The 230,686-nt window shown below is 58.9% G+C and carries 194 protein-coding genes, 4 tRNA genes, 4 pseudogenes and 1 riboswitch (2 of these 203 only partly in view); of the genes and pseudogenes, 120 read left to right on the forward strand and 82 right to left on the reverse strand.

Annotated features, from left to right (window positions below; genetic code table 11):
• From BPSY_RS11010 to BPSY_RS05680, 5 genes are all read left to right on the forward strand, one after another.
• Window positions 1-3,288: the 3' portion of a GH32 C-terminal domain-containing protein gene (locus BPSY_RS11010; protein WP_162178440.1), read on the forward strand. It extends 525 nt beyond the left edge of the window; 3,288 of the gene's 3,813 nt are visible here — the last part of the coding sequence; the start codon falls outside the window, past its left edge; it ends in the stop codon at window positions 3,286-3,288.
• A 109-nt stretch (window positions 3,289-3,397) separates the two neighbouring features.
• Window positions 3,398-4,108: a hypothetical protein gene (locus BPSY_RS05665; RefSeq protein WP_034886682.1), complete on the forward strand. Its 711-nt coding sequence runs from the start codon at window positions 3,398-3,400 to the stop codon at window positions 4,106-4,108.
• A 188-nt stretch (window positions 4,109-4,296) separates the two neighbouring features.
• Window positions 4,297-4,803 carry a hypothetical protein gene (locus BPSY_RS05670; RefSeq protein ID WP_152596772.1) on the forward strand — a complete coding sequence of 169 codons (507 nt, stop codon included), beginning with the start codon at window positions 4,297-4,299 and terminating at the stop codon, window positions 4,801-4,803.
• 175 nt (window positions 4,804-4,978) lie between these two features.
• A complete protein-coding gene (locus tag BPSY_RS05675; RefSeq protein ID WP_033494873.1) occupies window positions 4,979-5,686 on the forward strand; it encodes a hypothetical protein in 708 nt (235 codons plus the stop codon).
• A gap of 44 nt (window positions 5,687-5,730) precedes the next feature.
• Entirely contained in the window at window positions 5,731-6,318 is a 588-nt protein-coding gene (locus BPSY_RS05680; RefSeq protein WP_033494875.1) for a signal peptidase I, read from the forward strand.
• Between the two features lie 107 nt (window positions 6,319-6,425).
• Here the strand turns inward: BPSY_RS05680 and BPSY_RS11015 are convergent, their stop codons facing one another.
• Window positions 6,426-7,124: a DUF4190 domain-containing protein gene (locus BPSY_RS11015; RefSeq protein ID WP_051921746.1), complete on the reverse strand. Its 699-nt coding sequence runs from the start codon at window positions 7,122-7,124 to the stop codon at window positions 6,426-6,428.
• Between the two features lie 139 nt (window positions 7,125-7,263).
• Window positions 7,264-8,274 carry a UDP-glucose 4-epimerase GalE gene (gene galE, locus BPSY_RS05690; protein WP_033494877.1) on the reverse strand — a complete coding sequence of 337 codons (1,011 nt, stop codon included), beginning with the start codon at window positions 8,272-8,274 and terminating at the stop codon, window positions 7,264-7,266.
• A 383-nt stretch (window positions 8,275-8,657) separates the two neighbouring features.
• Here galE and trmB point away from each other — a divergent pair, with 383 nt between their 5' ends.
• Together trmB and BPSY_RS05700 are read left to right on the forward strand one after the other, a co-directional pair.
• Window positions 8,658-9,533, forward strand: a complete 876-nt coding sequence (gene trmB / locus BPSY_RS05695; RefSeq protein ID WP_415926601.1) for a tRNA (guanosine(46)-N7)-methyltransferase TrmB — start codon at window positions 8,658-8,660, stop codon at window positions 9,531-9,533.
• Between the two features lie 202 nt (window positions 9,534-9,735).
• Window positions 9,736-9,810: transfer RNA gene (locus tag BPSY_RS05700), tRNA-Glu, on the forward strand.
• Between the two features lie 521 nt (window positions 9,811-10,331).
• Here BPSY_RS05700 and BPSY_RS05705 read toward each other — a convergent pair.
• Both BPSY_RS05705 and BPSY_RS05710 read right to left on the reverse strand, forming a co-directional pair.
• Window positions 10,332-11,867, reverse strand: coding sequence for a leucine-rich repeat domain-containing protein (locus tag BPSY_RS05705; protein ID WP_081884271.1), 1,536 nt, complete (start codon window positions 11,865-11,867; stop codon window positions 10,332-10,334).
• Window positions 11,868-12,363: 496 nt separating this feature from the next.
• Window positions 12,364-12,849, reverse strand: coding sequence for a hypothetical protein (locus BPSY_RS05710; protein ID WP_033494881.1), 486 nt, complete (start codon window positions 12,847-12,849; stop codon window positions 12,364-12,366).
• 574 nt (window positions 12,850-13,423) lie between these two features.
• Here BPSY_RS05710 and BPSY_RS05715 point away from each other — a divergent pair.
• From BPSY_RS05715 to BPSY_RS11940, 3 genes and pseudogenes are all read left to right on the forward strand, one after another.
• Window positions 13,424-13,624, forward strand: a complete 201-nt coding sequence (locus BPSY_RS05715; protein WP_033494883.1) for a hypothetical protein — start codon at window positions 13,424-13,426, stop codon at window positions 13,622-13,624.
• A gap of 208 nt (window positions 13,625-13,832) precedes the next feature.
• Entirely contained in the window at window positions 13,833-13,970 is a 138-nt protein-coding gene (locus BPSY_RS11695) for a hypothetical protein (protein WP_238556814.1), read from the forward strand.
• Window positions 13,934-14,011, forward strand: a pseudogene (locus tag BPSY_RS11940) (hypothetical protein); the annotation flags it as partial. The gene BPSY_RS11695 and the pseudogene BPSY_RS11940, both read left to right, overlap by 37 nt.
• A gap of 653 nt (window positions 14,012-14,664) precedes the next feature.
• On the opposite strand, the gene BPSY_RS11020 reads toward BPSY_RS11940, so the two are convergent.
• A complete protein-coding gene (locus BPSY_RS11020; RefSeq protein WP_051921747.1) occupies window positions 14,665-15,090 on the reverse strand; it encodes a hypothetical protein in 426 nt (141 codons plus the stop codon).
• A 651-nt stretch (window positions 15,091-15,741) separates the two neighbouring features.
• Here BPSY_RS11020 and BPSY_RS05725 point away from each other — a divergent pair.
• The 4 genes from BPSY_RS05725 to BPSY_RS11620 all read left to right on the forward strand — a co-directional run bounded on the left by BPSY_RS05725 (window position 15,742) and on the right by BPSY_RS11620 (window position 19,095).
• Window positions 15,742-16,620, forward strand: a complete 879-nt coding sequence (locus tag BPSY_RS05725) for a ThiF family adenylyltransferase (protein WP_157809781.1) — start codon at window positions 15,742-15,744, stop codon at window positions 16,618-16,620.
• Window positions 16,621-16,789: 169 nt separating this feature from the next.
• The gene (locus BPSY_RS05730; RefSeq protein WP_033494887.1) at window positions 16,790-17,137 is read left to right on the forward strand and encodes an ABC transporter ATP-binding protein; all 348 of its coding nucleotides are present in this window, start codon (window positions 16,790-16,792) and stop codon (window positions 17,135-17,137) included.
• A complete protein-coding gene (locus BPSY_RS05735) occupies window positions 17,137-18,462 on the forward strand; it encodes an ATP-binding cassette domain-containing protein (RefSeq protein ID WP_033494889.1) in 1,326 nt (441 codons plus the stop codon). Before BPSY_RS05730 ends, BPSY_RS05735 begins: the two co-directional genes overlap by 1 nt.
• Before the next feature lie 474 nt (window positions 18,463-18,936).
• Window positions 18,937-19,095 (forward strand): hypothetical protein, encoded by a 159-nt coding sequence (locus tag BPSY_RS11620; RefSeq protein ID WP_156099246.1) that lies wholly within the window; start codon window positions 18,937-18,939, stop codon window positions 19,093-19,095.
• A 344-nt stretch (window positions 19,096-19,439) separates the two neighbouring features.
• Here the strand turns inward: BPSY_RS11620 and BPSY_RS05740 are convergent, their stop codons facing one another.
• Together BPSY_RS05740 and BPSY_RS05745 are read right to left on the reverse strand one after the other, a co-directional pair.
• The gene (locus BPSY_RS05740) at window positions 19,440-20,462 is read right to left on the reverse strand and encodes a Fic family protein (RefSeq protein WP_081884273.1); all 1,023 of its coding nucleotides are present in this window, start codon (window positions 20,460-20,462) and stop codon (window positions 19,440-19,442) included.
• 196 nt (window positions 20,463-20,658) lie between these two features.
• Window positions 20,659-21,345 (reverse strand): tyrosine-type recombinase/integrase, encoded by a 687-nt coding sequence (locus BPSY_RS05745; protein ID WP_152596774.1) that lies wholly within the window; start codon window positions 21,343-21,345, stop codon window positions 20,659-20,661.
• Between the two features lie 1,067 nt (window positions 21,346-22,412).
• On the opposite strand from BPSY_RS05745, the gene BPSY_RS05750 reads away from it, so the two are divergent.
• Window positions 22,413-24,707, forward strand: a complete 2,295-nt coding sequence (locus tag BPSY_RS05750; RefSeq protein WP_156099247.1) for a DUF6923 family protein — start codon at window positions 22,413-22,415, stop codon at window positions 24,705-24,707.
• A 141-nt stretch (window positions 24,708-24,848) separates the two neighbouring features.
• Complete coding sequence (locus tag BPSY_RS05755) at window positions 24,849-25,502, forward strand: class F sortase (protein ID WP_051921748.1); 654 nt, start codon at window positions 24,849-24,851, stop codon at window positions 25,500-25,502.
• Between the two features lie 362 nt (window positions 25,503-25,864).
• On the opposite strand, the gene BPSY_RS05760 is transcribed toward BPSY_RS05755, so the two are convergent.
• The 9 genes from BPSY_RS05760 to BPSY_RS05800 form a co-directional block, all read right to left on the reverse strand.
• A complete protein-coding gene (locus tag BPSY_RS05760) occupies window positions 25,865-26,377 on the reverse strand; it encodes an HdeD family acid-resistance protein (RefSeq protein ID WP_033495153.1) in 513 nt (170 codons plus the stop codon).
• A gap of 165 nt (window positions 26,378-26,542) precedes the next feature.
• Window positions 26,543-27,511 (reverse strand): ABC transporter substrate-binding protein, encoded by a 969-nt coding sequence (locus BPSY_RS05765; protein ID WP_051921809.1) that lies wholly within the window; start codon window positions 27,509-27,511, stop codon window positions 26,543-26,545.
• Between the two features lie 134 nt (window positions 27,512-27,645).
• Window positions 27,646-28,800, reverse strand: coding sequence for a phosphotransferase enzyme family protein (locus BPSY_RS05770; protein ID WP_033495106.1), 1,155 nt, complete (start codon window positions 28,798-28,800; stop codon window positions 27,646-27,648).
• A 341-nt stretch (window positions 28,801-29,141) separates the two neighbouring features.
• Complete coding sequence (locus tag BPSY_RS05775) at window positions 29,142-29,606, reverse strand: ASCH domain-containing protein (protein WP_202961779.1); 465 nt, start codon at window positions 29,604-29,606, stop codon at window positions 29,142-29,144.
• A 96-nt stretch (window positions 29,607-29,702) separates the two neighbouring features.
• A complete protein-coding gene (locus BPSY_RS05780; protein WP_033495108.1) occupies window positions 29,703-29,885 on the reverse strand; it encodes a hypothetical protein in 183 nt (60 codons plus the stop codon).
• A gap of 152 nt (window positions 29,886-30,037) precedes the next feature.
• Window positions 30,038-31,282 (reverse strand): glycerate kinase, encoded by a 1,245-nt coding sequence (locus tag BPSY_RS05785; protein ID WP_033495110.1) that lies wholly within the window; start codon window positions 31,280-31,282, stop codon window positions 30,038-30,040.
• Between the two features lie 49 nt (window positions 31,283-31,331).
• Window positions 31,332-31,514: a hypothetical protein gene (locus tag BPSY_RS05790; RefSeq protein WP_033495112.1), complete on the reverse strand. Its 183-nt coding sequence runs from the start codon at window positions 31,512-31,514 to the stop codon at window positions 31,332-31,334.
• Window positions 31,515-31,662: 148 nt separating this feature from the next.
• Window positions 31,663-31,932, reverse strand: a complete 270-nt coding sequence (locus BPSY_RS05795) for a hypothetical protein (protein WP_152596776.1) — start codon at window positions 31,930-31,932, stop codon at window positions 31,663-31,665.
• A gap of 99 nt (window positions 31,933-32,031) precedes the next feature.
• Window positions 32,032-32,916 carry a glycosyltransferase family 2 protein gene (locus tag BPSY_RS05800; protein WP_033495116.1) on the reverse strand — a complete coding sequence of 295 codons (885 nt, stop codon included), beginning with the start codon at window positions 32,914-32,916 and terminating at the stop codon, window positions 32,032-32,034.
• A gap of 122 nt (window positions 32,917-33,038) precedes the next feature.
• On the opposite strand from BPSY_RS05800, the gene BPSY_RS05805 reads away from it, so the two are divergent.
• The 10 genes from BPSY_RS05805 (at window position 33,039) to BPSY_RS05850 (ending at window position 45,451) form a co-directional block, all read left to right on the forward strand.
• The gene (locus tag BPSY_RS05805) at window positions 33,039-34,535 is read left to right on the forward strand and encodes an AI-2E family transporter (RefSeq protein ID WP_033495156.1); all 1,497 of its coding nucleotides are present in this window, start codon (window positions 33,039-33,041) and stop codon (window positions 34,533-34,535) included.
• Window positions 34,535-35,761, forward strand: a complete 1,227-nt coding sequence (locus BPSY_RS05810) for a glycosyltransferase family 2 protein (RefSeq protein WP_033495118.1) — start codon at window positions 34,535-34,537, stop codon at window positions 35,759-35,761. Before BPSY_RS05805 ends, BPSY_RS05810 begins: the two co-directional genes overlap by 1 nt.
• 201 nt (window positions 35,762-35,962) lie before the next feature.
• Window positions 35,963-36,826, forward strand: coding sequence for an ABC transporter ATP-binding protein (locus BPSY_RS05815; RefSeq protein ID WP_238556822.1), 864 nt, complete (start codon window positions 35,963-35,965; stop codon window positions 36,824-36,826).
• Window positions 36,823-38,454: a hypothetical protein gene (locus BPSY_RS05820; RefSeq protein WP_033495120.1), complete on the forward strand. Its 1,632-nt coding sequence runs from the start codon at window positions 36,823-36,825 to the stop codon at window positions 38,452-38,454. The genes BPSY_RS05815 and BPSY_RS05820 overlap by 4 nt, the downstream gene beginning before the upstream one ends.
• Window positions 38,455-38,527: 73 nt before the next feature.
• Window positions 38,528-39,985 (forward strand): D-alanyl-D-alanine carboxypeptidase, encoded by a 1,458-nt coding sequence (locus BPSY_RS05825; protein WP_033495163.1) that lies wholly within the window; start codon window positions 38,528-38,530, stop codon window positions 39,983-39,985.
• Between the two features lie 8 nt (window positions 39,986-39,993).
• Window positions 39,994-41,091: a tRNA lysidine(34) synthetase TilS gene (gene tilS, locus BPSY_RS05830; RefSeq protein ID WP_033495122.1), complete on the forward strand. Its 1,098-nt coding sequence runs from the start codon at window positions 39,994-39,996 to the stop codon at window positions 41,089-41,091.
• Window positions 41,078-41,641: a hypoxanthine phosphoribosyltransferase gene (gene hpt, locus BPSY_RS05835; RefSeq protein ID WP_081884279.1), complete on the forward strand. Its 564-nt coding sequence runs from the start codon at window positions 41,078-41,080 to the stop codon at window positions 41,639-41,641. Before tilS ends, hpt begins: the two co-directional genes overlap by 14 nt.
• Window positions 41,638-43,722 carry an ATP-dependent zinc metalloprotease FtsH gene (gene ftsH, locus BPSY_RS05840; protein WP_033495126.1) on the forward strand — a complete coding sequence of 695 codons (2,085 nt, stop codon included), beginning with the start codon at window positions 41,638-41,640 and terminating at the stop codon, window positions 43,720-43,722. The genes hpt and ftsH overlap by 4 nt, the downstream gene beginning before the upstream one ends.
• Window positions 43,723-43,742: 20 nt before the next feature.
• A complete protein-coding gene (locus tag BPSY_RS11025; RefSeq protein ID WP_081884280.1) occupies window positions 43,743-44,864 on the forward strand; it encodes a dihydroneopterin aldolase in 1,122 nt (373 codons plus the stop codon).
• Complete coding sequence (locus tag BPSY_RS05850) at window positions 44,861-45,451, forward strand: DUF3180 domain-containing protein (protein WP_081884281.1); 591 nt, start codon at window positions 44,861-44,863, stop codon at window positions 45,449-45,451. Before BPSY_RS11025 ends, BPSY_RS05850 begins: the two co-directional genes overlap by 4 nt.
• A gap of 31 nt (window positions 45,452-45,482) precedes the next feature.
• Here BPSY_RS05850 and BPSY_RS05855 read toward each other — a convergent pair whose 3' ends face one another.
• From BPSY_RS05855 to BPSY_RS11700, 9 genes are all read right to left on the reverse strand, one after another.
• Window positions 45,483-46,400: an acyl-CoA thioesterase gene (locus BPSY_RS05855; RefSeq protein ID WP_033495128.1), complete on the reverse strand. Its 918-nt coding sequence runs from the start codon at window positions 46,398-46,400 to the stop codon at window positions 45,483-45,485.
• Window positions 46,401-46,572: 172 nt separating this feature from the next.
• Complete coding sequence (gene ettA / locus BPSY_RS05860; RefSeq protein ID WP_033495130.1) at window positions 46,573-48,249, reverse strand: energy-dependent translational throttle protein EttA; 1,677 nt, start codon at window positions 48,247-48,249, stop codon at window positions 46,573-46,575.
• A gap of 168 nt (window positions 48,250-48,417) precedes the next feature.
• Complete coding sequence (prmC, locus tag BPSY_RS05865; RefSeq protein ID WP_033495169.1) at window positions 48,418-49,344, reverse strand: peptide chain release factor N(5)-glutamine methyltransferase; 927 nt, start codon at window positions 49,342-49,344, stop codon at window positions 48,418-48,420.
• 62 nt (window positions 49,345-49,406) lie between these two features.
• Window positions 49,407-50,498 carry a peptide chain release factor 1 gene (prfA, locus tag BPSY_RS05870; RefSeq protein WP_033495132.1) on the reverse strand — a complete coding sequence of 364 codons (1,092 nt, stop codon included), beginning with the start codon at window positions 50,496-50,498 and terminating at the stop codon, window positions 49,407-49,409.
• Between the two features lie 102 nt (window positions 50,499-50,600).
• Window positions 50,601-50,813 carry a 50S ribosomal protein L31 gene (rpmE, locus tag BPSY_RS05875; protein ID WP_033495134.1) on the reverse strand — a complete coding sequence of 71 codons (213 nt, stop codon included), beginning with the start codon at window positions 50,811-50,813 and terminating at the stop codon, window positions 50,601-50,603.
• Between the two features lie 148 nt (window positions 50,814-50,961).
• A complete protein-coding gene (locus BPSY_RS05880) occupies window positions 50,962-51,723 on the reverse strand; it encodes an SDR family NAD(P)-dependent oxidoreductase (protein WP_033495136.1) in 762 nt (253 codons plus the stop codon).
• Window positions 51,724-52,024: 301 nt separating this feature from the next.
• A complete protein-coding gene (locus tag BPSY_RS05885; protein ID WP_033495138.1) occupies window positions 52,025-53,326 on the reverse strand; it encodes an acyl-CoA thioesterase/BAAT N-terminal domain-containing protein in 1,302 nt (433 codons plus the stop codon).
• The gene (locus tag BPSY_RS11030; protein WP_051921751.1) at window positions 53,323-53,820 is read right to left on the reverse strand and encodes a winged helix-turn-helix transcriptional regulator; all 498 of its coding nucleotides are present in this window, start codon (window positions 53,818-53,820) and stop codon (window positions 53,323-53,325) included. Before BPSY_RS11030 ends, BPSY_RS05885 begins: the two co-directional genes overlap by 4 nt.
• A gap of 337 nt (window positions 53,821-54,157) precedes the next feature.
• On the reverse strand, window positions 54,158-54,454 hold the full coding sequence (locus BPSY_RS11700; protein ID WP_162178441.1) for a hypothetical protein: 297 nt from the start codon (window positions 54,452-54,454) through the stop codon (window positions 54,158-54,160).
• Between the two features lie 414 nt (window positions 54,455-54,868).
• Here BPSY_RS11700 and BPSY_RS05910 point away from each other — a divergent pair, with 414 nt between their 5' ends.
• Window positions 54,869-55,441 carry a hypothetical protein gene (locus BPSY_RS05910; protein WP_152596779.1) on the forward strand — a complete coding sequence of 191 codons (573 nt, stop codon included), beginning with the start codon at window positions 54,869-54,871 and terminating at the stop codon, window positions 55,439-55,441.
• Between the two features lie 107 nt (window positions 55,442-55,548).
• Here the strand turns inward: BPSY_RS05910 and BPSY_RS05915 are convergent.
• Window positions 55,549-55,622 (reverse strand) — tRNA-Ile (locus BPSY_RS05915).
• 293 nt (window positions 55,623-55,915) lie between these two features.
• A complete protein-coding gene (locus BPSY_RS05920) occupies window positions 55,916-56,551 on the reverse strand; it encodes an ECF transporter S component (RefSeq protein WP_033495173.1) in 636 nt (211 codons plus the stop codon).
• A 268-nt stretch (window positions 56,552-56,819) separates the two neighbouring features.
• Between BPSY_RS05920 and BPSY_RS05925 the strand changes: the two genes are divergently transcribed.
• From BPSY_RS05925 to BPSY_RS11035, 7 genes and pseudogenes are all read left to right on the forward strand, one after another.
• Entirely contained in the window at window positions 56,820-57,542 is a 723-nt protein-coding gene (locus tag BPSY_RS05925; protein ID WP_238556815.1) for an L-threonylcarbamoyladenylate synthase, read from the forward strand.
• A pseudogene (locus BPSY_RS05930) lies at window positions 57,539-58,649 on the forward strand (MraY family glycosyltransferase); the annotation flags it as partial. The gene BPSY_RS05925 and the pseudogene BPSY_RS05930, both read left to right, overlap by 4 nt.
• A 539-nt stretch (window positions 58,650-59,188) precedes the next feature.
• Window positions 59,189-60,736, forward strand: a complete 1,548-nt coding sequence (gene guaB, locus BPSY_RS05935; RefSeq protein ID WP_033495145.1) for an IMP dehydrogenase — start codon at window positions 59,189-59,191, stop codon at window positions 60,734-60,736.
• A gap of 274 nt (window positions 60,737-61,010) precedes the next feature.
• Complete coding sequence (gene orn, locus BPSY_RS05940; protein WP_033495147.1) at window positions 61,011-61,712, forward strand: oligoribonuclease; 702 nt, start codon at window positions 61,011-61,013, stop codon at window positions 61,710-61,712.
• A gap of 149 nt (window positions 61,713-61,861) precedes the next feature.
• The gene (locus tag BPSY_RS05945; protein WP_033495189.1) at window positions 61,862-63,268 is read left to right on the forward strand and encodes a PIF1 family DEAD/DEAH box helicase; all 1,407 of its coding nucleotides are present in this window, start codon (window positions 61,862-61,864) and stop codon (window positions 63,266-63,268) included.
• Window positions 63,269-63,334: 66 nt separating this feature from the next.
• On the forward strand, window positions 63,335-65,152 hold the full coding sequence (locus BPSY_RS05950; RefSeq protein ID WP_193346431.1) for a proline--tRNA ligase: 1,818 nt from the start codon (window positions 63,335-63,337) through the stop codon (window positions 65,150-65,152).
• 321 nt (window positions 65,153-65,473) lie between these two features.
• A complete protein-coding gene (locus BPSY_RS11035; protein WP_051921752.1) occupies window positions 65,474-66,178 on the forward strand; it encodes a single-stranded DNA-binding protein in 705 nt (234 codons plus the stop codon).
• Window positions 66,179-66,319: 141 nt separating this feature from the next.
• Here the strand turns inward: BPSY_RS11035 and BPSY_RS05960 are convergent, their stop codons facing one another.
• Entirely contained in the window at window positions 66,320-68,401 is a 2,082-nt protein-coding gene (locus BPSY_RS05960; protein ID WP_033498170.1) for a M13 family metallopeptidase, read from the reverse strand.
• Between the two features lie 105 nt (window positions 68,402-68,506).
• Here BPSY_RS05960 and map point away from each other — a divergent pair, with 105 nt between their 5' ends.
• Together map and BPSY_RS05970 are read left to right on the forward strand one after the other, a co-directional pair.
• Window positions 68,507-69,286, forward strand: coding sequence for a type I methionyl aminopeptidase (gene map, locus BPSY_RS05965; protein ID WP_033498172.1), 780 nt, complete (start codon window positions 68,507-68,509; stop codon window positions 69,284-69,286).
• Window positions 69,287-69,472: 186 nt separating this feature from the next.
• Entirely contained in the window at window positions 69,473-70,762 is a 1,290-nt protein-coding gene (locus tag BPSY_RS05970) for a citrate synthase (protein WP_033498193.1), read from the forward strand.
• 129 nt (window positions 70,763-70,891) lie between these two features.
• On the opposite strand, the gene dapD is transcribed toward BPSY_RS05970, so the two are convergent.
• Window positions 70,892-71,866, reverse strand: coding sequence for a 2,3,4,5-tetrahydropyridine-2,6-dicarboxylate N-succinyltransferase (gene dapD, locus BPSY_RS05975; protein ID WP_033498174.1), 975 nt, complete (start codon window positions 71,864-71,866; stop codon window positions 70,892-70,894).
• An 84-nt stretch (window positions 71,867-71,950) separates the two neighbouring features.
• Here dapD and BPSY_RS12010 point away from each other — a divergent pair, with 84 nt between their 5' ends.
• From BPSY_RS12010 to BPSY_RS06025, 11 genes are all read left to right on the forward strand, one after another.
• Window positions 71,951-72,082, forward strand: coding sequence for a hypothetical protein (locus BPSY_RS12010; protein WP_274518462.1), 132 nt, complete (start codon window positions 71,951-71,953; stop codon window positions 72,080-72,082).
• Window positions 72,083-72,261: 179 nt separating this feature from the next.
• On the forward strand, window positions 72,262-73,389 hold the full coding sequence (gene prfB / locus BPSY_RS05980) for a peptide chain release factor 2 (protein WP_033498195.1): 1,128 nt from the start codon (window positions 72,262-72,264) through the stop codon (window positions 73,387-73,389).
• 8 nt (window positions 73,390-73,397) lie between these two features.
• Window positions 73,398-74,765 carry a cell division ATP-binding protein FtsE gene (gene ftsE, locus BPSY_RS05985; RefSeq protein WP_033498176.1) on the forward strand — a complete coding sequence of 456 codons (1,368 nt, stop codon included), beginning with the start codon at window positions 73,398-73,400 and terminating at the stop codon, window positions 74,763-74,765.
• Window positions 74,762-75,685, forward strand: coding sequence for a permease-like cell division protein FtsX (ftsX, locus tag BPSY_RS05990; protein WP_033498178.1), 924 nt, complete (start codon window positions 74,762-74,764; stop codon window positions 75,683-75,685). Before ftsE ends, ftsX begins: the two co-directional genes overlap by 4 nt.
• A gap of 68 nt (window positions 75,686-75,753) precedes the next feature.
• Window positions 75,754-77,202, forward strand: coding sequence for a CHAP domain-containing protein (locus BPSY_RS05995; protein WP_033498180.1), 1,449 nt, complete (start codon window positions 75,754-75,756; stop codon window positions 77,200-77,202).
• A gap of 182 nt (window positions 77,203-77,384) precedes the next feature.
• Window positions 77,385-77,867, forward strand: coding sequence for an SsrA-binding protein SmpB (gene smpB / locus BPSY_RS06000; RefSeq protein ID WP_033498182.1), 483 nt, complete (start codon window positions 77,385-77,387; stop codon window positions 77,865-77,867).
• A gap of 310 nt (window positions 77,868-78,177) precedes the next feature.
• Window positions 78,178-79,119 carry an ABC transporter substrate-binding protein gene (locus tag BPSY_RS06005; RefSeq protein ID WP_033498183.1) on the forward strand — a complete coding sequence of 314 codons (942 nt, stop codon included), beginning with the start codon at window positions 78,178-78,180 and terminating at the stop codon, window positions 79,117-79,119.
• Window positions 79,120-79,340: 221 nt separating this feature from the next.
• The gene (locus tag BPSY_RS06010) at window positions 79,341-80,318 is read left to right on the forward strand and encodes an amino acid ABC transporter permease (protein WP_033498184.1); all 978 of its coding nucleotides are present in this window, start codon (window positions 79,341-79,343) and stop codon (window positions 80,316-80,318) included.
• Window positions 80,315-81,109: an amino acid ABC transporter ATP-binding protein gene (locus tag BPSY_RS06015; RefSeq protein WP_100841083.1), complete on the forward strand. Its 795-nt coding sequence runs from the start codon at window positions 80,315-80,317 to the stop codon at window positions 81,107-81,109. Before BPSY_RS06010 ends, BPSY_RS06015 begins: the two co-directional genes overlap by 4 nt.
• 103 nt (window positions 81,110-81,212) lie before the next feature.
• Complete coding sequence (gene glmS, locus BPSY_RS06020; RefSeq protein ID WP_033498186.1) at window positions 81,213-83,102, forward strand: glutamine--fructose-6-phosphate transaminase (isomerizing); 1,890 nt, start codon at window positions 81,213-81,215, stop codon at window positions 83,100-83,102.
• 90 nt (window positions 83,103-83,192) lie between these two features.
• On the forward strand, window positions 83,193-84,026 hold the full coding sequence (locus tag BPSY_RS06025) for a pseudouridine synthase (protein WP_051921754.1): 834 nt from the start codon (window positions 83,193-83,195) through the stop codon (window positions 84,024-84,026).
• Window positions 84,027-84,037: 11 nt separating this feature from the next.
• Here BPSY_RS06025 and BPSY_RS06030 read toward each other — a convergent pair whose 3' ends face one another.
• Window positions 84,038-85,027 (reverse strand): LacI family DNA-binding transcriptional regulator, encoded by a 990-nt coding sequence (locus BPSY_RS06030; protein WP_033498187.1) that lies wholly within the window; start codon window positions 85,025-85,027, stop codon window positions 84,038-84,040.
• Between the two features lie 211 nt (window positions 85,028-85,238).
• Here BPSY_RS06030 and BPSY_RS06035 point away from each other — a divergent pair, with 211 nt between their 5' ends.
• From BPSY_RS06035 to BPSY_RS06045, 3 genes are all read left to right on the forward strand, one after another.
• Entirely contained in the window at window positions 85,239-86,165 is a 927-nt protein-coding gene (locus tag BPSY_RS06035; protein WP_033498188.1) for a carbohydrate ABC transporter permease, read from the forward strand.
• 56 nt (window positions 86,166-86,221) lie between these two features.
• Window positions 86,222-87,172, forward strand: coding sequence for a carbohydrate ABC transporter permease (locus tag BPSY_RS06040; protein ID WP_033498199.1), 951 nt, complete (start codon window positions 86,222-86,224; stop codon window positions 87,170-87,172).
• Window positions 87,173-87,410: 238 nt separating this feature from the next.
• On the forward strand, window positions 87,411-89,507 hold the full coding sequence (locus BPSY_RS06045; protein WP_033498189.1) for a beta-galactosidase: 2,097 nt from the start codon (window positions 87,411-87,413) through the stop codon (window positions 89,505-89,507).
• A gap of 149 nt (window positions 89,508-89,656) precedes the next feature.
• On the opposite strand, the gene BPSY_RS06050 is transcribed toward BPSY_RS06045, so the two are convergent.
• The gene (locus tag BPSY_RS06050) at window positions 89,657-91,297 is read right to left on the reverse strand and encodes an alpha-N-arabinofuranosidase (RefSeq protein WP_081884284.1); all 1,641 of its coding nucleotides are present in this window, start codon (window positions 91,295-91,297) and stop codon (window positions 89,657-89,659) included.
• 194 nt (window positions 91,298-91,491) lie between these two features.
• Here BPSY_RS06050 and BPSY_RS06055 point away from each other — a divergent pair, with 194 nt between their 5' ends.
• Window positions 91,492-92,838, forward strand: coding sequence for an ABC transporter substrate-binding protein (locus BPSY_RS06055; RefSeq protein WP_033498191.1), 1,347 nt, complete (start codon window positions 91,492-91,494; stop codon window positions 92,836-92,838).
• Between the two features lie 280 nt (window positions 92,839-93,118).
• Here the strand turns inward: BPSY_RS06055 and BPSY_RS06060 are convergent, their stop codons facing one another.
• The gene (locus BPSY_RS06060; protein ID WP_033498248.1) at window positions 93,119-93,889 is read right to left on the reverse strand and encodes a type III pantothenate kinase; all 771 of its coding nucleotides are present in this window, start codon (window positions 93,887-93,889) and stop codon (window positions 93,119-93,121) included.
• A gap of 257 nt (window positions 93,890-94,146) precedes the next feature.
• Between BPSY_RS06060 and BPSY_RS06065 the strand changes: the two genes are divergently transcribed.
• The 5 genes from BPSY_RS06065 to BPSY_RS06085 all read left to right on the forward strand — a co-directional run bounded on the left by BPSY_RS06065 (window position 94,147) and on the right by BPSY_RS06085 (window position 99,594).
• A complete protein-coding gene (locus BPSY_RS06065) occupies window positions 94,147-95,886 on the forward strand; it encodes an ABC transporter substrate-binding protein (protein WP_081884285.1) in 1,740 nt (579 codons plus the stop codon).
• Between the two features lie 109 nt (window positions 95,887-95,995).
• The gene (locus BPSY_RS06070) at window positions 95,996-96,967 is read left to right on the forward strand and encodes an ABC transporter permease (protein ID WP_033498238.1); all 972 of its coding nucleotides are present in this window, start codon (window positions 95,996-95,998) and stop codon (window positions 96,965-96,967) included.
• The gene (locus tag BPSY_RS06075) at window positions 96,964-97,875 is read left to right on the forward strand and encodes an ABC transporter permease (RefSeq protein WP_051921755.1); all 912 of its coding nucleotides are present in this window, start codon (window positions 96,964-96,966) and stop codon (window positions 97,873-97,875) included. Before BPSY_RS06070 ends, BPSY_RS06075 begins: the two co-directional genes overlap by 4 nt.
• A complete protein-coding gene (locus tag BPSY_RS06080) occupies window positions 97,859-98,698 on the forward strand; it encodes an ABC transporter ATP-binding protein (RefSeq protein WP_081884286.1) in 840 nt (279 codons plus the stop codon). Before BPSY_RS06075 ends, BPSY_RS06080 begins: the two co-directional genes overlap by 17 nt.
• On the forward strand, window positions 98,695-99,594 hold the full coding sequence (locus BPSY_RS06085; protein WP_051921756.1) for an ABC transporter ATP-binding protein: 900 nt from the start codon (window positions 98,695-98,697) through the stop codon (window positions 99,592-99,594). Before BPSY_RS06080 ends, BPSY_RS06085 begins: the two co-directional genes overlap by 4 nt.
• Window positions 99,595-99,642: 48 nt before the next feature.
• Here BPSY_RS06085 and gdhA read toward each other — a convergent pair whose 3' ends face one another.
• Window positions 99,643-100,989: an NADP-specific glutamate dehydrogenase gene (gene gdhA, locus BPSY_RS06090; RefSeq protein WP_033498240.1), complete on the reverse strand. Its 1,347-nt coding sequence runs from the start codon at window positions 100,987-100,989 to the stop codon at window positions 99,643-99,645.
• Between the two features lie 505 nt (window positions 100,990-101,494).
• On the opposite strand from gdhA, the gene BPSY_RS06095 reads away from it, so the two are divergent.
• The 13 genes and pseudogenes from BPSY_RS06095 (at window position 101,495) to BPSY_RS06155 (ending at window position 125,665) form a co-directional block, all read left to right on the forward strand.
• Complete coding sequence (locus BPSY_RS06095; protein ID WP_033498242.1) at window positions 101,495-102,508, forward strand: cystathionine beta-synthase; 1,014 nt, start codon at window positions 101,495-101,497, stop codon at window positions 102,506-102,508.
• A 146-nt stretch (window positions 102,509-102,654) separates the two neighbouring features.
• Window positions 102,655-103,836, forward strand: a complete 1,182-nt coding sequence (locus BPSY_RS06100; RefSeq protein WP_051921757.1) for a cystathionine gamma-synthase — start codon at window positions 102,655-102,657, stop codon at window positions 103,834-103,836.
• Between the two features lie 93 nt (window positions 103,837-103,929).
• Entirely contained in the window at window positions 103,930-105,942 is a 2,013-nt protein-coding gene (locus BPSY_RS06105; protein ID WP_033498245.1) for a RecQ family ATP-dependent DNA helicase, read from the forward strand.
• Window positions 105,943-106,032: 90 nt separating this feature from the next.
• A riboswitch (TPP riboswitch) is annotated at window positions 106,033-106,139 on the forward strand.
• Between the two features lie 266 nt (window positions 106,140-106,405).
• A pseudogene (gene thiC / locus BPSY_RS06110) lies at window positions 106,406-108,211 on the forward strand (phosphomethylpyrimidine synthase ThiC); the annotation flags it as partial.
• A 309-nt stretch (window positions 108,212-108,520) separates the two neighbouring features.
• Complete coding sequence (locus BPSY_RS06115; protein WP_034886700.1) at window positions 108,521-111,451, forward strand: isopeptide-forming domain-containing fimbrial protein; 2,931 nt, start codon at window positions 108,521-108,523, stop codon at window positions 111,449-111,451.
• 306 nt (window positions 111,452-111,757) lie between these two features.
• Window positions 111,758-112,246 (forward strand): S-ribosylhomocysteine lyase, encoded by a 489-nt coding sequence (locus BPSY_RS06120; RefSeq protein WP_415455763.1) that lies wholly within the window; start codon window positions 111,758-111,760, stop codon window positions 112,244-112,246.
• A gap of 325 nt (window positions 112,247-112,571) precedes the next feature.
• On the forward strand, window positions 112,572-113,237 hold the full coding sequence (locus BPSY_RS06125) for an N-acetyltransferase (RefSeq protein WP_415453568.1): 666 nt from the start codon (window positions 112,572-112,574) through the stop codon (window positions 113,235-113,237).
• A gap of 100 nt (window positions 113,238-113,337) precedes the next feature.
• A complete protein-coding gene (gene alr, locus BPSY_RS06130) occupies window positions 113,338-114,696 on the forward strand; it encodes an alanine racemase (protein WP_033498284.1) in 1,359 nt (452 codons plus the stop codon).
• A gap of 117 nt (window positions 114,697-114,813) precedes the next feature.
• Complete coding sequence (locus BPSY_RS06135) at window positions 114,814-115,278, forward strand: Ohr family peroxiredoxin (protein WP_033498283.1); 465 nt, start codon at window positions 114,814-114,816, stop codon at window positions 115,276-115,278.
• A gap of 238 nt (window positions 115,279-115,516) precedes the next feature.
• A complete protein-coding gene (locus tag BPSY_RS06140) occupies window positions 115,517-119,788 on the forward strand; it encodes a S8 family serine peptidase (protein ID WP_081884287.1) in 4,272 nt (1,423 codons plus the stop codon).
• Window positions 119,789-120,093: 305 nt separating this feature from the next.
• Window positions 120,094-121,392, forward strand: coding sequence for a deoxyguanosinetriphosphate triphosphohydrolase (locus tag BPSY_RS06145; protein WP_033498282.1), 1,299 nt, complete (start codon window positions 120,094-120,096; stop codon window positions 121,390-121,392).
• A 36-nt stretch (window positions 121,393-121,428) separates the two neighbouring features.
• Window positions 121,429-123,489, forward strand: a complete 2,061-nt coding sequence (dnaG, locus tag BPSY_RS06150) for a DNA primase (RefSeq protein WP_033498281.1) — start codon at window positions 121,429-121,431, stop codon at window positions 123,487-123,489.
• Between the two features lie 184 nt (window positions 123,490-123,673).
• Window positions 123,674-125,665 (forward strand): heavy metal translocating P-type ATPase, encoded by a 1,992-nt coding sequence (locus tag BPSY_RS06155; protein WP_238556816.1) that lies wholly within the window; start codon window positions 123,674-123,676, stop codon window positions 125,663-125,665.
• A 35-nt stretch (window positions 125,666-125,700) separates the two neighbouring features.
• On the opposite strand, the gene BPSY_RS06160 is transcribed toward BPSY_RS06155, so the two are convergent.
• The 13 genes from BPSY_RS06160 to BPSY_RS11770 form a co-directional block, all read right to left on the reverse strand.
• Complete coding sequence (locus BPSY_RS06160; RefSeq protein WP_202961780.1) at window positions 125,701-126,087, reverse strand: NADPH-dependent FMN reductase; 387 nt, start codon at window positions 126,085-126,087, stop codon at window positions 125,701-125,703.
• 258 nt (window positions 126,088-126,345) lie between these two features.
• A complete protein-coding gene (locus BPSY_RS06165) occupies window positions 126,346-126,918 on the reverse strand; it encodes a hypothetical protein (protein WP_152596842.1) in 573 nt (190 codons plus the stop codon).
• Between the two features lie 147 nt (window positions 126,919-127,065).
• The gene (locus BPSY_RS06170) at window positions 127,066-127,467 is read right to left on the reverse strand and encodes a DUF2256 domain-containing protein (RefSeq protein WP_033498402.1); all 402 of its coding nucleotides are present in this window, start codon (window positions 127,465-127,467) and stop codon (window positions 127,066-127,068) included.
• Between the two features lie 409 nt (window positions 127,468-127,876).
• Window positions 127,877-128,716 (reverse strand): phage major capsid protein, encoded by an 840-nt coding sequence (locus tag BPSY_RS11040; RefSeq protein WP_051921760.1) that lies wholly within the window; start codon window positions 128,714-128,716, stop codon window positions 127,877-127,879.
• A gap of 171 nt (window positions 128,717-128,887) precedes the next feature.
• Window positions 128,888-129,388, reverse strand: a complete 501-nt coding sequence (locus BPSY_RS11045; RefSeq protein ID WP_033498401.1) for a hypothetical protein — start codon at window positions 129,386-129,388, stop codon at window positions 128,888-128,890.
• Complete coding sequence (locus BPSY_RS06185; protein WP_033498399.1) at window positions 129,381-129,710, reverse strand: hypothetical protein; 330 nt, start codon at window positions 129,708-129,710, stop codon at window positions 129,381-129,383. Before BPSY_RS06185 ends, BPSY_RS11045 begins: the two co-directional genes overlap by 8 nt.
• Window positions 129,694-129,936, reverse strand: coding sequence for a hypothetical protein (locus tag BPSY_RS06190; protein ID WP_033498397.1), 243 nt, complete (start codon window positions 129,934-129,936; stop codon window positions 129,694-129,696). The genes BPSY_RS06185 and BPSY_RS06190 overlap by 17 nt, the downstream gene beginning before the upstream one ends.
• On the reverse strand, window positions 129,933-130,055 hold the full coding sequence (locus tag BPSY_RS12015) for a hypothetical protein (protein ID WP_274518463.1): 123 nt from the start codon (window positions 130,053-130,055) through the stop codon (window positions 129,933-129,935). Before BPSY_RS12015 ends, BPSY_RS06190 begins: the two co-directional genes overlap by 4 nt.
• Window positions 130,048-130,746 carry a hypothetical protein gene (locus tag BPSY_RS06195; protein ID WP_033498395.1) on the reverse strand — a complete coding sequence of 233 codons (699 nt, stop codon included), beginning with the start codon at window positions 130,744-130,746 and terminating at the stop codon, window positions 130,048-130,050. Before BPSY_RS06195 ends, BPSY_RS12015 begins: the two co-directional genes overlap by 8 nt.
• Before the next feature lie 82 nt (window positions 130,747-130,828).
• Window positions 130,829-131,080, reverse strand: coding sequence for a hypothetical protein (locus tag BPSY_RS06200; RefSeq protein WP_033498393.1), 252 nt, complete (start codon window positions 131,078-131,080; stop codon window positions 130,829-130,831).
• A complete protein-coding gene (locus BPSY_RS06205; RefSeq protein ID WP_034886703.1) occupies window positions 131,061-132,575 on the reverse strand; it encodes a DUF3631 domain-containing protein in 1,515 nt (504 codons plus the stop codon). Before BPSY_RS06205 ends, BPSY_RS06200 begins: the two co-directional genes overlap by 20 nt.
• The gene (locus BPSY_RS11630; RefSeq protein ID WP_152596843.1) at window positions 132,572-132,838 is read right to left on the reverse strand and encodes a hypothetical protein; all 267 of its coding nucleotides are present in this window, start codon (window positions 132,836-132,838) and stop codon (window positions 132,572-132,574) included. Before BPSY_RS11630 ends, BPSY_RS06205 begins: the two co-directional genes overlap by 4 nt.
• A gap of 1 nt (window position 132,839) precedes the next feature.
• Window positions 132,840-133,130: a helix-turn-helix domain-containing protein gene (locus tag BPSY_RS11770; RefSeq protein ID WP_202961781.1), complete on the reverse strand. Its 291-nt coding sequence runs from the start codon at window positions 133,128-133,130 to the stop codon at window positions 132,840-132,842.
• Between the two features lie 71 nt (window positions 133,131-133,201).
• Here BPSY_RS11770 and BPSY_RS06215 point away from each other — a divergent pair, with 71 nt between their 5' ends.
• A complete protein-coding gene (locus BPSY_RS06215; RefSeq protein WP_081884288.1) occupies window positions 133,202-133,840 on the forward strand; it encodes a helix-turn-helix domain-containing protein in 639 nt (212 codons plus the stop codon).
• On the forward strand, window positions 133,840-135,120 hold the full coding sequence (locus BPSY_RS11050; protein WP_081884289.1) for a tyrosine-type recombinase/integrase: 1,281 nt from the start codon (window positions 133,840-133,842) through the stop codon (window positions 135,118-135,120). Before BPSY_RS06215 ends, BPSY_RS11050 begins: the two co-directional genes overlap by 1 nt.
• 89 nt (window positions 135,121-135,209) lie before the next feature.
• Here BPSY_RS11050 and BPSY_RS06225 read toward each other — a convergent pair.
• Window positions 135,210-135,283, reverse strand: a tRNA-Arg gene (locus BPSY_RS06225).
• Window positions 135,284-135,471: 188 nt separating this feature from the next.
• A complete protein-coding gene (locus BPSY_RS06230) occupies window positions 135,472-137,382 on the reverse strand; it encodes a 1-deoxy-D-xylulose-5-phosphate synthase (RefSeq protein WP_033496824.1) in 1,911 nt (636 codons plus the stop codon).
• Window positions 137,383-137,627: 245 nt separating this feature from the next.
• Here BPSY_RS06230 and purE point away from each other — a divergent pair, with 245 nt between their 5' ends.
• The 3 genes from purE to BPSY_RS06245 are packed head-to-tail and all read left to right on the forward strand — an operon-like array spanning window position 137,628 to window position 139,750.
• Window positions 137,628-138,131, forward strand: coding sequence for a 5-(carboxyamino)imidazole ribonucleotide mutase (purE, locus tag BPSY_RS06235; RefSeq protein WP_033496720.1), 504 nt, complete (start codon window positions 137,628-137,630; stop codon window positions 138,129-138,131).
• A complete protein-coding gene (gene purK / locus BPSY_RS06240; RefSeq protein ID WP_033496719.1) occupies window positions 138,115-139,302 on the forward strand; it encodes a 5-(carboxyamino)imidazole ribonucleotide synthase in 1,188 nt (395 codons plus the stop codon). The genes purE and purK overlap by 17 nt, the downstream gene beginning before the upstream one ends.
• A gap of 55 nt (window positions 139,303-139,357) precedes the next feature.
• Window positions 139,358-139,750: a Fur family transcriptional regulator gene (locus tag BPSY_RS06245; protein WP_033496717.1), complete on the forward strand. Its 393-nt coding sequence runs from the start codon at window positions 139,358-139,360 to the stop codon at window positions 139,748-139,750.
• Between the two features lie 82 nt (window positions 139,751-139,832).
• Here BPSY_RS06245 and BPSY_RS06250 read toward each other — a convergent pair whose 3' ends face one another.
• The 8 genes from BPSY_RS06250 to rpmB all read right to left on the reverse strand — a co-directional run bounded on the left by BPSY_RS06250 (window position 139,833) and on the right by rpmB (window position 145,763).
• Window positions 139,833-142,412 carry a bifunctional lysylphosphatidylglycerol flippase/synthetase MprF gene (locus BPSY_RS06250; protein ID WP_033496822.1) on the reverse strand — a complete coding sequence of 860 codons (2,580 nt, stop codon included), beginning with the start codon at window positions 142,410-142,412 and terminating at the stop codon, window positions 139,833-139,835.
• 93 nt (window positions 142,413-142,505) lie between these two features.
• Window positions 142,506-143,867 (reverse strand): alpha/beta hydrolase-fold protein, encoded by a 1,362-nt coding sequence (locus BPSY_RS06255; RefSeq protein ID WP_033496715.1) that lies wholly within the window; start codon window positions 143,865-143,867, stop codon window positions 142,506-142,508.
• 290 nt (window positions 143,868-144,157) lie between these two features.
• Window positions 144,158-144,325, reverse strand: a complete 168-nt coding sequence (gene rpmF / locus BPSY_RS06260) for a 50S ribosomal protein L32 (protein ID WP_033496714.1) — start codon at window positions 144,323-144,325, stop codon at window positions 144,158-144,160.
• Window positions 144,325-144,447, reverse strand: coding sequence for a 50S ribosomal protein L36 (gene rpmJ / locus BPSY_RS06265; protein WP_033496712.1), 123 nt, complete (start codon window positions 144,445-144,447; stop codon window positions 144,325-144,327). Before rpmJ ends, rpmF begins: the two co-directional genes overlap by 1 nt.
• On the reverse strand, window positions 144,444-144,728 hold the full coding sequence (locus tag BPSY_RS06270; RefSeq protein WP_033496711.1) for a type B 50S ribosomal protein L31: 285 nt from the start codon (window positions 144,726-144,728) through the stop codon (window positions 144,444-144,446). Before BPSY_RS06270 ends, rpmJ begins: the two co-directional genes overlap by 4 nt.
• 235 nt (window positions 144,729-144,963) lie before the next feature.
• On the reverse strand, window positions 144,964-145,332 hold the full coding sequence (gene rpsN / locus BPSY_RS06275; RefSeq protein WP_434735143.1) for a 30S ribosomal protein S14: 369 nt from the start codon (window positions 145,330-145,332) through the stop codon (window positions 144,964-144,966).
• Entirely contained in the window at window positions 145,286-145,456 is a 171-nt protein-coding gene (gene rpmG, locus BPSY_RS06280; protein ID WP_033496707.1) for a 50S ribosomal protein L33, read from the reverse strand. Before rpmG ends, rpsN begins: the two co-directional genes overlap by 47 nt.
• A 67-nt stretch (window positions 145,457-145,523) precedes the next feature.
• A complete protein-coding gene (rpmB, locus tag BPSY_RS06285) occupies window positions 145,524-145,763 on the reverse strand; it encodes a 50S ribosomal protein L28 (RefSeq protein ID WP_033496821.1) in 240 nt (79 codons plus the stop codon).
• A gap of 50 nt (window positions 145,764-145,813) precedes the next feature.
• Between rpmB and BPSY_RS06290 the strand changes: the two genes are divergently transcribed.
• From BPSY_RS06290 to BPSY_RS06300, 3 genes are all read left to right on the forward strand, one after another.
• On the forward strand, window positions 145,814-147,268 hold the full coding sequence (locus BPSY_RS06290) for a hypothetical protein (RefSeq protein WP_033496706.1): 1,455 nt from the start codon (window positions 145,814-145,816) through the stop codon (window positions 147,266-147,268).
• Window positions 147,269-147,454: 186 nt separating this feature from the next.
• A complete protein-coding gene (locus BPSY_RS06295; protein ID WP_081884290.1) occupies window positions 147,455-148,390 on the forward strand; it encodes a metal ABC transporter solute-binding protein, Zn/Mn family in 936 nt (311 codons plus the stop codon).
• Between the two features lie 146 nt (window positions 148,391-148,536).
• Window positions 148,537-150,813 (forward strand): sulfatase-like hydrolase/transferase, encoded by a 2,277-nt coding sequence (locus BPSY_RS06300; protein WP_081884291.1) that lies wholly within the window; start codon window positions 148,537-148,539, stop codon window positions 150,811-150,813.
• A 115-nt stretch (window positions 150,814-150,928) separates the two neighbouring features.
• On the opposite strand, the gene BPSY_RS06305 is transcribed toward BPSY_RS06300, so the two are convergent.
• Together BPSY_RS06305 and BPSY_RS06310 are read right to left on the reverse strand one after the other, a co-directional pair.
• The gene (locus tag BPSY_RS06305; protein ID WP_051921763.1) at window positions 150,929-151,690 is read right to left on the reverse strand and encodes a TIGR03943 family putative permease subunit; all 762 of its coding nucleotides are present in this window, start codon (window positions 151,688-151,690) and stop codon (window positions 150,929-150,931) included.
• On the reverse strand, window positions 151,687-152,793 hold the full coding sequence (locus BPSY_RS06310; RefSeq protein WP_160247981.1) for a permease: 1,107 nt from the start codon (window positions 152,791-152,793) through the stop codon (window positions 151,687-151,689). Before BPSY_RS06310 ends, BPSY_RS06305 begins: the two co-directional genes overlap by 4 nt.
• A 267-nt stretch (window positions 152,794-153,060) precedes the next feature.
• Between BPSY_RS06310 and BPSY_RS06315 the strand changes: the two genes are divergently transcribed.
• The 5 genes from BPSY_RS06315 (at window position 153,061) to BPSY_RS06335 (ending at window position 159,015) form a co-directional block, all read left to right on the forward strand.
• Window positions 153,061-154,632, forward strand: coding sequence for a glycoside hydrolase family protein (locus BPSY_RS06315; RefSeq protein ID WP_081884292.1), 1,572 nt, complete (start codon window positions 153,061-153,063; stop codon window positions 154,630-154,632).
• A 139-nt stretch (window positions 154,633-154,771) separates the two neighbouring features.
• A complete protein-coding gene (locus tag BPSY_RS06320) occupies window positions 154,772-156,118 on the forward strand; it encodes an ABC transporter substrate-binding protein (RefSeq protein ID WP_033496703.1) in 1,347 nt (448 codons plus the stop codon).
• Window positions 156,119-156,197: 79 nt separating this feature from the next.
• On the forward strand, window positions 156,198-157,043 hold the full coding sequence (locus BPSY_RS06325; protein ID WP_202961782.1) for a carbohydrate ABC transporter permease: 846 nt from the start codon (window positions 156,198-156,200) through the stop codon (window positions 157,041-157,043).
• Window positions 157,040-157,939, forward strand: a complete 900-nt coding sequence (locus BPSY_RS06330) for a carbohydrate ABC transporter permease (RefSeq protein WP_033496699.1) — start codon at window positions 157,040-157,042, stop codon at window positions 157,937-157,939. The genes BPSY_RS06325 and BPSY_RS06330 overlap by 4 nt, the downstream gene beginning before the upstream one ends.
• Window positions 157,936-159,015 carry a LacI family DNA-binding transcriptional regulator gene (locus tag BPSY_RS06335; RefSeq protein WP_238556817.1) on the forward strand — a complete coding sequence of 360 codons (1,080 nt, stop codon included), beginning with the start codon at window positions 157,936-157,938 and terminating at the stop codon, window positions 159,013-159,015. The genes BPSY_RS06330 and BPSY_RS06335 overlap by 4 nt, the downstream gene beginning before the upstream one ends.
• Here BPSY_RS06335 and BPSY_RS11055 read toward each other — a convergent pair.
• Together BPSY_RS11055 and BPSY_RS11060 are read right to left on the reverse strand one after the other, a co-directional pair.
• Complete coding sequence (locus BPSY_RS11055; protein ID WP_051921765.1) at window positions 158,999-160,738, reverse strand: amino acid ABC transporter ATP-binding/permease protein; 1,740 nt, start codon at window positions 160,736-160,738, stop codon at window positions 158,999-159,001. The genes BPSY_RS06335 and BPSY_RS11055 overlap by 17 nt on opposite strands.
• The gene (locus BPSY_RS11060; RefSeq protein ID WP_051921766.1) at window positions 160,735-162,585 is read right to left on the reverse strand and encodes an ATP-binding cassette domain-containing protein; all 1,851 of its coding nucleotides are present in this window, start codon (window positions 162,583-162,585) and stop codon (window positions 160,735-160,737) included. Before BPSY_RS11060 ends, BPSY_RS11055 begins: the two co-directional genes overlap by 4 nt.
• Before the next feature lie 609 nt (window positions 162,586-163,194).
• Between BPSY_RS11060 and BPSY_RS11065 the strand changes: the two genes are divergently transcribed.
• The 6 genes from BPSY_RS11065 (at window position 163,195) to BPSY_RS11075 (ending at window position 173,021) form a co-directional block, all read left to right on the forward strand.
• The gene (locus tag BPSY_RS11065) at window positions 163,195-165,510 is read left to right on the forward strand and encodes a fibronectin type III domain-containing protein (RefSeq protein ID WP_152596818.1); all 2,316 of its coding nucleotides are present in this window, start codon (window positions 163,195-163,197) and stop codon (window positions 165,508-165,510) included.
• A gap of 139 nt (window positions 165,511-165,649) precedes the next feature.
• The gene (locus BPSY_RS06355) at window positions 165,650-166,885 is read left to right on the forward strand and encodes a heme/hemin ABC transporter substrate-binding protein (protein WP_051921768.1); all 1,236 of its coding nucleotides are present in this window, start codon (window positions 165,650-165,652) and stop codon (window positions 166,883-166,885) included.
• Between the two features lie 4 nt (window positions 166,886-166,889).
• Window positions 166,890-168,011 (forward strand): FecCD family ABC transporter permease, encoded by a 1,122-nt coding sequence (locus tag BPSY_RS06360; RefSeq protein WP_193346434.1) that lies wholly within the window; start codon window positions 166,890-166,892, stop codon window positions 168,009-168,011.
• A gap of 50 nt (window positions 168,012-168,061) precedes the next feature.
• Window positions 168,062-168,853, forward strand: coding sequence for a heme ABC transporter ATP-binding protein (locus BPSY_RS06365; protein ID WP_202961783.1), 792 nt, complete (start codon window positions 168,062-168,064; stop codon window positions 168,851-168,853).
• 38 nt (window positions 168,854-168,891) lie between these two features.
• Window positions 168,892-170,268, forward strand: a complete 1,377-nt coding sequence (locus BPSY_RS11070; RefSeq protein WP_152596817.1) for a hypothetical protein — start codon at window positions 168,892-168,894, stop codon at window positions 170,266-170,268.
• Entirely contained in the window at window positions 170,268-173,021 is a 2,754-nt protein-coding gene (locus BPSY_RS11075; protein WP_051921770.1) for a fibronectin type III domain-containing protein, read from the forward strand. Before BPSY_RS11070 ends, BPSY_RS11075 begins: the two co-directional genes overlap by 1 nt.
• Window positions 173,022-173,045: 24 nt before the next feature.
• On the opposite strand, the gene BPSY_RS06380 is transcribed toward BPSY_RS11075, so the two are convergent.
• A complete protein-coding gene (locus tag BPSY_RS06380) occupies window positions 173,046-173,588 on the reverse strand; it encodes a MarR family winged helix-turn-helix transcriptional regulator (RefSeq protein ID WP_202961784.1) in 543 nt (180 codons plus the stop codon).
• 170 nt (window positions 173,589-173,758) lie between these two features.
• Here BPSY_RS06380 and BPSY_RS06385 point away from each other — a divergent pair, with 170 nt between their 5' ends.
• Entirely contained in the window at window positions 173,759-175,207 is a 1,449-nt protein-coding gene (locus tag BPSY_RS06385) for an MFS transporter (protein ID WP_051921771.1), read from the forward strand.
• A gap of 84 nt (window positions 175,208-175,291) precedes the next feature.
• Here BPSY_RS06385 and purD read toward each other — a convergent pair whose 3' ends face one another.
• The 6 genes from purD to purT form a co-directional block, all read right to left on the reverse strand.
• The gene (purD, locus tag BPSY_RS06390; RefSeq protein ID WP_033496695.1) at window positions 175,292-176,563 is read right to left on the reverse strand and encodes a phosphoribosylamine--glycine ligase; all 1,272 of its coding nucleotides are present in this window, start codon (window positions 176,561-176,563) and stop codon (window positions 175,292-175,294) included.
• Between the two features lie 35 nt (window positions 176,564-176,598).
• Window positions 176,599-177,639, reverse strand: coding sequence for a phosphoribosylformylglycinamidine cyclo-ligase (purM, locus tag BPSY_RS06395; protein ID WP_033496693.1), 1,041 nt, complete (start codon window positions 177,637-177,639; stop codon window positions 176,599-176,601).
• A gap of 37 nt (window positions 177,640-177,676) precedes the next feature.
• Window positions 177,677-179,191: an amidophosphoribosyltransferase gene (purF, locus tag BPSY_RS06400; RefSeq protein ID WP_033496802.1), complete on the reverse strand. Its 1,515-nt coding sequence runs from the start codon at window positions 179,189-179,191 to the stop codon at window positions 177,677-177,679.
• 91 nt (window positions 179,192-179,282) lie between these two features.
• Entirely contained in the window at window positions 179,283-183,005 is a 3,723-nt protein-coding gene (locus BPSY_RS06405; RefSeq protein ID WP_033496692.1) for a phosphoribosylformylglycinamidine synthase, read from the reverse strand.
• Window positions 183,006-183,085: 80 nt separating this feature from the next.
• A complete protein-coding gene (gene purC, locus BPSY_RS06410) occupies window positions 183,086-183,859 on the reverse strand; it encodes a phosphoribosylaminoimidazolesuccinocarboxamide synthase (protein WP_051921772.1) in 774 nt (257 codons plus the stop codon).
• A 195-nt stretch (window positions 183,860-184,054) separates the two neighbouring features.
• Window positions 184,055-185,347, reverse strand: coding sequence for a formate-dependent phosphoribosylglycinamide formyltransferase (gene purT, locus BPSY_RS06415; RefSeq protein ID WP_033496690.1), 1,293 nt, complete (start codon window positions 185,345-185,347; stop codon window positions 184,055-184,057).
• A gap of 294 nt (window positions 185,348-185,641) precedes the next feature.
• Between purT and BPSY_RS06420 the strand changes: the two genes are divergently transcribed.
• Entirely contained in the window at window positions 185,642-186,820 is a 1,179-nt protein-coding gene (locus BPSY_RS06420) for a pyridoxal phosphate-dependent aminotransferase (RefSeq protein ID WP_033496799.1), read from the forward strand.
• A 37-nt stretch (window positions 186,821-186,857) separates the two neighbouring features.
• Here the strand turns inward: BPSY_RS06420 and BPSY_RS06425 are convergent, their stop codons facing one another.
• Window positions 186,858-187,883: a threonine aldolase family protein gene (locus BPSY_RS06425; RefSeq protein ID WP_033496687.1), complete on the reverse strand. Its 1,026-nt coding sequence runs from the start codon at window positions 187,881-187,883 to the stop codon at window positions 186,858-186,860.
• A gap of 52 nt (window positions 187,884-187,935) precedes the next feature.
• Window positions 187,936-189,303 (reverse strand): alpha-amylase family protein, encoded by a 1,368-nt coding sequence (locus BPSY_RS06430; RefSeq protein WP_081884293.1) that lies wholly within the window; start codon window positions 189,301-189,303, stop codon window positions 187,936-187,938.
• A gap of 352 nt (window positions 189,304-189,655) precedes the next feature.
• On the opposite strand from BPSY_RS06430, the gene BPSY_RS06435 reads away from it, so the two are divergent.
• A tRNA-His gene (locus tag BPSY_RS06435) sits at window positions 189,656-189,731 on the forward strand.
• A 161-nt stretch (window positions 189,732-189,892) separates the two neighbouring features.
• Here the strand turns inward: BPSY_RS06435 and BPSY_RS06440 are convergent.
• Both BPSY_RS06440 and BPSY_RS06445 read right to left on the reverse strand, forming a co-directional pair.
• Window positions 189,893-190,171 carry a DUF5067 domain-containing protein gene (locus BPSY_RS06440; protein ID WP_051921773.1) on the reverse strand — a complete coding sequence of 93 codons (279 nt, stop codon included), beginning with the start codon at window positions 190,169-190,171 and terminating at the stop codon, window positions 189,893-189,895.
• Entirely contained in the window at window positions 190,168-190,554 is a 387-nt protein-coding gene (locus tag BPSY_RS06445) for a winged helix-turn-helix transcriptional regulator (protein ID WP_033496795.1), read from the reverse strand. Before BPSY_RS06445 ends, BPSY_RS06440 begins: the two co-directional genes overlap by 4 nt.
• 80 nt (window positions 190,555-190,634) lie before the next feature.
• Between BPSY_RS06445 and BPSY_RS06450 the strand changes: the two genes are divergently transcribed.
• Window positions 190,635-191,270 (forward strand): NAD(P)-dependent oxidoreductase, encoded by a 636-nt coding sequence (locus tag BPSY_RS06450; protein ID WP_033496685.1) that lies wholly within the window; start codon window positions 190,635-190,637, stop codon window positions 191,268-191,270.
• Between the two features lie 202 nt (window positions 191,271-191,472).
• Here the strand turns inward: BPSY_RS06450 and BPSY_RS06455 are convergent, their stop codons facing one another.
• From BPSY_RS06455 to BPSY_RS11080, 3 genes are all read right to left on the reverse strand, one after another.
• Window positions 191,473-191,919, reverse strand: coding sequence for a MepB family protein (locus tag BPSY_RS06455; protein ID WP_033496683.1), 447 nt, complete (start codon window positions 191,917-191,919; stop codon window positions 191,473-191,475).
• 237 nt (window positions 191,920-192,156) lie between these two features.
• On the reverse strand, window positions 192,157-192,408 hold the full coding sequence (locus BPSY_RS06460; protein ID WP_033496682.1) for a hypothetical protein: 252 nt from the start codon (window positions 192,406-192,408) through the stop codon (window positions 192,157-192,159).
• 343 nt (window positions 192,409-192,751) lie between these two features.
• Window positions 192,752-193,465, reverse strand: a complete 714-nt coding sequence (locus tag BPSY_RS11080; RefSeq protein ID WP_051921774.1) for a hypothetical protein — start codon at window positions 193,463-193,465, stop codon at window positions 192,752-192,754.
• A 256-nt stretch (window positions 193,466-193,721) separates the two neighbouring features.
• Between BPSY_RS11080 and BPSY_RS06470 the strand changes: the two genes are divergently transcribed.
• Together BPSY_RS06470 and BPSY_RS11085 are read left to right on the forward strand one after the other, a co-directional pair.
• A complete protein-coding gene (locus BPSY_RS06470; RefSeq protein ID WP_033496792.1) occupies window positions 193,722-194,444 on the forward strand; it encodes a potassium channel family protein in 723 nt (240 codons plus the stop codon).
• Between the two features lie 312 nt (window positions 194,445-194,756).
• The gene (locus BPSY_RS11085; RefSeq protein ID WP_052118892.1) at window positions 194,757-196,013 is read left to right on the forward strand and encodes a serine hydrolase; all 1,257 of its coding nucleotides are present in this window, start codon (window positions 194,757-194,759) and stop codon (window positions 196,011-196,013) included.
• Window positions 196,014-196,153: 140 nt separating this feature from the next.
• On the opposite strand, the gene BPSY_RS06485 is transcribed toward BPSY_RS11085, so the two are convergent.
• Entirely contained in the window at window positions 196,154-196,900 is a 747-nt protein-coding gene (locus tag BPSY_RS06485; protein WP_033496681.1) for an SDR family NAD(P)-dependent oxidoreductase, read from the reverse strand.
• Between the two features lie 159 nt (window positions 196,901-197,059).
• Between BPSY_RS06485 and BPSY_RS06490 the strand changes: the two genes are divergently transcribed.
• Window positions 197,060-197,524 (forward strand): GNAT family N-acetyltransferase, encoded by a 465-nt coding sequence (locus BPSY_RS06490; RefSeq protein ID WP_033496680.1) that lies wholly within the window; start codon window positions 197,060-197,062, stop codon window positions 197,522-197,524.
• A gap of 101 nt (window positions 197,525-197,625) precedes the next feature.
• On the opposite strand, the gene BPSY_RS06495 is transcribed toward BPSY_RS06490, so the two are convergent.
• Window positions 197,626-198,588, reverse strand: a complete 963-nt coding sequence (locus BPSY_RS06495) for a hypothetical protein (RefSeq protein WP_033496678.1) — start codon at window positions 198,586-198,588, stop codon at window positions 197,626-197,628.
• 137 nt (window positions 198,589-198,725) lie between these two features.
• Here BPSY_RS06495 and BPSY_RS06500 point away from each other — a divergent pair, with 137 nt between their 5' ends.
• From BPSY_RS06500 to BPSY_RS06535, 8 genes are all read left to right on the forward strand, one after another.
• Window positions 198,726-199,670, forward strand: coding sequence for a TMEM175 family protein (locus BPSY_RS06500; RefSeq protein WP_051921776.1), 945 nt, complete (start codon window positions 198,726-198,728; stop codon window positions 199,668-199,670).
• A gap of 108 nt (window positions 199,671-199,778) precedes the next feature.
• Window positions 199,779-200,804: a glycosyltransferase family 2 protein gene (locus BPSY_RS06505; RefSeq protein ID WP_051921777.1), complete on the forward strand. Its 1,026-nt coding sequence runs from the start codon at window positions 199,779-199,781 to the stop codon at window positions 200,802-200,804.
• 180 nt (window positions 200,805-200,984) lie between these two features.
• Window positions 200,985-201,995 (forward strand): ketopantoate reductase family protein, encoded by a 1,011-nt coding sequence (locus tag BPSY_RS06510; RefSeq protein ID WP_033496677.1) that lies wholly within the window; start codon window positions 200,985-200,987, stop codon window positions 201,993-201,995.
• Between the two features lie 64 nt (window positions 201,996-202,059).
• Window positions 202,060-203,139: a lactate/malate family dehydrogenase gene (locus BPSY_RS06515; RefSeq protein WP_081884296.1), complete on the forward strand. Its 1,080-nt coding sequence runs from the start codon at window positions 202,060-202,062 to the stop codon at window positions 203,137-203,139.
• 142 nt (window positions 203,140-203,281) lie between these two features.
• Window positions 203,282-204,097, forward strand: a complete 816-nt coding sequence (locus BPSY_RS06520; protein ID WP_033496675.1) for a MetQ/NlpA family ABC transporter substrate-binding protein — start codon at window positions 203,282-203,284, stop codon at window positions 204,095-204,097.
• 133 nt (window positions 204,098-204,230) lie between these two features.
• A complete protein-coding gene (locus tag BPSY_RS06525) occupies window positions 204,231-205,292 on the forward strand; it encodes a methionine ABC transporter ATP-binding protein (protein WP_202961785.1) in 1,062 nt (353 codons plus the stop codon).
• Window positions 205,289-205,969, forward strand: a complete 681-nt coding sequence (locus BPSY_RS06530) for a methionine ABC transporter permease (protein ID WP_033496673.1) — start codon at window positions 205,289-205,291, stop codon at window positions 205,967-205,969. Before BPSY_RS06525 ends, BPSY_RS06530 begins: the two co-directional genes overlap by 4 nt.
• A 331-nt stretch (window positions 205,970-206,300) precedes the next feature.
• Complete coding sequence (locus tag BPSY_RS06535) at window positions 206,301-206,504, forward strand: hypothetical protein (protein ID WP_033496672.1); 204 nt, start codon at window positions 206,301-206,303, stop codon at window positions 206,502-206,504.
• 115 nt (window positions 206,505-206,619) lie between these two features.
• Here the strand turns inward: BPSY_RS06535 and BPSY_RS06540 are convergent, their stop codons facing one another.
• Together BPSY_RS06540 and BPSY_RS06545 are read right to left on the reverse strand one after the other, a co-directional pair.
• The gene (locus BPSY_RS06540) at window positions 206,620-207,189 is read right to left on the reverse strand and encodes a DNA-deoxyinosine glycosylase (RefSeq protein WP_033496670.1); all 570 of its coding nucleotides are present in this window, start codon (window positions 207,187-207,189) and stop codon (window positions 206,620-206,622) included.
• 375 nt (window positions 207,190-207,564) lie between these two features.
• Window positions 207,565-208,968 (reverse strand): annotated as a pseudogene (locus BPSY_RS06545) (ATP-binding protein); the annotation flags it as partial.
• 95 nt (window positions 208,969-209,063) lie between these two features.
• Here BPSY_RS06545 and BPSY_RS06550 point away from each other — a divergent pair.
• Both BPSY_RS06550 and BPSY_RS06555 read left to right on the forward strand, forming a co-directional pair.
• Window positions 209,064-210,020 carry a YihY/virulence factor BrkB family protein gene (locus tag BPSY_RS06550; protein ID WP_081884297.1) on the forward strand — a complete coding sequence of 319 codons (957 nt, stop codon included), beginning with the start codon at window positions 209,064-209,066 and terminating at the stop codon, window positions 210,018-210,020.
• An 85-nt stretch (window positions 210,021-210,105) separates the two neighbouring features.
• Window positions 210,106-210,504: a DUF488 domain-containing protein gene (locus BPSY_RS06555; RefSeq protein ID WP_051921816.1), complete on the forward strand. Its 399-nt coding sequence runs from the start codon at window positions 210,106-210,108 to the stop codon at window positions 210,502-210,504.
• Window positions 210,505-210,577: 73 nt separating this feature from the next.
• On the opposite strand, the gene BPSY_RS06560 is transcribed toward BPSY_RS06555, so the two are convergent.
• Window positions 210,578-211,294, reverse strand: coding sequence for an ArsR/SmtB family transcription factor (locus BPSY_RS06560; RefSeq protein ID WP_033496669.1), 717 nt, complete (start codon window positions 211,292-211,294; stop codon window positions 210,578-210,580).
• Between the two features lie 65 nt (window positions 211,295-211,359).
• Here BPSY_RS06560 and BPSY_RS06565 point away from each other — a divergent pair, with 65 nt between their 5' ends.
• Window positions 211,360-212,034 carry a flavin reductase family protein gene (locus tag BPSY_RS06565; protein WP_081884299.1) on the forward strand — a complete coding sequence of 225 codons (675 nt, stop codon included), beginning with the start codon at window positions 211,360-211,362 and terminating at the stop codon, window positions 212,032-212,034.
• On the opposite strand, the gene BPSY_RS06570 is transcribed toward BPSY_RS06565, so the two are convergent.
• Complete coding sequence (locus BPSY_RS06570) at window positions 212,031-212,369, reverse strand: winged helix-turn-helix transcriptional regulator (protein WP_033496668.1); 339 nt, start codon at window positions 212,367-212,369, stop codon at window positions 212,031-212,033. The genes BPSY_RS06565 and BPSY_RS06570 overlap by 4 nt on opposite strands.
• Window positions 212,370-212,483: 114 nt before the next feature.
• Here BPSY_RS06570 and BPSY_RS06575 point away from each other — a divergent pair, with 114 nt between their 5' ends.
• The 13 genes from BPSY_RS06575 to gmk all read left to right on the forward strand — a co-directional run bounded on the left by BPSY_RS06575 (window position 212,484) and on the right by gmk (window position 227,420).
• Window positions 212,484-213,461: an NAD-dependent epimerase/dehydratase family protein gene (locus BPSY_RS06575; protein ID WP_081884300.1), complete on the forward strand. Its 978-nt coding sequence runs from the start codon at window positions 212,484-212,486 to the stop codon at window positions 213,459-213,461.
• 65 nt (window positions 213,462-213,526) lie between these two features.
• Window positions 213,527-214,495, forward strand: a complete 969-nt coding sequence (locus BPSY_RS06580; protein WP_202961786.1) for an SDR family NAD(P)-dependent oxidoreductase — start codon at window positions 213,527-213,529, stop codon at window positions 214,493-214,495.
• A 15-nt stretch (window positions 214,496-214,510) separates the two neighbouring features.
• Window positions 214,511-215,002, forward strand: a complete 492-nt coding sequence (locus BPSY_RS06585; protein ID WP_081884301.1) for a MerR family transcriptional regulator — start codon at window positions 214,511-214,513, stop codon at window positions 215,000-215,002.
• A 234-nt stretch (window positions 215,003-215,236) separates the two neighbouring features.
• A complete protein-coding gene (gene rpsL, locus BPSY_RS06590) occupies window positions 215,237-215,608 on the forward strand; it encodes a 30S ribosomal protein S12 (RefSeq protein WP_033496666.1) in 372 nt (123 codons plus the stop codon).
• 3 nt (window positions 215,609-215,611) lie between these two features.
• Window positions 215,612-216,082: a 30S ribosomal protein S7 gene (gene rpsG / locus BPSY_RS06595; RefSeq protein ID WP_033496665.1), complete on the forward strand. Its 471-nt coding sequence runs from the start codon at window positions 215,612-215,614 to the stop codon at window positions 216,080-216,082.
• 29 nt (window positions 216,083-216,111) lie between these two features.
• Window positions 216,112-218,238, forward strand: a complete 2,127-nt coding sequence (gene fusA, locus BPSY_RS06600) for an elongation factor G (RefSeq protein ID WP_033496664.1) — start codon at window positions 216,112-216,114, stop codon at window positions 218,236-218,238.
• Between the two features lie 196 nt (window positions 218,239-218,434).
• Window positions 218,435-219,634 carry an elongation factor Tu gene (gene tuf / locus BPSY_RS06605; protein ID WP_033496663.1) on the forward strand — a complete coding sequence of 400 codons (1,200 nt, stop codon included), beginning with the start codon at window positions 218,435-218,437 and terminating at the stop codon, window positions 219,632-219,634.
• A 222-nt stretch (window positions 219,635-219,856) separates the two neighbouring features.
• On the forward strand, window positions 219,857-220,420 hold the full coding sequence (gene efp, locus BPSY_RS06610; protein ID WP_033496771.1) for an elongation factor P: 564 nt from the start codon (window positions 219,857-219,859) through the stop codon (window positions 220,418-220,420).
• A gap of 14 nt (window positions 220,421-220,434) precedes the next feature.
• A complete protein-coding gene (gene nusB, locus BPSY_RS11090; RefSeq protein ID WP_051921779.1) occupies window positions 220,435-221,109 on the forward strand; it encodes a transcription antitermination factor NusB in 675 nt (224 codons plus the stop codon).
• A 53-nt stretch (window positions 221,110-221,162) separates the two neighbouring features.
• Window positions 221,163-222,392 carry a glutamine-hydrolyzing carbamoyl-phosphate synthase small subunit gene (carA, locus tag BPSY_RS06620; RefSeq protein WP_033496662.1) on the forward strand — a complete coding sequence of 410 codons (1,230 nt, stop codon included), beginning with the start codon at window positions 221,163-221,165 and terminating at the stop codon, window positions 222,390-222,392.
• Window positions 222,385-225,777 (forward strand): carbamoyl-phosphate synthase large subunit, encoded by a 3,393-nt coding sequence (gene carB, locus BPSY_RS06625; protein WP_033496661.1) that lies wholly within the window; start codon window positions 222,385-222,387, stop codon window positions 225,775-225,777. Before carA ends, carB begins: the two co-directional genes overlap by 8 nt.
• On the forward strand, window positions 225,777-226,706 hold the full coding sequence (pyrF, locus tag BPSY_RS06630; protein WP_033496660.1) for an orotidine-5'-phosphate decarboxylase: 930 nt from the start codon (window positions 225,777-225,779) through the stop codon (window positions 226,704-226,706). The genes carB and pyrF overlap by 1 nt, the downstream gene beginning before the upstream one ends.
• A gap of 99 nt (window positions 226,707-226,805) precedes the next feature.
• Entirely contained in the window at window positions 226,806-227,420 is a 615-nt protein-coding gene (gene gmk, locus BPSY_RS06635) for a guanylate kinase (RefSeq protein ID WP_033496659.1), read from the forward strand.
• 103 nt (window positions 227,421-227,523) lie between these two features.
• On the opposite strand, the gene BPSY_RS06640 is transcribed toward gmk, so the two are convergent.
• On the reverse strand, window positions 227,524-228,039 hold the full coding sequence (locus tag BPSY_RS06640; protein WP_033496658.1) for a hypothetical protein: 516 nt from the start codon (window positions 228,037-228,039) through the stop codon (window positions 227,524-227,526).
• Between the two features lie 304 nt (window positions 228,040-228,343).
• Window positions 228,344-230,203: a dihydroxy-acid dehydratase gene (gene ilvD, locus BPSY_RS06645; RefSeq protein ID WP_033496657.1), complete on the reverse strand. Its 1,860-nt coding sequence runs from the start codon at window positions 230,201-230,203 to the stop codon at window positions 228,344-228,346.
• 256 nt (window positions 230,204-230,459) lie between these two features.
• On the opposite strand from ilvD, the gene rpoZ reads away from it, so the two are divergent.
• Window positions 230,460-230,686, forward strand: partial view of a DNA-directed RNA polymerase subunit omega gene (rpoZ, locus tag BPSY_RS06650; protein ID WP_033496656.1) — the 5' portion only. It continues 58 nt past the right edge of the window; the window shows 227 of its 285 coding nt (coding positions 1-227); its start codon is at window positions 230,460-230,462; the stop codon falls past the right edge of the window.

The following is a 230,686-nucleotide window of genomic DNA, read 5'->3' on the forward strand; positions in this document are numbered from 1 at the left end:
TATCAGCTTTCAGGCGATCTCACCGCAAACGGCAGTGTCTGGGATGGTGGCACGTTGGGTCTGCTGACTTGGGATTCCGGTGCCGTCTTCAGCAATATCGAATATCGAGAGCTGTCCGGTTCCGGCACACACGCGCCTGAAGGCTTCGACAATACCGGACTGGGCCCTTTCAACTACAGCAGCGGATACTGGGAATATACCAATGACGGTATCCGTGGTATCTCCAATCTCGAAGGCACAGGCCTTCATGATTCCTTCCTCTACTCGGATGCGAATACCTTCAGTGATGGCGTGTACAGCTCGACGGTGACCTTTAACCAGCCTCGCGGTGCGGCAACAATGGTGTTCCGGGCCGCAGGGGGAGTGACCCCGTCCTGTACGACCGGTAATTGCTCGTATGCCGCCAACGTCAATTACGACAGCGGCAAGGCCAGGCTGTTCAAGTTCGAGAATGGCAACGCCATTGACCTGCAGACCGACCTGGATGTTGGCAGGAAGGCGAGCTACACCATCGAAGTGCATGCCATCGGCAAACATGTCGTGGTGTATATCGACGGTGCATTGGCGTTCAATACGGCTGACTACCTGCTTCGTGGTGTGGGGCATGCGGAGGATGCCGGAGTGGGGATGACGATTTTCGGGCAGAATGATGCGTATCTTGACGGCAGGATAGGATTACTGACCTTCAATGGTGATGTCAGTTACTCCGATCTGACGTATCAAGCCATCACCGAGCAGAATTCGCCGCGGTTGAGCGCTTTGAATGTGAGCGCCAGGGGGTCCGGTACTGCCGAAGCACCTACTCCTTTTGACCCCGATCAATATGTGTATATTCAATACGTCAGCGCCGATACCGGCAATATCGATATAGCTGCACCCGTGAAGAATGCGGGCACCGGCGTGACGGTCAGGAATGCGGAAGGCCAGACCGTCGGGCTCACTGATCTCCCCGTCGCCGTTGGGAGGAATGTCTTCACCATCGAGACCGAAGGCGACGGTGCCAAGCTCGTGTATCGATTGATGGTGCATCGCTATGATCCGGCGGTATCGTATTACGACGAGACATACCGCAGTCAATACCATTACTCCGTCAAAGAAGGATGGGCGAACGATCCCAATGGAATGGTGTACTTCAATGGCGAGTATCACCTCTTCTACCAGTTCTATAACGATACTGTCTGGGGCCCGATGCACTGGGCCCATGCTGTCAGCTCGGATCTGATCCATTGGGAGGACAAGCCCATTACCTTCTACCCGGATGAGTATGGAGCGATGTTCTCCGGCAGCGCGGTCGTGGATGCAGGCAATGCTTCCGGGCTCTGCGGTGAAGGTTACGCCCAGGATTGTCTGGTGGCCATCATCACCGCTGACGGCAACGGGCAGCGTGTCATGGTGGCGTCCAGTAAAGACGGTGACAACTGGAACAAGCATGAAGGTATCGTCAAGGATTGGTCTGAAGACGGTCTGAACAACCAGGATTTCCGTGATCCCAAGGTCTTCCGTTATCAGGGCACTTGGTTCATGGTGATTGCCGGTGGTCCCTTGCGTATCTATTCTTCGCAGAATCTTGTCGATTGGCAGCCCGAAACGCTGTACGGCGACTTGCACACCGAATGCCCGGATCTGTTCATGCTGCCATTCGATGACGGCGAGACCACAGTGTACAAGTGGGTGCTCAGCCGTGGTGGCCGCACCTACAAAATCGGTGATTTCAAGCAGGTCGCAGGCAAGTGGGCTTTCGTCCCGGATTACGCCTATGCCGGCAACGATGCAGATGGGGTGATGAATCTGGCCCGTGACGCTTATGCGGCACAGACCTATTACCAAGGTGAATTCCTTGCCGGCGAAGCCAATCCAGAGGTCATCGCCATCCAATGGATGAACACGTGGGAGGATTACTGCAATAAGGTCGCTCCGGCTTTGATGAACGCAGGTCAGCATTTCAATGGCAGTTTCGATCTGCAGCTCAAGATGGGTCTGACCAAGGATTCCAGCGGTAAGTATCTGCTCACCAGCACGCCAATCGATGCCTATCGGACTCTTCGTATGGGAACCCATGCCAAGTCCGGCAGTTATACGCTTTCCCCTGGTGGGGCGAACCCAATGGCAGGTTTTACCGGTAATCAGTACGAAATGACCGTGAAGCTGAGCCCGCAGGCAGGGGCCACTGAAGCCGGTGTTGTCGTGTTGATGAAGGATGACTTCAGCAAAGGCACGTCGATCACATACAACTGGTCGACAAAAACGCTGGCAGTGAATCGCGAGAACGCGCATGCCGTGTATGTTTCCGACAGTTTCAAGGATTATGCGCAACAGGTATCCGTGAAAGCCGCGGAGGACGGAAGCGTCACGTTGCATATCTTCGTGGATCGATCATCGGTGGAGGTCTTCGCCGACGATTACACGATGGCCGCTTCCGTCCAGGTATTGCCGGAAGAGTCATGGCAAGGTCTGAACCTGTGGGCGGCAAACGGCGATATCGGGGCTGATGTGGAAATCTATCCTTTACAGGGTATCTGGGCGAGCAATCAACTTCCAGAGGCGACCGTGTCCTCCATTGCGGTCACCGCTCAGCCGACGAAAACCATCTATCGGAGCAGCGATACCGAGATTGATACGGCAGGACTTGAAGTCACTGCGCAGTTGTCGAACGGTACCCGTCGTGTGTTGGAAGTCTCGGAGTATGGTTTCGACTTCGATTTCAGCACGCCTGGAACACGTCATGTGACTGTGGTCCTGAACGCCGAGGAAAGCATCACGACGACATTCCAGATCACCGTCGAAGCGTCGGAGCCGGAAGCAAGCGATTCGCCCGTGAAATCCATAGTGATAACCACGCTTCCGACGAAGCGTAGCTATGCCATAGGAACGCTCGCTTTCGATCCAACCGGGCTGACGGTAACCGCGACCTTGGAAGACGACACCACACGTCTCTTGCAAGCCTCGGAGTATCAGATAATCGGATTCAACGCCGCCACGGCTGGTGCAAAACCTTTGACGATATCGGTCATGGGATCGAAGAAGGCCGTGACGGCTGTTTTCAGCGTGATCGTTGCCGCGGTCGGACTGCCTGACGCTCCGGTGGATAAAACGCAGCTGAACACGATGATTGCCCTGGCGAAGCTGGCGAAACAGGCAAAGTTCACTGCAGCGACCTGGGATCCGATGAATGCCATGCTTGCAGTCGCGAACAGCGTCAAGGCGAATGGCCTGGCGACGCAGGATGCGGTTGATCTCGCCTACTGCGATCTGATGGATGCCTATAACGCCCTGGTTATCCGCCTGTAGGATTCCGCACCCCGGTCGACCGAGACGCCGTCCATTACACGGTGGATGTGCCCGGAAAGGATTATGGCTCTTCTGTGATATCCCATGCTGGTGCCGTGAGGAGGTGAGGATGATGATATTCAGTGTAGACAGCGCAAGGTCGCGGAGTCGTGGCCGCAAGCCTTCCGTCGATAAGACGAGAAGGCCGCGCGGTGACCGGCGGAACAAGGCGTTGACGACTGTGCCCTGGGCGCTGCTGGTCCTGTTGTGGCTATTCGCGGGCGTCGTTGCCATCTCGACTGCAAACAGCAACTATCGGGTGTTCGGGGATGTGGTCATCAACGCCCTGGGTTCCGGTTCCTTCGACATCATGGTGAGCGGTTCCTCTGATCCCGAATGGTCTCCTGACGTGAGTGGCACGGTGAGCTGGGAGCAAGGTAAGGATGCGCCATACGTCATCGATGTTCCTGAATCGCCGGAGCTGCTGATTCCCGGCACCGTGGTGTGGACTTCGGTAGCGGTGAAGAACGTTTCCTTTGCCTCATCGGCCGGAATCCAAGTGACACTGATGGATGCCCACCGTTCCGATCCAAGGCTGAATCTCTTCGAGCAATCGCAATTCACACTTGAATGCGATGGCGCGGTCCTGTTTTCGGATGTGCCTGGTGACGAAGCGTGGCGAATGGCGAAAAAAGGCATCGGAAGGATTCTTGCGCCTGATGATGCGGCGCTCTGTCACGTGGGCGTATCTCTTCGTCGAGAAATCCTTGACAAGGGATACGCCATACCGAGGAACGCTCGCGTCATCCCGCAACTGCTCTTCGAGGGGGTGCAACGATGACTGCCGGTCGGATTCAAGCGGATGCCTCTCGAACGATTGCATCCTCTTATGTGGTGATGATACGAAAACGCGCACTGGCGCTCGCGATTCTTGCCTGTGTTCTCGTGGGGGCTTTCGGTGTGACGGCTCGTACGTATGCATATCCGCCATCGAGCGCTCAGGCAGATCGGGTCGATGCATCCATAAATATGGGGATGCCTTTACCGGGCGAATCGATCGAATGGCTGATGTCCAGCGGCGCGGTGGGGTATCAGCAGGCCGGAATCGACTTCGAAATCCTTGATATTTCGGGTGTGGACAGCGATTTGAATCAGAGGGTGAGCATCGACCTTCTCCAAGGTGACGGCAGTGTGATCGCTACGGGCATGTCATTGCGGCAACTTGCCGACTGGTCCTTCACATGCCTCAGGCCGTCAGCCGCTGGTTGCAGCTTGAAGGCGGTGCTCCACTTGGATGCCGGTGCCGGGGATGAGATGAGGAATCGACGGCTTCATATCCGATGGATGTTCACGGTTCAAGAGGCTGCTGATGGTGAAGCGATCGAAGAGGGTCCCGTCTGGTCTCTTGCTTCGACCGGCGCTCCGTATCTCGTGTTCGTCTGGACTGCATCCTTGCTGACTGTAACAGGAGTAGCCCTCGCATCATTGCGGCGGCGAGCGTCTCGAAAGGAGGTCCGGCACAAGAACATCCCTTAGTGCAGAGCAAGCCATATGGGGTGGCAGGGCGCCACCATCCGGAGCCGAGAGCGACGAGCGGGTGGATGCCCATGCGAATCGATGATTTTCAAATGACCGATTTACCGACGACTTATTCACCATGATCCATGTATACAGAAAAGAGACAATGATGTCATTCCTAGAACGACCAGGCATGAAGCGCGGACTGCTGGCGGCGGGCGCGGTGCTGGGTATATTCACACTCATCACAGCCGCAACGCTGACGGATTTCGCAAACGTGAATCTGGGTGCCAATGGCTTCGCGCCTGCAGGCGATTACAATATTCAGGTCAGCACGTCGAAAGAGACGACACTCGGCTCGGTGGCATGGGTTGAGGGAGACACCGTGGCCGGTGTGAATATCTCGAATGATGCGGCCACGGCCTTGGCCATCCAATCCATGGAACCCGGAGACAGCGTATCCTTCGTGATCCCTGTGCGTAATGCCAGTGAGGATTGGAAGTCCACATTGAGCGTGAACTTCCATGAAGTGCAGTCAACAAGTGAGGCGGCTGAAAGCGACCCGGCAATTCTTGCGGCAAAGGATGCTTTCATCAAAGCCTTAGAGCTCTCGTACTGCATGACCGATACTCCTGCGACTGCATGCACCACTGATGTGGAATTCTCCACTGCCGTCTCGCTGACCGGTGAGAACACCAGCAGCACCCCGGTCGAACTGATCGGGAGCGCCACGCCGCTGACTGAATACGACGGATTGAACGATGCGTTGTACGCCGGTGGAACAGGTAACGCAAGCTTCGTGGTTGCCAAGGTCAAGCTGTCCACAGCTGCGAATTTGGCGAATTTCGTTGGCGGTGACGCGGATATCCAGGTGCAGTTCACCGGTGAATCGGTAGCCTGATCCTGAGGAGTTCCAGCAAATCGAACAGCGGGGGTGAGCGGAGTATGGACAGTACGGGCGGACAGAAGAAGGATGGTCTTGCGTATGCTCGTATGAGTGCCGTAGACGGCACCACCCATGCCCGCCGGATCACGCGCATATACTTCCGCTTGAGATCGGTGTTACTCACTGTGATGGCATGCATCGGTGTGCTGTCCCTGCTGTTGTTCATCGGGGCAACAGCCTTTGGCCTACGTCCGATGGTCGTCATCTCCGCATCGATGGAGCCGACCGTCGGTGTAGGCTCATTGATCCTGTCGGTCGAGACGCCTGCCGACTCCCTACTGGTGGGAGATGTCATAACGGTTCGGGCGGGGGATACCAAACATATGGTGACCCATCGAATCGTTGAATCCGGGGAGTGCAGGCAAGGACGATGCTCTTTCATATTGAAGGGTGATGCGAATATCGCGCGTGATCCGCATCAGGTCAGCATCGAGTCGGCCCCTCGTATGTGGCTGGTGCTTCCCCGCGTCGGCTACGTCATCGTGTGGATGCGAACATGGCCTGGATTGATTACCGTGGCGCTGACCCTGGTGTCTCTGCTCTTGCTGGTGGTGATCGTTCCGAGAACGGGGACACGGCAGGGTTAGCCTCCGCGTGCATGACCGTTTCCCTCTCGATATGCCGCGTCTCATCAACGAGCCCTGCAGCATGGATGAATTTGCTGCAGGGCTCGTTGGATGGAGGAGGTGGGGGGCTAGCGGGCTGTTGGCGACATCTCTGTGGTCTGCGCCGTGTTGGCGTTGTCGAGGTAGGTCCGCAAAGAGCTGTCGATGGTGTCGGAGCCCTCGTCGCTGTAACATCCGTAGCTGCTGCAGCTCGGGTCGCTGTAGTAGCTGTACTCCGAACTCGCGGCAAGCCCGATACCCCAGATCACGAATGCGATGAACATTGCGGCGAGAATGGTGAATACGGCACCCACCACGGTTCCGGCGATGGCGAGCCCATTGCCGTGTTCATGTGTTTTGCGGATTTGCACGAGTGCGATTATTGAGACGACCAGACCTGCGGGCGCGAAGAAAAAGCTGAGTACGAAACCGATGATCGCGGTGATGTTCCACGGGGTCTGTGGCTCTGCTACGACGTAATTCGGGTACGGGGCGTAACCGGGCCGTGGAGTGTACGGCTGCTGTGTGTTGGGTCCAGAGGCGCCCTGGTTGCCCAGACGTGGGTCATACTGAGCCTGTTGTGGTTGTTGCTGCGCGTATGGGTTGTTCCCGTTCGGATACTGCGGGTTCGGCTGTTGCGGGGAAAATGGGGCCTGGCCATAGCTCTGCTGCTGCGCGTATGAAGCTTGCTGCTCATAGGGCTGCTGTGCTGATCCCGATGAGTGCTGTTCCTGCGCATCGTGATCGTGCTGAGCATCGTTCTGCGGATTGCCATAGTTATCGGTCATATCTAAAAGTGTAACCGCTCGATCATTGATGTTCTCTGAGTGAAGGGCGGATAAACGCATCGGCGGTGCGGCTGCCCCAAGGATTTCGGGTGTAGCCGCACCGCCGATGCGCTCAGCCCGCACGGGCCTTGTGTGGGGATCAGTCGGTCTGTTTCCAGTTCTCGACGTCGATGTGATGCTCAGGATTGGCCTGCCATGCCTCCCATCCGGAGCGAACGATGTCTTCGACACCGTATTTCGCATGCCACCCCATCGCCTCGTTGATGCGCTTGGGCGAACCGATCAGATGCGGCGGGTCGCCTGCACGGCGTTCCCTGATCTCCTCGGTGAAGGGCAGTCCGGTCACCTTTTTGACTTCGTCGACGATCTGGCGAACCGAGGTGCCTTCTCCTGTGCCGACGTTGAATGCGTCGTACTCGCGCTCGTCATTGCCGAGGTACTTGATGGCCGCGATGTGTGCGTCTGCGAGGTCCGAGACGTGGATGTAGTCACGCACGCAGGTTCCATCGGGAGTGGGGTAGTCATCACCGAATATCGCCGGAGCCTTGCCTTGCTTCAGGCGGTCGAAAAGCATCGGGATGAGGTTCAGGATGGCGGGATCCTCAAGTTCCACCGGGCCGCAGCCTGCCACGTTGAAGTACCGCAGGGCGCAGAAACGGATGCCGAAGGCCTGCTCGCAGGCGCGTGCCATCCACTCGCCGAAGAGCTTGGTCTGGCCGTAGGGATTGATGGGAACCATCGGTACGACGTCTTCGGGCACCACGTCGACAGGGGGGACGCCGTAGGTTGCAGCGGAACTGGAGAAGACCAGTTTCTTGACGCCCGCATCCGCCATGCCCTGCAGCACGTTAAGCATGCCATTGACGTTCTGCTGGTAGTACCACAGCGGTTTCGCGACCGATTCGCCGACCTGTTTGCGCGCCGCGAAGTGGATCACCGCATCGACCTGATGCTCCTCAAGTATCTGGGCGATGATCTTGTCCGAACCGGGGGCGGAAATATCCGCACCGTACAGGCGTGAACCCTCGATGCGGGTGGGCTTGCCGTAGCTGAGATCGTCGATGACGATGACTTCCTCGCCTGCTTCGTGAAGTGCATGTACGACATGCGCGCCGATGTATCCGCATCCTCCTGTTACGAGAACTGTCATATCTGGCCTTCCTTCATGTGAGCGAAGGCGAACGAGAAAAGAACAAGCTCTGTTCGCTTCTGCTCGAATATGTTATCTTTTTAACAGTTTAAGTATATCACATGAACAAGATTGAACATTTGAATTACCGATATACTCTTGTACCGACAGCGGCATACGACGGTGGGCATGCCGCACGGATATTGAATACAAGAATACTGAAGCACGATGAGTCAGCCAAAGCAGGAGCATATATGACCTCAACAGTCCAACGGCCTTCCGATGACCGGCTGCCCGAAGAGCGCGGCTTTGAAGAGCATGGCCCTGAAGCCGGGGATTCCACTGCCGCTGCGGGCGCCGCGTTGCTGGCCGGGGGCGCCATCGCGGGAATGGATATCGCCGGAATGAGTATCGCCGGGCAGGTATCTGCCGACCAGACGGGTGAAGGTCCTTCTTCCGGCGCTGGGGAGGATGACGGTCCCCGGTCAGCGAGGCACCGACCGGTGCTTTCCTTCGTGCGGCGCTCGGGACGTCTGGATAAGCGCCTGCAGAAGGCATGGGACGCATATGCGGATAGCTACCTGCTGCCGCTCAACGACGGGGAGAACTCCTTGTCAGTAAGCGACGATCTGCTTTTCAACGACGCCACCATCGAAAGGTACTGGGGGAATACCCGTCCGCTCGTGGTCGAGGTGGGGACAGGACAGGGCGAGAACATCGTGGCGGCGGCCCTTGCCCACCCGGAACTCAATTTCCTCGCTCTGGAGGTTTATGATCCGGGCATCGCACATACGATGCTGCTTGCAGGCAAGCAGGGGCTCGACAATATACGCATCGGACAGCTGAACGCGCCGGAGCTTTTCGCCTGTGCGGCTGAGGGGAGCATAGCGGAGGTCTGGACCTTCTTCCCTGATCCCTGGCCGAAGATGAAGCATCATAAGCGCCGTATCATTCAGGAGTCCTTCGCGCGTTCGATAAGCAAGGCGCTTGTCGAGGACGGGGTGTGGAGGATAGCCACCGACATCGAGGATTATGCCTTGCATGTGCATGAGGTGCTTGATCCCTTGGACTGTCTGGAGAATGTGGGGGATCTGTCCGTTTCCCTGCCCGTGGAGCATGTCGGCAAGGGCACGGCCGATCAGGCGGCGGGTCTGCCGCATCGGGACTTCCGTGAGTCGGAACGCTTCGAAGGGCGTGTGCTGACCAACTTCGAGCAGAAGGGGATAGCGGCTGGCAGGGTGATCCATGATTTCACCTATCGCAAGGTGCGAGCATCGTAAGGCTGGTCTTCTAAGCATCTGGCTGTTGCGCGCATGCGCGCCGATCGCTTCGTGGAGCCGCGTGCAGGGGAGTTGGAATGCAGTATTTCCAAGCATTTCAATGCCCTTGTGCCCGGCTCGATGAGATAATCCGGGCGGCCTGCGCCATGCGAGACTCACCGGTTTGCCCAAGTTGCGGATATCGCGTATTATGAACTCGCTTGCCCCCGTCGTCTAACGGTTAGGACATCAGACTTTCACTCTGACAACGAGAGTTCGACTCTCTCCGGGGGTACCACCTGAGATCCATCTGGCTTCACGAAATACCGTGGTCGCGTATCGGCGACCGCGGTATTTTTCGTTCCAGCGCCCATTCTCGACAACAGCAGCTCGATCTGCTTCATCAACGGGTCAGCCATCAACGCTGCCAGGCTCGTGCCGAGCACGGCCGCCGTTATCGCCAAATCCTGTCAGTACCTTGCATCCGGACGTCCACGGTGATGCTGTAATGCTTCAGGTTATCGAAGGCGGCACTGGCATGAGGCAGGAAGCTTGTGTCGATTATGATGTGATGGTTTCAGGAACAGAGCATCGCATACCGAAAGTTGATGGCATCACTCAATCGGACAACTGCCAAAACAGGTGGAAAACGGGTGGAAACAGCGGCCGGCGGTGTGATTGGCTACATGGACTGAATCCTGTCCGCCTTGTGAACTGCCTGCCGCGGTAGTGAAATCGTGCGTTTATTGCTGGGTATGGGGGATCCCCGATCGTTTTTGGATGCGGTCGGGGATCCTGGTGTGTTTGTTGGGTGTGGTGTCAGTCGGTCATGCGCTTGCGTTTGTATGCCATGAGCGCCGTGCCTGCGGCGGCGAGTATGGCGAACATGCCGAGTACGCCGGATACGCCGGCTCCCGTGGTCGCCAGGTTCTTGCCCGCGGGTTTCTTCGTGCCGGTTTCACCGCTACCCGCAGGCCTCCCGTCACCGGAGAAAGCATACGGGTCCTTGCCAACCTCGTCGGTACGCTGCCATTGCGCGTACAACGTGACATCCTCGGTGACCGGCCAGGAGAAATCGTACGGGCCTCTGCCGGCCTCGTCGGCACGCCATCCCAGGAACGTGTACCCCGATCTCACGGGATCGGCGGGCCTGTCGGCCTTCTCGCCGTCCTTCACGCTCACCGGTGCCACGGCGGAGCCGCCACGCGAATCGAACGTCACCGTATGGGATGTGGTGGGAACCGGCGCATCCGCATCGAAGGGCTGTGTGAAGGTCACGTCGAACGGGGCGTCCTTGAGCAATCCCGTGGTGATCTTCGTGGAGGCGACCACACTGATCTCGCCCTTGCCTGACAGGCCCTGCCATGAGACCTTGCCTGCGGCCGCGTCGTACACGCCCGACACGGGATCCACCGTGGTGGGCGCCACGAACGAACCATCGACACTCTTCGCCGTGGACACCGACACCGAGGAACCACCCACCCCAGGCAACACCACACGCTGACCCGAAGCAGACAAAGACAGAAGCTTTGGTAAAGCGGCCAGCGAGCTGAGGTCATGGACCTGGTTATTGTTCATGGAAAGCGTCTGCAGCGTTTGTATCCTACTCACCGGCGATATATCCCTGACTGTATTGTTGTCGAGGATCAAGTTGTTCAGCGCTGGCACATCAGTCAGGGATGCAACATCGCTTATCTGATTATTGGCGGCAACTAAGAACTCCAGATGGTTCAACCCGTTGAGAGGGCTCAGATCCTTCACCTGATTATTCATAACATTAAGAGCCCTGAGATCCGTAATACCTGATAACGGCGAGAGATCGGAGATCTGACTATACCCAGCGTCAAGTTCGTCGAGTTTGGACAGACCCTTCAGAGGTGTCAGATCCTTAACTTCGGTTTCGCTTAGGCTTAAGACCGTGAGATTCGTGAGTCCAGACAGTGGCGTGATGTCACTAATCGGATTCGACCCCACCTCCAATTGCTCGAGCTGAGTCAACCCCTTAAGAGGGGTCAGATCGCTCACCTCATTGATGTTGAGATTCACGTCTTTTACATTGGTGAGCACCTGTATGCCGGTAAGATCTTTAATGCCCGCATCGTTCAAGTCATACAATGACGTGATACTGTCAGCTTTGTCTTGGGTGAAGGTGTCTCCCACACTTGCACGCACCTTCGTCGCGATCTTCGCGGCGAGGTTCTGGTCGGGGAAGCACTGGCTGATGGTGCTCGCTCCGATGGTGCACTCGTCCGCAGCTGATGCCGCCGGCACCACCAGCCCCGATACCACCAGCGACAACCCGGTGACAAGACCGACGGCCATGCCACGCGCCCCACGCGTTCTTACTCTCTTCATAATGTTCCCCCCCCTCTAAAAGGACATATCAACCCTATCGGAAATCCGGGGAACAACCCAACCCACCAGATGTGGACACCTGCCACACGGAGCGATCTCTATACCACGGCGGCGATGATCGGCACCGGTGTCGCGGTTTCCTCATTCCGGTTGTTGCCGACGGTCCGTGCGATTCGCGCACGCTGCCAGGGGCGTGGGTGTTGCCAAGGGCGGTGCGGGCCGCTGGCCTGCACGAGGTGGAGGTACCCCAGAGGTGCTGGGTACGAGGAGCGAAAGGTGAGTGTGACCTTGCTATGAGGATGCCGTCAGCGTCCCGATCCGCAACAAGCAACGTGAAGGAAGCAACCATTTGTCGTCGCTCCAGGCGGTTGTGTGTGACGCGATCATCAAGGCATGAATACTGTTGATTATTCGACGATTTTGTTATTGACTTTCGGCCGTTTCGCGATCTTCGTCTGCATGGGTATCCGGGGGGCGTTCCGTATAACTGTGTCTTCTAGATTCGTGCAGATTGATTGCCCGCGGCGTTGTTGACGGCCACAAACAGCGATGGGATGTTGGATAGGGCGCCGATGATACCCGCCGCGATGCTTAGCCACCCCAATCCGGTCCCGAATCCGTTCCAACCTTGGGGTGGTCCGACGCGTCCTGCTGCATATGCCAGCAGGATGAATGACAACGCGATGAGGATCTGCCGGAGCGTCAGGAGATGATCCGCGTCGAAAGTCCGGATGGATCGGGTTCTGATGTATGTGTATGCGCCGGTGATTCTCAACAGAGCGGAACTGGCCAGCAGTATCACGATGCATGTCACGATGCTGAACCACGACCATCCGTAGGCGAGCCAGAATCCGACCACCAGCATCAGGATGGCCTGGATGGTGGTGACGAGGATACCTCTGATCGCCAAGCGCCGAGGATTCATCCCGTCGGAGGGAGATGGTGTCTGCTCTTCACTGCTCTCTTGCTGTGCAACGACCATACAGTCAACCCTACTCCGCGTTTCGGGGAAGGTATAAAGGCTGCGTCTTCGAGTGCACCGATGCATGCGAGGGAGGTAGAGGAATATCATGAGATTATTCAGCAGCATCAAAAGAATGATGATTGCATTGACCGCTGTGATTCTCGATTCCGTTGTAAGTATCAACATAGCAAAGGCATCCGAGGGATCGCAGGATACGAGTGGAACCAGTTCCGTCGTCTTGCCGAGCAGTAATTCAGTATTCGCTCGGTTATGCCATGAATGCCACGAACCAGTCCATCACCCGGTGTTGAAGCTGAGGTCCGGTTACACGTTGGACCCTACGTCCAATGGGCTGATTCCGGTCAAAGATACGGCCTGAAACCAGTGCGTTCAGGCTCACGGGATCAGCGCAGAAATCGCGGGAACGTTGGTGGATTGCTCGATCACGGTGTCCGTGGGTTGCAGTGAAGATGCCATCACCGGTGGTGCGATCGGCCACGTGGGCGGCATCGTGTCCGCCTTGTGGGCCTGCCGTTTGCAGTATTACACTCAATGAGTTGTCTCGAAAATAATCAACGAGAGGTGTTGCGAGATGCGGAAGAGTTGGGTTCTGGCTTATAGTGGCGTTCTGTCAGCTCTGGCGGTGGTTATCATCATGGCTTCCATCTCCATACTCACTGCCGGCTATGACTACAAGATCCAGATGATTGTTCTCCTGTCGGCCATACTCAGCCTGCTGTTCTCATTGGCTACTTTTGCTTATCTGCGCCATACGACAACAGTCAACAAGTAACATTGTGCCCCTGTGGTCAGAGCGCGACAGCGCGAGTCTGACCGGCGGACGACAAGTCCGTCCCAGCTTTCAGCCTATCCGCGAGATCACCAACGTACCGTGAACCGGGGAGAGAAAACACAGACAGCAAAGCTGCTCACCCGGTGTGTGGCAAGGTGAAATCCCCTCAATGGTCGGGTAATGGACGATATGGGTAAAGGAGGATGCGATGGATGAGCGAACACGTCGGAGCTTGGTTGTTCGTGATGGTATGCATTCCGCCGAGCTGAAGGCGGGCGCGTCACTGAAGCTTATCGTCATGATGCGCAGGATTATATTGATGGCCTCATCGATGAGGATGGGCTGATTCACCGTACTCGCGTTCGGTATGGGCTGGAAACAGCATGAATGATGTACAGGTATTGACCTGTATCTGATCCCCGGCACCAGTGTGCTACGCAGCCGAGTCAACGCCCATAGTGAGTAGACGTTAGCTGATGCGGAGCATGATTGGGCCACGTTCCGAGTCCTGTAATTGCAAAAGACACTATTTACCGCCACAGGGCAGTCACATAGTTGCAGTGGGATGATAGGTCTGATGGTTCCCGTTCCCGGGACTTCTCCAAAAGAAATCCCGACGATTGACGTAATCAGAGCCCTTATTCGCGGTCGAGCCAAACACCTGATTGACCTTTACCGTATTATTGCCGGCGTTGATGGTGTGACTCAATCCTGCGGTGACCTTGACATCACTGTTCTTCGAAGCCGATCCACTCTCGTTAGACGCAGTGCGAACATATGGTGCCGCGTGAGATGTGGACTTGTTAAGTCCGAATGCTTCCGCGATCTGATCACCTAGATCTACTTCTATGGATCCGGTATAGTCCCTGCTCGTAGCGTCAGCCAACGAGTAGTAGCTCCGATAGGCGGATGCCGCCGGGGTGGTTTCTTTCGCGCTTCCAACCGTGGAGTCGCTTGCCTGTGCCGCTTGTGCAGTTGAAGCAGTGCCGGCCGCCACTGCCGTAGTGGGAATCTAGGAAAGGAACAGAGCTATTACCTTTTCAGCGATTACTCTTTTTCGTGCTGGATTCATTCGAGCGTGCGTATGCGACGCCGAGAACGACTCCTCCAACGATCCCCAGGGAGATGTCTACGCGCTGCGGGAACATATCCAGTCGATTCCCCAGGAGTGATGAATACAGGCTCGCGAGTATATAAACGAGCAGCGCTCCGAAACAGACAACCTTAAGCCAGAAGGCGGTTCTTTTAGACATACGGATATCCACGATGAGGGGAATCGCATAGGCGAGGAGAAACATATAAAACACCAGGAACAGAATGTTTAAATACAGGTAGTCCCCGAACCAGAAATGTTCTCTGAATAGATCATCCGTGTAATGATGTTCCCACCACTGAGCAAGCGCCAGGGCAATAACTGAGAAAATGGGGAAGAACCCAAGCATATGAATTTTCTTAAAATGGGCCACACCAACCCCCTCCGTGCGATGCGCTGTTCGGATAGCACCAGCAGACTCTAACTTCGTGACAATTCACAAATTCATGGGAATGCGCATTTCTCGGCAGTACCCTATCCCATTGTCGGAAACATTACCCTCTGCGCTCCCGTCCGGGACCCAACTGGCTGAAGAGGGTACAATTCCTGAAAACCAATGACAGGAACAAGCACTGCAGGGAACCGTCACCTCCTCTATGTCGACATGCTGAATACCGAATCATTGACATCCTTTTGTAAAGAGGAACATTCCCCACTTTTTATCACGATGAAGCCTCTTACCGTTTTACGCGATTCCGTAGCTCAGTAACCCGGCTCGTTTATTATGGTCAAAGGTGTGCAGAAAGCCGCGTCTTTCACAGTCAATTGAAGCGGTGTGAGCGGAAGATATATCAAAGGGTTCAGTAATCGTCGCGCCCTGAAGATCAAGCTTCATGTTTTCCTAGTGATCGAAGCTGCGGCGAACGCGAAGAGTAATACAGACAGCTGCAAGAGTACCGAGACGCCTGGCAAGAAGAGCGCGCCGAGTGGGGCATGACCGGTAATGGCGGTGGTTCAAGTGGTGGAAATAGTGGAACAATCTCTTACGGTCCAAGCCCTTTCCCGTCGTGGAAGTGTGTCGCATTTGCAGACATATGAATCAGCCGACGCGCTTTGTGTATACGAAACAGAGCAAGGCCGTTTCTACGTGATGAAAGGCCAGCAGGGCGAAACATGCTCCTTCGCCTTCACCGAGGAGATGCTGGTCATATTGGACCGGTTACGCACACCGGCCAGCCTGGACGATCTGCACAAGGCGGCACCCGATCTGTCCATGAAAACACTTCGCGCAACCGTTCAGGACCTGGTCGGCATCGGCATCGTCCATGAGACCAACGAACACGTAAGGACCGTCGACTGCGCCATCCTCGGTGTGGGCTCGATCGGCAGCCACATATTCACCCAGCTCTCGCAGCTGCCCATAAACTCACTGACGATTATCGACGATGACATAGTCGAGGCCGATAACACGAACAGACAGTGTTTCACACGGGCCGAGATAGGCGTCCCAAAGGTGCAGGCCTTGGCGGCTAGGCGCACTGCGGTAGGCACCATTCGCGCTCTGCAATGCAGGGTGGGTTCCGCGGACGAGATGGCAAGGATCGCCGTCGAAGGCAACTGCAACCTACTTATACAGGCGGCTGATTATCCCTCCGCCGGAGAAACCGCCCATTACATATGGCAGGCCGCTGATTCCGTCAATGTCCCGTACATCACGATCCCCGGGTATATCGGCGGCTTGGTTGGATTCTCCGAATTCTACTATCCACGGAAAACGTATAACCACGGGTTCAACAGGCACCCGATCACCCACGAGCCGTTGTTTCAACACACTCTGGGAAAAATACCTTACAGAATGTGCAGCATCCTGGGTAGCCTGGTCGCGCAGCAGGTCGATGACTATCGGCACCACTTGGTACCGATTGGATACGGTGAGCGTGGTCATTTTGACAGTGGCCGATGAGAATGGGACACTGAGCGCGAAGTGCCGAGAGCCGATGCCGAACCCTAGCCCGAGCCGAGCAAGGGGAACGTCAGAAAACAATTAACCACAACGCCGGATACCCCGGCAATGGGGAAGACGATTGACAGTGATCAGGATACCGCGTGCCAAAGCGGTCTTATTTCTAGTATTGAGTGCATTGCTGGCGGCCGCCGTGGTCGGAGATTCCTTCGTTATCCAGGCAATTATCAGCAGCGTCGAAGCCTCTGATTGGCGGCGCTTCGGAATCATCTCAACGTTCGCTGTCCTGTACGCCATTATGCATGGACTGTTGTACCTATGGCAGAACATCTACGCAGAGCGTCTGTCGAACGCTGTCACGGCACAGATGCGCGACACCTTGTTCGGACGTATCGAACGGATGCCTTTGCAGGACGCGGCCGATACTTCGGCGGATCTGTATTTCTCGACATTGACCACACAGTTGGACAGCATTAAACGAGATCTGGTCGACGTGGTGCTCTGGGAACATACCTGATGATGCAGCTGCTGTTCTCGGTCATCGCGGTCCTCGCCATCAACCCTATGCTCGGCGGTGTCGCTCTGCTCCTGTGTATCCCGATGTCATTGGTGCCGGTGATCTCCAAACGCTTCGTGATTAGAGCGCGAAACACCGTGACCGAAAACGTTGATGAACTCAACACAGTGACCGGAGACCTGCTGCATGGCATCGTCGACTGGAGGCTTACGGGAAAGGAACGGGATGTTCATCACCGTTTCGCCTTGCTCAACAAGAAGTGGCTGAAAGCAGCGGACCACGACGCGACGGTCCAGAAAAAAGCCGATTCCGCGAACAACTTCATGACGAACATACTGATCTTCGGCGTATGGATCGTCGGAGGGCTGCTCATCATGCGTGGAAACATGAGCGTCGCTCAGGTCGTTGCCTTCTTCAGCCTCGTAGGCAACATATCAGTTCCCCTCTTCTACACATCGGGATTGTTTGCACAGTTCAACGGAGGCCGCGCAGTGCTGGCAAAGGTGAACGGCACCATAGAAGATACGCCTCAACAAGACCGAGAACTTGAATCGGATGCAGCCGAGCCAGTCAAGGACATTCAAGGAATCGATACCATCATCTACCGTGACGTGAGCTTCCATACCGAGAAGAATGCTGGACGCCGGCCAGTGAACCTGCAGATGGATACCAGTAAACGGTATCTGATCGTCGGTCCTAGCGGTGCAGGAAAATCCTCACTGGTACGCCCGCTCTTCAGCCTGGATACCGATTACACAGGAAGTATCCTGGTGAATGGGACGGATATAAAGGACCCGGCGCTTGGCGCCCTAGGACAGAGCATCGGCCTGTTGTCGCAGTCAAGCCACATATTCCACGCTTCAATCAGAGAAAACGTCCGACTGATGGATGAGGGAGTCGACGACCGGACGATACTCGAGGCATGCCAAGCGGCCTCCATAGATGAGTGGGTCGGCAAACGCGGATTGGATTACGTGATCGATGATGATCTCCGTACACTTTCCGGAGGCGAGAGGCAACGCATACTGCTGGCGCGGCTCCTGGTGAGGGGACGAAGGTTCTGCGTATTCGACGAGCTCACCACTGGTTTGGACCATCGCACAGCTCAGCAAGTGGAGCAAACCATATTTGACACCATTCCGGGCTTCATATATATAACACACAGACTCAACGAAACCGTCCTCACCAACAGCGACACGATCGTGGTCATAGAAGACATGCAGATCAAAGCCCAAGGTAACTATGATCAGGTGCGGCACGCACTCCTTGATTCCGGCCTGCTCGAACCTGCGAACCCTGCCAAAGCAGTCGGTAATCCCGTCTAAGGCAGCCGCCCTCATGGACACGGGTCATGACTCGCTTTCCGCAACGTGGGCATTCGACCGTGATGGAAAAGCACAGGGAGATCAGGACCGAATCCCAAAAGATAACGGCATCGTCAACAACCACACACGGAAATGACGTCCGACACTGCCATCGGAAGCGGCGACGATCGGCTGCGCAATCATGGATACCCCGACAAGGCAGCGCTGAGAAAGGATATTGCGAATTAAACGTGAATCCAAAACACAAGGTCCACCAGTCCTCGACCCACTCACGATCCATGCCCCGGTACGACGAGCGGTGCCATGTGCGGCTCTGCGTGTGAGAAGTCAGCCCGCAACCCCACCGGTCTACCACACGCCCGACAGAATGCCGCTGAAGAATGTGAGGCTCCGGTGGCGTGTGACACCCAGAGTCGGGGTTGGTGACGCCGAATCCTCATCATCCCCGTACTCCAACACGTATGAGTCCGACTGATGGTCGGCATCGACACCCGCGCCACGATGGACATGGACACCACCATCACGGAACGGCAGATGGACACCGACACGATTGTTGACATGTTCACTGTGATACCACGAACACTGGCGGAAGACGATGTCGCCTTCTCCCTGAACGGCATCGGGGAGATTTAGGACGAGGCTGACTATCCCGGATATCGAGTGAAACTCGATGCCCACCTCCGACAAAGCCGGCAGACTCTGCACGTCCGTGTCACCACCGCGAAGGAACCAGCACGATCTTCGCTAAAGCGAGGGAAGCCATCGGACGACTATCCACCGCTCTGATCATCATGCAGCGTGGAAGCGCTAACGGAATCACAGCAGCCACGCCAACGATCTCGATTGGACCAACTCAATAACAGCACTAACCGCACTCAACAGCAGAATATGGGTCTGACAGGTACAGACGCCGACATTGCCGCGAGTCCGCTTGTGGTCCATTGGACCACAAGCGCAATGAACGCAGAGCGGAAAACCTATATGCCCATCGAAGGGCCCGGTGCGTCGGGGGGTTCAATGCCCTGAATCGGCACACTCCAGGCACCAGGTCCGTGAATACCTGAACCATCAGTGACGGCCCTGGGCGCAGGACCGTCACCGCGCATGTGATCGGATGGTGGGACATCTTCTGAGGGGCGGATCAGGTGGGATGTGATCTCCCGGTCATCCCAGAAGCGTTTCAGGTGAACGTTCACGGTCGGGTGGGCCGCGATACGCTCAGCGACGGCAGTAGCATCCCATTGATCCGCGTACGAATACCGAATCCTGCCAGGTGCGAGCTCCTCCACCAGTGCCCGATACGCGTCACGCTCAGAAAGCAGCAGATCGACCAGGAAAACAGGCTCCTCGGGGAAACGACGCAAGCCACGCGTATAGAGGTTATGATGCTCGTCGCGCAACAACACAGGGATACTGTCAAGACGAAGCAGCTCCTTGAACATCACCAGCCGCCCGACACGGCCATTGCCGTCAGAGAACGGATGAGTGGTCTCGAACATCCAATGGGCCCTGGCGATCTCGAAGGGATCGTCACGGAGATCCGCGTACAACCCCAACACCTCACGCATCGCCGTCGGCACATCATTCGGCAGGACCGTATGAATGCCCTCCAACTGGCTGATCACGTTCGGCAGCAGCTTGTATCCGCCCACATTCCTGTCGGGATCACGCTCTTGGCTAGTGCCGCGCTTGAGCAGGCCATGCAAAGTGAACAACAGCGCGTCATCCACCGGATCATCGACATGATCCAGCATCCAATCAAACACGCGGAAATGATTCGTGGTCTCCGCCACGTCATCGGCACGAATCTCGTCATCGGTACTTGACGGCAGCACGGCACCGGTATCGAACAACTGCGCCGTCTGCTCAGCGGAAAGCGTCGACCCCTCCATATGGTTGGAATTCCAGGCGAACATGACCTGGGTGTTGTAATACAAGCCATGATCCACTCGTTGGTCGCGCTCCAAACGCAGCCAGTCAACCAACCTGACCCTATCCATCCGACACCTCCAAACACGTTCGGGCACCATACACGACAACAGCCAACCAATCCCGTAGCGCCCATACTAACAATCCGGAACACGGAAAACCGAACATGTGGCCCATTGGATCACAAGTGCTAACAACGATCCACAGATGCGGGTGCGCCACCCCTGTGATACACGGCAGACAATCGGCATGCACCCGCTAATGCACCTAACCTATCTTCGCGAGAGTGCCACACAACTCATCCACAAATCTCTCGAGTCTGCGGATCTCATCCTCGGTCTCTCTGACCACGGCCCTCAACAATTCCGGGTCGCACGACGACGGAACGAAATCAAAGGCCAGGAGATTCACCACCTTCTTCTGATGATCAGGCACCACGCGCTGATAATGCTTCACCGCTACGGACACGGAACGATGCCCCATGCCATTCATCACCTCACGCACCGTGCCGCCCTTAATCATCATCAATGTCGCATGAGAGGCCCTCAGACTATGAAAAACGATGTCCTGACGACCAAGACGTGCCCGCGCCCTCCTGAACTGCGCCTGAATCGTGGTAGGGGGGATGATGCCATTCGCACACCGCTTGGCTGGAAACAGCATGCCTTTCGGACGCCCGCCGGAACAAAACTCTTGGATATGGCCACGGACCAACGACACCAACACTTTGGTGATCTCGCACACCTTCATGTCCTTGAAAAACGGCAGGAAATGAGAAATATAATTCCGAAGATTTCTCAACGAATTACCGCGAAGCCGGGAGCCGTCCGCTTTCTGGTAACCCTTCACAAAACGATCCACAAACTCACCGAAACGAATCCCCGATGCCTTCGAATCAAGATCACGCCGGGTCGGATGCACCCACTCAACGATATGCTTCTGATGCTGAACCACCAGATAATGCTCTTCCTCAAGCCATAACCGAGCCTGCGTCTCGAAATCAGGTTTGAACTGACGCTGAACCTTGAGCTTCGGATTGATCGGATTCGTGTACCGAGCCTGCCAAGCAATGACATTCCCATCACGATCCCTGCGACACAACACCGTGCCCCACTGCCTTTTCCGAACCTGTTTCACACCAGTTTCCGTACCTCACCCACCTTTCAAAAAGTGCACCGATATATGCACTTTAAGAAAAAGCGATCAAAATTAATACAGTGTGACCAAACAAAATCAGCACGACAACAGAAACGGACGGAAGAAGCAAAAGATCAAAGCAATCTGAACAGAGACAGGACCCGGACCGTCGCAAACGAACTCAACTCCTGAGGAACGTTCGACTCTCTCGTAGGGTACCATTCAGGTCGTTGCAATTGCAGCGGTTTACATATTTCCACTCAGTGATTCCTTATAGATGAAAGCCATCAGAAAGTATCTGTTATTCCCAGTCTGGATAGCGGGAATGCTCATCGCTGGAGCCGATTTCATTGGATCGCATTGCTGTGAAACTGAGGTAGCTTCTGCCGCACTTCGTCACTCTGTGGGGCTCAGTGGCATCGTCGCGGAAATATCTGAGGAGAGTGTGGCTGATGAGCGTCATCGGTCCGGCTTTTCAATCGAACGTGTGTATCTACATCGTCACTTCGCGCATGGGCGTTGTGATATTTCGTGATGAAGCCCTTTTCCTCCGACAATTCTGATACGAGAGGCACGAATTGTGTCTGTGCATGTTGACTGGCTTCTCTATCTCCCGTTCGACTCGCCGGGCTGGTAATCGGGCAATTGTTGCATCTGCTCTCTTTTCCGAGGCGCTAACTTTGGCTCTTCTGCGATGTTTTATGTGAGTGTCAGTTGCCTGCTCCGGCTTTGGTGAATTCAATATCGGGTAGTTGGAACACGCTAACAATGGTTTATCAGGCTGATGCAGGTTGAAGCGGGGGAGCTTGAACATAAAACCATGCAGCTTACTAAGCGGAATTACGAACTGCAGGAAATGCCAGCAATCAAAAAACTAATAGAATTTGGTTTTTCAAAAAAACAATGTTAACGTTGCGTGTCTCAAAAATTGGTATCGAATTGAAAGGGGACGCCAAGTTGAAGAGAACAATTATGAAAAAGCGGGGGGGGGGGGGGCATTCCTCAGCTCCTCTGCCGTCGCTGTAATAGGAACCGCGGCTCTGCTGCTCTCCGTCGCAAGTGTGGGAAACTTTGCTACTCGTGCCGAGGCTGCGGAAACAGTTGAAGCAACCCAGGGGTGGAATCCATACAATATTTCCATTCCTACAACGACCGAAAAGGTCTCGACCTACTACCAGATTGCGACACGAACTGGATCCGATGCCACGCAGCTGTATAAGGCTACTTTTGACAATGGCTCATACAAGCAAACAGCGGTTGGCTCACCAGTTTCATTTACTTATAACGGCATAGCCATCGATCCTCAAACGAGCGCGATGTATGCGGCCGTCGTCAAAGCTCCTTCCGGGGCAAAGGACTCTGCTGGCAATCCCGTACAAACCGATGATTTCCTCTATGTCAACCGTACCAACGGCAAGATTTACGACATGGGTACTCCAACGGGGATGACCCATACCGAGAGCTTTGGTGGATTCAATGTTGCAGGTGCCTCCAATGGGAAGCTGTATATGACGAACAGCGGTACCACGAGCTCGGCTGGACGCCAACAGCTATGGACCGTAGATCTCTCTACAGGCACAGCCACTTCTACAAATCTGACCGCTGGCATCGTAATGTCTTCCGACTGGACGTACGAAAACGGCTTCCTCTGGGGACGTGCAGACGCCAATGGCGATTTGTTGCGGGTAAACCCCAGCAATGGGCAAATCAAGAGTTTCACTCTGCCTTCCAATATGCCTTCGGGCGGTAACCAGGGAGGTGTGTTCACCTTCGGTAATGGCAATCTCGGTCTCGTCCTCAATCACGGCGTGACTGTGCAGCTCTCGATTGGTAATCCTGAAAACCCACAGCCTAAGGTCATAGCGACTTACAAAACCGCACCTGGTGCAGGCACGGATGGTGCAAGTCTGATTGTCGGTCCTGTTGATCTGTCGATTCAGAAGACGGCTGATGCGGTTACCGTGTCGCCGGAAGGACTGGTGACCTGGACACTGAAAATCACCAACGAGAGTGATATTCCGAGCTCGGGCTGGGTTGTTAAGGACGATGTCCCTGAAGGATACACCGATGTGAAGGTGGTCGACGGATCCGGCACGGTGGAAGGCAACCAGGTGGTGTTCACAGGTGGGCAGCTTGATCCACACGAAAGTGTACAGGTGAAGCTCAGTGCCAAGGCTCCGAATACGACTATTGAAGAATGCATGGTCAACACCGCCGATGTCAATGGCAACGAAGATGACCCGAATCCTGATAACGATTCCGACAACGCAAAGACTTGCGATGAGCCAGGAACCGTTGTATGGAAAAAAACAGACGAGCAAAAGAAAGCGCTCGCAGGTTCTTCATGGAAACTCAGCGGGCCCAATGGATACAGTTTGTCGATCACAGATAATGATGTGAACGATACTGACAAATCTGATGGTGTGTTCAATGTTAAGGGTCTTCAGTGGGGGGCATACACATTGAAGGAAACGAAGGCGCCGGTTGGTCATTTCATCGATCAGACCGAGCATGCTTTCACCGTAAAAGCTGACACCTTGACGATTGATTTGGATGACATCATTAACAATACGATGAAACCAGGTCTTAAAGTGGTGAAAACTTCTGAACCGACTTCTGGATCGACAGTGAAGCCAGGGCAAACGGTAACGTATAAGATCAAGGCCACTAATACGGGTAACACGGTGTTGGATCCGGCCGAAGTAAAGGACGACCTGTCCGGTGTATTCGATAACGCTACATATATCGATGGTTCGGCCAAATCAACTGCCGGGAAGGCTCCCTCCGTCAACGTTTCGGAGAACAACCTTTCGTGGTCCGGCAGGATCGAAAAAGGCGAATCAGTCACGCTTAGCTATCAGGTGAAGGTGAATGAGAATGCATCCGATGGAGCCAAATTGGCAAATTTGGTGATCGCCTCAGGCACGAATCCTGATAACCCAGACACTCCGGTTCCTTCAAATTGCACTGCAGATACCGCCAAGAGCGACCCGGATTGCAATACTGTCAATCCGATCGTGAATCCTCCGAGTGGGCCATCAGTACATACTGGCGGGACCGTGACAAAAGCGGATGACGATGGTTATCTCATTGCAGGCGGACTCGCGGTTCTCGGTTTAATTGGCACTGGCGTTGCTGTAACGCTTCTGCTTAAACGCCGTTCCTCTGAACAGCTCTGAATCGCACCTTCGTTGATGCAGTAGTTTATTCTTGGTCGTCAGGAAATTCCCCTTCAGTGTTTCCTGGCGGCCAATTCAATGCTTTGATTGTTGTAAAGGTTGTGATGTGGCTATGCCTATTGCAATCAGGTTAGGGGTTCAATGTCCGGCTCACGCAGAAACCAAAAACTGTTACCTGCTTTACTGTTGGTCGTATCGATCGCCGTATGTGTCATAGGGGTGTATATCTTCTGGTCACGGATGGATTACAACGATGAGCAGCCCAAAGATATGGAGGGCAATGCTGTCTCGATAGAAGACGGTGATTTACCTCATGGCAGTGAGCTTAAAAGCATGAAAGTTACCGAGGATAATGGCACCCGACTTGTTGTGCCTTCTGTCGGTTTGAATGTGGGAATCGGTGCATTGTCGGAGGTCGCAGGACAAATAACACCTCCAGGTTTCACCAACGCCTACATCGTGCGTAACCGTGGTGCCGGTGAATTGTCTAAGGCAAATCAGCAGACCTTGTTTGTCGTGACCCATTCTGTCAACTGGGGAAAAGCCCCGGGGAACTATCTTATCGATGTAAGCGATGGTAAACCTGCGGTTCACATTGGAGCGCAGATAGAGATTGGAGCGTTGAAATACAAAGTGACCGAGACCGAGACCGTGCTGAAAGAGGATTTGGGAAGTACCTCCTCTGTTTGGGAAAATACCCCCGGTCGTCTTGTGCTGATTACTTGTCTGCAACGAGAACAGGGTAGGTCTCTAAAGAATGTTGTCATTATGGCACAAATGGAAAACAAACAGTAACGAATGCTCCATTGACAATCAACGTGTGGTTTATCATGTTTCCAATGTCCTATAGTGAACCACTTGTTTCTTTGCTTTTCGTCTGATGAGAGAGAACGATGGCAGAGAATTGCTTCTTCCTAACTCAATCTAGGCGATGCCAATCGTCCTCTGGGGGCACTGCTGGTTGGTTTTCAACATTTCTGTTCTATATATGAATCGGATCTTTCGCGTATATTCGCCGCTGCCCACGGACTTGAACCGCCTGATTCTTGGTGTTTGCAATAGATACAGGTCGTCGCCTGATAACGGGTATTCCCGCGATCAGGCGACGACCTGTATCGAAGCACGAAAGGCTGTGCGCCTTTATTCCCGTATCCCTATCAGAAGGCGGCTGCCAGATAGGATATGCCGGAGACCATGAAGTAGGTTCCGACCAGGAATGCAAGCGTGAGTGCCGAGGACACCGGGTTGAAGAGCAGGATGACGCCCAGGATGATGCCCAGGATGTTCATCACGATGTCGAACCAGTAGTAGCTGGTGGCATTCGTGCGGTAGACGCTCGAAACGGCAAGCTCAAAGATGGAATCCAGAATGAACCAGATGGCGAACAGATAGGGGAGCGCGACGATTCCGACATTCGCGTTGAACAGCAGAAACACGCCAAGCAGGATATCCAGAATGCCCAGTACCAGAATGTACATGTTCTTGCTTCCGGTGAAGCTGTCGAGCTTCCTTCTGAACACCAACTCCGATATGCCTTTGACTATCGCCAGAATCGCGAATCCATAGACGAGCGCCACCAGGTTGCTTGCAGGGTTGCTGAATGAGATCAGGGATGTGACGATAAACAGTATCCCCACGACGAGGTAGTCCCAATTGATTTTTGCTTTCATATGTATCCTTCTTCTCAGGTCGAATACTTCGCTTTCCAGTCTACGCATATACGCCAAATCGGTGGTATCGGCACATGAAGCACAGCCGTCGCGATCCCATCGATAGACATGCATGGGTCGTCATGCGCCGGCATGGATCCTGCCGCTTCGGTCTGTCCTGTCGTACTAGCCTATTTCCGGCAGAGCCACAGGTGAGAGCAGGGGAGCGTCGGACTGGGGCAGCAGCGCATTGGTGATGCAATGCCTTTCGATGGCCTGCATCGCCTGGTCGAGTGGCACGCTGAGATGCCCGTTCTCACCCATCCACTCAGTGTAGGAGCGGACCATATCAAGGTTCGCTGTGCCCCAGCGGCCATCCGCGTCATACCAGGAGGGCAGCACGGCATCCAGCGAGGCGGCGAGTACGTCCGGGTCGATATGACACAGCGCAGGCTGCAGTGCAGCGATTGCCGCCGCTTTGTCCTCCCGAACCATCCGGTACCCCTGCTCGGTCGCAGCAAGGAAGCTGCGTATCATTTCGGGATTGCGATCGAGGAACTCCCTGCGCACGCAGACATAGTAGGAGTGGTGGGGAGCCACATCGATGGAGTCGAAGGGAAGCGTCACCACCTGGTCGAAAGGCTGAGATCCTTGGTATGGCTCCCACCATGCCACATTGATGAAGGCGTCGAATTTGCCACGTTCCACCGAACGGATATCCGGTTCCCACTCGCCGGGGTCCAGAGCTATGACTTTGGAGAAATCCCCTCCATCCTTGGTGACCGCCTGCTCCAATTCCGTGTAGAGACGCTTGACCCCCATGGGAATGCAGACCCGCTTGCCTTCCAGATCACGGAAACGTGTGATGCCGGTTGAGGTGTTGGTGATGATGCCGCCGATCTGGCACTGGTTCATTACCGCCACGGAAATAAGCGATGCCTCCTCATGCTGGTGGAACAGCAGCTGGTTGAGCCTGAGCAAAGCGATGTCGCACTCGCCTCGGGCAAGCAGATAGGCCGGATCGCCACGGAAGAAATCACCACTGGTGAACTCTGGGTCGATGCCTTGCTGCCGGTACAGTCCGCGTTGCCTGGCGAGGTACATGCCGGCATGGTTGGTCCAGGGATGCACGTATTCGAGTCGTACATTCAGCATGATGAACTCCTTCATATTGCTCATAGTTGTTTGGACGGTTCCGATATGAAACCGCTGTGGACAGTGTGTTTCTTCGGCTGCTTTCCGGGCCTTGCCCCACCGATGCATCGTGGCGCCGAAGGAAGTCTGCACGCCTAGACGAGGTATTCGCGTATGGAATCAAGCAGGGCCCGGCCGGGGTTGGTGGAGAACCACCGGGTATGACCGAGAAAACAGGTGTCATAGCACCAGTCGGCATCGGAACGGCGATGCGTGCCGTTCATGTAGTATCCGATCCAATTCAGTCCCGCCTCCGCCTGCCTGATGGCCAGCATGTCCGGCAGGATGGCCTTCTCGTCATCGCTTAATGGGCGTACGCTGCAATATCCCTCGATCAGGGCCTTCGCCACATCCGGTCTGTACGCCTCCTCATGGCCGTCCATCACATCAAGCCATTGGATGGAGTGGCGTTCAAGAAGCATCGCCAAATCGAAGAGGGCCGTGTTGCGGTCGGACAGACCGAAGTCGAACACCGCCGTCGGTCCTGTGCCCGACCAGAGGAAATTGGAGATATGCGGATCGCCGTGGGTCCAGGAGGACGGAAGTGCGCTGTACCGGGACGCTATACGTGAGGCGTATGGTTGCACCACTTGCGCGTCACGGGTGAGGTCCCGCCCGCTCATCGTCAGATACGCGGTGACTGCGGGCCGTTGCGCGAGCCAAGCTTTCATGGCCGCATCCACATCGTGCTGTGCGAAGAGGCCGAATCTGTTCGTCATGCCGTTGGCCTTCAGCGCCGCTTCGTCGAAGCCGACCGAGACGCGGTTCATGGCGGCGACGAAGGCGCCGAGTTTTCGTGCCTCATCCAAGGTCTTCGGCGGATCCCAGCTCAGTGCCTTCGTGTAGCGATCCTCTCCCGAAGCAACGGGATATGCCTCGTATGCCATATCTCCGATGACCGCGACGGTGTCGCTCCGGGGATCGACGTGCAGACCCTGAGCGTTGTCGCTTGCGAAGTGGAGGAACCGCGGCGTGGATATCCCACGGTCGGCTAGATACGCGGCGAAGCGGTGATATGGCGCGATGGTTTCGACATCGCGCACCGAGCGGGCATAGCGTTTGACGAATATCGTCCCGTGATCGCTGCGCACCAGGGAACTGGATGCGGTCGGTCGGGCGCTGTGAGCCACGATGCTACTGGCATGCACGGTTCCGGTGAGTGCAGCGAGCACGGTCGTCGCCTCGGGAAGGTCGATGTCGGGCCAACGCTGGACGACGATCTCAAGCTGCGGGTTGTTCTCAGCATCCATGCTTCGGCTCTCCGGCCCTGATGCTGGTGATGCATATACTCTTCGACACGATGGATCCTTCTCGTGACATGCCCGGAGAAGGCTTGTTCCCCACCTCATATCCCGGGCAGCGGCGTCACAGGAGAGTACGCAGAGAAAGCGATGACTTCGTTCGACGGTATTAGCCGTGTCACGTTCAACGGTCGGAGATCGAATCTCCCTCTCAGCTTTTCAGCTCCCGTGCATTAACACCACCGAGCGTAAACACACATCGCGACAGGACGCCAGCGTGCCGAAGCCCTCATTCATGGCGGTCATCGCGTCGTCACATTGTCGGATGCCGTCTCGGGGCATCCGGATCCCTAAAGCAGTCGGGCTACCTCGAAGCGTTCCAGCGTCACCAGGGTGTCGTCGTCAATCGTGAACTCCTCACCGAATTCTTCGCGGTATTCCGGGGAATTCCAGAAATCGGCATGGACTTTGCGCCACCCGGCCGCGTCCGTGTACCCCTCGCCCTCATCTATGGCATGGCGGTCGTCAACGTCGATGAAGCGTTTGTTTTCGATCGAGGTATAGCGCAGGATCGCCAGATCATGGCCATGCGAATCGATGAGCATGCTGAGATCACCCGCTTTCGGGATCTCCTCGTTGAGGATCCCGAATTCCCTGTGCAGGCAGGCGGTGCTGGTTTTGCGCCCCTCAAGGATCGAAGCGACCAGGGCATCGCGAACCGGACCCGGGTACGCGAATTCGTCTTTCGGGATGCGGGCCATCTCCTCTGGTGTCAGCGCGTCAATATCAATATCGTGGTCTCTGCCTGTGGTCATGCGCTTCACTGTAACAGTCGGATGCCACCGCGAATATGCGTGTGGCCCACCCCGAAACAGGGGCGGGCCACACAAGCTCACGTATATGTGTGCGGACTACTGTTCCAGATCCGCCGGTGGCACATCATATGTCACATCGTCAGTGGAGACGGGGGTGCCTGAAACCGGCCCATCCTGCTTCGTCTTCTTCACAGGGATATCGGGATTTGAAGATACAGGCGCATCGTTGACGGGGACTCCGTTGACGGTTGGCTGCTCTTGCTTGTTCTTCTCAGTCATACGACCACTCCTTTTGGGATTGATTCCGATGAACAGTTGTCAAACTACTCTCCATGCGAGAACAAGACTTTGCTCAGAGGGCAACCTTGCCGATTCAAAGGCCCGGCATACCGCTGAATGGATCGGATGTTGCATGCCGTGGAGTGCTTGGCTCAGATGAGCAGCCTCATCAGGTTCCTGCACAGCCGCGTCAGGTTCCTGGCTCCTGAGGACAGGGCCTCATCCAGTGGGATAACACCCGGCGTGATGCTGAAGATCGCATCGATGCCCTGATCGTACAGGTCTTCGGCGCCCGTTCCGATCGAAGCGGTGACCCCGATCACCTTGCATCGGGGCGCAGCCGCTTTCACGGCCCTAGCCACACCGATAGGGGCCTTGCCCATGCCGCTTTGCGCATCCATGCGACCTTCTGCGACGAAGCAGTAATCGGCATCCGCGGCAAGTTCCTTGAGGTGGGTGAGCTCTATGACGATATCTATGCCGCTGCGTATCGACGCATCGGTAAAGGCCATGAATCCGGCCCCCATGCCACCTGCGGCCCCGGCACCGGGAATGGTGTCGATGTCACGCTGCAGCTGTGCGCGGACGACATCCGCGAAGTGCCGCAGTCCCGCGTCCAAGGATCGGACCATGGCGGGGCTCGCGCCCTTTTGCGGGCCGAAGACGGCTGATGCCCCCTGTCGTCCGGTCAGTGGGTTGCCGACATCCGAGGCGAGCGTGATCGTGGTTTCCGAGAGTCTCGGATCGATGCCGGAGATGTCTATGGTGTGCAGGGAGGAAAGCGCCCCGCCTCCGAAAGGAAGTGACCTGCCTTGCCTGTCGAGTAGCCGTACCCCCAGCGCCTGGGCCATGCCCGCGCCGCCGTCGTTGGTGGCGCTGCCTCCCAGACCGACAATGATGTTGCTGGCCCCGCGGTCGAGTGCATCGCGGATGAGTTCCCCTGTGCCGAATGATGTTGCGGTCATCGGGTCCATCGAGACGGCGTCCACCAGGTGCATGCCGCTTGCCGATGCCATTTCGATCACAGCCGTAAGTGCTTCCGCACTATGTCCCAGGTCGTCGTGCGCGTCGCAGGGCCTGGCGTTATGAATGCCGCTATGTGTTGTATCGCCGAGCAATCCATAAGAGGCATCGACTCGCGCCCCCGTCGGCCCGGTGACATGCGTGGAGATGATGCGGGCCTGATGATCGGTGTCATCGCTGTGGTCGGTGACGGTGCGCGCCCGGCCCAGGCAACTCATCAGGGTCTCGACGGTGCCTTCACCCCCATCCGCCACCGGCAGCAGGATGCAATCGGCCTGTGGTGCTATCTGTCGGATGCCCTCGGCTATTGCCTGTGCGGCCTCCGGCGCGCTGAGCGATCCCTTGAAGGAGTCGGGGGCGATGAGGATTTTCATGCTTGTTGCCAGGGCAGAGCCTGTGGGCCTTTAGTGCCGACTGGCGCCCTCAGAGCTCGGAATTGGACTGTTCGCCCGTGCTTTTCTCGGGCAGCAGGCCGCATCCCAGACCCAGAAGACCTGCGATAAGACCGCAGACTCCTGCAGCCGGGCCAGGTGTTGCAAGTGAAAGAGCGAGGCTGACCGCTCCGAATGCCAGGCTGACGGCCCCAATGATGATTCTTACATGCATGATCGTGAATCCCCTCCAAGCGAATGCCCGGACTGATGCCCGACGGCAAGGCTTCAATGCTTTTCCAACACATTCAGCTTAACAGCGTTAGTGTCCGCTGCCTGTATTCGGCCGATTCGATAGGGGACTTCGGGTGCCGATGCCTGCCTCAGCGGCCGATTACGCTGACGAACACCGCGAGAAGGTAGACGAGGGACAGCACGATGCCGATGATGGCGAGACCCTGCATCCTCCGTGACCGGGCGGCACCCAGGATGCCGAATGCCAGGGATACCAAGGCCACGGCGGTTGTGGTGAACGCGGGATAGGGGAGGTTCGGATGGATGACCGCGAACAGACCCAACACGAAGGATGAGATGCCCAATACGGATAGCCGTCTGTTTTCGCGCCTGCGCATCTGCTTTCGAGTTTGAGACATGGGATTCATCTTAGCGAATGCCGATATCCGATAAGAGCATCGCAGCCGTCGATACCTGCCCGGTGGCTCGCGCCTTCCATGGGCAGGGGTGGGAGTCCTCTAGTCGACCAGATCGCCGTCATCGCGACGGGCGATTTCGATTTGCTCACGCATCCATACGCGTTCGGCAGGATTGATATCCATGCTGTCCAAATATTTCTGATACACCGGGTAGAAGGTTCGCAGAACCGGGTAGAGCGCGTAGAGCGTGTGTTCGGGCTTCTCGGTCCTCCAGTGCTGCGGGTGCGCGTCAAAAGTGTTCTTGAAACGCTTCATATAGCTGCGGAAGGAGGAGAATGAGGTATCCATGCGACGTGCGCTCATACCTGCGATCATGCGCGGGGAGTACACGGTTTTGTAGCCTTTGCCGAGCAGATGGAGGGAGATGTCGACATCCTCGTGCATCACGTCGGATTCGTCGCGGCACACCTCGCCGGCGATGCTTTGCCACGCCGAGGCCCGAATGGCCATATTCGAACCGAAGAGCAGATAATGTCCGCCATCGGCACGGTAGGTGCTCTGCCGGATGCGGTTGTCACCTTTCAGTCCGATGCGCTTTCCCGGCATGTCGTAATAGACCACCGGACCGGTCGCGCCCATCGCTTCCGGATCCTCGGTGAATATGCCGGAAACGACTTCCGCCCAGTCGGGCTTGAGCATGCAATCGGCATCCACCCGACCCAGCACATCACCGGTCGCATGGTTGAGCCCGCAGTTCCTTGTGGGAATAAGACCCTGTTCATCATCCTGATGCAGTAAACGAACATTATCGTCGGGGTGTTCGGCGATGAATTCCTCCGTGACTGCGGCGGTTCTGTCGGTGGAGCGATTATCCACCACGATCACCTCGTGGGGTGGCATCGTCTGCCTGGTGGCATTGAGCAGGCAGTCCGTGATGCGTTCTTCTTCGTTCCATGCGGGAATGACTATCGAGACGGTCAGCATATTTTCTAGGATACGTGCCCGGGCATACACGCCGCTTCGAAGCATGCTGCGGCTGGGCTGATTGTGTGCTTGATACGGCGATAATCAGGCCCGATGTCAGTTCAGAGGACATAATGGTATTCATGAGCGCTCAAGACAATCAACAGTTCGATCTGGCTTCGGTGTTCCCCAACAAGGGAGATGCTCGAAGGCCGCCTGAGTGGTACGGAAGGGCGTTGCTGTACACGGCAATAGCCGTGTACCTCGCATGGTTCATCTTCAGTTCCTGGGGAAAAGTCGAATTCGTCGTTCTTGACATCATCATCTCCATTTTCATCGCGCTCGCCTTGGAGCCGCTGGTCCAGGCGATGGTGCGGCATGGTTGGCGCAGGGGCGCAGCCGCGGCGGTGTCACTGGTCGTTCTGGTGCTTGTCGTCATCGCATTGCTGGTGATGTTCGGCAATATGTTCGTGCAGCAGGTGACCGGCATGCTCGATGGTCTGCCGGATTTCTACGATCAGATGGCTAAGACCATCGAGCAGCAGACCTCATGGCAGCTGCCGGCGATGTCGGATCTCGGCAACGAGATCGTCAAGAACATCCAGAGCTCGTGGGTCACTGATTTTGCCGGGCAGGCCATCTCCACGACGATGGGCTTCCTCAGTTTCCTGTTGAACTTCCTTACGGTTCTGCTGGTGACCTATTACATCTGCGCCGCAGGTCCGAAGATGCGCAGAAGCGTATGCCAGTGGATGAGCCAGAAAAGCCAGCGCAAATTCGTGCTGGTGTGGACCGTCGCGCAGGATCAGATCTCCAGCTTCCTGTTCAGCCGTACCGTTCTTGCAGTGATCAACAGCGTGTGCATGTCGATATTCATGGTCATCATGCATGTTCCCTATTGGCTGCCGCTCGCCATCTTCTGCGGCTTGGTCTCGCAGTTCGTGCCCACGATCGGCACCTACATCGGCGGCGCGTTGCCGATACTCTTCGCATGGGGCAGCAACGGCCTGATGGTGGCGCTGAGTGTGCTGATCTTCATCGTCGTGTACCAGCAGATTGAGAATCTGATCTTCCTGCCCGCGGTCTCCCAGCGGACGATGGATCTCAATCCCGCCATGGCATTCCTATCCGTGCTGGTGCTCGGATCCGTCTTCGGGGCGCTCGGCGCCTTTCTCGCCTTGCCGGTCGCCGCAAGCTTCCAGACCATATTCAAGACCTATACCAAGCGCTATGAGTTGATAGACTCCCCGCTGATGCAGGATCCCAAGCCCGTGAAGAAATCCAAGGTGGTCGCTGGTGCGGAAGCCTTCAACGAGCATGTGATTCAGCCTGTCGCCAGCCGTATGCCGCGTGCCGCGAGCGGGTCGAGTGCCAGAGTGGTCGTCGGGGACGATGAGGTGACGAAACTGCGTGACCAGCTCTATACCCCTCCGACCGCCGAAGCGCTGGACAGTTCCGAGACGATCGCGATTCCGAAAAACAAATCGGAGCATCGTCAGAAGGGTAAATCAGCCCTGAAGGGATTGGACGACGGCAGTGCCGATGCCGATTCCGGCGACGGCGTTGACGGCCCATCCTCCTCTGAGGGGAAACCCGTATCGAAGCCCGACAACACTAATCCAAGGAACGACTGGCGCTAATGGCTCTGCTGAACATTCTTGACGTAATTCTGATGATTCTGGGTGTTGTGGGCATTCTGTACCAGGCCGTCTGCATTCTGACCTCCTTCTTCGCCCGTCCTGTCACCTTTGCCGAGGCTCCCAAGGACAAGCATTTCGCCGTGCTCATCTCGGCGCGAAACGAGGAACTGGTGGTGGGCAACCTCATCGATTCCGTGAGGGCCCAGACCTATCCCGGCGAGCTCATCGACATATGGCTGGTCGCGGACAACTGCACCGACGATACCGCCGGGCTCGCCCGCTCGAAGGGATGCCATGTGGTGGTCCGAGACAACCTCAAGGAGGTCGGCAAGGGGTATGCGCTGACCTATCTGCTCAATCACATCATCGACTCCCAGTACTCGCACACCTACGACGCCTTCTTCGTATTCGATGCGGATAACCTGCTCGACAAGCATTACATCGAGGAAATGAACAAGGCATACCAGTCCGGCTTCAAGATCCTGACGAGTTACCGTAACTCCAAGAACTTCTCCGAGAACTGGGTATCCTCCGGTTCCGCGCTCTGGTATATCAGGGAATCGAGATTCCTGAACTCCTCCCGTATGGTCTTCGGATCGAGCTGCCACGTCGGTGGGACGGGCTTCATGTTTTCCAGGCAGATCATGGAACGCAACAATGGCTGGAAGTTCCATCTGCTGACGGAGGATCTGGAATTCACGATGGATTCGGTGTTGCATGGGGACCGCATCGGGTATTGCGGCACCGCGATCCTGTATGACGAGCAACCGGTCACCTTCAGGCAGAGCTGGCGTCAACGCGTGCGTTGGAGCAAGGGATTTCTGCAGGTCTTCCGTTATTACGGTCCGAGCCTGATCAAGCGGGCCATACGGGAACGTGACTTCTCGGCGGTGGATCTGACCCTACTGATCTGTCCATTCACGGCTCTGGGAACGATCCGGGTGTTTCTGGGAGCCTTGTTCGCGATGTTCGGATTCGTCTCCTGGGGTGGGCAATTCTCCGCACTAGGCAGTTGGGCCAGTGGCATAGCGTTGAGCATGCTGACGATGATGGGGCTTGCCGCGCTGACGATCATCGCCGAACGCAACCGCATCGGCGCTTCGAACAAGGAGCTCTTCGCCTACTGCCTCAGCTTCCCGATCTACATGCTCAGCTACATCCCGATCTCCTTCATGGCCATATTCTCGAAGCCGGAGTGGAAGCCGATCCAGCACAGAGGCCAGTAAGCATCCTCGGCGTGCGGTCACGGCAGGCGGGGCTCTCGGTCTTGCTATGGTTGAGATATGAGCACACCACAAGAGTCCATGCCAATTGTTCCGCCAATCCAGATGCCGTCGGCATCTGCACCTTCCGAACAGAGACAGGGGATGCAGGGGGAACCCGGTGCCCTTCCACAGGAGCGTCAGTATCAGCCCCAGCAACAGTTCATGAATCCCGACACGGGCGCGGCCGTGTCCATTCGTGGCCTAGCCAAACAGTTCGAGGGGAAGATCGCGGTCAATGGTCTGTCACTCGACATTCCCATCGGATCCTTCTACGGCCTGGTGGGACCCAATGGTGCCGGAAAAACGACCACACTCAATATGCTGACCGGCCTGCTGGTGCCGGATGCGGGTATCGCACTGATCCTCGGCAACAATGTGTGGGCCGACACCAACCACATCAAACGCATGATCGGCGTGATGCCCCAACCCGATCAGATCTTCGACAGACTCACGGGCATGCAGCTTCTTATCTATTCAGGGATGCTCAGAGGTATGGCCCGGGCCGAGGTCCAGAGCCGTGCGCAGGACCTCCTGCATGCCTTTGACCTCATCGATGCCGCCAACACGATGGTCAGTGACTACTCGGCGGGTATGACCAAGAAGATCTGCCTGGCAACGGCGATGATCCACAGTCCGCGGATTCTGGTGCTCGACGAGCCCTTCGAATCGGTCGACCCCGTTTCGAGCGCGAATCTGAAGGATATCCTCATCGAGTATGCCCAGACCGGAGGCACCGTCATCATCTCCTCGCATGTGATGTCCCTCGTGGAGAAGATGTGCACCCACGTGGCCATCATCAACCGTGGCCAGGTCGCGGCGGCGGGAACGGTGCACGATGTCGCCGCCGGAGGCGAACTTGAGGACCGCTTCCTTGAGCTGGTCGGAGGGCGCCATCAGGCGGCGCATCTGTCGTGGCTCGACGGCGGGAACAGAGGGGATGGTCAGACACCCCAAACTCAGATGCCAATCCAGCAGATGCCAGGCCAGCAGATGCCGAATGCTCAGGGAACGGTGAACGGTCGATGAAGGGCACTATGACGATTGTGCGTTTGCGCTGGGCCCTGACTTTCGCGGCGATGCGAAAATCATCCTGGCAGACCATCGGATACATCATCGGCCTGCTGATGGGTGTGGGAACGGTTGTGGGCGTGGGTGTGGGGGCCTGGTATCTAGGGGACCTCGATTTCGCCAATGGCACCTCATGGGATTATTCCTTGATGCACACGGTTATGGTGCTCGGCGGCAGCTTGGTGTGCATATTCACCGCCATCGTGCAGCTGATGCTCATCGGTGAGGGCTCCACGCTGAATCCGAAGAAATTCGCTTTATTCGGCATCCCGGATAAAACCCTGCAGAGCGGTCTGACCCTGGCGGGGCTTTCGGGCACACCGGCGATCGCCGGACTGCTGTCATTGCTGCTGCTTCCCCTGGCATACAGAAGTCTGGGCCCGGTGATCGTCATCACCGCGATCCTGGCGGCACCTCTTGCCATCATCACGATCACGAGCTTCTCGAAGCTCATCATCGCGCTCGCGACCACCATGCTGCATTCACGTCGTAGCCAGGCGACGCTGTACATCGTGGTCATGGTCATCTTCATCGCGTTGTGCAACCTGCCGAATGTGGTCATCAACTCCGGCAATCCCGAGCACATCACCCTGACGCCCTTCCAGATGATGGCGGGGATATTCGCCTGGACGCCTTTCGGCGCGGCATTCCAACTGCCCTTTGACGCGTTTGACGGCAACTGGCTCGCCTTGGTGATCAGGGTCCTGATCCTTGTGGCGACCTGGGTGCTGTGCTTCGCGCTCGGTGTCTGGTGTCTGGCGCGTGACCGCCGCTATGCGGGCGAGTCGGAACGTGTGAAAAGCGTCAAGGGCATCGGATCCTTCTCCTGGATGCCGGACTCGACTTCGGGGGCCATCTCGGCGCGTCTGCTCAGTTACCTGCGTCGCGATCCCAGGCAGGCCATGTTCCTGCTGTTCCCGGTGATCTTCCTGGTGCTGTTCGCCCTGCAATCGGCCAACCTCCCTGAAATGGTCTGGATGGCTCCTGTGTTGTCGGCGCTCTTCATGATGATGTCCGAGGCGAACGGCCTCGCCTATGACGGAAGAGGTTTTTCCATGCAGGCGATCATCGGCGTGAGCGGCCGCAACGACCGTCTCGGACGTGTCCGGGTCTTCGCGGTGATGGGTTTCGTGTATCTGCTGGCCGTCAGCATCGTAGCCGCCATCGTTTCCAAGTCATGGACGAGTCCGACGGGAATCACCATCGCGATCGTCTGCACGGGATGTTCCCTGGGGCTGTTCTTCGCAGGCTTGGGACTGGCCGAGATTCTCTCATGCGTGTTCATGTATCCCGTCGCCAGCATGGACAAGCCCTTCTCATCGCCGCAAGGCAGGGCCATCGCCCAGGGCTTCTTCCCCTTCATCCATATGTTCGCCTGTCTGCTGTCGCTGCTGCCGACAGGGATCGTCGCGATCATACTGGCGGTGAGCGCTTCGAGCGGCATGCTCTGGATTCTCGCCCCGGTGGCACTGGCCAATGGTCTGCTGTTCCTCTACCTCGGGGTGGTGCTTGGTGGCAGACTGATGGATGCCAGGCTGCTCAAGATCGTTACCACACTCGACGGCTTCGCCGCCTTGCAGAAATAGCATGAAGGAATGAGTAGAGCTGTTGTCTTCACACATGGTGTCCTCAAATGATGACGAGTCCCCGGCGGCGGGTATGACGCCCGCTGCGGGTGCGGCGAAGAAAACGCACCACCCGGGCAGACTGCTCACGGTGACGGTGAGCGTGGTGCTCACGCTGGCGTTGGGCGTGGCCTATGTTATCGGCGATGCATACGATGTTCTGCCCGGTTCACTCACGCTCACAGGGGTGTCACGTCCCGAATTCACGCGCGCCCAGAGCGCATTCAAGGCATCGACGATTGTCGGGCAGATGGAGGAAGGCAAAACGGTCGACTCCGCTGCGGCGACGTCCCTGATGAACTCGCTGCTTTCCGCGGAAGGCGTGGGAAGCGACATCTCGGTGCTGATCGGTGACGGCTCGGGCAAAACGGTCGTCGAACACAACAGCGGCGCCGCAAGGGAGCCGGCATCCACACTGAAGACCCTGACGGCATTCACCGCCTCAAGCGTGCTCGACATGAACTCGACGCTCGATACCGAGGTCTATCTCGATCAGAGCAAGGGCACTTCAAGCGCGAAGCTGGTGCTCAAAGGCAACGGCGACATGCTGCTGGGCGAGGGGGCCAACGACTCCGACCACATCAACGGTCGTGCAGGTCTCGGAACACTGGCCAAGGAGGCGGCCCAGGCACTGGCGGCACGAGGCATCAGCGCGGTCGAATTGTCCTATGACGATTCATTGTTCGGCACGGACAGGAAGCCTTCGGGCATCGAGGAGAACGATGCGGAATGGCGCTACTTCACCCCCGTCTCTTCAATGGCGGTGGATGGCGGCAGACAATGGACGGATGTCGCCAAGGGGAGTGACCCCGATGTCGAGTCCGGCTATCCGACCCGTTCCACACAGACCGCATCCGATACGGCGCAAAGCTTCGCACAGCAGTTGCGCAACAACGGCATCACGGTCACAGGCAGCGTCTCCACAGGAACGGTACCCTCAGGCATCTCGGCATTGGTGAAGGTCAGTTCGGCTAAACTCTCCGAGATCATGGCCTTCATGCTGCGCAACTCGGATAATACCGAGGCTGAGTTACTGGGCAGGCTGAGCGCCATCAAACTGGGGACCCAGAACAGCTCCAAAGGCGCGGTGCAGGCGGTCGAGCAGACCTTGAGCGCGGCGAAGATCAGCACCGCGGGGCTGCAGATGGCCGATTGCTCCGGATTGACACCGGGCTCCACGGTGAGTGTGAAGACATTGGACGAGGTGCAATACCACTTCATCACCGCCGGGAACAATACCACCGCGGCGGCGGAAGGCATGTCGATCGTGGGTCTGGTGGGCACGGCGGCCAAACGCGGCACCAGCGCTTCCGCCAATGGTCTGCTGCGTGTGAAAACCGGCACCCTGAGCGGTGTGACCTCGATGGCGGGCAATGTCTCACGTGAATCCGGTGGCGTACTGACCTTCGCGGTCATCATCAACAACCCTGAAAACGAATGGTCGGCCACACAGGCGATCAACGCCTTCATCACCAAATTGCCCACGCTCTAAGGTCGAAGATGGCATATTCCGCAGATATCAAAGCGATGATCGGAGCCGTACGCTCATGCCTGGAACAGCGGGGCATAACACGGCAGTCCGAGCGTTTCATCAGTCATGGTCTGCACGAGGCCGATCAGAACAGCCCCCTGATACTCGTGGCATGCTCAGGTGGCAGGGATTCCATGGCGCTCGTCTCGATCGCGCACACGGTCTGTGGCATGCTCGGTCTTCGCTGCGGTGCCATCATCGTCGACCACGCATTATTCCCCACCTCGGCCGAAGTCGCACAGGAGGCGGCCGGACGTTGCGCCGAAATCGGTGTCCGGACCGTGGAGGTGCGGCGGATAAGCGTCGAACGCGGCAGAGCGGGAATCGAGGCAGCGGCACGCGAAGCGCGATACGCCGCGATCTGCGATGCGGCCCGTGAGCTCGACGCGGCGCTGGTGCTGCTCGCCCACACGCAGGACGACCAGGCGGAAACCGTGCTGATGGGTCTGCTCAGAGGAGGGGGTCTTGATGCGCTCGCAGGCATGCCCAAGCTCATGTGTCGTGAGGGGGTTTCATTTGCACGTCCGTTGCTGGCATTCAGCAGGGAACAGACGACACAGGCCTGCCGGGATCTGGGCATCGGGTGGTGGGACGACCCGAGCAACGGTGAGGGGACTGAGGGGTCCCTGGATGCGGGATACCCGCTCAGATCGCGTGTGAGACATGATCTGATCCCGATGATCGACGCCTTCGTCGGTGCGAGGATCGCCCCGTCGCTCGCCGCAGGAGCGCAGTCTGCGGCATTGGACGCCGATTTCCTTGATGATCAGACCGAGGGTTTGTTCCGGCGTGTTGTCAATACCGGACGCGACGCGGAGGGGGAGGCCCTGGTGCGTGTTGACGCCCATCAGCTCGCCGCATCACACCCGGCCATAAGGCTCAGGGTGTTCTCGCGATGCCTGGAAACACTGGGTTTGCCCACCGCGCGCAAACAGATCGAAGCGCTCGATCACTGTACGGTCAGCTGGCATGGGCAGGGTCCCATAGCCTTGTCCAGCGGGTATTCAGCATCCAGACAGGGGCACGTCATTCTCATATGCAAAGATGGTGGGCATGCAAATCGCTGATATTCAATCGGATATTGACCACGAGTTGGTTTCGAAGCAACAAATCGACGCGAAGATCAAATCAGTAGCCAAACAAGTAAGTATCGATTATGCCGACGAGCCACCGCTGTTGGTGGCCGTGCTCAAGGGGGCGGTGAATACCCTGACCGCTTTTTCGCAAGCCCTGAGCATCCCGGTGCAGATGGATTTCATGAGTCTTTCCAGCTACGGGAATGGGACCGAAAGCACTGGAACCATTACCGTTCGTCAGGATCTGAGCGTTGATGTTCGCGGCAGGCACATTCTCATAGTCGAGGATATTGTTGATTCAGGCCGGACGTTGAATTGGCTTATGGGTGAGCTGAGAGATAGAGGAGCGGCTTCGGTGGAGGTCTTCGCCTTATTGGAGAAGCCTGCGCGGCGTGAAGTCGAATTTGATGTGAAGTACCGGGGTTTCGAGATTCCGGACGAGTTCGTGGTGGGATTCGGCTTGGATTACTGCGAAGAGTACAGGAATCTTGATTCCATAGCGGTGCTTAAACCACAGGTGTATCAAGGAGAACATGCATGAGCTACCCTCAAGGGCCGCAGCAGCGACCGCCAACAGGCAATGGTGGCAATCGGCCGGGGAACGGCAACAATCCCTTCAACAAGCAGGGCGGTAACGACAACGGCCAGATGCCGGCGAACCGACCGTTCTGGCAGATGCCTGTACTCTGGCTCGTCGTGCTGGGCCTGCTGTTCGCAGTGGCCCTGCAGCTCTTCTCCATGGGAGGGCCGAAGACCATCGACACCAAGGACGGCTTCGATCTGCTGTCCAAAGGTGAGGTGACCTACGCCGAGATCACCGAAGACAAGCAAGTGGTGACGCTGAAGCTTAAGGACGACTTCACCAAAACCAACCAGAGCACCGGCAAAACCGAGAACATGGGCAAGAACGTCCAGTTCTACTATGTCTTCGCTCAGGGCGGCCAGGTGGTTCAGGCCATCGACAAGGCGAATCCCTCAGCCGGATTCAATTCGATTGTGCCGCAGACCAGTATCTGGTCGAGCCTGCTGGTCAGCATGCTTCCTCTGCTCATCATCATGGGTGTCTTCTGGTTCTTCATGAGCCGTATGCAGGGAGGCTCGGGCGGGCTCTTCGGCATGGGTGGCAAGAAGAACTCGGGCAAGCTGCTCGATGGTAAGACCCCGAAGACCAAATTCGCCGATGTCGCCGGTGAGGCGGCCGCGGTGCAGGAGGTCGAGGAGATCAAGGACTTCCTCAAGGATCCTTCGAAGTACAAGGCCCTTGGTGCCAGGATCCCCAGGGGTGTGCTGCTGTACGGCCCTCCAGGAACAGGTAAGACGCTGCTGGCCAGAGCGATCGCCGGTGAGGCGGCCGTTCCCTTCTACTCGATGGCGGGTTCCGACTTCGTTGAAATGTTCGTCGGACTCGGTGCCTCCCGTGTGAGGGATCTGTTCGAAGAGGCCAAGAAGACCGCTCCTGCCATCATCTTCATCGATGAGATCGACGCGGTCGGCAGGCGCAGAGGCTCAGGCATGGGTGGCGGTCATGACGAACGCGAACAGACCCTGAACCAGCTGCTGGTCGAGATGGATGGTTTCGACAACGACACGAACCTGATTATCATCGCGGCCACCAACCGTCCCGATGTGCTCGATCCGGCCCTGCTGCGTCCTGGCCGCTTCGACCGTCAGGTCGGCGTTGAGGCACCGGACCTTGAAGGCCGTGAGGCGATCCTCAAGGTGCACGCCAAGGGCAAGCCTTTCGTCCCGAATGTCGACCTGCATATGGTGGCCGTCAGAACACCCGGCTTCACCGGTGCAGACCTGGCCAACGTGCTTAACGAGGCCGCTCTGCTGACGGCCCGCTCCGATGCGCAGCTGATCGACAACCGTGCGATCGACGAGGCCATCGACCGCGTCCAGGCTGGGCCACGCCGCCAATCGAAGGGCATGGCGCTCAAGGAACTGCGCAACACGGCATACCACGAGGGTGGGCATGCTCTGGTTGCGGCTGCGCTGCACAACACCGACCCGGTCACCAAGGTGACGATTCTTCCACGAGGCCGTGCACTGGGCTACACCGCCGTGATGCCGACCGAGGATCGGTATTCGCAGTCGCGCAATGAGCTGCTCGACCAGATGGCCTATGCGATGGGTGGCAGGGCCGCGGAGGAGATCGTCTTCCACGATCCGACCACGGGAGCTTCCAACGACATCGAAAAGGCGACGAAGATCGCCCGCAAGATGGTCGTCGAATTCGGTTTCTCCGCCCGCCTGGGTTCGATCAAATGGGCCGACGACGATGACCAGACCACAGTGATGGATGGTCTTCAGCCTCGCAAGTACTCGGACGAGACCGCTCGGATCATTGATGACGAGGTGCTTGATCTGGTGGAGAAGGCTCATACCGAGGCCTGGAACATCATCAATGAGAACCGCCTGGTTCTCGATGAGCTGGTTCGCCAGCTGCTGGTCAAGGAGACCCTGAACGAGAAGGAGCTCAAAGAGGTCTTCAAGGACCTGAGAATGGCCCCTGAACGCACGGTCTGGCTCTCCAACAGCAACAGGCCTGATTCCGATATCCCTCCGGTCGAGATTCCTGAATCGCTCAAACGCGATGCAGGGTTGCAGCCGGGAGAGTGACCTTTGGTCTAGATCAGAGCATGGACGCAATACAACTGACGGGAATCCAGCCAAGTGACGCTGCAATGGGCGGCGGCACGGCGGCTGGATTCCCGTCTTTCGAAGCCGATGTCACACTCCATATGGATCTGGCCGAAGCAGGGGCGAGCGGCGACATTACTACGACGGTCGACTACGAGCAGATCGCTCGTCGGGTGGCTTCGGCCTTGAAGGCCGGTTCGCATGATCTGATCGAATCCGTGGCCCAAAGCGTCGCCGATGCCGTTCTGTTGTCCCATCGGGTGCATGACGTGGAGGTAACCGTTCGCCAGCACAGGCATATCTCCGGGGTGAGCTTGGGTGAGGTCGCCGTGGTGGTGAATCGCGCGAATGCCGGATCGGCCCTAGCATCCGAGGATGCGGCGTATGCCGACACCCGACTGCCGGAGGGCGGCAAAGCCCCCACGGCCGCTTCCGTGGCCTCAGCCGAGTTGTCCGGACCCGCCCGCTCCGTGCGGGGCGATGATCCTGGGATGCGGATGTCGGGTGATGGCAGGTATGACGAGGAAGGCGCGCAGGAGGCGCTGCGCAAGGCGGAGCGCCATACAGCGGTCATCGCGATGAGCGGTGGCGACCGCAGCGTGGCCGAAGGGGCCTTCAGAACAGCCATTGTGATTCTTGACGGGGTGCCGGGGAGCCAGGTGGTCGGCATCTCCCCGCTGTATTCATATGATGCCGATACCGCGTCTGACTCCGTGCGAACGAGTGCCGTGGTGATTGTGGAATGCGTTGCAGGGCGGCAGGAACTGCTCAGCATCATGCGATCCATCGAATTCGCCCAAGGTCGGGGCGCTCGGGGGAAGGCTTCTGTGGACACCGCAGCCTCCGGGGATGCAGGTGATGAGGAAGCCCCCACGAATCAGCATGCGGCATTGGCGCTGTTACGATACGACGAGGAGAGCGCTCTCACCGGGGAACGGCAAGGGCATGGAGATCGTTCCTCGATCCATCCCGAAGTGCTGGTGGCGTGGCATGAGCTTGACGAGGAAACGTGGGACCAGCAGACAACATCCTCACTGTCCGAGGATGAATTGAATCATGCGGAGCGTTACGCCCGCGTGAATAGGATTTCCGATGAGTGGATTCTTGGAGGCATGTCATGAGAGCGCGTCGCACACCCTGGTGGTATTACGTAGTCGCTATTGCGCTCGGTCTGCTCGCAGGGGCGAGTGTGGTCCGTCTGACGCAAAGCAGTCAGATATCGGTTCTCGGCGCCCCATGGTTCGTCTCCGTGATGCTGCTGCTGGTGGGTGTGGTGGTGCTGTATATGGCCTGGCAGGTGCACCTGTACGTCAAAGGCACGCGCAGGGAGATGGATTCCGCCAGAGCCGTGAACACCCTGGTGATGGCGAAGGCACTCGGGCTTGCGGGCGCAGGCCTTCTCGGATGGTACGGCGGACAGATCCTGATGAGTCTGGCTCATGCCGATGCCCCCTTTTATGCGGAGATCATCAAGGAATGCCTGTTCAGCGCCGGAGCCGCCCTGGTCGATATGATCATCGGCATCATCTCCGAATGGCTCTGCCAGCTACCGCCGAATCAGGGTCCTGAGCATCCGAAGATGAAGGAGGCGCAGCGCCGCAAGCGTGCGGCCGGTGCGGTCAATAGTGAGTTTCGAGGTATTGAACAGCCCCGACCAATCAAATCCCCGCCGCAGGATGCCGCAGGGGGTCACGGCCTTCGACACTGAAAGCAGTGTCGAAGGATTCAGGTCGAAGGATTCAGGCGGCGCTTGGTTGCTGGGGGACGCGGATCATCGCTTCCTGGGCCATTGCGGCGACCAGCTCGCCATCCTGCGAGTAGACCATCGCTTTGCTCAATCCACGGCCATGCGCCGCGGTCGGCGTATCCTGCACATACAGGTGCCATTGGCTCATATCCACGTCGCGGTACCACCACATCGAGTGGTCGAGCGAAGCGAATGAGATGCCGCGTGTGGTCATGCTCAGCCCGGCCCTGCGCAGCACGGGCTCCATCATGATCTGGTCGCAGCCGAGTGCCAGCATCGCACGGTTCATCATCTGCGATCCATCCGCGCCGCCGTCGGTGCGCATCCAGACCATCTGCTTCCCGGAATCCTCGGCCACGGCGTGCTTATCGACCCCGAGCAGGATCGAAGGGGTCACATGCCGGATGTCAAAAGGCGATTTGGTGGCATAGTAATTCGCGAAGGGGGACTGCTCGGCATACGGGGCCATCAGCTCCTTCGCGCTGCTCAGGCCCTCAGGCTCGGGAACATGTTCAGGCATCGGGTCGGCGAATTCCACACCCTGCTGATCGGGTACCTGGAAGCTGGCGATGGCGGTGAGAATCGTACCGTCGGACTGCGTCGCATTGACCCTTCTGGCCGAGAAGGAGCGTCCGTCCCTGAGGTTCTCCACATCGAACAGCACATCCTGATGGATGTCGCCCGCTGCGACGAAGTAGCCATGTATCGAATGGGGGAGCCGACCTTCGGGTACCGTCTTGCCCGCTGCGATCACCGATTGGGCGATGACCTGCCCGCCATACACCCTTCCGGTCGGGAAGTACAGGCTCTCTCCATTGATGTATGTGTGGCTTCGGTATGCTGACGGTTCACCGAGTGTCAACACCTTGACCAAATGCTCCAGAGGAGTCATCGTATCCGCACCTGGCATAGTTCCCCTTCGTTTATTCCACGCATCAATCCGCGTGGACGACTCATGAGTTCTGTTGAACAGTCTATCGGCTGGACGTAAAAAGACCCCTGCGTTTTGTAACGAACAGATGTTACTAGGTAAACGCAGGGTGACATGCTGACGACGTCCGAGGAGCCGAGGATCCGCGTCCTTATCGACGCAGTTTGCGGTGCAGGCGATGAGGCTTGGACGCCTCTTCACCCAGGCGGCTGACCTTGTTCTCCTGGTAGGCCTGGAAGTTCCCTTCGAACCAATACCAGTTCGCCGGATCCTCGTCGCTGCCCTCCCAGGCGAGGATATGCGTCGCGATGCGGTCGAGGAACCATCGGTCGTGGGAGATCACCACCGCGCATCCCGGGAAACCGAGCAGGGCGTTCTCAAGGCTCTCCAGGGTCTCCACATCAAGGTCGTTGGTGGGCTCATCAAGCAGCAGCAGATTGCCGCCCTGCTTCAGCGTGAGCGCCAGGTTCAGACGGTTGCGTTCACCTCCGGAAAGCACCCCCGCAGGTTTCTGCTGGTCGGAGCCTTTGAAACCGAAGCTGGCGACGTAGGCACGGGTGGGAACTTCGACGCCTGCGACCTCCATGAAGTCGAGTCCGTCCGAAACCACCTCCCAGAGGTTCTTGTTCGGATCCAGACCTTCGCGGTTCTGATCGACATAGGAGATTTTGACGGTATCGCCGACCTCCAGCTTGCCGCTGGTGACCTCCTCGAATCCGACGATCGTCTTGAAGAGGGTGGACTTGCCGACACCGTTCGGCCCGATTACGCCGACGATGCCGTTCCTGGGCAGGGTGAAGCTCAGATCGTCGATCAGCACACGCTCGCCGAAGGCTTTGTGGATGTGCTCGGCTTCGAGCACCTTCGAACCCAGACGGGGCCCCGGCGGAATCTGGATCTCGGAGAAATCGAGCTTCTTGTTCTGCCTGGCATCAGATTCCATCTGTTCGTAACGCTCAAGACGGGCCTTGTTCTTCGCCTGACGTGCCTTGGGGGAGCTGCGCACCCAGTCCAGCTCGGCGTTGAGACGCTTGGAGAGCTTCGCGTCCTTCTGGCCCTGGACCTCAAGACGCTTGGCCTTGGTCTCCAGATAGGTGGTGTAGTTGCCCTGATAAGGGTAGAGATGGCCGCGATCGACCTCGCAGATCCATTCGGCCACATTGTCAAGGAAATAACGATCGTGGGTGACTGCCAGCACCGCACCCTTATAGGTGTGCAGGAACTGCTCAAGCCACAGGATGGATTCGGCGTCCAAATGGTTGGTGGGCTCATCGAGCAGCAGCAGATCGGGGGCTTCGAGCAGCAGCTTGCACAGTGCGACTCGACGGCGCTCGCCGCCGGAGAGCACGGATACCGGTGTGTCCGAGTCGGGGCACTGCAGGGCGTCCATGGCCTGTTCCAGCTGGCTGTCGAGATCCCAGGCGTCGGCCGCGTCGATCTGCTCCTGAAGCCGGCCCATCTCGGCCATCAGCTTGTCGAAGTCGGCATCGGGATTGGCCATCTCCTCGCCGATCTCGTTGAAACGCCGAATCTTGGCCTTCATCTCGCCGAATGCCTGTTCGATGTTCTCACCGACGGTTTTGTCATCATCCAGCGGAGGCTCCTGCTGCAGAATGCCTACGGTGTATCCCGGGGAAAGCTGGGCTTCGCCGTTCGAGACGGTGTCCAGCCCTGCCATGATCTTCAACAGCGTCGATTTGCCCATGCCATTGGGGCCAACCACACCGATCTTCGCACCGGGAATGAAACTGAGCGTGACGTCGTCGAGAATCACCCGGTCGGCGAAGGCCTTGCGTGCTTTGATCATTTGGTAGATGAAGTCAGCCAACTTGTTCCTGCTCTCACATTGCTTGTTCTTGATTGTCTTTTCTTGAGATTCCCCAACAACAATCCTGTCTTGATATCCGCTACAGCTTAGCTGAAATGCTTGACTGCCGCATGGTGTTCACGCAAGGCATCCGGAGCTTCCGCCGGGCCGGGTGAGGGCTGACCGGGCTTATACGCTTGCCAGCAGATACCTGGGGCGCCCGGTGAGGTCGTCGCCGGTCATGGCATGTGCGAATCCCGTCTTCCAGGCGGCCTCGCGCAGCGGGCTTCCTTGGGATATGTCGTGTTCCATGACGAGTGCGCCACCAGGTCGCAGCAGCGATACGGCCCTGTGAATAATCGCGTTGGGTATGCGCAGTCCATCAGCCGAACCGCCATACAGGGCCATTGCCGGGTCCCAGTTGAGCACTTCCGGCTGTTCGGGCACCTCGGTTTCGGGAATATAGGGAGGGTTCGAGATCACCAGGTCGATGGAGCCATCCAACTCGTGGAGCGTGGCGTCATCTGTGGCATCCGCCATAAGGATCCGGTATCGGGTGGGGGAGATGTCCCCTGCCGCGATCAGACGGTCACGGTTCCTGGCCGTCCATATGCCGGCGTCGGGACTGGCTTCAACGGCCCAGACCTGCGCTTCGGGAATCTCCTTGCACAGGGAGAGGCCGATAGCGCCGCTGCCGGCGCATAGATCCACTATCCTGGGCGCAGCCATCCCGGACTGCCGCAGGAAATCAATGCCGGCCTGCACCACGGTTTCGGTCTCTGGGCGTGGGATGAACACCCCATTGCCGACCTGGACGTCGATGTATCGGAACCACGTGTGCCCCAGGATGTGTTGCAGCGGTTCTCGTCGCTCCCGTCTGGACACCCTTTCGGCCAGGATACCCAGATCGGATGAACGTTGAAGGCCCGTTTCCTCGTGCGCGCCACGATGCGGCGCTTCGGCGAGCGTGGTATTGAGAATCTCCGCCATGCGGATATCAGAACTCTCAATGCCGAGGCTCTCGGACACCAGCATTCTCGCGTCATGATCGGGAGTTTCGATTCCAGCCCTTCGCAGACGGTTCTCGATGTCGCGGAGCAAGACGGCAAGCGGCATGGAAAGATTCCATGCCGCTTGCCTGCTCCCGTGCGAGGAGGCTGAAGTCGTGTGGGCCTCGTTCACCGCTGTTGTTCGAGTCTTTCCGCTTCGTCCGCGCTGATGTCCGAATTGATGACATCCTGCAGGTCGCCGTCAAGAACTTGGTCGAGATTGTAGGCCTTGTAGCCCGTGCGATGATCGACGATTCGATTTTCCGGGAAGTTGTATGTGCGGATGCGCTCGGAACGATCCAGCGAACGAACCTGGGAGTGGCGCATATCCGCCGCTTCCGCAGCGTCCTGCTCATGCTTCATCGCCAGCAGTCTTGACTTGAGCACACGCAGGGCGGCCTGGCGGTTCTGGATCTGGGACTTCTGATCCTGCATGCTCACCACGATTCCTGTTGGGATGTGGGTCATGCGCACTGCCGAATATGTGGTGTTCACAGATTGGCCGCCGGGGCCTGAGCTCATGAAGATATCGATTTTGAGGTCCTTGGCATCGACCTCGACCTCGTCATCATCCTCATCGGCTTCGGGGAATACAATCACACCGGCCGCGGATGTCTGGATGCGTCCCTGGGATTCGGTTACCGGAACACGCTGGACGCGATGCACGCCGCCCTCGTACTTCAGGCTTGCCCAGACGCCGTCGGCGGGGGCTACGTTGCCTTTGGCACGTATAGCGAGCTGGATGTCCTTGATGCCGCCGAGTTCGGTGGTGTTCTCGTTCATCACTTCGGTGGACCACCCGCGTTTCTCGGTGTAACGCGTATACATTCTCAGCAGATCGCCTGCGAAGAGTGCGGCCTCCTCGCCGCCGCTTCCCGCCTTGATCTCCATGATCGTATTGCGTGAATCATCGGGGTCGCGGGGAATCAAGGCCGTGCGCAGCTTTTCGGTGATTGCCGGGATCTCGGCTTCGAGGCGTTTGGCCTCCTGTGCGAAGTCGCTGTCCTCCGAGGCCATCTCCTGCGCGGCCTCATAGTCGTCAAGCAGGTTGGTGTATTCGCGGTAGATGCTGACGATGGAACCAAGTTCCGCATGACGGCGGCCGAGTTTGCGCATGGCATTGGGGTCGGAGGCGACCTCGGGATCGCTCATCTGCTGCTCTATGCGCTGGTACTCACTCAGCGCGGTAGCTGCGGCGGGAAATTGTTCATCGGACGGCACTCTTGACCTCTTCTTCGATCAGATATCGCTGTACATATAAAAAAACGCCAGCCCCATTTCGGGCATGACGGGCATGCCCTGTTAGGGTCTGGCGTAGGAAAGCTACTTGGTCTTCTTGCCGTAACGGGCTTCGAAGCGTGCAACACGGCCACCCGTGTCGAGGATCTTCTGCTTGCCGGTATAGAAGGGATGGCACTTCGAGCACACATCAACGGTCATGTGATCGCCTGCTGCTGTGGAGCGCGTGACAAAGCTGTTGCCGCATGAGCACAGCACTTCTACTGCGTGATATTCAGGATGGATACCCTGCTTCATGGTTACTCCTAGGGGTTCGAGGGAACCGGGTCGCCTTGTCCTTGTAACAGACGTGAACCGGAACCTCCGAGATTATACGTCGCGGGCGGGATTTGCGCCTCAGGCTCAGCATTGCGGGTGCCGAAACAGGGTCCGGACGACCGCCGCTTCAGCGCTGGACCGGCTGTCCGCTGTAAATCTCAAAGCCTGCGGAGACGGGTATGTTTTCCCCGGTGATCGGACTGGACTCATCCGATGCCAGGAAATACATGGTCCGCGCGATATCCTCCGGATGGACCAGTCTGCCCAGAGGGCTCGCCTGGGTGAATTCATCGATGACTGATTGGGGGTTGCTGTTGAACATCGGTGTGAGCGTCGGCCCGGGATTCACGTTATTCACGCGGATGCCATAGGCCCCATAGTCAAGGGCCATCGCACGCACCAGATTCACGACCGCGCCCTTGGCTGCGTTATAAACAGCCATGTTGTAATCCCCTTGCAGGCCGGAGATCGACGAGGTGTTGACGATCGTTCCTGATTTACGTTCCATCATCTCCGGCACGAATGCCTTGGTCGTCAGGAAAATCGACTTCACATCGGTTGCCATGACCCGGTCCCAGGTGCTTTCGTCGAGTTCATGGACCGCGCCCTTGGCAAAAATGCCCGCGTTGTTGATCACGCTGTCGACATGATCGAATGCGCGGTGCGTGGCCTGAGCGAGATTGTCGACAGATTCGGTGCTGGAAACATCACACTGTTGGAACGCCACGCGTTCGGGAGTGTATTGCTTCGACAATTCCTGATACACCTGCTCACCCAAAGAGCCATTGAAATCGGCCATCATGACATTCCAACCGTTGCTCAGGAACTGCTTCGAGGCGCTTAAGCCAATACCCGATACCGATCCTGTGATTACGACCGTGTTATTCATATCCTGCCTCTATCCCGTTCCGCATAGCCTGACTGTGTCACATCCGGCTGTGCAAAGTTTGATCCTCGTATCGCATCTGAACCACGGTGACATCCGAAAGGCACGGGCATTCATGCGCTGAGCCGTTGCCAACGCTCGAACTGTACCGGTGCCTTCCGGAATGGCACTACGAAAAACACCGTAATGCCGTCGTTTGACGTATGGATTCCACGGATCGGGTTCCGGGGGGTTTCGGGTGCCCGGCATACTTGCGGACCGCTGCCGCCATACGGGTGCATGAAGGCCATGTGATCGTCGAAGATTACGCCTGCCGACATTCATCGGGGCATGCATGCCCTTCGGCGATACCGAGGTGTGCGCCGAAGAATTCGAGTGTGGTCTTCCACGCCCGGGCGCACTCCTGTGCGTTCGTATGCCATAGTGCCGATGGATACCGAGGGTTCGGCATCCACGGGATCGTCAGCATATGGCCGACGGATGTGCACGGTACGGCGATGGTCGGGTAGCCGATATCATTGGCGACCCGTCTTTCCGACAATGCGCGCATCGAAGCGAATGCGGGCCATATCTCATCATGTGTGGAGGCGAACATCAGCAGCGGAGCCTTGATGTTCTCGGATTCGATAGCGCAGGGCAACGCCGTCGATGCTGGATGGTGAAGGGAATCGTTGGAAGGATTGCGCTTGAGCAGATCATGGATGCCGAACTTCCTGTATGCGAGTTCCTTTCCGCGCCAGGTCCACGATGAACCGCGCGAAGGCATGCGGCCTTTGATCCCTTCGAGGACTTGAGCCGAAGGCGAGTTGGCCACGACCGCCGCAATGCCTGGAATTCTTTGGGCCGCGGCCAAGGCCATTTCTGCTCCCTTCGAACGTCCGTACAGGCCGATGTGCCCTGCGTCGATGTCGTCACGTTGAGACAGGTATTCCAGCGCCCGCTCCACGATCTCCAGAGCTATGCCGTCGAGATTTTCAGCCAAACCTTCGGCGTGAAAGTAGCCTATGGCAAGAGCCGCGAAGCCGTGGCTGCAGAGCATCTGGGCAATATTCCGCGCCTTGTCGCTGCCGCCCTCACTGCCGCTCAACACCATAATCGCCGGGGCTTTGATGCTGCCAGGATGGTACAGGACGCCACGGTAATCCTGGCCTTGCACGGGGATGATGCGGCTCTGCTCGGTCAGATAGTTTCGGCGTATCTCCTTGTCGCATAACACCGCGCCTTCATGCATCGCGCGAAGATGCAGCGTGAAGCCTCTTGCCGGCAGAGGGGATTGCGGAGTGCGGGGCGCGGCGTTCTGTACCGGAGACAGACAGTAGAGCAGACCCATCGGGTGCAGTCCGGTAAAGCTTCCCGAGAGTGAGGGGTCGGTGCACATATCGATCGTTCCCTCGTTGTCGCTGAGATATTGCGCCTGGGCGCGCCAGGGGAGACCGGATTGCTGCACGGGGACGTTGATGCAGTAATACGGTGTGCTTGTCTGAGCCTCCACGGTTATCAGCCTGTTCGGCGGCAGATGATGCAGGCTGATCGATATTTCCTGGTCGGCAGGACTGGTCGAGTGGTCGACTTGAATGTACGGCCTGTCGTTGTTGGTCGCGCTCATGCCACATCACCCTTATCATTCGCGTCTTGCGCGGTATCGTCTTCGATTCTTGCCGTGGTGTTGTCGGAGAGCCATAGCCCGCTGTCCCAGACCTCCTCCAACTGACCCATCAGCACGTCAACCGATTGCAAGAACTCCGGTGGATATCGTTCCAGAACGGATTCGACGAGTTGCGACAGCGAGGCCAGTCTTTCGACGCGCTGAGTGTGGATGCGAATGCCTTGTCGCGTCAAAGAGACAACGACCCTATGCCCGCTGTCCGCCGTGTGCTTTGAGGCCAGGCTCATTGAGGTGAGACGTTTGACCATCTGGAAGGAGGCGCTGCGGGACTGATTGAGCGCTTCGGATAATTGGGCGAGGCTGGTATCGGGGTTTTGGGCTATGCAATCCAGCATGCGGACCTCCGCAAGGCTGAGCGTGATGCCGTCGTAGGTATGCTGCCTGTTGCCTAAGCGTTGATATGCGGACAGAAACCCGAAGAGCCGTTCACTCATATCGGATAAGGGCGGTGTGCGATCTTGCATGTTAAGCAGCTTAACATACGATGCTGACCATTTGCCTGGGACGTGGTGTCATACGCTTCCACTGGCTCGGATGGCTGCCTCGACAAAGGTGCGGAACACCCTCCCAAACCAGAACGCGCGAGATCAATGATTCAGGAGATGGATGGTGTAACGGAAGTGCGGTGTGGGGGGGTGATGGATCCGCAGTATCGAGATTGGAAGGCCTGTGGCTGAAACGCGTGCAGATGCGATGGGACTTCGATGTTCAATTCCCCACGGCATCATGGAGAAGAGTCGGTGCCATGACGGCGGTGCCAAAGAAATGCTTCTAGTAGTTAATTCTGAGGTTCTGGGGAAGGATGTCGTAAAGCACCCAGAGATAGTCGACAACGACATTCACCACCACGGCAATTACGGCGAACATGATCACGGTGACCAGCAGGCCCTTTCCGGCATCCCTGCCGCGGCGCGTGCGCATGGAGGTAACGGCCAGGGCGATGATGGCCGGAATCATCGTGGGGACAAGAAGAGCCCACAGCGTCAGAGTGTGCTGCATCAGAAGAGAGGGGCCCGCATTGAGGTTGTTGATGGGGTAGAGGAACTGCGCCAGCATGACCGCGGTCATTGATAACAGACATATGGCGACGGTCAGCCAAGCGAAGATTCGGACTTTAGGTGCGATGGTAAACACTGCCATATTCCAGCTCTCATACACAGGATGCTCGGAGCTTTTCCGGGATGCCACATCTATCAACAGTGTAAGCAAGCTCAATGGATGCATGTCCGGCAAATAAGCTGAGTCCACCCGTCCGGCAGTTGAGCATACCCTGAACAGCTTCAGGGGAAATGCTTCCTCTGGCATGGACCGGTGACGCATGGTAAACACCCGTAACTCAAAGTGGGTACTCAGCGGTTCCTGGTATTCGCTGATATTCCGGATGCGGTGACATCATGATGGTATGAGTCGTGCGCGGCGGGAGTGATTCTTGCGAATGTGAGCATCGAGCATGGTTCGACACAATAGGTCGATTGAAGGAATGTGAGTGATATGGAGCACGGCGACGACGGCGAGGATTGGTCACCGATTCCCCTCAGGAACGTCATCCAAGGTCATCTGACGATTGCGACATTGATGCTTCCGCTGTATCTGCTTGCATCCTGGCTCGTCGGGTTGGTCCTTACCGATGGGGCCATTCCCTTTGAGACGCTGTTCATCGTGGTTGTCGTCTCCGCACTGGTGAGTGCGGTTCCGAATGCATGCATATTGCATGTGCTCTCGGTGCGTGAGCGTACTGATTCTCCGGGTCGTTGGTATCTGGGGCTTCAGGCCGTCTGCTTGGCTTGCATAGCTTGCCTGGGAATGTTGCTGGCGCCGCATGCGGGGTGGTCGGCGTTGGGGGTTGGCCTTGTTATGGGGATTGTGAATCTGTCGGTGAATCTGCTGATGGAGCCCAGGGAGCCTTTGAGCAGGCAAGAGGTCGCGGAGAAGATGGAAGAGACCGGTCGAATGACCCGGGAGGTTTTCGCCGAGGAAATATCCCATGTGCATGACGAGCGGCGGCGCAGACTCGATGAAGTCAACCGGAAGCATGGCGTCGACAAGCTCCACTAGCTAATCCAGCACGGTCGCGTTCCCGGTGGCACGGGGCTGGAATCATGATGAGAGCTGGTGCGGAAATGAGAAAACCGCGGCCGCTGATGTGCGGCCACGGTTCGTAGTGGGGCCTCAGGGGCTTGAACCCTGGACCGAACGATTATGAGTCGTTTGCTCTAACCGACTGAGCTAAGGCCCCGATTGGCATGAAACCAACTTAGCTATGGTAGCAAAGCCCATCAACCATGCAAACGCGGTGTCATGCCCCGCCCATCTCATCTTTTGCCCCGTCGGTCACCAAGGCGTGGCATCGTTCATCACCGCGATCAGGGGACAGGCCGCTGTAGCACCGTATACGTTGTGCACGATGCGCGCCTGTGCGGCCGTATGCCCCGTGATCGCCCGATACAGCCGTATGCCCCGTGATCGCTCGCAACGAGCCGGGAAAAGGAAAACCTGGCTTTTCAACGACTTCGGAGCCGGTGCAACGCTTCAGTCGCTGACGCCGCGAACGGCGCGGCCTGATGCGAATTTGTCGAGTGCGCCGGTTTTGGCGATGGCCAGGTACAGGTGCCAGCTCATCACGCCGCCGATGAGTACGCCGCCGATGATCTCGCAGATCATATGGATGATGCCGCGTGGGCTGAGCAGTGCGACACCCTGGTATTGGAAGAAGAGCAGATAGAATCCGTATTCGATGGCAACCAGGAATCCTGAAAGCGCTGCAACCCCAAGCGTCCATCGTTTGTAAAGGAATATGGCGAAGGCGATTTCGGCGAAGAGTCCTTGCAAAGCGGCGGAAACGAAGACGAAACCGAACGAGAACTGGTTACCCAGCAGCATCTCGACCGCGCTTCCCACCAGATTCACGAATATCGCGGCTCCGGGCTTGCGGATGATCAGCAGTGCAAGGGGCCCCGAGAAGTACCAGACCGCATGGAACAGGCTTCCCAAACCGGGAAGTATGGCTGCCATCATCGGGAACAGCCATGCGGATATGTAGTTGAAGCCCCAGAACACCAATCCGCAGGCAACGCCGATGGCAGCGGAGACGGCGATATCCATCGGCCTCCATTGCAGCGTTGTACGTGTTCGTGTGGCAATGTGATCTTGTGTTGTTGTGTTCATGGATATCCGCTCCTCGGAGGGTTGCTTGCGCATTGCATTGTCTTGTGTATTTGGAAACAACGCTCCTTGACCTGCGCAGTCGGGCGGGAGCGCCGAGCAATACTGTATCAGCGCCCGACAATGCTCTTTCGCAGTTGCCCATTTACCAGTGAAATCGCCCTATCGTGGCCGCTGCTTCTCGAAACACCGCAGCAATGGCACAATAGAACGCGAGACTTTGACGCGAGAATTCAACACGGATCTTTGTAATGGCGGTATCAGGCACGCAATGACGGGAATGGCGGCAGTGGAACAGATGGCGAATCGCAGCTCTGGGAGAGTGAGGACGATCAGTCCGGAGACTCTGGACTTGGCCGCAGAGCTCATACGGCGCGGGGAGGTGATCGTCATCCCGACCGATACGGTCTACGGCGTGGCTTGTGATCCTTTTAACGCCAAAGCGATCGAAGGTATATTCGCCGCCAAGCATCGCCCGCATACGAAGGCCTTGCAGGTATTGCTGCCTTCGGTGGCATCGATAGCAGAGCTTGGTCTTCGATTGCCTGACCCCTTGGGAATCCTCGCAGATGCATTCCTGCCCGGTCCCTTCTCCCCGATCTGTGAAGCGGATGAGCATTGCAGCCTGGCAACGGTCCGTATCGATGACGGCAGCCGCACCCAAGGGGTGAGGGTCCCCGATTCCGATGATTCACGTCGCCTGCTGGAGGCGACAGGCCCTCTTGCGGCATCCAGCGCGAATCGTTCGGGTCTGCCCAGCGCCCAAACCGCGCAGCAGGCTTATGAGCAGCTGGGGGATTCGGTGGCCTTGTACATCGACGCAGGTCCGACCCCCGGGCCGGTCGCCAGTACCGTTGTGGCCGCTTCCGCCGATGGGGAAGATGGCATCGCATTGCTGCGTGAGGGAGTGATCTCCGCGCAGGCCGTGCATGCGGCGATACGCGAGGCTGCGCATGCAAGCGGACGTCCCGGACAAGGGAATCAACGCTTATGAGGGTTTATCTGTTCATTGCGGCCATCGCAGGGGGTGCGACATGGCTGGTGACCCCGCTGGTCAGGCATCTGGCGATACGCATAGGAGCCGTCGGTCAGGTGCGTTCACGCGATGTGCATACGGTGCCCACGCCCCGCATGGGTGGTGTCGCGATGATGATCGGTTTCGCGGTTTCGCTGCTCTTCGCCAGTCGTGTCCCCTTCATCAGTGGCCTCTTCGATTCAAGCAACCAGGCCTGGGTGATTCTTGGCGGGGCGGTGTTGATCTGTCTGTTGGGCGTTGCGGATGATCTCTGGGATCTGGATTGGATGTTGAAACTCGGTGGTCAGCTGCTGATATCCGTATTGGTTTCGTGGGGTGGGGTGCAGATCATCTCCCTGCCGCTGGGCTCACTGGTGACCGCTTCCCCGAGCCTGTCGATGGCGATTACCGCATTCCTGATCGTGGCCTCGATCAACGCGGTGAATTTCGTTGATGGTTTGGATGGCCTGGCCGCGGGCATCGTCGCCATCGGTGGTATCGCCTTCGCCATCTACTCGTACATCATTGCGAGAACCTCACCGAGTTACGCTTCGATGGCGACGCTGATCGACGTGGCCCTGGTCGGCATCTGCGTCGGCTTCATCCTGCATAACTGGCATCCCGCCAAGCTGTTCATGGGTGACTCCGGTTCGATGCTCCTCGGCTACATCATCACCTGCGCATCCATTGTGATGACGGGAAGGCTTGATCCCGTTTCCATCCACACCAGCATCTATCTTCCGGTCTTCATGCCGATTCTGCTGCCCGTGCTGGTGCTCTTTCTGCCCGTTCTTGATATGTGCCTCGCGGTGGTGCGCAGGGTCAGTCACGGGCAATCACCGATGCACCCGGATAGGATGCATCTTCACCACCGGATGCTGAAAATCGGGCATTCCGTGCGTTCCGCGGTGCTTATTCTCTGGGGCTGGGCCGCACTCATAGCCTTCGGCTCAATCATGATTCTCTTCTTTGAAGCGGAATGGGTGGCGATTGGTTTCGCGGTCGCCTCCGTATTGCTCACCGTCGCCACCTCGTACCCTTATTACCGGCGTCGGATTCCCGAGATCAGAGCGGAAAACGCCGCCCTCGCGGCAGCCAGACGACGCGAACGGGCGGGCAGACAGGAATCCGAGCGCATCGCGCCGGATACATCCGAGAGGAATCCGTCATCTTCGGCCGACGATGGTTTGAGACCTCCCTCCCCGCAGACGGAGGGCAAGGGTATGCGGAGTCGAAGCCTCGAAGAACCGGGTGCGGAAGCGAATGATGCGAACGCCCGAGGGGTGGATAGGCAAGGGATGGATAAGCAGGGAGCGGATGAGCAGGGATCCCGGCAAGGCTGACTGTGTTTGCCGGACTGTATTTGCCGGGCCATGCCTGTCGAATCGTGCTTCTCGAATCGTGCCGAAGAGATGACAGTCGCCCGCTGAATGCGCCTCTGGTGTCGCCGCGGCCGGTGTGATGCCGCCGTCAGCATATCCCGAAGAGACCGCGTGCTCTCAACGCCCTGCAGGGTGATGCTCCGCTGCGCTCCGTATGCATATGGGGCACCGCTTCCGAAGAGGAGGCATGAAATTATGCCGGCGGCGTGTCGCCACGTCAATAACCGAATATACAGTGGCTCTATGGAAACTTTTACTGCTAAAAATTCCGATTCCCATTATTCCCCGGTCCCACCAATATTCGAGAAGCTCGGTTTGGCATATGACGATGTGCTGCTGCTTCCCAATGAGTCCGACGTCATCCCCTCCGAGGTCGACACCACTTCGCGTCTCACCCGTGAGATTTCAGTGAAGTCTCCTGTCCTCTCCGCTGCTATGGATACCGTGACCGAAGCCCAGATGGCCATTGCGATGGCCCGTAACGGTGGCATTGGTGTGCTGCACCGCAACCTCAGCATCGAAGACCAGGCCAATCAGGTCGATGTGGTCAAGCGCAGCGAGTCGGGAATGATTTCCGATCCTCTGACGGTCACCCCGGACGCCACGCTTACTGATCTCGACAAGCTTTGCGCCGCCTACCATGTCTCCGGCCTCCCCGTTGTGGACAGCGAGGATCGTCTGGTCGGCATCATCACCAACCGTGACATGCGTTTCGTCAATCCTGAGGATTACGACCGCCTCAAGGTCCGCGACATCATGACCAAGGAGGGCCTGATCACCGGCCCCGCGAACATCTCGAAAGAGGATGCCCACAGGCTGCTGGCCCAGAACAAGGTCGAGAAGCTGCCCCTGGTCGATGAGCACGGCAAGCTCGCCGGTCTGATCACCGTCAAGGACTTCGTGAAGACCGAACAGTATCCTGACGCGACGAAGGACGACCAGGGCAGGTTGCGGGTCGCTGCCGGTGTCGGTTTCTTCGGCGACGCATGGCAGCGCATCACGGCGCTCGCGGATGCCGGTGTCGATGTGCTGGTTGTCGATACGGCCCACGGCCACGCCAAGCTGATGCTTGACATGATCAAGCGCATCAAGTCGGATCACGCCTTCGACGGCGTGCAGATCATGGGTGGCAACATCGCGACGCGTGAAGGCGCACAGGCCCTGATCGATGCCGGTGTGGATGCCGTCAAGGTCGGTGTTGGCCCGGGATCCATCTGCACCACGCGTGTGGTCGCCGGTGTGGGTGTTCCCCAGCTCACCGCGGTTTATGATTCAAGCCTCGCATGCCGGGCGGCCGGCGTGCCGCTGGTGGCCGACGGTGGCATCCACTACTCGGGCGACATCGCCAAGGCCCTCGTCGCAGGCGCCGATACGGTGATGCTCGGCGGTCTGCTCGCGGGAACCGATGAGGCTCCGGGCGAGAAGGTGCTGCTGCATGGCAAGCAGTACAAGGTCTACCGTGGCATGGGATCGCTCGGTGCGATGGCTCCGCGCGGCAAGAAGAGCTACTCGAAGGACCGCTACTTCCAGGCCGATGTGACCAGCAACGATAAGGTCATCCCGGAGGGCGTCGAAGGCGAAGTGCCGTATCGCGGGCCGCTGAACTACGTGCTGTACGAACTCGTCGGCGGACTCCATCAGACGATGTTCTACACCGGTGCTCGCACGATCGAAGAGCTCAAGGCCAAGGGACGTTTCATCCGTATCACCGATGCGGGTCTGCGCGAATCCCATCCTCACGACATCGTGATGACGAAGGAAGCCCCGAACTACACCGGTTTCCACGACTGATCGATAGCTCCTCGGCATTCCGGGAAAGTGTGCGTATCCGTACACGACGCGCTGGCAACGGCGTTGCTCGTATGCGGATGCGCACACTTTCGCATATGTGTGCGGTGATGTCCTGCTGATGCCGGATATAACGGCCCTCGGATGCGTGGTCGTTGCTCGGGGGTAGGTTGAAGAGTTCGGCAGACGGACATATTGCCAAAGCAGCATGTGCTTACCCAGGACATGGTTTGGCGATAGAACAGTGTCAAGGAATTATTGAAAGGTGTGCACGCATATGTCCAACACAGAGGATCTGACGCTCAGCACTGAGGATTCACGGTTAATCTGGATCGACTGCGAGATGACGGGTCTGGATATCTTCCACGACGAGTTGTGCGAGGTATCGGTCGTCCCCACGGATTTCAACATGAAGGTTTTGGACCCCGGCATCGATTTGGTGATCAAGCCCTCGGACGAGTCGCTGGCGCAGATGAATGACTTCGTGCGTCATATGCACACATCCTCAGGTCTGGTCGAGGAGATGAAGCAAGGTCTGGCACTCGCAGAGGCGCAACGTCAGGTCATCGAGTACGTCACCCCCTTCCTGCCGGCAAAAGGCAAGGCTCATCTTGCCGGCAATTCGGTCGGTTCGGACAAGAAGTTCCTCGACCGTTTCATGCCGAATCTGATGGCGAAACTGCATTACCGTGTGATCGACGTGAGCACGCTCAAGGAGCTTTCGCGCCGTTGGTACCCATCCGTCTACAACAACAAGCCGGCGAAGCATGGCGGGCACCGCGCGTTGGCGGATATCATCGAGTCCATCGATGAACTGCGCTACTACCGTGAGGCCTTCTTCGTGCCGACCCCCGGGCCGGACGAGCAGCGGTCGAAGGACATCGCCGCACAGGTCGAATCCACAAGCCTGCTGCGCAGCTATGAGAGCGAGGGCGCACCCGTCGAGGACGCCGCAACGCCGGAGAAGATCGACTACTAGTCTCAGCCTCCAGTCTGGCAGGGCGGACAGCGCCGTTGTAGCAGCCGGCGCCGCCGCCGTGCCACGTCATGCCGGGCTGTTCATCATCGGAGGAGCCGCGTGCGCGGGTATTCGAAAGTATGTACGACACTCGTGGCACGATGATGGGCATGCGGCAATCAGATGCGTTGACCATCCTCAAGGCGGGAGCCAATGTCTTCCTTACCGGTGCTCCAGGCGCCGGTAAGACCTATGTGCTGAACGAATTCGTCAACGGTGCGAGGCGCGCCGGGGCCTCCGTGGCGGTTACGGCTTCCACGGGCATCGACTCGACGCATATCAACGGGCAGACCATCCATTCCTGGAGCGGTTTGGGCGTGGCGACCTGTCTGAGTGAAGAGTTGCTGAAACGCATCCGCACCAGACGCAAACGTCAGATATCCGGAAGCGATGTTCTCGTCATCGATGAGGTCTCGATGATGCACGCCTGGTTGTTCGATATGGTCGACGAGGTCTGCAGAAGCATCCGGCACAGTCCGGAGCCTTTCGGTGGCCTGCAAGTGGTGCTCTCCGGGGACTTCTTTCAGCTCCCGCCCGTGAGCCGTTCCGGCCGCAACACCGATATGCTGATGCCCAGTGAGGAATTCGAGCGTTCCAGACGGCGCTACGCCGATGCGGGCAAGGATCCGGAAGGTTTCATCACCGAATCGCTGGTCTGGGATGCCCTGGACCCCGTCATCTGCTACCTCACCGAACAGCACCGTCAGGATGACGGGCAGCTGCTGACCGTGCTCACCGATATACGGGATGGCTCGGTAAGCCAGGAGGACCATGACGTGCTGGCCTCACGTTTGGGGAAGATGCCGGCCGACAATGAGGTATCGGTCAATCTCTTTCCCGTCAATCGGCAGGCGGACAGTCTCAACGATCTGAAACTCTCGCAGATCGCTGATGCCCCTCACCATTACCATGCCGAATCCGCCGGTTCCGCCCAACTGGTCGAGCGTCTGAAAAAGAATATGCTCGCGCCCGAAGACCTGACCCTGAAAACAGGCGCCGCCGTTATGGCTCTGCGCAATGATCAGGATCATCAGTACGTCAACGGCTCGATCGGCAAGGTCCGAGGCTTCGTTCAGGAGAACAAGGGCGGCTGGCCGATTGTGGAGTTCGAGAACGGCAATATCGTCACGATGAAACCCGCCGCTTGGGAGATGATGGACGGCGAGAGCGTCCTGGCTTCGGTGAATCAGGTGCCCTTGCGTTGCGCGTGGGCAATCACCATCCATAAGTCACAGGGCATGACCCTCGATCGGGCCGTGATGGATCTGCGACGAACCTTCGCCCCGGGCATGGGATATGTGGCGTTATCCCGTGTAGAGGCCCTCGACGGCCTGTACCTCAGCGGCATCAACGAAAGGGCCTTCATGGTCTCGCCCGATGCGGTGCTGTTGGACTCCCGTCTGCGCGAGGATTCCAAAGCGGCTTCGGCCCGACTCGCGGGGGAGGGCAGCGCTTCCTTCTCGAAGGCGGAGCTGCATCAGCAGGAGGACGAATTCACGCAGGACGGCTTGTTCTGACCCATTCCCGGGTCCCCTGCCACGGCTGGTGCGCATTGTCCTTTTGACTGAATACCCTTGGGAGCCATGACTGCCAAAGCTTTGCATATGTCCACGCTTTTTCTTCGAACACTGCGTGAGGACCCGGCCGATGCCGATGTCGATTCCGCCAGACTCCTGCAGCGCGCGGGATACATCCGAAAGACCGCACCGGGTATCTTCACCTGGCTGCCTCTGGGATTGCGCGTCCTGAACAAGGTCGAGGCGATCGTCCGCGAGGAGATCAACAGCTTTGGCGCGCAGGAAGTGCATTTTCCCGCGTTGCTGCCGAAGGATCCCTATGAGCGCACGCATCGCTGGGAGGAGTACGGCGACAACATCTTCCGCCTCAAGGATCGTCACGGTGCCGACTATCTGCTGGCACCCACCCACGAGGAGATGTTCACGCTGCTCGTCAAGGATATGTACTCCTCATACAAGGATCTGCCGCTGACCCTGTATCAGATCCAGACCAAGTACCGCGACGAGTTCCGTCCCCGTGCAGGCCTGGTGCGCGGTCGTGGCTTCGTGATGAAGGATGCCTACTCCTTCACCGTCGACGCTGATGGTCTGAAGGCCGCATACCAGGACGAGCGCGACGCGTATGAGCGTATCTTCAAGCGTCTGGGTGTGCAGTATGTGATCGTCCACGCGGTCTCGGGGCCGATGGGTGGTTCCGAATCCGAGGAGTTCCTCGCCCCGCTCGCGATCGGCGAGGACACCTTCGCACTGGCCCCTTCGGGCAAGGCCTGGAACGTGGAGGCTCTTACCACGCCCGAGGTGCCGGATGAGGACTTCTCCGATGTCCCGGACATGACGCAGCTGCATACACCCGATTCAACGACGATCGACAGCCTTGTCGATCAGGCGAACGCACTGCATCCGAAGGCCGACGGGAGCGCCTGGACGGCTGCGGATACCCTGAAGAACCTCATCGTGACCGTCAAGCACCCAGCTGATGCGGACCATGACGAGCTCTGGCGCGAACTGGTCGCCATTGCGCTCCCCGGAGACCGTCAGGTCGATATGAAACGTATCGAAGCCCAGTTCGCCCCGGCGGAGGTCGAGGAGGCGAGCCCTGAGGATCTGGCCAGCCACCCTGAATTGGTGAAGGGCTATATCGGCCCGAAGGTGCTCGGTCCACAGGCCGAGGCCGCAGGTATCAAGCATCCCATCCGCTACTTCGTGGATGCCCACGTGGCCCGTGGCAGCGCCTGGGTGACCGGTGCGGATACCGAGGGCGAGCATCTCTTCAACGCGGTCTACGGTCGGGACTTCGATTCATCCGCACGCATAGAAGCCGTTGAGGTCCGCCACGGGGATATCAGCCCGGATGGTTCCGGCCCGCTCAGCTTCGAGCGCGGGGTGGAGATAGGTCAGGTCTTCCAACTCGGTCTGAAGTATTCCAATGCCCTCGATCTGAAGGTGCTTGACCAGAACGGCAAAACCGTTCCGGTATGGATGGGCAGCTACGGTATCGGGGTCTCACGGGTGCTTGCCTGCATCGCCGAATACCACCATGACGAGCGTGGTCTGGCCTGGCCGCTTTCGGTGGCCCCGGCACAGGTGCACGTGATGGCGACCGGCAAGGATCCCAAGGCATTCGAAGCCGCGGAGCGCTTGGTGTCCGAATTGGAGGAGCGGAATGTGGAGGTCATCTATGATGACCGTCTCAAGGTCTCCCCGGGAGTCAAGTTCAAGGACGCCGAGCTGATCGGTGTGCCGCTGATCGCCGTTGCCGGAAGGGACACGATCAATAACGGCACCATCGAGATTCGTCGTCGTGACGGCTCGGCATCACAGGCCGTGCCGATTGCAGAGGCCTCCTCCGTGGTGCTTGAGCATCTGGCGGCCCTGTCCGAGTAATAACCACGGGTGATGTCTGAATCATCTCCTCATACCGTGTATCCGATGTATGCGCATCCGCAGATGAAGCATTGGCAACAGTGCGTTTCACCAGTGGGTGCGCATCTTGTTTGTGATGTGCCCACACGCCCATATTCGACCACATCGTTTCCCTAGGGCCAGGCTCCCGCCCGCATTCAGGCATGCTGATGCCTACCGTCGGTATTGTTCAGGAGACGCGACCCACTGTCGTCTCCGGCTCCGCCGAAGTTCGACGTTGGTCTGCTTGGGATGTCACGGAACGCAATGCGGACGGTCCACACCGTTTGCGAGGAGCAGAGCATGGGCATTCAGCAGGGACACGTCACCATCAACGGCTATGTAGCCAAGGAACCACGGAGCATCGGGGAGGGCGGACGCACACCGATGTGCACCTTCCGTCTCGCCTCAACCCGCGCATACTTCGATTCCAAAACCCACAGTTGGAAGGATCTGGCGACGACCTGGATCTCCGTCAAAGCGTATCGGGCGCTCGCCACGAATATCGTGGCCTCGCTGCGCACAGGGGACCCGGTGATCGTGACCGGACTGTTGGGGACGGATGAGTGGAACAGAAAAGGCGAACCGCAATCCTCCCTGGTCATCGAGGCGAGCGCGGTGGGTCATGACCTGGGCCTCGGCACCAGCCTGTTCACCAGATCACGAAGGGAAAGCGGCAGCCAACGCGACAGAGAAGGCGACAGACAAAGTGACAGCGGAGAGCACATACGAGCTGCGGTCGGTCTGAGCGAGGCGGAGTCCTCAGGAAGCGGCACTGTGTGGAGCGGCACTGCGGGGAGAAGCACTGTTGAGAGAAACACTGTGGAAAGTGGCACTGTGGAAAGTGGCACTGCGGGAAGAGACACTGCGGGAAGAGGGGATGCAGCCAGCGCCGGTATGGATGCGGGTACTGTCTCCCGCGGATCGACGAGGACCGGGGCGGCGGCATACGGCGGTTTTGAGGCTCAGGATACAGGAATTCAAGATTTCGGTGCGCAGAGCTTCTGATCGAAGATGCCCCGCCATGTGCGGTCCCGGCAGCATCCGGAACGCAGATCGGCGGGCATTCATGCCGTAACAAGAATGCCCGCCGATCCGATGACCTGGCTGTGTGCGCCAGGCCCTAGTGGTGGGAGAGTGGAATGGCCCTCACCAAATGCGGACGCGTGAATCCGGATCCAGCCACATCTCGTCGCCCTCATGAATGGAGAAGGCCTCGTGGAAGAGATCCACATTCATCACGATGCCGTTCGTCCTGAACTCGGCAGGGGAGTGGGGGTCGATCTGCAGGTATTGCTCGGCCAATTCATCGCGGAGCTTGGTGCGCCAGATCGAGGCATAGGCGATGAAGAAGCGCTGCACGCCGGTGTAGCCTTCTATCTCGGGCGACTGTGCGAGTGATTGGCGGATGCCCTCGGCACTGCCATCCTTCTCACGCCCTGCCGCGGCATCGAGTGCGAAGGCATAGGCTTTGAGCGAGATGTTCACGCCGCCCAGATCGCCGATGTTCTCTCCGATGGTCAGAGCCCCGTTCACATGGGGTGCCTTTGCGGGGTCGTCGGCATACTTCTCGGCCAGCTGAGCAGGCACGAAGTGGTTGTACTGATCGATCAAGGCGGCGGTACGCTGTTCGAAGTTCTTGCGATCCGCTTCGGTCCACCAATCATGCAGGCGGCCCTCGCCATCGTATTTGCTGCCCTGGTCGTCGAATCCGTGGCCGATCTCATGCCCGATCACCGCACCGATGCCGCCGTAATTGGCCGCGTCCTCGGCAGCGGGATCGAAGAATGGCGGCTGAAGAATCGCGGCGGGGAACACGATGACGTTCATCGTCGGCTCATAGTAGGCGTTGACCGTCTGAGGGTTCATCAGCCACTCGTCCTTGTCGACCGTGGTGCCGACCTTGCTGAGCTGGTAGGCGGTTTCATAGGTCTGCGCCGCGTGGATGTTTTCGGTCAGGCTGGCATCGCTCTTCACATCGAGTGCCGAGTAGTCGCGCCAATGCTTCGTGTAACCGATTTTCGGTGAGAAGTGGTCGAGTTTGTTCAGGGCCTTCTTCTTGGTCTCCTCACCAAGCCACTCGCTGGAACGAATGGAGACGCGGTATGCGTCGATGAGATTGCCGACCAGCTCCTCCATGCGCTGCTTGCTGGATTCGGGGAAGTGGCGCTTCACGTACTCCTGGCCCACATCCTCTCCGCAGGTGCCATTGACCAGCGATACCCCGCGCTTCCAACGCGGTCGCATCTCCGTGGTGCCTGAAAGCACCTTGCCGTAGAAGTCGAATCGCGCCTGCTCGAAGTTGAGACTCAGATATCCGGCCCAAGAAATCAGCGTGTGGATGCGTCCCCAGAGTTTCAGATCGTCGAGTGCGGCTTTGTCCCAGACCGTATCGAGTCCGGTGAGGAAGCTGGGCTCATGCACGATGGTCCTGGCCAGGGACTTGGCCAGATCGAGGGGCATGATCCTCGCCGTTGCGGTCTCATCGTAGGCCTGTTGCCAAGCCTGCACCCATGCGGTGATGTCAAGGTGGGAAAGTGCGGATTGCAATGCGTCGAAGTCGGTCGGGTTGTAGGTTTTGTCCTGGTCGCGGGTCTCGACCACATCCCAATGGCATGCCGCGATGCTCCGCTCAAGGTCGAAGAAACGCGATGCCTGTGACTGCGCATCCTTGAGATCATGCGCATAGTGCGCCAGCATCAGCAGTTTGGCGACCATATCCTGATAGGCCTGACGAATCGCCTCATAGCGATCCTCGCGATAATAAGCCTCATCAGGCAGCGCGATGCCGCTTTGTTCGATGTGCACGATGTTGCGTTCCGGTTCCCCCGGGTCGCCGTAGATGCCGATGCCGAGCAGATCCGGCCCCCCTTGGGGATTGAGCCTTCCCAGCGCGCGGATCAGCTGCGCCTTGTCCTCGGTCCCGTCGATCGCGGCCAGATCGTCACGAATGCCATCCATACCGGCAGCCTCGACGGATTCGGTGTCGAGAAAACTGGAATACAAAGCGCTGGATTTGGCTGCGGGTGTTTCGGGGTCTTCCAGAATGTCCCGAATCTGCGTCTCCGCGTCATCGGCGAGTTTGTCGAAGGAACCGAAACGGGATCGGTCATCGGGGAGGGAGTAGGTGTCGATCCATGGACCGTTCACGAAACGGAACAGGTCGCTGCTGGGTCGAATCACCGAGGAAAAGGATGTTGGGTCAATGCCCGATTTCAAAGCTGTATTCATACACCCAGCCTAATGACGTTTGTTGACAAGCCCGGGCCCGCTTGGTGCTGTAACGCCATCGCAGTAGGGTGGTTGATAACCAACAAGGTAGAAAGAAACAATCAAGTGATCGAACTGAAGACACCACAGGAAATCAAGGCTATGCGCCCTGCCGGTAAATTCGTCGGGAGCATACTCAAGGATTTGCGGAAGATGACCAAGGTTGGCACCAACCTTCTGGAAATCGATGATTTCGTCAAACAACGCATCGAAGGTCGGCCCGGGGCTGAATCCTGCTACGTGGACTATGCGCCTGATTTTGGAACAGGTCCTTTCGCGCACTACATCTGCACCTCAGTCAATGACGCCGTGCTGCACGGCGTTCCTTTCGACTACGCATTGAAGGAGGGGGATCTGCTCAGTCTCGATCTCGCCATCAATGTGGACGGCTGGGTCGGCGACTCCGCCATCAGCTTCGTGGTAGGCGAGCATGCCGATCCCGAGGATCTCAAGATCATCAAGGCAACCGAGGACGCCCTCAAAGCTGGCATCGCCCAGGCTAAACCCGGCAATCGCCTGGGGGACATCTCCTCGGCGATCGGTGATGTGGCACATGCCAACGGATACACCGTGAACCTCGAATTCGGCGGGCACGGCGTGGGGCACATCATGCACGGTGATCCCCACGTGGCGAATGACGGTAAGGCCCATCACGGCTACCGCTTGCGAAACGGGCTGGTCATCGCTATCGAGCCCTGGTTCCTGCGCACCACCGATGAGATCTACCAGGATTCCAAGGATGGCTGGACACTGCGTTCAGCCGATGGCTCGCGTGGAGCACACACCGAGCACACCATCGCCATCACCGATGACGGTCCGATCATCCTCACGGCGCGTGACGAGTAATCGGATGCGCATATTCAGAGGCTGACGCTTCGGAACATATGGGGCTTGCCGACTTCCGGCAGACAATACCTGCATCAGGAAGGCAGGCCCCGTTCTGATACGATTGGCCATTCAAGCGCCGTCAAGGGCGCCGCAGTTCCATCCCAGTATCGTTGCTGGTCATTTCACGGGTAGGGGAGGCAGATGATGCCCAAAGCACAACTTGATATAGATTCGTCAAAATTTGATCTGCCCGTTGTCAAAGCGACCTGCGGTCCTGATGGTATCGTCGTCTCCGATCTGCGCAACGACGGCTGGGTCACGCTTGACCCCGGTTTTCTGACGACGGCGCAGTGCGAATCGAAAATAACATTCATCGATGGCAATCGCTCCATACTGCGGTATCGAGGCTATCCGATAGAGGAGTTGTGCGAGCAATCCAACTTCCTGGAGGTGGCATGGCTGCTCAATCAGGGTGAATTGCCGACCCAGGCGGAATACGATCAGTACCGTGCACGGGTGCTGCACCATACGGTCGTTGGAGAGGAATTCAGAACCTTGCTCGGTTCCTTCCCCCGCAACGCCCATCCGATGAGCGTCCTCTCCTCGGCGGTGAACGCCTTGGCGAGCTTCTACCCCGAGACCTGTGATGTATCCGATCCCGATCAGTTGGATGAGGCCGGGGCCATCATCATGGCCAAGGTCCGCACCATCGTGTCCTTGATCCACCGCCGAAGCCGGGATGAGCCGCTGCTGTACCCGGACTACACCCGTGGCTATGTCGACGACTTCCTCCGTATGAGCTTCGCCACGCCATACCAGTCATTCGAATCCGATCCGCTGATGGTCGAGGCCCTTGACAAGCTGCTGATCGTCCACGCCGATCATGAGCAGAACTGTTCGACCTCGGTGGTGCGCATAGCCGGCTCCGCACATGCCAACCTGTATTCCGCGGTGGCGGCCGGCATCAATGCATTGTCGGGCCCCTTGCATGGCGGCGCGAACGAAGCGGCCTTGCGCCAGCTGATGTCGATCAGGGACTCCGGAAAATCGGTGAAGCAATTCGTCGAGGAGGCCAAGGAGAACGGCCAGCGCATTTCGGGATTGGGACATCGCGTCTACAAGTCTTACGATCCCAGGGCGGCCATCGCCAAGAAGTGGTTGACCCGCATCATGTCGGAAGAGCAGCTTGGTCTGCCGGGCAGCGATCTCGCCCTGTTCGATGTGGCCACTGAGCTGGAGGACATCGCGCTGCATGACGATTACTTCATCTCACGTCATCTGTATCCCAATGTCGATTTCTACACGGGTCTGATTTACAGGGCCATCGGATTCAACCCGAGCATGTTCACCACATTGTTCGCGCTGGGCCGCATCCCCGGCTGGATCGCACAGTACCGCGAGATGCTCGACGACCCGGCGACCCGCATCGGGCGGCCGCGTCAGGTCTACACCGGTGAGCCGAAGCGCGATCTCATACCGATCTCCGAACGCTGATTCCAGCGCCGTGCACCGGTGGCTGCTTCGCCAGGACGGTTATGGGACACGGTGTTCGCCTATCTTATTCCTGATAATGCCGTCCCGATGAAGCAGCCACCCGGATGAGTGTGCCGTGGCTTCAGCGCATCAGTTGGCGTGAAGCTGGGCGTTCAGCGCGATGCCGGTATTCCTGCTGCGCGCCTCGATGGCCCCGCTGACCGAGTTCCGGATGAAGAGGATGTGGTCCCTGCCGCTGAGTTCCGCGCCTTTCACCACATCCAGAGCTTCATGGGCGGCGATTTTCGCCTTGTCGTATATCGTCACCTTGGTGCCTGCGGTCACATACAGTCCGGCCTCCACAACGCAGTGGTCTCCCAGTGATATGCCGATACCGGAATTCGCGCCCAGCAATGAGTGCTCGCCGATGGAGACCTTGTGCTTGCCTCCGCCTGACAGCGTTCCCATGATCGAGGCCCCGCCGCCGATATCCGAACCGTCACCGACCACAACCCCCTGCGAGATGCGTCCTTCGACCATCGACGTTCCCAAGGTTCCGGCGTTGAAGTTCACGAAGCCTTCGTGCATCACGGTGGTGCCCTCAGCGAGATGCGCGCCGAGACGGATGCGGTCGGCATTGCCGATGCGCACGCCCGAGGGCACGACATAATCCACCATGCGTGGGAATTTGTCGATGGAAAGCACATTGACATCCGCGTGGAGACCACTCTGGGCGCCCAGCACGTCGATCTTGCGCTGTGCGAAGTCGGCGACTGCGAAAGGACCGTAATTCGTCCACACCACATTGTTCAGAGCCGCGAAGATTCCTTCGAGATTCAGGGTGTTCGGCAAGGCGAGCCTCAGGCTCAGCAGATGCAGGCGAAGATAGGCGTCGGCGGTGTCGGTGATCGCGTCATCAATCGCGGATGTGGTGAAAACAGGGACCCGTCGCACCCCACGCTCATCGGGCTCATCGTGTACCAGGGCGCCGAATCCATGCTGCGGTCGTGAAGCTTCTGCGGGCGCTGCACCGATCTGAAGCGTCGGATACCATACATCGAGGGTGTTTCCTGCGGCATCGATGCTTGCAAGGCCCCATCCCCATGCTGTGCGTGAGTCAGTCATTGCTGTTCCTTTCCTGCGGATTGACCTAACTCTATGACTCGCCCCAGAAATTAAGGTTTATGCATCTGGGTACCATATTCGCTTATGGGTGAATACGAAAGGCAGCGGGCTCGCGCGGAGCGTCGTCGCCGCAATATCGCGCGCACGGTGTGTGCGATCATCGCCATCGCCATGCTTGCCAGTCTGGTCATTCCTGCTCTGTTCTCAGGTTTTTGACCGCTGCGCCCAGCTTCGGGCACACGGACGCACCGTGATGAAGCGCTGTCCGCCGAGGCTCCTGGAAGCATCGGGATTGGGCAGCGTCGAGAATGCGGGTGCCGGGTCCTACGGACAAGATGGTGTGGTTTGGGTATTCAACGCGCTGTTGTAGCAGCGCTAACGGTATGGTGGTAATGATGGCAGATTTCGAAGTAATGCAGACGATAGACGAGGCTCGTACGATTTTCGAGTCAATCGCCAAAGCGGTCGACATGGATGATCTCCGTACAAGGATCGCCCATCTGGAACAGGAGGCCAGTGCCCCTGGACTGTGGGATGACCAGGAGAACGCGCAGAAGGTCACCAGCAGGCTTTCCGCTGCCCAGTCGCTGCTCAGACATCTTGAATCGGCTGAGCGCCGTCTTGATGACGCACAGACCCTGGTCGAGCTTGCCCAGGAGGAAAGCGATCAGGACACGCTCGATGAGGCCGCGACAGAGGCGAACAAGCTGAAAAGCGATCTGGTCGATATGGAGATCCAGACACTGCTCGATGGCGAATACGATGAGCGTGCGGCTGTGGTCACCATACGTTCGGGCGCCGGTGGCGTCGATGCCGCCGATTGGGCTCAGATGCTGATGAGAATGTATCTGCGCTGGTCGGAACGTCACGGCTATAAAACCAAGGTGATGGACACCTCATACGCCGAGGAGGCGGGCATCAAATCCGCCACCTTCCAGGTCGAGGCACCTTACGCTTATGGGCGTCTGTCCGTTGAGGGCGGCACGCACCGCCTGGTACGTATCTCTCCCTTCGACAATCAGGGACGCAGGCAGACGAGCTTCGCCGCCGTCGAGGTGATCCCACTGGTGGAGGCCACCGATCACATCGATGTGCCTGATTCGGATATCCGTCTTGACACCTACTGCTCGTCGGGTCCTGGCGGACAGGGTGTCAACACCACGTATTCCGCCGTGCGCATCACCCACCTTCCCACGAATATCGTGGTGACGATGCAGGATGAACGCAGCCAGATCCAGAACCGTGCGGCCGCGATGGCCGTTCTGCAATCACGCTTGCTGGTGCTCCGCCACGAAGAGGAAGCCAAACGCAAGAAGGAGCTGGCGGGGGACATCAAGGCCAGCTGGGGTGACCAGATGCGTTCCTATGTGCTTCATCCCTACCAAATGGTCAAGGATTTGCGAACCGGTTATGAGACCTCGGATACGCAAGGCGTGTTCGATGGCGATATCGACGCATTCATCGATGCCGGCATCAGGTGGCGCCACCAGCAGCGCCGCGAGGATGCCGAAGCCAAGGAATAGGAGACTGTATGGCGCTTATATCGTTGGAACATGTCAGCAAGGTGTACCCGAAAGGGTCGCGTCCCGCTCTTGACGATGTCAGCTTGGACATCGATCGAGGAAATTTCGTGTTTCTCGTGGGGGCTTCCGGTTCGGGCAAAACAACCCTTCTGAGCCTTCTTCTGCACGAGGAGGAGGCGACCGAGGGTGAGATCCGCGTGGCAGGCAATGATTTGCGCCGTCTCTCCAACCGTCAGGTGCCGATGTACCGGCGCAGCATAGGTTTCGTCTTCCAGGACTACAAACTGCTGACGAACAAGACGGTGTGGCAGAATGTGGCTTTCGCGCTTGAAGTGATCGGTACGCGCCGTTCGACCATCAAGTCCCTGGTGCCACAGGTGCTGAAAACCGTCGGGCTTACCGGTAAGGAGAATAATTTCCCCCATGAGCTCTCCGGTGGCGAGGCACAGCGTGTGGCTATCGCACGCGCCTATGTGAACCATCCGCAGATCCTGCTCGCCGATGAGCCGACCGGAAACCTGGACCCGACGACCTCCTTGGGCATCATGGAGGTTCTTGAAGCCATCAATCGAACGGGAACAACGATTGTGATGGCAACGCACAACGAAGAGATCGTGAACTCGATGCGCAAGCGGGTCGTGGAGCTCCACACCGGCAAGATCGTGCGCGATGAGGCAACAGGTTCATACGATTCCGCCAAGTTCTTCCCCGATGCCGAGGTCGAGGCCCAGGCCCACCATGCCATCAAGGGTGGAGCCATCGAGACGCATGCCGACATAGCCTCCGAAATCGCACCGACACCGGAAATCGCAGGAGGACTGGCCGAAAGCAAGAACACGGAAGAACGCAGTGCCGATACCCAACAGGCGATCAGTGATGCCGAGCAGGGCGCACAGGGTATCGCCCGTCTGGCCAATTCCGTGCATTCCGGGCGGAAGGGCCGTTATGGTGAGGCCTTCGCTCCGGTGGAGACCACCCTGACCTGGGGGAAGGGCATCGTGCTTGATCCCGAGCATGCCGGGAACGCCCATGCCGACCAGACTGATGATGAACAATCCAGCGCCAAACAGACGAGTGGGAAGCAGCCCAGCGAGGGGCAATCCCGAGCTGAGCAGTCTGGTGACGAACGGTCTGATATCGAACGGTCCCGGAGCGCTCAGTCCGCCGAAGGGACGCAGGACGGGTCTCAGCGGCAGGAATCCGCTCAGGACGATGAGGCCGCCAAGGGCGACAAGACGGCGATTCCCGCACCGCCGACGCCTCCGGGCGGGGCGAAGGGCACCGCTGGCCATGACGCCACAGGCAAACAGACCGGGCATAAGCAGGATTCCTCGAGGCCCGAGGCCGCTGCTGAGGAGCAAGGGGACAAGAAATGAGATTCCGGTTCATACTTTCGGAGACCTGGACAAGCCTGAAGCGTAATGGTCCCATGATTCTTTCCGTGACCTTGGTCACATTCATCTCCTTCCTGTTCATCGGTGCCTCAGGTCTGATGCAGGCCCAGATCACCAAGGCCAAGGGCGATTGGTATGACAAGGTCGAGGTCGTGGTGTGGCTCTGCCCGGATGGTTCGAGCCAATCCGCCACATGCTCATCGGGCAAGGCCCCCACGCAGACGGAGATCGTGGCCATCGAGGAGCTCATCAACACCGAACTGTCGGACGACGTCTCCAAGATCACCTACATGAGCCAGCAGGAATTCTACAAGACGATATTCCTCAAGGAGTATCCGAACGGGGTCTATGAGGGCAGAAGCCTCACCGCCGCGGATATGCAGGCCTCCCTGCGGTTGAAGCTGACGGATCCGACCAAATACCAGGTCGTGTCCGAAGTGCTCTCAGGGCGCACGGGCGTAGAGGAGGTGGTCGATCAGCGTCAGATATTCGATCCCGTTTTCAGCATCCTGAACCGGGCGACGGCGGTCACGGTGGTGCTTGCCGCAGTGATGGTTCTGGTGGCCATCATGCTGACTGGAACCACGATCAGAATGTCGGCGGCATCGCGAAAGAACGAGACCGAGATCATGCGTCTGGTGGGCGCATCCAATTGGACGATAAGCCTGCCATTCATACTTGAGGGCATGTTCGCATCGCTGATCGGATCGGTGCTCTCCGTGGTGTCTCTCAGCGTGATCGTGAATACATTCGTGACGAATTGGCTCGCCAAATCCATCACGTGGATGCCGTATATCAACCAGACGACCGTGCTGTTGCTTGCTCCCGCCTTGATTATCGGAGCCATGCTGCTGTCCGGTATCGCATCCGCGGTTTCGCTGCGCAGATACCTGAAGGCATGAGTGGACCCTGGACGATTCAGACGACTGCTGTACCATATATGTCTAACTGTGATTCGAAAGGCTGATTCATGAAGCAGACAAAACGTGTCAAAGCCGTAAGCGCTGGGATGCTTTGTGCAACGATGGCGTTCACCGGCGGCATTGTGGCCACCACGACGGGCGCACAGACAGCTCAGGCGGTTTCAAGCTATTCCGAGTACCAACAGACCCTCGCATCCAGCGATGCATTGAAGGCGCAGCTCGCCGGTGTGAATTCAGCGCTGCAGAACAAGATCCTGGAACTCAACGATCTGGTCGAGAATCAGATTCCGGCTGCCCAGAAGGCCGCCGATGCGGCTGCGGATGCAGCCGAATCAGCCAAGCAGCAGGCGGATGCGACCGCGGATCGTTTGGATGCGGCCAAAAAGGATAAAAGCGATCTTGAAGCGAAGATCGCGGAAACCGGTGAGAACTACGACGATGCCAAGGCGGCCGTGGCTCAGCTGGCACGCAGCAGCTTCCATGGTTCCGATGCCTCCGATGTGATGGATGTGGTGACCAACGCCAAAACGACCAGCGAGTTCGTGGACAAGATGCAGTCCGAAGCCGCCGTCACCAGGAGCGAGACCGAGGCGGCCAACGATGCGGCCACCACGCTGAGCGATTCGATGAATCGCAAGCAGCGCCTTGAGGCGATCGAGCAGCAGATCACCGTGCTCAAGCAGCAGACCGCGGATCAGGCGGCCGCCGCCCAGCAGGCTTCGGCTGATGCCTCCGCGAAGCAGACGAGTCTGAACACCTTGCGTGAACAGGGGAGTGCGCAACAGGCCTCCCTGGAATCCCAGCAGAGCAGCCTGAAAACCGCTGCGGCCAAGGAAGCCGCCCAAGCGGTCATGATGAAGGCGCAGATCGACGCCTATAACCTCCAGCTGCAGAAGCAGCGAGCTGCTGCTGCGGCCAATGCCGCCGCCGCGGCCGCCCAAGGGCAATCGACCAAGGCCAGCTCCTCAACGAGCAGCTCTTCGAGCTCCTCGTCATCCTCAAAGGGTTCAAGCTCCAGCTCGGGATCATCGAGCAGCTCGGGCGGTTCGAGCTCCGGTGGTTCCAGTTCAGGCGGAGCCTCCGGCATGAACTATTCGGTGCCGGGCAGCTGTGCGCCGGGTTCCACCTACTGCTATGGCCATGCCACCGGTAACACCAATGGCAACGCCTATCCATGGAGCCAGTGCACCTGGTGGGCATACATCAGAAGGCAGCAGCTCAACCTTCCTGTCGGCTCGTATCTCGGCAACGGCCAGGATTGGGCGAACTCCGCTCGCGCCCTCGGCTATCTCGTCAACCACACACCGCATGTCGGCGCTGCCATCTCCCTGAGGGGCGGCCAGCTGGGCGCCAATGCAAAATACGGCCACGTCGCGATTGTGGAACAGGTGAATTCCAATTCCATCATCATCTCGGAAACAGGTGCAAGCCTTCAGGGAACGATCGTGTCCAGGACGATTTACAACCCAGGACTGTATTGGTACGTCCACTACTGAGTTCGCGCTGAAGCGATGATGTGATGGGGCCCGGGATGATTCCGGGCCCCATCGCTTTCTGCCCCTCATCCGCGATGTGCTATCCTCAGGCCTTGCGAAAGGTGTGTGCCCTTCCGGAAGGGCACGGGTACGGTGCCGGTACGGCGGAACGGCACCGACAACGATGAAGAAGGAGGTCAGCGATGGCTAAGGAGCAAGGAATCGCAACGATTGCGAATAATCGAAGGGCGCGTCATGATTACGCCATCGAAGACCATGTGGAAGCGGGCATCGCGCTCACCGGTACCGAAGTGAAATCCCTGCGCGAGGGCCGTGCCTCCCTTGCCGAATCCTTCGTCACGATCGACAGGCGGGGCGAGATGTGGCTCGAAAACGCGAACATACCCGAGTACCTCAACGGCACCTGGAACAACCATGCCCCTAAGCGCAAGCGTAAGCTGCTGCTGCATGCCGCCCAGATCGCCAAGTTCTCACGGCAGACCGAAGCCAAAGGCTACACGATCATCCCACTGAGCCTGTATTTCAAGGACGGCAGGGTCAAGGTCGATATTGCGCTCGCCCGAGGCAAGCGTGAATACGACAAACGCCAGTCCTTGCGCGAAGAGCAGGACAAGCGCGAGGCGCAGCGTGCAATGCGATACAAGAACATGAAATCATCTGTGTAAATGAAACGTCTGTGTAGTTGAAACGTCTGTGTAGCAGAAATCATCTGTGTAGCTTGTGCCCACAAGCAGTGCGGGCGCGCGCAGGCACGCGTATCGGGCGGCCTGCTGCCGTACGTCGCCAATCGTGGATGCGGTGTTGATGGTTCGTATGGTCGCCGATGCCGAAGTGACCGCATAATGAGCGCGTAACAGGTTCGGTGATATTCGAGAATTATCTTGGTTCTTTACGACTTCGTGACATATGCCTTTTACTCTCCCTTGTTGAGGGCGTCCGACGTTGTACATGGGATGGTTGAGAGAGAGGGAAACAATGACATTGGGGAAGATCAAAGGCATCGCCTCGGCGATGCTCAGCGGCGCATTGATTGTCGCGATGGCAGGATGCGGCACCACCGACAGTTCGGAGAGCTCCGCATCAGGCACATCAGGAGCCGGTGCGACGCCATCGGCCTATGATGTGAGCGGCATCTCCAAGGATGACTCCATTGCGTCATTGGTGCCGAGCTACATCGCCAAGGACGGCAAGCTCACGGTCGGTATGGATACCTCCTATGCGCCTGCCGAATTCCTGGACTCGGACGGCAAGACGCCGATCGGTTATGATGTGGATCTGGTCAACGCGATTTCAAAGGTGCTGGGACTCACTCCCGACCCGCAGACGGCCACCTTCGACTCGATCATTCCCTCCATCGGCACCAAATACGATATCGGTGTTTCGAGCTTCACCGTCACCAAGGAACGTAGTGAGGCGGTTGATTTCGTGACGTACTTCAAGGCCGGTATGACCTATGCGGTGCAGAAGGGGAATCCCCAGAAGGTCGACGCCACCGATCTGTGCGGTATCAAACTGGGCGTCCAGACCGGTACGACCGAGGAGGAGGAGGCCAACTCCGCCAACAAGGCCTGCACCGATAAAGGCAAGGATGCGATCGATGTGCAGTCCTACAAACAGCAGACCGATGTGACCACCGCGCTGGTGACCGGTAAGGTCGATGCCTTGTATGCGGACAGCCCCGTGACAGGCTATGCGATTGAACAGACCGGCGACAAATTGCAGAAGCTCGGCGAAGACCAGGGGGTCGCCCCTCAGGCCGTGGCCATCAAGAAGGGTGATTCCGCGACGGACCAGGCGATCCAACAGGCGATTCAGAAATTGATCGACGACGGAACCTACACGAAGATCCTGAAGGCCTGGGGTGCGCAGTCCGGTGCGATCGAGAAGGCGGAGATCAATCCCACCGCAAGCGAGTAGTTGCTTTCCGGGTGGCTGCGGTGCGCGCCGCATCCACCCGGAGCCATCGGCACCCGGCGCCTGTTTGGACGTGCGCCGATGTGCCGACGCTGATGTGGTGGATACTGTTTGGGTAGATGTTGATGTCGACGGTGTGCTGTGAACACTGTGATGTGAACGATGTGCCGTGGTGATAATCCGATGATCGCGCAGCTGCGGTTATCGGGGCGGGGAGGGGAAACATGCCGAGGAGTGATAGCGACGGAGGTTTGGATATACCGAACAGGATATCCGCGCGCCCAGTGAGGAAACCGGGTCCGTACATCGCGGCGGTCGTCGTCGTGGTGGTCGCCTTGATGCTGCTTCATGGCATGGTGACCAACCCGAACTTCGATTGGCCAACGGTATGGATGTATCTCTTCAATGAGAATGTTCTCTCAGGCATCGGATGGACCCTGCAACTCACGGTGTACGCGATGGTACTTGCCACGGTTCTGGCCGTGATCCTCGCCATGATGCGCAAGTCGGCGAATCCCGTTCTGCGCGGGGTCAGCTGGTTCTTCATCTGGTTCTTCCGGGGCACCCCTGTGTATACGCAGCTGGTCTTCTGGGGTCTGCTCGCGGTACTGGTCCCCAGGATGGCCCTCGGCATTCCATTCGGTCCCGAGTTCTGGAGCATCGACACCAAGACCCTGATCTCCGCCGGCACGGCCGCGGTTCTGGGCCTTGGTCTCAATGAGGCCGCATACCTTTCGGAAATCGTCCGTGCGGGCATAGAGGCCGTTGATACCGGACAATCCGAAGCCGCCGCGGCACTGGGCATGCGGCGTTCGTTGATCATGCGCCGCATCGTCCTACCACAGGCCATGCGTATCATCGTGCCGCCCACGGGCAACGAGACCATTGGCATGTTGAAAACGACCTCGCTGGTGCTTGCCGTTCCTTTCTCCCTGGAGCTGCAATTCGCCACCAACGCCATCGCGAACCGTATATACAAGCCGATTCCGCTGCTGCTGGTGGCCTGCATCTGGTACCTGGTCATCACCACGGTGCTCATGATGCTGCAATCCCGTCTTGAGCATCACTTCGGGAAGGGCTTTGACGCCCGCGCGATGGGCAGCAAGGGCAAGCAGCCTCCGCTGCCCGGTAAAACATCCGGCGAACCAAAGGATGCAGTCGATAAGGTGAATCAGGCCACGATGGTGGGGTTGAACGCATGAGCATGCAAGAGCAATCGCTAGACGCGGCAGGTGCGCCCGCGATCGAAATCGTCCAGGTGCACAAGGCTTTCGGAAGCCTGCATGTGCTCAAAGGCGTGAGCCTTACGGTTATGCCGGGCACGGTCACGGCCATTCTGGGGCCTTCGGGTTCCGGGAAATCGACCTTGTTGCGGATGATCAATCAATTGGAGACACGCACCGGCGGTGAGATCTTCATCGAAGGCGAGTTGGTTGGGTACAAGCCGCTGGGCAATGGCGGTCTGCGTCTGCTTGACGATAAGGAAGTCGCGGCGCAACGCTCGAAGATAGGCATGGTGTTCCAGCGTTTCAATCTCTTCCCCCATATGACGGCGGTTGAGAATGTGATGGAAGCGCCGGTGCATGTGGGTGGCGTCGCGAAACGCGAAGCCAGGGAGCAGGCGCTCAACGAGCTCGATCGCGTCGGACTGGCCGATCGTGCGAACTACTATCCGGCACAGCTTTCAGGTGGTCAGCAGCAACGTGTCGCCATTGCGCGGGCCTTGGCGATGCATCCGAGCATCATGCTCTTCGACGAGCCGACTTCGGCGCTTGACCCTGAATTGGTGGGGGAGGTCCTGGCCGTGATGCGTCAGGTGGCCAAGGAGGGCATCACGATGGTCGTGGTCACGCATGAGATGGGATTCGCCCGTGAAGTCGCCGATCAGGTCGTTTTCATGGATCAAGGGGTCGTGGTCGAGCATGGTGGATCTGACATCATCGATCATCCCCAGACCGAGCGATTCGGCGCTTTCCTGAAATCGGTGCTCTGACCGGGCACAATGTCACATCCATGCGGGGCCGAGGTGTAGAGGTTCCGATAAGAAGGGCGTGTCCGGATGACGTCCCTCTGGGAAATCCATAGACTGGAACACTATGTGCGGAATCGTTGGATATGCAGGATCGGGATGTGCGTGCGGCAAGCCTCTGGAAGTGTGTATGCAGGGTTTGCAACGTTTGGAATACCGGGGCTATGACTCCGCAGGCGTCGCCTTGGTCGCTCCGGGGATGCAGGAGGTGGCTTGGCGCAAGAAGTCCGGCCGGCTGGGCAACCTCGAACAGGAGCTCGAGCGTCATCCGATGCCGGAGGCGACAGCGGGCATCGGACACACCAGGTGGGCCACCAACGGTGCGCCCACGGATGTGAATGCGCACCCTCATATGAGCGGTGACGGGCATATCGCCTTGATTCACAACGGCATCATCGAGAATGCGCCGCAGCTCAAATTCAATCTTCAGGCCGAGGGGTACACCTTCGCCTCCGCAACCGACACGGAGGTCGCCGCGAAGCTTCTGGGCAAGGTCGCCAATGAAGTGATCGCACAGGAGGGTGCGCCCGATCTGTTCAAAGCGGTCAGGCGTGTGGCCAGAATGCTCACCGGGGCATTCACGATCCTTGCGGTCGATTCGCGTCAGCCGGATATCGTGGTCGGCGCCCGTCATGATTCACCGCTGGTGGTCGGTCTTGGCGATGGCGAGAATTTCCTCGGATCCGATGTCGCGGCCTTTGTGGCATATACCAAGGAGGCCTTGGAACTCGGGCAGGACGAGGCGGTATGCATCAGCGCGGACAACGTTGAGGTCACGGATTTCGAAGGCAACCCCGTCACCGAAGCGAAGCGCTTCACCGTCGATTGGGACGCCTCCGCCACGGAAAAGGGCGGTTGGGATTCCTATATGGACAAGGAGATCCATGAGGAGCCCCTTGCCGTTTCCGACACGCTGCTCGGACGTTTCAGCGTTGACGGGGATCTGAATCTTGATGAGGTCCGTATCGATGAGGATGTATTCCGCTCGATCGACAAGATCGTCGTCATTGCATGCGGTTCCGCTTCTTACGCGGGCCTGGTCGCCAAATACGCCATCGAGCATTGGGTGCGCATACCGGTCGAGATTGAGCTGGCGCATGAGTTCCGCTACCGTGACCCGATTCTGACGCCGCGAACCCTGGTGGTCGCGATCTCACAGTCGGGCGAGACGATGGATACGCTGATGGCCCTGCGTCATGCCCGGGAACAGGGGTCGAGGGTGCTGGCGATCTGCAATACCCAGGGTTCGACGATTCCCCGGGAGTCGGATGCGGTGCTGTATACGCACGCCGGTCCTGAAATAGCCGTGGCATCAACCAAGGCTTTCGTGGCACAGATCGTGGCTGCCTATCTGCTTGGACTGTATCTCGCGCAGGTCAAAGGGACGATGTATCGCGATGAGATCCGTCAGATCGTGGATAATCTCAAGGCCATGCCCGAGAAGATCCAATGGGTGCTGGACAACCAGGCCGATGTGATCGCCCAGACGGCTGACCGCATGGCGAAAGCGCACTCCTTCCTCTTCCTCGGACGGCATGTGGGATACCCGGTCGCCATGGAGGGCGCACTCAAACTCAAGGAGATCGCCTACACCTTCTCGGAGGGTTTCGCCGCCGGTGAGCTCAAGCACGGTCCGATCGCCTTGGTGGACGAAGGCGAACCCGTCGTGGTGATCGTCCCGAGTCCACGTGGCCGTGACGTGCTCCACAACAAGGTCATCTCCTCGATTGAAGAGGTCAAGGCCAGGGGCGCGTTCACCATCGCGGTCGCCGAAGTGGGGGATCCGGATGTCGAACATTATGCGGATGTGATTTTCTGGCGTCCCGAATGCTCGACGCTGCTCAGTCCGCTCACGGATGTGGTGCCCTTGCAGCTCTTCGCGATGGATATGGCGAAGCTGAAGCATTACGACATCGACAAGCCGCGTAATCTGGCCAAATCGGTGACTGTGGAATAAGCACCGTTCATCACCCCGTCGCCTCCTCGCGTCGTGGTGTCGCCGTCGCTGCGACGGGGAGGGGAGCAGCGACACATCGGAATGAGAAGCATGCTGAATCAACGCTCCCCGCATCACCGTTGGGTCGTCGACGAGCCTGATATCCCGTTTGAGATGGGTATCCTCTATGAGGATGAGCGGATCATCGTGGTTGACAAGCCTCATTTTCTGCCGACCACGCCACGTGGCATGTGGTTTCGTTCCACTGCTCTGATGCGTCTTCGTGAGCGTTGCGATAATCCCGACATCACACCGGCCCATCGGCTCGATCGTTCGACGGCCGGGATCGTCGTATTCGTCAAGGAGCCCTCCGCCAGGGGAGCCTATCAGATGCTCTTCCAGCGCAGGGAGGTGCGAAAGACCTACGAGTGCATTGCGCCGGCGGCGATACTGCGCACCGCTCCCCGTGGAGTGTCCCGAAGGCTGTGCCCTCCCGCGGTCTTCCCTCTGATGCGGATTTCGCATATCAGCAAGGATCGTGGAACCATACAAGCCTATGAGATCGCCGCCGCACCCAACAGCAGCACGCTGATCGCGGTGGCTGGCGATCAGGGGGCCGTGGCGTCTGCGAATGCAAAGGCGCGGGCAGGTCGCGCATTGCTGAGAGTGTATGAATTGCATCCTCGCAGCGGCAAAACGCATCAGCTCAGGGTGCATATGAATGCGCTCGGCCTGCCCATACTTGGTGATGATCTGTATCCGACCCTGAACATGCGGGCGACGGATGACTTCTCCCAGGCGCTTCAGCTTGTGGCACGAAGCCTGGAGTTCAGGGATCCGTACAGCGGTCAGTTCCGTCGCTTCACATCCCGGATACCGTTGGAGACCTCGGATGCCGCCGTGCAGTCGTATACCCGGCTTCCTGCACCTTCACGAAAGCGATAGCCGCATCGCTGCTATTCGTTGAGATCGCGGACTGATGAGCGCTCCACCATCTCGGCGGGGATGACGGTTTTGATGCCTGCCGGGGGCGTGTCACCCTCACAGGCCTGCAGCACCATCGAGAAGGCCTTCTGCGCGATCTGTGAGAAATGCATGCGCATCGTGGTCAGCGAAAGCCGTGGAACGGTCCCATGCAAGGAGTCATCGACTCCCATCACGCTGATGTCGTCGGGCACGTGTTTGCCGGTGCTTTCGATGCCTTGTATCGCGCCATAGGCCATCTGGTCGTTCGCCGCGAAGATCGCCGTGCATTGCGGGTCCGCGGCGAAGCGACGCCCGGCCTCATACCCACTGTCCGCATTCCAGTCGCCGATGAAGGCTTCCGGTACGCGAATGCCCTGCTGCAGCAGCGTATCCTTCCATCCGCGGGCGCGGCTGACGGCCGCTTGGGAGTGCTGGGGGCCGGCGATGTGATAAACCGTCTGGTGTCCTTTGCTCAGCAGGTATTCGCTGGCTGTTGCCGCGCATCCGTACTGGTCATCGTCAATGGTGGGGCAGTGGTTCGAAGGCCCCTCGGTCACCATGATCACGGGAAGATCCCGTGGGGGTACGAAATCCGCGAAATCCGAGACACGTTGTTCGAGCAGTACGATCATCCCGTCCACAGGGAATTTCTTCATCTGCTCGACCGCATGTCGCAGAGGGTGCTCGTCCGTCGATTGCATGGTGAGCACCGTGGTGGCATAGCCCTTGGCGGCTGCGCATGTGCTGATGCCTTCCAGGATGCGCATATTCCCGTATGTGTTCATGTTGAACATGGCGACGCCGATATCCATGAAACGCCCGTGTTTGAGGGCGCGTCCGGCGAAGTTCGGACGATATCCGAGCTTCTGCATCGCCTCCTTCACGCGTGCGCGCGTCTCCGGTCTCACCGCCTCGCTGCCATTGGATACGCGGGACACGGTTTGGGGCGAGACGCCAGCTGCTTGTGCGACGTCTTGCATGGATGCCCATCGGGCTCGTTTGCCAGCCATTCCTCTTGTATACCCCACTTCCTTGGCTTTGGTGTAATTTGTGCCGCGCTGCTGTGGTGGAAGCGGGCAATCGTGTGTAGAATGAAAATGGTTGCGCAAACATTTTGTTTCGAACCGAGTCGTCTCCTGGTGGAAGTCGCTGTTGACTGGGCCGGGGTTCCTTCGAGGGAGAGGGGTTGTTATGGTTGCGCCGAGTGTGCCGGTGGTGCGGGGTTCGGTGGTGCCGGGTTCCGTTCGTGGTGGGCGTCGTGATTGGCGTGGGTGGAAGTTCATGTTGCCGTTCGCGGTGGTGTTCGTGTTCGTGTTCATCGTGCCGATCGTGTATGCGGTGTGGATCTCGTTCTTCCAGAGGAAGATGATCGGTGGGACGGTGTTCGTGGGTTTCGCGAACTACGCGCGTCTGTTCGCTGATGCGCAGTTCTGGGACAGTGTGCGCCGGGTGGCGTTGTTCACGGTGGTGCAGGTGCCGGTCATGTTGTTCCTGGCGGCGGCGATGGCGTTGGCGTTGGACAGCATGAAGCTGCATGGTTCGAAGTTCTTCCGTATCTCGACGTTCCTGCCGTATGCGGTGCCGGCGGTGGTGTCGACGTTGATCTGGGGTTTCGTGTACGGGGCGAAGTACGGTCTGGTGGGTTCGCTCAACGGGCTGCTGGGCACGGATCTGGATGTGCTGGCGCCTTCGGTGCTGCTGGCCGCGATCGGCAATATCGTGACGTGGGAGTTCACGGGGTACAACATGCTGATCTTCTATTCGAGCCTGTCGACGATCCCGCATTCGCTGTACGAGGCGGCGGCGATCGATGGCGCGGGGGAGTGGCAGATCGTGCGCCGGATCAAGCTGCCGGAGCTCAAAGGGTCGTTGGCGATCACGGTGATCTTCAGCATCATCGGGAGTTTCCAGTTGTTCAACGAGCCGAGCATCCTGCAGAACATGGTGCCGGGTAACGCGGTGACGACGTATTACACGCCGAACATGTACGCGTACAACCTGAGTTTCTCGGGCAACCAGTCGAATTACGCGGCGGCGCTGGCGATCGTGATGGCCGTGATCACGATGGCGATCGCGTATGCGGTGCAGCTGCGCAGCATGAGGGAGCAGATGAAGTGAGTGGGTCGAGGCGTGGTTCCCGGGTGTCGTCCGGGGTGGGTGTCGGTGGTTCGGGCGTGGGTGGCGTGCCGGTGGTGTCGGCGCGCGCGCGTGCCCGCAGGGTGGCGCGCGACGAGCGGGCCGAGCGGCGCAGGGCGGGGCGTTCGGGGTTCTCGAACCCGGCCAATCCGCGGCGTTCGACGGTGATGACGCTGGTGTGCGCCCTGTTCGCGGTGTACTGCCTGTTCCCCTTCGTGTACCTGGTGGTGAACGCGACCAAGACGCAGGCGGATTTCACCTCGACCTTCGGTCTGGGGTTCGGTGGCTCGTTCGCGTTGTGGGACAACCTGTCGCTGGTGTTCTCGTACCAGGACGGGATCTTCGGCCGGTGGCTGGTGAACACGCTGCTGTACGTGGTGGTGGGCGCGGGCGGCGCGACCCTGCTGGCGATCATGGGGGGTTACGCGTTGGCGAAGTTCCGGTTCCCGGGCAGGAAGGCGGTGTTCGTGGTCGTGATCGGCGCGATCAGCGTGCCGGGGATCGCGTTGGCGGTCCCGCAGTTCCTGTTGTTCGCGAAGCTGGGGTTGACGAACACGCCCTGGGCGATGATCATTCCCAGCCTGATCAGTCCCTTCGGCCTGTACCTGATGTGGATCTTCAGCGAGCAGGCCGTCCCGGTCGAGCTGCTGGAGGCCGCCCGGGTGGACGGGGCCGGCGAGTTCCGGACCTTCTGGCAGGTGAGCCTGCCGTTGCTGGCTCCCGGGATCGTGACCACGGCGTTGTTCACGATCGTGGCGACGTGGAACAACTACTTCCTGCCGTTGATCATGCTCAAGGACTCGGACTGGTATCCCCTGACGATCGGGTTGAACCAGTGGAAGGACCAGGCCAGCACCGCAGGGGGCCAGGCGATCCAGAACCTCGTGATCACAGGCAGCATGGTCACCATCATCCCCCTGGTCATCGCGTTCCTGCTCCTGCAACGCTACTGGCAATCAGGCCTCGCCGCAGGCGCAGTCAAAGAATAACAATGGTCGGATAACAAGGGCCGGCTGGCAGAGCCGAATAACGGTGCTTCCCCCATGCCTTGTCAGGTGATTCCTCGGCAACGACGCCATCAAGGCAGGAGAGAAGACGCATGCGGCCTCAATCTTGGGTGACAGGAGGCGGTCCAGGCCGCCGAAGTGGCCTTGGCTGGCAAACGGTACGGAAATACAGAGAGCGCATGCCCATGCAGGGTCTGCGATGCGAGAAACAGGGGTTTCAATGACTGAACACAGACAATTCAGATGGCCGCAACCGCTGAAGGGCAGGAGCCAGGAAATCTGGTACGGGGGTGATTACAACCCGGAGCAATGGCCCGAAGAGGTCTGGGACGAGGATGTGGCCTTGATGCGCAAGGCCGGGGTGAATCTCGTCTCCGTCGGGATATTCTCATGGGCGAAGCTGCAGCCATCGGAGGACTCCTGGGATTTCGGGTGGCTCGACCGCGTCATCGACAAGCTTGGTGGAGCGGGTATAGCCGTCGATCTTGCCAGCGCGACCGCCTCCCCGCCCATGTGGCTCACCCAGGCTCATCCTGAGGTGCTCTGGCGTGACGAACGTGGGAACGTGTGCTGGCCGGGTGCGCGTCAGCATTGGAGGGCGACCTCACCCATCTTCCGCGACTACGCACTCGCCTTATGCACCAGGATGGCCGAGCATTACAGAGACAACCCCTATGTGGTGGCGTGGCACGTCAACAACGAATACGGCTGTCATAACCGTTTCGACTATTCGGATGACGCCGCGCAGGCATTCCGCGTCTGGTGCAAGGAGCGGTACGGGGATATTGAATCCGTGAACGATGCCTGGGGCACCTCATTCTGGTCGCAGCAGATGGGTGATTTCTCGGAGATCATCCCACCGCGCTTCATCGGCGAGGGCAATTTCATGAATCCCGGGAAACTGCTTGATTTCAAACGTTTCTCATCGGATGCGCTGCAGGAGTTCTTCCGTGCCGAACGCGACACTTTGGAGCGCATCACTCCCGGCATCCCCCTGACCACCAACTTCATGGTGAGTGCGGCGAACAGTGTGCTGGATTATGACGCATGGGGCAGGGATGTTGATTTCGTCTCCAACGACCATTACTTCATGCCGGGGGAGCAGCATCTTGACGAACTGGTGTACAGCGCATCGCTGGTCGATGGCATCGCCCGCAAGCATCCCTGGTTCCTGATGGAACACTCCACAGGTGCCGTGAATTGGCGTGCCATCAACTACCGCAAAGAGGAAGGGCAGTTGATCCGTGACTCCTTGGCCCATCTGGCGATGGGGGCCAACGCCATCTGCTATTTCCAGTGGCGCCAATCGCAGTCCGGTGCGGAGAAATTCCACACCGCGATGCTGCCACATGCGGGGGAGGACAGCCAGGATTACCGCGAGGTCTGCGAGCTGGGGCAGGATCTGAAGGTGCTCAGCGATGCGGGTGTGGCCCGGAGCGCGGTGGCCAAGTCGCGAATCGCCGTGGTGTTCGATTACGAAAGCGAATGGGCGAGCGAGCATACCGCGACACCCACCCAGGAGGTCAGGCATTGGACGGAGCCCTTGGATTGGTTCCGGGCTTTGGCGGATTGCGGAATCACGGCCGACGTCGTGCCGATCCGGGCCGCGTGGGATTCCTATGAGGCGGCGGTGCTGCCAAGTGTGTATCTGCTTGACAAGGCGAACGCCAAACGGGTGCGTGACTATGTTTCGGGTGGTGGAAAGCTGTTCGCCACCTATTACACCGGCATCTCCGATGCCAATGATCGCATATGGCTGGGCGGCTATCCCGCGTCCATAGCCGATGTGATCGGGGTGCGATCGGAGGCCTTCACGCCTATGGGTTCGGATATCGACGGTGTGTTGGACCACCTGGAACTGAGTAATGGCACCGTGGCCCATGATCTCGCCGACTGGATCACCTCCACCGCGGACACCGTCGAAGTGCTTGCGGTGTATGAGGCTGAGGAATGGACGGGAATGCGTCATGTTCCCGCAATCACGTTCAATAGCTTCGGTGAGGGTCAGGCGGCCTATGTGGGTTGCAGACTGGGGCGCGAAGGTCTGTCGAAAGCGCTGCCCGAATTGCTGGCGCATATGCATATCAGCGCTTCCGACGGTGTTCCCGATGACCGTGCGGCGAATACCGGCGTGCTCAGGGTTGAACGTATCGCTGACGAGGGGAGCGGCCGATTCGTGTTCCTGTTCAACCGCACCCATGAGGAACGCACGGTTGACGTCGAAGGCACGGTTTTGGTCTCGTCACGCGCCACCGTGCACCCAGGGGAGCTAACCGCGAGCATCAAGGCCAATGGGCTTCTGGTGATGGCAGTCTGATGGAGGCTCTCGGAGACGGATCGGCGTGGTACGCCGATCCGCCTCCGTCTGGCGTGATGCTGGTCAGGTGCTTGTGCTTGGTGCTATGCGCTGTGGTCGGTCATATGGGCTCTCACCCCGTGTGACCGACACAACATGTGAAGGCAGGTCTAAGCGCTGTGGAATCGAATGGCCGCCCATGAAATCTCGGGCATGGTCAGGGTGAATGAGGCATCCTCATTCATCCGAACATCGCATGCATGCGGCACAACGGCGTTGCTGTCCTCTGCGGTGTTGCGCCGGTAGGGATCGTCCTCGTGGAGCATCTGTGTGGCATCGATGCGCATGGTCGATGCGTCGATCCGCGGCAGGGAGGAGCAATCGATGCGGACGTCGTGGGTGCCGTGCTCGTCACGGTTGACGACGAGTGCAAGGCCTTCGTGCCGCTCGTCGTCCCATGTGATGACGGCGTCGATGGCAGGTACCGCATCGTATTGTGGCGTGGAGAGCATCGGGCCGTCGATGCTGGGAGCATAGGCGTTTCCCCGGGCGTGGTGCGCGGCCGCCGCAAAGGGGTGGAAGACGCTCTGTTTCCAAGCGGGGCCCATCGCTTCCGTCATGATCGGGGCGATGACGTTGACGAGTTGGGCCCGGGAGGCCGAACGTACATGGTCGCAGTGCTTGAGCAGGGAGATCATCAGGGATCCCTCGACCACCGCGTCGGCGACCGTATACAGATCCTCCAGAAGCCTCGGCGCTTTCGGCCACTCTTCATGATGAAGACCGGCCTTCGCCTGCGCCTTCCATTCCTCTTCCTGCTGGTTCCAGACGTCCGAATACCATACCCCCCACTCATCGAAGGACAATGCGACTTCATGGTCGGAGTGCTTCTCCGCCTTCGTCGTGGCGCATATTCCGGCGACGGTGTCGATGAAATGCGCCATATCCTCAGAGGAAAGCAGGAAGTCCTGGAAGCTGGCGGCGCCCCGGTCATAGTAATAGGCGTGGCAGGAGATGAAGTCCAGGTTGTCGTAGGCCTTGTCCAACACCGTGCGTTCCCAGTGCCCGAAGCTGGGCATATGCGCGCTCGAAGATCCGCAGGCCACGAGTTGCAGGCCGGATTCGGCCAGTTTCATGGCATGCGCCACCTGATCCACCGCAGTGGCGTAGGCTTCCGCACTCATATGCCCGACCTGCCACGGGCCATCCATCTCATTGCCCAGACACCACATCGAAACATCCATCGCCTCGGGAATGCCGTTGCGTACACGACGGTCGGCCAACGCCGTCCCTGCTGGGGCATTCACGTATTCCAACTCCTCCAGGCAGGCATGCAGCCCTCTCGTACCGAGGTTGACCGCCAGCATGATCTCCGTGCCGGTCTGACGACTCCAATGGTAGAAGTCGTCAATGCCGACCTCATTCGTTTCAGTGCTGTGCCAGGCCAGGTCGCGTCGTACCGGTCGGAGTTCCTTGGGTCCGGTCCCGTCCTCCCAGTTGTAGTTCGAGACGAAATTGCCTCCCGGGTAGCGAACGCAGGTGACACCGAGCTCATTGACGAGCTCCATGACGTCATGGCGGAATCCGTATTCGTCCGCTGTCGGATGATCCGGCTCGTATATGCCGCCGTATACGCCTCTTCCCATATGTTCGACGAAGGATCCGAACAGTCGCCTGGGAATATCGGCGACGGCGACGGGTGTGTGAACGAGCGCTGTTCCGGAGGCTTGATGCGGGATTTTTCGGGGCGGAACGGCATCCTTGCCAGCAGTGCCAATGGCTGCGGCCGTCTGGGTTTCTCCACGCGTCATGAAAATCTTCCTTTCGCTTCAAAACACTTGTTTGTTTGCGCAAACATACCTTAAGATGTTATCGTTAACTCGAACGATACAAGACGATGTATCCGAAGTCGAATTTGTGAACAAGGAACTCGTTCAATGGATGTATGTGGTGCTGACCAATCAACGAGGATTGGGCGGGTTCGCAAGACAAGGGAGAGTGAACGATGAAGTTCGGCAAGCGAGCAATCGCACTTTTGGGGACTGTGGTGATGCTGGCTCCTCTGGCCGCTTGTGGTGGGTCAGGAAGCGACTCAGGTGCCTCCAGCGGCGGCAAGACCGAAGTGCTGGTCTGGGCCTGGGATTCAACACTGTCTCGTACGGTGGCGGGTTTCGAAAAGGAGAACCCCGATATCACCGTCAAGATCACTAATGCAGGAACGAACAAGGACGAATATACGGCGCTGAACAACGCCATGTCGGCGGGGAAGGGCGCCCCTGACATCGCGCAGATCGAGTACTACGCCCTGCCGGAGTACGTGATCAGGGAGAACGTTCAGAACATTTCCGATCTGGGCGCCTCGGGTTACAAGGATTTCTACACTCCAGGCACATGGAGCTCGGTCAACATCAATGGAGGCGTCTACGGGCTGCCACTCGATTCCGGCCCGATGGCCTTCTTCTACAACAAGGAGGTCTTCGACAAGGCGGGGGTCACGCAGATTCCCACCACATGGGATGAGTTCTACGAGGCAGCCAAGAAGATTCGCGCGACGGGGTCATACATCACCTCTGATTCGGGGGATGCGGGCTTCTTCGACTCGATGACATGGCAGGCCGGTGCCACCCCATTCTCCACCAGCAACGACGGCAAGGAGGTGAGCATCAATCTCACATCCGATAGCGGCGTGAAGAAATGGACGGATTTCTGGCAGAAGATGATCAATGAGGACCTCATCGACACCAAAACAGCCGGATGGACGGATGACTGGAACAAGGGTCTCAATGACGGTTCGATCGCATCCCTGCTGACCGGCGCATGGATGCCGTACAACCTCCTCTCGGGAGCACCGGACGGTTCCGGCAAGTGGAGGGTCGCCCAGATGCCCACCTGGGAGCAGGGCGGCACGGAGAACTCCGAGAACGGCGGATCGTCTCTGGCGATCATCAAGTCCGATGACGAGGCCAAGGTCAAAGCCGCATACAAGTTCCTGGAGTACGCGACGCATAACGCCGCAGGCATCAAGGAGCGCGTCGACGGCGGTGCCTTCCCGGCCGATAACGACACCCTCGCCTCCGAGGACTTCCTGAGCATGACCTCACTCAAGGATGCCGATGGCAAGGATAACGAGTACTTCGGCGGACAGGAGTTCAACAAGGAGCTGGCAAAGGCGGCGGCCAATGTCATCACCGGCTACAAGTTCCTGCCATTCGAGGTCTATGCGCGAGGCGTGTTCGCCGACGATGTCGGCGGGGCCTTCACCGATAAGTCGATCACCCTCCAGGAGGGGATCGCAGCCTGGCAGAAGAACCTCAAGAGTTATGCGGAGAGTCAGGGTTACACGGTGAAGTGAAGTAACACAGTGCAGTCAAGTAACGCGGTGAAGTGAAGCTCCACAGTGCAGTGTGAACTAGCACATGCAGTTAAGCAGCACGGTGCAGTGAAGTGAGACAGTGGAGTGAAGCAGCGCAGTGCGGTGGGACCGCAAGCTGAAGTGGGGCTTCACCGATACGCAGGGGTCATGGCGGCGGGGCCGCAGCGAATATCCTTCGCTGCGGCCCCGCCGCCCGCATATCCGGATCCGCCGTTTTCGACCAGGTCGAAAGGGGTGGCCTCAGGTCAGTCCGCGAAACTCAGCGTCGCGTGTTCCTGGCATAGATCAACGCCATCCCCTTGAACAGCAGATTCGGGTCATAGGTGTCTACCGCGTCGATGTCGTGCGCGAACACCCTGCCGAGTCCGCCGGTGGCGATGACTGTGAATTCCGATGCCAGCTCCTGCTGGAACTGCTCGATGGTGCGTTCCACACCACCGAGGAAGTTGTAATACAGGCCCGCCTGCATGGCGGAGCGTGTGCTCGATGCGAGGATGGTGTCCGGTTTGATGATCTCCACCTCCGGAAGCTGGGCGGTCTGCCCCCACAGGGCGGCGGCGCCCGATTGGATGCCCACGGTGATGAGTCCTGCGGTCAGCGCCCCCGTGGCGTCGACGTAGGCGTATGTGGTGGCGGTCCCGAAATCGATGACGAGTGCCGGGCCGCCGTATACGAAGTAGGCCCCCGCACAGCCCGCCAGGATGTCGCCGCCCACGGAGGCGGGATCATCCATGCGAATGTTGATTCCCGTTTTGATGCCGGGGCCGACGATCATCGGGTCGATGTCGAAGAACTTGATGATCGCCGATCGGAACGAGTACATGACCTTGGGCACCACGGATGTGATGATCACATCATCCACATCATCTGCCTGGTAGCCGCTCATATTCAGGAATTCCTTGATCATCAGGCCGTACTCGTCCGACGACCGGCTTGTTTTCGTGGTGATCCTGTAGCTTCCCGCGATCGTCGAGTTATCCATGAATCCCAGGACGATGTTGGTGTTTCCGATGTCAACGGCGACGAGCATGGGGATCTCCTTCGAAGGTGTGAGCAGTCCGTTGCTTGCTGGTCCGGCAAGGGGCAATGGTCATTACAGTAGCCGCATGGGCCTGTTCTCAGCATAATCGCAGGACCATCACCACAAATTCTATGTCCGTTGTTAGGATGGATTCCGGTGGTCGACCCGGATTCGGGCGGCCAATCGCAGCTTTTCTGACCGCGGCTTCGGGCATCCCAGGGTGCCGGGTGTCGCTGTCATGGGAGCCATGAACGAAGAGAGCAACAATGTCGGGAAACATTGAACCAGGAACCACTGAACCGGAAAACAAAGAACCGGAAAATATCGAAGCGGAAAGCACCGCGCCGGGCGGCACAGGACCGGGAAACAAGGATTCTGCCGGGCCGCAGCCGGAATACGACGCATCCACAAGTGAGACCACCCCGGACGCAGCCTCCGGAAGCACCGATGAGACGCTGAACGCACTGAGCAAAAAGCCGAAGGGGCGCAGAAACTGGCTGCTGGCCCTGATCGCGCTTATCGTCGTGATCGCGGTGTCCGCGGGTGCATGGGTTTTCTCATCCCTGCGTTCGACGCCGGCGTCTACTGGCACCGTGGCGAAAAGCGTCACCATCGGGTTGAAGCTGGCACCCACGAACCTCGATATCCGCAACGAGTCGGGATCGGCACTCGATCAGGTGCTTATCGGCAATGTGTATCAAGGACTTGTGGCACGTTCCTCGGAGAACAAGGTGGTACCGGCCATCGCCAAATCATGGAGCAAATCCGATGACGGCCTGACCTACACCTTCACACTCAATACCGGTATGCACTTCTCCAATGGGGATGTCCTTGATGCCAATGATGTGGTGTGGTCCATCCGGGAGTTGGTCGATAAGCAATACACCGATGCGGATGTGCTGTCGACCATGAAGTCGATCACCGCCACGGACGACAACACCGTGGTCATCACACTCAACAAGCCGTATTCGGCTCTGCTGTGGGCTCTCAGTGGCAGGGCCGGACTGGTGTTCGACAAGGACGCCAGCTACGACGCCAAAACGCAGGCGGTGGGTTCGGGTCCGTTCCTGCTCAGTTCATTCAGGCAGGGCGATTCGATCACATTGACTGCGGACGGGAAATACTGGGGCAGTGACAAAGCGAAGACCCAGGAGATCATCATCCGCTATTTCGCCGATGACAATGCCGCGGTCAATGCGTTGAAAAGCGGGGACGTGCAGGTGCTGGCGCCCATCACCGAAAATCTCGCCTCGACCTTCTCGAACAACGATGATTACGTCGTCAAAGCCGGTGACGATACCGATAAATTCGTGCTCGCATTCAACTCGAAGGGGACGTCCACATCCGACAAGCGTGTGCGTCAGGCGATCAGATACGCCATCAACAATGAGGAGCTGATCGCGGCACGCGGTGGTTCGGACGCCGCACTGGGAGGCCCCATCCCATCCCTGGATCCCGGGTATGAGGATCTCACCGATCTGTATCCGTACAATCCCACCAAGGCGAAATCGCTGCTTGCCGAAGCCGGGTATTCCACTGCGAAGCCACTCACCTTGCGTTTTGAGTATGCGAATATCTATGGGACGGAAATCGGCGATCAATTGAAATCCCAGTTGAAAGCCGTCGGCATCGATCTTCAGGTGAATGTGGTCGAGTTCTCCGCATGGCTTCAGGACGTGTACACGAATAAGGATTATGACCTCTCGCTGGTGGACCACAACGAAAGCCACGACTTCTACCAGTGGGCGGACCCGGAGTACTACTACAACTATGACAATCCCAAGGTCCAGGAGCTCTATGCGAAGGCGCTCGCGGCCACAAGTGACGAGGAGGAGGAATCCTTGCTGCGCCAGGCGGCGCGTCTCGTCAGCGAGGACGCCCCAGCCGATTGGTTGTTCAACTACAGGGTGACCACGGCCCGTGTGAAGGGGCTCAGCGGCTTCCCCGTGAATCTGAACCAATCCTTGCTGCCGCTGTGGAATGTGACGATGCGGAATCCCGCCTGAGCATAAGCAGGGCCTGATGGAGGATCGCTCCGTGGTGCAGGCGGGCGCGGCATAATGGTGAGTGTTTCGCCCGGACACGGGCTTCGAAGGGGCGACTAAGGAGATATGCATGCTTGCTGTGGTCAGGCGTCTGCTGCTGTTCGTGGCGGCCTTGTTCGGCATGTCGCTGCTGGTATTCGCTGCCTTGCGCATACTCCCCGGTGATGTGGCCTCAGTGATGGCCGGCGTCAACGCGACGCCGCAGCGGGTCGAGGCGCTCCGGGAGCAGTTGGGTTTGAACCGTTCCATCGCGGAGCAGTACGGCAGTTGGCTGGGAGGTGTGCTGCGAGGCGATTTCGGCACCTCACTGCTCACCGGACGCTCGATCAGCGCGCAGATCGGTGTGAGATCCCAGGTCACCTTTCCCCTGATCGCACTCGGTATGCTGATCGCCTTGCTGATCGGCATACCGGCGGGTTGCGCAGGCGCATTGGCCACGAGCAGACCCGCGCGCCAGAGCTTCCGTGCGATTTCCATCATCGGAGGATCCATACCCGCGCTTTGGGGCGGCCTGTTGCTGATCCTGCTTTTCGGCAGGGGAGTGGGGCTTATCGGCATACTGCCCTCGCAGGGTTTTCCGCAGCAGGGATGGCAGAATCCCCTCCAAGCGGTGATGTCCCTGCTGTTGCCGGCGATGACGGTCGGCATCATCGTCGCCGCAGGCATCATGCGATACACCCGCTCGGCGCTGAACGAGGTGATGGGCTCCTCCTTCATCGATATGGGGATGGCATGCGGCATGACCAGACGTCAGGCCACATTGCGCATCGGACTGCGGATTATCGCACCCCAGCTGGTATCCGTGATCGGCCTGACCCTTGCGGAGATGATCACCGGGGTCGTCGTGGTCGAGAATCTTTTCGCGCTGCAGGGACTCGGTTCGATGCTGATCACCGATGTGGGCAATCGTGATCTGCTCACGGTGCAAAGCGAACTGTTCCTGCTCTCGGCATTTTTCCTCACCATAGGTCTGGTGGTCGATATGCTGCATCAGCTCATTGATCCGCGCCTGAGGGCCGTGAAGGGGGGAATACAGCAATGAACAGACGTCGAAGCGCCATCGTGCTCACATCGATATGGAGTACGGCGACGGGACGGTTCTCACTGATCGTGATGTCCTGCTGGCTGTTGGTCGCCCTGCTGTCGCTGGTATGGACCCCATACTCGCTGTGGGCCACAGACGGTTTTCATGTGTGGCAGTCGCCCTCATGGTCGCACCCGCTTGGCACCGACGGTAGCGGGGCGGATGTGCTGAGCTGGCTGATGGCGGGATCGGCCACCAATCTTCTGATCGTGCTGCTTGCGGTAATCCTCACCGCCATATGTGGCCTGCTGCTGGTCGCGGCTATGCTCTCATCCCATCTGGGACTTTCACAGCTCGCCGTTGTGGTCATAGATGCCTTGATCTCCTTGCCCACGGTGCTGGTGGCGCTGATTCTCGCCGTTCCTTTCGGACCGAGCATCATGGTGATTGTGGTGGCCTGCTCCTTCGGCTACTCCCTGAACCTGGCACGCATCGTGCGCCCACAGGCCATGCTGGTGGCCCGATCGGCCTATGTGGAATCGGCTCTGTCGAACGGAGCCAGCGCAGGCAGGGTGTTGATGACCCATATCGTGCCTAATATCCTGCCGCTGCTGTTGGTGCAGCTCTCCATGTGCGCAGGTACGGTCATTCTGGCCGAATCCGGATTGACGTATCTCGGTATAGGGGTGCCCAGTTCGGTCGCTTCGTGGGGGCATTCCCTCGCCACCTCGGTGAAGTTCATCAATGTCTATCCTCTCGCCGTGATATGGCCGGGATTGGTGGTCACCGTCGTCGTGGTCGCACTCAATCTCTTCGGTGATGCCCTGCGTGATGCCGTCGATCCCTTGGAGAACCCACGGTTGCGTAATCCATCCCCTGCTCCGAGCGAAAAGACACAGGAGGCCGCTGATGTCCGTGAATCTTGAGGATCTGAGGATCTCCATCGCAGGGCGGAGCATTGTGAAAGGCATCTCGATGAGAGTCGGGGACGGTGAGCGCGTAGGTCTGATCGGTGCTTCGGGTTCAGGCAAATCCATGATTGCCAAAGCCTGCCTTGGCCTGCTGCCGTCGGTTGCGGATGTCCGGGGGTCGATTCGCATCGGGCAACAGGAGATCGTGGGCGCTGATGAGCGCAAACTAGCGGGTATCCGGGGGAGTGCGACGGGACTGGTGGTGCAGAACCCAGCCGCCGCGCTCAATCCCGTCAAACGCGTTTTCGATCAGGTGGCGCTGCCCTTGACGTTGCATTACCAACTGGATCGTGAGCAGATCAGAACGCGTGTGATCGATATGCTGCGCCGTGTCGGTCTCACGGAGACGATCGCCGATAAATTCCCCCACCAGCTTTCCGGCGGGCAGCAGCAGCGTGTGGCGATAGCCACGGCTCTCGTTACCTCGCCGAAGTTCATCATCGCCGATGAGCCCACCACATCATTGGATTCGATTACCCAGCAGCAGATCGTCGATGTTCTGGTGTCCCTGGTGGATGATTCGGGGGCTTCGATGCTGTTCATCACCCATGACTTCTCGGTGCTCTCCCGCGCCACCACCCGCTGTGCGGTGTTGGACGAGGGCGTGCTGGTGGAGGAGGGTTCCACACATGATCTGCTCAGGGAGCCCAAGCATCCGGTCACGCGGATTCTGGTCAACGCCGCAACCGAGCTGACCTTCCAGAGGAACGCCGTGGGGCAGGGGATCACTGATGGGCAAGGTGTTCACGGCAGGAATGATGAAGGGGCGGCGCGATGACCGATTACGATTCCGCTGCAAACGCGACCTCGGAACAGGGCGCCGTGATTCTTGAGGCAGAGCACCTGGTCAAACGCTACGATTCGAATTGGCGGATGCCTGCGACCTTGCAGGGACGACGACGCTTCTTCCGCCCGGATTCCTCTGGCGGATCGGCGGGCGCGCCGGGAAGGCCGGCGCCTCCGGCCCTCAACGACGTCTCGGTGCGTGTGCATGAAGGAGAGTGCCTGGCGATCATCGGAGCGTCCGGATCCGGGAAAACGACATTGACCCGCATATTGCTGGGACTCAGAAGCGCCGACTCCGGCGTCGTCCGATACAGGGGCGAGGATATCTCAACGGCTCCCGATGCGTTGAGGCGGATTCGCGAGGATTCCGCGATTGTGTTCCAGGACCCCTTCTCCTCCCTTGATCCGCGATGGACCGTCGGACGCTCGGTCGGGGAGGCGCTCGCCTTACGCAGGGACGCCCCATCGCGTTCGCAGACGGAGCAGCGTTCACGAGCCGCGATGAGACGCGTGGGCCTTGATGATGGGGCCCTGTTCGACCGTTATCCGATGGATCTTTCCGGTGGCCAGGCGCAGCGGGTGGCGATCGCGCGCGCACTGGTGGCTGCGCCTCGCGTGCTGCTGGCGGACGAGGCGATGAGCGCGATCGACATGAGCGCCCGCGTGCAGATACTGCACACCTTGGAGGCGATACGCGATGCCGATCCGGCAAGGCCGATGACGATGCTTCTGGTGTCCCACGATTTGGGGGTGGTCCAGCATATCGCCGATTCGATTGTGGTGCTGCGCGATGGTGAGGTGGTCGAATACGGCAAGGCCGAAGCGATGCTGAGCAATCCCCGGCAGGAGTATACGAAGCAGCTCATCGCCGCCGCCACATTGCGGTAGTCCGTACCTCCCGCCGGATGCCTGCCTATGCGCAGGATCGCCCTGTTGCTACAACACTCCCTGTGCGATCATCGCGTTGCCGACCTTGAGGAAGCCCGCGATATTCGCCCCGCGCATCAGATCATTGGTGGCGCCATAGGAATCAGCGGCTTTGGCGCAGGTGTGGAAGATATCGACCATGATGGCATGCAGACGGCGGTCAACGTCTTCGAAGCTCCACGATAGGCGCTGCGAATTCTGGCTCATCTCCAAGCCTGAAACGGCGACTCCGCCGGCGTTCGCGGCCTTCCCCGGTCCGTAGATCACGCCCGCCTGCTGCAGGGTCTCGATGGCCTGCGGTGTTGTGGGCATGTTCGCGCCCTCGCATACCACGGTGCAGCCGTTGGCGACCAGGGTTTTCGCGCCCTCGATGTCGAGCTCGTTCTGTGTGGCGCAGGGGAGTGCCACATCGCATGGCACGGACCACACACCTTCACAGCCCTCATGGTATTCGGCCGAAGGCACGAGTTGCGCGTATTCCTTGATGCGGCCTCGACGCTTCAGTTTGATGTCCTTGACCACTTCGACCTGGATGCCTTCAGGATCGTGGATGTAGCCGCTCGAATCCGAGACCGTAAGCACTGTGGCCCCAAGTTGTTGGGCTTTCTCGGCCGCGAAGATGGCGACATTTCCTGAGCCTGAGATGACGACGGTCTTATCGGCCAGCGAATCCCCGCGTATGGAGCTCATGGCTTCATCGGTGAAATAGCACAGACCGTAACCCGTGGCTTCGTTGCGTGCCAGCGAACCTCCGAATTCCAAGGCCTTGCCTGTCAGGGTGCCGGTGAATTCATCGCGGATGCGCTTGTATTGGCCGAAGAGATATCCGATTTCTCTCCCGCCGACGCCGATGTCTCCTGCGGGAACATCGGTGAACTGCCCGATATGGCGCTGCAGCTCGGTCATGAAGGCCTGGCAGAAACGCATCACTTCAGCGTCGCTGCGCCCTTTGGGATTGAAATCGGAGCCGCCCTTGCCTCCGCCCATCGGCAGTCCGGTCAGCGCGTTCTTCATGATCTGTTCGAAGCCCAGGAACTTCACGATGGACTGATTGACCGAAGGATGGAAGCGAAGCCCGCCCTTATATGGCCCGAGTGCCGAATTGAACTGGACGCGGTACCCGCGATTGACCTGTGTGCGACCCTGGTCGTCGGTCCATGCGACGCGGAACTGCACGAGACGTTCCGGCTCCACCAGCCGTTCAAGAACTCCTGCCGATTCGAATTCAGGATGTTGCCGGATCACGGGCTCCAGCGATTCGAGCACCTCGCGGACCGCCTGCAGGAATTCCTTCTGCTCGCCGTCCCGGTGTGTCACTTGTTCGTACACGCGTTGCGTATAGGCATCGTTGAACATATTCCTCCCCAAAGGATCTGAAACAAAACGCTGCAATCCTATGCCATCGGCAACACGAAGGCGAGGGAATGATGGAATATTCCGAAGTCTGATATGGCGGGCTCCGTGACGTATGCGTGGCTGTCGCGGGATCGTCAGGCTTCCATGCCCTCGGACATGTGCTATGGTGTTGCACATGTCGTTTATCTCATGTTGTTGTCGCTAACCACAGCCTGCAAGGCTCGCGGTTGACGACGCATAATTTGAGATAGGACTTGGGAGATTGTGGCGCAGTGGCCATATCTCAGTGCAGGATTCCACAGGAACATTCGGAATCATGAACCGTACGAATATGACGATGGATTCGATGCTGCACGGATGATGGCACACGGGCATCATGGCACCGGGCGGCCGGCGGCACCGGACCCCTCACTACATCCCAGGATTCGAATTTCAAGCATCATCCGCAGCTCTCGCAAGGCGCTTACCCGAAGACTTAGCAAAGCACCGAATAAAGCGAGGAATCATGAACATCTCCAAGAATGTAGCGGAACTGATAGGTAACACCCCACTGGTCGAACTTCACAGTGTCACCGATGACGTAGAGGCCAGGGTCGTCGTGAAGGTCGAATATTTCAATCCCGGGGGATCCTCCAAGGACCGAATCGCCGAGCGCATCATCGATGCGGCCGAGCGCAGCGGGCAGCTTCAGCCCGGCGGCACCATCGTCGAACCGACGAGCGGCAATACGGGCGTGGGGCTTGCCCTGGTCGCCCAGCAGCGTGGATACCGCACGATCTTCGTCGTTCCCGACAAGGTCTCTGAGGACAAGCGTGCGGTGCTTCGGGCATACGGCGCCGAAGTCATCGTGACCCCAACCGATGCCGGCCCGGATGATCCACGCTCGTACTATGCGGTTTCGGACCGTCTTGCCCGTGAGATCCCGGGTGCTTTCAAACCGAACCAGTATTCGAATCCCAACGGACCGGAAAGCCACTACCACACCACGGGGCCGGAAATCTGGCGGGATACGGATCGGCGTCTCACACATTTCGTGGCAGGCATCGGCACCGGTGGAACGATAACCGGGACAGGGCGATTCCTCAAGGAGGCCTCGCAGGGCGCCGTCCAGATCATCGGCGCGGACCCCGAAGGTTCCATCTATTCCAATCCCGATGACGTGCATCAGTATCTGATCGAGGGCGTAGGTGAGGATTTCTACCCCCAGGCCTTCGATCCCTCCATCCCGGACGAGATCGTGCAGGTCAGTGATGCCGAGGCTTTCGACATGACGCGTCGGATGGCCCGTGAGGAGGGATTGCTGGTCGGCGGGTCATCCGGCATGGCCGTTGTCGCCGCCCTCAAATCCGCCCGAATGCATGGCCTCGGTAAGGATTCCCTGATGGTGGTGCTGCTTCCCGATTCGGGACGAGGGTACCTGTCGAAGATCTTCTCCGACGAGTGGATGGGTGAGAACGGTTTCTCCGATGTGCTGAGCCGTGGCACCCAGCGGCCCGTGGTGTCAGGGCAGGCGCAGTGAGCATCCGCACAGCCGATACACGAATATACGAGTTTGCGTAACGATGGATTCCCTCCCTCGCGGGCCCGGAATCGCATCACATCCAACAAGGACCAACAAGCGGCGATGATCGCGCAGATCATGACCGAACGATCAACATATAAGGAATGACAATGGCTAACACTGATTTGAGCACGGCGGATATCGCGACACGGGCAATCCACGCAGGGCAGGAGCCGGATCCCACGACAGGGGCCGTGGTGCCTCCCATTTACATGTCCTCGACCTTCAAGCAGGACGGTGTTGGAGGGCTGCGCGGAGGATACGAATACAGTCGTTCGACCAACCCGACCCGTGACGCCTTCGATGAGCAGCTGGCGGGTGTCGAAGGAGCGAAACATTCGATCTCCTTCTCCTCCGGCCTCGCGGCGATCGATGTCCTGCTCAGGTCCTTCCTCAAGCCAGGGGACAATATCCTGCTCGGCAATGATGTGTATGGAGGCACCTACAGGCTCCTCAGCAAGGTATTCGGTCCTTGGGGCATAGGCCTTGATGTGGTCGATGTCACGGATGTCCAAGCGGTCACGGAGCGTCTGTCAGCCAAGGAGTATGCGGTCGTATGGGTGGAGACCCCATCCAACCCCCTGCTGCGGATCACCGATATCGAGGCCGTGGTGAGCGTCGCGCACCAGCATGGAGCCAAAGTGGTGGTGGATAACACCTTCGCATCACCCGCCCTGCAGCACCCCTTGGAGGATGGCGCGGATGTGGTCGTGTATTCCACGACCAAATACATCGGCGGGCATTCGGATATCGTCGGCGGAGCCGTACTGCTGGATGACGATGATCTCTACGAGCAGGTCGCCTTCCTGCAGAACGCCGCCGGAGCCGTGCCCTCACCATTCGATTCATGGTTGGCGATTCGCGGGTTGAAGACCCTGGACCTTCGGGTTAAGCGCCATAGCGCCAACGCTCTGGCCCTGGCGGAGCACCTTGAGCAGCGCCCCGAGATCGAGCGCGTGTGGTACCCGGGGCTTGAATCACACCCGGGACATGCCATCGCCAAGCGTCAGATGCATGGCGGATTCGGCGGAGTGGTTTCGGTGCAACTCGCTGGCGGCATGGATGCGGCCAAGCGTTTCGTGGCGGGCACGCGGATTTTCACCTTGGCGGAGTCCCTCGGCGGTGTGGAATCACTGATCGAGCATCCCGCAGCCATGACGCATGCATCGGTTTCCGGTACTGCGTTGCAGGTTCCCGATAACCTGGTTCGCCTCTCGGTCGGCGTCGAAGGCAAGGACGACCTCATCGCAGACGTCGATCAGGTCTTGGATTCCTTGCGTGGCTGATACCACACCCCGGCAGACGGGGAAGGCCTCAAGCGCCTTCCCCGTCTGCCGTCGCTGCACGCGAAAAGTCGTGGAGCCTCATACACTGAACACATGACCCCGATAGACCAAGCGCTTGATGCCCTGCACACCTATTTTGGATATGATTCCTTCCGCTTGGGCCAGGATCGCGTGGTTGATGCGATTCTGACGGGGCATGACTCCCTGGCGGTCATGCCGACGGGCGCGGGGAAATCCATTTGCTACCAGGTGCCGGCAACGGTTTTGCCGGGTGTGACCATCGTCATCTCGCCACTGGTATCGCTGATGCGCGACCAGGTGGATGCCTTGGAGGATGCCGGCATCGCCGCCGCCTTCGTCAATTCGACGCAGAACACCGAAGAGCAGCGTGCGGTCATCTCCCAGGCCGCCCAAGGCAGTCTGCGCTTGCTGTACGTTGCGCCGGAACGCCTCTCAGCACCCTCCTTCCGGGGTCTGTGCGAACATCTGCAGATTTCGATGATCGCCGTGGATGAGGCGCATTGCGTCTCCCAATGGGGCCAGGATTTCAGGCCGTCATATCTTGATATCGGCGGGTTCATCGAAGGCTTCGTCAGACGTCCGGTCGTCGCGGCGTTCACCGCGACCGCCACCGAGCAGGTGCGCGCGGACATCGTGCGGATGCTCAACCTGCACGCCCCTGTGATGACGGTGACCGGTTTCGACCGGCCGAATCTGTTCCTTGATGTCATCCGCCTGGGCACCAAGGAAAAATCCGAGTGGATATCCCGGTATATCCATGAGCATGCCGATGATTCGGGCATCATCTACTGCGCCACCCGCAAGGAGACCGATGCGGTAGCTCAGGAATTGCGCCGGGGAGGGGTGTCCGCGGTCGCCTATCATGCCGGGTTGCAGCCCGATGATCGCGCCAAGGCGCAACGGGCCTTCGTCAACGATGAGGTCCAGGTGGTCGTCGCCACCAATGCCTTCGGCATGGGAATAGACAAGTCCAATGTCCGTTTCGTCATCCACCACAATATGCCCGAGAGCATCGAAGCCTACTATCAGGAGGCGGGCCGTGCCGGTCGCGATGGCGAGCCCGCACGGTGCACGCTGCTGTGGAACGAATCGGATATCGTCACGCGCAGGCGGCTGCTGGATATGGGCAATGCCAATGACCGCCTCAGCGCGGAGGAAAGCGAATTCGTGCGCTCGCATCGACGCAGGCTGCTGGGTGCGATGATCGGTTATTGCCGCACGGCGGATTGCCTGCATCAATACATCCTGCGCTATTTCGGACAACAGGGCGGCGATGCCTCCGTCAATGGTGCGGGTCGCGCCGGTGTAGATGGCACTGGTGCCGATGGTGCCGCCGGTGTTCCGGTCGAAGCTTCACAGTCCGTGGCGGCCGGCAACACCACGTCGGGCTGCAACAACTGCTCGAACTGCCTGGGGACCGTGAAATCCGTTGATGTGACGGATATCGCGAGGATGGTGAGCCGATGCGTGCATGACCTCGGGCAGAGCTTCGGTGCGGGGATGCTGGTCAGGGTGCTGCGCGGCTCGCAATCGCAGGATGTGCTCAGACGCGGCTTGGACCGTTGCGCGAGCTTCGGCAAGCTGCGCGACACCAACGAAGCCGTGATCCGTGACGTGATCAACCAGATGAGCGCCGATGACTATCTGCTGATCACCGAGGGGCGTCTGCCCTTGGTGAAGTTCGGAGCGCTTGCCGCGCAGACCGTGAAGCCCGATTTCAGCTATGCCATAACTAGTGTGATTCGCAAAGGTGATGTTCCCGGCCTCGCTGCCTCCTCCGCCGGTGATGGCCGGAGCCGCCGATCCCGGACAAACGCCATCCCCTCCACGGGAGGCGGAAGCGCGAACGAATCCTTGGATCCGGCTGATGAGGCGATGTTCCAGCATCTGAGGGAGCTGCGTACCCAGATTGCCCGTGAGATAGGCAAACCGCCATACATAGTCTTCTCGGACAAGACCCTGCGCGATATGGCGCAACGCCGACCATCCGACGAGTCTTCCATGCTTGACGTCAACGGCGTGGGCGAACACAAACTGGAGCTGTACGGCCAGCGTTTCATCGAGGCCATAACCACGATGGAGTAAGGCGTCCCAGGGGTTTTCACAGATGGATCCGCATCGCGCCGCGGTTCAAGGCTGACGATGACCGTCGCCCCCTGGGGTGAGGATGGTTGGTGTAAGCGCAACGGGAGCTTGTGTGCAGGCTGAGAGGAAGTCAACAGACTTCGACCGTGAACTTGATGCGGGTAATGCCGCCGTAAGGACAGATTTCATGACAATAACCATTGCCATCACAACCGTGTAGCGGTTTGGCGGCGAAGCGTGCGCTTGCCACGGCATGCCGCCTGATTCGTAACCGCTCATCAATCCGCATCAGGATCAACCATCAATCACCGCGGGCGCCCGCATGGGCTGAGATCGGGGAAACCCGAGCACCGTTAGAACCTGCCCGGGTAATTCCGGCAAGGGAAGGAACATCATGTCAGAGCCGTCTTCATCAGCATCGGCAGCATCAGGCAAGGCATCCACCACATCCGTGGACGACAACGCGAAACAGCATCGAGTGGATGACGCATCCCGATCCAGCAAGCAACGGGACCGATCGCATATCAGGACAACGCATTCGGTGGCATTCTCGAATGATTCCGGCACATACGGGCTTGAGATCCCCAGCACCAGCATTTCACTGAGCGACACGGTAACCCCCGCGTTCCTGCCGGGCGAGGCATCAAGCACCACGCCGAACGCACCATTCGAGGATTACAACACCGAAGGCCCTGAGCATGATGTGTTGAAAGGGCTGCCCGCATTGCGTGCGGAGTGGATCACTGACCGGAAGGACACCGTCTCGTACCAGGGCCGGCGCAGGGATCTCGAGGATGACGGGAAAGCCGCCGTGCGGCGTGGCGAGGCTTCCAAGGAATGGCAGGGGGAGCGCCGTGATCCGAGGAGAGGCAAGGAGCATCCGGTTACCCAGATGTGGTACGCCCGGCAGGGCGTCATCACGCCGGAGATGAAGTTCGTCGCCGAGCGTGAGCACTGTGACGTTGAGCTGGTCCGTACGGAACTGGCTGCCGGGCGTGCGGTGATGCCACTCAATATCAACCATCCCGAAGCCGAGCCGATGATCATCGGTGAGAAGTTCCTGGTGAAGATCAACGCCAACATGGGCAATTCCGCGGTGACATCGTCCATCGACGAAGAGGTCGAGAAGCTCACCTGGGCATGCAAATGGGGTGCAGACACGGTGATGGATCTGTCAACCGGCAACGACATCCACACCACGAGAGAATGGATTCTGCGCAATTCGCCCGTACCGATCGGCACGGTGCCGATCTATCAGGCCTTGGAAAAGGTCGATGAGGATGCGACCAGACTCACATGGGAGCTGTTCAGGGATACGGTGATCGAACAGTGCGAGCAGGGTGTGGATTACATGACCATCCATGCCGGGGTGCTGTTGCGCTATGTGCCGCTGACGGCCAACAGGGTGACCGGAATCGTGTCCCGTGGAGGCTCGATCATGGCGCAATGGTGCCTGGCGCACCATCAGGAAAGCTTCATCTACACGCATTTCGAGGAACTGTGCGAGATCTTCAAGCAGTATGACGTGTGCTTTTCACTGGGGGACGGTTTGCGTCCGGGCAGCCTGGCGGATGCGAATGACCAGGCGCAATTCGCGGAACTCATGACCTTGGCCGAACTCACACAGAAGGCCTGGAATCATGACGTGCAGGTCATGATCGAAGGACCTGGGCATATCCCCTTCGATACGGTTCGTATGAATATCGAAATCGAGAAAGCGCTATGCAAGGGCGCTCCCTTCTACACCTTGGGGCCCCTGACCACGGATTGCGCACCGGGATACGATCACATCACCTCGGCGATCGGGGCGACGGAAATCGCGCGATACGGCACCGCGATGCTGTGCTACGTCACGCCGAAGGAACACCTTGGACTGCCGAATAAGGATGACGTCAAAACCGGTGTGATCACCTACAAGATAGCCGCCCATGCCGCTGATATCGCGAAACACCACCAAGGTGCACAGGACCGTGATCTGGCGATATCGAAGGCCCGCTTCGAATTCCGATGGATGGACCAGTTCAACCTGTCCTACGATCCGGACACGGCCATCGCTTTCCATGACGATACCTTGCCCGCTGAACCGGCGAAAATGGCGCATTTCTGCTCGATGTGCGGCCCGAAGTTCTGTTCGATGGCCATCTCCCAGAACATCCGCAGTGAATACGGTGATGCCGAGCAGCAGGAGGAATTCATCCGCAACGGCATGGAGGATATGAGCCGCGCGTTCCATAAAACCGGAGATCAGCTGTATGTGCCGCAGCACTGAAGGCCAGACCATCTGAGAAGCCAAGATATACGTATAGTATGATATTGCACATCATGTTCATTGCGTACCCTCTTCGTCACTGCCTGTCGCAGGGGAGGGGTGCTGTTTCACAGAGATGGTGGTGCTCTCATGGCTTGGTTGCGTGGATGCTTGTCTTCTATGGGTGTGGTCGTGCGGAGTTTTCTCCCTGACGCTCATGCGCTTCATTCCGGTCGGGATTGCTGTGCCGGGGATGGCTCCCGCATGGGGCCGTCCCCGTCGCTGGTGCGGGTCCGGGTGCCCGGGGCGGCGGGGGAGTATGACCGGCGTATGTCGAAGAGGGGATTGCAGGCCCTCGTCGCATTCGGTCTGGTCCTGTTCCTGCTGGTGGCGGAGATGGTGGTGCCGGTGGAACGGGCCTCTGCCGCTCCTGTTGATCTTGGGCCTGACGGGTATTTCAGCACGCTGGGTGCGGGTGCGCTTCCGGTGGCTTCGGGTAATTGGGCTTCGACGCGTCGGATCGTGTTCGGCAAGCAGGGGAGTACGGGCACCTATGGTGGTGCAACGGTGTCTGGCGGGTACAAGACTCTGGCTAAGGGCGCGGTGGCGAGCGTACCGGATGCTGATTATGGCCCAAATCTGGCATATACGAGGTCTGCCACGACGTCGGTTGCGGCGAATGAGACCCTGTTGTGGGCCGATGATGTGGTGACCGCGGGGTTTCGGTTTGATACGAATGCCACGTATCGTAATTCCTTTGACAGTGCGACGGGCTCGTATCGCTCGAATCTGGCGACGGTGTCGGATGCGGTGGGTGCTGCGAATTATTCCTCCTTCGAGCAGTCCTTGATGCGTGCCGCTGCGGTGGAGGGTGTGTGCACCGCCGCTCAGCCGGTGGGCTGTGGTTCCGGGAGTTATACGCAGCAGTCCGATTCGGTGAACTCGTATCAGGTGTTCCCCTTGTCGATCGGTGATGTGAACAAGTACTTCAACCACACTTCCGGTTCAGCAACAAACGCTAATCTTGCCTGTCCTTCGAATACTTGTGCCAATGGTGCTGTTGGCTCTTGGCTGCGTTCTGCTCAATGGGGCTACGCGAGCGGTGCGTTCAGTGTGTGGTTCGACGGTCACCCGTCCAATTACGATACGGGCCTCACCGGTCTGGGTTTGCGTCCTGCTGTTCGTTTGAATCTTGATGGCTTGGTGTTGTCGGCTCTCAACAGTGATCAGGGTCAGGGTGCGTCGGGTGATTTGCGGTTGACCTTCGTGGATCCCGGTAAGCAGTTGCATACGTGGTCTGCTTCGGTGTCGGGTGCTGCGGGATCGCGGGCCTTGAGTCTGTCGGGCGCTTCGGATTTGGGCTCGGATATGGGTTGGAAGGTCGTGGATCCTGACACTGATGTGGTGTTGGGTTCGGGCAGGACGAGCGCGGGCGGCAATATGGCGTTACCCGAGGCGTTGATGCCGGATGTGTCGAAGGATTATGACCTGTACGTGTGGGGTCAGCAGGACGGCAGCGCGACCACGGGGTTGACGAATAGGGCCACCGAGCCGGTGAAGACCACGATCAAAGGTTGGAAGGTGAAGACCCCTCCCTCCTACGGCATCGACGTGACGGGTACCACATCGGGTGGGTTGAAGGCGTACAAAATCGGTGATTACACGGATACGGTGTTCGATCATACGGGTGCGCTCGGGTCGGTGAAATTGACGACCCCTGCCGCGGTGGTGTCCGCGCTTCTGGCTGCTGCTGGTGTGGCGGGTGGTGTGGGTGTGGATGCGGGTAATCCCATCGGCTGGGTGGGGTCGCGTTGGTTGGGGTATCCGACCAGTCCGTTGAGTGACGATGTGACTTCGGCGTTCAGTCCGTATGCGGGCAGTCTGCAGTTGTTCGCGCGCGCGTTGGCCGGTGACACCGCGTCCCTGGGGCCGGTGGCGGGCAGCCTGCCCGCCGGCACGTTCTCTTCCCTGTCGACTGTGGTGTTGCCGGTGTCTGGTCCGGGCTTGTATTTGGTGGTGGATGATAGTCAGGCGTCTGGTGGTTCCCTGCCGATCATCGTGGGCACCAGGGTCTTCAACCCGGATCTCGGGGATGATGGGGGTCTCGTGGATTTCGCCGACGCGGGCGTCAAAGGCAAGCCCAGGTTGGGTCGGGCTTCGTTGAAGACGAGCGTGTTGGATGTGTCGAAGCGTGTGCTCAATGATGCGGGTATGGATGGTTTCGACCTGGGTGGTCAGGTCGAGTATGAGATCGCGCTTCGAGTGCCTGACCTGTCGTCCTTCTCGGGTGTGCCGTACTCCTCTTACGTGTTCGCTTTGTCCGATGTGGCCGATGCGGGGTTGACCCTGCCTGCCGTGTCCGCGGTGCGGGTGTTGATGGATGTGCCTTCCCCGGATACGGATGTGACTGGCACACCGGGCTTGTCGGTCGGGGTGTCTGGTCAGACGGTGTCGGTGGATGGGTTGAAGGTCCTGTTCGCCGAGGATGTGTCCGGTCGTGTGGCGAATAAGGCCTCGGTTCCCGTGGGCTCCCTGATCCGCATCCGTTACAGTGCGGTGTTGAACACGGGCGCGTCCCTGTCCGCTCCGGGTGGTGGGGGTTTGCATCCGAATGTGAACACGGCGACCCTGACCCGCTCACGGGTAGCAGGGGTCTCATCGGGTTGGGATGACGCGGGCCCGGGCGTGGAGTCCAGGAGCGCCGTGGCGCATGCGTATGTGTTCGGGTTGGACCTGGTGAAGGTCGACAAGGACGACACCACCAGGGTATTGGGTGGCGCGGGTTTCGAGGTGAGCCGCGACGGGCAGCCGCTCGGCTTCGTGCAGCTGGCTCCGGGCGTGTACCGCTTGGCGGTGCCCGGTGACGCGGGTGCGCTCAGTGAGGTCTTCTCCCACACGGACGGCACGCTGTCGTTGCAGGGTGTGGAGGCTCGTGCGCTCTCCCTGAGGGAGAGTACGGCCCCGTCGGGGTATTTCAAGGTGCCGGCCTTCACCGTCGAGGTGCTCCCGGTGTGGAACACCGACGCCAGTGAGGTGACCTTGGCCTCATACCGTACCCATGGCACCAGCCTGGCCTTCGTGTCCCAGGATGGGCGCGCGGTCATGGTGGCCGACCCGGCCCACTCCCTGGCGAACCTGCCCTACACCGGGGGTGTCGGCATCCTCATCCTGCTGGTGCTTGCCATACTGTTTCTGGTGTTCGCGGTACGCCCGTACTATTTGTCCCACCGAGCCGAGGGCAAGGCCAACATCCTCGGCTGAGCCACAAAGCGCCGGGGAGTGCGCACCATGCTGCATGTAGAGCACCATTATCGGGGTGCCATGCAGCATGGTGCGCACTTCCATATCCAGACGGCCCTTCGCGTCTGAAGGCATGCACGGTGGTATGTGAAGCACCCTGATCGTCCCGGCTGGGCTGTCATATCCCACGGTTTCAATCTGCTCGGTGGACTTCGTGCCATTCAGCAGCGCGCGGATAGTGGGTGATTATGCCCGCATGGGCTTAGCATGAAAGACGGAAGCGAGTGCGCTATCACACCCGATGAAATGAAACATTGTAGGAAGGGAATGATCATTATGGCGAAACCGATTGTTGAAAGCTTCGAACTGGACCACACGAAGGTCAAAGCTCCATATGTGCGTCTGATCGATGTCGAGCAGGGACCAAGCGGCGACCGAATCTCCAATTACGATCTGCGTCTGGTGCAGCCCAATGAGAACGCCATTCCTACGGGCGGTCTGCATACCATCGAGCATATGATCGCGGTTCTTCTGCGCGAGCGCATTCCCGGTTATATCGACTGCTCACCATTCGGGTGCCGCACGGGATTCCATCTGCTGGCATGGGGCGAGCATGACACCGCCGACATCGCCAAGGCATTGAAGGAATCCCTGGACTTCATCGCGAATGAATCAACGTGGGATGATGTGCCCGGAACCGAAATCACCAGCTGCGGCAACTATCGCGATCACAGCCTGTTCTCCGCCAAGCAGTGGAGCAAGGACATACTTGCAGAGGGCATCAGCTCCGACGCATTCGAGCGCAAGGTCGTCTGAATCGGGATTGCCCGAAGCGGCAGCGTCACAAGCGGCATACGCTGAACCGGCTATACCTCGAAGGGGCATCCCGGATAGTGTGCTGCGGGCTGGTCCTGCCTGCAATCCGCATCCCGATCCCGGAAGGTTGGTGGACGCCTGCACCATGCAGCGGCCACCAACGTTTTGCCCAGTTTGTGTACAGCGCTGTGAGTGATATTGTTCGTGGGCACGTTTATTGTTGCACGGTCGGCAGGGGGCCATCCACAATCGGATATGCGGCTTGCCCCGTTCTTCACGGAACGGTGTCCCAGCAACAAGAGCAGGCTGCCAGAAAGGTGAATACGTGATTGAACCATCAGTGAACCCAGCGGAGACCGCAGAGCCCTCCCAGGCATATGTGCCGAACACTTTCACCGTTCCCGCCTTGCGGACTCCGTCCCTGGTGCAGCATTCAAGCGCCGGTGCCGCCGCTGATGAACCCTCGAAGGGTCAACGCCGTTTCAGGCATGCCGACAACAAGGATATCGATGCGATCCAGGCGATCTTCGCCAGGGCGCGACATCTGATGGCGCAGAATGGCAACCCGAGTCAGTGGGGATCCCTGTATCCCCTGAAGGAAACGGTTCAGGAGGATCTGCGTCTGCACCGGACCATGCTTCTTGTGGATCATGAAGGCGATCAGGGCCAGGAGCGCATCCTTGCGGTGTTCTCCGTATGCGAAGGTGAGGATCCGACCTATCAGACCATTACCGATGGGCAATGGCTGAATGATGAACCCTATGTGGCGCTGCACCGTGTGGCGTCGGCAGGCATCGTGCCGGGAGTGTCCCATGAATGCCTGAATTGGGTGATTGAGAACCACCGCAATGTCCGCGGTGACACCCACGAGCGCAACAAGGCGATGCAGCACGTATTCGAATCCGCGGGATTCAAACGCTGCGGCATCGTTCATCTGATCAACCACCGTGTTGGCGAAGCCGAAAGAATCGCCTACCACCACGCGCGATAAAGGGGCAACCTCGCCCTCTGCACGGCATTGGGTGAGTATTGCTTGAAGAAACGCTTGTGGGCTAACACAAATAGGTCATTTCGGGTTCACAATGGGGGTTATGACATTGAATGCTGCACCCCGCCTGGAATTTTCGTCGGAACTCGGAGAATCGAATTACAAACGCGCATGCCGCGAATACCCGGGTCAGGTACTGGTCGATCTGGCTGTGATGAAACGCAACATGGAGCATCTGGTCGATGTGTGCGGCGGCGCGCATTCCGGGACAGCCGTTATGGGAGTGGTGAAGGCGGATGCTTATGGGCATGGCCTGATTCCTTCGGCATTGGCCGCGCTCGCAGGGGGAGCGACCTGGCTGGGTACCGCGCAGCCCCGTGAGGCGCTGCTGCTGAGAAAAGCAGGCATCGGCCCTGATCGCTGCCATATTCTGACGTGGCTGTACAACGGCACAGCCGCACCATTCGAGGACTTGATCGCCTCCGATATCGACATCTCCGTAGGTTCGCTCGCAGGCATCGAAGCACTTGCCGCCGCCGCCCGCAAACTTGGGAAAACGGCACGCGTGCATGTCAAAGTGGATACAGGTTTCGGTCGCAACGGGTTCACCCCGGAGGCATTTGATGATGCCCTGGATCTGCTCGGACGTTTCAAAGCGGAGGGCGCCATTGAGATCATCGGCCAGTGGAGCCATCTCGCCGTGGCGGATATGCCGAAGCAGCCTGTTTTCGTGTCATCGACAGACAGGCAGATCGCCAATTTCGAGGAGTTCTCGCTGCGCATGCACGAGGCGGGACTCTCACCGCAAATCAGGCATCTGGCGAATACCGCCGCAACGCTGACGCGCCCTGCGATCCACTATGACCTGACCAGACCGGGAATCGGGCTGTATGGCTATGAACCCGATCCTTCCATGGGAACACCATCGAAGTACGCGCTCACCCCAGCCATGAGTCTGCAGGCCCAACTGGCCACGGTGAAACATCTTGAAGCCGGTCATGGCATCTCCTATGGCCGCACCTACTTGACGGAGCAGGAGACCAGCGCCGCGGTGATGCCCCTCGGCTATGCCGATGGCATCCACCGTTCGGCATCCGGTTCGGATGTGGAGGGCTCCCTGGGTCAGGAGCATCTTGGAGGGCCGATTCGCGTGATGACTACGGCAGGGCCGAGGCTGGTACGGGTCTCCGGCCGCGTATGCATGGACCAATGCGTACTCGATCTGCACGGCGATGCGGATCAGCTAGGCGTGCACGAGGGGGATACCGTGCTGCTCTTCGGTCCGGGGCGCGGCGAGGAGCAATGTGAGCCGACCGCGGATGATTGGGCTCGTGCGGCTGGGACCATATGCTACGAGATATTCACCTGCCTGCGCAGCCGAATCCCCAGGCTCTATCTGCATGCCCAGACGGCTCTGCCCGCCCAGGACCTGGGGATGCTTGATCCCCGGTCCCTGCTGTAAGGGTCCGCTCCGGCAGGGGCTTCGCTTCGCGGATCGCCGCTCATACTGTGTGATGCGTCATAGTCTCTGTCGGCGTAATAACTTGCAGGGGGCCGGCGAAGGTGGTGTCATATCAGTATGAGCGAATACAAAGGAAATGAACCGTCAGAGATTGCCTACACCGCCGTGGCCAATGTCACCGGTGGTCGAAATGGCCATGCCGTAAGTCATGAGCCTGACCTTGAACTTGATCTGGATACCCCCGTCGCAATGGGCGGCAAGGGCAACGGCACCAACCCGGAGCAGCTTTTCGCCATCGGTTGGGGCGCTTGCTTCCAGGGCGCACTGGGCCTTGCAGGCAAGGAGCTGCGAATCGCCGGCAGCAAGTTGGCGAAGAGCAAGGTGCGCACGCACGTCTCCATCGGACCGGAGGGTGAATCCTTCGGCATCAAGGCGAAGATCGAGGTCTTCGTTCCCGATGTTGACGAGGAGACCGTTGCCAAGCTCGTTGACCGCACCCAGGAGCTGTGCCCCTACTCCAAGGCGACTGCGGGCAATGTGCCTACTGAAGTCGTTGTTGTGGATGCCGATCCCTTCGAGTAATACCCGGAGATAGGCTTCATTCAGCCCTCACCGTGCCTGTCACGGTGAGGGCTTTCTCGTATGTCCTCCGTCCCAAAAACCTGAAGGACATGCGTTTTTGGCGACATGCCGAGGCGTCGTTGAAACATCAGGCATAAGAGTTCATCGAAACATAATCGTTCGTTAACAAAGATAACTTGTTCCCGGGGAAAAGAAGTGTGGATCGGATAACCACACTAGAAGGGAATAGGAAAACTCTATGAACAGACGAAATAGGGGAAGGTGGAGCGCGCTTGTTGTAGCACTGGCGATGCTTCTGCCGACAGTGGGGACCGCAGTGGCCCATGCGGACACCCAGCAATCAGGGAAGGTGCAGGTCGCCTCCCAAATCACCAAAGGGTCGGGCACCATGCCGGTGTTCATCCAGACGACGAGCAAGAGCGCCTTGTCGGTGAGCGGCAGCAAAAGCCCATCGGCCTTCAAAGGCAAGAAGGCTCTGCAGGATACCGCGAAGGACACTGCCGAGAAGGCGGACGATACTTCACGGGACGTCCTTGGCGAGTTGCAAAAGCTCGATCCGAAGGTGAAGACCTTGTACACAACGGCCTATACCGTCCCCGGTATCGCCGTGTATGCGGATGCGGCAGCGCTGAGAAAGCTCGCCGAGCAATCCGATTCGGTGAGCAAGATCAACCCGATCAGTTTCAAGACGACCGCGGACAGCACAGAGAATACGGATGACACGACGGGCGCTACGGGCGAGAACTCCCCAACCTCCAGTAGCTCACCACGTAGCACCGACTCAAGCTCCGACGATTCCGCGTCCAAAGACGACACCCAGACAGACGGCTCGGATACGCAATCCTCCGACGCGAAGTCCTCCGAAGCGTCAAGCAGCGCATCGGATAAGGGCACTTCCACGAAGGAAGCGCAGTCCCAGGATGTCCAGACATCCGGCTCCTCCGGTCAGCATACGAGTGCCGACAACGCCGCAATAGCCAACGCTGAACCCAAGAATGCCAACAGCGATGCCCTGGTTCAGGCTCTGAAGACATGGACGCAAACCGGCAACACCGGCAAAAACACCAATATCGCCATCGTGGACACGGGTCTTGACTACACCCACGCCGATTTCGGCGGTGCCGGGACCACGGCTGCGTATGACACCGCTCTTGCTTCCAAGGGCGACCCGCTCACGGATTCGGCGCTTACAGGCCTGCTCGATACCAAGAAGTTCAAAGGCGGCTACGACTTCGCCGGAACGAATTACAATCCGGACAGCACTGACCCGGCCATCTACACCCCAAGCGCGGATGCCAACCCCATCGACGGCAAGGGAGGGCACCACGGTACACATGTGGCCGGAACGGCTCTTGGCTATGGCGTCAACGCGGATGGAACAACATACAGAGGTGACTACAGCAAGCTCTCGGAAACCGAGTTGCAGTCCATGGAAGTCGGACCGGGTTCGGCGCCCGAGGCGGGCGTCTATTCGCTGAAGGTCTTCGGAGACAACGGCGGAACCACGGGACTTGTCGGTGAAGCTCTCGACTGGGTGGGTGAGCAGATCGCCAACGGCACGTCGATCAACATCGTCTCCATGTCCGTCGGCGGGTCCTACGGTTCCGATGACGATCCGGATACCGCGAAGGTCGACGCACTGACCGAAAAGGGAGTGCTCTCGGTTATCGCGGCTGGTAACGAAGGCGATTTCACCGACGTCCTCGGTTCGCCCGGCAGCGCCAAAAGCGCACTCACCGTCGCCGCGAGCAGCTCCGGACGCACCCTGCAGGACGGCATCACCGCCACCGCGCCGAGCGATGTGGCAGGCACCAAGCTTGCCGGACAGTATTCGGCGAATTACGCGGACCTCAGCGACATCAACGTCGAAGGCACAGTAGTCAAACTTAAGGATGCCGGCAATCTTGCAGGCTGCAACACCTACTCCACGGAGGATGCCGCTGCGGTCAAAGGCAATATCGCCTGGGTCAACTGGGATGACAACAACCTGGTATGCGGCTCCAAGAAGCGCTTCGACAACGCCGAAGCCGCAGGGGCCAAGGCCATTCTCTTCCAATCCGATAAGGACATACCGGATGCGGGCATCGCGGGCAACGCCACCCTGCCTGGCTTCCAGGTCACACCTGCCGGTCTCGCCAAAGTGCAATCGGCTCTCGATGCCGGTACCTTGACGGTCAAACTCTCATCGGACCAGCGTCTGAGCACCAAGGTGGATTACTCCGCCAAATATGAGGACACCATGGCCTCCTTCACTTCACGAGGCATTCATGGTTCCGCCGACGGTACCGCCAAGCCCGATGTCTCGGCTCCCGGTGTCGGGATCATCTCCGCCTCCGCGGGGACCGGATCCAAGGCGGAGGTCATGAGCGGCACCTCAATGGCAACGCCTATGACCTCAGGTATCGCAGCGCTCACCTACGAGTCGCACCCCGGTTGGTCGGCGAAGGCCATCAAGGCCCAGCTGATGAATACGGCGGATCACGACGTCCTGAGTGAGGACCGCAGCACGAAGATGGGTCCGCTGCGCGTCGGAACCGGACGTGTGGATGCCTACGAAGCCGTGAATAATCAGGCGACCGTAGCAGCCACGGATGACCCCACCGCGGTGACCGGTGAATTCGGTATCGTGCAGGTTCCGAGGGCGGGTTACAGCAGGAGCAAATCCTTCACCGTCAGCAACAAGGCCGATAAGCCGGTGACCTATTCACTGTCCTATCAGGCAAGGGTGAGCACGCCCGGCGTTGACTACCAGTTGGATAAGAAGACGATCACCGTTCCTGCGAACGGCAGCGCCAACTTCACGGTCACGCTGAGCATTCCGGACCAGTCCCTGCTGCGTCACACCCGTGACACCACGCAGCCGGTGAAGAATCCCGCTTCATCCGATTACGACAGCAATTACGTCACCGATGCCAGCGGCATTGTGCGTCTGGTGCCCACCGATACCGCCGACGGTACTTTCTCCGCCTTGCGCGTCTCGATGGTCAGCGCACCCAAGCCGGTTTCCGAAACGAGCACGAGCCTTGAATTCTCGAAGGGCTCCGCAGACGGTCAAGTGGTCGTCAGCGGTAAGGGCTTCGCCAATGGGACAGGTGCGACGGGCTACACCTCGCAGCTGGCACCCATGCAGCTCGCCGTGGAAGACCCGGTGGACGGCTACACCTCGCAGGATTCGGCACGCAGCCTCGCCGCGGCGGATATCCGTGCAGTCGGTGTCTCGTCAACAGCGCCCCAGATCAACGACAAATCGCAGGGCTATCTCACGTTCGGCATCGAAACCGATAAGACCTGGTCGAGACTGGGTAACAGTTTCTTCCCTGAGATCGTGCTCGATAGCAATGGGGATGGCACGCCGGATGTCCTGATCGGTGTGAACACCGTGCAAAGCGGAGCGATGACCGATGCCGTTTGGGTTGAAACCGTGAGGCTGAGCGACCGAACGGTCATCGACAGGGAAGCGATTGTCGATTCGACGGTTGCCGATTCCAATGTGGTGCTGCTTCCGGTGAAACTCAGTGCCCTTGGCATCACCAAGGACTCGACCGCCGCTCCGATGCACTTCTACGCCCAGACCGAATCCCTCTTCGCACAGGATGCCGAGAACGCCTATCTTGCCGATACGACGGATGTGGCCTCCTTCGATCCGCTCAATCCTGACCTGTGGTTCGGCAAGAGTGGTCAAAACGGTTCAGGTTCGGCCGTTGAGAACGATAAGGCCGGGACGATCCAGGCGCATCTCAAAACCGCCGTGGACTCGTCGACAGCGGGGAAGACCCGTCTGTCGGCTAAGGAAGAGGCGACCGGGACAACGGCGCAGCCGCAAGCCCTGTTGCTGCATCTCAACGGCGCGGTTCCCGTTGCGAAGACGGCCAGCCCTGTGATCGATATCCAAAGCATCGCCGCCCGGGATACCAGCGAGTTGCAGAAACTCGTGGATACCGCGGATGCCCTGAAGGAGAGCACCTACACGCCCGAGTCCTGGAAGCAGTTGGCGCAGGCTCTTGCCAACGCCAAGGACGTGCTTGCTGATGCTGGTTCCACCAACCAGCAGATCAATGCCGCATACAATGCATTGAACACTGCGATCAACGGTTTGGTGAAGATGTCGGCAAAGGTCGATAAGTCGAAGTTGCAGGGCCTTCATCACGCCTTGGAATCCTTGCAGAGCAAGGACTACACCAAGGATTCGTGGGCTGCCTTCGAGGCCGCCATGAAGGCCGCGCAGCAGGTGCTCAATAATGCCAACGCCACCCAGGCCGAGGTCAACAGCGCCTACTCTGCTCTGCTCACAGCGCAGCGTTCGCTGGTGAGGTCTTCGACGAACCCAGCCTCCGATAATTCGGGCAGCCATTCCGGAGCCCCTGTGGCGACGGTGAAAGGTGGTTCCGCCAACGGCGGTCCGCTCTCGAAGACCGGAGCTGCCGTGACCGGCATCCTGGCACTGGCTGTGCTTGCAGTCGCAGGTGGCACGGGATTGGTGCTCACCCGCAAGCGGGCCAAGCAGCGGTGATGCAATAGCCATAGCCGCCGCCCGGATGGCCTGCCGGTGACCAACTGTGTGATTGCAGCAGTCATCACACAGTTGGTCACACGGATATGCACGGGCGGCTGATGGACAATTGGGACGAGCGCTCCAATAGGGCGGTAACCCGCGAAGTATGCGGTGGTTATCCGCCCTGTTGGAGCGCTGTTCCATGTGCAGGCCTCGACGGCGATCCGATTTCGCTGGGGAAGGCAGTCGACTCCTGGCGACAACACAGGTGCGGTAGCCTGAGGGTGCAACGGTAAGTGACCTTGGATTTGACTGGGGGTGCCATGGGATACAGCGCACAACTCGATGGGCATGGTGAATCCGTCCTGCAACATGAGGGCTATGAGGCGGTGGACGAGGAGCGTTGGGCGCCTGAACCACCGAAATCCAGTGTGCGCACAGCATTCGAACGTGATCGTGCCCGGCTCGTCCACTCCTCGGCCTTACGTCGTCTTGGAGCGAAAACCCAGATCCTGGTGGCAGGTACCGATGACTTCGCCCGCACCCGTCTGACCCACACCCTGGAGGTGGCGCAGATAGGCCGCCAGATCGCCTCGATGCTTGGTTGCGACCCTGATGTGGTCGATTGCGCCTGCCTCGCCCATGATCTGGGGCATCCCCCCTTCGGGCACAACGGGGAGCGCGCGCTGGCGCAGATCGCCGCCGGCATCGGTGGCTTCGAAGGCAACGCGCAGACGCTCAGGCTGCTGACGCGTCTGGAACCGAAGATATTCCATCCCGACGGACGTAGTGCCGGGGTGAATCTGACACGTGCCGCTTTGGATGCCACGGTGAAGTATCCGTGGACCCTGAACGAGGCGGCCCAACATCCCAAGGGGGAGCGCAGTGCGAAATTCTGCGTCTATCCCGACGATGTCGATGTGTTCCGGTGGCTGAAACAGGGTGAGCATGGCACGGAGCGTCCGATGGAATGCCAGGTCATGGATCTTTCCGATGACATCGCCTACAGCGTGCATGACGTGGAGGATGCCATCGTGGCGGGCTCCTTCAATCCCCTGACACTCGCCGACCATAAGGTCATCGACGCGATTGTGGAGGTGACACGCTCCTGGTACGGCGAACGCTGGGATGCCGATGAGCTGGTCGCCGCATTGCAGCGTCTGCGTTCCCTGCAACTCTTCCCTCAGCATTTCAACGGTTCGAGGAGCGCCCTGGCCCAGCTGAAGAACATCACCAGCGCGCTGATAGGCAGGTTCGCTGGATCGGTCGAGCAGGCCACGCGCGAACGGTACGGCAACGGCGCATTGGTGCGGTACACGGCTTCGATCGTGATTCCTGAGGAGACGGCGTACGAGATTGTTGCGCTGAAGGGCATCTCGGTGTTCTTCGTGATGGCTCCCAGAGAGCATGAACCTTTCCATGACCGTCAGCTTGAGATCGTGCGCGATCTGGTCGATGTGATGATGGAAAGCTCGCCCCGTCCGTCGGATGCCTTGGAGACGGTGTTCCTGGATGATTGGTACAACGCCGCGAATGAGGATGAACGTCTGCGTGTCGCCATCGACCAGGTCGCCAGCCTGACCGATGGCTCGGCCCTGGCGATGCATGCGATTCTCCGTTAGCCGACCTCATCCTAACTTGCAGGTAGTCTGGTTCGCATGGCAGGGATGATTGTTAAAGAGGATATCGAGAAGGTTCGCGCAGCGGCGGATTTGTATGACATCGTCTCGGCCGATGTGACGCTGAAGTCTTCCGGTTCCGGCACCTTCGTAGGCCTGTGCCCCTTCCATGACGAGAAGACCCCCAGTTTTTCGGTGCGTCCATCCCTCGGCGTCTGGCATTGCTTTGGTTGCGGCCTCGGTGGTGACGTCTTCGGCTACGTCGAACAGTCCGAGAATGTCGGATTCGGTGATGCCGTGGGCATTCTGGCCGACAAGTACCACATCGAGCTGCATTACGATTCGAACAGCCCGGTGCCGCAGCAGAACGGTTCCAAACGCTCCCGACTGCTTGAGGCCAATGAGGAGGCCCAGCGCTTCTTCGTGTCGCAGGTCATGAGCAAAGAGGCGCTTCCCGCGCGCAAACTGCTCGGCGGACGTAATTTCACGCAGGCGGACAGTGAACGTTTCGGATGCGGCTACGCCCCCCAGGGGTGGGACAATCTGGTGCGCCACCTCTCATCCAAGGGATTCACCCAGCAGGAGATGACGGACGCGGGTCTTGCCAGGCAGGGCCAGCGTGGGGTCTACGACTATTTCCGGGGCCGCGTGACCTGGCCGATCAGGGACTCGACCGGGCGCACCCTGGGTTTCGGCGCTCGCAAACTCTACGAGGACGACACGATCCAAGCGAAATACATCAATACCCCTGACACCCAGCTCTACCGGAAGAACCAGGTGCTGTACGGCATCGACCTCGCGAAATCACAGATCGTGAAAAAGCGCCAGGTGGTCATCGTCGAGGGCTACACCGACGTGATGGCATGCCACCTGGCGGGCGTCGACACCGCCGTGGCGACCTGCGGCACCGCCTTCGGTCTGGAACATGCGAAAATCGTGCGCCGTCTGATCTCCGATGATTCATTGGGGGCGGTGCAGCTGGTGGGACCGGTCAAAGGTTCGCGGGTGGTCTTCACCTTCGACGGCGATGCGGCCGGGCAGAAGGCGGCCCTGCACGCATTCGGCCTCGACGGCTCATTCCTCACCCAGACCTTCGTGGCCGTGGCATCGGACAATATGGACCCCTGCGATCTGAGGATCGAGCGTGGCGATGAGGCCGTGCGCAGTCTGGTGCAGCATGCGAAACCCCTGTATGACTTCGTCATCGATGCGGCGATCAACGCTTTCGACACCCAATTCACCACCGGTCAGATGGGCGCCGTGAAGGCCGTGGCACCCGTTATCGCGCAGATACGTGACCGTTCCCTGCTGGATCTGTACACCCGGAAGGCCGCCAGAAGGGTGGGGATCGAGCTTGAGGTGATGAACCGTGAGGTTGCCTCCGCCAGGCGTGGCCTTCACGTGCGTGATGAGGATGCCTACGCATCCAGGAACCGGCACCAGACCCTCAACCAGATGCATGAGCGCGGTGAGAATCCCTCGTCAAGCATGGTGGACAGGAAAAAACTGGAACACCAGGACGCGCAGATGCAGGGGTACTTCCGCATCGACGATGCGGTGTTCATCTGTGAGCAGCAGTTCATGGGCACCTTGGTCCAGATTCCACGGGCGGTCAACCGTGAGATGTTCGCGCAGCTTGATGAATCGAATTTCGTCACGCCGGTGTTCCGCTCGCTGTTCCAGGCCGTGGAGGCCGCCGGTGGCCTGCCCGCCGAGGATACGCCCCAGGGGCTGTGGATGCATAATGTCACCAAAGCCACGGGCACCTGGTTGCAGCAGGTGATCAACGAGCTGGCTGTTATGCCGCTGCCGCTTCCGCAGGAGGACAATGTGGTCGGCAGTCGTGAGAACACGCATCCCGAGAGCAATGCCGCGGCGGTCCAGCTGCGTCCCGCGACCGTCGCGGAGACACAGTATGCCTCCGAGCTGCTGGTCCGTCTGCTCGACATGGGATATATGAGACGTATCGCCACAGCGAAGCGCCGCATGAATCAGATGGCCGATGGCGCCGAGAAATTCTCCCTGCTGGGGGATATCACCAAACTCGAAGCGGCACGCAAGGATCTGCAGGCGCAGGTGTACGGGAACACCGTTTCCTGAGCGTCGGATGAGGGTTCCGGGATGCCGGATCCACCTGCCGGGACAGGGCGGTCGCATTCCTCGGAAAGCTTTACCCCTCGAACTCCGAGATTCGATGTGAACAACTCAAAACGTTGATATTCCAACGATTTTGGGGGTGGTAGGGTAGCAGGGTTTTGCTTTCCAACCTTGGGAGATACGCATTATGTCTGCTCAACATCACGTGAATCATCAGGGGATCATGTCCCGCCTCCTTGGCGGCCGTCTGCTGCTTCTGGTCACCGTGCTGATCGGCGTATGCGCCGGTGTGCTGTGGCGCATCAACGTCGGCGTCGCCTCCTGGCTGCTGATCCTGACGGCCGCAGCGAGCGTGCTGCATTCCCTGTGGGGCTTGATCAGCGATATCAGGAAAGGCCATGTCGGCGTTGACATCCTGGCGATTGTGGCCTTGATGTCCACGATCGCGGTCCATGAATACTGGGCGGGCTGGGTTGTGGTGCTGATGGTCTTCTCGGGTGAGGCGATCGAGGACTTCGCCGAGTCCAAGGCCCAGCGCAATCTCGAAACCCTGGTCCAGGCGGCACCCTCCGTGGCGCATGTGGGCGGACGGTCATCCGATGGGGAGACAAGCTGGAACACGGTTCCGGTGGATCAGGTCAACATCGGCGACACCCTTCTGGTCAAGCCGGGGGAGACGATACCCGTCAACGGTTTCCTGAAGAGCGAACAGGCGACCTTGGATCTTTCAATGATCAACGGTGAGCCCCTGCCTGTGGACATCTATTCGGGATCCAAACTGTCTTCGGGCGCGATCAACGGCGCATCCGCAATCACGATGACGGCCGCAGCGAAATCGGCGGATTCCCAGTATCAGAAGATCATCGAGCTGGTGAAATCCGCACAGGAGTCACGTTCTGCCTCGGTCAAGACGGCGGATCTGCTGGCCGTGCCCTTCACCGTCATATCGCTCGCCATAGCATTCATGGCATGGGGTATTTCACGGGATCCGATGCGCTTCGCGGAAGTGCTGGTAATCGCGACGCCCTGCCCCCTGCTGATCGCGGCACCCGCGGCCTTCATGGGTGGAACGGGACGGCTGGCGAAAGCCGGCATCGTGATCAAAGCCCAGGATATCCTCGAGCGTCTCGGGGGAGTGACGCATGTCTTCTTCGATAAGACGGGCACATTGACCCGCAAGAAGCCGCGCGTGGATCGTATCGAACTGAGTCAATGGTCCAGGGAACAAGGCATCGATGCCGATCGGCTTCTGGTCGATGCCGGTCTGCTCGAAGGCTACTCCTCGCATATCCTCGCCCGTGGCGTGGAGAACGCGGCGCTGTCCTTGATCCATGACAAAGCGCTGGATCGCCCGGCGGTCGCGGATGCCCGGGAAAGCACCGGGAACGGGGTCGAGGGAAGGGTATCAGGGCGTCTGGTGAAGGTGGGAAGACTGCACTATGTCGATCCGGGCATCACGGATGAACAGATAGCATCGCAGTATCCGGCTTTGGCATCGAATGAGATGGTCACCTACGTATCCAGCGACGGCCATATGGCCGGACGGATCATTCTCAAGGATTTCCCCAGGGAGAACGCCGCGGACACGATTCAATGGCTCAGGCGACTGGGCACCTCACATGTGACGATGCTGACCGGTGATAAGGCCGATTCCGCGGCGATCGTCTCCACGGCGGTCGGTATTGATGATGTCCGCTCGGAACTGCTGCCGGAGGAGAAGGTGTATGCCGTCGAGCAGGCGCGTGAGGAACACAGCTTTGAGCCCACGGCCTTCGGTCGCGTGATGCTGTGGATGAAGGGACTGATCGGCCTGGCTCCGACGCACGGCACCAGCATGATGGTCGGTGACGGCGTCAATGACGCCCCGGTGCTTGCGGCATCGGATATCGGGGTGGCGATGACGGACGGCTCGTCCACCGCGGCCTCGGAATCCGCACAGGTGGTGATCATGAATGATGACATCGCGATGGTGCCGACCAGTATCGTCATCTCACGCCAGACCAAGCGCATCATGCTGCAAGCCGTGTACGGAGGGTTGATCGCGGCGATCCTGTGCATGATCGTCGCGGCCTTCGGGTTGATTCCCGCGGTGGTCGGCGCCCTGATTCAGGAGATCATAGACGTGCTGTGCATCCTCTGGGCTCTGACCGCGATTATCGACCGGAAAATACGGCGATGAACGCGTGCACGGAGGCATGACGCTTCCGGGCAGGTCTAGTCTTTCCCGCTGCTCAGGAATTCCTTGCCCAAGGCGAGGAAGGAGGGCCTGTAGGGTTCAAGCAGGGCATCCGCATCAATGAGCTGGCCGCGTTCATCCGTGGCCTGCTCGCTGATGGTGATCTGCGGATTCGTCGCCAGCGGCCTCATATGCAATCCTCTGACAACCAGTCCCAAGGCAAGGGCGGCCTGGAATCCACCATGTCCGCCGTAGGTCACCATACTGACGGGTTTGCCCCTCCATTCCGCGTACAGGGTGTCGAGGGCGTTCTTCAGAACGGCCGGATACCCCCAGTTGTATTGGGGGGAAAGCAGCACGAATCCATCGAAGGCCGTGACGATGCCGCTCCACCGCTTCGTGCTCTCAGCCTCATACTGATGCAATGGGGGCCTCGGCATCGCCATGACGCCGAGGCCCCAAGAGTGACCCCGGACGGGCTCGAACCGTCGACCTTGAGATAGGGCAAAGCCAAAAACATACAAGTATGGAAGTCTCTACAGACGTTGGTATTTCAACGAATTTCGGCAGCTCGACAACGAGGTAGATTTGCCCAGAATTGCCCAGATATGACGCTAAGTGTGTACGCGATGTGTACGGTCATCGTGTCTGGATCGTGTGTGGAGGATGGAGAAGTGCCGTATCTAACTTTGTTTATGATCGGAATAGAAGAAGTCGGCGACATCTATTTTGAAGAGCTGTTCATAGCTGTTATCTTTGAAATCTTTGTAATGGATTTTTCCGCTAAGTGGCGGTGGTGGATTTCTTGCTTTGATATGTCGAAATGGTGGTGAAACGTCAAGCCATTCATACTTATATGTGTGACCTGTAGGCAATGCGCTTATGAATCGCCCCAGGTCTCGTTTTATCCATTCCTCTGTGATGTCGCTCGGATTCACATCCTGCGCTTCCAAAAAGCCACTTGATTGTGTTCCTTCCGGATAATCGATAGTAACGTCTAATGCCGTGGTTCTGCCAATATTTTTTATACAAATGTAAGCATCCCATTCATCCATTTCAATTGAGAAGTCGATATAGGGTCTATCTTGCTCGGCGCTGCCTTTTTTATGGAGCTGGTACTCGTTCCACCCAACAGCTGCGGCAACAAGAGCGATTAAGAAAGTGCAGAACGCCCACCATGCCTGCCAGTCAATCGGGTAGCGCCCATTGTTGATAAAAGCGTCCCAGATGCAGGGGCCGCCAATTGCAACGACCACGGCCGTCGTAGTTAATATGATGAACAGTCTTCTACCCCTAAGCATAGATCAGATAGTAGTCTCATAATTTTTCAACATGAATCTGAGCAGTGTCGGCATGTTCGGTTGTCGGTTGGCTTGTCCGTCGCGGATGGCCTTGGCGGGTTCTCAGGGCTGTTGCCTGGTGGTGTCTGGTGATGGTTGTGGCGGGTTGAGGGCGTTGTTCACTGTGCGGAGGGTGTCGGCCTGGGTGGTGAGTGTGTGGATGGCGCGTTGTATGTCGCTGCCGTTTGTCGCGCTGATGTTGCTCCTGTTCGCGGTGAGGCGATCGTCCTGGATCAGGCGCAGCAGAGTTGCGGCGTCCTTCTCCAGCAGGGCCGCGTGCCTATCCAGGGCGATGGTCTGGTGGGTGAATTGCTCGGGGAGGGGTTGGCGTCTGCGCTGGGCGGGCTGTCTGCGTTCGCGTAGCGCGGCGACGCGGCATCTCGGGGAACAGTATCGGGCGTCGGATCGTCTGGCGGTGAAGGTGGTGCCGCAATGGGCGCAAGATGTTACGAAGAGATCGGTCATGTAACGGATATTACCATATGCGTTACAAGTATCTTGTCTTGTAACGAATGAGGCTATCGGGTGGTGCCGCAATGGGCGGTTTTGGCCGGGGTTCGAAATCTTTTGATTATGCCGCGCCTTTTTTTGCTCTGTCCGGCGGTCTTTGATGTGTGCCTGTGACCCTCATCCCCTCTGGGGTGGGTTTGGGGTGTTGTGGTTGTTGGGTTTGTGGTGGTTTCGGGTTGCTGGTGTTGGTTGTGGTGTTGGTGTCGGTTGTGTGTGGTTGTTGGTTTTTCTGGTGTTCGTGGTGTGTGTTTTGGTGGTGTTTCGGGGTGTTTGTGGTGGTGTTTTGTGGTGTTTAGTGTGGTGAAGCCAGGCCTGTGGTGTGTTTGTCGGGCCTGGCTTCGTTGGTGTGCTGTTGGTGTTTGGGTTATGCGGTCTTGGTCAGGATGGCGTTGCGTTCGGGGTGTGGTGTGTTCCATCCGAGTCGCCAGGTGCAGCGCCATAGGACGCTGTCGGAGGTGAAGGCCGCTTGGTCGGAGAGTGTGAGTTTGAGTCCGCTTGTCGCGCCGATGATGGTGGTTTTGTCGATCACGGCGATTTTGTCGTCTGGTGCCTGGCTTGATGTCAGGACGGGCAGTCCCCAGAGTTGGCGGGTGACGGTGGTTCCGGGTTGGCCTAGCTGGTAGTTGCTGTTATTGTCCTTGAGGCTGGCGTAGTGGAGCCATGCGGTGGGGCTCATGATGATGTGGGTGGCCTGGCCGTTGTTGGCTTCGATCTGGCTGATGGCGGTGGCGATGGCGTCGAGGTCCTTGGTGGGGTCGTCGCCTCCCCATGCGGGTCCTTGGGTGGTGCCGGTGGTGTTGAGCAGTCCGGTGGGTTGCGAGGTGTTCTGTGCCGGGGTGTTCTGCAGGAACACGTGGTCGGCTTTCTGGGTGAGGGTGCGTGTCAGGCTGCTGGTGATGAGTTGGCCCGCGGTGGGGTAGGCGAGGGATTCGTTGGATTGGGAGACGAGGACCGCGAGTTTGGCGGTGGTGATGAGCACTTCGTCCAGTGTGGGGTCGTTCTCGTTGATCTCCGCGCCTTCGGCGACGAAGCCGACGGTGGGGTCCTGGGAGACGTAGGGTACGCGGACGGCGGGGCTGTCGCCCTGGATGTCGCCGGCGATGGTGGCGGCTTGGAGGAAGAGGGAGTCGGGCAGGTATTCCTGTACCTGGAATTCCTGGTCCTGGTATATGCCCTTGATCGGGCTGGTGGTCTGTCGTGCCATGGTGTGTGTCCGTTTCCGCGCCGGTCATGGCAAAGGCCCGTGCCGACGCTAAAGAAGAATGGTGGTTCTTGCTTTCAGCGACGGCTCCGGGCCATCTACTGTGTTCTGTTGTGCTGGTGCGTGACGGTCGGGCTCCAGGCCTGTACCGTATGCCTCATATTGGTCATTGTATCATGATTGCCTGTGGTTGAAGAAGGCGGCCATGGGGTTTTCGGGTGTCGGGTCGCGTTGCCTGACGCCGCTGGGCGGGGTGATTTCCACGCCCCGTTTGGGCGCGAGGTAGGGTTTGTCGTCCACCAGGTCCTGCAGGCGTCCGCGCAGCGCGGGCTCGTCCACGTCGAGGTCGTCGCCTATCTCGATGCTCTCCGGGTCGATGAACTTGTCGATGATGGCGGGGTCCTGCAGGTATTCGCCCGCGAGGCGTTGCAGGGTGCGTGCCCGGATGGTCTGCTGGCCTGCCGTGATCTGCGTGCTGAGGGTTTCGACCTGTGCCTGCAGGGCCTTGTTGGCGTCCTGCGCGTCCCTGAGCTGGGAGCGGTATCCCGCGGCCTCGTGGCGCAGTTTGCCGATGTAGGCGCTGCCCGCTGCCGGTTCCGGGGTTGTGTCCGTCTCCTGCGCCGCCGGGGTGTCCCGGGGTCCGGTGGTGTCGGGTTGTGGCGTGGTGTCACTCATGGTGGTTGCCTTTCGTGTCGGGGTGGTTGATGGAGTCGTATTCGAGGCCGAGGCGTCGGGCCGCGTCCACGGTGCCGAGTCCCACGAAGTCCTCGCGGGCGAGCAGTGGGGCGATGGCTTTGGTGATGGAGTCGAACGCCGCGGCCAGCATCGGTTTGGCGCTGTCGGGCACGTGCGAGGGCAGTTCGGTCACGGGGATGTCGTGGCCGGTCGTGATCGCGCGTTTGCAGTTCTCGGCGGCTATCAGGATCATGCCGTAGGCCACGACCTGCGCCGCGGTCTGGTCCAGTTCCCTGCCTGCCTGTTCATCGGCCGAGTTCATCGAGCGCTCCCCTCAGATCGACCGCACGAAGGATCGCGTCGGCGGCGGCCCGCTGGTCCCGTCTGGCGCGCTGTTCCATCCTGCGCGCGATCCTGCGGTAGGCCTCGGTCTTGCCCCTGGCCTGGGCGAGATCCGTCTCGAGACGCGTGCACCTCGCCTTCCAGTACGCCACGCTCCCGGCGTCCATACCCCCAGGGGTCACGGTCTTGTCTCTTGGCTCGTTCATCGCTTCCTCCTTGATTCTCGTGTTTCCCGTCTGCCTTCGATCCTGCCGACCATGAACCCGAACGAGGGTCCGCCGAACACCAGCAGGATCATCACCAGCGTGCCCAGTAGTTCACTCATGGCTGGTCTCGCTTTCGTCGTGCTGGCGGATCCATGCGGTCACGGTGGCGCAGTCGTCGAGCCATTGCTGCAGCCGTCCCGTGTGGTCGGAGAGGGTGAGCAGCTCCTCGGCGGTCTGCACGTCCCAGTCACACCAGGAGGGCAGGAGCCCCATCGATACGGGGCCGGGGGTGTCCTCCATCACGTCGAAGTCCAGGCCGAACTCATCGTTGTGGCTGCGGAAGATGAAATGCGAGACGTTTAGGGGGTCGCCGGCGTCCTGGTCGCACCATCCCGGCGTGTGCTCCAATGCCAGGTCGGGGCGCGCTATCCCGTCGAACCGGCTGCGCCAGTCGGCCGGCGCATGCCGTGAACTCTCCGTCTCGCGTGCGGCGCGTTGCCGGTCGGCGCGTTCCAGGGAATCATGCATGGCGGCGTCCGACGCCTCGGCCAGGTTGACGACCGTGTGCACAGCGATGAGCACGGTGTCCAGGCGGCCCCGGGCGATGTCCTTGTCGAAGGTCAAGTCGCCCTGGCCGTCGGCGGCGACGACGCCCAGGGAGAACACGTCGCCGTCCGAGACGCTGGGGCTGAGCTGGTAGCCGTCCGGAAGACCGAGCCGGTGGGATGCGTCGCGCAGTTGGCCGCCGTATTCGCGGGCCAGCGCGTGCAGGCCGGGGTTGCTATCATGGATGGTGGATTGGTTCTTCATTATTGATCCTTATCTAAAGCCCTGATGCCGTTAACATCGGGGCTTTGTTTATTGCCGTCGAACCGCGACGGTGCGGAAGCGTTCACCACAGTTGCCCTTGTTCCGGCTGTGGTATGGGTGTGTCCTTCAATTCCCAGGCGGCCGCGCAGAGTGCGCATACGATTCGGTCGTCGTGTGTGGTGGGATCGGTGTCTTCAGGGGATTGGATTACGGTGGTTTCGCCGCACAATGTCGTGATGGTGGTGCCCTCGGTGATCGCGTCCAGTGTGTAATGGACGGTGACGGCGGGCATGGTGGTGGGCTTGGGCGCGTGTTCAGAAGTCGAGTTGTCCATCTTGGGGTGCCCTCTCTTTTAAAGTGTCTATAGTGTCTGAAGCGTCTAATCCGTCTATTGGTGGCTGGGTGATGTTTTCCTTGGCGAGACTTTCCCAGACATGCAGGGTGTGCCATGCCTCACGGAACGCCAGGTAGTAATAGCCGCGTTCGGACTGGTCTTTATTGCGAGTGGCGTTTACGCCGACCTTTTTCAGCATCCCAGCAAGACGACGCGGTGTGATCTGGGTGCCGAATTTGCTTGCCGCGCCCCATGCTTCAGGGTCTGAATTGGCAAGGGCTGAGCATAGTTGCTGGCTTCCTATGAATAGTTGGTCGCTCCACTGCATGGACCATAGCCTTGCAATGTCGGTGACGATGGCCGTATGGGGAGAGTTGTTGCGAAGTCCCAGTGCTGCATCGTCCTTGACTTGTTCCACATCAGCCAGGGCTAGACGACGGACGGTGTCAAGCCATGAGATGCTATTGCCGTCACTGTCGATGTAATCGGCCAGTGTCTGGGCGACTCTGGCTAGGGGGAGCCATTTCTCGCGTGCTCTGCCTTTTATGCTTGGGTCAAGCTGTGGACGATGCTTGAGCATTGGGGAATAGGACTTCTCCCATTCTGCCATTGCATTACTCAAGTTCAGATAATCGGTGTCAGGCACGATCGGCGGGTCAGCGTCTGGGTCACCTTGGCGGATCAGTTCCCAGTCAGTGTCTGACACTGAATCAGAAGGATACAGAAACACGGTGATGCAGCGAGAGAAAGTGTCATCCGGAAGATCTGGGTTATTGCCGGCATAAGCGACGGGGCACCACGTTGGCAGATCCTCGCGGTCCCAGCCGCCGCCTTTAGCTGGCATGAGCGTGGGGCGTGATCCACCTTCCTTGTATCCGCTGTTACTGATTGCAAGTAGATCGGCCGTATATGGGTTGTCTTTGCGCAGAGTGCGGTCTGCCTCGTCAATAAGCAGTGTGCCTCCATCAGCAGCAGCTCTTGATAGCATCGCAGCAGAGGATATGGAAGCCATGAGGATCGGCTTGTAGCACAGATGGAAAAGCCAGTCGAGAAGGGTGCTCTTACCTGATGCTGGCAGAATCGATGTGATCAGAAGACGTGGTGTCGTATTGAGTAGTTTGAATGCCAGCGTGTGCAGAATCCATAGTGTCAGCATCATCAAGTCATCTAGCACGGAACCGATATAACGTTGTAGAACTCCGACGATCTGATTGCCTACGGTAGACGGATTAGACGCTTCAGACACTATAGACACTTGTTTTGAGAGGGCTATGGGATTCGTTGCGGTCTCCTTTGCCGTGGTGGCAGTCTGGACATCTGCGACCACTTCGGCCGCATTGGCCGGATTGACCACTTCGTTTTCATGTGGACCGGCGTGTGGTTTCGCGGTTGGTTTCCCGGGGGGCCTGCGTTGCGTGGTCAGATCATGTCCCACCTGCTCGAACCTGGCCTTGAGTCTGCTGTCGTGCTGTACATAGTCATCGATCGCGCTCATGCGCACCTCCGCAGGTACGACCAGTCCAACGGCTCGTACGGCAGGCCCCCGGCGGTCAACGCCACACCGCCACCCACGAACTCGCCGCGATCACGGATCACATCACGCAAGGTTGCCGGTCTGGACGGCTCGTTGCGGTACGGGCGACGCGCGGCACGATAACCGCGTACCATAGAAGAAGAATCGTTCCGGTAGGAGGATTCGTTATTGATGGTCGTACCTGTTGGCGCAGGTGCGGCCTTTTCCTTTACCGATGTCTGCATCTCAGACCGCCTTAGCTTCAGCGGTGCTGCTGAAAGTGTTTGCATTTATGTAGTCGAGTACGTCCTGTTTCCTGTAGCGAACCAGTCGCCCCACTTTTACAAAGGGCAATCCCCGTCCTTCAAAGCGATCCGACGTTAATGTGGTTTCAGGCTTGCCTATGATTTCTGAAACCTCATAAGGCTTCATAAGCACCCCATAGCCGGGAAGGTCTTCTAGTTGTTTCACTGCTTCCTCCAAACTGTTACATACTGGAATAAATACTCTTGTATTTGTTCCGTCAATAAACAACATACACCAACTTCAGGATATTTTGCAACTTTTGGTGATATTGTTCGATTAGTCGGCAATCGAAAGGTGTGCACATGGTAGATTCAGGAGAAATAAGCGGTATAGGGAGTAGGATTCGCCGCTACAGAACTGAGAATGGCGAAAGTGCGAACTCCCTTGCGGAAAAGCTGAAAGAGAGGTTTGGCCCAGGGTGTCCAAGTCGGCAGATGATAGCAAACCTCGAAACCGGTCAAAAAAAGGACATCACTGTTACAGAGTTACTCCAATTTGCTCAGGTTCTCGGCGTTTCTCCAGTGGCTCTAATCTGTGACGTCGAACAACCTTGGGAGCCTTCGGACACGCCGACTGTAAATGGAGCCAGAAACCAGACTGTGTATGAATGGTTTGATGTTCATGACTATCAGCCGTTCCAATTCGATGAAAATGGCGGTGCCCAATCAGCGGTTTTGCCAGCGTCACGAAGGCTCAGAGCCTTAACAACAGATCTTGAAGCAATGCGCGACGCACGTATGCAATCACGAGATTCTTGGGACTTATTCAAACGTGTAGCAGCGGCTGACGCCAGGGCTGCAAAAGCAGGCTATGCAGGGAATGATCCTGCGATAGCTGAGACACTCAAAGAGCATTCAACGACTAGGAAGCAAATAGCAGAGAACATAAAACATAATTTGCAGGATCGCTACGGTATGCACATTCCTTCCAGTGAGTCCTGATGTCTCGCGCGTGGGTAACTGACAGATGGTTGAAGAAGGATGCCTCGTCTTCGGCCAAGCGTTCACTGAACGCCGCCAAGAATCCCAAGCGTGCGAACGTGCCGGAACAGTACCGCACAAGCGTGTACGGTGTGGGATGCCGCTGGCGGGTCGATTACTTCGCTTACGGGGATGACGGCAGACAGCACAGACGCTCCAAGCTGTTCCCCACGCAGACCGAAGCCGACGAATACCGCGACGCCGTCTCCGACGATCTAAGAAGCGGCAGATATAGAGACGCGAGCAAGCAGTCACGCACGTTCAGGCAGGCCGCCGAGGAATACCTCAAATCGAAGCACAAGATAAAAGAATCGACGCTGTACCGATATCGCAACGAACTACGAATGTACGTCTACCCACGTTGGGGAGATGTGCCGTTGAGCGCCATCACAGAGCAGGACATAAACGCCTGGATAAGCGCACTGCAGGACGGCAGCGCCGCACATGACTTCATCGACGCCAGCAAGCCCCGGAAACTCGCGGCGTCATCCATCCATAGCATCGTTAAAGTGACCTTCGGCAGCGTGCTGAGATACGCTGCAGCATCGAAACGAAATTGGATACGCTCCAATCCTCTTGAAGATGTGGACACACCCAAGAAGCAGCAGACGGAGGAACGGGTCTACCTGTCATACGAAGAGGTCGAAAGCCTAGCAGACGCCGCCAAGGCGAAGGCCGGCGAAAGCTCCGCGACCCTCATCCTTTTTCTTGCATACACGGGAATACGAATCGGCGAAGCCACAGCCCTGAAAGTCTCCGATATGGATTTCGACAACAGGCGCGCAATCATCGCAAGAACCTGGACGAAAGACAAAAACGGCGCGGACATAACCGGTTCCCCGAAAACATGGGAGCAGCGCAAAGTCGCCATACCCGAGTTCCTATTGCCGGATCTGCAAAAGCTGACCGAAGGCGTATCGGAAGAATCGTTCCTGTTCAGGCCGAAGAAGGGAGACCATGTCAACATCCCCAACTGGCGCAACCGCGTGTTCAATCCGGCGAAGGCGGGTGCCGGACTCGATGACCTGTCGGGGCTCACGCCGCACAGTCTGCGCCACACTTATGCGAGTCTGGCGATAAAGGCCGGAGCCGATGTGAAGAGCGTGCAGAACCAGCTTGGGCACAAGGATGCGAGCATGACCCTCAATGTGTATGCCGGACTATGGCCGGATCGTCTCGATGAAGTGGCCGACGCATTGCAATCAAGCCGCCAGCAGGTGCTGAAGAACAGTCGGGCATAATCGCCAACTGTGTACGAGTGTGTACGCAGCCACTTGAAATGAATAAAATTCAGCCCCCAGAAACATAACGTTTCCAAGGGTTGAAGTCGTGACCCCGGACGGGCTCGAACCGTCGACCTTGAGATTAGAAGTCACATGCTCTATCCAGCTGAGCTACGGGGCCAAACTCGAACCATTCTAGTCATATGCCACGAGAAACGCATACCAAGCGCAAATGCGGTGCGGAAGCCGGCCTCCGGCGGATGGGTCCTGCACCGGGCGACGTGACGCTGCGGCGCCTGTCCGGTGCTCCGGCGGCCAGTGAACGGCCATTACGCGGCCACGTCGAGGCCGCGGCGGAGGTGCGGACTCTCAGTGCCCCAGCACCTGGTGGATGCGTCCCAGGATGGATGGCGCATCCATGCCGTAACGACTGCTGAGATCGCTGAGTGGGATGCGATCCGTGAAGGCCATATCAGCTCCGATGGTGAGCACGCGCATCGGTGTTTCGGCGTAATAGGAGGCGATGCGATGACCCCAGCCGCCATTGAGCTGCGAATCCTCCAGGGTGACCACCAGATCATGCCCGGGCAGCAGCGCATGCAATGTGGTGGCATCCACGGTGGAGTATTGCCGTGGATCGATGACCGTCGGATCCATGCTGTTCGGCCGTGTTCCGTCGTGCCGCAGCGCTTGGGCGATCCGCATCGCCAGCGGGTAGGCATTCCCCAGGCCGAGCAGGGCGACTTCGGAACCCTGATGGGATACGGCATAGCGTTCCCATGGGTTGCCGAGCGATTCGCCGCCGTGTTGTCGGCGATGGGATCCGTGGCACTGCCCTCCGGTGCCTCCCGTGGATTCCCGCCAGCGGCGTACTGCTTCCCGAGCGGAAAGCTCATGGCCTTCGGCACGCTCAGAGGCGAGCACCTCCTCTCCCGGCATGCGGATCAGCACCGGACGACGGGCCTCGCCGGTCGACCACGCTAGCATATCGAGCAATTCCTGTCCGCTGGTGGGTGCCAGACAGGTGATGCCTGGCAGGTTGCCCAGCAAGGCTATGTCGAAGGCCCCGGAGTGGGTGACATCGCTTCCGGATATACCCGTAGCGAAGACAAGCAGGGTGACGGCGCTCGCGTTCAGGGCGAGCTCCTGCTGGATCTGGTCATAGGCACGTTGGAAGAATGTCGAGGAAGTGGCCACAACAGGTGCGCCTCCTGCCTTCGCGATACCGCAGGCCAGTGCGACGGCGTGCTCCTCGGCGATGCCCACGTCGATGTAATGGTTCCCCGCCTCCTCGATGAAATCGGGCAGTATGCCATTCGATCCGGCGGTGGCGGGGGAGATGACCACCAGGGAGGCTTCGTTCGCGAAGCGGGGCACCAATGAGCGCATGGCCATTGATCCGTATGTATAGCGGGCGTTGTGGGCATCCGGCTTCCGGTCTCCGCCGCCTTTGCCTCCTGTTGCCACAGGCGCACACCAATGATTGTTCCGGTCATGCCCTTCATGCATCCCCGGCACACGATGATCGCCGATTCCCAGCGCCTTTCTGGTATGCACATGGACGATGACAGGGTGCTCCACTTCCTTGACCGATTCGAACATGCCGATCAGGGACTCGACGTCATTGCCTTCTTCGACGTATCGGTAATCAAAACCCAGATCCTTGAAGATGTTATGTGCGCTCCGGCCCCCGCTGTTGCGCAGCTCGGCCAGATTCCCATACAGACCGCCGACATTCTCGTCGATGGCCATTTCATTGTCGTTGCAGACGATGATGAGCTTGCCCTGAAACCCGGAGGCGTTGTTCAGACCTTCGAATGCGGTTCCGCTGCTCAATGAGCCATCGCCGATGAGCGCCGTCACCGCGTAGTCTTCGCCCGCAAGATCCCGTGCCGTGGCGATCCCCAGTGCCAAAGAGATGGAGGTGCCGGTGTGCCCCAGGTCGAAATGATCGTGCGGGCTTTCGGCGCTGTTGGTGAAACCGCTGACGCTCCCGAACCGTTCAGGATCGCAGAAGGCCTGACGTCTTCCGGTCAGGATCTTATGCGTATAGCTCTGATGCGATACGTCGAAGATGATGCGGTCTTGCGGTGATTCGAACACATAATGCAGCGCCATGGTGAGTTCGACGGCTCCGAGATTCGAACCCAGATGACCGCCGTGAGCGGTGCAGAAGCCAATCAACGTCTCCCGGATCTCCTGTGCCAGATCAGGGAGTTGTGATATGCCGAGTGCCTTCAGATCCTCGGGACTGTCAATGCCGTCGAGCAATGCTGTCATGGGTCTCCATCGACGATGGGATGCTGTCGGATCGTCATCATGGGCGATCATTGTCGAGGATATTGTAGACACCCCGTCTAATGTGCTGCTCGGCCATCGGAATACCTATCCGATTTCTTCTCAAGCGCTTCTGCCGTCCGAATCTCAACCGAACACTGCATCGCTTTCGCTGTGGAGTGTGCTGCACTTACTATTTCGTGCCGATTGCGTAGAGTGGGTGCTGTTCCCGACTTCGGAGGTGGCATGTGAGCGTTGAGCAAGGTTCCGCGCAGGTTGCGGTGATTATGGGTTCGTCAAGTGACTGGGAGACCATGCGCCACGCATGTGACATCCTTGAGCGCTTCACGGTCCCGTATGAGAAACAGGTGATTTCCGCACATCGGACACCTGATCTGATGGCCCGATTCGCCCATGAGGCACGAGACAAGGGCATCAAGGTCATCATCGCAGGTGCCGGTGGTGCCGCGCATCTTCCTGGAATGGTCGCCGCTCAGACCACCCTGCCGGTTATCGGTGTCCCCGTGCAATCGCACGCACTCAGCGGTTGGGATTCCCTGCTTTCCATCGTGCAGATGCCCGGCGGCATCCCCGTCGCGACCACGGCAATAGGCAAATCCGGCGCGACGAATGCCGCCCTGCTTGCGGTGAGCATCCTGTCGGTGCAGGATGACGCCTTGGCGGAGTCCTTGTCGGATTATCGCGAGGAATTGAAGAAGAAGGTCGAGGAGTCCAATGCCCAGCTCATCTGAAACGACGCTGACCGAAGCACGGTCCGGTGCCCGCGTGTCGATGCTGCAGCCCGGTGCGACGATCGGCATCGTCGGCGGCGGTCAACTCGGCCGTATGATGGCTCTTTCCGCGCGTTATCATGGCTTCAAAGTCGGGGTGCTCGATCCCACCCCTGATTGCCCGACAGGACAGGTCGCCGATTTCCAGATCGTAGCCGCCTATGACAGCAAGGCAGCCATCAGGGAGCTTGCCGAGCGCAGCGATGTCATCACCTATGAATTCGAGAATGTCGATGCCGATGCCCTCGATGAGGTCCGGGACATCGTGGCGGTTCCGCAGGGGACCGATCTGCTGAGGGTCACGCAGGATCGCGTGCACGAGAAGCGTTTCATCAACGATCATGGCACCGACACGGCACCTTGGCGTGCGGTGGACGATTACGCGGGTCTGCTCCGGGCTCTTGGGGAGATCGGGTATCCGGCCGTGCTGAAGACACGCACAGGCGGTTATGACGGCCACGGGCAGAAGGTTCTGCGAACGGCGGACGACCTCGATGAGGTGCGCCAACAGAACGAGGCGGAAGGCTTCTTCCCTCCCTCGATACTGGAGGGATTCGTCGACTTCGCCTTCGAGGCGTCAATCCTCATCTCCGGCAATGGACACGAATTCGTGACCTTCCCGATCGTGCGCAACGAGCATCGTAATAACATCCTCCACCTGACACTGGCTCCGGCGACAGTCAGCACGAAGGTCGCGCAGGAGGCGGAGGCTCTGGCGCTCCGTCTCGCCCAGGGCTTCGACCTCGCAGGGACCCTGGCCATCGAACTGTTCATCACCAAGGATGACCGTGTGATCGTCAATGAGCTGGCCCCAAGGCCGCATAATTCAGGGCATTACACCATCGAGGCATGCTCCATCGATCAATTCGATGCGCATGTGCGCGGCATCGCGGGATGGCCGTTGCCCAAGCCGCGTCTGCTCAGTCCTGCGGTCATGGTCAATGTGCTCGGACAGCATGTGATGCCGACCCGGGCCCTGATCGGTGAGCATCCAGAATGGTGCCTGCACGATTACGGCAAGGCCGAGATCAAGCATGACAGGAAGATGGGGCATATCACCGTGCTGACTGCCGATATATCCACAACGGTCAGTGATTTGGAGGCCACCGGGTGCTGGGACGATTTGTCATGAGGGATATGACGACGGGGAGGGCGGTACTGCCGTCGTCGCAAGGTGAGGGGGATTCATGCCTGGACGCACGTTAAGGCAGACCAAGCAGAAGGATGCGGTGCTCAAGGCCCTGCACCAGTGCGATGACTTCATCTCTGCCCAGGATCTGCATCGGCAGCTTCTCGATTCGGGCCTTTCGATCGGTTTGGCGACCGTGTACAGGCAATTGAATTCCCTCGCCGACGCCGGTCAGGCGGATACCCTGCGGCTCAACGGATCACAGCTTTTCCGGATCTGCGTGGACGACCATCACCATCATCATCTGGTATGCGAGCATTGCGGGCGCACCATCGAGATCGAACCCCCTGATGAGCAGTGGCTGCGCAAAACGGCGGCGGAGCACGGTTTCACACTGCATACGCATACGGTCGAGCTCTTCGGCCTATGCCCCGAGTGCCAGAAAGCCTAGTCCGCCGACGTTCCGCACGTCATCTCTCATCCCGGTCATGGCCGAGGGATGACGGATGCCCGGATGGGACGGTCGGAGGGGATCAGCGGCCCGAGCTCAATGATTTGAGCATATCCAGGGTCTGTGAAGCCTTCATATCCGGCAGATATGCCTGAAGAACCGCCAGACCGATGCTCACCAGCTTGGCCGGGTCGCTGTAGCAGATATACACCGGCTCTTCCTGGGGTTGGAATTTCTGTTTGAAGAAGAACAGGGAACGGAAGCCGTATGCGGGTTCCACGATGTCGGCGACGATCTGCAAGGCATGCGTGATGATGTTGGATGATTCCTCATCGTCGGTATTCAGTCCCGCCAAGGGCGCCGCCGACAGACTCATGAACACCGCTTCACCCTCATCCCGCAGGCGTTCGGCCATACGGGCTATCAGGAACTCCATAATGCCGTTCGGGCTGTCGGTGCTGTGCCGCATGAAATCGAGTGTCCATCCGATGATGCGACCCTCCTGCCAGGTCGGCAGCCAGCTGGTCACCCCAAGCACATGGTTGTTCTCATCAATGGCATAGAGCAGACGGACACGAGGGTCCTGCAGCTCCTGAAGCCCACCCAGGGTGAATTTCATTTCGGGGAGCGCCTTGCTGTCCGCCCACTGCTCGGAGATGCTGACTATCTGCGATTGTATGGGTCGTGGCGTCTGTTCAAAAGTGCTTTGCACATCGGTGATGCCTGAGCGCTTGGCCTTGTTGATGGCGGTGCGGATATCCTGCCATTTTTTCCCGCGGGTCTGCCATTCCCTAGGATCGACCACCATTTCCATGCCGACCTGGATGCTGGAATACCCTTGCGCCGCAAGGATCTCACGCGCAGGGCGATGCAGGCTGTAGAACACCGGGGACCAGGAGTGCTCGACGCAGAAACGTGCGAAGTTCGTCAGATCGGATTGGTATTCGGCAGGGTCTCCGAAGGGGCCGGTTGTGGTCAGGGCCACACCATGCAGCACCCTGTAGGCTATGGCGGATTTGCCGCTGTGTGAGAACCAGTAGCTGTTGCCTTCCCAGGTGCACATGAAGGACATGGATTCTCCGCCGAGCTCGACCAGCCGTCCTGCGTCGCGCCGCGATTCCACGTCGAGCACGGAGGATTCCTTCATCCAACCGGCAACGACCAGGATGACGAAGAACCAGAAAATCGGGCCCACCGCCTGCCGGAGGATCATCGCGGGCACCGTCGTGGGCAGGAACGCGATTTTGGTGCCGTCGGTGAATGCGATGGGCAGGAAGCGCTGTGGGAGATCCTTGATGAGCATCATGATGTCGGCACGGGGGCGGAAGGATCCAGCCATCGACAATCCCAGCAACACGTAACTGACGCTGACGCCGACGAAGGCGGCGGCGATGGTGACGATGCCGGCTTCGATGCGACCACGCTTGGTTCTGATGGTGAAGAAATGACGGTGGGTGAGTACCAGTATGGCGAAAATCAACGGTGGGAGAGAGGTCGTCAGGAAGGTCAGTGCCGCACCATGCCTGATGATCGTACTGAGCGACTCACCCGAAACCATCGGATCCACAAAGCAATAGACGAATGCCAGGGCCGCTATCGATGCGTTCATCACAATGCATGCCCATGCCGCGATACGTCGTCCCTTATACATGCCCCACGCGATGATGAGCAAGGCGGCGGTCGGCAGCAGTGAGCGGAGTACCGCCCCCGGAAGTGCCACATGGGCCAGTCCGTAAGGGTTGAAGCATCCCTGGGTGCCCTGCCCCTCCAAACAGGTCAGCACTTGCGGCGCATGTACCGAGCCGCCGGTGACGAACATCGCGAGTGTGCTCAGTGCTCCCGCACGATGATGCGAGGTCAGGGCCACAACAGGTCCCAGCGCGAGGATCATGCAGATCGCGCCGAAGATGCGACGACTCTCGAAGGGGGTCGCATGCCACCAGTGGCTTCGGTCCGCAGGTCCATGCCATACCCTGCCCGTGATGTGGCCGATGACCGCCGCCGCGAGGATGCAGTAGTCACCCGGATTTCCGGAGTAGAGGACGCTGATCAGGATGGCGCTGTAGCCGAAGAGCTGTATGCGACGTCTCCACAGATAGTCGCTGTATTCACTGGCGGCGAAGAGTGAGCCGATGACGAGAACGAGTGGTGTCAGCGTCATGCGAACCGTTGAAATCGCATGCCATTGCCCTGCCAAGGCATTCAGCAGGGTGCACAGCAGCAGACCGCTGGCGGTTCCCACGAAAGCAGGCACGACGCATGCGGCGATCGTCCTCTTCGTGCCCAGTCGGCTTTGCGCTATGGCCAGGATGATGAAGGAGAGCACGGTGTGCATCAGCAGTCTCAGGGGGCTGTACACCAGCACCAGACTGGTGACGAGTCTGACGAGCTGCACGTCGAGTTCCGGCTGGGTGCCGGGGCCTTTATGGACGGGAGGGCTCAGTATCTGACCGAGGCTGAGCGAGGGGGCTGTGTCCGGCATGCCGGGCATGAAAATCGCATGGTAGATGAAGTAAGCGATGTTGAGCAACAGGATCGCCAGCGCGAATACCACTGCCAGACGGTGTGCGCGCAGCCATTGGCGCACGTCGGCAAGCATGGCCTTCCAATGCCCGGCATCTTTTCGTTGATCCTTGTTCATGCCTTGATTCTTCCCCTTCATGTGCATTCCTTGATTCATCTGTACGGATGGTTTCGGCACGGATGGCCTCGGCGCCCAAGTCGAGAGCCGCCCTTGCCCATGCCCGAAGCCGGGCTATGGGGTGACGACCGTGATATTGGGGTAGTCTGCCAACTGCTTGGTCATCACGCCCAGACCCATCTGTGCGCTTATCCAATCGATCCCCGGGTTCAATGCGGTTTTCACGGTGTTCCAATCATGACCCGAATGCGCGGTGACCACGGTTTTCACCGTCATGCCTGCATCGACACCGGCACCTCCGATCGCATGCATATTGCCGATGGATCGGGCATCCTGATCACCGGCGGCGCTGAACATCGTCTGCGTTGAGGGAGCGTGCTGCTTGATGGCGACGACCGGGATCTGCGCTTCGTATGCTTTGGCATCCCCGTTGAAATACCGGCGGATCATCGATTCCCGCGAACCTTCGGTCGGTGCGATCTCACCGTCGATCGGGAACATGTGCCCGTACAGCTCGGGATGCCGCGCTCCCAATTGCGTCGAGCAGGTTCCTCCCTGTGAGAATCCGCCGATGCCCCATTCCGTCGGTGATGATGCCACGGGCAGATGCTTCTTCACCCAATTCGTGACGTCCTTGGTCACATAGCTTTCGACATTGCCGACCACGGGTGAATCGACACACAGGCTGTTGTTGCGCGTGGAACCGTTCTGATCGGGTGAGACGACGATCGGAGCAAGGCCGTTATGCGCCTTGGCGTAATTGTTGAGCACGGCGGCGATATTGCTCGCGGTGAAGAAACGATCCGGGCTGCCCGGCTGACCTCCGAGCATGATGAGTACCGGAAGCCTGGGAGGCTTGGCGGAAAGTGCCGCAGGAGGCAGATAGATATCGGCGGCACGAGGATTGAAACCGGATATCGTGCCTTTGATATCCACCGAACGCACCTCGCCCGTTGCGGGATGGTGAGGGGCCTTGCCCGCCGCCGCCAGTGTGTTCCATTCCTCGACCGTCATGCTCGGATGACGCACCGCATCGGTATCGAGTTTGCTGTAGACAGGAACCCCGAACACGCTGCTGAAAAGAATGAACTCCCCATACACCATGTTGACCCTCAGCAGGGTGAACAGCACCAGAATCGGTATCGCGATCGCGCAGACCACACGTCGGCCCGCATGGGTCATGACCAGGGCCGCGATCAGATATCCCAACGATGCAAGACCGAGGCTGATGACTGTGATGACCCGGTATCCGAGGCTGACGCCGAATACCACGAACACATCGGAGAGCAGCCATGTGACGAGGTAACCGAGAGCGCCGGAGGCGATGCCGATGAGTATTTCAAACAGCAGCTTCCTGCGATGCTTTGCGCCCAGTTGCATGACCAGGGTGATCAGCAGCACTGCGGCGGTGAGGCAAAGCCATAGTGTTGGCAGCCAGCCGTGCAGGAGATGTATGTGAAGCAGCCAGTCGATCATCGTTCCCCCCAACCGAATGTCATGGCATGCGTGCCATATGAGGCGGCACGAGGATGACCATGAAACCACAGCCAGAGACGCAGGCGGCATATGGCCGTTCCCCGTCTCTGCTCAATTCCGACAGACAACGCTACCTGTATCTGGAGTATCTGCAAATCAGCCTTAGGGACGACTTTTGCGCAAGGCCATATCCGAGGGCGGATACAGTGAGGCCCCGATGCGGATCCGAAGAATCGCATCGGGGCCCAGCCCTACTTGTGGATTCGGTGGAGCGGAATCCACCATGGCGCTCAGAGTTTGAGCAGACCTTTTCTGGCCGCGGCCGCCAGGTGCTGAGGCACCTCTACGACGCTGCCGTCAGGTGTGCTGACAGTGATGATCTGTTCGTTGTGCGCCTTCCACTGCGCGCGCCTCGCGTGCGTGTTGGCTCTTGACTTCTTGTACTTGGGAAGTGCCATCAGCCCTGCCTCGCTTTGAAATTGGGATGTTTTTTGTTGATGACGTAGATATGACCGCGTCGGCGCACCACAACCGACCCGTCCTTGCGCGCGAGTGAGCGCACCGATGATTTGACCTTCATGCTGATTCCTTGTCACCCTGCGCCGGATTGCGGCGGTAGCGCTGGTTGAATTTCTGCACCTGGCCCGCCGTGTCGAGCACGATGTTGTTGCCGGTGTAGAAGGGATGGCTGGCGGAGGAGACCTCGACGTTCACCAGGGGATATTCCTTGCCGTCCTCCCATGTGACGGTCGGCAGGGACTTGGCTTTGGCCGCCAAGGTGGAACGTGTGAGCATCATCGTGCCCGCGGATTGATCCCGGAACACCACATAGTCATACGTGGGATGAATATTCGCTTTCATTGTTGTCTTCTTTCTCAGGGTCCTGGCCTGACTGGCGTGGCATGCTTCGTGTGGCACTGTTTCCGCGGCACTGTTTCCTTGGCACCGCTTTCAACGCATCTCTGCATTTCCTGCATCCGATGTGGTGAACGGATTCGGGAGCCGTTGCATCCAACCGCGAATCGAAGCGGGCATCCGGAGCGGGCTTGAGGAATGTTCCGCTGCCGGGATGCCTGCCGTCAGGGGTGTTGGAAAATCACCAACTGGATTTGGTTACGCCGGGGAGCTCGCCACGGTGGGCCATCTCGCGCATGTTGATGCGTGAAAGGCCGAATTTGCGCAGGTAGCCGCGCGGTCTGCCATCCACGGCATCACGGTTGCGCAACCGCGTGGGGCTGGCATCCCGGGGGAGGGCATGCAGTTTGCTCATGGCGGTGTCCCTTTCCTCCTGGCTCAGGTGGGGGTTGACACTGTCCCGCTTGTATTGCGCCCTGCGTTCCGCGTACCGTTCGACGATGCCTTCTCTGCGGATCTGTTTATTGATTTTGCTGGTTTTAGCCATGCTTCCTTCTCTGCTTTCAGCGTGTTTCCCGGAAGATGACCCGGCGGCGAAGCACGGGATCATATTTCAGCAGCTCAACCCTGTCTGGGGTGTTGCGTCTGCTTTTGCGGGTGGTGTAGGTGAATCCCGTTCCCTCGGTCGAGCGCAGCGTGATGACGGGGCGGTTCTCGCTTGATTTTGATGCCATGAGTATTCCTTAGCTTTTTCGGTGCGTCCTCGGCGGCACGTGATGATCCGGGATGCCCTTCGACGGCTCAGATCTTCAGGGTGCCTTGCGCCCGTAGTGTTGCGACCACGGAATCTATACCTCTGCGATCTATGGTCTTGATGCCTTTCGCAGAGACCTGAAGGGTGATGTGGCGCCCGAGTGAGGGCACCCAATACCTCTTGTTCTGCAGGTTGGCTTGGAAGCGTCGGCGCGTCGCCTTGTGTGAATGGGATATGGAGTTGCCATAGCTGGCATGGGTTCCGAGAACTTGACATGATTTGGACATGAATGCCACTATAGTAAACGATAATCATTATCGCAAGTAGAGGGTCCGATATGGAATATTCCCGATCACAGGCCGCCGCGGAGACCGGTTCCGCCCAGCAGCAAGGTCTGCCGCATCCCGGGGCGAGGAAATCGCCTCGCGCAGGGCGAACGCAGTGCTCGGTGCTGCTGCTTACAGGGGCCACGGGGGCCGATTTGGATGCCGCCGTGTTGCATCTCGCCAGTGGTAAGCATGGTGTGATGGCTTTGCGGTACTGGGTTGAGGCCGATCCGGCGGAGTACGGGAGTCTGCGTGTCACCCGTTCGCTGTGCGCGGAGCGTGAGATCCCCGTGCAGGATGCCAGGGGACGGGTGCCGGTGGTCATGGACGGATGCTGCCTGACCTGTACGGTCAAACACGATGTGGGACTGCTGCTTGGCGAATGCGCGCAGCAGTGCGAACATCTGCTGGTGGTGCTGCCTCCGGGTATGGAGGCCGCTCCGGTCGCATCCTATCTGGAGGACAGCTGCGCGTTGGATCGCGCTTTTCTCACCATCGCCGATGATTTTTCGGAGGGTGACGAATGCGGGGAGGTCGCATGCCCGCAGGGTGAGAGTCTGGAATACGTCTCGGTGGGTGGCATCGTCACCGTCGTCCGGCACGGGGGATTGCAGGATCGTCTCTTCGATGATGCGCCCTTCATGATCGCCGAAGCCACTTCAGCACAGGATGCGCATGGAGGAAGCCGTGATGCGGTGTATGAATCTGCGGTGGAGGACCCGATGGACGACCGGAGTCTTGGTGGGGTGACCGCGAATCTGCTGCATGAGGCGGATCATGTGTTGCTCTGTGACTGGACCCCTGGGGCTGACCGCGCCGTAGAGGATGTTGGTCAACGCGCATCCGCGCACGCTCCCGGGCCCGAGGGCGCCGCACAGGAGGGTGCGATGGATGCCGAGGATGCCGCCGATCCGATTATCGATCTGCTGCGGGCTTTGATGCCTGGAGGGGCTGTCATCCACGATGACATCGGCCGGGTCGATATCGCCGAATTGGCGCAGGCCGTCGCGGCCGTGGGGAACCCGGATGAGTTGGACGGGGAGGTCCTGCAATTCAAGGCCTTCGGAAGGGATGTGGTCGCCTTGGGCTTGCGCACGCGTCGATTGCTTCATCCCGGCAGGCTCTCGGAGTTTCTGGCCGGGGACCATCAGGCCATGCATATCCAGGCCCACTTCAGGGTGCCGACGAAACCCTTCTCCACCTTTGTGTGGGAATGCGAGCCCAACGGTTCCCAGATCGAGCAGATCCCCGACGGGCAGCTTGACGGGGATATCGCGGCCACCGAACTGTTCATGCTGGCGTCATGCGAAGACGCACGCAGCGATGGTGCCGAGCTGACTCGCATGGTGGAGGGATTGCTGCTCACCGCCGAAGAGATGGGACGCGGAACGGTGGAGTGGATGGGTCAGGATGATGTGTTCACCCGGTGGGCGGAAGGCGGCCCCGCCGATGTCGACGGAGAATAATTCTCAAAAACACACTATTAATGATAATTAATATCATTAAGTGTATACTGGTTCTCGTCAAGACAGCGGACTTATGTGGCGCGCTTGCGAGAGAATGAACGGCTGTGAAGCTGGGACGCCCGGAATGCACATCATCGAATCGTTGTCAGCAATAGCAATATGAATATCAGTGGGAAGTAGGGAACTATGTCGGTATCGGCATTCTTCAACTCGACAAAACGAGCTGCCTTCAGGCGTGTTATGGCGGCCTCGATCGCCTTTGCGGCTTTGGTCGGAACAGCGGCATGCGGATCGACCGCAGGGGATGCGTCGTCAAGCTCGCAGTCCGATGAGAAGATCAGCGTCATCGCGAGCATCAATCAATGGGGTTCCGTCGCACGGGATCTTGGTGGGGACAAGGTCAGTGTCACCTCGATCATGACCAACACCAATGTGGAGGCACACGATTACGAGCCGACGAGCTCCGACGTGGCGAAGTTCACGTCGGCGAAGGTCGTTGTGGTCAATGGTGCCGATTACGATCCATGGGCTTCCAAGGCGGCGTCTTCTACCGATGCCACCCTGGTCAACGCGGCGGAAGCGGGCGGCAAGAAATCCGGTGACAACCCACACGTATGGTTCTCCGCATCGGTGCGTACGGCTGCGGCGGATGCGATCACCAAGGCCTATGAGAAGGCCCTGCCTTCGCAGAAGAGCTACTTCGCCGATCTGAACACCCAGTGGAAGGCCAAAGAGCAGAAGCTTGAGGCGACGATCAAGCAGTCGAGCAGCACGCTCAAGGGCGTCGACTACGCCGCGACTGAATCCGTTGCCTGGTATCTCGCCGATGACCTCGGTATGAACGACATCACCCCAAGTGGCTATGCCCAGGCGTCGGCGAACGAGAGCGAACCATCGCCGGCTGATATCAAGGATTATCAGGAAGCCTTGGCCGGTGGCAAGATCAAGCTGCTGGTCTTCAACGAGCAGGAGGCGGATTCGGTCACCAACCAGATCACGTCCGCAGCCAAGAAGAACAACGTGCCGATTGTGAATCTGACCGAACAGATGCCCAAGCAGTACACGGATCTTCTGGATTGGATGAACGCACTGGTTTCGGACTTCGCCAAAAGCATCAAATAGCAAACGGTAACAGCCAGTACCAGGGCATATGACGATGAGGCACCTCATTCGCGGGCTTGACGGCCTTCGCGTCTGAGGTGCCTTCTTCGTGTAGAACAGTATGGATCACTTGGCTTTGTCTGGCATCGTTGGAACAATCGGAGACTATGCTTAGCTTTCTAAAGCGTCGCAAGACGAGGGATAACGACGTATCAGGGCAATCGGCACAGGAGGATCACAGCAAGGACGCAGGTGCCGGCAGCACTTCCGAAGGATCGGCACAGCGTGCTGAAGCAGGTACCGCCATCGGGAAATCACATTTTTCCGGGTGGACCTATGCCGTCTTGTTCCTTGTCTTCGACATCGTCGGGGTCGGGCTTCTGCAATGGGGCGTCACCATATCGAGTTCACGCGTGGCGCTCTCAAGTCCCCTGATCGGATTCTGGGGTTTCATCTCCAGCATGTGGACCGAATGGCGTTTCGTCTTCATTCTCAACCTGATCGCCCTCGGCCTTATATACCTGATGATTCTGATGCTGTGCAACCGCTTTTGGGTGGCATCGCCACTGTTCCTCGTGATATGCGCGGCCGTGGCGGTGGCCGAACACCTCAAGGCGGTGTCCCGCTATGAGGCGATCATGCCTTCGGATCTGAACTTCCTGCAATCGAACACCGGCAATATCGTCAGTTTCCTTCCCTCCGGCTCCCAATGGACGATCGTATGGGCCGTCGTGGCCTTGGCGCTGTTGGTCGCCTTGTGCGTATTCATCAACCGCATGGACCTGCGCAGGGGCAGGATCTTCGTTTCCGCAGACAAAAGGATAGGGGCCATCTGCAGGGTCCTGTTCATCCTCATTCCGGCGATGGCTCTGACCTTGTTCGCGCAATCCGTCAGTACGGTTGGCACCTGGTCATACAACGTGTCGAAAACGATGGGTGATGTGCCCTCGATGTGGGATTCCGTCTACGACGCGCAGCGCAACGGGACCCTCCTCGCCTTCATGAGGCAACTCAACCCCAAGGTGATGGATGAGCCCAGCGGCTACAGTGAAGCGACCATGAAGAAGGTGGCGAAGCGCTACAAGCAGGAAGCCGAGGAGATAAACGCCACGCGCAGCAGCTACCTCAATGACAACACGGTCATCTATGTGCTTTCGGAATCCTTCTCGGATCCCACCAGGGTCCCGGGAATCTCCATCAACAAGGATCCGATGCCGAATATCCGCTCGATCAAAAGCTCCACAACCAGCGGGCTGATGCTCTCATCCGGATATGGCGGCGGCACCGCGAATCTGGAATTCCAGCAGATCACCGGTCTGAGCATGGCCAACTTCGATGCTTCGCTGACCAGCCCGTACCAGCAGCTCGTCCCGTCCTTGTCGTGGACGCCGACGATCAACCAGATCTGGGGAAGCTCCAAGAACTCCCTCGCCTTCCATCCCTATGAGTCTTCGATGTACTCCAGGGCGGGCAACTACAAGAAATTCGGTTTCTCGCATTTCTACACGCTTGACGGCGATGAGCAGATCCAATACCAGAACAAGATCGATCAATCCCCGTATGTGAGTGATGAATCCGCATACAACAGCGCACTCGGCAAGATCACCTCCGGAGACACCACCCAGTTCCTGCAGATCATCACGATGCAGAACCATATGCCGTACAACAACTGGTACAACAACAATGAGTTCAAGGTCACCGCATCGACGGGCGCCACGCAGCTGGGCAGCGACGAGACCATGTCGATCGACACCTATGCCAAAGGTGTGAGCATAACGGATACCGCGACGAAGTCCTTCCTGGCCTCGTTGAACAAGATCGACAAGCCGATCACCGTGGTCTTCTACGGGGACCACCTGCCCGGCATCTACACGACGGCGGGTGCCGACGCCAACAACTCGCTTGCCCTGCACGAGACCGACTATTTCATCTGGTCGAATTCCGCCTCCTCATCGAGCAAGACCAAGCTGGCGGACAGCAACTTCACATCCCCGAACTATTTCATGGCCCAGACCGCGGAGCATATGGATGCCAAGGTCTCACCGTATCTGGCATTCCTCACCACGCTGCGCACCAAGATAGCCGCCATCGAACCGCCGGTGGTCAATCAGATACAGGGATGGGACCGCATTCCGGAGGGGCAGACGATCTACCTCGATAATTCCGGCAATCCTATGGATGCCACGAAGTTCGATGCGGAAACCAAGCAGCTGGTGAAGGACTACCAACTCATCCAGTACGACATCACGGCAGGGAACCACTACCTGGAAGGCACCGGCTTCATGACCGCGCCCTCTAAAGCGAGTGAGGAGAAGGCCGCGAAGGAGGCCGCAGAGAAGGCCGCCGACGCGAAGAAGGCGAGTGAGGAAGCGTCGCCAAGCCAATCGAGCGAATCCAGCTCCTCAGGCGAATCGGGAGACAGCCAGACCACGGGCGGCGAGTAGGGGATCGGCATCCTCTCGCCCGCGCATGCGGGTTTCCGCCTCTGTGTTTCCCCCGGTGTTTTCCCGGTGTTTTTCCCGGTATTTTCCACACCTGGGGGGCTTCTGCGAAGGGCTCCTAAGCGTAGTAGAAATAGCCGGTTGCCGAGTCGGCGCCACCCACCGATGACGCTTTGAGGATCAGGCCTTCATAGCCCTGCGAGGCGCTCCCGATACGCCCGCGCTCCAAGGTTCCTGTGACCTGAACCCAACTATCCGTTTTCGGGATGGTGCCATCCGAGGCGTCGACGGTGAATCCGAATGCCGTCATATCCAGCACGCAGCACGTCATCAGCATGCGGCTTGCGGTGAACTGCCCCTTGCCCAGAGCCGAATTGGTGCTGACCTGTGCACTGAGCACAACGGTGTAGCCGATGTATTCCTCCGCATGCTTGTCTATCTGGTTGTACCAGAAGCCGAAATCGTCATCACTGATGGTGATGCGACGGTTCCCGGCGTCCAGACCAGGCAGCTTCGTCGAGGACTGGCTTGTCTGGATCGCTATGGCCCTGCTCCCTGCGAAGGCGTTCAGGGACTGGGAGGATGAGACCGGCAGCAGGAACAGCAGTGCGGGAACGACCAGCAGCGCGAAACAGGAGCGCAGCGTGCGCTTGTCGGCGGTGATCCATCCGAGCCAGGAGGCTATCCCGAGCACGGCAAGAACCACGATGGCGAACATGATGTAGGGGAGGCTGCGCGGGGTGACGAAGGACAGATAGCGCCCGGTCGCTATGAGTATGGCCATCGATGCCGCCAGAAGCAGCAGGCAGCAGCCCTCCATGCGGTTCAGCAGCGTGGGCCTGCTTCTCACTCTGGAGGGGGATACGGCGACGGCGCTCATCGGATCAGCTCCAGGAACAGGGCGAGGGCCACCATCAGCATGAAGCAGGTGATGGCAACGGTGATGCCCAGACGCCAGACGAAGCGTCTGGTGAACATCGAGCGCAGCATCAGCACGTTCTTCAAATCCATAATCGGGCCGAAGATCAGGAAGCCCAGCAGCGCCGGTGTGGGGAACAAGGCGCTGATGCTCCTGGCGATGACGGCGTCCGAGGATGAGCACAGGGAGCTCAGGAATGCCAGCCCCATCATCGCCACAATGGCTATCGGAGTGCCGTACCCCTGTAACCAGGAGGGTGCTGAGGAGCCCGCGAAGGCCCGGACGCATGAGGCGACGAGGATGCCGACGAGCATATACGGCATGATCGTGTACAGATCGTTGCGGGTGTGGTTGAGATAGCTGATGAGACGCGTTCTCCACCCTGCCGTCCTCGTTGTCTCCGGTACGGTCGTGCAGCTCGCGCATTGCGGTGAGGAATCCACATCGCCGCCGGGGGCGATTGCCGATTCTTGCTGGATGCCGGAGTGCCGGGTGCCGCCGGCGTGGGCATGGTCGATCGTCCTCAGATCCTCTCGCAAGAGATGTCTGTCGGCCGGGCGGATCACAAAGGTCACGCCGACGATCAATGCCGTGATGATGCCGAAGGAGACCCTGGCAACGGTGATCAGTGGGCGGTCGGGGAAGGCGAAGATGGTGGACCAGATCACGATCGGGTTGATGACCGGTGCCGCGCACAGGAACACGATGGCAGCAGGAAGGGGCACCCCTTTGCGATGCAGTCTTGAGAACACGGGTACCGTGGCGCAATCGCACACCGGGATGCAGAATCCCGCGAATAATGCGACCAGCATGCCCGCGGCTGTGGATTTGGGAAAATGTCTTTCGATGAACGCAGGGGTGATGAAGGTCTCCACCGCGGATGAGATCAGAATACCGACGAGCAGGAAGGGCAGAGCCTGCAGCAGCAGCCCCACGACGCCGGTGATGATGCCGGTCATGGGGAATCCGCTCGTATCGATCAGCGGGGAGGCGATGATGATGCCGGCAGCCAGGACCGTGGCAAGGAGGAAGGTCTGAAAGCCGAACTGGAATCTGGTACGCATCACATCGGTCATTCTATAACCGGGGTGATGCTTCTGTCTGTGCGGATTGGGTGGAAGCGCCGGCGGCGGTCAGCGGGTGCGTATGACCCTTCTTCAGCGCTCCTCGGCCTGTCCGGTCTCGATGCGGCGTGTCGCCTCCGAGGGCCTGAAAGATAAAGCGTTTGAGCAGTTGCAATCATGCGGTTCTCTTGGAGTTTGACAAACGCTGGTGAATCCGTAATATGTAGCGTAATCATAGAATTCAAACGTTTTAGCAAAGAGGCTATTATGTCGGGTCGCATTTTCTTTACCCCCGAAGAAGGCTGGGTCGGGGACATCATTCCTTTCGAGGAAAACGGCACATTCAAGCTGTTTTTTCTCCATGAGCGCAGGGAGAACCCCCGTGAAGGCATGAGCTGGCGTCTGGTGACCACACAGGATCTTCGGGAGTACCACGATCAGGGCGATGCGCTGCTTCACGGGTCACCGCAATCCCCGGATTTCAACGCCTACACAGGCAGTGTCGTCGTGGACGGCGAGGGCGTGCACCACCTCTTCTATACGGGCCAGAACCCCAGGAATCTCGGTGCAGACGGCTTGCCCCTCCAACTGGTCATGCATGCGATCAGCCACGATGGCATGCGTCATTGGGACAAACGCCCCCAGGATACCTTCGGTGCGCCGGAGGCATATGAGAGTGCCGACTGGCGCGATCCCTTCGTGTTCTATGACGAGAAAAGCGGGCTCTGGCGGATGCTGCTGGCCGCCAGGGACAAGACCGGGCCGAGCAGGCGACGCGGGCTCACGGCGCAATGCGTCTCGAAGGATCTCCAGCGTTGGGAGTATGCGGAGCCCTTCTGGGCGCCGGAACGCTTCATCACCCACGAATGCCCGGAGGTCTTCCGCTGGGGGCAGTGGTGGTATCTCGTGTATTCGGAATTCTCGGATGCCTTCGCCACCAGATACCGGATGTCCAGGGATCGCCTCGGCCCTTGGAGGGCGCCCGATGCCGACACGGTGGATGGCAGGGGTTTCTATGCCGCGAAAACCGCGGAGCGGCAGGGAAGACGATTCTTCTTCGGTTGGATCCCGACGAGAAAAGGATCCAGCGATGACGGGGCCTATGAATGGGCCGGATCCATGTCGGTTCTGGAAGCCCGGCAGCGTCAGGATGGGACCTTGGCCTTCTCCATTCCCCGGGAGATCCTCGGATCCTTCAATGAGCAGGGGGAGGAACTGTTATCCGCCGAAGGCCTGCTGCTCGGCAGGGAGGATGGCTACGCCTCCCACATGCTCAGCGGGGACATTCCCGCCACCTGTCGGATAAGCGTGGGGTTCACGGTAGGCGCCGACAAGGCCGATGCCGGTGTGATCATCCATGCGAGCGCCGACGGGGATTCGGGTCATATCCTCCGTGTCGAACCAAAACGCGGACGCATGGTCATCGATCGCTGGCCACGGCTGCGCACCGGTGACGAGCAGTGGCAGATCTCCGGGGACGTGCCCTATCTGCTGGAATTGGAGCGTCCGTGTGATCTTTCCGAGGGACACCATGAACTCAATATCGTGATGGAGGATGACATCTTCGTGGCCTGTCTGGATGACGAGGTCACGGTGAGCTGCCGTATGGAACAGTCATGGGGGAATGCCCTCGGGGTGTTCTCCAACGACGGACGGACGTCCTTCGATACGGTTGTCGCGCACGCCTATCCCGTGGGAGACACAATCCCCTCGGATACCGGTGCATGCCCACGTCGATCCGAGACGGATGCAGGCACGGAGGGTGCCGCGGATGTGAATGCGCCTCTGCATCCGGATATCCGGAACGATGAGCTTGCGGGGGGTGCGGTCATGAGCTAAGCGAATGCGTCTGATGGCGACGGCAATGCCTCCCTCCTCTGTCTTCTCCCTCCCTTTCCTCATTCCCGTATATCCAGACATATGCGGACCATTCATATCCGACTTCTGAATGCACACCATTAATCAACGGAGATTACTCATGAAAACACTCAGAACCATAACCGTGGCGGCGGTATCGGCATTGGCCCTTATCGTTTCCGGCTGCGGTACGGGTGCATCCGTTCAGGATGCAAACAACATCAATCCCACCGGGGACATCAAGGCCAGGGAGATCTCCTGGCTGCTCTCACGTCCGGCAGACGGCGGCGTGATCACCGCGATGAACAAAATCGCCAAGGAATACGCCAAGAAGCACCCTGGATTCTCCCTCAACCTGATCACCACACCGGATCGGCCCTCCTACATCCAGAAACTCGAGACACTGGCCGCCGCGAAGAAACTCCCCGAGCTCTTCGACATCGATGCGACGCCATTCGCCCAGAAGCTGGCTGCAAGCGGCAATATGATCAATATCGAGAAACTGCTCAAAGACATGAATCTGTATGACGAATACCGGACATCGGCTTTGGATTACCAGCGTTTCGACGACGGAAGCCTGTACATGGTGCCCTTTGAATCACAGGTCGAGGTCTTCTTCTACAACAAGGCCCTGTTCAAACAGGCGGGCGTCGAAGTGCCCGCCACACTCGACGATTTCCCCAAGGTCTGCAAGGCGCTGAGGGCCAAAGGCATCACGCCGATCGCGCTCGACGGACAGGATATGTGGCCTTTGGAACGGTATATGGCCTACTATCCCTTCAGAGCATCGGGCGGGGACTACATCAAACAGCTCAAACGCGGCAAGGCGAAACTCTCCGATGAGGTCGGACGCCAGGCGGTGGAGTGGATGGCGAGTCTCGGCGAGGCCGGATGCTTCCAGGAGGGTTTCTCGTCCACCGGCTATTCGGATGCTCAGGCCCTGTTCACCACCGGCAAGGCGGCGATATACAACGATGGTTCATGGGACGCCTCGGCTCTGGCCACCGACTCGCTCAATTCCGAAGTGCGCGATGACGTCGATTACTTCCATCTTCCGGTGATCGAGAATTCCGCGACCGCACAGAACGAATACGTGGCACCTTCGGGAATCGGCATGGCCGTCAACTCCCAGTCCTTCGATCCGCTTGTCAGGGATTTCCTGGAGTTCGCGCTGAAGAGATATCCGGAGGTCTACGGTTCATCCGGTCAGATATCCCCGACGACGAATGTCGAACCGACGATTCCGGATAACGCGACACCTCTGTACAAGCGTCTGTTCGAGGATGCGGACAACGTAGGTCAGACCACGGCCATGCCGTGGGACACGCAGCTGGATTCGACGTCGAATACCAGATTGCAGCAGGAGCTGCCGTTGCTGGTGCAGGGTGACGTCAGCGTCGATGAATTCATCTCCACGATGGACAAAGTCATAGCGGAAAACGGTCCGAAGGCTTTCGCCGAGGATTGATCCCATAGGGGAGAGGCCGCCACTTCCGGCCTCTCCCCGAGAAAGGCCCATGATGTTACCTTCCAGATCAAAAAAATCAGTGTTGATCTTCCTTGTGCCGCCCCTGCTGTTCTATGGGGCAGGCGTCCTGCTTCCCGTCGTGCAATCCCTGGTGCTGAGCTTTTTCAGCTGGGATGGCATCAGCGACATGAAATTCGTGGGATTCAGCAATTACGTTCAGATGCTCTCCAACGATTCGGTCTTCTGGCAGGCCTTCGGTAATTCGATGATCTACCTCGTCATCTGCCTGACCTTGCAGCTGGGCGGTGCGTTATTGGTCGCGACCCTGCTGTTGCAGATCACCAAGGGACGTGACCTGATCAAAACCTTGTATCTGCTTCCCGCAGTGATATCGACTGTGGCCATAGGCTTCCTGTTCCAGCGCATCTATTCGGTCGATCCGGTAGGGCTGCTCAACAGGCTGCTGGATGTGGTCGGATTGTCCGGTCTGCAGCAGGCGTGGCTGTCGAATCCAAGCACGATCCTCGCCGCGGTCTCCTTCCCGGAGGGATGGCGTTTCTCCGGACTGTACATGCTGATTATCTACGCGGCTTTCATGGCGGTGCCGACGGAATTGGAGGAGGCGGCCAAACTCGATGGAGTCAACAATTGGCAGATGTTCTCCAAGATCCGTTTCCCATACATCAGACCGGTGTGGATCACCACGACCATCATGGCGGTCACCTACGCGCTCCGAGGCTTCGATATTCCCTACCTCCTGAGCAACAGTCGCTACGGGCAGCTGGTGACCACATACATGTACCGCACGGCTTTCACCAACACGAACTATGGGTATGCGAGCGCGATGGCGGTCTTCATCGTCATCGAGTGTCTTGTTGCCGTCGGTCTGATATTCGTATTCATGAAAAGGAAGGTGGACGAATGAGCATCGCACGCATATTCGGGGGGCCGCGTACGGCCTCGTCGGCGGCAGACGAGTACCATCGTCGCAAGCGTCTGTCGGTCCACGGCGCGATCCGGTGGGTGATCATAGCGATTCTGGTGATCATCCAGGTCTATCCATTGCTGTGGCTCTTCATCACCAGCCTGCGTACTGAGCATGATTTCGCCTCGGGTGATCCCTTCGGCATCCCGAAGCAGTTCACCTTGGAGAACTACGCCCGTGCATTCGAGGCCGGGGATCTGGGTGTGTACATCCGCAACAGCCTTATCGTGACCTTCGGTGCGAGTTTCTTCATCGTGCTCATGGGCATGATGGCGGCATATGCGATCAATGTGCTCGGTTTCCGGGGGAGCAAGATCGTCAGCGGAATATTCCTGCTGGGAATCATCGTTCCGGTGCAGATCGCATTGGTGCCGCTGTTCATCGACTACTCGCAGATCAACCTGCTCGACACCTACGCCTCCATGATCATCCCGCTTGCAGGCTTCGCCGTACCGATGTCCGTTTTCCTCTTCTCATCCTTCTACAACTACATCCCCAAGGAAACCTACGAGGCGGCATCCTTGGACGGCGCGGGTCCGTATCGGATTTTCTGGCAGATAACGCTGCCCCTGTCGCTGAACACCATCGTGACGGTTGTGCTGGTCAACAGCATCTTCATCTGGAACGAGTTCATATTCGCCAACACCTTCGTCCTGTCTGATGGGCTGAAGACGATACCCCTCGGTTTGCAGAACTATATTGGTGCTATGGGCAATACTGATTGGACCGCCACATTCGCAGCCGTTTGTGTGACGATAACCCCCCTGATGCTGATCTTCATGGTGCTGAACAAGGCGATGATCCAGGGGCTGGAAGGGGGTGCCACCAAAGGATGAGAGCTTCGGCGGAGAGCAACGGTGGAGGGGCGGACGATGATGCCGCGCAGGTCATGGGTGATGGCCGTCATGCGCGGCATGTGACGTTGAAGGACGTCGCGGAGCTGGCCGGCGTTTCGGTATCGACCGTCTCCCTGGTCATGAACGAGAAGAAGAATGCCCGTATCGCGGTGAAGACTCAGGAGAGGGTGAACCGCGCCATTCGGGAGCTGCATTACAGACCTAATGCCCTGGCCCAGAACCTGGTCACGGGCACATCCAAATTCATCGGTCTGCTGACCGATTCGATCGCCACAACACCCTTTGCAGGGCAGATCATCCACGGAGCCCAGGATCGGGCGTGGAAACAGGGATATGTGCTGTTGATCGTCAATACCGAAGGCAACGAGGACATCGAGCGTCAGGCCATTCGCATGTTCCTGGAATACAAGGTGCATGGAATCCTGTATTCCACCTGGTATCATCACGAAATCACCTTGCCGCAGTCGCTCAAGGATATGAACACCGTGCTGGTGAACTGCTACAGCGATACCGAGAATCTCATCTCGGTGGTGCCCGACGAATTCAACGGCGGCAGAACGGCCGCGAAGATGCTGCTGGAGCAGGGGCATCGTCGTGTGGCCTTCATCAATACGACGGTCGAGTCGCCTGCCCGCACAGGCCGGCTCGCCGGATACCGCCGGGCGCTTGCCGAACAGGGCATAGCGGAGGATCCCTCGTTGATCGTTGATGCCGAACCGACGCAGGAGGGTGGCCGCGCGGTGGCGGAGGTCATACGCGCATCCGGTGCCACCGGCGTCTGCTGCCACAATGATCGGGTCGCCATGGGATTGTATGACGCCTTGCGCAATCGCGGCATCATGGTGCCATCAGACATCTCAGTCGTCGGTTTCGACGATCAGGAAGTCATCGCCGCGCATATGCTCCCGCCGCTTTCCACGGTGGCGTTGCCGCATTATGAACTCGGTGCCTCGGGTGTCGATGCCGTTCTGGCCCCACCCGTGCATCTGGATGATCATCGTGTGCTGATCGCCTGCCCGGCCGTGCACAGGGAGTCGATCAGCGCGTTGGACTGAGGCGACCGTGATCGAGGGTCAGCACCTGTTTCATATACGCCAGTACGGCGGGGCGATGGGACACGACCACGAAGGCGCTGTCCGCCTGCTGATCGAGCAGGGCGCGCATCACCTGCCCTTCCAGAAGGGCATCCATATTGCTGGTCGGTTCGTCGAAGAGCACCAGCGGCGCCTCGCTGAGGAATGCGCGTGCCACGGCGATGCGCTGTTTCTGTCCTTCGGATAGTTCATCCCCATTGCGTTCCAGAACATGATCCAGACCGCCGGGCAATTCCGCTATCACCTCATCCAGGCAGGCCTTATGCGCCGCGGCTTCGATCTGTTCGCGGCTCGCATCCGGTTTCGACACCGCGATGTTCTCGGCAAGGCTGGTGCTGAAGATGAAGGTGTCCTGGCTGACCATGCTTTCCTGGGAACGCAGGCTGTGTGTGTTCACCGCCTCTATCGATACGCCGGAAACGCTGAGATCCCCGCTGCTGCGCTCGCGGAAGCGCATCAGCACGTCGATCAAGGTCGATTTGCCCGCGCCGTTCTCGCCCTGTATCCCGATCGTGTCTCCGGGAACGATGCGCAGGTTCACATCGCTGAGCGTCGTATGGCGTGCATGGGGGTACCGGAATGCCAAGGAGGTGGCCTCCAATGCATCGAAGCCCTTCAGATCGCTGCCATCCTCGGTCTCCTCCACGGCCGGTGTTTCGTCGAAGAGTGCGAAGACCCTGCGTGCGGCGGCCATGGTTGGTTGAAGACCCGATCCCAGACGCGCCACCGAGATCAGCGCCGGGAACGAGGTCAGGAAGCCTGCGATTGCGACGATTGCCGTCAGGGTGCTTGCCTGGCCTGTTGTGGCGAGCCAGGAGGAGACCGTCACGAAGACCATGATCGCGATCAGCGGTATCGACTCCGTAGCCAGTCCGTTCCATCCTGCCGCACGCTGATTACGCGTCCGGGCGTCCAGCATCTTTTCGGTCGCGCTGCGGAGCCTTGCCTGCGTGGTGGAGGAGGCCCCCATCGCGAGCAGCTCCTCCCTGCCGTCGAGCGATTCCAGAACGAGTGAATGGAGCTCGCCCTGCGCCTGTCGTTCCGCGAAGGCCGCACGGTATGTAGGCTTCGCGCTCAGCAGGGGCACGACCAGAGCGATGAGTATGTAGAACACCAGGGCGGTGAGTCCGAGCCAGGGATTGAGCACGGCGAGGACGACCGTATTGACCAAGGCGGTTATCGTGGCGATCGCGATGGGGGAGAGCGTGTGGGCGTAGAAGATCTCCAACAGTTCGATGTCCTCGGTGATGACCGTCACCAGATTGCCCCTGCCCTGTTCCTTGAGTTTGGCCGGTGCGAGTCTGCGCATGGTATCGAAGACGGAGATACGGATATCCCGTAGTGTGCTGAATGCCATCTGATGGTTGAAGAGCTGCTCTCCATAGGCAAGCGGGCCGCGAAGCAGAGCCATAATGATGGCCGCGACGGCCAAGGGGATCCAGAGTGGCGTGTGCTGCGTAAAGCCGAGGATGATGCTGGCGGCCGCGCACATCACACTCCATACCGAGAAGAGATGCCCGGCCGTGCCGCAGGCGATGGCCCGGAACTCCACGTTGATCAGCGGAAGCATCTGTTTGGCCATGCGTTTGGCTGTGCGCAGAGTGGAGGCCGTGTTGCCGGATGCGCTGGTGCTCTGTGATGCCGGGCGAGTTGCCGATGACGTGCCGGTCATTGATGATGTCATGCGATTGCCTCCTGCGCTTCGGATGTGAAGGAATGCGGGCGGGTGCCGCCGTCGACATCCGATTCAACGGAATCCTGCTCTTCCCACTGCTGTGCGAACATGCCTTGATGAGAGAGGAGTGCGGTGAAATCACCCGAATCGACGATCTCTCCGTGGTCAAGCACGATGATGTTCCTGGCGTTGATGATGGACGCAAGACGATGGGTGACGGTGATGACCAGGGAATGCCGGGCGAGATCGTCCATCAGGGCGCTCACCACACGGTCATGCTCACGGTCGATCGCGCTGCTGGCCTCGTCGAATATGTAGATACGTGAGGGTCTGACCAGGGCGCGTGCGATCGCCAGCCGTTGCCGCTGGCCGCCCGAGAAATTGCTTCCGCCCGCAAGAACCGTGGAGTCCAATCCGCCCCGGGCATTCACGAGATCCATCAGGTCAAGTCGTTCCAGCGCTTGGATGAGGGTTTCGTCGGATATCCCCAGATTCGTGGGATCGAGGTTGGATCGTACGGTGCCCTTGAAGAGGTGGTCGCTGCCTCTGACCATCGTCACGTTTTCGATGAAGCGCAGCGCGTCCCAGTCCCTCAGTTCCGTGCCGTCGAAGCTCATGGATCCCGAATATCCGCCGGTGCGTCCTGACAGCAGTTGCGCCACAGTGCTTTTGCCTGATCCGGAGCTGCCCACAATCGCAAGATGACCCCGCTGGGGGAAGTCGAAGTTGAGGTCATGCAGGGCATGATGCCCATTGGGATAACTGAAGTCGAGGTGTTCGACCCGCAGTCCCTCATCTTCCGGGATGCCGGCGTTCTTTCGGGTGTCGGCATCCATGCGGGTGTGAGGAGCGTCCTGGTGCTGCTGTTCGCGCAGTTCACGGGCCTTGGCGATGGCCTTGCCATGTTTCAGACCGACGGTCGCCTCGTGTGTGAGATACACCAGCTGTCTGCTGGGTATGAACAGTCGGACGCCCGTAACCGCAACGGCCACGCTGAGCAGCCATCCGGTGGTCTGACCGCTGGTGAGCAGAGCCGTGAACACGGTTGCCAGAATGACCGTGGTATAGATCACGACGTCGGATCCGATGAGGCTTTTGAGCTGGCCGCCCAGCAACGCCATCGTCGCCTTTCTGAATCCTTCTGAATCCTTGGCGAGTCGCTTGGATTCCTCGCGGTCGGCATCGAAGATCTTCAGCGTATTGAGTCCTTTCAACGACTCCTCGAAGCGAACACCCACGCGGTCGTACTTCCTCAAATGCTCCACCTGTGTCCTGATGTCCTTGTCACGGGTGAAATTCGCGGCGAAAGGCATGGCGATCATTCCCAGAATGACGATCAACGCGGCGATGGGATTCAGGGGAATGAGCACGATGCCGGCGACGAGCAGCATCAGCACCGATTCGAAGAGTGTCGGCAGGAAGAGCGTGAAGTAGGTGCTCAACGATTTCACCCCCTCTGTTGAGAGCATGGCCATGCTTTGGTGGGGCGTCGTTTCTTTCGGCTGTCGATCGCTGCGTGTGGTCATCTCCTGCGGGTCGAAGAGTGACAGGTACAGATCGTCCGCAAGCATGGAGGCCATACGCCTGGAGATGGAGGTCGTCATATGGGTGGCGAGTCGCTGGGCGATCACCCTGACGACTAAGAGAATCGTCATGACCAGCAGTGATATTTCGATATTCGCAGTAAATGCTTCAAGCCATCGCGGCGTTTCCACGCCCAGGGCTGTGGCGCCGGTCATCAGTGCGATCACTGTTATAGCGCTGTCCACAAAGGCGCAGAGCGTCTGCAGCAGACCGATCAGCAGGGCCCCTTTCAGATCGGCACCGGGTAGTCGCAGCAAGGCTTTATTGATCATGATTCATGCACACTATCGTTCGTTGATGGCTTCCTGTAATGACAGACATCGTAAGAGATGCCATGGCGTCGGTCAATGGAGGATCACCAGACAGCGAGCACGAATGTGAGGCAAGTCACAAAGCCGTGATTGCCCGCATTGCGGATTTCGCAGTTTTGGAACGAGCCGTTATGGCCGCACAACGATGGTCCAGCGGCTTCCATCTCATATTCTGGGATTCCGATATGGGCATCGATGTCCGTGCCGAATGCTCGACCGGAGCGGAGGCATGGCATTCGGCGGTGTGCCGATGATACCTGCATATCCCAATAAGCACAGTGGTTGTGGGACAGGTAGTCGGGGATCGGTAATCACGCTCCTATGGATTTCCGCGATGGTCGTGATTCCCATCGCGGACGACGCATTTCGATATATGAACGAAAAAAATCGCTCCGGGGTCTTGTCAGAACCTTGAAAACTTTGATAGCTTTCTCGATGCAGAAGCACTTCGAATATTCGATATTACTTGGTTTTTGTTGAAAATGGTTCGATTCTGACTGTTCGAACCATGCGCCGAAGAGGGTGTGAATCTCTGATTCACCAACGATATCGCCGGGGAAAGGGAGCCGTGTGAAGAGCGAAATATCAGGAAGAAAACGATGGCGAGCCATGCTCGTCGGAGCATTGACGGCTGTGGCCACGCTTTCGGTCACGGTGCTGGGCACGGCCTCGGCCTCCGCGGCATCCGATGACACCGCGGTTTCGGGGGTGTCATTCGAGTGGGGTGTGAACGACGAATCCGGTGGAGGCGCCTATTTCGGAGGATGTAATTTCCTCTCCGCAGGGGCCGCGGGGGATGCCGGCGCATCGGGTCTGTGGACGCAGGCATCAGGTCTGTGGAGCCAATCCTCCGGCAATGTCGACGTGCTCAAACCCGACGCCACGGGAAACCTGGTGCCTACGACGTGGGCGAACAAATGCCAGAACCGATACGGGACGAGTGTCAACTCCAAGACCGCCGGGCTGAACATGACGGTCACCGGCGCGGATCCGGAGACGCAGCCCACGTATTCGGAGAACGTGGTGCGGGTCTCGAATGGTTCCGGCACCGTGAATCCTGCGACGGGATCGGCTCATATCGAGTGGGAGGGTTCATTCACCATCGTCTACTACGGTGGCATGACCTATTGGACGATCTCGAATCCCGTGCTTGACATCGTCGACGGCAAGGGGAGCATCACGGGAACAGCATCCGGATACGGTGCCGATATGGATGATGCCACGAAGTGGATAACCCTGCCCACGCAGGAGATCACAGTGGCCGATCTCAGTGATGTGCTGGTGACCGACTCCGGCATCAGCGTCACGCCCGATTATCTGGGTGTCGCGGTCTCCGACGAGATACAGGGGCGTAATCCTCAGGCGGCGAAGAGCGATGCCAACGCCACCTGGTGGGGCGCATTCCCCAACACATGGCTCGAATATGCGGTGCTGACCGGTCAGTCTTCGTACTGGTACACCTCGGATGGCGGGGCCACAACGGTTCAGCCACGCAAACCGGCATCACCCATCACCATCGGCTACAAGCTTGATGCCACTCCCACCAGCACGGTTCCGGCCGCCCCCGGCAAACCCACCGCGACGGCAGTCACCACAAGTGCCTCCTATGGGGCCACGATCGGGTGGGCCGCCCCAAGTGATGACGGGGGATCGGAGATCACCGGCTACACGGTCACGCTGACGCCTGAAACAGGAACGGCACAGACCAAGGATGTGGATGCCGGAAGCACCACGGCAACATTCACCTCGCTCAGCGCACCCGGTGTCTCCTATACGGCCACGGTCACGGCAAAGAACGCCAACGGCTCCTCACAGCCATCCGCCTCATCCGACGCGGTCATCCCGAATCCGGATCCCTCGACGGATCTCGCCCTTTCGGTGACGCCGACCTCGGATATCGATCCCGCAGTTGACAACACCTTCACCGTGACCGGAAGAGGATACACCGGAGGGGCGGCCATATACGGCGTGTACGTCGTGGTGGCGGACACCTCAGTGTGGAAGCCAGGCCAGAACCCGGCCTCGGCCAATGACTTCACCAAGGCCTCGGCCGTGCAGGCAAGCGCCATCAAGGATGGGACATTCACCACGACGATCACCGTGCCCGCCAACACCTTTGAATACGGCAAGCGATACACGGTCGGCACCATCGCTGCGCGTCAGCTTTCACTGAGCGATCGCCGTCTCGACAAAGTCCAGGAGATCTCGCTGAAGGATGCACCTCAACCCGATCCAGAAGCGCCCTCGGCACCACGGAACGTGACGGTCGTCTCCACAAGCCGTCAAGGTGAGCTGCGCGTCAACTGGCTGGCCCCACAGAGCGATGGCGGTGCCGCGATCGATCACTATGTGGTGACGCTGACACCTGAGGAAGAGGCTGCGCCGACGTCATCCTTGCAATCCGATGACGGCATTCTGGCCCGGAGCCTGTCACTGACCGAAATCAACCTGTCACAGACGGTGCAGGCTCCTGCGAACACCGTCTTGTTCACCGGGCTTGATCCGCTGCAGCGGTATACGGCAAGCGTCGCTGCGGTCAACACCGCAGGTTTGGCGAGTTCGTCCGTCTTCAGCGCATCCGCCGTGTCTCCCGCCGCAAGTGATGCGAATCAGGGGGATGAGGATGGTGGCGCCGTGGATGATGATCCGGGCACTGCAGCCGGGGACGATTCGACGGGTGCAGGCGATTCCGCCCTCGGTGGCGGTGGCTCGCAGTCAGGAGCCAAGGGGAATGCATCGGTCGTCGCCGACAAGGATCTGCTCGCCACGACGGGCGCCGATGTATTCGTATCGGCCCTCGCCATCCTGCTGTTGCTCATCGCAGGAGGTGCCGCCACGGTGATGCATCGCAGGGGAGCCAGGCTGGGAGAGACCCGGAATCGTTGAGTATGCGATGAAGGGTTCCCACCCGTGATCCGGATGCCGTCTGCAGGCATCCGGCATCCCCGTGGGGCCCGGTTCCACGGGTCCCACAGCTCGTTGTGGGGATATCAATCGAAGAATGTGTGGCGAAAGGCCGGTTGCTATGTGGATCACTGCGGGGAATGGGTCGGGCTGCCGTGCCGGCGGCAAGGCGTTCCGCCGCGCCATCTCATGCATGATGCTTCCGATGTTGCTCCTGCTGTCCGGATGCGCGAACATCGGAACCATTTCCGCGGAGGATCTTGAATCATGCGACGTGCCCAAGGCCTCGACCACGGCGAACCCGCCCCAGCTCCCTTCGGTGACCTCCTCCTCGTTGAGGGATCCCCGGAGCATCACCGGACGCACCACGGCCTATACGAGAAGCGATCAGATCATTCCGATCAGTGACGCCCCGCAGGAGCAGCAGAAGCTGCCGGTGAGCGTTGACAGTTCGGACGGTGTGCGGCAGACGGTCACCGATACCACGAGGATTCTGGCGCTTAACCAGAACGGCGGTCTCGCGGCCGCCACATACGCCCTCGGCTTCGGCTGCAATCTGGTTGGCCGCGACACCGCCACCGGATCGTCCGGACTTGACAAACTGCCCCTGGTCACACAGAACGGCATGGATCTGAACGCCGAGGCGATACTCAACCTGCAACCGACGGTGATCATCACGGACACGACGATCGGGCCCTACGACGTGCAGCTGCAGATGCGGGAATCGGGCATCCCCGTGGTGTTCGTGCCGATCGTCAACGACAAAGGTGTGGGCGGGGTGGCCGAGCAGATAGAAAAAGTCGCGCAGGCCCTTGGCGTCGAGGATCTGGGCAGGCAACTAGCCGAGCGCACGAACAGCGAAATCAACCAGACCATCCAGGCGATAGGCAGGATGGCGCCTACCGATTCGAAGAGGAAGCCACGCATCGTATTCCTGTATGTGCGGGGAACATCGATCTACTACTGGTTCGGAGAGGGTTCGGGCGCAGATTCGCTCATCCAATCCATCGGCGCCAACGACGTGGCCAAGGAAGTCGGCTTCAAAGGCATGGCCCCGACCAACGCGGAGGCCCTGATCAAGGCGAAACCGGATGTGATCATCGCCATGACACTCGGCATCGCCTCGGCGGGAGGTTTCGAGTCGATGCTCAATCTGCCCGGCATCAAGGAGACGCCGGCGGGCAGGCATCAACGGGTCGTCGATATGAGCGATTACGAGGTGATGAGTTTCGGTCCGCAGACGGCACAGGTGCTTGCGGCCCTGGCCACCGCGGTATATGCCCCGGAGCAGTCATACCAGCCGGACGAAGCACCTGAATTGATTAGCAAACGGTTGAAGCAGCTGGGCGAGGAATGAGTGTATGAACGAACGCAAAGAATCTTCGGCGCACGATGTCGCCCCGATGGACGACCGTCTCACGGAGATCACGGCCGCATCGAGAAGCGCGGGCATGACCAGGATATCCTTGGTCTTTCTGCTGTTGCTCGTCGCGCTGCTGGTGATGACGCTTGTTTCGGCGTCCTTGGGGCAGTTGATCATCCCCTTTGATCAGGTGCTCGGCTCCGTATTGGGCAAAGTCGGTATCGACTGGTTCCCGCAGCCACAGCAGGCCTATGGTGAGGAAGCGCTGTGGAATGTGCGTTTCCCCAGAATCGTGATGTCCTTGATCGTCGGGGCATCGCTCGCTGTGGCCGGTGCCGTGATGCAAGGCGTCTTCGGCAATCCCTTGGCGGAACCGGGAACGGTCGGGGTGTCCTCCGGGGCCGCTGTCGGTGCCAGCCTTTCCATCCTGATGGGCTGGACCTTCCTGGGGGCATTCACCACGCCGCTGCTCGCATTCGTATTCGGACTGTTCACCACGCTGTGCGTGTATGCGCTCGCCAGACGCAACGGACGTACCGAGGTGGTCACGTTGATCCTGACCGGTGTGGCGGTTAATGCCGTTGCCGGTGCGGCCATAGCCTTCATCACCTTCAAAGCGCCGACCTCGGCCCGCGACCAGATCGTCTTCTGGCAGATGGGCAGTCTGAACGGAAGCAGGTGGCAGCAGGTGATGATGGTCGCACCCATGTGCGTCCTCGGCGTGATCGCCGTGATGTTCATCTCGCGCCAACTCGATCTGCTGTCCTTGGGGGAGAAGTCGGCGCGCCACCTGGGAGTGAATGTGGAAAGGCTGCGCTTCTTCGCCATGCTGATGGTGGCCCTCCTGGTCTCATCGGCCGTCGCCTTCGCGGGAATCATCTCTTTCGTGGGACTGGTGGTGCCGCATCTGCTGCGCCTGATCATAGGGCCGGGGCATCGGGCTTTGCTCCCGGCCTGCGCGTTGGGAGGTGCGTTGCTCCTCTCCGTCGCCGATTTCGCGGCCAGGACCCTGGTGCAGTTCGCGGATCTGCCCATCGGCATGCTCACATCACTCCTCGGCGGTCCCTTCTTCTTCTGGCTGCTCCGTCGCAGCCGTTCCAAGTCCGGGGGTTGGGCCTGATGCCAGTATTACGTCTTCCTTGGATCGCCCATAGGGAACCCCGTATGCCGATGCCCGGTCAACAGCTGCTCTCACTGACCTCGGTGGGTGTCGGGATCGATGGAAGGAGCATTCTCGACGACATCAGCTTCGATGTCAGTGCCGGTGAGGTGCTGGCCTTGGTAGGGCCGAACGGGGCGGGAAAATCCACTCTGCTGAATGCGATCACCGGTGACGTCGAACTCCGCAGCGGTTCGGTCTCGCTGTTCGGTGTGCCGATCGGGGCGTGGGATCCGATCGAATTGGCCATGCGCCGTGCGGTGATGCTCCAACAGAACGATATGAGTTTCCCCTTCACCGTCGAGCAGGTCGTACAGATGGGAAGGTCGCCGTGGATCGGGAGCAGCGCCGAAAGCGATGACGAGATGATTGTCGCCTCGGCGATGGCGATGACCGAATCCGAAGGACTGTCCGAACGCGTCTACACCTCCCTCTCCGGCGGTGAACGGGGCAGGGTCGCCTTCGCCCGGGTGCTGGCGCAGGCCTCGCCACTGCTCCTGCTTGACGAGCCGACGGCGGCCATGGATATCAAACATCAGGAGATGGTCATGCGGCTCTGCCGCGACTATGCGCGTTCGGGCTGCGCAGTGGTTGTCGTGCTCCATGCCCTGGATGTGGCCGCCGCGTATGCGGATCGCGTCGCCTTGCTTGAATCCGGGCGGATCAGGAGTATCGGCAGGCCGGTGGACGTGATGACCGCGGAGTCCCTTTCCGAGGTCTACCAGTATCCGATCGATGTCTTCGAACATCCCGGTCATGGCCTGGTGATCCTGCCATCCCGCAAGGAAGGTGACCAGGAATGACGCATCATGATGAGGCAAAGCACCGTAAGGAGCGAGCGATGAGTATTCTTCCCGCAGTCTTCAGAACCAGCCGTGCGGGCCGCGCGGCGCTGTGCTGCATGATGACCCTGCTGGTGGTGTGTACGGCGGCTTTCTCACTGCCCGTGATGACCGCTTCGGCGGCCGGCGCGAAGGTTCGGGTGACGGTTGAGGGCGGCACGATGAAAAGCGATGGGAACACCACGCTCGATCTGCAGGGAACGGGATTCCAATCGATCAAAGGTGGATTCGGCGGCATCTATGTACTCTTCGGCTGGGTGAGCGATCCGCAGGGCACATCGTGGCGTCCCTCCCAGGGTGGGGTGACGGGCACGAACTATCGTTACGTCTCCGATGATGAAAGCAATCCGGTGGGCTATGAGCTCTTCGTCGCATTCCCGGGAAGCTCCACCGAATCGGCCGCCAATGGCGGCACCCTCGATGCGGATGGCACATGGAATGCGAAGTTGACCGTGCCCGGGCAGCGATTCACCAGCAAGGACCGGCAGGGCAACCCGACCGCCGTGGATTGCTCGACCAGTGGGTGCGGCATCATCACCATCGGTGCCCACGGTGTGGTGAATTCCAGCAATGAGACCTTCACCCCGGTGAGCTTCGCCGCGGCCGCCAGTTCCACAGCCTCGCCGACATCCCAATCCTCGGCATCCGCTTCGGGCTCGGCTTCCTCCGTGCCTTCGACCACGGCTTCGACGGATGCAGCCGATGCCTCACAGACTGCGAACGGCAATGCTGGCGCGGACGGTGAAGCCTCAGATACCGGGAATGCCGATGCGTCGGCGGACGAGGCCGCGCTTCTCGCGGCTTTGGCAGCACAGTCGCAGGGAAGTTCGTGGACCCAGCGGCTCATATCCATAGCCTTGGTGCTGCTGGGGGTCAGTGCAATCCTGCTCGCCGCCGGTGTCGGTGGATATCTTGCGGCGAAGTCACTGTTGCTGGGCGTCTCTCCGAGCGCTTTGGAGAAGGAGATCGCACGCAGGCAGCGACGTGCTCAGAGCGTGCGCACCAAGCAGGAGGTCAAAACCATGCGCACGCGCCGAAGGGGATATCGGAAACTGGCCAAGGAGCAGGCGAGGGCATCCGACGCATCCGTAGACATCCGGAGTGAGGAGACCACAGGGTATCCCGGCGTGCTCCCGGCTTCAGCGGGGCCCGTCTCATCACCCTTCTTCGCGCAACGGCAGGCGCGGGGTGATGTGCCGGGCGGCATGGCGGCCGATGGGCAGGATCACGCGCAATCATCGGGAGGCGGATCCGATGGGGACTCCTTGCAACACACCCAGATCATCACGCCTGTGATCGCCGATCAGATGACCGGGACCACGACGCGCGGATTGTTAGATGAGGGTAACGAAACCTTGCAAGAGGAGGGGCGTTGATGAAGACGTGGCGGCGAATCCTGAGAATCGTGAGTTCGGTCTCCACAGCCATCTGCATGGTTGCGGTCGCCTCCGCCATGACCTTGTCCGCTTCCGCCTCGGTGGGTGAAACGGCGGTCTCCGACATGGTCTTTCAATGGGGTGTGAATCCCGAGTCCGGTGGCGGATCATACTTCGGTGGGTGCAATTTTCTCACCGCCGGCACATCCGGGGACGCAGGCACCTCGGGGGTGTGGTCCGAGAATTCAGGCCTGTGGAAACAGACAAGCGCGAATGTCGAAATCCTCAAGCCTGATGCCGAGGGAAACATGCTCGCCCAGACCTGGACGAACAAATGCCAGAACCGATACGGGACGAGCATCAATGGCAGGACAAGCGGCATGAATATGGCCGTTTCCGGTGGGAACCCCGCGACACAGCCGAGTTATTCCGAGAATGTGGTGCGCATCTCGGGAGGATCGGGAAGTCTGAATCCCTCCACGAACTCGGCGACGGTCACATGGGACGGGTCATTCACGATCGTGTATTACGGCGGCATGACCTACTGGACGATTTCGGATCTCAAGCTCGTCGTACTCAATGGCAAAGGCACCATCACCGGAACCGCATCCGGCTATGGCGCGGATATGGACGACCCGGCGACATGGCTGACCCTGCCCAGCACCCCGATTCATGTCGCTGATCTTTCCGACGTGCAGGTGAGTGAATCCGGCATCACGGTGACACCCGACTATCTCGGTGTATCCGTCTCAAGTGAGATCCAGGGCAGAAACCCTCAGGCTGAGAAGACCGCGAGCAACGAATCCTGGTGGGGTGCCTTCCCGGATAGCTGGCTGCAGTACGCGGTGCTGACCGGACAATCCTCATATTGGTACACATCGGATGGTGGTGCGGGCACGATCCAGCCGCGCAAGGTCGTTTCGGCCATGACGATCGCACGTGACACGGTGAGTGTGGTCGCCAGCCAGTCGGTGGTCCAGGCGGGCAGGGAGATCACCTTCAATATCAAGGCTCCGCAGGCAGGCAAAGAGTATCAGGCGGGGATCAGGGCCGGTTCCGATGGGCAATGGGTCCTCCTGGATGAGATCGTCACCATCTCCCAGGAAGGGAGCGCATCGCTGCGCTACACGGTTCCTGCGGCAAGCGCCACCGGCAGCTATGCATTCGCCATATTCGAGAAGGGGGATGCCGCCAATCCCGTGGCATCGACCACGTATACGGTGGGTCGCCTTCCGGGCGCCCCGACCGGACTGGTCGTGGGCAAGCCCGAGGGCACTTCGGTCTCCCTGACATGGGTGGCGCCTGATGACCTCGGACTTCCCGCGATCAGCGCTTATGTCGCCACGGCGATCAAGGTGAATCCGACGGAAGGCTCGGCAGGCGATGCCGACGTCGTGAGCGCTTCATTCGACGGAGCGGATGCGGATTCGGGGATATTGTCGGCTTTGGAGGCGGGGGCGACCTACCAGATCAGTGTCGCGGCGCAGAATGCGATTGGCGCCGGGCCTTCCTCGAACGCCGTGCAGCTCACGGTCCCAGGCGCCGCGCAGGATGATGACGGTGATCCGGTGAAGGGCGGAACCACGATATCGAATGCGACGCTTCGCTGGGGCATGAACGACGAGGCGAATTCGGCGGCGTACTACGGCGGGTGCAATTTCCTCTCCGCCGGGAAATCGGGGGATTCGGGAAAATCCACGGTGTGGACCGACGGATCCCTGTACTCCGCGAGTTCGGGCAATGTGCGGATTCAGAAGCCGAATACGGCAGGCCAATGGGAGGCCGCAAGCTGGGGCAGCCGATGCCTGACCCGTGACGGTACGCAGGTGACGATGCAGAAGCGTGTGGACGGGCGTTCGGTGAATACCGAATCCCAGGTGGTCGTCAGCGACGGGGAGGGGGTTGTGGCGGCCGACGGCTCCACGAGCATCCGGTGGACGGGCTCATGGACCGTCGTGTTCTATGGAGGGATGACGTATTGGAGCGTGAGCGATCCGCGCTTGACCCTCGACGCCGACGGCAACGGGCAGCTTACGGCCACGGCGAGCGGATACGGTGCGGATATGGACGACAGCACCAAGTGGAACACCCTGTCGGACACGACGGTCGTGCTTGCCGACCTGAAGAAGGTGGATGTCGACAAGGCCGCTGAAGACCATGGTTTCACGCAGAAACCCGAGTATCTTGGCGTGACCGTCAACTCGACGGGCGGACGTAACCAGCAGGCCGCCAAAACAGGCGACAACGCCGCGTATTGGGGCTCATTCCCCCAGAGTTTCGTCGACTTCCAGATGCTCACCGGCCAATCCTCATACTGGTACACCTCCGATGGCGCGCGTGATTACGCCAAGCCCGCCACGGCGCTTTCAATCGCTTATGACGGCAGCTACAGCGTCCCGGCGCCTGAGGCGTCCGAGACACTCGATACCGCAGCCGGATCGGCTGACACCTCGGGAACGAGCAGCGGCGGCAGTCCGGGGGTGGGCGCTTCTTCCGCAGGCTCCGCACAGAATCCGTCGAAGGCCACTGGAAGTGCCGGAGCCGGGGAGGGTGGCTCGTCCCAGCTCGGTGACCAAGCTGACGGCGCTTCGGCGGTCCCTATCGCGGCGGTCCGGGATACGGCTGTGGGCGTCGCCGCGGCCTCAGGAGCGGTGGCGCTCGCTTCGGGTCTGCCCTTGGGAGCGGCATGGGTCATTCGCAGGAGACTGGGTCTTGATCCCGCATTCGAACTTGACAGGAGTCTGGGTCTTTGAATCTCCCGATGGGATGGGTATGGCTCACTCGCCCGCGCTGGTGCCGGTTCTGCCGTTGTTGATGCTGACTCGTTCCTGGACGGATCGATTGAAGCGCGTCAGCAAGTTGGCGAATTCGGATATGTCGGCACTGGACCAGTCCGTGAGGACCGTTGAGAGCGCACCGAGGTTACGGCGGCGCTGCCGTTGCAGACTGTCCTTTCCCTTGCGTGAGATTCTGAACTTCCGGGCCATGCCGCCCTGTGGATCGGGGATGCGTTCGATGATGCCGTCGCGTCTCATCGCGGCGGTCTGACGGTTGAGCGTGGAGGCGTCAAGTCCTGTGACTTCGCTCAACTCGCCTATGCTCAGTGTTGCATGTTCCAAGCTGACCAGCAGGATGTACGCGCTTCTGTCGAGTATGCCGATCTGCGGATCCCGGAACCCCGCCACGCGTACGATGCGTTTGCCGAGCATCAAGCATTCGTATTCGATGGCGACCATGTCTTCGAGCAGGGCCGTGTTGTCCTTGGCGTCATCATTCATCCCTGTCTCCTTATTGCTGGTCATGCTCAGTTGATTATACATGAGAGATATGTATATGACATATCTTGTGTATTATGCATATTTGTGTATTATGCATATTGATTGCATGATGCACATTTGAGTTCGTCGTTCGTGAACCGAGACCGGCACCTGCATCTACATCTGCACCAAGGCTTGCATCGACATATAACAGCAAAGGACGAATACTGCTTATGCAGAACACTGAAAGCAAACAGGGCGGCGGAACAAGCAGACCCGGCATCATCATCGCCGTGTTGGCGGCGGCGGGCATCGCCGCATCACTGACCCAGACACTGGTCATTCCATTGGTCGGAGCATTGCCCAAGCTCTTCTCCTCGGATCCTTCGATCACGGCGTGGGCCGTAACGATCACCCTGCTCACCGGGGCTGTGGGCATGCCGATTCTCGGCAAACTGGCCGACACCTATGGCAAGAGGCGGATGCTGCTGATCGCTTTGGTGCCGCTGATCCTCGGATCGGCGATATGCGCCACGGCGCCGAACATAGCGATGATGATTCTCGGCAGGGGATTGCAAGGCATCGCCACGGGTATGGTGCCTCTCGGCATCAGCCTGCTGCACGATGTGCTGCCACCCAAACGGGTGGGAACCGCCATCGCATTGATGAGCTCGTCAATGGGCATCGGAGGCGCATTGGGTCTGCCCGCCGCGGCGGCCATCATTCAGTACGTCAGCTGGCGTGGCCTCTTCTGGATCGATTTCGTCATAGCGGCTCTGATCTTCGTGCTCATCGTCACCCTGATTCCCAAACCCACGCACACCCCCGTCTACGCACCATTCGATTTCATCGGTGCCGTGGGTCTCGGTGGAGCACTGCTCTGCTTGCTGCTGGGTATCATCAAGGGGAGCTCCTGGGGATGGACGAGCATGGGAATCATCGTGCTGTTCGTCGCTGCGCTCATCATCGCATTGCTGTGGGGATGGTGGGAGCTGCGGTACGGCAATCCGCTGGTTGACCTGCGGATCATGAGAAGACCCACCGTGCTCGTCACGAATGTGGCGTCGATCTTCATAGGCTTCGCCATGTATGCGCAGTCCCTGCTGTTGCCGCAACTGATGGAGCTGCCGACATCCACGGGCTACGGGCTTGGGCAGACGATGCTGCAAATGGGTCTGTGGATGGCCCCCAGCGGTTTCGCCATGATGGCCGTTTCATCGCCGGGTGCGACAATCACCGCCAAATTCGGTGCCAAGACGACCCTGATCTGCGGCGCATTGACCATGGTCGTGGGCTACGGGCTTGCGATGATGCTGACCGGTTCACTCGTGGGGCTGATGATCACCTCCTGCATTGGCAGCATCGGTACCGGTCTGGCCTTCGGTGCCATGCCGACGCTCATCATGAGTGGAGTACCGGCCAGTGAAAAGGCGTCTTCCAACAGTTTCAACAGCGTGATGCGTTCAATCGGCACCTCGGTGTCCTCCGCGGTGATCGCGGCGGTGCTGGCGACGAACAGCTCCTCATTCGGCGGTGCCAGCATCCCGACGCTTGCAGGATTCAGAACGGGATTGCTGATGGGCTGCATCGTCGCGGTGATCGCGGCGGTGATCGCCGCCTTCATCCCCGCGAGCGGTAAGAGGAAGGCCGAAAGGAAGGGCACCGGTGCCTCAGACCGATAGGCGGATGCATATACAGTGCGGCGCTTGGGACCCAGCTGAATACCTGGCTGGGGCCCAAGCGCCGCACTGTATGTAGGGGTGGGTTCAGAGCGCCTTGGCACCGATGTCGTGACGATAGAACATCCCGGTGGTATCCAATCCATCGATGATGCCGTAGACCTTGTCCTGCGCCTCCTTGATGGTCGGCGCCGAGGATTCGACCAGCAGCACGCGTCCTGATGAGGCGAGGAGCTGCTTGGGGTTCTCCTCCGAGGTGGCGACGCCCGCATAATAGACATGGGAGTCTTCATCGACATCGATCTCGGGAATGGGGGCACCCGTTACCGTATTGACGGGATATCCTTCGGAAGCCAGGACCACGCCGAGCGTGGCACCATCGGCATCCCATGAGAACTCCGGTTGCCCGCCATCAAGCAGGGCACTGATGCCGGCACCGAGATCGGAGCTCAGACGGGGGAGCACCACTTCCGTCTCCGGGTCGCCGAACCTGGCGTTGTATTCGATGACCTTCGGGCCGTCCTCGGTGGCGATCAGACCGGCATAGAGAATGCCGGTGAAGGGGACGCCCTCATCGACCATGGCTTGCGCCGTCGGCTTCACAATCGTTTCAATGGCCTCGTCCACGATGTCCTGACCGATTCGCGGGACCGGGCTGTAAGCGCCCATACCACCCGTATTCGGACCCTCATCACCGTCATAGGCACGTTTGTGATCCTGAGAGATGGGCATAGGCCAGAACTCAGCGCCTCTGACGAAACTCATCAGTGAGAATTCCTGACCTTCCAGGTACTCCTCGATGACGACCTTGGCCCCGGCCAGGCCGAAGCGATGGTCGACGAAAATATCCTCCAGGGCGGCGATGGCCTCCTCGACGCTCATCGCGACGGTGACTCCCTTGCCTGCAGCCAGCCCATCGGCCTTGATCACGATCGGGGCACCCTGGTCCTGAACATATTGTTCCGCACGTTCCAGATCCTCGAAGGTCTGGTATTTGGCGGTCGGAATGCTGTGCCGTTCCATCAGGCGTTTGGCGAAATCCTTCGATCCCTCGATCTGTGCGGCCGCCTTGTCCGGTCCGAAAGCCTTGATCCCCGCATCGGCGAAACCATCGACGATACCCTCCATCAGAGGGACCTCCGGCCCTACGAAGACCCAGTCGATATTGTTCTCCCGTACGAAATCGATCAGAGCCGCGTGGTTGGTCTGTGCCAACTGGCTCGTGTGGATGCCGTCACGCTCCATACCGGGATTGCCGGGGGAGCAATACACGTCATCAATGCTGTCTCCCTTGAGCAGGGAATACGCCACCGCGTGCTCGCGGGCGCCCGAACCGATGATCAAAACCTTCTGTCCCATGGTGTTCCTCTCCTCGTCAGATCTCATGCCTGGATTCAGATGCCGTGGCGCAGTTCCACGCGGGCACCGTTATCCTTGATGATTCGTCCGACGACGTAATGCGGTTCATTCGCCTCATCGAGAATTCTGCCGACCTCCGCCGCCTTGGCGGGGCTGACCATAAGCACCATGCCGATGCCCATATTGAAGATGTTATACATCTCCAGCGCCTCGACATGACCATGTTCCTGAAGAATGCGGAAGATGGGCGGAACATCCCAGCTGTCGATGTCGAAGGCCGCCGCGAGCCCTTCGGGAATGATGCGTGGCACCTTTTCCACGAAGCCTCCACCTGTGACGTGGGCGACACCGTTCAACACGTCGGCTGCGAACAACGGCTTCAGCGCCTTGGCGTAGATGCGGGTGGGTTTGAGGAGTTCATCCGCCAAGGTCAGCCCCTCGAGTTCGGGCAGCTTGGAGTCCACGGTGAAATCCGAATCCTTGAACAGCGCCTTGCGGACCAGTGAGAATCCGTTCGAATGCACGCCTGATGATGGCAGACCGATGATCACATCGCCCTCGCTGATGGCGCTGCCATCGATGATCTTGCTTTTTTCGACCACACCAACCGTGAAGCCGGCGAGATCATACTCATCGGCATCGTACATATCGGGCATCTCGGCAGTTTCGCCGCCGACCAATGCCGCACCCGCCTCGACGCAGCCATCGGCGACGCCTTTGACGACCTGTTCGAGCAGTGCGGGATCGTTCTTCCCACAGGCGATGTAATCGAGGAAGAAGAGCGGCTCCGCACCTTGGGCGAGGATGTCGTTGACGCACATGGCCACGCAATCCATGCCTATGGTGTCGTGACGATTGGCGGCCTTGGCGACCATGAGCTTGGTGCCCACGCCATCGGTTCCCGAGACCAGGACCGGCTCCTTGTACGCGAGTGAGGACAGATCGAACAGTCCGCCGAACCCTCCTATACCGCCTGCGCCCTTGCGCGCGGTACGTGCGACATGGCGTTGAATCCTGTTGACGACTTCATAACCAGCTTCGACGCTCACACCGGCGTTTTCGTAGGCTGTTGGCATGGATGACCTTCCCTTGGTGGTACGACTGTTTGAAGCGCTATATCTGTACGGCGGCTGGTGGATTGACGAATTCATTGTCCTTGTATCCGCTGGTGTCCTCAGCGAAACGTGTTACGCGAAGGCGATCCTCCGGCGTCAGAGCCGCAAGGAAATCCTCCTCGTAGTCGTCCAACCTCGTCGGGTAGTCGCCGTTGAAATACGCCACGCACAGACCGCCATACGGCGCATTCGCATTCAGTCCTATGGATTCGACCAGACCGTCGACCGTCAGGAAGGCCAGTGAATCGGCGCCGATGTATTCGCGGATGTCCTCGACCGATTTCTTGGCGGCGATGAGCTCGGAGCTTTTCTGGATGTCGATGCCGTAATAGCAGGGGTACTTCAGCGGGGGTGACGCGATGCGCATATGGACTTCCGTGGCCCCTGCCTCACGCAGCAGACGCACGATACGCCGCGAGGTCGTGCCGCGAACGATGGAATCGTCGATGACGATCACACGTTTGCCCGACACGACGCCGCGCACGGCCGCCAGCTTCATGCGGACACCCTGCTCACGAAGCTCCTGGGTGGGCTGGATGAAGGTGCGGGCCACATACTGGTTCTTGATCAGACCCATTTCATTCGGAAGGCCCGATGCCTCGGCATACCCTGACGCCGCCGAAAGCGAGGAGTTGGGCACGCCGATCACCATATCCGCGTCAACCGCGCATTCCTTGGCCAGCCGTGCACCCATGCGCTTGCGTGCTGAATGCACATTGATGCCGTAGATATTCGAATCGGGACGGGCGAAATAGATGAACTCCATCGAGCAGATCGCCAATTGGGTGTCATCCGTGTACCGTTCGATGCGGTATCCGGAATCGTCGATGATGACGATCTCCCCGGGACGGATATCACGGACGAGTTCGGCCCCGACGATATCGAGGGCGCAGGTTTCCGAAGCCAGGATGTAGGCCCCGTTGGTCATGCGGCCCAAGGAAAGGGGACGGAAGCCATTGGGATCCAGGGCGCCGATGATGGCGTTCTCCGTCATCAGCAGGTAGGCGAATCCGCCATGGACCTGATTGAGCGCATATTTCAGCTGCTCTATGAAATCATTGCCCGGTGCGCGGCGGATGAGATGCATCAGGACTTCGGTATCCGAATTCGAGTGGAAGATGGCGCCCTGACCTTCGAGCTCGCATTTCAGCGATTCGCAGTTGGTCAGATTGCCGTTGTGGCAGAGCGCCACATCGCCATCGTGAAAACGGAAGATGAAGGGTTGGATGTTGTCGATCGAACCGGAACCCGAGGTGGCGTAGCGTACGTGTCCGATGGTGGTGTTGCCTTTGAGGCGGGTGATATTCGCCTCTTCGGAGAACACCTGAGTGAGTAAGCCGAGGCCTCGGTGGCCGATGAGATGCCCGGCATTGTTCGAAACGATGCCCGCACCCTCCTGGCCGCGATGTTGCAACGCGTGCAGGCCGAAGTATGTCAGACGGGCGGCATCAGGGTGACCCCAGACGCCAAAGACACCACATTCCTCATGCAGGCCTTCCAGCTCAGCAGGCATGCTGGCGGCTCCTTCCATATGTTTTGGTGATGTAGGGAACTCCGCATTCCCTACACACGATAGCAAGTGTGTACTACAAGCAAAGCGAAGGTTAACGGGTGAAGTACTCGACTCCGCCCTCGATGATCGGTTGGAAATCGCGGGCGTCCGGCACATTGCGATAGAGCCCCGGTCCGCGGCGTTCGCTGTGGCCCATCTTGCCGAGCACGCGTCCATCAGGACTGGTGATCGCCTCAATCGAAAGTGCCGAACCATTGGGGTTCACGTCAAGATCCATCGAAGGAACACCATGCGCATCCACATATTGCGTGGCTATCTGACCGCCTTCGATAAGGCCGCTGAGCGTATCGGTATCCGCGACGAAACGGCCTTCGCCGTGGCTGATCGCGATGGTGTGGATGTCTCCCACGGAGGTCCTGCTCAGCCAGGGGGAGAGCGTCGAAGCGATTCTGGTGCGTACCAGACGGCTCTGATGGCGTCCGATCGTGTTGAAGGTCAGGGTCGGATAGTTCTCGGCCATCGGCACGATATGCCCGAAAGGCACCAGACCGAGCTTGATCAGCGCCTGGAAGCCGTTGCAGATGCCGAGCATCAGGCCGTCGCGGTCATCAAGGAGGTCACTGACGGCATCGCTGACTTCGGGGGAGCGGAAGAATGCGGTGATGAATTTCGCCGAACCATCGGGCTCGTCGCCACCCGAGAATCCTCCGGGCAGCATCACGATCTGGCTGTTGCGGATGGAGGAAGCCAGTGCACGGGTGCTTTGCGCAACCGACTCAGGGCTCAGGTTGTTGATGACCACCGTCTCCACCTCGGCACCCGCACGTCGGAACGCACGGGCCGAATCATATTCGCAGTTGGTGCCGGGGAACACCGGAATCACCACTCGTGGCTTGGCGACGTGCTCCGGATGGTGTTCGATGCTCATCTGCTGCGAACTGATCGTCCGGACCTCTTCACCTGCCGCGCGGTATGGGAAAACCTCTTCGATCCCGGATTCCCAGGACTCCTGCAGCGCAGTCAGATCGAGGGTCTCCGCCGTGGTGCGCAGCGTATAGTCCTCGCTGGTCACACCGATCTGACGAAGCGTCATATCCTCGGCGAGCGTTGGGATTTCGGCATCCGGCGACAACTCAACCACGAAGCTGCCATAGCGTGGCTCGAAGAGGGCGTCGGTATCGATGCCGTCATTCAGATCCAGACCGATGCGATTGCCGAGTGTCATCGTGAACAAGGACTCGGCCAGGCATCCGTAACCGGGTGTCGAGATGGACAGTGCCGCACCCTTGCCGACCAGGGATTCCACAGTGGAAATCGCCGCGATCAGACTGTCTGCCTCAGGAGTGAGACCGTCCTTCTGGTAGTGGGGTTCAATCAGCAGCACGCGGTTGCCCGCAGCCTTGAATTCGGGTGAGACGGCTCTGTCCATAGGCCCGACCGCCACGGCGAAGCTGATAAGCGTCGGCGGCACATCGAGATCCTCGAAGCTGCCGCTCATCGAATCCTTGCCGCCGATGGCACCGACCTCAAGGTCGAGTTGAGCCATCAGGGCGCCGAGCACGGCCCCGACCGGTTTGCCCCAGCGCGCCGGATCCTCACCGAGCTTTTCGAAGTACTCCTGCAGGGAGAGGTATGCGTCCTCACGGCGGAATCCTGCGGCCACCAGCTTGCTGATGCTTTCGACGACGGCCAGATACGCGCCCGTGAACTGATTGCGTTCCGTGATGTAGGGATTGAATCCCCATGCCATGGCACTCGCCGTGGTGGTCTCACCGTCAACGGGGAATTTTGCCACCATCGCCATACTCGGCGTCAGTTGCCGGTTGCCGCCGAAAGGCATAAGCACCGTGGCCGCGCCGATGGTGCTGTCGAAACGTTCGGCAAGCCCCTTGTTCGAGCAGACATTCTGGTCGATGACCAGTGAATGCATCCGCTCTCCGAAGCTCTCACCCTTCCAGCCGCGACTGTAGTCCTCGGCTTCGGGCACATGCACATCGGTGTGCTTCGGAGCGCCGTTCGAGGCGAGGAAGGCACGGCTGACATCAACGATCGTGTCGCCCTTCCAGGTCATGCGCAGACGCTTCTCCTCGGTCACACTCGCCACCACGGAGGCCTCAAGGTTCTCCTGACGGGCATATTCCATGAACTCATCGACGTCTTCGGCTGCCAGGGCCACCGCCATGCGCTCCTGGCTTTCGGAGATCGCGAGCTCGGTCCCGTCCAGACCCTCGTACTTCCTGGGAACGGTATCAAGATCGATGTTGAGCCCATCAGCCAACTCGCCGGTGGCCACGGAGACGCCGCCGGCCCCGAAATCGTTGCAGCGCTTGATCAGACGGCATGCATCGCCACGACGGAACAGCCGTTGCAGCTTGCGCTCGATGGGTGCGTTGCCCTTCTGGACCTCGGCACCGCAATCCTCAAGGCTTTCGGCGTTCTGTGACTTCGATGCGCCGGTCGCCCCGCCGATGCCATCGCGGCCGGTGCGGCCTCCGAGCAGGATGATCTGATCGCCCGGTGTCGGTTCCTCACGGCGAACGTGATTCGCAGGCGTGGCTCCCACCACCGCTCCGACCTCCATGCGCTTGGCGACATAGCCGGGGTGGTAGATCTCATGGACCTGGCCTGTGGCCAGACCGATCTGATTGCCATAGGAGGAGTAGCCCGCGGCCGCAGTGGTCACGATTTTGCGCTGTGGCAGTTTTCCGGGCAGCGTCTGGTCGAGCGGGGTGGTCGGATCAGCGGCGCCGGTGACGCGCATCGCCTGATACACATAGCTGCGTCCGGAGAGGGGATCGCGGATGGCCCCGCCGATGCAGGTGGCCGCACCGCCGAAAGGCTCGATCTCCGTGGGGTGGTTATGCGTTTCGTTTTTGAACAGGAACAGCCATTCCTGATCCTCACCATCGACGTCGACGGTGGTCTTCACCGTGCAGGCGTTGATCTCCTCGGACTCATCCAGGTTGCGCAGCACGCCGGTGGACTTTAGGTATTTCGCGCCGATGGTGGCCATATCCATCATGCACAGGGGCTTGTGTTCACGGCCCAGTTCGTGTCGGAGTGAAAGATAGCGTGCGAAGGCCTCACGGACCTTGGCGTCATCGATCCGCACATCATCGAGTTCCGTGCCGAAGGTGGTGTGGCGGCAATGATCCGACCAGTAGGTGTCGATGACCTTGATTTCGGTGATGGTCGGATCGCGCTTCTCATCCTTGAAATACCGCTGGCAGAATGCGATATCCGCAAGATCCATGGCAAGGTCCCGCTCTTCGATGAAGGCCTTGAGCGCGCTTTCATCGAGTTCGGTGAAGCCCTTGAGCACTTCAACCTTCGCCGGGGTAGCCATTTCCATGAGCAGCGTGCTTCTGGTGTCGAGAGAGGCCTCACGGGCTTCGACGGGGTTGATGACGTAGCGTTTGACGGCTTCGACGTCGTCGTCGCTCAGATTCCCGGAAAGCATGTAGACGGTCGCGGAACGCACGGTGGGACGTTCCCCTTGGCTCATCAACTGGATGCATTCGCTGGCGGATTGTGCGCGCTGGTCGAACTGCCCCGGAAGATATTCGACGGCGAACACGCGCGCGCCATCGGTCGAAGGCATGTCATCGGTGACCACATCGCTCTGGGGCTCGCTGAAGACCGTGGGGATGCTCTGGTCAAACAGTGTTGAACTGATGCCTTCGACATCGTATCGGTTAATTAGCCGCAGTGAACTCAGAGCCTCAAGGCCGAGCACTGTGCGCAGCTCATGCTTCAGCTGCTGCGCCTGAATATCGAATCCTACCTGTTTCTCAACGTAGACGCGGAAAACCACAGTGCTTGTCCTCTCTTCGTGGGGCAGACTATCTTCACGATGGCCGACACCAGAAGAGTCGGCCGCTCTGTTCTGGGTGTTTAGTGCTTGCAGTGGCAGTTGCCGCCACAAGCCTCGGGGCTCTCAAGTCCTTGCAGACGAGTGAGGATCTCCTCATAAGCCGGGATGATGCTTCCAAGATCGCGACGGAACAGATCCTTGTCGAGATGTTCGATGGCCTCGGAGTCTTCGCCCTGGCCCTGCTCATCCCACAGCCGGCAGGTGTCGGGTGTGATTTCATCAGCCAGAAGGATCATGCCATCCGAGGTGATGCCCATCTCGATCTTGAAGTCCACAAGCCTGACGTCGATGGAGGAGAAGATGGCCAGCAAAGCCTGGTTGATCTCACGCGCCTTGGCGGAGATGATCTCCAGCTGCTCTTCGGTGGCGAGCTCCAAAGCAAGAATGTCATCATTGTTGATGAAGGGATCGTTCAGCTCGTCGCTCTTGTAGAAGAATTCAAGCACCGGCTTGCTCAGCACGGTGCCTTCCTTGACGCCGTAGCGTGTGGCGAAGGATCCCGCCGCCACGTTGCGCATGACGATCTCCAGAGGGAACATCGTCATCTTGCGCACCAGCTGCTCGGTTCCCGACAGCTGCTTCACGAAATGGCTGGCGATGCCTCGCTTTGCCAGTAAGCGGAACATCAGCGAGGTGATCTCATTATTGAGATGCCCCTTGCCTTCAATCTGCTCCTTCTTCGCGCCATTACCGGCAGTCGCCTGGTTCATGTATTCGACCCAGAGAACATCCTGGTCGTCGGTTGCGTAGAGTTTTTTTGCTTTGCCTTGGTAGAGCAGATCCAACTTCTCCATGGCTCGCCTTTCTTGTGCAGCGTATGCGCAGAGGGGATTTATCGTCAACGGACAGTGCAAACAGTACCAAGCGCCTGATACAAGCGGATGACACGCAATCCCCGTCCACGGCGGAGGAAACAAGCTGTATCGATTCCGCCGAGGAGGGGATCGGTGCGACGGCCAAGGAGCTTCGCAAGGGGCGGATCGGGCCGGTCAGGAGGCCTTCGTGCTGATGCGGAGGTTCTCGATGATGCGAGCGGTCTTCTCACGGGATTCGGACTCATCCCGTCCTATCGCCAGAGCCACCCCCATGCGACGGTGACCGTGGACCTCCGGTTTGTTGAAGATACGGAGTTCCGTTCCCTCCCCATCCAAGGCGTCGGGAAGATTCGAGAACACCGCGGGCCCTTCACCTGACACCACGATGGCGCGACTGGCCGCGGTGGAATGCTCGGGAAGATTGGTCACGGCATCATTCGGATACACGGGGATGCCCAGAATGGCCCTGGCGTGCAGCGCGAATTCGCTCAGACGCTGGGAGACGAGCGTGACCATACCGGTGTCATGCGGGCGTGGGGAGACCTCGTTGAAGAGCAAGGTGCCGTCGGTGAGCACGAAGAGCTCGACGCCGAACACACCCCAACCCTGCTCATCCGCGCTTCTGGCATGATCGACAAGTCCCTGGACCGCTTGATGCGCGAGGTGCCGGGCGTCGGCCAGAATCTTTGACGGCACGTTGGCCGGTTGCCAGGATTCCCTGTAATCACCGCTTTCCTGGCGCTGACCGATCGGCGCGCAGGTGACGATCCCCGCGCTTGAACTGACGGTGAGCACGGTGAGCTCGTATTCAAGAGGAACCAAGGCCTCAACGATGACGCGCGACACCTGACCGCGTCCGGCGGTCCTGCCGCCGGTCTGTGCTTCATCCCACGCGGCGTCAAGTGATGCGGGTTCGCGGACCACGGATTGCCCGTGCCCGGAGGAGCTCATAATCGGTTTGACCACGCAGGGATAGCCGACGGCCTCCGCCCCGGCCCGCAGTTCCTCCGCCGATTCGGCGAAACGATACGGCGTTGTAGGCAGGCCAAGCGTCTCATGTGCCAGAACGCGAAGGCGCTCGCGGTCCATACAGATCGCGGCGATGTCGGAACTTGGTGTCACCTGGATGCCCGATTGGGCTGCCTGGGCCAGTTCCGAAGTGGCTATCGCCTCCACTTCCGGAATGATGATGTCCGGATGGATCTCGGCGATGAGTGCGCGCAGGGCTTCTGGATCCGCCATATCAAGCACGCGCGATTCGTGCGCTATCTGTGCGGCAGGGGCTCCTGCGTAGCTGTCTGCGGCACACACCCATACGCCGAGGCGCATCAATTCCAAGGTGACTTCGCGTCCCAACTCGCCGGATCCGAGCAGCAGCGCGCGCGTGTTCTCGGAGGCAAGGGGAGTGCCGAACTGACGTTCGTTGGGGAGGGATGGATTGGACTGGTATGCAGTGGCATCGCTCATGCGCCCATTGTGCCACTGGGGTATGGATAAAGGCACCGGTATGGAAAGGCACTGGGTATGGAAAGGCGCCGGTATGGATGAAGGCCTCCATGTCTCCCTTCATATATGCCTGGCGCGAGGCGGCACGAGACGAGGCGGTGGATTCCAGGAAGGTGCGCCATGGATGCACGTTCCGGACAGTGCCATGCGGAAACGGGCTTAACGCAGTGGCAATGCGATTGTAGGATGGTGGCGAAGAACAGCCGAAGCAGGTCGGGGGAGTACGTGATGGCACAGGAGATCGATGAAGCCGTGATGAATTTGACAGGGATGTTGGCTCAACGGGCGAAATCGATCCCCGACAATCCTTTCGCTTCGGCGGATGCGCGGGTCGCCGCGGCGATGGCGCAGGGTGCCGATGTGATCGATCTGAGCAAAGGCAACCCGGATGGCGAGCCCCCGGAGTTCATGATCGAGGCGGCGGTCAAGGCATCTCACGATCCCGCTGATTTCCGCTACGCGCCTTTCGACGGCAAGCCGGCCTATCTGCAGGCCGCCGCTCATTGGTACCGGCAGGAGCATGGCGTTGCGTTGGATCCTGTGACACAACTGCTGGCGGTAAGCGGTGCTTCGGTCGGAATCGGTCTGACGATACAGACTTTGGTCAACCCGGACGATCTGGTTCTGGTCCCGGGTCCCTACTACCCGCAGTATGAAGGTTCCACGGCTGTGGCCCAGGGGCATCTCGAAGCCTTGCCGACCGATGCCGAGCATGGATTCCTTCCCGATCTCGATGCGGTGCCCGAGTCCTTGTGGAAACGGGCGAAGCTCTTGATTCTCAATTACCCGAATAATCCGACGGGGGCCGCGGCCACACCGGAATTCTTCGCCCAGGCCGTCGCCTTGGCCAAACGCTATGACTTCGTGATCATGCACGACTTCGCATATGCCGGCATCGGATTTGACGATCAGCCGCCGATCAGCCTGCTCAGCACTCCGGGTGCCGTCGATGTTGCGGTGGAGCTGTGCTCGCTTTCGAAGATGTACATGATCGCAGGCTGGAGGGGCGGTTTCGTCGCCGGTAATCCAGAGCTCATGCATGCGCTGAAAATGGTGCATCGGCAGACCAGCCTGCTGATGGGGACAACCGTGCAGGATGCCGGTGCCGCAGGGCTCAACAGCGATCAGGCGACCGTCCGGGTGTTGGCGGAGCGTTACAAGAAGCGTTTCCTCACCCTGCAACGGGGTCTTGCCGCAGCGGGCCTCACGGTCTGCGATTCGCATGGGGGCCTCTTCGCGTGGATGAAGGTGCCGGACGGCGTCTCCGATGCCGAATTCTCACGCTGGCTGCTTGCGCAGGCAGGCGTCGCGGTTATCGCAGGCTCTGATTTCGGACCGACCGGCGCCGGATACGTCCGCTTGAGCCTGCTCAGGCCGGAATCCGATTTGGCCGAGGCGGCGCGACGCATCCGTGAGGCTCTGCAGTCAGCCTGATGACGGTTGACGGCTGTCGTGCCGAGGGTGCTCCTATTCAGAGCAAAGCGACGAGGGCATCGACATCCGATTGCTTCGTCGCCCAACTGGTGGCGAGACGGATGACGGTATGTTCATCGTCAAAGCGCTCCCAGATACTGAAGATCACATCCTTCGCCAAACGTGCCAGGGCGCTGTCCTCAAGGATGATGAATATCTGGTTCGTGGGCGAATCGATGTAGAAGCGATACCCGCGTTCGATGAGCGCTTCACGCAGTGACGCGGCCGTTTCGATCGCATTGCGGCTGATACGCATATAGAGGTCATCGGTGAACAGGGCGTCGAATTGCGCGCCGACCAACCGGCCTTTGGCGAGGAGCGCGCCATGCTGTTTGATCATCGTGAGCATATGAGCGGGAGCGTTGCCGCCGGGGAACACCACCGCCTCACCGCATAGGGCTCCGACCTTGGTGCCGCCGATGTAGAACACATCGCACAGCTCGGCGATATCCGTGAGTGTCAGATCGCTCTGAGGGCATGCCAGTGCATAGCCGAGACGGGCGCCATCCGCATACAGCGGAAGATCGTAGCGATGGCACACGGATGATATCCGGGTCAATTCATCCTTGGAATACAGGGTCCCGTATTCGGTCGGGTAGGAGATGTACACCATGCCGGGGAACACCATGTGATCGTGATTCGGATCCTCGAAGAAAGCAGCGAGGAAACGCTCAAGGGCATCAGCCTCGATCTTGCCATTGACCCCGGGGATGGTGAGCACCTTATGGCCCGCGGTCTCGATCGCCCCCGCCTCATGCATGCTGACATGCCCCGTGTCGGCCGCGACCACGCCTTCATAGGATGTGAGCAGTGAGGAGATGACGACCTGATTGCTTTGCGTGCCGCCGACCAGCAGAAACACATCGGCATCCGGCTTGCCGCAGGCCTGCGCGATTTTTCGTTTCGCCTCGACGCTGCACTCATCCTCGCCATAGCCCGTCAGCTGGGCTGAATTCGTATCGATAAGCCTGCGCAGTACGTTCGGGTGAGCGCCTTCGGAATAGTCGTTTTCAAAATGCAGCATATGCCCCTCATCATGACTGATATCGCTGTTCGCCTCCCGCTGGGGAAACGTCTTACTGTCGAGAATCGTACAGCGGATTATTGTGCTCGTCGTTAATGACAACATGGGGCGTGGGATCGAGACTGAGCTCAACCTGCAATGATTGCCCTCCGTCCGCGCTCGTGGGTCGGTAAACGAAACTCCGGTTCTCCAGATGCATGTTTCGAATCTGGGCCTGGGACAGCCACGGATGGTTGCGACGGAGCGCGATCAGATCACGATGCGCGTCGAATATGCGCCGGGCTGCGTCATCCAGTGTTTCGGGATGTTCGGGGAAAGCGGGACGTATCGCATCATCGCCCCCGAGCCGCTCCTCCTTGATGGCGGTCATTCCCAGCTCGTCGCCGTAGTAGATGCTGGGGATGCCACCGACCGTCATCAGGATGGCGAGGGCAAGTATGGCGCCCTCCTGACCGGTCTGGCTGGCGACGCGCGTCACGTCATGATTGCCGATGAAGGTCTGGGGGATGAAGGTCTTCAGGAAGGTATTCTGACGTTGCAGATTCCAGTCGAGTTCGAAGAAATTGCCGTTGGCGATGCTTGACCAGATCGACTTCCATAATTCGTACTGCGTGACCGAATCAACCGTCGAGTGTTGCACGAATGCAGGGTAATCCCCATGTATCACCTCGCCGAAAATCCATGTGTCCGGATGCTGCTCACGCACCAGCGGGAGCGTTTTCGCCCAGAATTCGGGAGCCACCGAATACGCCGCGTCCAGACGCCACCCGTCGGCCCCATGATCCAGCCAGTGATTCATCACCTCGGCGACGTACGAGACCGTGGCAGGGGAGTCATGGTCCAACTCGACGAGCCCCTGATGCCCCTCGAAAACAGGCAGCCGGGCTTCGGGGGAGTCCGTCTGCGCTGCGGTGTTCGGAATCGTCTTGATCAAGCCATGCCAGGGGGATGCTGCTGCCGGGTCTGCGTCCAGTGCTGCCGCGACCGCGGGATGTTCCCTTCCGACATGGTTGAAGACACCATCGAGGATGATGCGGAGACCTCTGCCCTGGGCGGCGCTCGCCAATCGTTCGAATGCCTCATCTCCTCCGAGCCGGTCATCGATATGCATGAAGTCGGTGGTGTCGTAGCCATGGGTCGTCGATTGGAAGATGGGGCCGAGCAGCAGTCCGGTGGCTCCGAGGTTGGTGACATAATCCAGCCAGGGAATCAAGGCGTCAAGGCCGCGTCCCGCATGCCGATCCTCGGGGGTTTCGGGCCGTATCGTCGCACCGGAGAATCCCAGCGGATACACATGCCACCACACCGCTTCGCCCGCCCAGGACGGAGGTGACAGGAGACGATCTTCTTGGGATGCCTGGGGCCCTCCGGAAACTTGAGAAGCGTTGGCATCCTGCGGTCTGTCTGCACCCGTATGCATGTCTGGCTCTGTCCTCACTGAACACCCCCAAGAAATCCGTTGAATGTTGAATACAGACGAATACCGTTAACACTACTGGCTATGTGCAGGATCGGCCAGAAGCTTGGATATGCCGGGGTGTGCACTGGGTATATGCACTGGGTAAATGTGCCGGGTATGCATCGGCTGTGCACCTATCGCGCACTGGGTTGTGTGCCGGTTATGTGCCGGGTATGTACCTGGTATGCAGCGCTCATGCATAAGCGGCCCCGGATAATTCTTCGACGACTTTTAACAGTCGGCGTGGCACGCTGTCGATTCGTGTATAGTATCCATCTGTTGTGTGATTTTGGTATGTTGATCATGCACCATGGTGGATATAGCTCAGTCGGTAGAGCATCTGATTGTGGTTCAGAAGGTCGCGCGTTCGAGCCGCGTTATCCACCCCACGCGAAAGCCCTGCAGCCCCAATGGTTGCGGGGTTTTTCATTACATTAGACGCATAGAAAGTATTTGGATCGGGTACCCCGTGGGTACCCCAAATTGCATGGCGAAGAATCCGGGATATGAAAAGACCCCACCGAAGCGGGGCCTTCATCGCCGATTCTGATCAGAGTGTGAATTCCTTGGTTATCTTGTTGGATCCGCTAAAGAGATCCGATACCTCAACGGATACGGGTGAAGTCTGATCCGATAGGACGTACGCGACCTGTACGGTCTGCTTCACGCCTTTCTTGATGGTCTTCATCTGCGCCTCGCCATCGTATCCTTGTGGGTTATCGGTGTATATGGCGGTGTCGAGGCTTGTGCCGTTCTGGAATGCCTTGAAGTCGAAGGCGGACATGAACATGGTGTCTGACCCGGTGTTGGTTGCAACAATGCGTATCAACTAGAGGGTGCGTCCTTCGACTGGTGCGCGGCCTGTGCATCCAGCACCTGACCCAGGTGGTCGATCGACCAATCCTCGAGCGCTTTCAACGGGATGCGGAGGCTCTGCCCGGCATCTGTGAGACGGTACTCGACTCTGACTGGCACCTCTGCCGTCACGGTGCGTGTGACAAGCCCATCCTCTTCGAGACCGCGGAGGGTCTGGGTGAGCATCTTCTGGGAGATCCCCTCAATGCGACGGCGCAGCTCGGAAAACCGCAGTGTGTCTTCCTCAAGCGCTCCGACGATGAGTACGGTCCATTTATCGCCGATGCGGTCCAGGATCCTCCGGGTCGGGCATCCCTGCTCATAGGGGTTCCCGCGAATGTGGTTATTGGTTACCAAAAAGTGCCTACTTCCTAAAGGTAGTCTGGTCACTTATAGTAACTAATGTCATCGTTCATCACAAGAAGGAGCACATACTCGTGGCATCCATCATCGTCATTGGCGGTACCGGTTACGCCGGATCACACATCGTCTCAGAAGCCTCATCACGCGGGCACCAGGTCACCTCCATCAGCCGCACACTACCCACCGAGAAGATCAACGATGTCACCTATCGCACCGGTGACCTCACACAGGGGATCCCCGATCTGAACGGCGCGGACGTCGTGGTGGCAGCGCTCTCTCCGCGTGGCAGCAACGTCGGCATGTTGCGTGAAGCCTATGCCAAGCTCGCCGATACGGCGGTGAAGGCGGACGTCCGCTTCGTCGCAGTCGGTGGTTTCAGCTCGTTACGCCCATCGGAAGGAGCGCCCCGCTTCGCAGACGGCGATGATCTGCCCGAAGCCTTCGTTGCAGAAGCCAAGGAGATGAATTCGATTCTCGAGGACCTGCTTGCGAGCGATAGCGCCGGTCAGTGGCTGTTCGTGAGCCCGGCTGCAGAGTTCGGTGCCTATACGCCGGGTGAGAAGCTCGGTCATTATCGCACCTCCGGCGACGTCGCGCTCTTTGATGCCGAAGGAAAGTCCGCGATCAGCGGCGCCGACTTTGCGGCAGCGATCGTGAACGAGATCGAGGATCCCACTGTCCAGCAAGGCCAGATCCACTTCGCGTACTGAGCGGTGAAACCGGTTACCACCAGTCCCGTGCACAGGCGCTGAGGTGCGCGGGGCCCGGTGCAGGATTCAGCCTGTTCCGACCTGGGGCCGGGTGGCTGTGCCGAGCCCTGTGGTGTAGATACCCAACGGGCCCGATTGACCTTCACCCGGTGGGCGAGAGAACCTTTGCCGTCTCTATCAGCAATCGCCGTCTGCAGAGTCGCTATCTTGAGATGTGGCCAAGCTCTTCGAATGCGGGAGCCTGCTTGCGCTGGGTGAGGAGCGCGCCAGCGTTCAATTCTGAGCACCAGCTGGGATATACGCGGAACCCACGTTTTCCCGGTCGGCCGCCTGCGGTGATGCCGAGCGTTTCAAGATGCTCTGCGGTGAACCGGAACAAGCCGCGCCGATTATCGTAATGGACGAATACCAACAATCCCGAGGAATGGTCGTCACGCGTAAACGGCATCGTCGCGCCATCCGCGGATCTGCGCCAGAAGGCAACGAAAGCTCCGGCTTTGCTTGGGGTGTTTCTGGCAGTGCGGATATGCCACAGTTCATCGTGGATGTGTGCAAGACCCGATTCGTAATCGCTGTTCTGCTCTTCAGGGGTCACCTCAATCGGTAGCCCGAGGCTGGTCGCATACTCTTCGAAGGCGGTGAAATGCATCCGGACAGTCTATCTCGCCATCTCGCCTGATCGGCAACCGCAGGAAGGATAAGGGGACGTTGTCGTCATGGATCGTGAGTTGCCAAAACAGGGAAGCGCGTATTCTTCCCGTCAACAATCGCTGAAGAGGAAACTGGCTATACCAAAGCAGCGATAAGAGTGCCGAATCGCTTGGCGTATACGTCGGCTGCGGATAGTGCGGATTGGAAGCCGAATCGCATGCGTTTCGTTTCGGGTCTACACGCTCCAGGAATACCCGCACTGCTGGCAGACCGCGATTTTCTGCGTCCTGATGTTGGTCTTCCTATTCGGATGTATCACCCGCCAGATCAGCATGGGCAAAGTCAGAAACAGCCACAGGAGGGGATGCAGCCACCATCCGATCAGAATCCAATAGATTGCGCCGTGGCGGCCTTTCGGTGTCTGAATGGTGCTGATCTGCACGCTGATATTCGAACTGCCGCACTTGCGGCATACTAATCGATGCATAGCCTTATCCGACTTCTTTCTTGATGGACCTCATACCTATATGATGATTCCCACACGGACATATATCTTGCCGAAGCAGGATTCTCTAAGCCGTGGACGCTCTCTGCTATTGCCTTTCCGGCTCGGCGCTTGCGGTGAGCACCACCCCGATCATTCTCTTCTTCATATCGTCATTGTTCATGACCGGATCTTCTTTTCAATCAATAGATACGTGTGAATAGATACGTATGAATAGATAGACATGAATCGCGTCACCAGAGGAAACGCGATTCATACGAAATACCAGATGCTCAGCAACCGGGGCTCGCCGGAACCATTGCCTCATTGCCGAGTGGCACGAAAATTACTGCCGGCCTAATTTTTGGGATATGCCTCCGTGGTGGGAGCACATACCTCTGTAGTTGGGCGCTCCTGGTGCAGAGGTTGATCTGGTGCCATCCTTGCAGACCGCGAGCAATGAACCGTTGCCCGACTGCTGTTGTGATTGTTGCTGAGCCGCTTCGGCATCGGACTTGGCTTTTGCCTGGGCTGCCGCTTCGGCGGCGGCTTTCTGTGCTGCTGCCTGATCGGCTGCCGCCTTTTCCTGGGCGGCCTCTTCTTGCGCGGCTTTCTCCTCGGCGGCCTTCTGGGCTGCCGCTGCGTCGTCCGCCTTTTTCTGCTCCACGCTTGCGGTCACCTTGTCCATTGCGGATTGCAATGGTTGCACGGCATCCGTGAAGTCATCAGGTGACTCGGAGTCTATGGCCGTCGCGGTGTTGATGGCATCGGTGAGATCCACCCGCGTTTGGGGGTCGGCGACGTTGTCATTCGACGAATCGAGCAAGGTGTGGGCATCACTGATCGTGCTTGACAATTCACTTTTTGCACTATCGAGTTCCTGCTTTGCCTGTTCGCTGGCCGCCGCAGCCTTCGCTGCCTCCGCCGATTTGGACTCTGCCGCAAGAGCGCTTGCGGAGGCCTCCGCCTCACTGGATGAAGCTGATGATTCCGAAGAACAGCCTGCGAGCCCTATGGTGAGCAAACCACATATGAGGAGGGATATGGCTTTCTTATTCATGTTTCTTCTCTCTTTTGGCAACAGTGCCTGAAAGGAATCATAACGCCACCTGTGTAAACAGCGTGATGCGATATCACGATTGGATACCGCAGAGCGACGTATGAAGGTTCCCGTCATTCCTCAATACACGTGTTGAGACTCTGACGACGCCGCACAATGCTGTCTCGACGTTGTTTGGATCGATTGGGACAGTTGCCGGATGCCGCTGTGGGAATTCCCCGATAAGATGTCCCTATCGAGGGCCAATGTGCGAGATATGACCTTGAAAAAGTGGGAGTCGATTACCGAGTGGCCATTGACCGTTCTTTCGTTCCTGTTCCTGATTATGTACGCGTGGCAGATTCTTGCTCAGCCGATTGGGGTGTGGAATGATCTCGCCGAGTGGTCGATGAATGCCCTCTGGGTGGTATTCGGTGTTGATTACCTCTTGTCCCTGCTGTTGGCTGAGAAGAAGTGGGATTGGTTCGTGCACCATCTCTTCGATCTGATCATCGTTGTGTTGCCGATGGTCCGACCGCTTCGAGTGCTTCGTGTGCTGACCGCTCTGAATGCCTTGCATCGAACGAGCGGCATGGCATTGCGCGGACGCATAACGATGTATGCCGCCGCCTCCGTGGTGCTGATCGTATTCATCGGCGCGCTGGCTGTGCTGGATGCCGAGCGATACGCTCCTGGTGCATCGATACGCAATTTCGGGCAGGCCTTATGGTGGACTTTCGTGACGATCACCACGGTTGGTTACGGTGACTACTCGCCGATTACCGGTACGGGCAGGGTGATCGCATTCGTCCTGATGCTGGGTGGGATAGCGTTGATCGGTGTGGTTACGGCAACCCTGGCATCCTGGATCGTCGATGAGGTTGGCGCTGAGGAAAAGAAGGAGACGCAAATCACCCGTGAACAGGTGGAATTGGTATCGCAGCGTCTTGAGCGCATAGAGCGGAAACTTGATGATATCAAGATACCGAAGCAGTCATAGATTGCCGCACCACACTGTTGTGGAATATGCGACCTGAGGACCTGGTGCTTGCTGGAATAACGGAAAACACACCAGAAAGATTCTCAGTTCCTTTCCTGCGAACGACGATATTGTCCGTATGGATGCGCTGCTTGGCTGATCGTCCGCCCTGGGAGTTATTCCCCGCGACACTGATACCTCAGCGCAAAGGCTTTCATCATGAGTGCTGAAATAATGTGAATACTGTTCGTAAAAACGTCGTCATCATTTCGCAATGAAGCATCCCTAAGTTCTTTCCTATCCGCTACGAAGCGGTCTAAGAAGGGGAAATGAATGAAACATAAATCGGTGATGACATTCACTGCGATGACGATGGCCGTCGCGCTCATGACTGCGGTCGTGCCAAGCGCATTTGCCGAAGGGCAAGGTTCCGTAAAGGCGTCACAGTCAACGGCGGCATTGCAGACGAGAATCGACGAGGTCATAGCCTCGGCACAGGCCAAAGGCATCACGGTGGGAGCGACCTTTCAGGATCTCAGCGGTGTCTATGGGGGAGGGAGCTTGTCTGCGGGCGCCCATGGCCAAGCGTTCAAAGCCGCCAGCACCATCAAACTCGGGATCACCTCGTATCTGATGCATGGTGTGGATCAGGGGAAGTGGTCGTTGGATACGCCGATCACCGTAGAGAGCAGTGATGTTGTTGGAGGAGCCGGAACCATACAAAGTGATGTCGCTGCTCTGCCGAAGGATTTCACCCTATCCGAGCTGATGCGGCTGATGATCACCGTCAGTGACAACACCGCGACCAATCGACTCATCGATTTCGCTGGCGGATTCGACAAGATCAATGCCTACACGCAGTCAGTTGGGTTGGCGGATTCAGGCTTCCATCTGGGACGCAAGATGATCCTGCCCCATACGGCCGAAGAGGAGAATTGGATCAGTTCGGATGAGGATGCGAAACTGCTCACCCTGATATACCGGGCGAGCACCGATTCTTCGGGCGGCATCATATCCCAGGAATCGGCCAAGCAGGTCATCGCGTGGATGCGCCAGCAGACAGTGAACACCAAATTCGGTGCGGTCATTCCACGGGAGGTTCTGGCCAACAAAACCGGCGAGAACACCGATGTCAGCCACGACACCGGCTATGTGCTGGTTCCCGGTAGGGAGGTGGCGCTTTCGGTGATGACCTCATTCGACCCATCGCAGTTCACGGATTGGACCACAGCCTTCAACACCGCGAACGAGCAGGTTCAAGCGGTGGCGAAGGTCGTGTACCAATATCTGTTGGAAGACCATCCTGTTGCCACGAGCGGGGAGCCCGCAAACACGCCCACGCCGACGGTGACGATGCCCGGTGAGACCGCGGGTGCTGCGAGCGATCATGCTTCGACAGCAAGCGGTGGAGTGGAGCAATCACAGAGCACCAAGGCTGCATCGACAGCGAAGACCTTGGCTGATACGGGTGCTTCGGAAGATTTGATCCCGGTGCTGGTCGTCATCCTTGCCGTTACCGGGGCATGCTGCATCCTCGCGAAAGCGGTCGGTAGAAGGATCGTGGAGCCTCATAGCGAATCAGGGATGTGAACCACCCTTTTCCTGCCTGAGATGGCATCCATCTGATTCAGGTATGGGAGCGGGCAGACAAGACCCGGACATCCGGCATTGACCGGGCATCCGGGTCTTGTCTGCCCGGCGTCCCCCTTCGATTCCGCCGGACACTGGGATTACAGGGTGCTCCAACCTCCGTCCGATGTCATGATCGCACCGGAGACATTGAGCGAGTCATCGCTCAACAGCCAGGTGATCGCAGCTGCGAGCTGCTCGGGTGAGGCCGGGGGAGGTGTGACCTGGAAAGCGCCTTTCAATACCTCCGCCGCGTATTCCGACTTGAACGGGGCCTCAATATTGGTGATGACCCCTCCGGGCAGCACGGCATTCGTTCTGACGCCTTTCCTGCTATAGAAGGCCGCGTTGTTCTTGGTCATGCCGACAACGGCATATTTCGATGTGGTGTAGGAGATGCCGCCTGCGAGACGGGTCGCCGCCTCTGAAGCCACATTCACGATGGATCCTGATCCGTGTTCGATCATGATCGGTAAAACAGCTCTGGTGAGTTTCATCACCGCGGTGACATTAATCGCCATGACGCGCTCCCAAGTGGCATCGTCGACTTCGGCATTCGGCAGGAATCCATCCATGATCCCGGCGTTGTTGACGAGACCATCGATCGGTGAATCCGCAGCCCCCACGATCTGCTGTATCACCGCGTCATCACAGATATCACCTGTCACCGTCTTCAGATCCGCTGAGGGGAATTCGGCTTTGAACTCCTCAAGTCTGTCTTCGGAGACATCCGTCGCCACCACGCTGCATCCTTCATTGATGAGCCGTGCGGCCGTCGCCTTGCCGATGCCTGATCCTGCTCCGGTGACGATAACGGTTTTGCCTTCGAATCGTTTGTTTGCTGACATTAATCACTTCCTTTCGCGAAAGGTTACGAATAGTGTAATCGTCAATGCCGGGAGACACACCATTCCGGACGGTTGGAATGGCCGCATTCGAATGACAGTGTCTGGAACGGCTGCGTTCGAAACGACCATGTAGGGATGCGCTGTTGATACGGTTGGGGTATGGAAGAAGAGCCCACGGAGGAGCGGATCAGCTTCGTAGCCATTGATCATTCGAATTTCAGTGATGCGATTGCGTTGAAACGTCCCGAGGATGAGGACTATGTGGCCCCGGTGCTGTATTCACTGGCGGAAGCCTGGCTGTATCGCGCCGAAGGGAGCGTCGATCCTTTTCTGGCTTGCCTCGATGGCAAGGCGATAGCCTTCGTGATGACGCATACGCAGCGCTCAAGCAGAACCCTTGACATATGGCGTTTGCTCATCCCGCCGGAATCGACCAACCGGGGATTCGGCACCAGGATATTGAAGAAGCTCATCGCTGAAAGCAGGCGGTCCGGAGCATACGATGCCCTTGAGCTGTCATATGTGCCGGGCAATGCCTTGGCTGAGCATGTCTACGACAAGATGGGATTCATACCGACAGGCGATCTCGATGACGGCGAAATCATCATGCGTCTGACGTTGTGAAGGCGTGCGGTCGGTCAGGGCTGCCACACACCGAGCGCATCCGCATCACATGACTATGGTGCTTGATGGCATCGCTTCTGTACGGCAGCCACGCCCGCCCCTCACTTCTCGCTTTCGCCTGCCGCCTTGTCGGTATCGGCTTTACTGGCGTTCGACTTGTTCGTGCCCGTCTTCGTGGCAGATGTCCGAGCGCTGTCGGTCTTGGCGGTCTCGCTCTGGGGGGATTTATTCTGAGCGGTGCTGGCCTGAGTCGTGCCCTTCCCGGCGCTGCCCTTAGCGGATGTGCTCTTTCCTGTGGCGCTCTTCCGGGCTGTGCTCTTCTGACCAGTGCTCTTCTGACCAGTGTTCTTCTGACCAGTGTTCTTCCGGGCAGTGCTCTTTCTGGTGGTGCTTGTACTGGCTGCGCTCTTCCTGGCAGTACCCGTCGTTTCCGTGCCGTCTGACTTGCCGTCCGCCTTGTCAGATGCGCTCGATGACGCACCTGAAGCGTTTCCGCCGGTGCTCTTTTTCGCGGCCGTTCTGCTGCGGGTCTGGCTTGTCGTGGACGTCTTCCTGGCGGCACCTGTCTTCTTGGTGGCACCTGTGCTGCCGTCTGCGGTGGATGCCGCCTTTTTGGCCGCGCTCGCGGTGCTGCTACCCGCGCGTTTCACTGCGGTCGAGGCTTTCTTGGCCGTGGCTGCCGCGCTTCGGGAGACCTTGGCAGTGGTCTTCTTCGCAGCGGATGCGGCGGCTGCCGTGCCTGTCGATGCGGCCTTCTTGACGCTTTCAGCGCCCTTGGCAACGCTTTTCTTCGCGGATGCCGTCGCCTTCGTGGCTGATTTCCTGACCTGCTCGGCCTCCTCACGCGTGCTGTGCGCGGTCTCGGCGGTGGCCTCGGCCACGGCATCGCCAGCGTCCTCGGCGCTCTGTCGTACGTTCTGTCTGGCATCCTCAAGCTTGTCGGACACGACTTTGGCCACGTCGGCAAGTTTTTCGATCACCGTGATTCTCGCCTTGCCTGCCATGTCGACGATTTGCTCACTCGCCGCGTCAGCAGCTCGTATGGCTTCTTTCAGAAACGTCATAACAGCCTCCATCTGGGAAACAGTAATGTCCATATACCTTACAGGACAACGGTCCGCAAGTACATCGGAGCGGTCCCGAGGCCTTCGTATCGCTGATGCGGCACCGAGTGGTATATGTGTGGGGCCATACTTTGGGTATGAAGAAGTTTAAAGAGCGCTTCGATGTGTTCAGCGATGCCGTGTTCGCCATAATCCTCACCATCATGGTGTTGGAAGTGCCCGTCGAGGTTATTGACGGAAGACTTGACTATGTTCAGCTCGGGCAGAACATCGGGGTGTATGTGGTCAGTTTCTGCTTCGTGGCGGACTGCTGGTACAAGCATGCGCTGATGTTCAACGAGGTCGAGGAGGTATCCCATAGGATCATCATCCGTGATTTCATTCTGCTGCTTGCCATCTCATTGATTCCGGCATTCACGAAGCTCATGATCTCGGACATCACGCAGACCACGGTCATGCTCTGTGGTGCGGCCTACCTTGTGGTCACCGTTCTGGAGATTCTGATAGCACGATCCATCCTCCCCTCGAAATACAACGACGCGGAAGAGATGAAAACCGTATACACCTACATCTTCGGCAAAACCAATCTCAGCAGCATTCTGCTCATCGCCGGATTCATCGCGATCGCATACTTCAGTCCTGTGGCGGGTCTGGTGCTGTTCATCATCATCCCTATCCGCTCATTCATATCGAATGCTTCGAAACAGCAGAATCTGGCCGATATATCCGAACTCAAACCTGTCGGCGTGAGCAGCTTCATGAAGCTTTCGGAAAGCGACAAACGCAAATTCCTGGCCTTCCTGCGACGATACATTCATGAGGTGCGAAGAGCGGACAGCGATTCGGATGCGAAAAGGGCGGCATGGGAGCATTTCGTGCAGGAGGTCCAGCGTTCCTTCGGCATCAGCGAGCAACAGGCATCCGAGTGGTTCCGTGATGCCGCCGATCACCGTGCGCAAGCAAGGGAAGGACGTCCGCCGGTGGACCGCCCATCCAGGCAGGCGGTGCAGCGTATGGATGGAAGCGGTGGTTACGGGCGTGATGGGGGCAGGGAGCGTCACACCCGTCAGCACCAAGCTTGACCAGCGCCGATAATGGGTGTTGGGGAACACACTTACTGTGGCAGTACCAGACAAGAAACGAAGCAAAGGCGAAGCCGGGACAGTGGCTGAGCAAGAGGGGGAGTAATCGTGGATAGCGATTCGCTGGTAAGCATCATCGTTCCGGTCTATGGGGTCGAGGAATTCCTCGATGCCAGCGTGCGCAGTGCCTTGGCCCAGACGCATCGGAATATCGAACTCATCCTCGTGGATGACGAGTCGCCGGACCGTTGCCCCCAGATGTGCGATGAGTGGGCGGCCAAGGACGACAGGGTCAAGGTGATCCACCAGCGCAATGGTGGAATCTCCGCAGCCAGGAATGCCGGTTTGAAAGTGGCGGCCGGGGCCTACATCTACTTCATGGATCCGGACGATCTGATCGAGCCGAATCTGGTCGAACGCTGCCTGAGTGCGATGCAGGAGCATGATGCCGATCTGGTGATGTTCCAATTCGACACGATCGGCGAATCCGGCACCGAGCTTGAATCCTCATACAAACATAACGATTACAGCGACTCGACGGTGCTGACACCGCAGGAAGCCATCAAACTGCAGATCCAGTCGGAGATCAACGGGTACTTTTGGGCCTTCCTCGCACCGGCCTCCACCTATCTCGACCATGATTTCTCATTCCCGGTCGGCAGGAAGATCGAGGATATGGCACGCATCTGCAATGTCATCGGTGAATCGAAACGGATCGTCCGCATTCCCGATGCGCTCTACCATTACCGTCTGCGCAGCGGATCGGCGATGGGCGCGATCTCCACTTCGAATATGAGCGATTGGCTCCAGGCCGCCGAGGACCGCGAGAACTACATCCGCGGACGGTATCCGGAATTGAAACGCTACGTCGCCCTTCAGACCCTGAACATCCTGGGGAATACGGACTTTGAGACCATCAGGCAGAGCATCGTCTACGGATTGAAGATCGATCCGGAGTCGCGCACGAAATTCAAGGATCGTATGCAGGGATTCCTCGACGACCTTGAGGACACGGATATTTCGGAAAAGGTCAAAACCGTTGTCGATTTCTTCAGGGGCGACCAGAGTGATGCGGATGCCGATCGGGTGCCGGAGTCCGGGGCCGATCCCGTTCCCGTGCAGACCGGGAAATAAACGGAGGGATGGTCCTGCCCCGGCGCGGCAGAGGATTTGATGTGCCGGAGTGTGAAACGCACATGAATATGGCGTGTCGTGACATCTGCGGGAATTGGGAGCAGAGTAATACCGAAGCTATGATGCGGTTGGTCGGGATGCCGACTGCGACTTCAATCGGATGATGTTGGAAGGGTTGCAATGAAATATGCGGTGATCGGTGCCGGTGGCATGGGTGTGCAGTACGGTGTGCTGCTTCAGGAATTCGCAGGCAAGGATGTCGATTTCATCGATACCTGGCAGGACAATGTCGAGAAGATCCGGGAACAGGGCGGCGTCTACGTCTCCCAGGATGAGCAGGATCGCCATCTCGCCCCGATCAGCATTTTCTATCCTGAGGAATACCAGGGCGACCCCGATGTCTGGATCGTGTTCCTCAAGCAGATGCAGCTCGACGACGTGCTCAAACGCTGTGCGGGCCTGTTCCGGGAGCACCAGTATGTGTTCTCCGCGATGAACGGTTACGGGCACTTCGAAAAGCTTGCCGCCTACTTCGACAAATCGCATATCTTCGGCGGCACCGCCCTGATCGGCGCCGAGGTCTATGGTCCGGGGGATATGAACTTCACCGGCGGGGCAACGGCGAAAGCCATGAATATGTGCGCCTACGACGAAGAGCATGAGGACGAGGCCCGTGCACGGGTCGAACAGGATATATACGAGGATTTCACCAAGGCCACGTTGAACCCGACCATCGTCAGCAACTTCATGGGCATGTGCATGGCGAAAATCGTGTTCAATTCGGTGCTCAACACACTGTGCACGATGTACCAGATCCGCTTCGGCGAATTCATGCGGCATCCCGGAGCCCGGTGGATGACCGAACAGTTGGTCGATGAGGCGTATACGGCGGCGGAGAAGGCCGGGCTTACCCTGCTCGGCACCAGGGAGTCCGAGGTGGAGACGATCTGCCATACCGCAGGCGTGGCGCACCCTCTCCATTACCCTTCGATGTATCAGGACCTCACCAAGGGGCGTCCGACGGAAGTGGATTACATCAACGGCTACATCGCGTCGATCGGACGCGAGCATGGATACGAATGCCGTCTGCACGAGTTCGCCACCCAGGAGCTGCATCTGGCCGAATTGGCGTTCAGCATCCATCATCCGGAATTCTCCGGTCATGCGCATCAGGGTGACGCCAAAGCCTAGCCGCGGCTTGCACATGGACGGGATCGCGTCAGCGATCTGCAGGAACACAGCATCAAGGAGCATTATGTCGTATCGACCGGTTTCCATAGGCATCATTGGTCTCGGGCACGTGGGACCGCACGTCGCCAACAGTCTCATCCTTCAAGGCGTGGCGGATCAGTTGCTGCTCTGCGACACGAATGAGGAGAAGCTGGCGGCGGAGGTCCAGGATCTCAACGATTCAACGGTGTTCGCCCCGCATCGTGCGGTCGTGGTCAATTGCCATGCCGATTACGAGCGCCTGGCGCAGTGCGACATCATCGTGAATTCAGCCGGGCAGGTCACGCTTTCCGCGATCAGCCGGACGGGTGAGCTCTTCAAGGCGATTGACGATGTCCGCTCCTATGTCGGCAGGATAGCCGCCGCAGGATTCACGGGTTTCTGGGTCAATGTATCGAATCCCTGCGATGTGGTCACCCGCGAGATCCACAGGCTTTCGGGATTGCCCGCAAGCCACGTCATGGGGACGGGGACTGTGCTTGACTCGGCACGACTGCGCACCGTCATATCCCTGAAAACGGGTCTTGCGCCTGAATCGATTCAGGCGTATATGATCGGCGAACACGGCAACACCCAGATCGCCGCCTGGTCCTCGATCAGTTTCGCAGGCAAGCTGCTCAGCGAACTCGGTGCCGCCCGGCCGCGCGATCATGCGGAACAGGGCGGTGAAGCCGGGAAGTCCCAGACGTCCGCCGGATCCGGAATCTACGACCTGGATGCCGCCGAGGTTGAGGCCAAGGCGCGTGAAGGCGGATATGTGGCGTATCGGGGCAAGCAGTGCACCGAATACGCGATCGGCAATGCGGCGGCCCGGCTCGTGCGGGCGATACTTCACGATGAGCATGTGGTGCTGTCCGCCTCGGTGCAATTGAATGGCGAATACGGACAGGATGGTCTGTTCATCTCGGTGCCCAGCGTCATCGGCGCCGAAGGTGCCGGGGATATCTTCGAGCTGAGTTTGAACGATCAGGAGCGTGCGGGTTTCGAGGCTTCCTGCGATGCGGTGAGGGACAACTACGCCAAACTTGCGCCGATGTCGGTCCAGGCCGCCAGAACGGTTCCGGTCGTCGTACCGCGTCACCAGGGGGATGACCGTTTCGAGTGAAGTCTCATCGGCACCCGGGACGTTATCAATTCTAATTAAGTGTTCCTATAAGTTTTTCCATGAGGCGCGCCATGTCTTTGCCGCGCGATGTTCACTAGCATGGCACGGGACATTGCATTTTGTGTTGTGAAAGAGAGAGACCATGAAGAAGAAGATACTGGCTGGAGCGCTCGCGATCATCACCTCCCTGAGCCTCGCCGCATGCGGCAGCAGCTCATCGTCCGAGGAAAGCCACGACTATGTGGTGGGTGTCGCCAGTGACCAGCAGAAGGAAATCTGGGAATACGTCGGCGACCAGGTGAAGAAGGAGGGCATCACCATCGATGTGAAGCTCTTCTCGGGATACACCGAGGAGAACCCGGCGCTTGTGGACGGCAGCCTTGACCTCAACAGCTTCCAGCACGTCGCCTTCCTCAACAATTTCAACAAGGAGAACAACGCAGACCTCGTGCCTATCGGCTATACGCTGATCTCGCCCTTCGGCCTGTACTCCGACAAGATCAAGGATTACAAGGATCTCAAGGACGGCGATACCGTCGCCATCCCGAACGATGTCACCAATGGCGGCCGCGCACTGCAGCTGCTCGACGCGATCGGTGTGATCAAGCTCAAGTCCGACGCCCCGGATTCGCCGACCACGAAGGATATCGCAAGCTACGTCAAGAAGATCACCATCAAGGAACTGCAGGCCGACCAGATCGCCGCTGCCCTGCCTGATGTGACCGCCGCAACGATCAACACGAACTATGTGACCGATCAGCTGCACACCACGCCCAAGGATTCGGCCATCTACATCGACACCGACCACATCGACAAGGTGAACGAAATCTACAGGAACGTCATCGCCGTGCGCAAGGAAGACAAGGACAAGGCCGACTTCAAGAAGATCGTCAAGGCATACCAGAGCGATGCCGTGGCGAAGCTCATCGAGAAGACCAACGACATTCCTGCCTGGTGATCCGCGGCAATCCAGCGGATGGATGCCATAATAGGGATGTTCTCGTTCCATGGGGCATCGGAACGTTAATCCCGAAGACCTTGGAGGAGACTGGTATCCAGTCTCCTCCCTTTGCAGTGTGCAGTACCGATAGATGCGTGGTGATCAGCGCATGGTGAGTGAGGCGAAAGTGATAGAGCTCAGTGACATCGTGGTGTCCTTCGGGCAGAAACAGCATGCTGTTACTGCCGTGGATCATGTCTCCCTCAGCGTGGACAAGGGGTCGATCTACGGCATCGTTGGCTTTTCGGGTGCCGGCAAATCGACACTGGTGCGTGTGATCAACCTCTTGCAGCGTCCGGATAGCGGATCCGTGGTGGTCGATGGCGTTGATCTGCTGGGGCTGTCAACCCAGAAGCTGCGCAAAGAGCGCAAAAACATCGGCATGATCTTCCAGCATTTCAACCTGATGGAATCACGCACGGTGTTCGACAACGTCGCCTTCGCGCTCAAAGGCAGCGGATTGAACAAGCAGGAGCGCCGTGAGCGCATCGAACATCTGCTTGATCTGGTGGGGATCCTCGACAAGCAAAAGTCGTACCCCGACCAGCTCTCCGGTGGACAGAAACAGCGTGTGGCCATCGCCAGGGCCCTGGCGAACGAGCCGAATATTCTGCTCTGCGATGAAGCCACCAGCGCCCTGGACCCGAAGACCACGCTGGCCGTGCTCAAACTCCTCAAGGAGATCAACCAGCGCCTCGGTATCACGATCGTGCTCATCACCCACGAGATGCAGGTGGTCAAGGAGATATGCGACACGGTCGCGGTGATGGATGCCGGCAGCATCATCGAGCGCGGAGGCGTCGCGGAGATCTTCAGCGATCCCAAGCATGAGCTGACCGCGGATTTCATACGTACCGCAACACATGTGGAGCAGGCCGAGCAGACCATCGTCGAATATGCGAAGGGCAGGAAGGTCTACGAGCTGAAGTTCTCGGGCGAACGCGCATCCGAACCGGTGATCGTGGAATTGTACAAGCGTTTCGGGCTGACCACGAATGTGATGTATGGCAATGTCGAATACCTGCAGAACACCCCGTTGGGGACGATGCTGGTCACCTTCGACAATGACGATCATCTTGACAGTGCCAAGGAATTCCTGAATGGGGAGGGCATCTCCATCCAGCAGGTGAACACGGGGGAGCGCAGGGCATGATTGAACAATTACTGCCAAATGCAAGTCAGATGACCGACGACTTTGTTCAGGCCACGATAGAGACCATAGTGATGGTTTCCGTCGCAATGGTGATAGCGGGTGTCATCGGTCTGTTGCTCGGCATCGTGCTGCTGGTCACCGGCGAATACGGTCTGCGTCCCAATCGTGTGGTCTACTGGACCCTTGACCAGATAGTCAATATCGGTCGTTCGATTCCCTTCATCATCCTGCTGGCCATCATCATGCCTTTCACCCGCCTTCTGGTGGGCACCAGCATCGGCACCACGGCCGTCACCGTGCCGATCGTCGTCGGCACCATCCCCTTCTTCGCCCGACAGGTGCAGAACGCCCTGCTTGAGGTCGACCCGGGGGTTGTGGAGGCCGCCAAGGCGATGGGCACCAGTGATACGGGCATCGTGTTCCGGGTGTATCTGCGCGAGGGTCTGGTATCCCTGATCCGTGCGGCGAGTTTCACCATCATCAACCTCATCGGCCTTACGGCGATGGCGGGTGTGGTCGGAGGCGGCGGTCTGGGTTCCACCGCCTTGCAGGACGGCTATCAGCGCGGGCGCACCGATGTGACCTTCACCGCCATGGTCCTGATTCTGATCATCGTCTTCATCACGCAGGTCATCGGCAATATCGCGGTCCGGATAGCGTCGCACGGTCGCAGCTGAGCATAAACCGGCAGTCGGGCATCGGCGTGACTGGGGATGCAGGCGCCTCGGGCACTGATTCGTGCACCGATTCGTGCAGTGACGTGTGCACTGCTTCATCGACTGTCGCGAGTGCATGGTCAAGTGCACTGTCGTGAGTGGACTGTCAAGTGCGATACCTCGGGTATATCCCTGCCTATCCCTGCCAGGCACCATTGCCGTCGGATGTGTCGAATGCATCGGCATATCGGATGCATCGGATCGTTCCGGCACCGGAATGCCTATCGCGTGGGATACGCCTTGCGGCTATGCTGATACCAGAACACTTCGGGGGATGTGAAGGGCGGTTGCGATGGGGATTTCATGGAAGCTCGCATTGGTGCTGGGCTGCATCCTGATGGTCGTCGCCGCCTTCCTGTTCGTCATCGTCATGAAACTCCGCGACGCCGGGCAGGAGGAACGCCTCAGAAAATTCAAGAACGCATTCAACGCGATTCTGCTCGTGGCGGTTGTGATATTCGGCATCATGCTCTTCCTGGTTCCCAAGTCCGCGTGACGCCTCAGGGCCGTTGGCAACGGCCGCACCGGGTGCCAGATGCCCCGTACATGGCAGCGAACAATCTGACGGCTCAGGGCCTCATCTTCGATGCATGCCGCTAGGTTCCGGGACATCAATGCGCCGAGGCGCGTTCGATGCTGATCGCGATGCTGCGATAGGACTCGATAAGCGCCGGCAGACGCATCGCGGCATTCGCCGGACTGGTCGATGGCAGTGCCGTCATCGGGATATCCAGGCCCTGCTCGTCAAGACGCGGCTTCGCATAGCTGCGGAACAAGGTCGCCGCCTTCGCGCCAGTCGTGAAGATCCTTTGGATGGATGATCGGGTGATGATGCTCCCGAGGTCGGTCGCCACCGGGTTGCGGATGCTGGCGTCGCTGGCCCCTATGATGTCACAGGATTCCAGCACGTCCCACAATGCGATACGGTGCCGTATCGCGAAGCTCCGACGGGCTTCGAGCAGCTGGCGGGGTGATGTGCCTATCCCGTCGTCCGTGATGGGGCACGCCGTATCATCCGCGAATATGGCCGACATCACGGGCCAGAAGCGGTTCCTGGGATGCATGTAATAGAAGCCCTGTTCCCGTGACTTTGGGCTGGGGAAGGAGCCCAGCACCAGAACGGATGAATCGCTGTTCCAAACGGGGCCGAAGCCGTGCTCGACGTGTTGTGGAGTTCCCATGCCACTTGCTTAACCCTTTGGAGAGACAAAGCAAGCGATACCCGGCCCTAGCGGGCCACGGCATGTGCGGGTGCGCCCCTCCGGTTGTCCGCTCCCGCCATACGGATACGACCTCCGGCGGCGGCCCGCTCGTGCACCTCAGGCGATATGCGGGTTGAGCAGCCTGTATTGCTTCTGGGGGTGGGGTTGTGCGGTGACTGATTCCACAAGACCCTTGTTGAGCAAAGCCCGCAACCCGGTGGCGACTGCTATCGGGGAGAGATGAAGGTCCACCATGATGTCCCGCACACTTGCGGAAGGTCTCTGTTCAAGCAGGGTGACTATGCGCTGGGCGAAGTTCTTGTCCTCAAGATCGTCGAGTGCGCGACGTCTGCTGACGGTGAATGTGAACTGGTCGAGGGTGTGGTCGATATCCGCGGGCTCCATGCCTTCGGCACGCAGTGTGGCTTCGATCTGCTGGTATCCGGACCCGCCGTTCTCGATCACATATCCTCCATCGGGATACGGGGTGGCCTCAAGGATCGAGACGAGGAATTGGTTTCTGGCGGAGGGCATGATCGGATTGCCCAAGGTGTTGTGGGTGACCGAACCGAACAATCCACCGGGGTTGATGACTTCGATCCGATTCGTATAGACGTTGACCCGAACCTGTGTGCCTCGCGCATGGGGGGAATAGTCGCGATGCATCAATGCGTTGGCGATCGATTCGCGCAGCACCAGACGCGGATAATCCGGGGGATGGGTGCCGGCACCGCTGGGATCGGCATCCGCAGGGCCCGCGGTCCATGTCATCAGCGAATCCACGGCATCATCGATCATCACGGGAATGGGCCCGGTGATGCTTTCCGCGGTCACCAGATGCCCGCCTTGCGCGAAGACCTCCGCACGACTCGTCCCGGGAAAGACGGCGATGGTCACATTCAGACGGGGATGGAATTGCTGCGGGTACCTGCCCAGGGCGAGGAGTCCGGCAAGCGTCGGTCTCAGATTCGCATAGGAAGGGTCGATCGAGTTCCCATGCTCCCTTGCATGATCGGTTCCCTCGTCCGCACCCTTCGGACGGCGGGGTGTCGTCTCCTCGGATCCCCGGTCCTCGCTCCCGGCGCTTTCGTTCCCCTCCGTTTCGTCTCCATCCGCCGATGGCTGCTCGTCCTTGGTGAGCACGCGCAGCTCCTGGAGCATCTGGGTGTCGCTATGCCCTGCGAATACATGCGGGTGAAGCTCACGTTGCCTTTCCAACAGGCCATGCACCAAGGCGGGGTTGAGGTCCTCAACGCTCGCTCCGGCCACCATCTCGGCGTCATACACGGGCTGGGCATGCTCCTCCATAAGTCTTTCGACCTCATACCCGGTCATCCTGCGGTCACCATCGCCGGTGCGGATGAAGGAGCCGCTGTACGCGCCGAGCGAAGTCACAAAGCAGGGTTTGTCGCGTGGAAGCATCTCTTCGACCTGGGCGAAGACCAGATTGGTGCCTTCGAAGGGGCAGGTCATGATGGTGGGGCGCACCACGGGCGTCATCTTCTCACAGGCCTGGCTCAGGGCCTCCTGCATCGAACGGGCATTGAAGCCCTCCACCGGTGTAAAACCCGCTTTCTCCGAAAGCCCGAGGATGATATAGCCTCCGGAACCGTTGGAGAATGCCGAAAGCGTGTCCGTGATGGTGGAGGAGAGCTTGCGTTTGCTCTCTTTGACTTCGCACTGTTGCGTGTCGTTGCCGATGATGCGCATCAACTCGATGAGTTCGGTCATCTTCGTGGTGTAGTCATCATCCCGCATGGCGTCTGCCTCTTCCGTTCCTGGACCCATACCATTAAGACCCAGACTATCGCAATCGCCAGCGGGCAGCGTGAGTTCTGCCATAGAGTTGGGGTATGAGATCAATTTCTGAAACAGTCGATCGTGTAAGCACATGGTGGAAGCAATCGATGCTGGGTAGGGTGCTTGATCGTTACGGTGCGCACAACGGTTCGATCCTGGCCGGCGGTCTGGCATACGGTCTGCTGTTCGCCTTCTTCGCCGGGATCTGGACCTTGTTCAGTGCCTTCGGTGTGTTCTTCTCCACCAACACCGCGTTCCGCGATGGTCTTATCGAAGCTCTCGGGCGCATCGTTCCTGGGCTGATCAGCGGTTCCGGCGGCGGCATCGTATCGCAATCGACGCTCAGTGGCATCTCGACCACCTTCACGATCACCGGCCTGTTCACCTTCTTCGCCTTCTTCTGGAAGATCATCTCGTGGCTCGCCTCATTGCGTAACGCGGTGCAGACGGTTATCGATGACGATTCGGATGACGTGAATATGGTCAAGGCCAAAGGACTTGATGCGCTCGCGGTGCTGATGGTGGCGATCCTCTTCGTGCTCACCGCCGTCGCGACCGGAATATCCGGAGGGGCCGTGCGCCAGGTGCTGCATCTCTTCGGCATCTCCAGCGACTTCTGGGGCTTTTCCGTGTTGGTTGATGTGGCCGGTTTCGTGGTGACATTCGTGCTCAATGTGCTTTTGCTGCTCATCCTGCTGCGGGTGGTGTCGCAGGTGGGTGAGCGCCGTCCCGTGCTGATTACCTCCCTGGTGGGAGCCCTGGCGCTGTCCGTGATTCAGATGCTCGGCGCGCGTTTGATAACGGGTGCCTCCTCGAACCCGCTGCTGGCGCCATTCGCGGCCATTATCGGCGTGCTGCTCTGGTTCAACCTGATCGCGCAGGTGCTGATGTATGCCGCCGCCCTGCTCGGGGAGCTCCTGCAACCGGGGCATGGTAAATCGGATGCCGAGGCGTCAGCACAGGAGCAACAGCCCGAGCAGGAATCCCGGCGGCAATCCGATCGGCAATAGGATCAGGTTCGCGATGCGGAAGATTCAGCCGCATCGTGATATTCGAACTAGCATGGTGTTCGGCACTGAAGGAAGGGAAATGATGATGCGATCAGCAGAACAACAGCTTCCATGTGACTGTGATATTCGGATCAAACGTGCATATGAGCAGTCGGAGGATTCCGATGGCTTCCGTGTGCTGGTGGATAGGCTCTGGCCCAGAGGGGTTTCGAAGCAGCGGGCGGATCTCGACGAATGGATGAAGCAGATCGCTCCAAGTCCGGATCTGCGTACCTGGTGGAATCATGATCCCGAGCGGATGGGCGAGTTCAGCCAGCGCTACCGTACGGAACTCGACGACAATCCGGCGGTGGATGAGCTCACCGGGATACTGAGGACGCATCCGGTCGTTACGCTCATCTACGCGGCCAAGGACAGCGCCGTGAACCACGCCGCCGTATTGCGGGACTACATGCGTGAGCATCTGGCAGCGTCAGAGAGCTGACGCGCACCCGCGGTAATGCGTGACCCATATGCCGGGGAGCCCTTCTTCGGGTGGCGCGGTCTGCCGTGGGGGCTCACGCACGCGCAGTCGGATCGACAACCGTGATATCCAGTTCCTTCGAGAACCATTCCCTGCCTGCCGCGGTGACGTGCAATGCCCGCTTCGGCGCCGCCTTCTCCATGAAGCGCTGGTCGAGGAGATATGAGAGGAGAGCGCTTCCGGCATACCCGCCGATATGGAAATGCCGCTCGGTCCAGTCGAGACAGGCTTTGATTCTCGGTGCGGTGCGGGATTCGGGGATGCTGATGCCCTCATCCTCGAACCATTGCAGCCCATTACCGGTCAGACGTATCGAGCCGTCCTCGATGGTGATAAGGTCCCGATGCTCCAGGTGCTGTGCGATGTCCACTCCCAGATGGCCGGCGATATGGTTATAGCAGCTGCGGGCATAGCGCAACCTCTGATCGGCGCGCACCTGACGGTACCCAGTCACAGGTGCATCGCTTGGGCCAGTGACGGAGCCGAGGAATTCGATGACCCTTGCCATGCGCTCATCCGAAAGCTGCACGTATTGATGTCTGCCCTGGCGTATGCGTAAGATGATCCGCGCATCCTCCAAACGCGTCAGGCATGAACTCATGGCCTGTGGGCTGGTCTGGGTGTGATGCGCAAGTTCGCCGGCCGTCCAGGCGCAGCCGTCCATCAGCGCCACGCAGACCTTGGCCCTGGTGGCGTCGGCCAGCACCGATGCCAGTTGGCTGATGTCGCTGCCTGTATCCAATCCGCACATGGTAGTCATGCTAGCGCGGGAATGCTTCCACGGTGATGGAACTGTTCCGGTGTGATAATCCTCGTATGACCACTTACACACATATTTCATCAGATACGGCGACGGACGGTTCTCAGGGTGAGGCGCGGGATTCGGCGCATATCGACATCACACCCGGCATGCTGTATTACGGCAATACGGTGGTGCTGCTGAGCACCACCAACCCCGACGGTTCCACGAATATCGCCCCCATGAGCAGCACCTGGGCTCTTGGCAACACCATCGTTCTGGGCATGGGCCTCGGAAGCCGTACGGCTGAAAACCTGATGCAACGGGGTGAAGCGGTGCTCAACCTGGCCGGCCCTGAACTCTGGGAACAGGTGGAACGTCTTGGCGATATGACCGGAGGGGAGCGGTCACAGCAGCAGCACGGGCACGGCAGCATACCGGTACATGACAAATTCACAGCCGTCGGTCTGACCCCGGAGCGTGCTGCTCTGGTCGGGTGCGATCGGGTGGCTGAGTGCAGATTGCAGATCGAGGTGAGGGTCAAGCACTGCGAACCGGATGTCGACAACGGTTTCGTCATCGCCCAGACAACAGTGCTGCGCGTGCATGCCGATCCCGCGATCGTCGTCGAGGGGACCTCGCATGTGGATCCGCGTGTGTGGAAACCCCTGATCTACAACTTCCGTCACTATCACACACTGACATCTCAAATGGGGGAAAGCTCGATCACGCAGACGCCGACGCTGGTCTAAGGGGTGACATCGCCTTCCATAATCGCCCATGTGTTGCCCCAGCGCGTCATGGTCTGGAAGACCGGCAGAAGCTCCTTGCCTTTGGTGGTGAGCAGATATTCCACTCTGGGCGGTGTACTCGGCACGACATGCCGCTCGACGATGCCGTTGCTCATCAGATGCTGCAGGCGTTGGGAGAGCATGCGTGGGCTGATGCCGCTGAGGTCATGCTGGATTTCGTTGAACCGGGTGTCCCCGTTGAACATATTGCGCAGTATGAGGAAGGTCCATTTTCCCCCTATGATCTGCATCGTTTTCTCAATAGGGCAAGGTCGGGGTGCTGCTGTTCCGGTCATATCAGGCAAGCATACTACATAAAAATGTAGTAGCTATACAAAATATAAGTACTATATTTTGTATATCGCCATGTGTACCCTTGGGCCCTTGGACACGAGCGTGAGGAGCGGTGTATGGGAGCAGCGGCAGGGAAATCCCGGAATATGCAGGCGACGGTATTCGGCGCAAGCGGATTCATAGGCAGCCATGTGGTCGAGGAATTATGCAAGGCCGGGCACGGTGTGAACGCCGTGGTGAGGTCTCCGGCCTCGCGTCAACTCCTGGAGGGCTTCGGCGCGCGGGTAATGGTTGTCGACTACGGGGATGGGGCGCAGATCCAGGCGGCTATGCGGGGGAGCGATGTCGTATATAACTGCATCGCCTCCACCGGCACGGCCGCGCAAGCGGAGGATCCCGAGGCGGAGATCGGTCTGACGCGGCGGTTGGCTCATACGGCCTCGGCGCTGGGCGTCGGGCATTTCGTGCAGCTCAGTTCCATCGTCCTCTACGGTTTCGAGCGGAGTGGAGCCATTGATGAAAGCTACCAGCCGCTCATCGAATACCCGATTCAACGCATCCAGCAGCGCCGTGAGGAGATTGTCACACGCGAAGTGCCGGGGCGACAGGGGATGGCGGTCGAAGCGGCGGGCACCGCATTGACGATTCTGCGACCTGCCAGCGTCATCGGGAGCCGTGGCGAGCGTTCCTTCTTCGCGAATCTATACCGTTTGAATCAATCGGGGCGATTCCCGATTGTCGGCAAGGGCCAGGCCTGTGGATCCTTCATAGACGCCCGGGATCTTGGCAGGGCGATGGTGTTGATTGGGGAGCACGGCATAAGCGGTACATACCTGGTGAAGGGTTTCGACGCGAGTTGGTCGGAGCTCAAGGCGAGCATGGATGAGGCGACGGGTACCCATGACGCCTGCATATCGATCCCGGCTGGTCTCTCGGATGAGGGGATCGACGCCTCACCGCTCAATCCTTACGAGTATCGGAGCTTCGCCACAACAAGGATCTGGGATGACTCCACCATACGGGAAGCGGGATTCAGACCGCATTATTCCCTCGGGCAGGCCGTGCGCTCCGAGATCGGGTATCTCGAACGGTGATCCCCATGAGGAGGGCGAACTCCTGATTTGCCTTCCAGCGCGCTGGAAGCATTAGCGTGAGCTGCATGAACACAACACACTCAGCAGACAAGACACAGAGGCATGCGGCACCGAATGCCGTGATATCGAAGACGGGCGTATCGGATGCTCAGGCGTCGGTATCTTCCGGAATGAATGATCGGGTTTGGGTGATCACCGGAGCGTCATCGGGATTCGGCCTGGCGATGGCACGGGCCGCCCTGGCCGCAGGGGAGCGCGTATTGGGAACGGCAAGGGATCTGTCGCGATTCGCCTCCCTGCAGCAGGAGTTCGGTGACCGTTTCGTGGCGGTACGCCATGACGTGCGGGATACGGATGCGGCCCAGGATGTGATCGACAGGGCCATCGCCGCTTTCGGGCGGATCGACGTACTGGTCAATAATGCGGGAGTCGGTCAGGTGGGCACGGCGGAGGAGGTCACCGATGCCCAATTGCGGGATATGCTCGCCCAGCATCTCTTCGGTCCCGCGGCGCTGGTGAGGGCCGTCCTGCCCTCTATGCGTCAGGCGGGGTCAGGCTGGATCGTGCAGCTCAGCAGCCAGGGAGGGCGGGGGTCCTTCCCAGCGGTGGGCAGCTACTCGGCGGGAAAGTTCGCCTTGGAGGGTTGGTCGGAGGCCTTGGCCGGAGAGGTGAGGTCCTTCGGCATCAGGGTTCTCATCGTCGAGCCGAGCAGATTCCGCACCGCTTTCAATCGGGGTGATGTGCTGTTGAAAGCCCCTGAACATGCCGAATATGATTCAATTGTGGGTGATATCCGCGCCGATATGTCAGCTTCCGATGGTGCGCAGGAGGGGGATCCCTCACGTGCTGCCGCGGTGATTCGCAGTGTCCTTGAGGATACGGACGCCCCCTTGCGGCTGCCTCTCGGTGCTGAGGCGGTACGGAATCTGAAGCGCATCTACAGCGACAATCTGGCTTCGGTCGAGCAGTGGGCCGAGCTTTCGCAATCGGCCGATTTCCCGGGCGTCGCGCCCTCCAACCGACCGGGCAGATAAGGACAGGGTGTGAACATGGCCACTGAGGCACTCGTCAGGCAGTTGATGGAGCGCGTCGAAGGGAATCCCGATGCGTCCACGGTGGCCGTGCTGCGTGAGCTGATGAATGATTCGACCATCGAATCCTCCTCGCCGCCCTTGTCGATCGCGCAGGCCGCGAAGCTGCTCAACACATCCGTATATACATTGCGCTACTACGAGCGGGAGGGTTTGGTGCATCCCGACCGCGACGCCAAAGGGTACCGGGTGTATTCGGCCTTCGCGCTGCGCAGACTGGTCTTCCTCTCGCGGATGCGTGTATCCGGAATGACGATGAGCGATCTCAAGCGCTACATCTCATTGGTGGAGCAGGGCGATGCCACGATAGGGCAGCGACGGCAGCTCATGCTCGAGCAACGACGACGCATCCAGGCGCAGATCAACGAGCTTTCGCTCGCTCTGGAGGTCACCGACTACAAAATCGAGAGCTACCATGCGGCGCTCCCTTCCACGGCGACGCCCGCATGAGCTTCATGTGATATAGTTGCAGATTGTGTGTGCCGTTGGGTGCCTTATGTCATAGGTGCTGAGCAGCGGGATATCCCTTGATTCATTGAACGCGGGCAGCAATGTCCAGCGGGAGAAACGAGGGCCATCGGGCCGGTGGACTGTGGCTGACTCTCCGTTTACGGTTGCGTCAAGGCTGCAATGTGGCGGCTCCACGTAGACCGAATATTAATCATCTGAATCGGAGAGAATCAGTTGCCTACGATTGAACAGCTCGTCCGCAAGGGACGTTCCGCCAAGCCTCGCAAGTCGAAGACTTTGGCGCTGAAGGGCAGCCCGCTGCGTCGCGGCGTGTGCACCCGTGTTTACACCACAACCCCGAAGAAGCCGAACTCGGCATTGCGTAAGGTCGCCCGTGTGCGCCTGAGCTCGGGCGTTGAAGTCACCGCCTACATCCCCGGCGAAGGACACAACCTGCAGGAGCACTCCATCGTGCTCGTGCGCGGTGGTCGTGTCAAGGATCTTCCTGGTGTCCGCTACCACATCGTCCGTGGTGCACTGGATACCCAGGGAGTTAAGGATCGCAAGCAGGGACGTTCCCTGTACGGAGCAAAGAAGGCGAAGTAAGACATGTCACGCAAAGGACCCGCAAAGAAGCACCAGCTCCTGCCCGATCCAATCTACGGTTCGACGGTAGTGGCGCAGCTCATTAACAAGATTCTGCTCGACGGCAAGAAGTCGATCGCTGAGGACATCGTGTACACGGCGCTCGATCAGGTGAAGGAAAAGACCGAGCAAGAGCCGGTCGCCGTACTCAAGCGCGCTCTGGACAACATCCGTCCAAGCCTCGAAGTGCGTTCACGCCGAGTCGGCGGAGCGACCTACCAGGTCCCCGTCGAGGTCAAGCCGGTGCGCGCCAACACGCTTTCGCTGCGTTGGCTCACCGATTTCAGCCGTGCACGTCGTGAGAAGACCATGGCGGAACGTCTGGCCAACGAGATCCTCGATGCCTCCAATGGTTTGGGAGCTTCAGTGAAACGTCGTGAGGATACGCATAAGATGGCTGAGGCCAACAAGGCCTTCGCACATTATCGCTGGTAATAGCAGAGAATAAAGAGCTAAGGACAACCATGGCACAAGACGTGCTCACTGACCTCACCAAGGTCCGTAACATCGGCATCATGGCCCACATTGATGCCGGCAAAACAACAACGACCGAGCGAATCCTGTATTACACCGGCGTCAACTACAAAATCGGCGAGGTGCATGATGGCGCCGCGACGATGGACTGGATGGCACAGGAGCAGGAGCGAGGCATCACCATCACCTCGGCTGCCACCACGTGCTTCTGGAACCGCCAGACCCACGACACCAAGGACAAGTACCAGATCAACATCATCGACACCCCAGGGCACGTCGACTTCACCGCTGAGGTGGAGCGCTCCCTGCGCGTGCTCGATGGCGCCGTTGCCGTGTTCGACGGCAAGGAGGGCGTTGAGCCCCAGTCGGAAACCGTGTGGCGTCAGGCCGACAAGTACGGCGTCCCACGCATCTGCTTCATCAACAAGATGGATAAGCTGGGTGCCAACTTCTACTATTCGGTGGACACCATCAAGGAGAAGCTTGGAGCCAAGCCGATCGTGATGCAGCTGCCGATCGGTGCCGAGAACGAATTCCACGGTGTGGTCGATCTGGTCCGTATGGTTGCTTACTACTGGGAGGATGGTGCCGATCTCGGTGCCAAGTACCAGACCATCGACATTCCCGAGGATCTCAAGGAGAAGGCCGAGCAGTATCGTTCAGAGCTGCTCGATGCGGTCGCCGAATCCGACGACGCGCTTCTCGAGAAGTACCTCGGTGGTGAAGAGATCAGCGAGGACGAGATCCGTGGAGCGATTCGCAAGCTCACAGTGAGCAAGGAAGCCTACCCGGTCTTCTGTGGATCGGCATTCAAGGATAAGGGTGTTCAGCCGATGCTGGATGCCGTTGTCGACTACCTGCCGTCCCCCGAGGATGTTCCCGCCATCGACGGGTACAAGCCCGGTGACGAAAGCGTCGAGATCGAGCGTCATCCTGATACCAGCGAGCCTTTCTCGGCTCTGGCCTTCAAGATCGCAACCCACCCCTTCTATGGCAAGCTCATCTATGTGCGTGTCTACTCCGGCCAGGTCAAGCAGGGCGACAACGTCCTCGACTCGACCAAGGGCAAGAAGGAGCGCATCGGCAAGCTCTTCCAGATGCATTCCAACAAGGAGAACCCTGTTGATGCCGCCATCGCTGGCAATATCTATGCCTTCGTGGGTCTGAAGAACGTCACCACCGGCGACACCCTGTGCGACGAGAAGGAGCCCGTGGTCCTCGAATCCATGAGCTTCCCGGCTCCCGTCATCGAGGTCGCGGTCGAGCCGAAGACCAAGGCCGATCAGGAGAAGATGGGCATCGCTCTTCAGAAGCTTTCCGAAGAGGATCCGACCTTCCAGGTCAAGACCGACGAAGAGTCCGGTCAGACCCTGATCTCCGGCATGGGCGAGCTCCAGCTCGACATCCTCGTCGACCGTATGCGTCGCGAGTTCAATGTCGAGTGCAACGTGGGCAAGCCGCAGGTCGCTTACCGCGAGACCATCCGCAAGGCCGTGATGAACCAGGAGTACACGCACAAGAAGCAGACCGGCGGTTCAGGCCAGTTCGCAAAGGTGCTGATGAACTTCGAGCCTCTCGATACCACCGAAGGCGAAACCTACGAGTTCGAGAACAAGGTCACCGGCGGACACATCACGAAGGAATTCATTCCTTCCATCGATGCTGGCGTCAAGGAGGCCCTGGAATCGGGTATCCTCGCAGGATTCCCCGTGGTCGGCGTCAAGGCGACCGTTACCGATGGTCAGACACACGATGTCGATTCTTCGGAAATGGCCTTCAAGATCGCCGGATCCATGTGCTTCAAGGAAGCCTCGCATAAGGCTCACCCGGTGATCCTCGAGCCGATCATGGCTGTCGAGGTCCGTACCCCTGAAGAGTACATGGGCGATGTGATGGGTGATCTCAACTCACGTCGCGGCAGCATCCAGTCGATGACCGATGCCACAGGCGTCAAGGTCATCGATGCCAAGGTGCCGCTTTCCGAAATGTTTGGTTACATCGGCGATCTGCGTTCCAAGACGCAGGGACGCGCGATGTTCACCATGCAGATGGACTCGTATGCAGAGGTCCCCAAGGCGGTCTCCGAGGAGATCATCAAGGCTCAACGCGGCGAGTAGCCAGTCGGGGTGATGAACCCCGATCTCGCCACTGCGCAGCGTGCCGTCTGTCCCCAGTCAGCAGTAGACTTTTTGACTGCTGACTGGGCGGAGGGCGGCAAGTGGCGAACAACCCAAATACCCAGTAATATGTAGCGAGTGCCTTGTGCGATGGTTTCGCACAGACAAACTACGAGATGTCCAGGAGGACAAACACATGGCAAAGGAAAAGTACGAACGTACTAAGCCGCACGTTAACATCGGTACCATTGGCCACGTCGATCACGGCAAGACGACCCTGACGGCTGCCATCTCCAAGGTTCTGCATCAGCAGTATCCTGATCTGAACCCTGAGTACGATTTCGACCAGATCGATTCGGCTCCTGAGGAGAAGGAGCGCGGTATCACCATCAATATCGCGCACATCGAGTACCAGACCGAGAAGCGTCATTACGCTCACGTCGACGCCCCAGGCCACGCTGATTACGTCAAGAACATGATCACCGGCGCTGCCCAGATGGACGGCGCGATCCTCGTGGTCGCCGCAACCGACGGCCCGATGGCACAGACCCGTGAGCACGTGCTGCTCGCCAAGCAGGTCGGCGTCCCGAAGATTCTCGTCGCTCTCAACAAGTGCGATATGGTCGACGATGACGAACTCATCGAGCTCGTCGAGGAAGAGGTCCGCGACCTTCTGGACGAGAACGGTTTCGACCGCGACTGCCCGGTCATCCGCACCTCCGCCTACGGCGCGCTGCATGATGACGCACCGGATCACGACAAGTGGGTCAAGACCGTTCAGGACCTCATGGAGGCCGTTGACGATTACATCCCGACTCCTGTCCACGATCTGGACAAGCCATTCCTGATGCCAATCGAGGATGTCTTCACGATCTCCGGTCGTGGCACCGTGGTCACCGGTCGTGTGGAGCGCGGCAAGCTCGCCGTCAACACCAACGTCGAGATCGTCGGTCTTCGCGATACCCAGACCACCACCTGCACCTCAATCGAGACCTTCCACAAGCAGATGGATGAGGCCGAGGCAGGCGACAACACCGGTCTGCTGCTCCGCGGCATCAACCGTGAGCAGGTCGAGCGTGGCCAGGTTGTGGCAGCGCCGAAGTCCGTTACCCCTCACACGAAGTTCGAGGGAGAGGTCTACGTGCTGACCAAGGATGAGGGTGGCCGTCATTCGCCGTTCTTCTCCAACTACCGTCCGCAGTTCTACTTCCGTACCACCGATGTGACCGGCGTCATCGCACTGCCGGAAGGCATCGAAATGGTACAGCCTGGCGATCACGCCACCTTCACCGTCGAGCTGATCCAGCCCATCGCCATGGAGGAAGGTCTGACCTTCGCCGTGCGTGAGGGTGGACACACCGTCGGCTCAGGCCGTGTCACCAAGGTTCTTGAGTAGTCTTCACTGCTCATAACACATCAGGGGATCTGCTTCGGCAGGTCCCCTTTTGCTACTTCCGCTCCGTGCCGGCGCATAGGCGACGGTGGTCTCAGGAGACAGGGCTTCAATGCATGCACCGGTCGGGGAAGCAGGCGCACAACAGCCGTGTTTATACGATGTGGCATAATAGACAAGGCATTTTTATGGTAGTCCGTGAGGACTCGGAATAGGTGAGTGAACGTGGCACAAACTACGAATGAAATTAAGAACGGTTCAGTCCTCAACCTTGAAGGCAAGCTCTGGACGGTAATCAAGTTCCAGCACGTGAAGCCGGGCAAGGGGCCAGCATTCGTGCGGACCACGATGAAGGACGTGCTGAGCGGCAAGATCGTCGACAAGACCTTCAACGCCGGCATGAAGGTCGAGTTCGAGACCGTCGACAACCGCACGATGCAGTATTCCTATCGTGACGATGGAAGTTTCGTCTTCATGGATATGACCAACTTCGAGCAGGTCAACATCCCGGAGGCTCTGATCGGCGACCAGGAGCGCTTCCTGCTGGAAGGCACCGACTGCATCATCAGCTTCCATGACGGCAACCCCCTGTCGGTCGAACTGCCGGCTTCGGTGACGCTGGTCGTCTCCCACACCGAGCCCGGTCTGCAGGGCAACAGGTCCAACGCGGGAACCAAGCCCGCCACGGTGGAGACCGGCGCCGAGATTCAGGTTCCGCTCTTCATCAACGAGGGTGAACACATCAAGGTGGATACGCGCGACGGTTCTTATCTCGGCAGAGAGAACTGAGGAACACAAGCGCTATGGCACGTTCCACCGCCCGCAAACGGGCGCTGAATACCTTATATGAGGCGGACGAGAAGGGACAGGAAATCCTGTCCCTTCTTGCTGAACGCATCGATCATCCAGGCGCGCAAACGCCACTTCCCGAGTATGCGATTGAGATCATCCGTGGTGTCGAGGAGCATCGTCGAACCATCGACAGTGCCCTCAACCAGTTCTCGCAGCTGTGGAAAGTACGGCGTATGGCCGTCGTGGACCGCAATATCCTGCGTATCGCCACATGGGAGATCAAATACAATCCCGAAGTTCCCAGCAAAGTCGCGATCGACGAGGCGCTTTCCCTCGCCAAAACGCTGTCCGATGCCGAATCCCCGAGTTTCATCCACGGCGTGCTCAGCGCGATCGATGACCATAAGGATGAGATCGAGGAGATCGTAATCCCCGTCGCCGAGCCGGAAAGCCCCGAGCCGGAGCATGCTGAGCAGGCACCCTCCGATCCCGATGTGCATGATGGTGCCGACGACGAAGGCGAACGTGACGAACATAACAGTGCGCCTGTCGCCGAGCTGAAATCCGAAGAGGATAGAGTTTCAGACGACGGTGCAGGAATCGACTCGGAGGCCGGAGAACAGGCCGAAACGAGCGCCGATTCAACAGATGTCGCAATCGAAGAGAGAAGTGATACCGAGGAATAGCTTATCCAAGGCGCTCGGTATCCTTGGTACGAATATCCGCTGCAAGAGGGGGTTTGGTGAAGTTGAACGATTCCGAAACCATTGCAGTCGAGAGTTTTTCCCAACAAGATGCTGTGCTCGTCCTTGAGGACGGGCAAGTGTATGTTGGCAAGCCTTTCGGCGCGATAGGCGAGACGAGTGGTGAGATCGTCTTTGCAACAGGAATGACCGGTTATCAAGAGACATTGACCGATCCAAGCTACGATCGACAGATCGTGGTACAGACATTCCCACACATCGGCAACACCGGTGTGAACGGGGAAGACACGGAATCGTCCAGAATCTGGGTTTCGGGTTACGTCGTGCGAGACCCAAGCCCGAATGTCAGCAATTGGCGCGCCGAAGGCAGCCTTGACGATGATCTGGTGAATCAGGGCATCGTCGGCATCTGCGACATAGACACCCGTAAGCTCGTGCGGCATCTGCGCTCCGGCGGCGTGATGAGAGCCGGTATCTTCTCGGGTGAGGCGCTGCTGAACGGGCAGGGCGCGCTCAGCACGGCTGAAGAGCTGGTCGCCAAGGTCAAATCGACTCCTCAGATGGAGGGATCGCATCTGACCGGCGAAGTGAGCACGGGATCGACCTACACAGTCGAACCCTCCGGAGCCTTCGCAGGTAAGGAGCCGCTGTTCACGGTGGCCGCCGTCGATCTGGGAATCAAAAGCATGACACCCCATCGTCTGGCCGAACGCGGATGCCGGGTCCACGTGGTGCCGCTGAGCAGCACGATAGATGACATCGCATCATTGAATCCCGATGGCGTGTTCTTCTCCAACGGTCCCGGGGATCCGGGAAGCGCCGATGACGAGGTCGCCCTGCTGCGCGCGATTCTCGACAGGAAATACGCCTTCTTCGGTATCTGCCTCGGCAATCAGCTGCTTGGCAGGGCGCTCGGTTTCGGTACCTACAAGCTGAAGTTCGGCCACCGCGGCATCAACCAGCCGGTGAAGGATATGACCACCGGCAAGGTGGAGGTCACCGCTCACAACCACGGTTTCGCCGTGGATGCACCGATCGGGAAAACCGTCGAGGCCCCGTTCGATGCAGGCCGCTACGGCAAGGTGCGGGTCTCCCACGTCGATCTGAATGACGATGTGGTCGAGGGCTTGCAATGTCTCGATATTCCGGCTTTCTCCGTGCAATATCATCCCGAGGCTGCGGCGGGTCCGCATGATGCCTCCTATCTGTTTGATCGTTTCGTTGAATTGATGCGTAATGCCAAGGAGGGGAAGACGAATGCCTAAGCGTACCGACATCCATTCGGTGATGGTTATCGGCTCTGGACCGATTGTGATCGGTCAGGCCGCCGAATTCGATTATTCGGGAACACAGGCCTGTCGTGTGCTCCATGAAGAAGGCATCCGCGTCATTCTGGTCAATTCGAACCCGGCCACCATCATGACCGATCCGGAAATGGCTGATGCGACCTACATCGAGCCAATCGACACCGCGGTTCTCGAACGGATCATAGCCAAGGAACGCCCCGACGCACTGCTGCCCACGCTCGGCGGACAGACCGCGTTGAATGCGGCGATGGCTCTGGGCGAAGCGGGTGTGCTGAAGCGCTACGGCGTCGAATTGATCGGCGCTTCGCTTGAGGCGATCGACCGTGGCGAAGACCGCGATCTCTTCAAGAAGATCGTCGAGAAGGCCGGTGCCGAATCGGCGAAGTCGATGATCGCCCACACGATGGAGGAAGTCGATGCAGCCGTCGCGGTTCTCGGCTATCCGCTCGTGGTGCGCCCAAGCTTCACGATGGGTGGTCTGGGATCAGGTATCGCACGCAACGTCGAGGACCTTCACCGCATCGCGGGATCAGGCATCCATTATTCCCCAACCAATGAGGTGCTCCTCGAAGAGGGCATCGAAGGGTGGAAGGAATACGAGCTTGAGCTGATGCGCGACAAGAACGACAACGTCGTGGTCGTATGCCCGATCGAGAACGTCGATCCCGTCGGCGTCCATACCGGTGATTCCATCACCGTCGCCCCGGTGCTGACCCTGACCGATCGCGAGTACCAGCGGATGCGTGATATCGGCATCAAGATCATTCGCGGCGTCGGCGTGGATACCGGAGGCTGCAACATCCAGTTCGCGGTGAATCCCGATACCGGCCGCATCATCGTCATCGAAATGAATCCACGCGTATCGCGTTCATCGGCCCTCGCTTCGAAGGCCACTGGCTTCCCGATTGCGAAAATCGCGACCAAACTCGCGCTGGGATACACACTGGACGAGATCCGCAACGACATCACACAGTCCACACCGGCCAGCTTCGAGCCGACCATCGACTATGTGGTCACCAAGATTCCTCGTTTCGCCTTCGAGAAATTCCCGGGTGCGGATCCGACACTGACCACATCCATGAAGTCGGTCGGCGAATCCATGGCATTGGCGGGCAATTTCCAGGAATCCCTCGGCAAGGCGCTGCGCTCCATCGATAAGCGCCATATGAACTTCACCTGGGACGGGGAACGTCCCGACCGTGCGGAGGTCGATCAGCTCCTGCAGGATATGCACACCCCGACCGAGCACCGCTACCTGCAGGTGCAGCGCGCGATGTGGGGAGGGGCAAGCATCGAGGAGATCTTCGCGGCAACGAAGATCGACCCTTGGTTCCTGCGTCAGATCGAACTGATCAACGCCACGGCGCAAGAGGTGCATGACGCGCAGACCCTGGGTGAGCGTCTGCTGCGCAAAGCCAAGAAAACGGGTCTGAGTGATGTGCAGATCGCACAGCTGCGCAGGCTGGGCGACGGCGGAGAGAACACCGTGCGCGAACTGCGCTGGAATTACGGGATCCGCCCGGTCTACAAGACCGTGGATACCTGCGCCGCGGAATTCGATGCGGTCACGCCGTACTACTATTCCTGCTATGCCGACGAGTCGGAGTTGCGCCCGCGCGAACGCGAAGCCGTGATCATCCTCGGTTCGGGACCGAACCGCATCGGGCAGGGCATCGAGTTCGATTACACCTGTGTGCATGCCGTTCAGGAGCTTGGCAAGGATTATGACACGATCATGATCAACTGCAACCCCGAAACGGTTTCGACCGATTATGACATGTCGGACCGCCTCTATTTCGAGCCTCTGACCTTCGAGGATGTGCTTGAGGTCTTCGAAGCGGAACAGAAGATGGGACCCGTCAAAGGCGTCATCGTCCAGCTCGGCGGACAGACGCCGCTGTCACTCGCGGCGCGACTGAAGGCTGCGGGTGTGCCGATTCTCGGTACCTCTCCCGAAGCCATCGATCTGGCTGAGAACCGCGAGCTCTTCGGCGAGGTTCTGGCCAAGGAGCATATGAACGCGCCTCGATACGGAACCGCGTTGTCACTCGATGAGGCACGGGAGTCCGCCCATCGCATCGGCTATCCGGTGCTGGTCAGGCCCTCGTATGTGCTCGGAGGCCGTGGCATGGAGATCGTCTATGACGATGACCAGCTGACCACATATGTCGATCGCGCGCTCAACGAGGCGAAGGCCGACACCGTCGTGTCCGGCCGTCTGCCTTCTCCGCTGCTGATCGACAAATTCCTCCAGGATGCGGTCGAAATCGATGTGGATGCCCTGTATGACGGTGAGGAACTGTACATCGGCGGCATCATGGAGCACGTCGAAGAGGCTGGTGTGCATTCGGGTGATGCCGCCTGCACCCTGCCGCCCTGCACGCTTTCCGAGGATCAGATCCGTCGCCTGCGCGAGGGCACGCTGTCCATCGCACGTGGCTGTGGCGTACGTGGCCTGGTCAATGTGCAGTATGCATTCATGGCGAATACCCTCTACGTGATCGAGGCGAATCCAAGGGCCTCGCGAACCGTGCCATTCGCATCCAAGGCGACCGGCACCGCGCTTGCCAAGGCCGCAGCCCGCATCATGGCGGGGGAGAGCATCGCCGACCAGCGCAGCAATGGTCTGTTGCTCCCCGTCGGTGATGGTGGCGATATCCGTCCGGGCCAGCCGGTCGCGGTCAAGGAATCGGTGCTGCCATTCAAGCGCTTCAGAACACCTGTCGGCCGCACCGTTGACATCCTGCTCGGGCCGGAGATGCGCTCCACCGGAGAGGTGATGGGCTTCGATCGCGACTTCCCTCACGCCTTCGCCAAGAGCCAGCTGGCCGCCTACGAGGGCGGACTGCCCACCAGTGGCAATGTCTTCCTGTCGGTCAATGACACCGATAAGCGCCAGCTGCCGTTGATGGCCTCGAAGTTGCAGGAGCTCGGATTCAAACTCTGGGCCACGGAGGGCACCGCATCGGTGCTGCGCCGCTATGGCATCGAAGCGACTGTGGTCAAGAAGATCACAACGCGCGTCGATTCCAGTGTCGCGCCGCTGCAGGTCGATGCCGATGCCAATGCCGGTGACCAGGACAATGGGAAGAACGTGGTGCAGCTGATCGAGGAGGGTGTGATCGATATGGTCCTCAACACACCGAATTCCCGTGGATCACGCTCCGACGGCTATTCGATTCGTGCCGCCGCCATCGCCGCCGATCTGCCCCAATTCACCACCATAACCGAGTTCTCGGCGGTGCTGATGGCGATTGAAGCCGTACGAAGCGACGACTATCAGATCATGAGTATCCAGGAGCATGCCAAGCAGCTCTTTGCGATGGAAGGCAGCGTGCACTGATGAATGACCGACGCGCAGAGGAGATCAAGGCCCAACGTTCCGACTTCGGACTGCGGCTGAGCCATTCGATGGCGAACTTCGGTCCTCTGTGCGTCGGTATTGATCCGCATCGCAAGATCCTCACCGACTGGGGTTATCAGCTCGATGCCGAGGGCGCTGAGCTGTTTTCGATGCGTATGCTGCAGGCCGCCTATGGCAGGGCCGCGGCCGTGAAGTTCCAGACGAGCATGTTCGAGCGTTACGGTTCGAAAGGCTACGCCGCGTTGGAACGCCTGTTGTTCGCGGCGCGTCAGATGGGGATCATCACAATCGTCGACTGCCTGCGCGGAGGTCTCTCCACAACCGTTTCGGCCATAGCCGACGCCTACTTCAAACCCGGCGCGCCTCTGTTGGCCGATGCCATAACCCTGTTGCCCTACTATGGCGCACGTTCGTTGTCCGGATTGATCGATGAAGCCTTGGACTATGGCAGGGGCGTCTTCGTCGCCTCGCTGACGTCGAATCCCGAAGGTGCCAGCCTGCAATCCGCGATTCGTCAGCAGGGGAGTTACGAAGGCAAAACCGTGGCCTATGGCATCGCTTCGACCACGCAGAAGTTCAATGCCGATGTGAAGGGTCTTGGTTCTGCGGGTCTGATCATCGGGGCGACGATAGGGGACTGGCTGAAGGAGAGCGGGGTGGAGCCTTCCGCATTCACCGGGCCGATTCTCTCTCCGGGATATGGTTGGCAGGGTGCCGCCGCCAAGGACATCAAAACCATTTTCGCGGGCACCAGAGGTAATGTGTTGGTGACCGTATCACGTTCGATCGCAGTCGAAGGCCCCGCAATCGCCGATCTGGCGCGTGCGACGGATGCGATCGCCAAGGATATCGAGAAGGCTCTTGAGCATGCTGATGTGAACGGTCAGGAAGCCCAGGACGAAGGATAGCGAGCACCCTCCCATGCTGCCGACAAGGCATCGAAGAATCGGCATCCGGGATTGGGGTTCCGTCCGTTCATGGACATACAAGGTTGTGCGGTAACGCTGATGAGGAGGAACGTAGTGAGCCAGGCAAGTGAGAGTGCCCCAGGAAAACGCCGTTTGGTGGTGTTGACAGGTCCTACGGCCGTGGGCAAGGGCACGGTGGAGGCTCAGTTGCGATCCGCCCATCCAGAGGTCTGGGTGTCGGTTTCGGCGACGACCAGAGCGCCCCGTCCAGGTGAGATCGACGGTGTGACTTACTGTTTCGTCGATGAAGCCGAATTCGCCGCGATGGAGCAGCGTGGTGAATTCCTGGAAACCGCCCTGGTGCATAACATGGCCCATTACGGCACGCCGCTCAAAGCGGTGCTGGAACACATGAGCGCAGGCATCCCGACCATACTCGAAATCGATCTGCAGGGTGCCAGACGCGTCAAGGAACGGGCCGAGGAGCTGGGCCTGGATGTGGTGTATGTCTTCCTCGCCCCGCCGAGTTTCGAGGATCTGGTCGCAAGGCTCGAATCCCGTGGCACCGAGAATGAGGAGCAACGCCGCAAGAGGCTGGAAACGGCGAGAATCGAATTGGCCAGTGAAGGTGAATTCGACGTGGTCATCACCAATGACACCGTCGAGCATGCGGCCGAAGAGCTCTGGGAGGTCATCAGCCGCGAATACGCCTGACCGTATGGCATATCGCATGGCTTATGGAAGGACCCGAGCGGCATTCAGCGCCGCTCGGGTCCTTCCATAAGCCATGAATGGCGCTGCCTGCAACGGCCACCACCTACTTCGAGAAGAGGCCTTTGCGCCAGGCGATGATCAGACCGCCACCGGTCACTGCCGCGAAGGCGAACAGCGCGAATGCCAGTGCGGCTCTTCCGTTCTTACCGAGCTGTCTGGCGCTGATCCTCCCGATATCCACCGATGCGGGCTTGACGGCCGCCTCCACTGCCGTTGCGCCGGGGGTCGGTCCCGAAAGCGCTGCGACCGGTCCCTGCACGCTCGGTGTGGCATCCGGTATTCCAGCGGTCGTCACCTTCCCCGAAGCCCTGTCCGGGGCTCCATGTGGGTCATCCTGTGCAGGTGCGCTTCCTGAATCTCCCATGCCGGCACCGGTGATGAAGGGGATGATGTCGTTCGCATTGCCCCTGCCGATTGTCGAGATGTGCTGTGCGGTCTCATACGCGGCAGGTGCGGTATCCGCCGCCAAGGCGGTGCCGAAGCCTCCCGCCGATAGGGTCACACCAGCCGTTATTATGGCCAGCAGAACGTTGCCGCCACGGTGTCGTATTCGTGTCATCGGATTGTTCCCCCTGATCTTCTTCGGATGCCGGCCGGTACGGCTTCGACCTCGTGGCTGCCGCCCGCTTGCTCCGCTCCCAGTTACGAAGATATGACAGGGAACTAAATCCTGAAGGTATCTGGGATGAACGCAGGATAAACAGTTGCGCTTCACTGTGTGCATACGATGATGGTGGCTCTCATCGGCATCGATGACGTGCAAGGCCCCACAACGAATAACTGCCCCGGCTGTAGGGATGTCTCCCGCAACAACAGGAGGGCATCCGTACCGCCGGAGCAGGTATCTCGCGAAGAGGGGTGTATCAGGCCAGACCGGAAAGGCTTTCGATCAGATCAGGATCGCGGGTGGCGCCCTTGTCGGCGGAACGGGCGAAGGCAGCATAGGCTTTGAGGGCCAGCGACACCTTGCGGTCGCGATGGGCGACATAGCCGTCACCGGCCTCGAGTTCCGCACGACGCTGGGCGAGTTGCTCATCACTCAGCTCGACGTTGATCGCACGGTTCGGTATATCGATGTTGATGATGTCGCCGTTCCTGATCAGTGCGATCGGTCCCTTGCTCGCCGCTTCAGGGGCCACATGCCCGATCGAGAGGCCCGAGGAGCCTCCGGAGTAACGGCCATCGGTGATCAGCGCCACATCCTTGCCGATGCCCTTGCCCTTGACGAATGATGTCGGATAGAGCATCTCCTGCATGCCCGGGCCGCCTTTGGGGCCTTCGTAGCGGATGATGAGGGCCTGTCCCGGCTTCAGGGTGTTGTCCAGGATGACCTTCACGGCCTCCTCCTGGGACTCCACCACAAGTGCGGGTCCGCGGAACTCCCAGATCTCCTTCGGCACGCCGGCGGTTTTCACCACGCAGCCGTCAGGTGCGAGGTTGCCGCGCAGAATCGCCAAGCCACCTTCCGTCACGGCAGGATGCGCCAGATCGTGGATGGCACCATGCTCACGGTCGGTGTCGAGGGTGTCGAATTCCTTGGACTGGTTCCACGGTTCGGGGGAGATGATGTGCCCGGGCGCCGCATGATACAGATCCTTGGCTTCGTCAATGCAGGTCTCCCGCATGATGTCCCAGTCATCCAGCTTCGCCTCAAGGCTCGGGTAATCGACTGAATGGGTGTCGCGATGCAGCACATCGCCGCGATCGAGCTCTCCGAGGATGCCGCAGATGCCGCCGGCCCTGTGGATGTCGGAGATCTCCCATTCACCGGAGGGCGAGGCCTTGCAGATGCAGGGGACGGTATGCGAGATCCGTTCGATGTCGTTCAGGGTGAAGTCCACATCGGCGGATTGCGCCGCCGCCAGGATGTGCAGCACGGTGTTGGTCGAGCCACCCATCGCCACATCCATCGTCATCGCGTTCTCGAAGGCGTGCTTGGTGGCGATGGCGCGAGGTAGAACCGACTCGTCATCCTCGTGGTAGTACCTGTTGGCGATATCGACGATGACCCGTCCGGCCTTCTCGAAGAGGGAGCGGCGTGCGGTATGTGAGGCGAGTGTGGTGCCGTTGCCGGGAAGGGCGAGACCCAGGGCTTCGGCGAGGCAGTTCATCGAATTGGCGGTGAACATGCCGGCGCATGAACCACAGGTCGGGCACACGCTCTTTTCGAGTGCCAGCACATCATTGTCGTCCATCGTGTCATCGGCGGAGGCATACATGACGTCGATGAGGTCGGTGTTCTCCTTCACCGTGCCATCGGGCATCACCGTGGTGCCGGCCTCCATGGGGCCGCCGGAGACGAAAATCGTCGGGATGTTGAGACGGAGGGCCGCGAGCAGCATGCCCGGGGTGATCTTGTCGCAATTCGAGATGCATATCAAGGCATCGGCGCAGTGGGCGTTCGTCGAATATTCAACCGCATCCGCGATGATGTCCCTGCTTGGCAGGGAGTAGAGCATACCTGTGTGCCCCATCGCGATACCGTCATCGACGGCGATGGTGTTGAATTCGCGGGGGATGCCACCGGCCTCTTTGACGGCCTGCGAAACCAGCCTGCCGACCTTGTTCAGATGGACATGACCCGGGACGAACTCGGAAAAGGAATTGGCAATGGCGACGATCGGCTTGCCGAAATCCTTCTCATCAACGCCGGCGGCCCTATACAAGGCGCGGGCTCCTGCGAACATTCGTCCATTCATTATTTTGGCTGATCTCATCTGCATGCTTCCATTCAAGTGTGCATCGCCGACAGTATGCTGCTCAGGGCCGAATACTGGAACCCTGGGGGACTTTCATCGCCAGAAGCTGCTGGAAACGGTCGCTGATGGGCATGATGCCGTGAAGGAAGACGAACGCTCCGGGACTTTTGCCGAGTAGGTGGCCCGTCCGGCCCATCTCATCAGAACACTCCGCAAAATCTCAACTACGCGGTATAATCGCTTGGATTGAACGAACAGCATACATTGTATTGGAGAATATATGGCATTCGGTACCGAGCCAACACCTCAGGGATTTGTGGATCCGTCGATTGACGACCTTATGGAGCATGCTGATTCCAAGTACGCGCTCGCTATCTTCGCCGCGAAACGTGCACGCCAGATCAACTCCTACTTCACACAGCTCAATGAAGGCCTGCTCCAGAACGTGGGGCCCCTGGTGGAATACCAGAACCAGGAGAAGCCCTTGTCCATCGCTTTTCGCGAGAT

The sequence above is a fragment of the Bifidobacterium psychraerophilum genome (genome assembly GCF_000741705.1).
GTDB classification, from domain to species: Bacteria; Actinomycetota; Actinomycetes; order Actinomycetales; family Bifidobacteriaceae; genus Bombiscardovia; species Bombiscardovia psychraerophila.

Excerpts from the sequence above, each read along its gene's own strand:
- BPSY_RS05665 (WP_034886682.1), top strand. The coding sequence starts at position 3,398 with ATGATGATATTCAGTGTAGACAGCGCAAGGTCGCGGAGTCGTGGCCGC.
- BPSY_RS05670 (WP_152596772.1), top strand. The coding sequence starts at position 4,297 with ATGGGGATGCCTTTACCGGGCGAATCGATCGAATGGCTGATGTCCAGC.
- BPSY_RS05675 (WP_033494873.1), top strand. The coding sequence starts at position 4,979 with ATGAAGCGCGGACTGCTGGCGGCGGGCGCGGTGCTGGGTATATTCACA.
- BPSY_RS05680 (WP_033494875.1), top strand. The coding sequence starts at position 5,731 with ATGGACAGTACGGGCGGACAGAAGAAGGATGGTCTTGCGTATGCTCGT.
- BPSY_RS11015 (WP_051921746.1), bottom strand. The coding sequence starts at position 7,124 with ATGACCGATAACTATGGCAATCCGCAGAACGATGCTCAGCACGATCAC.
- galE (WP_033494877.1), bottom strand. The coding sequence starts at position 8,274 with ATGACAGTTCTCGTAACAGGAGGATGCGGATACATCGGCGCGCATGTC.
- trmB (WP_415926601.1), top strand. The coding sequence starts at position 8,658 with ATGAGTATCGCCGGGCAGGTATCTGCCGACCAGACGGGTGAAGGTCCT.
- BPSY_RS05705 (WP_081884271.1), bottom strand. The coding sequence starts at position 11,867 with ATGAAGAGAGTAAGAACGCGTGGGGCGCGTGGCATGGCCGTCGGTCTT.
- BPSY_RS05710 (WP_033494881.1), bottom strand. The coding sequence starts at position 12,849 with ATGGTCGTTGCACAGCAAGAGAGCAGTGAAGAGCAGACACCATCTCCC.
- BPSY_RS05715 (WP_033494883.1), top strand. The coding sequence starts at position 13,424 with ATGCGGAAGAGTTGGGTTCTGGCTTATAGTGGCGTTCTGTCAGCTCTG.
- BPSY_RS11695 (WP_238556814.1), top strand. The coding sequence starts at position 13,833 with ATGGATGAGCGAACACGTCGGAGCTTGGTTGTTCGTGATGGTATGCAT.
- BPSY_RS05735 (WP_033494889.1), top strand. The coding sequence starts at position 17,137 with ATGATGCAGCTGCTGTTCTCGGTCATCGCGGTCCTCGCCATCAACCCT.
- BPSY_RS11620 (WP_156099246.1), top strand. The coding sequence starts at position 18,937 with ATGGTCGGCATCGACACCCGCGCCACGATGGACATGGACACCACCATC.
- BPSY_RS05740 (WP_081884273.1), bottom strand. The coding sequence starts at position 20,462 with ATGGATAGGGTCAGGTTGGTTGACTGGCTGCGTTTGGAGCGCGACCAA.
- BPSY_RS05755 (WP_051921748.1), top strand. The coding sequence starts at position 24,849 with ATGTCCGGCTCACGCAGAAACCAAAAACTGTTACCTGCTTTACTGTTG.
- BPSY_RS05760 (WP_033495153.1), bottom strand. The coding sequence starts at position 26,377 with ATGAAAGCAAAAATCAATTGGGACTACCTCGTCGTGGGGATACTGTTT.
- BPSY_RS05765 (WP_051921809.1), bottom strand. The coding sequence starts at position 27,511 with ATGCTGAATGTACGACTCGAATACGTGCATCCCTGGACCAACCATGCC.
- BPSY_RS05770 (WP_033495106.1), bottom strand. The coding sequence starts at position 28,800 with ATGGATGCTGAGAACAACCCGCAGCTTGAGATCGTCGTCCAGCGTTGG.
- BPSY_RS05775 (WP_202961779.1), bottom strand. The coding sequence starts at position 29,606 with ATGACCACAGGCAGAGACCACGATATTGATATTGACGCGCTGACACCA.
- BPSY_RS05780 (WP_033495108.1), bottom strand. The coding sequence starts at position 29,885 with ATGACTGAGAAGAACAAGCAAGAGCAGCCAACCGTCAACGGAGTCCCC.
- BPSY_RS05785 (WP_033495110.1), bottom strand. The coding sequence starts at position 31,282 with ATGAAAATCCTCATCGCCCCCGACTCCTTCAAGGGATCGCTCAGCGCG.
- BPSY_RS05790 (WP_033495112.1), bottom strand. The coding sequence starts at position 31,514 with ATGCATGTAAGAATCATCATTGGGGCCGTCAGCCTGGCATTCGGAGCG.
- BPSY_RS05795 (WP_152596776.1), bottom strand. The coding sequence starts at position 31,932 with ATGTCTCAAACTCGAAAGCAGATGCGCAGGCGCGAAAACAGACGGCTA.
- BPSY_RS05800 (WP_033495116.1), bottom strand. The coding sequence starts at position 32,916 with ATGCTGACCGTCTCGATAGTCATTCCCGCATGGAACGAAGAAGAACGC.
- BPSY_RS05805 (WP_033495156.1), top strand. The coding sequence starts at position 33,039 with ATGAGCGCTCAAGACAATCAACAGTTCGATCTGGCTTCGGTGTTCCCC.
- BPSY_RS05810 (WP_033495118.1), top strand. The coding sequence starts at position 34,535 with ATGGCTCTGCTGAACATTCTTGACGTAATTCTGATGATTCTGGGTGTT.
- BPSY_RS05815 (WP_238556822.1), top strand. The coding sequence starts at position 35,963 with ATGAATCCCGACACGGGCGCGGCCGTGTCCATTCGTGGCCTAGCCAAA.
- BPSY_RS05820 (WP_033495120.1), top strand. The coding sequence starts at position 36,823 with ATGAAGGGCACTATGACGATTGTGCGTTTGCGCTGGGCCCTGACTTTC.
- BPSY_RS05825 (WP_033495163.1), top strand. The coding sequence starts at position 38,528 with ATGACGCCCGCTGCGGGTGCGGCGAAGAAAACGCACCACCCGGGCAGA.
- tilS (WP_033495122.1), top strand. The coding sequence starts at position 39,994 with ATGGCATATTCCGCAGATATCAAAGCGATGATCGGAGCCGTACGCTCA.
- hpt (WP_081884279.1), top strand. The coding sequence starts at position 41,078 with ATGCAAATCGCTGATATTCAATCGGATATTGACCACGAGTTGGTTTCG.
- ftsH (WP_033495126.1), top strand. The coding sequence starts at position 41,638 with ATGAGCTACCCTCAAGGGCCGCAGCAGCGACCGCCAACAGGCAATGGT.
- BPSY_RS11025 (WP_081884280.1), top strand. The coding sequence starts at position 43,743 with ATGGACGCAATACAACTGACGGGAATCCAGCCAAGTGACGCTGCAATG.
- BPSY_RS05850 (WP_081884281.1), top strand. The coding sequence starts at position 44,861 with ATGAGAGCGCGTCGCACACCCTGGTGGTATTACGTAGTCGCTATTGCG.
- BPSY_RS05855 (WP_033495128.1), bottom strand. The coding sequence starts at position 46,400 with ATGCCAGGTGCGGATACGATGACTCCTCTGGAGCATTTGGTCAAGGTG.
- prmC (WP_033495169.1), bottom strand. The coding sequence starts at position 49,344 with ATGCCGCTTGCCGTCTTGCTCCGCGACATCGAGAACCGTCTGCGAAGG.
- rpmE (WP_033495134.1), bottom strand. The coding sequence starts at position 50,813 with ATGAAGCAGGGTATCCATCCTGAATATCACGCAGTAGAAGTGCTGTGC.
- BPSY_RS05880 (WP_033495136.1), bottom strand. The coding sequence starts at position 51,723 with ATGAATAACACGGTCGTAATCACAGGATCGGTATCGGGTATTGGCTTA.
- BPSY_RS05885 (WP_033495138.1), bottom strand. The coding sequence starts at position 53,326 with ATGAGCGCGACCAACAACGACAGGCCGTACATTCAAGTCGACCACTCG.
- BPSY_RS11030 (WP_051921751.1), bottom strand. The coding sequence starts at position 53,820 with ATGAGTGAACGGCTCTTCGGGTTTCTGTCCGCATATCAACGCTTAGGC.
- BPSY_RS11700 (WP_162178441.1), bottom strand. The coding sequence starts at position 54,454 with ATGACCGCGGTCATGCTGGCGCAGTTCCTCTACCCCATCAACAACCTC.
- BPSY_RS05920 (WP_033495173.1), bottom strand. The coding sequence starts at position 56,551 with ATGAACACAACAACACAAGATCACATTGCCACACGAACACGTACAACG.
- BPSY_RS05925 (WP_238556815.1), top strand. The coding sequence starts at position 56,820 with ATGACGGGAATGGCGGCAGTGGAACAGATGGCGAATCGCAGCTCTGGG.
- guaB (WP_033495145.1), top strand. The coding sequence starts at position 59,189 with ATGGAAACTTTTACTGCTAAAAATTCCGATTCCCATTATTCCCCGGTC.
- orn (WP_033495147.1), top strand. The coding sequence starts at position 61,011 with ATGTCCAACACAGAGGATCTGACGCTCAGCACTGAGGATTCACGGTTA.
- BPSY_RS05945 (WP_033495189.1), top strand. The coding sequence starts at position 61,862 with ATGCGGCAATCAGATGCGTTGACCATCCTCAAGGCGGGAGCCAATGTC.
- BPSY_RS05950 (WP_193346431.1), top strand. The coding sequence starts at position 63,335 with ATGACTGCCAAAGCTTTGCATATGTCCACGCTTTTTCTTCGAACACTG.
- BPSY_RS11035 (WP_051921752.1), top strand. The coding sequence starts at position 65,474 with ATGGGCATTCAGCAGGGACACGTCACCATCAACGGCTATGTAGCCAAG.
- BPSY_RS05960 (WP_033498170.1), bottom strand. The coding sequence starts at position 68,401 with ATGAATACAGCTTTGAAATCGGGCATTGACCCAACATCCTTTTCCTCG.
- BPSY_RS05970 (WP_033498193.1), top strand. The coding sequence starts at position 69,473 with ATGCCCAAAGCACAACTTGATATAGATTCGTCAAAATTTGATCTGCCC.
- dapD (WP_033498174.1), bottom strand. The coding sequence starts at position 71,866 with ATGACTGACTCACGCACAGCATGGGGATGGGGCCTTGCAAGCATCGAT.
- BPSY_RS12010 (WP_274518462.1), top strand. The coding sequence starts at position 71,951 with ATGGGTGAATACGAAAGGCAGCGGGCTCGCGCGGAGCGTCGTCGCCGC.
- prfB (WP_033498195.1), top strand. The coding sequence starts at position 72,262 with ATGGCAGATTTCGAAGTAATGCAGACGATAGACGAGGCTCGTACGATT.
- ftsE (WP_033498176.1), top strand. The coding sequence starts at position 73,398 with ATGGCGCTTATATCGTTGGAACATGTCAGCAAGGTGTACCCGAAAGGG.
- ftsX (WP_033498178.1), top strand. The coding sequence starts at position 74,762 with ATGAGATTCCGGTTCATACTTTCGGAGACCTGGACAAGCCTGAAGCGT.
- BPSY_RS05995 (WP_033498180.1), top strand. The coding sequence starts at position 75,754 with ATGAAGCAGACAAAACGTGTCAAAGCCGTAAGCGCTGGGATGCTTTGT.
- smpB (WP_033498182.1), top strand. The coding sequence starts at position 77,385 with ATGGCTAAGGAGCAAGGAATCGCAACGATTGCGAATAATCGAAGGGCG.
- BPSY_RS06005 (WP_033498183.1), top strand. The coding sequence starts at position 78,178 with ATGACATTGGGGAAGATCAAAGGCATCGCCTCGGCGATGCTCAGCGGC.
- BPSY_RS06010 (WP_033498184.1), top strand. The coding sequence starts at position 79,341 with ATGCCGAGGAGTGATAGCGACGGAGGTTTGGATATACCGAACAGGATA.
- BPSY_RS06015 (WP_100841083.1), top strand. The coding sequence starts at position 80,315 with ATGAGCATGCAAGAGCAATCGCTAGACGCGGCAGGTGCGCCCGCGATC.
- glmS (WP_033498186.1), top strand. The coding sequence starts at position 81,213 with ATGTGCGGAATCGTTGGATATGCAGGATCGGGATGTGCGTGCGGCAAG.
- BPSY_RS06025 (WP_051921754.1), top strand. The coding sequence starts at position 83,193 with ATGCTGAATCAACGCTCCCCGCATCACCGTTGGGTCGTCGACGAGCCT.
- BPSY_RS06030 (WP_033498187.1), bottom strand. The coding sequence starts at position 85,027 with ATGCAAGACGTCGCACAAGCAGCTGGCGTCTCGCCCCAAACCGTGTCC.
- BPSY_RS06035 (WP_033498188.1), top strand. The coding sequence starts at position 85,239 with ATGGTTGCGCCGAGTGTGCCGGTGGTGCGGGGTTCGGTGGTGCCGGGT.
- BPSY_RS06045 (WP_033498189.1), top strand. The coding sequence starts at position 87,411 with ATGACTGAACACAGACAATTCAGATGGCCGCAACCGCTGAAGGGCAGG.
- BPSY_RS06050 (WP_081884284.1), bottom strand. The coding sequence starts at position 91,297 with ATGACGCGTGGAGAAACCCAGACGGCCGCAGCCATTGGCACTGCTGGC.
- BPSY_RS06055 (WP_033498191.1), top strand. The coding sequence starts at position 91,492 with ATGAAGTTCGGCAAGCGAGCAATCGCACTTTTGGGGACTGTGGTGATG.
- BPSY_RS06060 (WP_033498248.1), bottom strand. The coding sequence starts at position 93,889 with ATGCTCGTCGCCGTTGACATCGGAAACACCAACATCGTCCTGGGATTC.
- BPSY_RS06065 (WP_081884285.1), top strand. The coding sequence starts at position 94,147 with ATGTCGGGAAACATTGAACCAGGAACCACTGAACCGGAAAACAAAGAA.
- BPSY_RS06070 (WP_033498238.1), top strand. The coding sequence starts at position 95,996 with ATGCTTGCTGTGGTCAGGCGTCTGCTGCTGTTCGTGGCGGCCTTGTTC.
- BPSY_RS06075 (WP_051921755.1), top strand. The coding sequence starts at position 96,964 with ATGAACAGACGTCGAAGCGCCATCGTGCTCACATCGATATGGAGTACG.
- BPSY_RS06080 (WP_081884286.1), top strand. The coding sequence starts at position 97,859 with ATGTCCGTGAATCTTGAGGATCTGAGGATCTCCATCGCAGGGCGGAGC.
- BPSY_RS06085 (WP_051921756.1), top strand. The coding sequence starts at position 98,695 with ATGACCGATTACGATTCCGCTGCAAACGCGACCTCGGAACAGGGCGCC.
- gdhA (WP_033498240.1), bottom strand. The coding sequence starts at position 100,989 with ATGTTCAACGATGCCTATACGCAACGCGTGTACGAACAAGTGACACAC.
- BPSY_RS06095 (WP_033498242.1), top strand. The coding sequence starts at position 101,495 with ATGAACATCTCCAAGAATGTAGCGGAACTGATAGGTAACACCCCACTG.
- BPSY_RS06100 (WP_051921757.1), top strand. The coding sequence starts at position 102,655 with ATGACAATGGCTAACACTGATTTGAGCACGGCGGATATCGCGACACGG.
- BPSY_RS06105 (WP_033498245.1), top strand. The coding sequence starts at position 103,930 with ATGACCCCGATAGACCAAGCGCTTGATGCCCTGCACACCTATTTTGGA.
- BPSY_RS06115 (WP_034886700.1), top strand. The coding sequence starts at position 108,521 with ATGTCGAAGAGGGGATTGCAGGCCCTCGTCGCATTCGGTCTGGTCCTG.
- BPSY_RS06120 (WP_415455763.1), top strand. The coding sequence starts at position 111,758 with ATGATCATTATGGCGAAACCGATTGTTGAAAGCTTCGAACTGGACCAC.
- alr (WP_033498284.1), top strand. The coding sequence starts at position 113,338 with ATGACATTGAATGCTGCACCCCGCCTGGAATTTTCGTCGGAACTCGGA.
- BPSY_RS06135 (WP_033498283.1), top strand. The coding sequence starts at position 114,814 with ATGAGCGAATACAAAGGAAATGAACCGTCAGAGATTGCCTACACCGCC.
- BPSY_RS06140 (WP_081884287.1), top strand. The coding sequence starts at position 115,517 with ATGAACAGACGAAATAGGGGAAGGTGGAGCGCGCTTGTTGTAGCACTG.
- BPSY_RS06145 (WP_033498282.1), top strand. The coding sequence starts at position 120,094 with ATGGGATACAGCGCACAACTCGATGGGCATGGTGAATCCGTCCTGCAA.
- dnaG (WP_033498281.1), top strand. The coding sequence starts at position 121,429 with ATGGCAGGGATGATTGTTAAAGAGGATATCGAGAAGGTTCGCGCAGCG.
- BPSY_RS06155 (WP_238556816.1), top strand. The coding sequence starts at position 123,674 with ATGTCTGCTCAACATCACGTGAATCATCAGGGGATCATGTCCCGCCTC.
- BPSY_RS06170 (WP_033498402.1), bottom strand. The coding sequence starts at position 127,467 with ATGACCGATCTCTTCGTAACATCTTGCGCCCATTGCGGCACCACCTTC.
- BPSY_RS11040 (WP_051921760.1), bottom strand. The coding sequence starts at position 128,716 with ATGGCACGACAGACCACCAGCCCGATCAAGGGCATATACCAGGACCAG.
- BPSY_RS11045 (WP_033498401.1), bottom strand. The coding sequence starts at position 129,388 with ATGAGTGACACCACGCCACAACCCGACACCACCGGACCCCGGGACACC.
- BPSY_RS06185 (WP_033498399.1), bottom strand. The coding sequence starts at position 129,710 with ATGAACTCGGCCGATGAACAGGCAGGCAGGGAACTGGACCAGACCGCG.
- BPSY_RS06190 (WP_033498397.1), bottom strand. The coding sequence starts at position 129,936 with ATGAACGAGCCAAGAGACAAGACCGTGACCCCTGGGGGTATGGACGCC.
- BPSY_RS12015 (WP_274518463.1), bottom strand. The coding sequence starts at position 130,055 with ATGAGTGAACTACTGGGCACGCTGGTGATGATCCTGCTGGTGTTCGGC.
- BPSY_RS06195 (WP_033498395.1), bottom strand. The coding sequence starts at position 130,746 with ATGAAGAACCAATCCACCATCCATGATAGCAACCCCGGCCTGCACGCG.
- BPSY_RS06200 (WP_033498393.1), bottom strand. The coding sequence starts at position 131,080 with ATGGACAACTCGACTTCTGAACACGCGCCCAAGCCCACCACCATGCCC.
- BPSY_RS06205 (WP_034886703.1), bottom strand. The coding sequence starts at position 132,575 with ATGAGCGCGATCGATGACTATGTACAGCACGACAGCAGACTCAAGGCC.
- BPSY_RS11630 (WP_152596843.1), bottom strand. The coding sequence starts at position 132,838 with ATGCAGACATCGGTAAAGGAAAAGGCCGCACCTGCGCCAACAGGTACG.
- BPSY_RS11770 (WP_202961781.1), bottom strand. The coding sequence starts at position 133,130 with ATGTTGTTTATTGACGGAACAAATACAAGAGTATTTATTCCAGTATGT.
- BPSY_RS06215 (WP_081884288.1), top strand. The coding sequence starts at position 133,202 with ATGGTAGATTCAGGAGAAATAAGCGGTATAGGGAGTAGGATTCGCCGC.
- BPSY_RS11050 (WP_081884289.1), top strand. The coding sequence starts at position 133,840 with ATGTCTCGCGCGTGGGTAACTGACAGATGGTTGAAGAAGGATGCCTCG.
- BPSY_RS06230 (WP_033496824.1), bottom strand. The coding sequence starts at position 137,382 with ATGACAGCATTGCTCGACGGCATTGACAGTCCCGAGGATCTGAAGGCA.
- purK (WP_033496719.1), top strand. The coding sequence starts at position 138,115 with ATGCCCAGCTCATCTGAAACGACGCTGACCGAAGCACGGTCCGGTGCC.
- BPSY_RS06245 (WP_033496717.1), top strand. The coding sequence starts at position 139,358 with ATGCCTGGACGCACGTTAAGGCAGACCAAGCAGAAGGATGCGGTGCTC.
- BPSY_RS06250 (WP_033496822.1), bottom strand. The coding sequence starts at position 142,412 with ATGAAGGGGAAGAATCAAGGCATGAACAAGGATCAACGAAAAGATGCC.
- BPSY_RS06255 (WP_033496715.1), bottom strand. The coding sequence starts at position 143,867 with ATGATCGACTGGCTGCTTCACATACATCTCCTGCACGGCTGGCTGCCA.
- rpmF (WP_033496714.1), bottom strand. The coding sequence starts at position 144,325 with ATGGCACTTCCCAAGTACAAGAAGTCAAGAGCCAACACGCACGCGAGG.
- rpmJ (WP_033496712.1), bottom strand. The coding sequence starts at position 144,447 with ATGAAGGTCAAATCATCGGTGCGCTCACTCGCGCGCAAGGACGGGTCG.
- BPSY_RS06270 (WP_033496711.1), bottom strand. The coding sequence starts at position 144,728 with ATGAAAGCGAATATTCATCCCACGTATGACTATGTGGTGTTCCGGGAT.
- rpsN (WP_434735143.1), bottom strand. The coding sequence starts at position 145,332 with ATGATCCCGTGCTTCGCCGCCGGGTCATCTTCCGGGAAACACGCTGAA.
- rpmG (WP_033496707.1), bottom strand. The coding sequence starts at position 145,456 with ATGGCATCAAAATCAAGCGAGAACCGCCCCGTCATCACGCTGCGCTCG.
- rpmB (WP_033496821.1), bottom strand. The coding sequence starts at position 145,763 with ATGTCCAAATCATGTCAAGTTCTCGGAACCCATGCCAGCTATGGCAAC.
- BPSY_RS06290 (WP_033496706.1), top strand. The coding sequence starts at position 145,814 with ATGGAATATTCCCGATCACAGGCCGCCGCGGAGACCGGTTCCGCCCAG.
- BPSY_RS06295 (WP_081884290.1), top strand. The coding sequence starts at position 147,455 with ATGTCGGTATCGGCATTCTTCAACTCGACAAAACGAGCTGCCTTCAGG.
- BPSY_RS06300 (WP_081884291.1), top strand. The coding sequence starts at position 148,537 with ATGCTTAGCTTTCTAAAGCGTCGCAAGACGAGGGATAACGACGTATCA.
- BPSY_RS06305 (WP_051921763.1), bottom strand. The coding sequence starts at position 151,690 with ATGAGCGCCGTCGCCGTATCCCCCTCCAGAGTGAGAAGCAGGCCCACG.
- BPSY_RS06310 (WP_160247981.1), bottom strand. The coding sequence starts at position 152,793 with ATGCGTACCAGATTCCAGTTCGGCTTTCAGACCTTCCTCCTTGCCACG.
- BPSY_RS06315 (WP_081884292.1), top strand. The coding sequence starts at position 153,061 with ATGTCGGGTCGCATTTTCTTTACCCCCGAAGAAGGCTGGGTCGGGGAC.
- BPSY_RS06320 (WP_033496703.1), top strand. The coding sequence starts at position 154,772 with ATGAAAACACTCAGAACCATAACCGTGGCGGCGGTATCGGCATTGGCC.
- BPSY_RS06330 (WP_033496699.1), top strand. The coding sequence starts at position 157,040 with ATGAGCATCGCACGCATATTCGGGGGGCCGCGTACGGCCTCGTCGGCG.
- BPSY_RS06335 (WP_238556817.1), top strand. The coding sequence starts at position 157,936 with ATGAGAGCTTCGGCGGAGAGCAACGGTGGAGGGGCGGACGATGATGCC.
- BPSY_RS11055 (WP_051921765.1), bottom strand. The coding sequence starts at position 160,738 with ATGACATCATCAATGACCGGCACGTCATCGGCAACTCGCCCGGCATCA.
- BPSY_RS11060 (WP_051921766.1), bottom strand. The coding sequence starts at position 162,585 with ATGATCAATAAAGCCTTGCTGCGACTACCCGGTGCCGATCTGAAAGGG.
- BPSY_RS06355 (WP_051921768.1), top strand. The coding sequence starts at position 165,650 with ATGTGGATCACTGCGGGGAATGGGTCGGGCTGCCGTGCCGGCGGCAAG.
- BPSY_RS06360 (WP_193346434.1), top strand. The coding sequence starts at position 166,890 with ATGAACGAACGCAAAGAATCTTCGGCGCACGATGTCGCCCCGATGGAC.
- BPSY_RS06365 (WP_202961783.1), top strand. The coding sequence starts at position 168,062 with ATGCCCGGTCAACAGCTGCTCTCACTGACCTCGGTGGGTGTCGGGATC.
- BPSY_RS11070 (WP_152596817.1), top strand. The coding sequence starts at position 168,892 with ATGAGTATTCTTCCCGCAGTCTTCAGAACCAGCCGTGCGGGCCGCGCG.
- BPSY_RS11075 (WP_051921770.1), top strand. The coding sequence starts at position 170,268 with ATGAAGACGTGGCGGCGAATCCTGAGAATCGTGAGTTCGGTCTCCACA.
- BPSY_RS06380 (WP_202961784.1), bottom strand. The coding sequence starts at position 173,588 with ATGTATAATCAACTGAGCATGACCAGCAATAAGGAGACAGGGATGAAT.
- BPSY_RS06385 (WP_051921771.1), top strand. The coding sequence starts at position 173,759 with ATGCAGAACACTGAAAGCAAACAGGGCGGCGGAACAAGCAGACCCGGC.
- purD (WP_033496695.1), bottom strand. The coding sequence starts at position 176,563 with ATGGGACAGAAGGTTTTGATCATCGGTTCGGGCGCCCGCGAGCACGCG.
- purM (WP_033496693.1), bottom strand. The coding sequence starts at position 177,639 with ATGCCAACAGCCTACGAAAACGCCGGTGTGAGCGTCGAAGCTGGTTAT.
- purF (WP_033496802.1), bottom strand. The coding sequence starts at position 179,191 with ATGCCTGCTGAGCTGGAAGGCCTGCATGAGGAATGTGGTGTCTTTGGC.
- purC (WP_051921772.1), bottom strand. The coding sequence starts at position 183,859 with ATGGAGAAGTTGGATCTGCTCTACCAAGGCAAAGCAAAAAAACTCTAC.
- purT (WP_033496690.1), bottom strand. The coding sequence starts at position 185,347 with ATGAGCGATGCCACTGCATACCAGTCCAATCCATCCCTCCCCAACGAA.
- BPSY_RS06420 (WP_033496799.1), top strand. The coding sequence starts at position 185,642 with ATGAATTTGACAGGGATGTTGGCTCAACGGGCGAAATCGATCCCCGAC.
- BPSY_RS06425 (WP_033496687.1), bottom strand. The coding sequence starts at position 187,883 with ATGCTGCATTTTGAAAACGACTATTCCGAAGGCGCTCACCCGAACGTA.
- BPSY_RS06430 (WP_081884293.1), bottom strand. The coding sequence starts at position 189,303 with ATGCATACGGGTGCAGACAGACCGCAGGATGCCAACGCTTCTCAAGTT.
- BPSY_RS06455 (WP_033496683.1), bottom strand. The coding sequence starts at position 191,919 with ATGCATTTCACCGCCTTCGAAGAGTATGCGACCAGCCTCGGGCTACCG.
- BPSY_RS06460 (WP_033496682.1), bottom strand. The coding sequence starts at position 192,408 with ATGCATCGATTAGTATGCCGCAAGTGCGGCAGTTCGAATATCAGCGTG.
- BPSY_RS11080 (WP_051921774.1), bottom strand. The coding sequence starts at position 193,465 with ATGAATAAGAAAGCCATATCCCTCCTCATATGTGGTTTGCTCACCATA.
- BPSY_RS06470 (WP_033496792.1), top strand. The coding sequence starts at position 193,722 with ATGACCTTGAAAAAGTGGGAGTCGATTACCGAGTGGCCATTGACCGTT.
- BPSY_RS11085 (WP_052118892.1), top strand. The coding sequence starts at position 194,757 with ATGAAACATAAATCGGTGATGACATTCACTGCGATGACGATGGCCGTC.
- BPSY_RS06485 (WP_033496681.1), bottom strand. The coding sequence starts at position 196,900 with ATGTCAGCAAACAAACGATTCGAAGGCAAAACCGTTATCGTCACCGGA.
- BPSY_RS06490 (WP_033496680.1), top strand. The coding sequence starts at position 197,060 with ATGGAAGAAGAGCCCACGGAGGAGCGGATCAGCTTCGTAGCCATTGAT.
- BPSY_RS06495 (WP_033496678.1), bottom strand. The coding sequence starts at position 198,588 with ATGACGTTTCTGAAAGAAGCCATACGAGCTGCTGACGCGGCGAGTGAG.
- BPSY_RS06500 (WP_051921776.1), top strand. The coding sequence starts at position 198,726 with ATGAAGAAGTTTAAAGAGCGCTTCGATGTGTTCAGCGATGCCGTGTTC.
- BPSY_RS06510 (WP_033496677.1), top strand. The coding sequence starts at position 200,985 with ATGAAATATGCGGTGATCGGTGCCGGTGGCATGGGTGTGCAGTACGGT.
- BPSY_RS06515 (WP_081884296.1), top strand. The coding sequence starts at position 202,060 with ATGTCGTATCGACCGGTTTCCATAGGCATCATTGGTCTCGGGCACGTG.
- BPSY_RS06520 (WP_033496675.1), top strand. The coding sequence starts at position 203,282 with ATGAAGAAGAAGATACTGGCTGGAGCGCTCGCGATCATCACCTCCCTG.
- BPSY_RS06525 (WP_202961785.1), top strand. The coding sequence starts at position 204,231 with ATGCGTGGTGATCAGCGCATGGTGAGTGAGGCGAAAGTGATAGAGCTC.
- BPSY_RS06530 (WP_033496673.1), top strand. The coding sequence starts at position 205,289 with ATGATTGAACAATTACTGCCAAATGCAAGTCAGATGACCGACGACTTT.
- BPSY_RS06535 (WP_033496672.1), top strand. The coding sequence starts at position 206,301 with ATGGGGATTTCATGGAAGCTCGCATTGGTGCTGGGCTGCATCCTGATG.
- BPSY_RS06540 (WP_033496670.1), bottom strand. The coding sequence starts at position 207,189 with ATGGGAACTCCACAACACGTCGAGCACGGCTTCGGCCCCGTTTGGAAC.
- BPSY_RS06550 (WP_081884297.1), top strand. The coding sequence starts at position 209,064 with ATGAGATCAATTTCTGAAACAGTCGATCGTGTAAGCACATGGTGGAAG.
- BPSY_RS06555 (WP_051921816.1), top strand. The coding sequence starts at position 210,106 with ATGCGATCAGCAGAACAACAGCTTCCATGTGACTGTGATATTCGGATC.
- BPSY_RS06560 (WP_033496669.1), bottom strand. The coding sequence starts at position 211,294 with ATGTGCGGATTGGATACAGGCAGCGACATCAGCCAACTGGCATCGGTG.
- BPSY_RS06565 (WP_081884299.1), top strand. The coding sequence starts at position 211,360 with ATGACCACTTACACACATATTTCATCAGATACGGCGACGGACGGTTCT.
- BPSY_RS06570 (WP_033496668.1), bottom strand. The coding sequence starts at position 212,369 with ATGACCGGAACAGCAGCACCCCGACCTTGCCCTATTGAGAAAACGATG.
- BPSY_RS06575 (WP_081884300.1), top strand. The coding sequence starts at position 212,484 with ATGGGAGCAGCGGCAGGGAAATCCCGGAATATGCAGGCGACGGTATTC.
- BPSY_RS06580 (WP_202961786.1), top strand. The coding sequence starts at position 213,527 with ATGAACACAACACACTCAGCAGACAAGACACAGAGGCATGCGGCACCG.
- BPSY_RS06585 (WP_081884301.1), top strand. The coding sequence starts at position 214,511 with ATGGCCACTGAGGCACTCGTCAGGCAGTTGATGGAGCGCGTCGAAGGG.
- rpsG (WP_033496665.1), top strand. The coding sequence starts at position 215,612 with ATGTCACGCAAAGGACCCGCAAAGAAGCACCAGCTCCTGCCCGATCCA.
- fusA (WP_033496664.1), top strand. The coding sequence starts at position 216,112 with ATGGCACAAGACGTGCTCACTGACCTCACCAAGGTCCGTAACATCGGC.
- tuf (WP_033496663.1), top strand. The coding sequence starts at position 218,435 with ATGGCAAAGGAAAAGTACGAACGTACTAAGCCGCACGTTAACATCGGT.
- nusB (WP_051921779.1), top strand. The coding sequence starts at position 220,435 with ATGGCACGTTCCACCGCCCGCAAACGGGCGCTGAATACCTTATATGAG.
- carB (WP_033496661.1), top strand. The coding sequence starts at position 222,385 with ATGCCTAAGCGTACCGACATCCATTCGGTGATGGTTATCGGCTCTGGA.
- pyrF (WP_033496660.1), top strand. The coding sequence starts at position 225,777 with ATGAATGACCGACGCGCAGAGGAGATCAAGGCCCAACGTTCCGACTTC.
- gmk (WP_033496659.1), top strand. The coding sequence starts at position 226,806 with ATGAGGAGGAACGTAGTGAGCCAGGCAAGTGAGAGTGCCCCAGGAAAA.
- BPSY_RS06640 (WP_033496658.1), bottom strand. The coding sequence starts at position 228,039 with ATGACACGAATACGACACCGTGGCGGCAACGTTCTGCTGGCCATAATA.
- ilvD (WP_033496657.1), bottom strand. The coding sequence starts at position 230,203 with ATGCAGATGAGATCAGCCAAAATAATGAATGGACGAATGTTCGCAGGA.